General features: G+C 37.0%; 169 protein-coding genes, 2 pseudogenes and 2 riboswitches. Of the genes and pseudogenes, 58 read left to right on the forward strand and 113 right to left on the reverse strand.

The window, feature by feature from the left end; translation table 11 throughout:
* Together F5ESL0259_RS07945 and F5ESL0259_RS07950 are read left to right on the forward strand one after the other, a co-directional pair.
* A partial coding sequence (locus tag F5ESL0259_RS07945) for a helix-turn-helix domain-containing protein (protein WP_147446450.1) occupies window positions 1-692 on the forward strand: 692 nt, incomplete at its 5' end.
* On the forward strand, window positions 680-1,555 hold the full coding sequence (locus F5ESL0259_RS07950; RefSeq protein WP_233558056.1) for an IS3 family transposase: 876 nt from the start codon (window positions 680-682) through the stop codon (window positions 1,553-1,555). The genes F5ESL0259_RS07945 and F5ESL0259_RS07950, both read left to right, overlap by 13 nt.
* 55 nt (window positions 1,556-1,610) lie before the next feature.
* Here the strand turns inward: F5ESL0259_RS07950 and F5ESL0259_RS09105 are convergent, their stop codons facing one another.
* Window positions 1,611-1,700, reverse strand: coding sequence for a putative holin-like toxin (locus F5ESL0259_RS09105; RefSeq protein ID WP_081945396.1), 90 nt, complete (start codon window positions 1,698-1,700; stop codon window positions 1,611-1,613).
* 380 nt (window positions 1,701-2,080) lie between these two features.
* On the opposite strand from F5ESL0259_RS09105, the gene F5ESL0259_RS07960 reads away from it, so the two are divergent.
* Both F5ESL0259_RS07960 and F5ESL0259_RS07965 read left to right on the forward strand, forming a co-directional pair.
* Entirely contained in the window at window positions 2,081-2,518 is a 438-nt protein-coding gene (locus F5ESL0259_RS07960) for a GNAT family N-acetyltransferase (protein ID WP_122038091.1), read from the forward strand.
* Window positions 2,519-2,661: 143 nt separating this feature from the next.
* Window positions 2,662-2,901, forward strand: coding sequence for a type II toxin-antitoxin system RelB/DinJ family antitoxin (locus tag F5ESL0259_RS07965; RefSeq protein WP_122038092.1), 240 nt, complete (start codon window positions 2,662-2,664; stop codon window positions 2,899-2,901).
* A 53-nt stretch (window positions 2,902-2,954) separates the two neighbouring features.
* Here F5ESL0259_RS07965 and F5ESL0259_RS09045 read toward each other — a convergent pair whose 3' ends face one another.
* From F5ESL0259_RS09045 to F5ESL0259_RS07980, 3 genes are all read right to left on the reverse strand, one after another.
* The gene (locus tag F5ESL0259_RS09045; protein WP_255409586.1) at window positions 2,955-3,080 is read right to left on the reverse strand and encodes a hypothetical protein; all 126 of its coding nucleotides are present in this window, start codon (window positions 3,078-3,080) and stop codon (window positions 2,955-2,957) included.
* A 252-nt stretch (window positions 3,081-3,332) separates the two neighbouring features.
* The gene (locus F5ESL0259_RS07975; protein WP_122038093.1) at window positions 3,333-4,298 is read right to left on the reverse strand and encodes an AEC family transporter; all 966 of its coding nucleotides are present in this window, start codon (window positions 4,296-4,298) and stop codon (window positions 3,333-3,335) included.
* 6 nt (window positions 4,299-4,304) lie between these two features.
* Complete coding sequence (locus F5ESL0259_RS07980) at window positions 4,305-5,948, reverse strand: malolactic enzyme (protein WP_122038094.1); 1,644 nt, start codon at window positions 5,946-5,948, stop codon at window positions 4,305-4,307.
* Between the two features lie 250 nt (window positions 5,949-6,198).
* Between F5ESL0259_RS07980 and F5ESL0259_RS07985 the strand changes: the two genes are divergently transcribed.
* Window positions 6,199-6,654 carry a hypothetical protein gene (locus F5ESL0259_RS07985; RefSeq protein WP_122038095.1) on the forward strand — a complete coding sequence of 152 codons (456 nt, stop codon included), beginning with the start codon at window positions 6,199-6,201 and terminating at the stop codon, window positions 6,652-6,654.
* A gap of 203 nt (window positions 6,655-6,857) precedes the next feature.
* Here the strand turns inward: F5ESL0259_RS07985 and nagA are convergent, their stop codons facing one another.
* Window positions 6,858-8,012, reverse strand: coding sequence for an N-acetylglucosamine-6-phosphate deacetylase (nagA, locus tag F5ESL0259_RS07990; RefSeq protein ID WP_122038096.1), 1,155 nt, complete (start codon window positions 8,010-8,012; stop codon window positions 6,858-6,860).
* A gap of 157 nt (window positions 8,013-8,169) precedes the next feature.
* Here nagA and F5ESL0259_RS07995 point away from each other — a divergent pair, with 157 nt between their 5' ends.
* A complete protein-coding gene (locus F5ESL0259_RS07995; protein WP_122038097.1) occupies window positions 8,170-11,157 on the forward strand; it encodes a TIM-barrel domain-containing protein in 2,988 nt (995 codons plus the stop codon).
* Between the two features lie 280 nt (window positions 11,158-11,437).
* The gene (locus tag F5ESL0259_RS08000) at window positions 11,438-11,698 is read left to right on the forward strand and encodes a hypothetical protein (RefSeq protein ID WP_122038098.1); all 261 of its coding nucleotides are present in this window, start codon (window positions 11,438-11,440) and stop codon (window positions 11,696-11,698) included.
* Window positions 11,699-12,492: 794 nt separating this feature from the next.
* Here F5ESL0259_RS08000 and F5ESL0259_RS08005 read toward each other — a convergent pair.
* The 7 genes from F5ESL0259_RS08005 to F5ESL0259_RS08035 all read right to left on the reverse strand — a co-directional run bounded on the left by F5ESL0259_RS08005 (window position 12,493) and on the right by F5ESL0259_RS08035 (window position 19,469).
* The gene (locus F5ESL0259_RS08005) at window positions 12,493-13,008 is read right to left on the reverse strand and encodes a hypothetical protein (protein WP_122038099.1); all 516 of its coding nucleotides are present in this window, start codon (window positions 13,006-13,008) and stop codon (window positions 12,493-12,495) included.
* Between the two features lie 454 nt (window positions 13,009-13,462).
* A complete protein-coding gene (locus F5ESL0259_RS08010) occupies window positions 13,463-13,945 on the reverse strand; it encodes a PTS glucose transporter subunit IIA (RefSeq protein WP_122038100.1) in 483 nt (160 codons plus the stop codon).
* A gap of 9 nt (window positions 13,946-13,954) precedes the next feature.
* Complete coding sequence (locus tag F5ESL0259_RS08015; protein ID WP_122038101.1) at window positions 13,955-14,446, reverse strand: hypothetical protein; 492 nt, start codon at window positions 14,444-14,446, stop codon at window positions 13,955-13,957.
* The gene (locus tag F5ESL0259_RS08020) at window positions 14,436-15,227 is read right to left on the reverse strand and encodes a MurR/RpiR family transcriptional regulator (RefSeq protein WP_122038102.1); all 792 of its coding nucleotides are present in this window, start codon (window positions 15,225-15,227) and stop codon (window positions 14,436-14,438) included. The genes F5ESL0259_RS08015 and F5ESL0259_RS08020 overlap by 11 nt, the downstream gene beginning before the upstream one ends.
* A 73-nt stretch (window positions 15,228-15,300) precedes the next feature.
* Complete coding sequence (locus tag F5ESL0259_RS08025) at window positions 15,301-16,941, reverse strand: alpha-glucoside-specific PTS transporter subunit IIBC (protein ID WP_122038103.1); 1,641 nt, start codon at window positions 16,939-16,941, stop codon at window positions 15,301-15,303.
* 19 nt (window positions 16,942-16,960) lie between these two features.
* Window positions 16,961-18,304 (reverse strand): 6-phospho-alpha-glucosidase, encoded by a 1,344-nt coding sequence (locus F5ESL0259_RS08030; RefSeq protein ID WP_122038104.1) that lies wholly within the window; start codon window positions 18,302-18,304, stop codon window positions 16,961-16,963.
* A 235-nt stretch (window positions 18,305-18,539) separates the two neighbouring features.
* The gene (locus tag F5ESL0259_RS08035) at window positions 18,540-19,469 is read right to left on the reverse strand and encodes a cytochrome C5 (RefSeq protein ID WP_122038105.1); all 930 of its coding nucleotides are present in this window, start codon (window positions 19,467-19,469) and stop codon (window positions 18,540-18,542) included.
* 150 nt (window positions 19,470-19,619) lie between these two features.
* Here F5ESL0259_RS08035 and F5ESL0259_RS08040 point away from each other — a divergent pair, with 150 nt between their 5' ends.
* The 4 genes from F5ESL0259_RS08040 (at window position 19,620) to F5ESL0259_RS08055 (ending at window position 21,875) form a co-directional block, all read left to right on the forward strand.
* Entirely contained in the window at window positions 19,620-20,858 is a 1,239-nt protein-coding gene (locus tag F5ESL0259_RS08040) for an MFS transporter (RefSeq protein WP_122038106.1), read from the forward strand.
* Window positions 20,859-21,015: 157 nt separating this feature from the next.
* On the forward strand, window positions 21,016-21,267 hold the full coding sequence (locus F5ESL0259_RS08045) for a hypothetical protein (RefSeq protein WP_052059690.1): 252 nt from the start codon (window positions 21,016-21,018) through the stop codon (window positions 21,265-21,267).
* A complete protein-coding gene (locus F5ESL0259_RS08050; protein ID WP_122038107.1) occupies window positions 21,261-21,593 on the forward strand; it encodes a type II toxin-antitoxin system PemK/MazF family toxin in 333 nt (110 codons plus the stop codon). Before F5ESL0259_RS08045 ends, F5ESL0259_RS08050 begins: the two co-directional genes overlap by 7 nt.
* Window positions 21,594-21,620: 27 nt before the next feature.
* A complete protein-coding gene (locus F5ESL0259_RS08055; protein WP_122038108.1) occupies window positions 21,621-21,875 on the forward strand; it encodes a hypothetical protein in 255 nt (84 codons plus the stop codon).
* 306 nt (window positions 21,876-22,181) lie between these two features.
* Here F5ESL0259_RS08055 and F5ESL0259_RS08060 read toward each other — a convergent pair whose 3' ends face one another.
* On the reverse strand, window positions 22,182-23,426 hold the full coding sequence (locus F5ESL0259_RS08060) for an MFS transporter (RefSeq protein WP_122038109.1): 1,245 nt from the start codon (window positions 23,424-23,426) through the stop codon (window positions 22,182-22,184).
* Between the two features lie 104 nt (window positions 23,427-23,530).
* Between F5ESL0259_RS08060 and F5ESL0259_RS08065 the strand changes: the two genes are divergently transcribed.
* Together F5ESL0259_RS08065 and F5ESL0259_RS08070 are read left to right on the forward strand one after the other, a co-directional pair.
* On the forward strand, window positions 23,531-24,388 hold the full coding sequence (locus tag F5ESL0259_RS08065) for a helix-turn-helix domain-containing protein (protein WP_122038110.1): 858 nt from the start codon (window positions 23,531-23,533) through the stop codon (window positions 24,386-24,388).
* 201 nt (window positions 24,389-24,589) lie between these two features.
* Entirely contained in the window at window positions 24,590-25,225 is a 636-nt protein-coding gene (locus F5ESL0259_RS08070) for a hypothetical protein (RefSeq protein WP_122038111.1), read from the forward strand.
* 330 nt (window positions 25,226-25,555) lie between these two features.
* On the opposite strand, the pseudogene F5ESL0259_RS08075 reads toward F5ESL0259_RS08070, so the two are convergent.
* Window positions 25,556-26,983 (reverse strand): annotated as a pseudogene (locus tag F5ESL0259_RS08075) (PTS transporter subunit EIIC).
* Between the two features lie 478 nt (window positions 26,984-27,461).
* On the opposite strand from F5ESL0259_RS08075, the gene F5ESL0259_RS08080 reads away from it, so the two are divergent.
* A complete protein-coding gene (locus F5ESL0259_RS08080) occupies window positions 27,462-29,057 on the forward strand; it encodes an ABC transporter ATP-binding protein (protein ID WP_255409587.1) in 1,596 nt (531 codons plus the stop codon).
* 88 nt (window positions 29,058-29,145) lie between these two features.
* Here the strand turns inward: F5ESL0259_RS08080 and F5ESL0259_RS08085 are convergent, their stop codons facing one another.
* The 3 genes from F5ESL0259_RS08085 to F5ESL0259_RS08095 form a co-directional block, all read right to left on the reverse strand.
* Entirely contained in the window at window positions 29,146-30,594 is a 1,449-nt protein-coding gene (locus F5ESL0259_RS08085) for a glycoside hydrolase family 1 protein (protein WP_305021750.1), read from the reverse strand.
* Between the two features lie 12 nt (window positions 30,595-30,606).
* Window positions 30,607-32,553, reverse strand: coding sequence for a beta-glucoside-specific PTS transporter subunit IIABC (locus F5ESL0259_RS08090; protein WP_122038114.1), 1,947 nt, complete (start codon window positions 32,551-32,553; stop codon window positions 30,607-30,609).
* A 144-nt stretch (window positions 32,554-32,697) separates the two neighbouring features.
* Window positions 32,698-33,567 (reverse strand): PRD domain-containing protein, encoded by an 870-nt coding sequence (locus F5ESL0259_RS08095; protein ID WP_122038115.1) that lies wholly within the window; start codon window positions 33,565-33,567, stop codon window positions 32,698-32,700.
* A 254-nt stretch (window positions 33,568-33,821) separates the two neighbouring features.
* Here F5ESL0259_RS08095 and F5ESL0259_RS08100 point away from each other — a divergent pair, with 254 nt between their 5' ends.
* Both F5ESL0259_RS08100 and F5ESL0259_RS08105 read left to right on the forward strand, forming a co-directional pair.
* On the forward strand, window positions 33,822-34,334 hold the full coding sequence (locus F5ESL0259_RS08100) for a sortase (RefSeq protein ID WP_122038116.1): 513 nt from the start codon (window positions 33,822-33,824) through the stop codon (window positions 34,332-34,334).
* A 565-nt stretch (window positions 34,335-34,899) separates the two neighbouring features.
* Window positions 34,900-36,861, forward strand: a complete 1,962-nt coding sequence (locus tag F5ESL0259_RS08105) for a MucBP domain-containing protein (RefSeq protein WP_122038117.1) — start codon at window positions 34,900-34,902, stop codon at window positions 36,859-36,861.
* Window positions 36,862-36,910: 49 nt separating this feature from the next.
* Here the strand turns inward: F5ESL0259_RS08105 and F5ESL0259_RS08110 are convergent, their stop codons facing one another.
* The gene (locus tag F5ESL0259_RS08110; protein ID WP_122038118.1) at window positions 36,911-37,117 is read right to left on the reverse strand and encodes a hypothetical protein; all 207 of its coding nucleotides are present in this window, start codon (window positions 37,115-37,117) and stop codon (window positions 36,911-36,913) included.
* 58 nt (window positions 37,118-37,175) lie between these two features.
* Here F5ESL0259_RS08110 and F5ESL0259_RS08115 point away from each other — a divergent pair, with 58 nt between their 5' ends.
* Window positions 37,176-38,249, forward strand: coding sequence for a P1 family peptidase (locus tag F5ESL0259_RS08115; RefSeq protein ID WP_122038119.1), 1,074 nt, complete (start codon window positions 37,176-37,178; stop codon window positions 38,247-38,249).
* Between the two features lie 83 nt (window positions 38,250-38,332).
* The gene (locus tag F5ESL0259_RS08120) at window positions 38,333-39,949 is read left to right on the forward strand and encodes an alpha-glucosidase (protein ID WP_122038120.1); all 1,617 of its coding nucleotides are present in this window, start codon (window positions 38,333-38,335) and stop codon (window positions 39,947-39,949) included.
* A gap of 164 nt (window positions 39,950-40,113) precedes the next feature.
* Here the strand turns inward: F5ESL0259_RS08120 and F5ESL0259_RS08125 are convergent, their stop codons facing one another.
* The 10 genes from F5ESL0259_RS08125 to F5ESL0259_RS08170 all read right to left on the reverse strand — a co-directional run bounded on the left by F5ESL0259_RS08125 (window position 40,114) and on the right by F5ESL0259_RS08170 (window position 48,637).
* Entirely contained in the window at window positions 40,114-40,626 is a 513-nt protein-coding gene (locus F5ESL0259_RS08125; protein ID WP_122038121.1) for an O-acetyl-ADP-ribose deacetylase, read from the reverse strand.
* Between the two features lie 144 nt (window positions 40,627-40,770).
* Window positions 40,771-41,997, reverse strand: a complete 1,227-nt coding sequence (locus F5ESL0259_RS08130; protein ID WP_122038122.1) for a phosphopentomutase — start codon at window positions 41,995-41,997, stop codon at window positions 40,771-40,773.
* The gene (locus tag F5ESL0259_RS08135; protein ID WP_122038123.1) at window positions 41,997-43,163 is read right to left on the reverse strand and encodes an alanine racemase; all 1,167 of its coding nucleotides are present in this window, start codon (window positions 43,161-43,163) and stop codon (window positions 41,997-41,999) included. The genes F5ESL0259_RS08130 and F5ESL0259_RS08135 overlap by 1 nt, the downstream gene beginning before the upstream one ends.
* Entirely contained in the window at window positions 43,163-44,260 is a 1,098-nt protein-coding gene (locus tag F5ESL0259_RS08140; RefSeq protein ID WP_122038124.1) for an aminotransferase class V-fold PLP-dependent enzyme, read from the reverse strand. Before F5ESL0259_RS08140 ends, F5ESL0259_RS08135 begins: the two co-directional genes overlap by 1 nt.
* Window positions 44,253-45,146, reverse strand: coding sequence for a phosphotriesterase (locus F5ESL0259_RS08145; protein ID WP_122038125.1), 894 nt, complete (start codon window positions 45,144-45,146; stop codon window positions 44,253-44,255). Before F5ESL0259_RS08145 ends, F5ESL0259_RS08140 begins: the two co-directional genes overlap by 8 nt.
* A 9-nt stretch (window positions 45,147-45,155) precedes the next feature.
* Complete coding sequence (locus F5ESL0259_RS08150; protein ID WP_122038126.1) at window positions 45,156-46,451, reverse strand: YhfT family protein; 1,296 nt, start codon at window positions 46,449-46,451, stop codon at window positions 45,156-45,158.
* A 56-nt stretch (window positions 46,452-46,507) separates the two neighbouring features.
* Window positions 46,508-46,870: a DUF2620 family protein gene (locus F5ESL0259_RS08155; RefSeq protein ID WP_122038127.1), complete on the reverse strand. Its 363-nt coding sequence runs from the start codon at window positions 46,868-46,870 to the stop codon at window positions 46,508-46,510.
* Window position 46,871: 1 nt separating this feature from the next.
* A complete protein-coding gene (locus F5ESL0259_RS08160; protein ID WP_158596028.1) occupies window positions 46,872-47,228 on the reverse strand; it encodes a PRD domain-containing protein in 357 nt (118 codons plus the stop codon).
* Between the two features lie 17 nt (window positions 47,229-47,245).
* Complete coding sequence (gene yhfZ, locus F5ESL0259_RS08165) at window positions 47,246-48,163, reverse strand: GntR family transcriptional regulator YhfZ (RefSeq protein ID WP_122038128.1); 918 nt, start codon at window positions 48,161-48,163, stop codon at window positions 47,246-47,248.
* A 168-nt stretch (window positions 48,164-48,331) separates the two neighbouring features.
* Entirely contained in the window at window positions 48,332-48,637 is a 306-nt protein-coding gene (locus tag F5ESL0259_RS08170; protein ID WP_046325640.1) for a hypothetical protein, read from the reverse strand.
* A 92-nt stretch (window positions 48,638-48,729) separates the two neighbouring features.
* Between F5ESL0259_RS08170 and F5ESL0259_RS08175 the strand changes: the two genes are divergently transcribed.
* The gene (locus F5ESL0259_RS08175; protein WP_122038129.1) at window positions 48,730-48,951 is read left to right on the forward strand and encodes a glycerol kinase; all 222 of its coding nucleotides are present in this window, start codon (window positions 48,730-48,732) and stop codon (window positions 48,949-48,951) included.
* A gap of 103 nt (window positions 48,952-49,054) precedes the next feature.
* Here the strand turns inward: F5ESL0259_RS08175 and F5ESL0259_RS08180 are convergent, their stop codons facing one another.
* The 8 genes from F5ESL0259_RS08180 to F5ESL0259_RS08215 all read right to left on the reverse strand — a co-directional run bounded on the left by F5ESL0259_RS08180 (window position 49,055) and on the right by F5ESL0259_RS08215 (window position 60,231).
* The gene (locus tag F5ESL0259_RS08180; RefSeq protein WP_045928744.1) at window positions 49,055-49,912 is read right to left on the reverse strand and encodes a sugar ABC transporter permease; all 858 of its coding nucleotides are present in this window, start codon (window positions 49,910-49,912) and stop codon (window positions 49,055-49,057) included.
* Between the two features lie 2 nt (window positions 49,913-49,914).
* Window positions 49,915-51,273, reverse strand: coding sequence for a carbohydrate ABC transporter permease (locus F5ESL0259_RS08185; RefSeq protein WP_122038130.1), 1,359 nt, complete (start codon window positions 51,271-51,273; stop codon window positions 49,915-49,917).
* Between the two features lie 66 nt (window positions 51,274-51,339).
* Entirely contained in the window at window positions 51,340-52,563 is a 1,224-nt protein-coding gene (locus tag F5ESL0259_RS08190; RefSeq protein ID WP_122038131.1) for an extracellular solute-binding protein, read from the reverse strand.
* A 70-nt stretch (window positions 52,564-52,633) separates the two neighbouring features.
* Window positions 52,634-53,740: an ABC transporter ATP-binding protein gene (locus F5ESL0259_RS08195; RefSeq protein WP_122038132.1), complete on the reverse strand. Its 1,107-nt coding sequence runs from the start codon at window positions 53,738-53,740 to the stop codon at window positions 52,634-52,636.
* A 4-nt stretch (window positions 53,741-53,744) separates the two neighbouring features.
* The gene (pgmB, locus tag F5ESL0259_RS08200) at window positions 53,745-54,422 is read right to left on the reverse strand and encodes a beta-phosphoglucomutase (RefSeq protein ID WP_122038133.1); all 678 of its coding nucleotides are present in this window, start codon (window positions 54,420-54,422) and stop codon (window positions 53,745-53,747) included.
* Window positions 54,407-56,680, reverse strand: coding sequence for a glycoside hydrolase family 65 protein (locus F5ESL0259_RS08205; RefSeq protein ID WP_122038134.1), 2,274 nt, complete (start codon window positions 56,678-56,680; stop codon window positions 54,407-54,409). Before F5ESL0259_RS08205 ends, pgmB begins: the two co-directional genes overlap by 16 nt.
* A 147-nt stretch (window positions 56,681-56,827) precedes the next feature.
* Window positions 56,828-58,552 carry a glycoside hydrolase family 13 protein gene (locus F5ESL0259_RS08210; RefSeq protein ID WP_122038135.1) on the reverse strand — a complete coding sequence of 575 codons (1,725 nt, stop codon included), beginning with the start codon at window positions 58,550-58,552 and terminating at the stop codon, window positions 56,828-56,830.
* A gap of 11 nt (window positions 58,553-58,563) precedes the next feature.
* Window positions 58,564-60,231 carry an alpha-glucosidase gene (locus F5ESL0259_RS08215; RefSeq protein ID WP_122038136.1) on the reverse strand — a complete coding sequence of 556 codons (1,668 nt, stop codon included), beginning with the start codon at window positions 60,229-60,231 and terminating at the stop codon, window positions 58,564-58,566.
* A gap of 216 nt (window positions 60,232-60,447) precedes the next feature.
* Between F5ESL0259_RS08215 and F5ESL0259_RS08220 the strand changes: the two genes are divergently transcribed.
* Window positions 60,448-61,566 (forward strand): NAD(P)-dependent alcohol dehydrogenase, encoded by a 1,119-nt coding sequence (locus F5ESL0259_RS08220; protein ID WP_122038137.1) that lies wholly within the window; start codon window positions 60,448-60,450, stop codon window positions 61,564-61,566.
* Between the two features lie 582 nt (window positions 61,567-62,148).
* On the opposite strand, the gene F5ESL0259_RS08225 is transcribed toward F5ESL0259_RS08220, so the two are convergent.
* Genes F5ESL0259_RS08225 through glpK form a run of 3 tightly spaced genes read right to left on the reverse strand, consistent with a single transcriptional unit; the run spans window position 62,149 to window position 65,414 of the window.
* Entirely contained in the window at window positions 62,149-63,099 is a 951-nt protein-coding gene (locus F5ESL0259_RS08225) for a LacI family DNA-binding transcriptional regulator (RefSeq protein ID WP_122038138.1), read from the reverse strand.
* A gap of 12 nt (window positions 63,100-63,111) precedes the next feature.
* The gene (locus F5ESL0259_RS08230; RefSeq protein ID WP_122038139.1) at window positions 63,112-63,885 is read right to left on the reverse strand and encodes a tyrosine-protein phosphatase; all 774 of its coding nucleotides are present in this window, start codon (window positions 63,883-63,885) and stop codon (window positions 63,112-63,114) included.
* Window positions 63,886-63,911: 26 nt separating this feature from the next.
* A complete protein-coding gene (glpK, locus tag F5ESL0259_RS08235; protein WP_122038140.1) occupies window positions 63,912-65,414 on the reverse strand; it encodes a glycerol kinase GlpK in 1,503 nt (500 codons plus the stop codon).
* Window positions 65,415-65,556: 142 nt separating this feature from the next.
* Between glpK and thiD (F5ESL0259_RS08240) the strand changes: the two genes are divergently transcribed.
* Together thiD (F5ESL0259_RS08240) and F5ESL0259_RS08245 are read left to right on the forward strand one after the other, a co-directional pair.
* Window positions 65,557-66,369 carry a bifunctional hydroxymethylpyrimidine kinase/phosphomethylpyrimidine kinase gene (thiD, locus tag F5ESL0259_RS08240; RefSeq protein WP_122038141.1) on the forward strand — a complete coding sequence of 271 codons (813 nt, stop codon included), beginning with the start codon at window positions 65,557-65,559 and terminating at the stop codon, window positions 66,367-66,369.
* 65 nt (window positions 66,370-66,434) lie between these two features.
* Window positions 66,435-67,103 (forward strand): type 1 glutamine amidotransferase, encoded by a 669-nt coding sequence (locus F5ESL0259_RS08245; RefSeq protein WP_122038142.1) that lies wholly within the window; start codon window positions 66,435-66,437, stop codon window positions 67,101-67,103.
* A 160-nt stretch (window positions 67,104-67,263) separates the two neighbouring features.
* On the opposite strand, the gene F5ESL0259_RS08250 is transcribed toward F5ESL0259_RS08245, so the two are convergent.
* From F5ESL0259_RS08250 to tenA, 4 genes are all read right to left on the reverse strand, one after another.
* Window positions 67,264-67,752: a filamentation induced by cAMP protein fic gene (locus tag F5ESL0259_RS08250; protein ID WP_122038143.1), complete on the reverse strand. Its 489-nt coding sequence runs from the start codon at window positions 67,750-67,752 to the stop codon at window positions 67,264-67,266.
* A gap of 17 nt (window positions 67,753-67,769) precedes the next feature.
* Window positions 67,770-68,465 (reverse strand): Fic family protein, encoded by a 696-nt coding sequence (locus F5ESL0259_RS08255; RefSeq protein WP_122038144.1) that lies wholly within the window; start codon window positions 68,463-68,465, stop codon window positions 67,770-67,772.
* Entirely contained in the window at window positions 68,458-68,880 is a 423-nt protein-coding gene (locus tag F5ESL0259_RS08260; RefSeq protein ID WP_052724676.1) for a helix-turn-helix transcriptional regulator, read from the reverse strand. Before F5ESL0259_RS08260 ends, F5ESL0259_RS08255 begins: the two co-directional genes overlap by 8 nt.
* A 352-nt stretch (window positions 68,881-69,232) precedes the next feature.
* Entirely contained in the window at window positions 69,233-69,892 is a 660-nt protein-coding gene (gene tenA, locus F5ESL0259_RS08265) for a thiaminase II (RefSeq protein ID WP_122038145.1), read from the reverse strand.
* A gap of 199 nt (window positions 69,893-70,091) precedes the next feature.
* Window positions 70,092-70,190, forward strand: a riboswitch (TPP riboswitch).
* A 75-nt stretch (window positions 70,191-70,265) separates the two neighbouring features.
* Between tenA and thiM the strand changes: the two genes are divergently transcribed.
* The 3 genes from thiM to thiE are packed head-to-tail and all read left to right on the forward strand — an operon-like array spanning window position 70,266 to window position 72,545.
* A complete protein-coding gene (gene thiM, locus F5ESL0259_RS08270; protein WP_122038146.1) occupies window positions 70,266-71,054 on the forward strand; it encodes a hydroxyethylthiazole kinase in 789 nt (262 codons plus the stop codon).
* 11 nt (window positions 71,055-71,065) lie between these two features.
* On the forward strand, window positions 71,066-71,869 hold the full coding sequence (gene thiD, locus F5ESL0259_RS08275) for a bifunctional hydroxymethylpyrimidine kinase/phosphomethylpyrimidine kinase (protein WP_122038147.1): 804 nt from the start codon (window positions 71,066-71,068) through the stop codon (window positions 71,867-71,869).
* A gap of 10 nt (window positions 71,870-71,879) precedes the next feature.
* Window positions 71,880-72,545, forward strand: coding sequence for a thiamine phosphate synthase (gene thiE, locus F5ESL0259_RS08280; RefSeq protein ID WP_370448811.1), 666 nt, complete (start codon window positions 71,880-71,882; stop codon window positions 72,543-72,545).
* A 101-nt stretch (window positions 72,546-72,646) separates the two neighbouring features.
* Here thiE and gap read toward each other — a convergent pair whose 3' ends face one another.
* Window positions 72,647-73,666, reverse strand: a complete 1,020-nt coding sequence (gene gap / locus F5ESL0259_RS08285) for a type I glyceraldehyde-3-phosphate dehydrogenase (RefSeq protein ID WP_122038149.1) — start codon at window positions 73,664-73,666, stop codon at window positions 72,647-72,649.
* Window positions 73,667-73,771: 105 nt separating this feature from the next.
* Between gap and F5ESL0259_RS08290 the strand changes: the two genes are divergently transcribed.
* Window positions 73,772-74,503: a LysR family transcriptional regulator gene (locus F5ESL0259_RS08290; protein WP_158596030.1), complete on the forward strand. Its 732-nt coding sequence runs from the start codon at window positions 73,772-73,774 to the stop codon at window positions 74,501-74,503.
* Window positions 74,504-74,592: 89 nt separating this feature from the next.
* On the opposite strand, the gene F5ESL0259_RS08930 is transcribed toward F5ESL0259_RS08290, so the two are convergent.
* The 3 genes from F5ESL0259_RS08930 to F5ESL0259_RS08300 form a co-directional block, all read right to left on the reverse strand.
* Window positions 74,593-74,796 carry a hypothetical protein gene (locus tag F5ESL0259_RS08930; RefSeq protein ID WP_147446452.1) on the reverse strand — a complete coding sequence of 68 codons (204 nt, stop codon included), beginning with the start codon at window positions 74,794-74,796 and terminating at the stop codon, window positions 74,593-74,595.
* Between the two features lie 124 nt (window positions 74,797-74,920).
* Window positions 74,921-75,736 carry a LiaF domain-containing protein gene (locus F5ESL0259_RS08295; protein WP_122038151.1) on the reverse strand — a complete coding sequence of 272 codons (816 nt, stop codon included), beginning with the start codon at window positions 75,734-75,736 and terminating at the stop codon, window positions 74,921-74,923.
* Window positions 75,736-76,197, reverse strand: a complete 462-nt coding sequence (locus F5ESL0259_RS08300; protein ID WP_110446771.1) for a LytTR family DNA-binding domain-containing protein — start codon at window positions 76,195-76,197, stop codon at window positions 75,736-75,738. Before F5ESL0259_RS08300 ends, F5ESL0259_RS08295 begins: the two co-directional genes overlap by 1 nt.
* 270 nt (window positions 76,198-76,467) lie before the next feature.
* Here F5ESL0259_RS08300 and F5ESL0259_RS08305 point away from each other — a divergent pair, with 270 nt between their 5' ends.
* Complete coding sequence (locus F5ESL0259_RS08305) at window positions 76,468-76,740, forward strand: type II toxin-antitoxin system RelB/DinJ family antitoxin (protein WP_038524621.1); 273 nt, start codon at window positions 76,468-76,470, stop codon at window positions 76,738-76,740.
* A gap of 12 nt (window positions 76,741-76,752) precedes the next feature.
* The gene (locus tag F5ESL0259_RS08310; protein WP_122038152.1) at window positions 76,753-77,070 is read left to right on the forward strand and encodes a hypothetical protein; all 318 of its coding nucleotides are present in this window, start codon (window positions 76,753-76,755) and stop codon (window positions 77,068-77,070) included.
* A 158-nt stretch (window positions 77,071-77,228) separates the two neighbouring features.
* Here the strand turns inward: F5ESL0259_RS08310 and F5ESL0259_RS08315 are convergent, their stop codons facing one another.
* The 4 genes from F5ESL0259_RS08315 to F5ESL0259_RS08330 form a co-directional block, all read right to left on the reverse strand.
* Entirely contained in the window at window positions 77,229-79,040 is a 1,812-nt protein-coding gene (locus F5ESL0259_RS08315) for an FAD-binding protein (RefSeq protein ID WP_122038153.1), read from the reverse strand.
* A gap of 36 nt (window positions 79,041-79,076) precedes the next feature.
* Window positions 79,077-79,304, reverse strand: coding sequence for an aryl-alcohol dehydrogenase (locus tag F5ESL0259_RS08320; RefSeq protein ID WP_122038154.1), 228 nt, complete (start codon window positions 79,302-79,304; stop codon window positions 79,077-79,079).
* A 169-nt stretch (window positions 79,305-79,473) separates the two neighbouring features.
* A complete protein-coding gene (gene purB / locus F5ESL0259_RS08325; protein ID WP_122038155.1) occupies window positions 79,474-80,769 on the reverse strand; it encodes an adenylosuccinate lyase in 1,296 nt (431 codons plus the stop codon).
* 3 nt (window positions 80,770-80,772) lie between these two features.
* A complete protein-coding gene (locus F5ESL0259_RS08330; protein ID WP_122038156.1) occupies window positions 80,773-82,062 on the reverse strand; it encodes an adenylosuccinate synthase in 1,290 nt (429 codons plus the stop codon).
* A gap of 195 nt (window positions 82,063-82,257) precedes the next feature.
* Here F5ESL0259_RS08330 and F5ESL0259_RS08335 point away from each other — a divergent pair, with 195 nt between their 5' ends.
* Window positions 82,258-83,250 carry a GMP reductase gene (locus F5ESL0259_RS08335; protein ID WP_046325668.1) on the forward strand — a complete coding sequence of 331 codons (993 nt, stop codon included), beginning with the start codon at window positions 82,258-82,260 and terminating at the stop codon, window positions 83,248-83,250.
* Window positions 83,251-83,528: 278 nt separating this feature from the next.
* Here F5ESL0259_RS08335 and F5ESL0259_RS08340 read toward each other — a convergent pair whose 3' ends face one another.
* The 13 genes from F5ESL0259_RS08340 to lysA all read right to left on the reverse strand — a co-directional run bounded on the left by F5ESL0259_RS08340 (window position 83,529) and on the right by lysA (window position 96,475).
* A complete protein-coding gene (locus tag F5ESL0259_RS08340) occupies window positions 83,529-85,430 on the reverse strand; it encodes an HTH domain-containing protein (RefSeq protein WP_122038157.1) in 1,902 nt (633 codons plus the stop codon).
* A gap of 54 nt (window positions 85,431-85,484) precedes the next feature.
* Entirely contained in the window at window positions 85,485-86,543 is a 1,059-nt protein-coding gene (locus F5ESL0259_RS08345) for a tyrosine-protein phosphatase (RefSeq protein WP_122038158.1), read from the reverse strand.
* The gene (locus F5ESL0259_RS08350; protein WP_046325671.1) at window positions 86,543-87,034 is read right to left on the reverse strand and encodes a PTS sugar transporter subunit IIB; all 492 of its coding nucleotides are present in this window, start codon (window positions 87,032-87,034) and stop codon (window positions 86,543-86,545) included. Before F5ESL0259_RS08350 ends, F5ESL0259_RS08345 begins: the two co-directional genes overlap by 1 nt.
* Complete coding sequence (locus F5ESL0259_RS08355) at window positions 87,009-87,452, reverse strand: PTS sugar transporter subunit IIA (RefSeq protein ID WP_046325672.1); 444 nt, start codon at window positions 87,450-87,452, stop codon at window positions 87,009-87,011. Before F5ESL0259_RS08355 ends, F5ESL0259_RS08350 begins: the two co-directional genes overlap by 26 nt.
* 18 nt (window positions 87,453-87,470) lie before the next feature.
* On the reverse strand, window positions 87,471-88,307 hold the full coding sequence (locus tag F5ESL0259_RS08360) for a PTS system mannose/fructose/sorbose family transporter subunit IID (RefSeq protein WP_046325673.1): 837 nt from the start codon (window positions 88,305-88,307) through the stop codon (window positions 87,471-87,473).
* On the reverse strand, window positions 88,304-89,122 hold the full coding sequence (locus F5ESL0259_RS08365; protein ID WP_110446783.1) for a PTS sugar transporter subunit IIC: 819 nt from the start codon (window positions 89,120-89,122) through the stop codon (window positions 88,304-88,306). Before F5ESL0259_RS08365 ends, F5ESL0259_RS08360 begins: the two co-directional genes overlap by 4 nt.
* A 203-nt stretch (window positions 89,123-89,325) precedes the next feature.
* The gene (locus tag F5ESL0259_RS08370; protein ID WP_122038159.1) at window positions 89,326-90,393 is read right to left on the reverse strand and encodes an aspartate-semialdehyde dehydrogenase; all 1,068 of its coding nucleotides are present in this window, start codon (window positions 90,391-90,393) and stop codon (window positions 89,326-89,328) included.
* Complete coding sequence (locus F5ESL0259_RS08375; protein ID WP_122038160.1) at window positions 90,393-91,580, reverse strand: aminotransferase class I/II-fold pyridoxal phosphate-dependent enzyme; 1,188 nt, start codon at window positions 91,578-91,580, stop codon at window positions 90,393-90,395. The genes F5ESL0259_RS08370 and F5ESL0259_RS08375 overlap by 1 nt, the downstream gene beginning before the upstream one ends.
* Window positions 91,581-91,596: 16 nt before the next feature.
* A complete protein-coding gene (gene dapB, locus F5ESL0259_RS08380; RefSeq protein ID WP_122038161.1) occupies window positions 91,597-92,355 on the reverse strand; it encodes a 4-hydroxy-tetrahydrodipicolinate reductase in 759 nt (252 codons plus the stop codon).
* Complete coding sequence (gene dapA, locus F5ESL0259_RS08385; RefSeq protein WP_122038162.1) at window positions 92,355-93,278, reverse strand: 4-hydroxy-tetrahydrodipicolinate synthase; 924 nt, start codon at window positions 93,276-93,278, stop codon at window positions 92,355-92,357. Before dapA ends, dapB begins: the two co-directional genes overlap by 1 nt.
* Window positions 93,279-93,297: 19 nt before the next feature.
* On the reverse strand, window positions 93,298-94,437 hold the full coding sequence (locus F5ESL0259_RS08390; protein ID WP_122038163.1) for an N-acetyldiaminopimelate deacetylase: 1,140 nt from the start codon (window positions 94,435-94,437) through the stop codon (window positions 93,298-93,300).
* A 4-nt stretch (window positions 94,438-94,441) separates the two neighbouring features.
* Window positions 94,442-95,152, reverse strand: coding sequence for a 2,3,4,5-tetrahydropyridine-2,6-dicarboxylate N-acetyltransferase (gene dapD, locus F5ESL0259_RS08395; RefSeq protein WP_122038164.1), 711 nt, complete (start codon window positions 95,150-95,152; stop codon window positions 94,442-94,444).
* Window positions 95,153-95,161: 9 nt separating this feature from the next.
* Window positions 95,162-96,475, reverse strand: a complete 1,314-nt coding sequence (gene lysA, locus F5ESL0259_RS08400; protein ID WP_122038165.1) for a diaminopimelate decarboxylase — start codon at window positions 96,473-96,475, stop codon at window positions 95,162-95,164.
* Window positions 96,476-96,560: 85 nt separating this feature from the next.
* Window positions 96,561-96,739: riboswitch (Lysine riboswitch) on the reverse strand.
* Between the two features lie 279 nt (window positions 96,740-97,018).
* Here lysA and F5ESL0259_RS08410 point away from each other — a divergent pair.
* The 5 genes from F5ESL0259_RS08410 to F5ESL0259_RS08430 all read left to right on the forward strand — a co-directional run bounded on the left by F5ESL0259_RS08410 (window position 97,019) and on the right by F5ESL0259_RS08430 (window position 102,714).
* Window positions 97,019-98,371 carry an aspartate kinase gene (locus F5ESL0259_RS08410; protein ID WP_122038166.1) on the forward strand — a complete coding sequence of 451 codons (1,353 nt, stop codon included), beginning with the start codon at window positions 97,019-97,021 and terminating at the stop codon, window positions 98,369-98,371.
* A gap of 17 nt (window positions 98,372-98,388) precedes the next feature.
* The gene (gene dapF / locus F5ESL0259_RS08415) at window positions 98,389-99,381 is read left to right on the forward strand and encodes a diaminopimelate epimerase (protein WP_122038167.1); all 993 of its coding nucleotides are present in this window, start codon (window positions 98,389-98,391) and stop codon (window positions 99,379-99,381) included.
* A gap of 233 nt (window positions 99,382-99,614) precedes the next feature.
* Window positions 99,615-100,511, forward strand: a complete 897-nt coding sequence (locus tag F5ESL0259_RS08420) for an alpha/beta hydrolase (protein WP_233558055.1) — start codon at window positions 99,615-99,617, stop codon at window positions 100,509-100,511.
* 71 nt (window positions 100,512-100,582) lie between these two features.
* Complete coding sequence (locus F5ESL0259_RS08425; RefSeq protein WP_122038168.1) at window positions 100,583-101,461, forward strand: AraC family transcriptional regulator; 879 nt, start codon at window positions 100,583-100,585, stop codon at window positions 101,459-101,461.
* A gap of 74 nt (window positions 101,462-101,535) precedes the next feature.
* Entirely contained in the window at window positions 101,536-102,714 is a 1,179-nt protein-coding gene (locus F5ESL0259_RS08430) for an MFS transporter (protein ID WP_122038169.1), read from the forward strand.
* An 81-nt stretch (window positions 102,715-102,795) separates the two neighbouring features.
* Here F5ESL0259_RS08430 and F5ESL0259_RS08435 read toward each other — a convergent pair whose 3' ends face one another.
* The 7 genes from F5ESL0259_RS08435 to F5ESL0259_RS08465 form a co-directional block, all read right to left on the reverse strand.
* Window positions 102,796-104,199, reverse strand: coding sequence for an APC family permease (locus F5ESL0259_RS08435; protein WP_122038170.1), 1,404 nt, complete (start codon window positions 104,197-104,199; stop codon window positions 102,796-102,798).
* 9 nt (window positions 104,200-104,208) lie between these two features.
* On the reverse strand, window positions 104,209-104,937 hold the full coding sequence (locus F5ESL0259_RS08440) for a gamma-glutamyl-gamma-aminobutyrate hydrolase family protein (RefSeq protein WP_122038171.1): 729 nt from the start codon (window positions 104,935-104,937) through the stop codon (window positions 104,209-104,211).
* A 171-nt stretch (window positions 104,938-105,108) separates the two neighbouring features.
* Window positions 105,109-106,662 carry an ATP-binding cassette domain-containing protein gene (locus F5ESL0259_RS08445; protein WP_122038172.1) on the reverse strand — a complete coding sequence of 518 codons (1,554 nt, stop codon included), beginning with the start codon at window positions 106,660-106,662 and terminating at the stop codon, window positions 105,109-105,111.
* Window positions 106,663-106,934: 272 nt separating this feature from the next.
* Window positions 106,935-107,378, reverse strand: coding sequence for an ASCH domain-containing protein (locus F5ESL0259_RS08450; RefSeq protein WP_122038173.1), 444 nt, complete (start codon window positions 107,376-107,378; stop codon window positions 106,935-106,937).
* Entirely contained in the window at window positions 107,378-107,770 is a 393-nt protein-coding gene (locus tag F5ESL0259_RS08455; protein WP_370448810.1) for a cytidine deaminase, read from the reverse strand. The genes F5ESL0259_RS08450 and F5ESL0259_RS08455 overlap by 1 nt, the downstream gene beginning before the upstream one ends.
* Before the next feature lie 45 nt (window positions 107,771-107,815).
* Window positions 107,816-108,301 carry a GNAT family N-acetyltransferase gene (locus tag F5ESL0259_RS08460; RefSeq protein WP_122038175.1) on the reverse strand — a complete coding sequence of 162 codons (486 nt, stop codon included), beginning with the start codon at window positions 108,299-108,301 and terminating at the stop codon, window positions 107,816-107,818.
* A 145-nt stretch (window positions 108,302-108,446) separates the two neighbouring features.
* A complete protein-coding gene (locus tag F5ESL0259_RS08465; protein WP_122038176.1) occupies window positions 108,447-109,334 on the reverse strand; it encodes an SDR family oxidoreductase in 888 nt (295 codons plus the stop codon).
* Window positions 109,335-109,494: 160 nt separating this feature from the next.
* On the opposite strand from F5ESL0259_RS08465, the gene F5ESL0259_RS08470 reads away from it, so the two are divergent.
* Both F5ESL0259_RS08470 and F5ESL0259_RS08475 read left to right on the forward strand, forming a co-directional pair.
* Complete coding sequence (locus F5ESL0259_RS08470) at window positions 109,495-109,860, forward strand: DUF805 domain-containing protein (RefSeq protein WP_122038177.1); 366 nt, start codon at window positions 109,495-109,497, stop codon at window positions 109,858-109,860.
* 368 nt (window positions 109,861-110,228) lie between these two features.
* Window positions 110,229-110,786, forward strand: a complete 558-nt coding sequence (locus F5ESL0259_RS08475; protein WP_122038178.1) for a hypothetical protein — start codon at window positions 110,229-110,231, stop codon at window positions 110,784-110,786.
* Window positions 110,787-111,049: 263 nt separating this feature from the next.
* Here F5ESL0259_RS08475 and F5ESL0259_RS08480 read toward each other — a convergent pair whose 3' ends face one another.
* The 12 genes from F5ESL0259_RS08480 to F5ESL0259_RS08530 form a co-directional block, all read right to left on the reverse strand.
* The gene (locus F5ESL0259_RS08480) at window positions 111,050-112,216 is read right to left on the reverse strand and encodes a MalY/PatB family protein (RefSeq protein WP_122038179.1); all 1,167 of its coding nucleotides are present in this window, start codon (window positions 112,214-112,216) and stop codon (window positions 111,050-111,052) included.
* A 5-nt stretch (window positions 112,217-112,221) separates the two neighbouring features.
* The gene (locus tag F5ESL0259_RS08485; RefSeq protein ID WP_122038180.1) at window positions 112,222-113,112 is read right to left on the reverse strand and encodes a DUF3737 family protein; all 891 of its coding nucleotides are present in this window, start codon (window positions 113,110-113,112) and stop codon (window positions 112,222-112,224) included.
* Window positions 113,113-113,538: 426 nt separating this feature from the next.
* Window positions 113,539-114,654: a glycoside hydrolase family 172 protein gene (locus F5ESL0259_RS08490; protein ID WP_122038181.1), complete on the reverse strand. Its 1,116-nt coding sequence runs from the start codon at window positions 114,652-114,654 to the stop codon at window positions 113,539-113,541.
* 1 nt (window position 114,655) lies between these two features.
* Complete coding sequence (locus F5ESL0259_RS08935; RefSeq protein WP_147446454.1) at window positions 114,656-114,814, reverse strand: MFS transporter; 159 nt, start codon at window positions 114,812-114,814, stop codon at window positions 114,656-114,658.
* A 200-nt stretch (window positions 114,815-115,014) separates the two neighbouring features.
* A complete protein-coding gene (locus tag F5ESL0259_RS08495; protein WP_122038231.1) occupies window positions 115,015-115,920 on the reverse strand; it encodes a Nif3-like dinuclear metal center hexameric protein in 906 nt (301 codons plus the stop codon).
* A 19-nt stretch (window positions 115,921-115,939) separates the two neighbouring features.
* The gene (locus F5ESL0259_RS08500; protein WP_122038182.1) at window positions 115,940-116,797 is read right to left on the reverse strand and encodes a PRD domain-containing protein; all 858 of its coding nucleotides are present in this window, start codon (window positions 116,795-116,797) and stop codon (window positions 115,940-115,942) included.
* 11 nt (window positions 116,798-116,808) lie between these two features.
* A complete protein-coding gene (locus F5ESL0259_RS08505; protein ID WP_122038183.1) occupies window positions 116,809-117,225 on the reverse strand; it encodes a PTS sugar transporter subunit IIA in 417 nt (138 codons plus the stop codon).
* A 1-nt stretch (window position 117,226) separates the two neighbouring features.
* Window positions 117,227-118,048 carry a PTS system mannose/fructose/sorbose family transporter subunit IID gene (locus F5ESL0259_RS08510; RefSeq protein WP_122038184.1) on the reverse strand — a complete coding sequence of 274 codons (822 nt, stop codon included), beginning with the start codon at window positions 118,046-118,048 and terminating at the stop codon, window positions 117,227-117,229.
* Window positions 118,041-118,835, reverse strand: a complete 795-nt coding sequence (locus tag F5ESL0259_RS08515; protein ID WP_122038185.1) for a PTS sugar transporter subunit IIC — start codon at window positions 118,833-118,835, stop codon at window positions 118,041-118,043. Before F5ESL0259_RS08515 ends, F5ESL0259_RS08510 begins: the two co-directional genes overlap by 8 nt.
* A 2-nt stretch (window positions 118,836-118,837) precedes the next feature.
* Window positions 118,838-119,332 (reverse strand): PTS sugar transporter subunit IIB, encoded by a 495-nt coding sequence (locus F5ESL0259_RS08520; protein WP_122038186.1) that lies wholly within the window; start codon window positions 119,330-119,332, stop codon window positions 118,838-118,840.
* Window positions 119,333-119,480: 148 nt separating this feature from the next.
* A complete protein-coding gene (locus tag F5ESL0259_RS08525; protein ID WP_158596032.1) occupies window positions 119,481-120,560 on the reverse strand; it encodes an alpha/beta hydrolase in 1,080 nt (359 codons plus the stop codon).
* Between the two features lie 156 nt (window positions 120,561-120,716).
* Window positions 120,717-121,466: a sulfite exporter TauE/SafE family protein gene (locus F5ESL0259_RS08530; RefSeq protein ID WP_122038188.1), complete on the reverse strand. Its 750-nt coding sequence runs from the start codon at window positions 121,464-121,466 to the stop codon at window positions 120,717-120,719.
* A gap of 99 nt (window positions 121,467-121,565) precedes the next feature.
* Here F5ESL0259_RS08530 and F5ESL0259_RS08535 point away from each other — a divergent pair, with 99 nt between their 5' ends.
* Both F5ESL0259_RS08535 and F5ESL0259_RS08540 read left to right on the forward strand, forming a co-directional pair.
* Window positions 121,566-122,123: a TetR/AcrR family transcriptional regulator gene (locus F5ESL0259_RS08535; protein ID WP_122038189.1), complete on the forward strand. Its 558-nt coding sequence runs from the start codon at window positions 121,566-121,568 to the stop codon at window positions 122,121-122,123.
* Window positions 122,124-122,188: 65 nt separating this feature from the next.
* Window positions 122,189-122,797 carry a hypothetical protein gene (locus tag F5ESL0259_RS08540; RefSeq protein WP_046325709.1) on the forward strand — a complete coding sequence of 203 codons (609 nt, stop codon included), beginning with the start codon at window positions 122,189-122,191 and terminating at the stop codon, window positions 122,795-122,797.
* Between the two features lie 267 nt (window positions 122,798-123,064).
* Here F5ESL0259_RS08540 and F5ESL0259_RS08545 read toward each other — a convergent pair whose 3' ends face one another.
* The 5 genes from F5ESL0259_RS08545 to F5ESL0259_RS08565 form a co-directional block, all read right to left on the reverse strand.
* Entirely contained in the window at window positions 123,065-124,087 is a 1,023-nt protein-coding gene (locus tag F5ESL0259_RS08545) for a branched-chain amino acid aminotransferase (RefSeq protein WP_046325710.1), read from the reverse strand.
* 306 nt (window positions 124,088-124,393) lie between these two features.
* Window positions 124,394-126,490 (reverse strand): ATP-dependent Clp protease ATP-binding subunit, encoded by a 2,097-nt coding sequence (locus tag F5ESL0259_RS08550; RefSeq protein WP_122038190.1) that lies wholly within the window; start codon window positions 126,488-126,490, stop codon window positions 124,394-124,396.
* Between the two features lie 205 nt (window positions 126,491-126,695).
* Window positions 126,696-129,227, reverse strand: coding sequence for an ATP-binding cassette domain-containing protein (locus F5ESL0259_RS08555; protein WP_122038191.1), 2,532 nt, complete (start codon window positions 129,225-129,227; stop codon window positions 126,696-126,698).
* Window positions 129,227-130,093 (reverse strand): alpha/beta hydrolase, encoded by an 867-nt coding sequence (locus tag F5ESL0259_RS08560; protein WP_122038192.1) that lies wholly within the window; start codon window positions 130,091-130,093, stop codon window positions 129,227-129,229. Before F5ESL0259_RS08560 ends, F5ESL0259_RS08555 begins: the two co-directional genes overlap by 1 nt.
* A gap of 3 nt (window positions 130,094-130,096) precedes the next feature.
* Complete coding sequence (locus tag F5ESL0259_RS08565) at window positions 130,097-131,392, reverse strand: PTS sugar transporter subunit IIC (protein WP_122026723.1); 1,296 nt, start codon at window positions 131,390-131,392, stop codon at window positions 130,097-130,099.
* A gap of 148 nt (window positions 131,393-131,540) precedes the next feature.
* Here F5ESL0259_RS08565 and F5ESL0259_RS08570 point away from each other — a divergent pair, with 148 nt between their 5' ends.
* A complete protein-coding gene (locus F5ESL0259_RS08570; protein ID WP_122038193.1) occupies window positions 131,541-131,774 on the forward strand; it encodes a hypothetical protein in 234 nt (77 codons plus the stop codon).
* A gap of 61 nt (window positions 131,775-131,835) precedes the next feature.
* On the opposite strand, the gene F5ESL0259_RS08575 is transcribed toward F5ESL0259_RS08570, so the two are convergent.
* The 8 genes from F5ESL0259_RS08575 to F5ESL0259_RS08610 all read right to left on the reverse strand — a co-directional run bounded on the left by F5ESL0259_RS08575 (window position 131,836) and on the right by F5ESL0259_RS08610 (window position 138,690).
* Window positions 131,836-132,543, reverse strand: coding sequence for a DUF975 family protein (locus F5ESL0259_RS08575; protein ID WP_122038194.1), 708 nt, complete (start codon window positions 132,541-132,543; stop codon window positions 131,836-131,838).
* 235 nt (window positions 132,544-132,778) lie between these two features.
* Window positions 132,779-133,753, reverse strand: coding sequence for a serine hydrolase (locus F5ESL0259_RS08580; RefSeq protein ID WP_122038195.1), 975 nt, complete (start codon window positions 133,751-133,753; stop codon window positions 132,779-132,781).
* On the reverse strand, window positions 133,753-135,060 hold the full coding sequence (gene dltD / locus F5ESL0259_RS08585; RefSeq protein ID WP_122038196.1) for a D-alanyl-lipoteichoic acid biosynthesis protein DltD: 1,308 nt from the start codon (window positions 135,058-135,060) through the stop codon (window positions 133,753-133,755). The genes F5ESL0259_RS08580 and dltD overlap by 1 nt, the downstream gene beginning before the upstream one ends.
* A complete protein-coding gene (dltC, locus tag F5ESL0259_RS08590) occupies window positions 135,053-135,292 on the reverse strand; it encodes a D-alanine--poly(phosphoribitol) ligase subunit DltC (protein WP_122038197.1) in 240 nt (79 codons plus the stop codon). The genes dltD and dltC overlap by 8 nt, the downstream gene beginning before the upstream one ends.
* Window positions 135,293-135,322: 30 nt before the next feature.
* Window positions 135,323-136,567 carry a D-alanyl-lipoteichoic acid biosynthesis protein DltB gene (gene dltB, locus F5ESL0259_RS08595; RefSeq protein ID WP_122038198.1) on the reverse strand — a complete coding sequence of 415 codons (1,245 nt, stop codon included), beginning with the start codon at window positions 136,565-136,567 and terminating at the stop codon, window positions 135,323-135,325.
* Window positions 136,567-138,081 carry a D-alanine--poly(phosphoribitol) ligase subunit DltA gene (gene dltA, locus F5ESL0259_RS08600; protein ID WP_122038199.1) on the reverse strand — a complete coding sequence of 505 codons (1,515 nt, stop codon included), beginning with the start codon at window positions 138,079-138,081 and terminating at the stop codon, window positions 136,567-136,569. Before dltA ends, dltB begins: the two co-directional genes overlap by 1 nt.
* A 13-nt stretch (window positions 138,082-138,094) precedes the next feature.
* A complete protein-coding gene (locus F5ESL0259_RS08605) occupies window positions 138,095-138,247 on the reverse strand; it encodes a teichoic acid D-Ala incorporation-associated protein DltX (protein WP_046325722.1) in 153 nt (50 codons plus the stop codon).
* A 122-nt stretch (window positions 138,248-138,369) separates the two neighbouring features.
* Window positions 138,370-138,690, reverse strand: a complete 321-nt coding sequence (locus F5ESL0259_RS08610; RefSeq protein ID WP_122038200.1) for a hypothetical protein — start codon at window positions 138,688-138,690, stop codon at window positions 138,370-138,372.
* A gap of 568 nt (window positions 138,691-139,258) precedes the next feature.
* On the opposite strand from F5ESL0259_RS08610, the gene cbpB reads away from it, so the two are divergent.
* From cbpB to F5ESL0259_RS08625, 3 genes are all read left to right on the forward strand, one after another.
* Window positions 139,259-139,744 carry a cyclic-di-AMP-binding protein CbpB gene (gene cbpB / locus F5ESL0259_RS08615; RefSeq protein WP_122038201.1) on the forward strand — a complete coding sequence of 162 codons (486 nt, stop codon included), beginning with the start codon at window positions 139,259-139,261 and terminating at the stop codon, window positions 139,742-139,744.
* Window positions 139,745-140,027: 283 nt separating this feature from the next.
* Window positions 140,028-140,600: a hypothetical protein gene (locus F5ESL0259_RS08620; RefSeq protein ID WP_122038202.1), complete on the forward strand. Its 573-nt coding sequence runs from the start codon at window positions 140,028-140,030 to the stop codon at window positions 140,598-140,600.
* A gap of 118 nt (window positions 140,601-140,718) precedes the next feature.
* Window positions 140,719-142,599, forward strand: coding sequence for a heavy metal translocating P-type ATPase (locus tag F5ESL0259_RS08625; protein ID WP_122038203.1), 1,881 nt, complete (start codon window positions 140,719-140,721; stop codon window positions 142,597-142,599).
* 72 nt (window positions 142,600-142,671) lie between these two features.
* On the opposite strand, the gene F5ESL0259_RS08630 is transcribed toward F5ESL0259_RS08625, so the two are convergent.
* Window positions 142,672-143,349 (reverse strand): CPBP family intramembrane glutamic endopeptidase, encoded by a 678-nt coding sequence (locus tag F5ESL0259_RS08630; protein WP_122038204.1) that lies wholly within the window; start codon window positions 143,347-143,349, stop codon window positions 142,672-142,674.
* A gap of 232 nt (window positions 143,350-143,581) precedes the next feature.
* Here F5ESL0259_RS08630 and F5ESL0259_RS08635 point away from each other — a divergent pair, with 232 nt between their 5' ends.
* The 6 genes from F5ESL0259_RS08635 to F5ESL0259_RS08660 all read left to right on the forward strand — a co-directional run bounded on the left by F5ESL0259_RS08635 (window position 143,582) and on the right by F5ESL0259_RS08660 (window position 149,442).
* Window positions 143,582-144,670 carry a YdcF family protein gene (locus tag F5ESL0259_RS08635; protein ID WP_122038205.1) on the forward strand — a complete coding sequence of 363 codons (1,089 nt, stop codon included), beginning with the start codon at window positions 143,582-143,584 and terminating at the stop codon, window positions 144,668-144,670.
* Window positions 144,671-144,755: 85 nt separating this feature from the next.
* Window positions 144,756-147,101 carry an ABC transporter ATP-binding protein/permease gene (locus tag F5ESL0259_RS08640; protein WP_122038206.1) on the forward strand — a complete coding sequence of 782 codons (2,346 nt, stop codon included), beginning with the start codon at window positions 144,756-144,758 and terminating at the stop codon, window positions 147,099-147,101.
* A gap of 164 nt (window positions 147,102-147,265) precedes the next feature.
* Window positions 147,266-147,991: a glucosamine-6-phosphate deaminase gene (locus tag F5ESL0259_RS08645; protein WP_122038207.1), complete on the forward strand. Its 726-nt coding sequence runs from the start codon at window positions 147,266-147,268 to the stop codon at window positions 147,989-147,991.
* Between the two features lie 157 nt (window positions 147,992-148,148).
* Entirely contained in the window at window positions 148,149-148,703 is a 555-nt protein-coding gene (amaP, locus tag F5ESL0259_RS08650) for an alkaline shock response membrane anchor protein AmaP (RefSeq protein WP_147446456.1), read from the forward strand.
* Between the two features lie 11 nt (window positions 148,704-148,714).
* Entirely contained in the window at window positions 148,715-148,897 is a 183-nt protein-coding gene (locus F5ESL0259_RS08655) for a DUF2273 domain-containing protein (protein ID WP_046325732.1), read from the forward strand.
* A gap of 14 nt (window positions 148,898-148,911) precedes the next feature.
* Window positions 148,912-149,442 carry an Asp23/Gls24 family envelope stress response protein gene (locus tag F5ESL0259_RS08660; RefSeq protein ID WP_370448600.1) on the forward strand — a complete coding sequence of 177 codons (531 nt, stop codon included), beginning with the start codon at window positions 148,912-148,914 and terminating at the stop codon, window positions 149,440-149,442.
* A 50-nt stretch (window positions 149,443-149,492) separates the two neighbouring features.
* On the opposite strand, the pseudogene F5ESL0259_RS08665 reads toward F5ESL0259_RS08660, so the two are convergent.
* From F5ESL0259_RS08665 to F5ESL0259_RS08680, 4 genes and pseudogenes are all read right to left on the reverse strand, one after another.
* Window positions 149,493-149,726: pseudogene (locus tag F5ESL0259_RS08665) on the reverse strand (IS3 family transposase); the annotation flags it as partial.
* Window positions 149,727-149,844: 118 nt separating this feature from the next.
* Window positions 149,845-150,030, reverse strand: coding sequence for a hypothetical protein (locus tag F5ESL0259_RS08670; RefSeq protein ID WP_122038210.1), 186 nt, complete (start codon window positions 150,028-150,030; stop codon window positions 149,845-149,847).
* Between the two features lie 74 nt (window positions 150,031-150,104).
* A complete protein-coding gene (locus F5ESL0259_RS08675) occupies window positions 150,105-150,521 on the reverse strand; it encodes a hypothetical protein (protein WP_147446458.1) in 417 nt (138 codons plus the stop codon).
* A 214-nt stretch (window positions 150,522-150,735) separates the two neighbouring features.
* Window positions 150,736-152,367: an ABC transporter ATP-binding protein gene (locus F5ESL0259_RS08680; RefSeq protein ID WP_122038212.1), complete on the reverse strand. Its 1,632-nt coding sequence runs from the start codon at window positions 152,365-152,367 to the stop codon at window positions 150,736-150,738.
* A gap of 693 nt (window positions 152,368-153,060) precedes the next feature.
* On the opposite strand from F5ESL0259_RS08680, the gene F5ESL0259_RS08685 reads away from it, so the two are divergent.
* The 5 genes from F5ESL0259_RS08685 to F5ESL0259_RS08705 all read left to right on the forward strand — a co-directional run bounded on the left by F5ESL0259_RS08685 (window position 153,061) and on the right by F5ESL0259_RS08705 (window position 156,877).
* Window positions 153,061-153,711 carry a deoxynucleoside kinase gene (locus tag F5ESL0259_RS08685; protein WP_046325735.1) on the forward strand — a complete coding sequence of 217 codons (651 nt, stop codon included), beginning with the start codon at window positions 153,061-153,063 and terminating at the stop codon, window positions 153,709-153,711.
* Window positions 153,712-153,723: 12 nt separating this feature from the next.
* On the forward strand, window positions 153,724-154,407 hold the full coding sequence (locus tag F5ESL0259_RS08690) for a deoxynucleoside kinase (RefSeq protein ID WP_122038213.1): 684 nt from the start codon (window positions 153,724-153,726) through the stop codon (window positions 154,405-154,407).
* A 307-nt stretch (window positions 154,408-154,714) separates the two neighbouring features.
* Window positions 154,715-155,356 (forward strand): amino acid ABC transporter permease, encoded by a 642-nt coding sequence (locus F5ESL0259_RS08695; RefSeq protein ID WP_122038214.1) that lies wholly within the window; start codon window positions 154,715-154,717, stop codon window positions 155,354-155,356.
* Between the two features lie 15 nt (window positions 155,357-155,371).
* Window positions 155,372-156,025, forward strand: a complete 654-nt coding sequence (locus F5ESL0259_RS08700) for an amino acid ABC transporter ATP-binding protein (RefSeq protein WP_122038215.1) — start codon at window positions 155,372-155,374, stop codon at window positions 156,023-156,025.
* On the forward strand, window positions 156,026-156,877 hold the full coding sequence (locus F5ESL0259_RS08705; protein WP_122038216.1) for an amino acid ABC transporter substrate-binding protein: 852 nt from the start codon (window positions 156,026-156,028) through the stop codon (window positions 156,875-156,877).
* Between the two features lie 6 nt (window positions 156,878-156,883).
* On the opposite strand, the gene F5ESL0259_RS08710 is transcribed toward F5ESL0259_RS08705, so the two are convergent.
* A complete protein-coding gene (locus F5ESL0259_RS08710; RefSeq protein WP_122038217.1) occupies window positions 156,884-157,675 on the reverse strand; it encodes a Cof-type HAD-IIB family hydrolase in 792 nt (263 codons plus the stop codon).
* 225 nt (window positions 157,676-157,900) lie between these two features.
* Between F5ESL0259_RS08710 and F5ESL0259_RS08715 the strand changes: the two genes are divergently transcribed.
* The 4 genes from F5ESL0259_RS08715 to F5ESL0259_RS08730 all read left to right on the forward strand — a co-directional run bounded on the left by F5ESL0259_RS08715 (window position 157,901) and on the right by F5ESL0259_RS08730 (window position 162,644).
* Window positions 157,901-159,208, forward strand: coding sequence for an NCS2 family permease (locus F5ESL0259_RS08715; protein WP_122038218.1), 1,308 nt, complete (start codon window positions 157,901-157,903; stop codon window positions 159,206-159,208).
* Between the two features lie 100 nt (window positions 159,209-159,308).
* Entirely contained in the window at window positions 159,309-160,754 is a 1,446-nt protein-coding gene (locus F5ESL0259_RS08720) for a DASS family sodium-coupled anion symporter (protein ID WP_122038219.1), read from the forward strand.
* 138 nt (window positions 160,755-160,892) lie between these two features.
* The gene (locus F5ESL0259_RS08725; protein WP_046325743.1) at window positions 160,893-162,203 is read left to right on the forward strand and encodes an NCS2 family permease; all 1,311 of its coding nucleotides are present in this window, start codon (window positions 160,893-160,895) and stop codon (window positions 162,201-162,203) included.
* Window positions 162,204-162,350: 147 nt separating this feature from the next.
* Window positions 162,351-162,644: a hypothetical protein gene (locus F5ESL0259_RS08730; protein WP_122038220.1), complete on the forward strand. Its 294-nt coding sequence runs from the start codon at window positions 162,351-162,353 to the stop codon at window positions 162,642-162,644.
* On the opposite strand, the gene F5ESL0259_RS08735 is transcribed toward F5ESL0259_RS08730, so the two are convergent.
* The 11 genes from F5ESL0259_RS08735 to F5ESL0259_RS08785 all read right to left on the reverse strand — a co-directional run bounded on the left by F5ESL0259_RS08735 (window position 162,615) and on the right by F5ESL0259_RS08785 (window position 175,407).
* Window positions 162,615-162,887 (reverse strand): helix-turn-helix domain-containing protein, encoded by a 273-nt coding sequence (locus F5ESL0259_RS08735; protein WP_122038221.1) that lies wholly within the window; start codon window positions 162,885-162,887, stop codon window positions 162,615-162,617. The genes F5ESL0259_RS08730 and F5ESL0259_RS08735 overlap by 30 nt on opposite strands.
* Window positions 162,888-163,098: 211 nt before the next feature.
* Complete coding sequence (locus tag F5ESL0259_RS08740; RefSeq protein ID WP_122038222.1) at window positions 163,099-164,655, reverse strand: ClC family H(+)/Cl(-) exchange transporter; 1,557 nt, start codon at window positions 164,653-164,655, stop codon at window positions 163,099-163,101.
* A gap of 91 nt (window positions 164,656-164,746) precedes the next feature.
* Complete coding sequence (gene gndA / locus F5ESL0259_RS08745; protein ID WP_122038223.1) at window positions 164,747-166,132, reverse strand: NADP-dependent phosphogluconate dehydrogenase; 1,386 nt, start codon at window positions 166,130-166,132, stop codon at window positions 164,747-164,749.
* 125 nt (window positions 166,133-166,257) lie between these two features.
* Window positions 166,258-167,712, reverse strand: a complete 1,455-nt coding sequence (locus tag F5ESL0259_RS08750; protein ID WP_122038224.1) for a gluconokinase — start codon at window positions 167,710-167,712, stop codon at window positions 166,258-166,260.
* Window positions 167,713-168,038: 326 nt separating this feature from the next.
* The gene (gene spxB, locus F5ESL0259_RS08755; protein WP_122038225.1) at window positions 168,039-169,847 is read right to left on the reverse strand and encodes a pyruvate oxidase; all 1,809 of its coding nucleotides are present in this window, start codon (window positions 169,845-169,847) and stop codon (window positions 168,039-168,041) included.
* 275 nt (window positions 169,848-170,122) lie between these two features.
* Window positions 170,123-172,021, reverse strand: a complete 1,899-nt coding sequence (gene mnmG, locus F5ESL0259_RS08760) for a tRNA uridine-5-carboxymethylaminomethyl(34) synthesis enzyme MnmG (RefSeq protein WP_122038226.1) — start codon at window positions 172,019-172,021, stop codon at window positions 170,123-170,125.
* A 12-nt stretch (window positions 172,022-172,033) separates the two neighbouring features.
* Window positions 172,034-173,419: a tRNA uridine-5-carboxymethylaminomethyl(34) synthesis GTPase MnmE gene (mnmE, locus tag F5ESL0259_RS08765; RefSeq protein ID WP_122038227.1), complete on the reverse strand. Its 1,386-nt coding sequence runs from the start codon at window positions 173,417-173,419 to the stop codon at window positions 172,034-172,036.
* Window positions 173,420-173,523: 104 nt separating this feature from the next.
* Entirely contained in the window at window positions 173,524-174,387 is an 864-nt protein-coding gene (locus tag F5ESL0259_RS08770; RefSeq protein ID WP_122026703.1) for a membrane protein insertase YidC, read from the reverse strand.
* 1 nt (window position 174,388) lies between these two features.
* On the reverse strand, window positions 174,389-174,757 hold the full coding sequence (gene rnpA / locus F5ESL0259_RS08775; RefSeq protein WP_110446855.1) for a ribonuclease P protein component: 369 nt from the start codon (window positions 174,755-174,757) through the stop codon (window positions 174,389-174,391).
* 52 nt (window positions 174,758-174,809) lie between these two features.
* Complete coding sequence (gene rpmH / locus F5ESL0259_RS08780) at window positions 174,810-174,950, reverse strand: 50S ribosomal protein L34 (RefSeq protein ID WP_003549412.1); 141 nt, start codon at window positions 174,948-174,950, stop codon at window positions 174,810-174,812.
* Between the two features lie 169 nt (window positions 174,951-175,119).
* Window positions 175,120-175,407: a hypothetical protein gene (locus F5ESL0259_RS08785; RefSeq protein ID WP_122038228.1), complete on the reverse strand. Its 288-nt coding sequence runs from the start codon at window positions 175,405-175,407 to the stop codon at window positions 175,120-175,122.
* 397 nt (window positions 175,408-175,804) lie between these two features.
* Here F5ESL0259_RS08785 and F5ESL0259_RS08790 point away from each other — a divergent pair, with 397 nt between their 5' ends.
* Window positions 175,805-177,646 carry an FAD-dependent oxidoreductase gene (locus F5ESL0259_RS08790; RefSeq protein WP_122038229.1) on the forward strand — a complete coding sequence of 614 codons (1,842 nt, stop codon included), beginning with the start codon at window positions 175,805-175,807 and terminating at the stop codon, window positions 177,644-177,646.
* The last annotated feature ends 625 nt before the right edge of the window (window positions 177,647-178,271 follow it).

The raw sequence follows: 178,271 nt of genomic DNA on the forward strand, positions 1-178,271 counted from the left end.
TAGCTAAAGAGGTTTGGTGGGATAAGTATTTACTGCAAATTTCCATTTTCAAAGTAGTTGAATATTTAGTCATGAAAAAAGTGCTCCTAATAGTCAGATTAATGTCTAACTATTATGGAGCACTTCATTGGACAAAAATCCAACTGGAGGGTTTTACTATGGTTAAATTTACCGTCAAGCAAAAATTACAGGCGCTTAACTTGCTCAAAGAAGGCTACAGCAGCCGTTCTGTGGCGCAAATGATTGGCACCGGATCACATCAACTAATTGATACCTGGGCTGCGCAATACCAGCACCTTGGTGTTAAGGGCCTAGAAATTCGGCACACCTCGCAAAATTATCGTGGTCAATTCAAGCTCCAAGTCTTAAACTGGAGAAAAGAACATGACGAGACCTATCAAAATACCGCCATTCACTTCAAAATTGCCACACCCAGCTTAATTTGTACTTGGCAAAAACGTTTTGACGAAGGCGGGCTTGATGCGCTCTTTACCAAACGAGGCCGACCACCAATGAACAAATTACCTAAAAAACCAGTTAAGTATACCAGCAGCGAGTTATCTGAATTAGAGCGGCTGCGCTTAGAAAACCGTCAGCTCCACATTGAGAATGACTACCTAAAAAAAGTCGAAGCCTTAGCTCGGCGCAAAGACGCTCAACGCAAGAAGAACGGACCATCATCCAAGAGCTAAGGCATGAGCACGACTATCAACTGCAAGAACTATTGCACTATAGCTTTTTATCCAAGAGCACCTACGAGTATCACCCGCGCAGCAGGCGGAAAAAATACAGCAATCTGGCTTTACTGTCGCTGATTAAAGTGGTTAAAAGGCATAATCCCAGTTTCGGCTACCTGCCCATGACTGACACGCTAAAAATCAAGTACGGCTTGCAGGTGAACCATAAACGCATTTACCGCCTGATGAAGGAGCACAAGCTGCTGGCCCGCAAATACAACTTGCGTGCAGGCAAGTATGATTCATCAAAAGGTCCGCAAGGCAAGAAGGCGAAGAACCGCTTCCACCAGAAGTTTAAGACCGATCGGCCCTACCAAAAGGTAGTCACCGATATCAGCGAGTTTCGCTATGGCAATAAGAGCATGAGCGAACGGTTATATTTCTCGCCCTTTAAAGATCTTTACAGCGGTGAAATCATCAGCTACACCATCAGTCAGCGGCCGCAGACCAAATATGTTCTAGATGGACTCAAGCAGGTTTTGACGATCCGGCCCAAACTGCCTTACCGCATGACTATTCACAGCGATCAGGGCATTCAATACCAGTCCAAAGCATATTGTCAGACCCTAAAACAGCACCACGTTTTTCAAAGCATGTCGCGACGGGCGACCTGCCGCGACAATGCGGCCTGCGAGAGTCTCTTTCACATCATGAAGGTTGAGCTAGACTACTACACCTATACCTATCCAACTAAGAAGGCGCTGCAGGAGGCCATGGAAAAATGGATCAAATACTACAATCAAGCTAGAATCAGGCACACGCTAAAAGGCCGCACCCCGATTGAATATCGGAATACGGCCTTAGCAAACATGAATTAATGTTAACGTCCAATTCTAGGGGTTAACTTCAAAAGTATGATTGGGACGGTCTTTTTTATTTCTTGTGATTGTTGATATAATCCAACAACACAATAATAAACGTGGCGAATGCCAACATTATTTGTAATGCCTGGTAAACGCTCATTGACTGCTTCTCTTTCTAAAAGATTTCGTGCCATAGGCACCATCTCCTTTCCGGATCAACAGCCAACCGCCCTCAAAACAATTTGCTTGAATTCTAAATTAATTATAACAAATACTGTTTGCATATTGAATAACTATAGAGTATTATTGCCAAATCAATGGCTTATTTTGATTATTTCCACTATATAGTATTTTGTTTCCCTCTTTAAAAACTAAAATACATTTTTGACAATGGTAAAAGACGGTTTTACTACCAGTGTACTAAGCCAATCCAAGTTTAAAATGAGCGCATTTTTAAGATATGTAAATAAGACTTTTTAATCAATATTGGGAGCGCTAAAATAGCTTTGTCACGTAAAAAAATATAGGAAAGGAATTTTTATGATTAGAAAATGCCAAGTAGCTGACAGTCCAGCTATTCAAAAAATCAATCAAGTTGAACTAGGTTATGATTATCCTGTAGAAAAAACGGCTGCCAACATTAAAAGGCTGCTAAATGATCCTGAACATCACTATCTCTGGGTCTTTGAAGATGATAATACCCAAAAAGTTGAAGGTTATTTGCATGCAGAAGTTTTTGAAGAAACCTACTTTGACCCCATGTTCAACGTTTTAGCTTTAGCCGTAGATTCTTCTGCCCAAAAGAAAGGCATTGGCAGTCAACTTATGCACACTTTGGAAAAACAAGCTAAAAATTTAGGCATGAAAGAAATTAGGTTAAATTCAGGAGAATCACGTTTAGGTGCTCATAAATTTTACGAAAAACTGGGCTATACCAGTAATAAAATGCAGAAAAGATTTGGTAAAACCATAAAATAATTTATTTAAACTGTAATTGATTTTCGTTTTTTATAAATGTTTACTAACAATAATTTAGCTAGTACATTATATGTAAATTTAAAGCAATTAACTATACTTCATAATACATCTAAAGTGCTACTATGCATATGAGGTGATCAATAATGCTAAGTCCAGAAAAAAGCAAAATTTCGATTTCAGTTAAAGTTAATTCAGAAGATAAAAACCGAGTTACAAAAATATTTAACGGCCTAGGCCTTAATCTTTCGACTGCCATTAATATATTTATAAAGAAAAGTATTGCTGAAGGTGGTTTACCGTTTGAAGTTAGGGATCCATTTTATAGTGAGGAAAATCAAAATGAGCGATTACTTATTATAGCTTGCAAAACTCACTATAATTAAAGCTAAAAATCTCTACATTCACAAAACTAGCATTTTCTTTAAATACTATTCATCTAAAAGTCTGATAAATCTATTGGTGCGGACACCTTTCCTTTTTTTAAATTGGCAACAGATTCATCCATTGCTTTTAATACCTTATCAGAAATACCATTTGATTTGACTAATTCTCTATGTTCCATAACTAAGCACCCTTTATTATATTCTTTTACATATCATAATCATATCTTGATTTAAGCAGTGCAACTAGTTTTTGCTAGCCGTCTGAGCAAAGTGATTGTTAACAACTTGCATAATAAATTTCTCCCTTTTCTATGGGATCCAAAACGGAAAGAATATCATATTGAAATTAATAAAAGAAGAAATAACACAATAAAAACCCGCCTTATTTATACGATTCAAAGACGGGTTTTATATTACAAAATTTTTATTAATTATATTAGTATTTGGGTAATTTCCAAAACTAGTGGAACAACAATTACGAATAAGACCGTTGAGGTGGTCACAACGTTGGTAGCGTATTGCACATCCCCATGTGATTCACCCACTAATATTGGCAAAACTGCCAAGGCTGGAGTAGCTGACTGCACTACTAAAGTTTGTTTAGCTAAACCAGTCAAAGGTGGTAACCAATTTGCACCAACAACAATTAAAATCATCATCAAAGCCGGTACTAAGACAAAACGACCAAGTAATGCCCAGATAGTATCGCGGTCAAGGTGGATTGATTTCAAACCGGCATCTGCCAATATAATACCAATATAGATCAGTGACATCGGGGTGACGATGCCGCCAACCATGCTTAACACAGCCGTAATCCAACTAGGAATTGGCACTTCAACCAGTAAGCAAATCAAAGCTATTAAAAATCCCACTAGTGGCGCTGGCAACAACTTTTTCCAGTTAAATTTTTGCTGCTTGTTCTTTTGTGCGGTCGGATCATCACTAGAAATGAAGAAGACACCAATTGCCCAGGTAGAAACCGTATTTAACACATAATAAATTAAAAAGTATGGCATACTTTTTTGCCCAAATAAGGCAATATTTAATGGTAGGCCAATAAAAATAGTATTGGCGTTCGTAATGGCATTAATAAAAGTACCACGACGACCCTTGCGAATTCGCAAAACCTTGCATAATAACCAGGCAAACAAATAACTTAGGGCAAAGCAGATAATGGCATAGATTAAGCCACCTGTTAAACCGAACAATTTTTGTCGATTCAAATATTTTAAAACAGAAACAAAAATTGAGGCAGGCAGAGCAATATTCATAATCAAATAAGAAATATTGCCTTTAAACTGGTCACCCAGTTTGCCACTCGTGCGCAACCAATACCCTAAAGCAATTACAAGTAGCAGTTCAACAACGCTAGTTAATGAAGTAATAAAGGCTTGCATTTATTCTCACTCCTGCTCATCTTTATATTCAGGCGCCCAGCGAAGTGCTGTTACAGCTTTTTCACCATCTTGAAAATCGTTCTGGTTAAGATGGTCGGCAATGGCCTTGTTAGCCACGGCTTTCGCTACAGTTTGGGAAAAGACATTTAGTTTTTCCACAGGTGGTAACACGGCTGCACCGGGTTTACTGGAATCAACAATGCCGCCAAGTGAGTGAGCCGCTACACTAATCATTTCATCGCTTAAAATCTTGGCATTAACAGCTAAAGCACCCAGACCAAGTCCAGGATAGACCAAGGCATTATTGGCCTGACCTATTTCATACTTGACGCCATTATATTCAACTGGATCAGCAGGAATACCAGTTGCTACCAAGGCTTGGCCTTTAGTCCAATGAATTAAATCTTCTGCTTTTGCTTCTGCTAATTGAGTTGGGTTTGATAATGGGAAAATAATTGGCCGGTCGGTATGGGCAGCCATTTCCGTCACAATATCCTGAGTGAAAGCACCTGAACGGGTTGAAGTTCCTACTAAAATGTCAGGGTGAACTGCCTGCACGACACTCTTTAAATCTTTAAGCTGGTCAGCATTACTGAATTCAGAACGTTTTCTTGCAAAAGGCTTTTGCGCTGGTGTTAAATCAGGTGTATCTTCAAAAAGCAATCCTTGTTTATCCACTAAGTAAAAGTGCTTGCGTGCTTCATCAGGCTGTAAACCTGCTTGCAACATCTCAGCGTAGACCTGTTCAACAATTCCGGTACCAGCAGTTCCGGCACCGAAGCAAACGTACTTTTGGTCTGTTAACTTTTGTCCGCTAATCTTCAATGCTCCCAAAATACCAGCCAAAACAATGACTCCAGTACCCTGAATATCATCATTAAAGGTTAGAATATGATCACGATAATGTTTTAAAATATTATCAGCATTATCCCGGCCAAAATCCTCAAAATGTAAATATAGTCCCGGAAACAGCTTTTCTACAGTTTGCACAAAGCGATCAACAAATTGGTAATAAGGATCTCCATTCACCCGACGCTGATGGTTGCCTAAGTAAAGCGAATCATTAAGTAATTTGTCGTTATTAGTGCCAACATCAAGAACTACGGGTAATACACATGCTGGATCGACACCAGCTGCAGCAGTATAAACCATCAACTTGCCAACAGAAATGTCAACTCCCTGTGTGCCCCAGTCACCAATTCCTAAAATTTCTTCGCCGTCAGTAACTACAATCAACTTAATATCACGGCCATCTGCCGCGTTTTTTAAACTTTCCTCAATTTTATCGGGTTCATTAATTGAAAGAAATGCGGCATATTGCGGATTCACAAACAAATGACTGTAATTTTCAATAGTTTCAGCTATTGTCGGGTCATACACAATAGGCATAAATTCAGTGACATGTTCACTAAAAATTTTAAAGAACAGCACGCGGTTAGTATTAAAAATCGTCATTAGAAAAATTCGTTTTTCTAGATTCGTTGACTTTTCCTGGTATTGTAAATAAACTTCGCGAGCTTGTTCTTCAAGAGTCTGCACCTTTGGCGGTAACATCCCTACTAAATGATATTGTTCTCGCTGCTCTTCTGTATAAGCAGTCCCTTTATTCAAAAATGGGTCATTCAACCTATCTTGTCCTGTTTTAGCCATTTTCTCACTCTCCGTCTATTTAATTATTAATAGCACGTACTATATTCTTAGACTATATCCGGGGTGAAAAAAGTGCAATTAATTTAACTTATAGTAAAAGCGTATAGTGTATAATAAAGAGCTAAATATAGTTAAAGACAAAAAATAAATCTTATTTATTTTTCATATTAATTGTCTGTCACCCTTTTGTTACTGAAAGTAATATGATAAGGTAATTGTATACCGTATATATTTTTGAAAGGAGAACTCAATGAAACTTAAAAAATTATCTACTATCTTTTTTTCTTTAATAATTTCCTTAGGAATGGTGTGCAGTACAGGCAACAACATAGTTGAAGCTAAAAGCAATGTCACTAATAAGCAAATTCGCTTGATCTTAAACTCACCTCATTATCACAAAGTACGGTTAATTAAAGATATTACCGTGAGAAAAATCCATTGGAAATTTCCTCATGCAAGCAGTACATTAGGACACAAAAAGAAACTACCTAAAGGAAAAATTGTTTGTATTATGCAATCTGCATCTGGTTTTGGCTGGCATATTAAGGCTAAGGGACTTCACGGCTCTTATACTATTGATAAACCGTTAAAAGATTTTTCCTGGCTTTCTTTTAACACAAAATCTAAAAAGAAAAGGCATAAGTCACCAAAAAAGACTGCAAAAGTTTCCAATAAAAGAATAGCTAAGAGTTCTAGATCTAAATAGAACGTTTAACTTCCTGACTTAAATAAATAAAATTAATGTATTTGATGGACTAGCAATTTTATCTGAATACATTATTAATACCTTTTCAAAATTCTCACCTACAAAAAATAGTTAGACAATTATTGTCATAGCTCAATAATAACAAGCAAAAAGCCAATTCAACTTGATGAATTGGCTTTTTACAATTTAATCGATTAGTCATATTATGCTTTGTAACGTGATTCACCATTTAAGTAAGTTTCGCTTAAAGTCATATCTGGGTTTAATACTAAGAAATCAGCGTCCTTATCAGGAGCAATTGAACCACATTTATCTAAAACATGAGCGCTCTTAGCCGGTACGTAAGAGGCCATCATGATTGCTTCTTCCGGCGTAGCAACATTCCAGTCAACAACATTTTTAACTGCAGTCTTTAATTGTAAAATACTACCAGCTAAATTATTGCCACCCTTTAAGCGCGCCATACCTTCCTTAACATAAACCGGCAACTCACCTAACATGTAGTCACCATCAGGCATCATGCCAGCTTCCATACAGTCTGTGATCAAGCAAATATGTTCGGCACCTTTAAGCTGAACTAATGCCCGTACCATTTCTTTTTGAACATGGTGACCGTCACAGATCAACTCATCTGTCACATTATGCAGCGCCATTGCCGCGTTAGAAATTGATGTATCGTGGTGTGACGGATCAGGCATACCATTAAAAGTATGAGTAAACATAGTTGCACCAGCTTCAACACCAGCTTTAGCTTCTGCAAAAGTAGCGCTTGAGTGTCCTAAAGCTACAACTACACCCTCTTTAACAGCTGCACGAATGAATTCTTTAGCGCCTTTTCTTTCAGGAGCAAGAGAAATTTTATTTAAAAGTCCTTTTGATTCTTCGCGCCATTGATTAAACTGGTTAATATCAGGGTCAAGCAAGTATTTAGGGTTTTCCGCACCAGCATGTTCTGCAGTAAAGTATGGTCCTTCAAAGTGAAGTCCCTGAATTTTAGCACCAGTTTCTTCACCCTTATGGGCGCCAAACATCTGACAAATTTTGCTTAATGTATCAGCACCGGCAGTGTAAGTTGTTGGCAACCAGCTGGTAACACCTGAACGCAAAAAGCCTTCTGACAAGTGGTTAATTCCTGCCCAGTCACTTTTCATTACGTCTTCTTTTAGTGAACCGTGAACGTGAGTGTCAACAAGTCCCGGTGCTATCCACTTACCTTTATAATCGACAATTTTACCTTCCGGCTTTTGGTCTTCAGTATAATAAAAGCCGAATTTGCCATTATCTTGTACTTCTAAGTAACCACCTTGTTCAGTTACATTTTCAAGAAAGAATTTATCTGCATGAATATAATAAGTCATAATATTTTGGCCTTTCTTTTATAAAATAAACCTCTTACTTATAGCTTCATTTTAGCCTAATCAACTGGTCTTTACCAGTTCAATTTCAAATAGTACGGAAAGTTTTAATTTTTTAGTTATAATAGTGGTATAGGTAACTAATTAGGAAGCAAAAATCATGATTCAAAATACGCAAACAAATAAACACTCATTGGGAGCACTTACTGGTGCCAGCAAGTGTGACCACTATTATGAATTACACTTTGCCACTGGCGAAATTGCGCACTTTTACGTCTTAGCTGACGGTATTTTTCGCCTTTTAATTGATCCAGAGCAAAATTTTATTGAAAATCGAAACGCAAACATTCAGCTGGCGCAATTTGATAATACTGCTTTTACCAATTCTCAGGTCAGAGCTACCAACGATTCCTTAATCATTCATACCGGCAACTATCAAATTATCTTCGGTCAAAATCCGGCTGTGCTCAGTATTTTTGATGAATCGCTGCATCACAACAGGATGCGTCAGTCGCAGCCGCTCGAATTTAGTGAAAACGAAACGCGAGAATTTTTAGCAGAAAACCAAAACGAATTTTTCTACGGTGGCGGACTGCAAAACGGTTATTTTAGTCATAAAGGCCATAAAATCGCAATTAAGCATGATCAAATAACGGGAAAAGGCGGCGTGATCATGCCTGTCCCCTTTTTCTGGTCGAATGCCGGTTATGGCGAATTAAGAAATACCACTGCAGCGGGAAGCTATGATTTTGGTAAAACCCAGCGGGGAGTTACCGCCCTCGCTCATCAAGATGCTGTTTTTGACACTTTTTACCTCCTTGGCACTACCCCCAAGGAAATTTTACAGCGCTATTTCACTTTAACGGGCAAGCCGATGTTACTGCCTAAATATGCTTTAGGTCTCGGCCATATCGGCAATTTCTGCACGACCTTATGGCAGCCAAGCCATGCCCAGGAACGTAATGCCAGCAAAATTGGCAACAATTATTATACCCGTACCAAAGATGAAAATTCCGCTTCGGGTAAGGCCTCACTTAATGGTGAAGAGAACTACCAGTTTTCAGCAAGGGCGCTAATTGATCGCTATCACGCCATGCATTTTCCAATAAGCTGGTTTGTCCCTAACTATGGCGAGCAACCCGAAAATGAGCAGGCTCTTAGTTTCTTTAATGAATACGCGCAAACTCAGGGTGTTCATCCCGGATTTTGGCATCAGGGTGAAGTTGATCTACCTGAAAAAACTGACTTTACTTATACTGCAGCTGACCAAGCAGCTCAAGATACGGCAAAACTCCAAAGTGAATCGCAAAAAGAGCGGCCAATAGTGCTGGCTGACAGTGGCAGTACCGGCATGCAAAAAAACGCCGCACTAATTTTTGGTGGTGTTGGTGGTAACTGGGACAATATTACTAACCAAGTTGCGGGATTACTGGGAGCCAATCTTTCCGGTCAGCCTTTAGTTGGGGCAGCGGTTGATGGTCTGCAAGGCGGCGGCAACGCTCAAATCAATGTCCGTGACTTTGAATGGAAAAGTTTTACCGCTTTACTATTTAACTTTGACGATCAAGGTAATTTCAGTAAAAACCCGTTTGCTTATAATAAGAAAATAACTGAAATTAATCTGGCTTATCTCAAATTGCGCCAGCATTTAGCCAGTTACATTTATACGTTAAATGAACGGGCAAAAAATGGCGAACTGATTATGCGGCCACTATTCAGCGAGTTTCCTGATGAGCGTGCTAATTATACAGCTCAGTTTGGCAACGAGTTTATGTTGGGACCCGACCTTTTAATTGCTCCTATTACGAATGGTCGCGAAGACAAAAACGGTGATTCTCGTAAGGATAATTTATATTTGCCAGGCAAAAAAACGCTGTGGATCGACCTTTTTACCGGTAAAAAATATGCTGGCGGCAAGGTCTACAATAACTTAACTTACCCATTATGGCATCTACCGGTTTTTGTTCGGGGTGGCAGTATTTTTGACTGGAATAAACGTGATTTTCTACTTTATCCTCAAGAGCAGAGTGAAGCCATTAGCTATGACGATGATGGGACAATTGCTGCAAGTAACAGCTATACTACTAAAATCTGCAGTAAAGTTGAGCAGGAAAAGCTGGTGGTCATTATTGCACCGACTGAGGGTAACTTGACAAAGAAATTCGTTGAACAACCTACCAGTCTGACAATTATGTGCGATTCTTACCCTGATGCTGTAACTATTAAAATTAATGATCAAGTTGTCCCCGTAGAAGAATACGGCTCGCTGGCTGCTTTCAATCATGCTCATGAAGGTATTTTTTATAATACTAATTACGGCCTCGATGAGTTTAAAAAATACCATAAGAACACGCAGACTGCGCTGCAAATAAAATTAGCCACTAGAGATATTACCGCCACTGAAATAGAAATCACAGTCCGTAACTTCAACTATGGCAAAAACGTGTTAGTACACGAAATTACCAGTGGCGTCTTACCGTCACCAAAACTACCGGCAGTAGATTCAAGTAAGATCTCGGCTCATTCATTTGAACTTGCCTGGCCTCATGAGAGTGCCGTCCAGATTGAAATAAATAATCTTCTTTATGTTGGCATTACCGGCAAAAGTTTTACCTTTCATGAGTTAGCGCCTAATACCCGCTATATCATCAGGATGCGTTATGCCATTAGAAATAAAGTTTCTGAATGGTCTGACCTTTTCGGTGTCATTACGAAACACGCTGCCAAAGACTATGCGATTGAAAACATTGAGGTAACCAGCAACTGTGATAGTAAAGAAAACCATCCCCTGTCCTATTTGACTGACCTGAAATTGGCGAGCGAATGGCAAACTAGCCAAACTGTTTCACCTGAACAACCGCTGGAATTAACTTTTAGCTTTGAAAAGGTTGAAAAGCTAAGCAGAATGGTTTTTGTGCCCCGGAATATTGATCATAATGGTGATCCTCTTGTTGTTTCAATTGCTGTTTCAACAGATGGTGAAAACTACACTACTTACGCAGACCACTTACAGTGGAAGGCTGATACTAAAAACAAGGTAGTAGGCTTACGGGATGTGCGCGCTAAAAAAGTGCATCTGACGATTTATCAATCATCCGGTCCAATTGTTGCGGCAAGAGAAATTATCTTTTTCAGGGCAAAACGATAACTAAATATAAGAAAAGCACAAAATTAATATGTACTGAGCTCCTAAAAGTTGTCCTAAATTTGGGGCTCTTTTATTTAAAAATTATATTAGACATTTAATTAGGCTTTGACTCATGATTTGTCTATGTATTTTTGTTTTAAGGCTTTATCGAATTGAAAATATGATTACGGTTTCTATTAATTATGCAAAATAACTGTTAAGACTATATTGCTGATTAAAATCAAGATGACCTTGGGTGCGGTGTATACTTGTACTAACATAAATTAGGGAGCTAATATTAATGAAAAAGAAACTGGGTATGTTTATTGCTAGAAAAGTTGGTAATTCTATAGTTCTCACGGTTCCAAGTAAGGCGGGAGTTAAACTTGGTGAACGATTTGAATTGACTCAAAAAGATAACGATACTTTAATCTATAAGAAGGCTATTGACTCTAATCCGTGGTTTAATGGAGAATATGATGATATTGATTTTAAAAAAGAAATTGCAAAAATAGGTAATCCTGATACTATGCAGGTTGGTAAGGAGAATATTTCGTGGTAGCACCCAAACAAGGAGATATTATTTAAATAGATGCTGAACCACATGCAGGACGATAAGAAGGCGACCATGATAGCGGCCCTCAGATTTAGCAATTGGGATGTGTCCTGCCGTTTCCGCTCCTTAATTCTCTTACGTTCGCTCTCAGTTTGGTACTTATAAAGCTCTAGAATGATGTTATTCATCAACTCTACAGGTTAGAATCTTCAAAAAGCCTCGCAAAGACGAAAAAATGCAGTGTGACTCCCTTATGCTTAATTGCGCTCATAATCTTAGTTAAATCCTGTTTATTTTGAAGACCAAAAGGGGTGTAATCTAATGAACAACTGGTGCTAACTTAAAATTAAAAAGTATACGAAAAATCGTTTAGTAATTAATGTTAACCACCAAAATTAAGATAATTTAACCATAAAAATACGACCTCAAAAATTATCTTAATTTCAGAGGTCGTATCAATATCAAAATCGTACATTGGCTTTTGCATAATAATTGGATGTCTAAGTTCTAGTTATACGTCACATTTATTGACTACAAAATATTTGATTTAAATTATTTTTTGTTGCGGTCATACCAATGAAGCACACAATTAACTATAAAAATATCCAAAAGTATAATGCAAAATTGTACAAAAATATTTGTCCACCTATTAGTTATGTAAGGTGATAAATATATTTGATATATGAAAACTATAATTCCAGTCGATATTCCGTACGCTAATGCGTTACGATATTTCACCAATTCATAATAATCAGATTCAGTCTTTTTCTTTCTATTCATTTTGTCTTTTATAAATCGAATTATTGCCAGCCCCACTGAGTAATTACTGGATAGTGATTGATGCCAGTAAGTATCCAATTAACATCAAACCAAACGCCACCTTTAATATTGTCACCAATTGTCGAACTTAGAAAAGCACCAATTGCAGCTACTATAGGGCCTCCATCAGGGCCAACAGCAGCGGTGATAATAGCTGTGAGACCTGTAAGACCGCCTGAAGCAACAGCTTTAGCAGTGCGTTTATCTATAAAAACTTTAACTGATTTTCCAGAATTATTAATTTCAAATTCTAGAGTTGCAGTTTTTGTGCTTTTATTTATTACAAAAGATGATCCATTAATAAGTTGATTGGTATGGGCTATTACTTCTTGAGCAGAGACATATTCAGCATAAGTAATAACCTTTTTAACATCGTCATTAAGAACATATTTATTATTTTTCACTTCTACATATAGGTCAATTTTGTTTACGACGTCTTGACTCAAGACATTAGATAGTTGAGCGTAAGCAGAATTACCAACAGAAGCTGCTGGCACAGTATTTGTGACAGCAAAAGCATTATTATATACTTCTCTTAATCATATATGATTAATTTTAATATAATATGCAATTAATAAAAAGTCAACAATATTTTTAATTTATTTTTATTAATTCAAAATTGATTTGGAATCAATGTAGGCTTTGATCATTTCCTCATTTTTTCTCGGATAGTCGATCACTTGGCCACGACTAGCAGCATGTTAGTAAAATTATTTTGGCAGCACAAATATCATTAAGGATAATATGCTTTTTGCTACTTTTTCCCACAAATATACCAGTGATTTTCAAAATCAGAATAATTCTACGATTAATCTTTAGTTAACCTCATAATAAATCCAAACCTATACTTTTACAATATCAAATAAAAAACGCTCCGAGGTAGTTAAAATTGCAATTAAAGCTGAAGGCTTTAATTTATTTAACCGGTCGAAGCATCTTATTTAAAAATAATTAAGCGTTAAACTGCAAAGTCTGAACTGTGTCACCGTGGGTCGTATCACCTGCCGACACATCAGAAACAGATTTTATGACATCCATATTAGTATAAACAACTATTACCGTATCATCGTAATTTTCAGCCGTAATCAGTTCTGTATTCATACTTGCCAAATAATCATCCTGCTTAACAGTATCGCCCTGTTTGACAGCCACTTCAAAGGGCTCACCTTTTAATTCCACAGTATCAATTCCTAAATGGACCAATATTTCTAAATTATTATCAGTAGTAATGCCGATTGCATGCTTAGTGGGAAAGACTGTGGTGACAGTTCCTGCAACAGGAGAATAAATTTTGCCATCTGTAGGCTTAATGGCGTAGCCATCGCCTAGCATTTTCTGAGAAAAAACTTCATCTTTTACATCTGTAATTGGCATTAGTCTTCCATCACAAGCTGCAGTCACTGTAAAACTGCGTTTTTTAAATATATTAAACATTAATTCTACCTATTTCCTAATAAATATACTAATTGTTAAAACTAAACAAAAACCAAAGATAGTCAAAAAGATAACAGCAGGCACTTTGATAAAACTGCTTTGACATTTTAATTTGCCGGATTGTTCATTAATACGTATGATGCCAAAAAGCGCCAAAATCAAGCAAAAAATGTTACCGACCATTAACTGGCTGATCGCCTGACTGAACATCAAAAAATGATAATTGCCCTCATGTTTAAGAATCAAATCTTTCTTGAGCCAAATATAATAACCCATGATAAAATCCGTAAGAGCTACTATCATATCTATTGCAATCAAAGGTGTATTGTTCAAAACTACATTGATGTTTTGTTTAGCAACAGATGATGTCAAAATTATAAAGCTGCCGAAGAACAAGGGAATTAAAATCAAAGCATAGATATAGGTTGTCAAAATTTTTTTGGTGTCTAAATGAGCCCTGTCTAACAAACTAATCACAAAGTTGTTTATCTTACTTACCATTTTTATCACTTTTTTCTTTTTGCCAAACACCAAACTTATTTATGATGAAATCCACCAAGGTGTAAGCTAGTATAAATGACACATCATTGCTAGACGAAAATTTTACAGTCGGATAGTAGAAATTATAGTCGGAAAGCGAAGCAAGTTTATTTTGCTTTAGGTCTGTAAAGGAGACATAACGCAATTTGTTGTTAACCATCTCAAACTTACCCAGTTCATCGTTAATTTCTTTATTATTACCCGTGTAAGAAATAATAAAGAGCATGTCGCCTTTTTCTGCTATTTTTCCTACCATTTCCAGTTCACTGACAGCAGCTGGCAAAACTATTGATGAAATGCCAAAAAGTAAAAGCTCGTGAGAAAGATAATCAGACAGCATCTGTTGAATCCAGCCGGTAGAGTAAATATAAATATGCTTAGCATTACTTAGCTCATTGTAAAATTCATCTAACTTAAGAACCTTAAAATTTTTATGTAAGTTTTCGATTTCTTTTATTATGCTTGCATCAAAATTGTCAGGTATAAATTTACTTATATTATTTTGTTCTTTTTCTTGGACGACTTCATTTAAGTAAAATTTCAATTCATTATATCCGCCCAAGCCTAGGTGCTTACATAATCGGAAAATCGCCGAACGTGAAACGTATAATTTGCGCGCAAGCTCAGTAAGACTTAATCCTTTACACGCTTTTGCATTATTTATAATAAATTGAATGACCCTTATTTCAGAATCATTCAATTTACCACTATTTTGATAGACTAAATATTCTAATTTTGACATAGACCAACGCTCCATATAAAGTAATTTTACATATGACAAATTGCTTTTACCTATACAAGCGTTCTAGCCATAATTAATCTTGCTTATTATCCTGCTTTCTTAATTCCTGCATTGCTTCAAGAACTTGGGCAACGTCTAAGCCAACAATAACCTGAATTGCTTTGCCGTGATGGACAACATTAACGGCCTTGGCTGCCTTAAACTGAGCATCAGAGCCCATCTTATTAGGATCAGCCACAGTGACACGCAATCTCGTCGCACAAGAACTTAACTCTTTGATGTTGGAACTTCCACCTAATAAATCTAAGAAGGCTGTTGCTCTTTCAACGTATGGATCAGTTTCTTTCTCATTTTTAGATGGCCGTGCGGTAGTTGTGGCACTGGAAGCTGATTCTTTTTTAGCTTGATATTCCTTCTTATTTAGTAGATGTACATCTTCGTCATCTTTTTCCCTTCCTGGAGTAGCATAATCAAATTTAATAATCATAAATTTAAAAATAAAGAAGGTAAGAATTGCAAAAATAATACCAATTGTAAATTGTACTAGAAATGTTTGCCAGTGATTGGCCCAGAGTGGTATCCAGTTTTCTGCCGCCATATCAATGCTGCCAAATATAAAGTTACCAACAACACCAAAACTGAACATAATAGTGTTCATAGTAGCTGAAAGTAATGAATAAATTACCCATAAAATTGGAGCCGCAAACAAGTAGGTAAAGTCAATTGGTTCAGTAATGCCAGCAAAGAATGAAGTCAAAGCTGCTGGAATTAACAAAGCTGAAGTTTGCTTCTTTTTATTTTTTTTAGCTGTCGCATAAAACGCTAAACAAATTACCGGAGCAAGGAATACTTTTTCATTACCCCACAGTTGGAAGCCCATTTCAGGAGCCAGTTGCTTTAACGGACGTGTACTTAACGCAAATTTAGTTAAATGTTTTAGCCAATAAGGTTGTAATCCACCTGCAACTACAGCTGGACCATACTGAAACGGAATATATACCAAATGATGAAGTCCAGTTGGAATTAAAATACGATTGAGAAAATTATAAATCCACACTCCAATAACGCCACTGTTAGTAATAAAGTGTTGCATACCAGTTATACCCAGCTGAACTTTTGGCCAGCCCCAGCAGGTAATAAGTGCCAGAGGAATCATAAGGAAAAAGCCTAAAATATAAACATATGTGGACCCTTGAAAGGTTCCCAGCCAGTCCGGCAATTTCTTATCAAAATAATGATTATGTAACCAAATTACTATACCAGCAACCACTAGAGCACCAATAATACTAGTGTCTAGCGTTTTGATCCCAGCTATTTCTGTTAGTCCGTGGTTAGTGGAATTTTCCACAATCTGGATTTTATCAAAGTTAGGAATACCAAAACTGGCGCCCCAGTGAGATAACATAGCAGCAACAAAATAGTTGTAAGTCATGTAGGTAATTACAGCTTCCATGGCAGCCCTACCTCTGGATTTATTTGCTAGACCAATTGGTAGACCTACAACGAAAAGCAAAGCTTCCTGCTTAAAAACTGTCCAACCACCTGCGCTAATTGTATCCCAAATTGAATACCAAGTTGTCCCTGGATTTGCCAGAGAGCCGAAAACTGCTTGGTTGTTAAATAAGCTGCCTAAGGCAACTACAATACCCGCAAACGAGAACAAAAGCACTGGCACAAACATTGCTGCACCAAACTTTTGAAACTTCTGCATCATAAGACATCATCCCCAATCACTAATTAAGTTCTGGCCAGTATGGCTTGTTTTCTGGGATCATGTCATCAAGAATCTTTTTCGCTACAGAAGCATCAGGAACTGTCTTATTAAGAGCAAAGGCTTGCCACATCTTAGTGTATGAATGTTGTTCATAAGCATCAACTACCAACTTTTCACATGCTTGTTGTTCTTCTATCAATCCCTTTTGGAATCTACCGGCCATTCCAGTTGCCATAGGTTGAACTCCGTCCGCGCCAAACAAGCAAGGTACTTCAACAATAGAATCAGAATCAATATTGGCAATAGCGCCGTTATTAGGAATGTTAGCAAAGAATTTTTCATGAGTGTTATAAGCAATCGCATGACAAATATCAACAATATAATTAGAGTGTTCGGCATTAGCCTCCCAGATATTGCCTTTAGCCGTACCAGCTTTTACAATTCTGGCACATTCACCAAATACTATTTTTTGCCGGTATTCACGAATCTCATCAGTTCTAGTATGGTTAGGGTCTGCATTTTTCACCTCATATTGTGGGAAGTAATAATATTGCATATAAGTATTAGGTAAAGTTTCTGGATCAAGAGCATAGCAGTCCTTAGCTTTTTTAAAGGTTTCGGCCCAACTGGTCTCTGTTTCCTTATCAAATTCACCACCGATCCAGTAGCCATTTTCAGATATGTGCTTCTTAAGAAGAGGCATTAAATCTTTGCCAGTCTTTTTATCACGAACTTCTTTCCACCAGCCAAAGTGATTCAAGCCATAGTAGTTAACATCAAGATCGTGGTAGTCGTTTAAGCCGCAAATTTTAGCCATTCTAGTCATAATTTCTACCGGCATGTCACAAATATTAATTACTTTAGCATTTGGTCTTAATCTACGGCAAGCTTCTGCAACAATAGCTATCGTGTTGGTATAGTTAATCATCCAAGCATTTGGCGAGTACTTTTCCATCCAGTCGATTATCTCAATAATAGCTGGAATAGAACGCAACCCATATGCCATTCCTCCGGGTCCGGTTGTTTCCTGACCATTAACGCCATATCTTAACGGAATCTTTTCATCGAGTTCACGCATGTGGTATTTACCAACCCGAATTGATCCCATAACGAAGTCAACATCTGTGAATGCTTCTTTAGGATCAGTCGTATACGAAAATTCAATTTGCGGTGCGCGCTCTTTCATAATGATTGCACATGCATCACCAATTTTCTTTTGCCTTTCGGCATCGTTATCATAAAACTTCAGCTTTCTTAGTGGAAATCTGTCCTGATTTGCAATTAAGCTTAAAACAAATCCTGGTGTATAAGTACTGCCTCCACCTGCAATGACTACGGAATAGCGTTTATCTTTTTGGGACATATTTTTCTCCTTTTAATTCACTCTGCTCATTTTGAGCTGTTATTTTCTAAGCTAGCTTACTTTTATATTTATAACATCTTTCTTATTTTTTGTATCCGCTTTCCAGGAAAGTGAATACGTATTTCACAACTTGAGATATTTGTTTCATTTTCAGAAATTAATTTCACAAAAAAACTGGCACCACTAAGGTGCCAGCATTAATGCTAATTAAGTTAAAAGTTATGAGAAGACTATTTTAGACGAACCTGTCTTTTTTAATTACCCGATAAATAGAAATAACTAAAACTAAAATTGCGCAGAAGATTGCCACGTAAGCCATTGGTCCAACGCTAATAGCGGCTTGTGCCTGAGCACTTGCCATGCGATTTTCCACCGCATATTCTACAATCCACTTACTCAATAGGCGCGGAGTCAACACAAAACTGATGGTTGCCACAATTGAAGCAGCTAAAGCCGTATTGCGTGAATATGGTTCACGGAAAAATTGTGCTAAAACGCAAAATGCAGGTGCAATCATTAAAAGCAATATCCACATGATAATTAAGCGTCCAGCACTGCTGTTCATCATTTGGGCACTGTTAGTAGCGTAGCGATATTTACCCCAAAGTTGTCCACCAGTTAGGGTATTTAATAAACTCAAGAAGTATGATCCCTGTTGACCATAGACGCCACCACGATTAGATAAAATTCCCTGCACAATCTGTAACCCATCGGTTGAACCAGCTGTGGAAAAATTAACTGTTACTACTTTTTTCATGTAAGTCGCCAGAAACATGATGATCGAGCCCCCAAACTGCAATGCCCGTAACATGCTTAATTTCCGAGATGACTTCATTTTAAATTCTAGGCTAAGAACGCGATCGGGATGGTGACTGCGGCCAATGACGAAAATACCGATTGCGACAATAACAGCCAGTCCAGCAAGGAGCCACCACAGTTTAGCCATAACTAAGAAAATAGCCAAAACAACAATGGCCACCGCAACATATGGTCGATCAGCAAATATATCCCAAAAATTTAATTTTAACTGACGATAATCGGCACGAGTCTGAGACGTGTCATGCCCTCTGAGTGCTGTTTTCGTCATTTCTTTATTTTGAAGCTGGGACTTTTGGCTGTGTTTTTGGCGATATTCCTGCCTAGTTAAATGCGAATTTTTTTCCATACCAGCACCCCTTCCTTTCAGAAATAATATCCTAACATGATTAATATGAAAATATCAGCTATTTAGCAAATTCTTAGCAAATTTATTGTGCTAAAATAGAAAAGATATCATATTTTTTAGAAAAATCTTAAAAAAGAAAGCGAGGACGTTTTGACAGTTTCCGAAAAATTTCCAGCTGGCTGGCATAAAGCTTTTGTTACTTTATGGCTAGGCTGCTTTATTACAGGCATGGGCTACTCCATGACAATGCCTTTTATTTCATTATTTATCGCTGACCTAGGAAACTACAGCAAGTTGCAGATTAGCATGTATTCCGGTCTTGCTTTTGCCATGACCTTTATTGCTCAGGCAATAGTTTCACCTTATTGGGGCAATCTGGCCGACAGAAAGGGCCGTAAGTTAATGTGCATGCGTGCTTCCGGAGTCATGGCTTTGACCATTACTGCTACCGGCTTTGCTCCTAATGCCATCTACATTATTGTCATGCGTTTTATTCAGGGTGCTTTTTCCGGATATATTAACAACGCTACTGCGTTAATCGCAGGGGAAACTCCCCATAGAAAAAGCGGCTGGGTGATGAGTCAAATGATGACTGCCGGTACTGCTGGAAACTTGGTAGGACCACTTTTAGGTGGCGTTTTGTCAAACTTCTTCGGTAACTGGTTAGGTGGCGTTTGGGGCTACCGCATTCCGTTCTTTATTACCGGCTTCTTGATGGTGCTCGTCTTCTTAGGGTCAACTTTCTTAGTTCATGAAAACTTTACTCCGATTTCTCGTGCAGAAATGAAGCCAATGAAGGAAATTATGCAGTCTTTGCCTAACGTTAAGCTAATTGTGGTCATGTTCGTAACTACTCTCTTAGTGCAGGCCGCTAACATGTCAATTGATCCAATTGTTTCTTTGTATGTCAAATCGATGATGCCTAATAGCAAAAACATTGCCTTTGTGGCGGGGATTGTGGCCGCAACCCCAGGTCTCGGAACATTGCTGGCTGCTTCCAAAATCGGACATAAAATGGATGAAATTGGTCCGCTAAAAATATTGCGTCTTGGTCTATTTGTAGGTGCGATCCTCTTTATACCTATGGCTTTGACACATTCACCTTGGGTGCTGGCAGGATTGCGTTTTCTGCTCGGAATTGCCAGTGCTGCCATGTTACCGGCAGCACAGACCGTTTTGACACTGAACACTCCAGCCGAAAGTTTTGGTCGGATATTCAGCTATAATCAGTCTTTTCAAGCGGTCGGTTCAGTGTTTGGGTCACTTATGGGCTCCACTATCTCGGGACTGTTCAACTACGCAACTGTTTTCTGGACTACAGGCTTTACCCTACTAATTAACTTTATTCTCATTATCTTTTTCAGTTTGAGAAAAAGTGCTAATAAATAAGAACTAACTTACAACTAATAAAGTATCCTAATTTTGGTGGTCACATCATATTTCGTTCAGGATGCTTTTTTGTTTTGCTTGATCTCCGTAGATAAACATTGTATAACTTTATTACATTTCAGGATATACATTGTTTATTTTTTATAGGGGGAAAATTATGATTCGTGCTACTATATCTAAATGGGGTAATTCTAAAGGCATCCGATTAAACCAAGCAGTCCTGCAAGCATTAAACGCTACTATAGGAGATCAGTTAAACTTTAAAATTGAGGACAACAAAGTAATAATGTCAAAGCAAGATGATACACCTGATTTAACTTTTGAAGAACTTTTTAAAGATTATTCAGGTGAAGAATTTGATACCGAAATTAAGTTACCAGATGAGAGAAAAGGAAATGAAAAATGGTAATTAAGCAAGGATCTATTCTATTAATGGATTTAAGTCCTAAACAGGGGCATGAACAATCTGGCAAACGACCTTATTTATATTTAAGCTATAAAGGGGTTGAAAAATACGCTCATATTGCTGTGTTTGCTCCTATAGCAACTACTAAAAGACACTACCCATTATATCAAGAATTACCTGCTGCATCTCAAACAAAAGGCGTAGTCATGCTAGATCAGCTAGTTACAATCGATTATCATAATCGATCATTTCATTATTTAGAGCAACTACCTGATGATTATATGGAAAAGATACTCAAAATTGTAAAAGTAGTTTTTCAGAAAGATTAGCCAAGCAGTTTTTCTGTAAATAATTCCATGATATGTTGTGAAGCTAAGATTGGTCTTTGTTTTTTTAACACGGTCTTAACAGTTCTTATATCTTCACCAAAGAAATACAGAGTAGCAGAAAAGTCTGTTAAATCACCTTTATTTATTGAGATAGATCAAGATGAAATCTATGCTGCAGCATTACTGCAGCATGTTAGGGCGATAGATCCAACTGTCAGAATGAAAGGTAATATCAAAGTAAGATTAGACGAAGCTAATATGAAAAAATTAGCACAATTTTAGTTCAATTTTTTAAAAAAGCAAAAACTGTACTGAACCCCAAAAATTATCCAACTTTTGGCTCTTTTTTATGTCTAAATTAGCTAAACAAGATAAAATTATAATCTATCAGCTTTGGCATAATTATCAAATTAAGACCAAACTAAAAGAACTAACTCCGATCAAATAAGGGCAATTAGTTCTCAGTTAACAACTAATAAAGTATCCTAATTTTGGGATTCACATCATTATCTTGACGGCTTTTTATATCTGGCTTAGAAAAATGCTGGCAAAAATCAGATATTGCAAATTTACCAGCTAAACAGCTGTTTAATTCCCTTTTTGTGCGGATTTTCTCATCACCAATAAGGTAATAACAAAAAGCAGAACACTGACTATCAATAATCCTAAAAGAGAATAATGCACGTTTGTCACAGCCGATAAGGTGGTAAAAGCAGTTGTCATTAAGGGGCTGGCAATTAATAAAATCGTATTGATCAGGCCAATGGAAGACGCCAAAATTTTATGATCAACTGCACCTACCATCCACTGGGTTAATTTTGGCGTAGCAGTTCCCGCAAAAAAGCCTAAGATACAGTAAGTTATTAAACAGAACCAGATTTGTTTGCATAAGATCGCAATTATGACACTTGCTCCAGCAATATTGGCTAACATAATAATGATATAAAGGCTAACATTTTTAAATAAATTCGTACCAAAAATACTGCCTAAGGCAGCGCCTATTCCTGCCATAGCGCCAATTAACGCAATTGTAAAGCTGTAGGTTCCGATGACCATCACCTGACGATTGCCCGCAATTATAATAGAAATCAGGGGCTCGATCGTGCTGAGAACTCCATTTAAAACAGCGATTACCAGTACGGTAGTAATTAAGCCACTAGCCTTTTTAACTTGTTTTAATGATAAGGCCAAGGTGGACCAAAAGCCACGATCATCGACTTCTTGTGTGACAGTTGAAATACCCTTTTTTCGTTTATTCCTAGCAATATTGCAATAGATCAATCCTGCCACAACGAAAGTCAGGCCGTTAATTACAGCCAGCGCAGAATATGACATGAATAACAAAAGTCCTGATCCAACAAACTGACTAACCAAAGTGATTACCTGTGAGACACCGCTGGTAAAGCCTTCAGCTTCAGCGATCTCATCCTTTTTAACCAGGCTAATAATTAGTGGTGTAGTAAGTCCACCAGAATAAGTTCCGGCCGTATCAGAAATAAAGTTGATGATAATTACCATTATTACTAAATTCCAACCGGCAATATTCTGACTAAAAAGAAAGCCGACTAGCAAATAGAACGCTCCTCTAATCATAGCCATCCAGACTATTTTTTGAAATTTATTCTGCGTCCGGTCAGCTAGATAGCCACCAACACTGGAAAACAGCCGGGGAACTGACTCCGAAATAGCAATTAATGATAAGGCCAGCGAATAGTTTTTGAGCCGACTGGCGTAAGTCATCAGCGCTAAATAGAATAAAATATCTCCAGCACTGGATAAAATACTGGCAATTGAAAACTTGCGATATTCTTTATTTTTAAAAAAGATAGTCATAATTTTTTCTCCTTTTTAGCTTTCTTTATTTTCAATTGTACTTAAGCTAAAATTGAGAATAAAAAAGTGTCATATATGAAACAAAAAATTAGTGAGGTTAAATTATGACTATAGGTGCTTTACTTAGACAATACCGTTTAGAAGCTGGGAAAACTCAACGCGCATGGATTGGCGATGTTATCAGCCCCTCTTTTTACTCTAAAGTAGAAAAAGATCTGACCCGTATTTCAGCGGCAGATTTAATTGAACTATTACGGCAAAATCACGTTAAAATTGCTACTTTTTTTAAGCAACTTGATTACCAGGCTGAAAGTGAAGATAATCTCAAAAAGAAGATTAATGCCCAAATGACAGACGCTTATTATAATTTTGATATTAAACGCCTAAAAGAAATCAAACAGGCTATTGCAGGTAGTGGGCTTGCTAGTAAAAATGAGTTAATGTTACGTGTGAACTCGATCCTGGCTATTATAGATGGTACTAAAGAGAAATTAAGCGCTGCGGAAATCCAGCAACTAAAAAATAAATTCTTTAATGAAGAGAATTTTGACTGGAAAACTATCAAAATTTTCCTGAATTGCATGGTTTTTTATGATTTTGCCACTGATATGATCATTACTAACAAAATTTTTCAACAATTTAAAGATAGCGAAAATGACGGTCTTCAATTTATAGTGTTGGGAATATTAATCAATATGATTAGCATTTGTCTGGAAAAAAACAAGTACCAGCAAGCAAAGCAGTTGGTGGAAAAATCCTATGAGATTCACACCCAGCCACTAACCTGCTTTAATAAGATGACTCTATTATTCTTGGAAAACATTATTAACTATCATTTTGATCCCCAACAGGTTTATCTGGATAATTGCGCAAGGCAAATAGAAGAGTTTGCCTTAATCGGCATGACTGAATATAGTAAGCAGTTGCAAAAAATTGTGCAGGAAAAAACCGGTGCATTTTAGTATAAATAGAAGCTAGTTCCAGCATTTACTTGAAACTAGCTTTTTATTACAATTTGAATAATGAACTTTTATATTCTAAGTCCTACTAAACAGCAAAAATTATTCATTACTGCTAAGAAAAACGCTTTCTAAAAAAACAAGACGTAGTATAATTAAATACAAATAAAATGGTTACTGCTAAATTGTGAAAGTGTGAATATCATGAAGTCAAACGAAGAAATGATTGCAGGACAACAACTCTATCCTGCGAATAATTCAGGATTTAGTAACTTGGATAAAAGTGTAACTGTTGGACATAAAGTAAACATTCTGCATGTAATCTTAGGACTAGTTTTAGTCATTTTGGTGTCATTATTTATGACTGGATTTGGTTATCAACCTTGGTGGGTGTTGGGACTCATAATTTTGGTGGGAATTTTTATTACTTTACCAACATGTTTTAGTGGATATTGGCAGATTAATAAAAACGGAATTACTGTGTTAAGTTATAGTTCAAATGATGTAATGAAACTTATGCAGTTATTACATATCAAAAAAAGTTATACAAAATCATATTTATTTGAGAATATCACTAAGGCTGAAATTACATATCGTAAAAAAGTTAGAATTAGCCCAATTGATTTTAATCCAGACTTTTTTAAACTAAATTTGACTGTGAATAATAAAGTAATTCAATTAGAATTAGGAAATATTCATGCAAAAGATTTAGTAGAAATTGTTGCTATCTTTAATACTCATGGAGTAGCCGTTTATGATAGACAACAGATAGTTTGGCTGCTTAAAGAGAATAAAAATTTATTTAATCACTTTCATAATGGTAAATGGGCATCACTATAGTTGTGTTAGGACTAGAAAAGCATAACTTATCCAATTTTCTATTGCAATATGAAAAAGTAGTTTTAGTGAATGATCCTGCTTAAGTAGATAATGCACAATTACATTATCCACAAAAGCAGGATTTTTTGTTGAGTCTATGACAGTAAAAATAAAATGTGAATAAATATAGCGTAAGCAAATTGGTAACTAAACCCTATTTCACATTTGCCATCAATTTAATTTTTGAGTAAAACAAAAACCAGGCTTTCTAAACGAAAAGCTTGGCTTTTTTACTTGCAGCAATTGGCTGAAGCAATATGTTCTAACATAGAAATCTGGCATTATAGCTGTTTATTTTTTAACCAACAACTCGGCTACTTGATCATCTTTAGTTAGAGCAGTAAATTTCTTATTATAAACATAATCTTTCTTGGTTTTTAAAGTAGTATCATCTTTACGACCAGGCGTATTGAGATCGAACTTAGTAATTACAAATCTAAACAAGAAATAGTAAACAACGAAATAAACAATACCTAAGAAGATGATTGGAACCCAATTAGTTCTGGCATTTCCGGGTAACACACCATAAAGAATAAAGTCTATTAAGCCACCGGAAAAGGTAAAGCCTACTCCTACTTTTAGCAATGCTACAAAGACTGCAGAAAAAGCAAAAAGTACACAGTGAACGCCAAAATACAAAAATGGTGAAGCAAATAAAATAGTAAATTCAAGTGGTTCGGTAATTCCAGTTAAAATGGAAGTTACTGCAGAAGATACTAAAAGTCCCTTAATTTCACTTCGTTTATCTTTACGAGCAACAGAGTACATTGCCAGGGCAGCAGCTGGCAAGCCAAAAATCATTTCTGGGAACTGAAATGAAAAGAATCTTGCAGCTTCATACGAAATTTTCCCGCCGGCAGCTAATTGTGCAAAGACAATTTTTTGGGCACCTTGCACGGTATGACCAGCAACAACGGCCGTTCCACCTACTGCTGTTTGCCAAAACGGCAAATAGAAAATGTGGTGTAAACCAAATGGTATCAACATTCTGTAGATTAATCCGTATAGAAAGGAACCAACTACTCCTGATTTAGCAATAAAGAAGCCCAAAGCAGAAATTTCAGCAGCAAAATAAGGCCAAATATATGAAAGCAAAATTCCTATTATTACGCCAGAAACCGCAGTGGCTATTGTCGGAAAGTGGGTCCCGCCAAAAAATGAAATTACATCTGGCAGTTTAATATTGTAGTACTTATTATATAGCCATACGACTATCAACCCAATAATAATTCCCCCGAATACTCCCAGGTTCATTGTGTTGTTAAAACCCAACACATTTGTAATTAAGCCATTAACTTGTTTGAGCTGATTTAAATTTCTGAAATTTTTAATTGAACTGGTTAACTAAGCGTACATTAAAAAGTAGCCTACAACCGCAGAAAGCGCAGCGACCCCTTTTTCACTTTTCGCCATTCCCAACGCTATAGAGACAGCAAATAGCAAGCCTAGATTGTCAAAGACTACAGAGCCACAGTCATTTAAAATGCTTAAAAACCTGTTTAACAGCATCCCTGGCGATAAAATACTTTCCAAATGATACAACTTTATAAAAGTCGGACCGGTAAAAGAAGCACCCAATCCTAGAAATAATCCCGCTATCGGAAGCAACGAAATTGGCAACATGAATGTCTTGCCAACCTGTTGCGCCTTAGCATAAATTTTTCCCTTCATTATTTTCCTCCTGTATCTGTTTAAATACTCCGGATCAGATGTTCTCATTAAGACAAAATATAAACAATCCTTTGTGATTCGTAGAAACTATTTTTTTCTGTATTTATAATGAAATACTTTTTTCTATGCTTAATATCCTTCAAATTAATACTAACCTGACCTGCCTATTTTTAAAAAAACTTTCTATAATTTTTTACGCAGAACTATCAAAATAACTATTATTTTATAATTTTAAAAAATATAACTTTATTTTAAAATAGTTCTTTCGATTATAAAATGTTTAGCGTATAGTGAGAAGACGTAGAAGAATTTAAAATAATTAGATACTTTTACTTATGTTTTTTAGAATAGAAAGGATGTTTATATTAATGGGAAAGTATAAAAAATATGATAAGTTAAATTATTATCTTGCGCTCTTTTTTTCGGGAATAGTTTATCCCCTTGTAAACTTATTGCTTGCTTTGGTGTTAAAAAGATTAATTGACTCAGGGATTGCCAGGAATGTTTATGAATTAAAAAATGCAATATTTGTTTATTAGTATGTATATTTTTGGCAACTGCTGTTTTTACCAGTGAACTAACCAAGAACAAGTTTGTTAATAATTTTAGTAAAAAATATCGCAGGCATATTTTTAATGAGATTATTGCAAGTGACCTAAATGAATTCAGCAACAATAGTACCGGAGATTTTTTAGCAACAATGACCAATACTGTCTCAACAATTGAGGAAAAATATATCAAATCTTTTTTTAGTATAGTTTCTAACTCGTCATTATTGCTTTTCTCGATTATAGGGATGTTTATGATTAACTGGCAGCTGTCAATAGCAGTGCTAATAGTAAGTTTAGTGCCAATTATTGTTATGAGTTTGTTGGGTGGGAAAATGCAGGCAAAGCAGAATCTGGCTTTGACGCAACAAAATGCCTATGTCTCCAAGGTAAAAGATGCATTTTCCGGCTTTTTAGTAATAAAAAGCTTTAATATTGAAAAACAAATTAGCAAAGAATTTCAAAAAACTAACGATAAACGGGCAGATAGTGAGTTTTCTCTGTCAGAACTTAATAATATTTCGGTATCAATTTCAAACTTTTCTGGATATTTAGTTTTTCTGGTTGCATACGGACTTGGTATGTTTATGGTAATTAATGGAAACACCAGTATTGGTGGAGTTACAGCAATTGTGCAATTAGTTAATTTTATTGTAATGCCACTGAGCAAATTGGGTCTGGAAATGAATAACAAAAAGGCTGGTTTAGCCGCCAGCAAAACTCTGAATCAGTTGCTGGAGAAAGTGCATAATCCGGTAAAAGATAACAGCAACTATTTGAAATTGAACAGATTTGAAAATGAGATCAAATTGACCAACGTTAGTTTTTCCTATCCCCAGCATGGTGAAACGGGAAAGAGGGTACTTTCACACATCAATTTACAAATAGAAAAAGGCAAAAAATACGCGCTTGTAGGTATGTCGGGCAGCGGTAAGACAACATTATTAAAGTTACTAATGAGATATTACAAATTGACTAAGGATGGCAACATCAGTATAGATAACGTAAATATCAATAACATTAATTTGTCATCGCTTTATAAACTAATAAATATTGTCCAACAGGACGTCTATATTTTTGATAATTCTCTTGTGTATAATATAATGCTAGGCAAATCTTTTACAGATAAAGAACTGAATTATGCTATAAATAAGGCTGGTTTAAGAAAGCTAGTAGACGGCAATTCTAAGGGCGTTGATCTGAATGTTGGCGAAAATGGCAAAGCTTTATCTGGTGGCCAAAAGCAGAGAATTTCTATAGCGCGAGCATTAATTAGAAAAACACCTATTTTATTAATGGATGAAGCAACGTCATCTTTAGATCAAAAAAATACTACTGCAATTGAAAATGTCATTTTAGAAATAAAGGATTTAACATCAATTGTGGTAACACATAAATTGAATCCCAACTTATTACAAAAATATGATGCGATAATTTTTATGAAAGACGGCACTATTACTGAAGAAGGTTCTTATGAAGAATTAATGAAGCAAAAAGGTGATTTATATAATCTATGCAGCCTAACTATGACTAATTACTTTATAGCAATCAATGTTTTGAAAAAATTGCAATAGAAATTGACATAGCAAAAAAGCGTGCTTAAAAGCACGCTTTTTCTTGTTTATTTTGCTCACATGAGCCGAGTCTTATCTTTGCCAAGATTTACCCTAAATCAGCACCATTGGTAGAAATAACATTCTTGTACCAGTCAAAAGACTTTTTCTTGTAGCGCTTAAAGGTTCCGTGGCCTTCATCATCTTCATCAACATAAATGAAGCCATAACGCTTGGACATTTCACCAGTTGAAGCACTAACTAGGTCGATGCAACCCCAAGGAGTATAGCCCATGACATCAACGCCATCGTCTATTGCCTGGGAAATAGCTTCAATATGTTCACGCAAATAATCAATCCGGTAATCATCTGCGACATAATGATTTTCATCCGGCTTGTCTACCGCACCTAAACCATTTTCAACAATGAATACAGGTTTTTGATAGCGGTCTGACAGTTGGTTCAAGGCAATTCTTAAGCCTGTCGGGTCAATTTGCCAACCCCAGTCGCTGCTCTTTAAGAATGGGTTCTTAACGCCGCCCATCAAGTTGCCGTTAGTAGTTTCTTGGTTTTCGTGGGTAACGTCAACTACAGAAGACATGTAGTAACTAAAGCCAATATAGTCAACTGGATATTGAGCTAACAATGCCAGTTCTTCATCAGTGTAATCAAGGTCTGATAATTTAACACCTTGGCGAGCCAATAAACTCTTAGTGTAAGCTGGGTAATGTCCTCTAACTTGAACATCAGCGCAGAAAAAGTTATTAGCCTGATTATCTTGCAAGGTAGCCAATTGGTTCTTAGGGTTAGAATCGTAGCTGTATGTTGTAGCATATAGAATCATGCAGCCAATTTTCATATCAGGATTGAGTTCATGACCAATTTTAACAGCCTTAGCACTAGCGACAAATTGATTGTGCCATGCTTGATAAACATTCTTCTTGTCACCAGCGCCATTACTGATGGTGAGACCTTGACCCATAATTGGGAAGTGAGCGGCACTGTTGATTTCGTTGAAAGTCATCCAGTATTTAACCTTATCTTGGTAGCGGGTTAAAACAGTGCGGGCAAAGCGCTCGTAGAAGTCGATCAGCTTCTTATTCTTCCAGCTGCCGTATTCAGTAATTAAATGCAGCGGCATTTCGTAATGTGAAATAGTAATTACAGGCTCAATGTGATGCTTTAAACACTCGTCAATTACAGCATCGTAGAACTTAAGGCCTTCTTCATTAGGAGTTTCCTCATCCCCATTAGGAAAGATTCTGGACCAGGCAATTGAAAAGCGGTAGCACTTGAAGCCCATTTCAGCAAAAAGCTCAATGTCTTCTTTGTAATGATGATAGTGATCAATACCAATATGATTAGGATAAACATAGTCTGGGTTTAGCTTAAAATCAAAATCAGGTGAGGCAATAATCTTCATTCTGTCTTTGCCACCAGGTAAAACATCAGGCAAAGATAAGCCTTTGCCTCCTTCTTGGTAGGCACCTTCTAACTGGTTAGCAGCAGTAGCACCGCCCCATAGAAATCCTTTAGGAAAATTATTTGTAGTCATCATTTTCTCCTTTCGTTATTTTAAATCTAGTAATGCATCCCCAATGGTTATTGTACCATTTGCAATAGCATTAACTTCATGATAATTATTAGAATTAGTAACAACCACTGGTGTTGTAGTTTCAAAACCAGCTTCTTTGACGGCTTCCAGATCAAAGTTAATTAAAGGTTCACCCTTTGTAACTTTCTGATCCTTTTTAACTAAAGTAGTGAAGCCCTTGCCATCAAGTTCAACTGTATCCATACCGATGTGAATCATGACTTCTGCACCATTATTAGATTTAAGACCGATTGCGTGCCCCGTAGGGAAAACCATCACTACTTCACCATCAAGAGGTGAGCAAACTTGACCATCTTTAGGCTTAATCGCTACGCCTTTACCCATTGAGCCGCTGGAGAAGACCTCATCTTTGACCTGGCTTAATGGTACAACCTGCCCGTTTAACGGAGCCACCAATTTTTCTTCCTTATTAGATGAAACTTCCGGCTTAACAGCTGCTGAATCTGCAACACCATTTGTTGCAGCGGAACCGGCAGCTTGTCCGGCTAAATTCTCATCAACGCTTTTCTTACCCAAAAGCATTTGCAATATAAAGCCTAAAATGATTGCCGCAGCCATACCAATCATCAAGCCATAGACACCCATGTCAATGCCGTTTTTACCCATAGCACAAGGAATTGCAAAGATACCCATTCCAGCCATCAAATAAGTTTTGGTGCCAAATAGTCCAATTAAGCCGCCACCAACAGCAGAAGCAATACAGCTAAGAATAAACGGCTTCTTACGTGGTAATGTCAAACCATAAATAGCCGGTTCAGTAACACCGAAGATCCCTGATACAAATGCGGGAATAGCCAGACTGCGAGTCTTTTCGTCTTTTGTTTGAAAAATCATAGCTAAAACCACACCAGTTTGAGCAAATGAGGCAGCAAATGATAAACCAATAATCGGGTCAAAGCCCATAGCAGCAATGTTAGTCATCATAACTGCCACAAAGCCCCAATGAACGCCAAAGATGACAAATACTTGCCAGAAAGCACCCATTAAAATACCAGCGATCACCGGGCTAAAGTTGTAAATTGCACTCACAATTTCCGCAACTCCGTTACCCAGCCAAGTCGCAACCGGGCCAATCACAAGGAAAGTAACTGGAACAGTAATTAATAAAACGATAAATGGTACTAAGAAAGTTTTGACAACATCCGGAACTATTTTACGGGCAACCTTTTGCACTTTGGAAGCAAACCAGACCGCAATGATAATCGGAATAACCGAGGTGGTATAGTTCATTGAAATTACCGGAATGCCCAAAAAAGTCATATGAACAGGTGCTTCCAAGAATGTGCCCTTAAAAACAGTAAACAGTGCAGTTTTACTGCTGGCCATTGACACAATTGAAGGATAACAAAGGGCAGCTCCAATAGTGGCACCTAGATATGTGTTGATACCAAATTTTTTTGCTGAAGAAATTCCTAAAATAATAGGTAAGAAATAGAATAAACTGTCGCCAATGGCGTTTAAAATGACATATGTTCCAGAAGTTGCTGATAGCCAGCCAAAAGCTAAAAACATTGCGTTAAAGCCTTTAATCATACCACCAGCACACATTGCACCTAGAAGCGGATTAAAAATACCGGAAATCAAGTCAATAAATTTATCAGCTAAGCTCATATTGCTGTTGTCAACGTCATCATCAGAAATGCTGCCGCCACCAGAAAAGCCACCTACTTTAACCAAAGTATCATAGACATCAGCGACGTTATTACCAATAACAACTTGGTATTGTCCACCGGACTTGACAACAGATATTACGCCAGCAGTGGCTTTTAATTTGTCATCGTTTGCCTTCTTCATGTCCTTTAATTTAAAACGTAAACGTGTAGTACAGTGAACTACACTGACTACGTTGTCTTTACCACCAACGTCAGCGATAATTTCATTACTTAAATCTTCGTATGCCATTTTTCCTCCTAAATAGCAAAACCCGGGAACTTCAAGAAAACAGCTCACTAATTTATTGTGAGACTTTCACCTAAAGTTCTCGGGTTAATGCCTGTAAACAGTAACACACCGTTTAAACTAATTAATTATTAAAATATCGCAGAATTAACTCTCCCGTAATTGCTCATCATTTTGTCTATGCGTTACCCGCCAGACATGAAGAGTTAAATATACCTGATCATCAGGCTGCATTTTCCAGCCTGTTTGTTTATATAAGTACGTGCCGATTTTTTGGACAGTGTCATACGCCTTTTGATACTTGACTTTCATCAGTTCAATTAAAGAATTATCAAGTTCTTCACCCGAATCCTTTTCACATTCGCCACACATATGCCTTACCATGAAGGCACGTAAATGCGTCATGAATCTGTTAAAATTAAATGATTCAGTGTCAAGTTGCATCCCATATTGATACTGGATAATATCAACTACTCCGCGAATAAGCTTAGTAATTTTGATAGTATCCTGCAGTTTGGTCTGACCAGCGCCAGCGTTAATAAAATGGTATGTCAGATATGCTGCTTCGCTTGTAGGAAAATCAAGCTTGGTTTTTTCCTGCATCAGTTCTAACGCTTCCTGAGCCGTGCCGTATTCTTTAGGAAATAGTTTTCGCATTTCCCAGCCAAGCGTATCCTGACCCAATTCAATATTTTCAGTAGCACGGGTTAACATAAAGTCGATATGATCTGCTAATACCATAAACTGATAATCCGAAAAAGTTATCTGCAATTGTTTGCTGGCCAAATTAATCACAGCAGTAGTTAATGCTAAAGTCCTCTGATCAATATCCCGCACGCTGTCAACCATTTTAAGGTTTTCCCCAACAGCTATAAAACGGCGCGAAATCTTGTCCTCATCAATGGGATCGCCGGCTTTTTTGCCGAAACCAATCCCGTTTCCAATCACCACCCAGTCTACTTCAGATTCATCAGACACCAAGGCAGCATTGTTGTTAAAATTCTTTACAAATTTCATTCAACTTACTTCCTTTCCAATAAAAAAACCTACAAACAGTACCAAAATAAGTATTGTTCATAGGTTAATGCCTGATCAAATCAGTAACACGTCTACTTACAGCTGATATTATAAAGTAGTGCATAAGCGATTTCAATACTTATTTGATTATTATTTTTAAGTGTTTCCTACAAAACAAATAATTGTGCTTTACGCAAATTTATACTTAAATAATAGCAGAAACCTAATATAGAAGTTTAAAGAGAAATAGTTCAATGGCAAATAAAAAGCAAAAACGTTCTTTAAAATATCAAGTGTGGTCTACTATTCGTGTATTACTATTAGGAGCCCTTTTTTACCTGGGAGTAACTCTGATCTTTTTTGGTTCCGGGTTCGGTAACTCCTATGTCGTTCAACAAAATGCGCAAAAAGCAAATACCACTTTAACACAAAAGAAAGCAGATAGAAATAAAAAACGCAAAACAAATTACGATGCCAGCAAAACTAAGTCAGTTAGTGCAGCCGAAGTTCTCAGAGCTAAGCAAGCTAGGGCCTATGCCATTGGCCGAATTGCTATTCCCAGTGTCAATATTCATAATCCCCTTTTTGCCGGCTACGGAGACCAGAATCAGAATCTAGAATACGGTGTGGTAACTTGCCTGCCCGACCGTGTCATGGGTGGTGCTAATAATTACGTACTTGCAGGACACTACATGGGATCTTATGGTCCCGCCGTTTTAGATAATTTAGCTCGTAGTGAATTAACTGCTAAGCCAAAGTATAGCTAAAAGAGCATAATATAAAGACAATAAACAGCACAAGTCAATTAATAAGACTGTTCAAGTCCACGCAAATACTAAACCAAGATTTTATCAAAATATGACTTTCATCAGAACAGTAATTATTATTTTTAACGTTGCTTTTGTCCTTGCTATATGCTGGCGACTAAGCTACATATATCTTTTAAAACAAAATTATTATAGTAGTATTTTTTGTATATATAATAATAGTTCATTTCTATAAAAAAGGTTTTCTGGGTATACATACATATTCAAATTAGATATAATGAATTTTAGTTGATATAAGACATTATCTAGAAAATAATTATTAATTGGATATTTAAATTTCGACTAAGCTTATAAATTTTAAAGAAATCAATTTATTAATATATAACTGATGAAAAGTATAGTTACTTTATTACCTTTGTTTAAAGCACAATACCTATCCATATGGAATAAAATTAATACCATTACGCTAATGGTAAGATAATTATATAATATATTATGTGGACACATTGTAAACTAAATATTAATCTAGTATATATTAATTATTATAAAAGGAGTATGTATAATAATGTATGAGAAGAATAATTCAAATCGAAACAAAATAATATATTTTAGTGTAGCAGCAGCGGTTCTTAGCTTATTAGCTACTAATCCTAAAACAGTTAAAGCAGACAGTTCTATACCCATTTCCATACAGACTAAAGACGATAAAGCTACTAAATCTGACTCTGCAACAAAAAAGCTGGAAAAAGTTGATGCTCAAAAAGATGTACAAACTAGAGATTCAAAATTAAATACTTCAGCTAGTTCTCAAAAAGAAGTGCAGCCGATAGATTCCAACTCTGACACTCAAACATTTAAATGGGGAGAGCTAGATGTTACATACAAAGACAAAATAATTACTGTCCCAGGAGCTAACTCAGTAGATCAAGTAGTACACCTAGGTTCTATAGCAGATATTGATGGTATTAATAAAGATGATATTCAAGAAGTCAAATTTACTGATCACCTGAAAATTGACTCAGGTTACAATATGTTTAAGGGCTTAACTAATTTAACTAAGATCACTGGTTTGGAAAACCTTGACACATCTGCTGTTAAAGATATGAGATACATGTTTGCGAATTGCGGTAAATTAACTAATCTGGATTTATCAAGCTTTGATACTGCTAATACTAGCTGGGGAGTAGAAGGCATGTTTCAAGATTGTAAAAATTTGCAGAGCATTAAACTTTCCCCTAAATTCACAATAGCTAATGCAAACAGTATGAAATTCATGTTCGATGGTTGCTCCAGCTTAACTGCTTTAGATCTAAGCAAGTTTGACACTAGTAACGTTACTAATATGACTAGTACTTTTAGGGATTGCTCCAGCTTAACCAAGTTAGACTTATCATCGTTTGACACTTCTAAAGTGAACGATATGATGGGAATGTTTAATGGTTGTAGTAATTTAAAAGAACTTGATCTCAGTAGTTTCGTCATAAATCCCGCTATTGACAAGGGTTATATGTTACAGGGACTTGCTAAATTAAACACCCTTAAACTAGGTAAAAGTACCTATATTAATGAGTCATATCTTGATACTCCAGGAACATGGGTTAATGTTGGCAATGGCACTGAAGACGCACCACAAGCAAACCAGAAATTATCTTCTAATGATTTAGCGTCCCAAGGAATTGGTGATACATATATCCGTCCGGGTGCAGCTATTAAGGCTTTTTATTTAGATACTGACGGCAAATCTATTGCGGATGAAACAACTTTAAATGGCAAAATCGGTAACAGCTATAAACTGACACCTAAAATAATTCCAGGATACGTTATCAAGGAAATTCCCGCTAACGCCACTGGCTTTTTCACTGATCAATCGCAAAGTGTCAAGTTTATTTATTCCGCTGTTCCCGTATCCGTCTCTTCTACTCCAGCCGTTTCAACCCCAGTCAAAGCCGCAAATATAATTGTTCATTATAAAGATGAAAGCGGCAATAAACTGGCACCTGATATGGTATTACAAGGCAATGTCGGCGATGGCTACATTACCTCTCCTGTAGAAATTGCAGGCTATACGCTAAAGACCAGGCCTGATAATGCTACTGGCTTTTACAGTGACCAAACTCAAGACATTACTTATATTTACACTAAAAATGATATTGGTTTAAATCCTATTATAAGAACGGTTTTCCATAATTCATATGTTTATGATGAAAATGGTACCCGTAAAACGAGAGAGTACTTTGCTGGCGAAACGGTCAAAACATATGGCACTAAGCTTATTCAAGGCAAAAAATACTATAATTTGGGCAATAATGACTTTGTCAAAGCAGTTAATATAACTGGTGTTAACCGTAAATTAAAGCACAACGCTTATATTTACACTAAGAAGAATAAGAAAGTTAAGCGCCTTGGACGTAAAGTTCTGAAAAAGAATAAGAAAGTTAGAACTTATGGTGGTGCAGTCAAGATGCACAACAAGCGGTACTACATCATTGGCAAGAACCAATTTGTTAAGAAAGCTAACTTTAGATAACAAAAAATACTTTTCATAAATAAATAAACCCAATTAGTAGTTATCGCTGCTAATCGGGTTTATTTTTGCTGGGGATAATAACTCTTAGTGAGTAAGCAAAACTATTTGATTCTTTTTCTTTGCCTTGTTTTCTGTCAATCCGATCCTGACTAGCAGATTGTGGAAATTGGTATAGCAAAAAGCTGTGTGCTATGCCTTTGTTGACTACCTGCTTTTGCGTCAGATTGTCTTGGTATAGTTGCTTTTTATCTTGCATAAAAATTAACGAACCGTTTTAATAAGAGAAGAAAATTTTTTTAAAAAAAGGAGTAAAAATGGGACTTAACAAACCACTTTTATTTGCGCTTAGCGATACTAAGCCTGGACCAAAAAACTTAATTACAGATGTTGCCGGAGTGACAGTTGGCCAAAAGACGGTTGTCACTGATAGACTCAGAACCGGTGTCACTGTAATCAACCCTTGCCCAGATAATATTTTTCGGGAAAAAATGCCGGCCGCTGCACATGTAATTAACGGCTTTGGCAAAAGTACAGGACTTGTTCAAGTTAACGAACTGGGCACAATTGAAACACCCCTGGTTTTGACCAATACACTCAGTGTCGGTACCGCCTCAATGGCTTTAGTCAAAAGGATGCTGGCTGAAAATCCTGAAATTGGCCTTTCAACTGGTAGTGTCAATCCGATCATTATGGAATGCAATGACAGCTCGATTAATCATATTCGCGATTTAGGTGTCACCGAAGACGATGTGAATGATGCTTTTGCCGCTGCCGCAACTGATTTCGCTGAAGGCGGCGTTGGTGGCGGTACAGGTATGCGCTGCTATGAACTTAAGGGTGGCATTGGCTCTGCTTCAAGGCAAGTCGAGATTGACGGTAAGACCTTTACAATGGGCGCGCTAGTCATGTCCAATTTTGGTCTTAGTACCGATCTCAATATTTACGGTCATGCTATTGGTAAAAAATTTGTTGATAACAAGGACAGTAAGGAAAAAGGCAGCATTATCACAATAATTGCTACCGATATTCCGTTTAACTCGAGGCAATTAAAACGCATTGCCAAGCGTTCTGGTATTGGCATTACACGCACTGGCTCATTTAGTGGTAATGGCAGCGGTGAGGTTACCCTGGCCTTTTCTACTGCTAACCGCGTAAGTCATTTTCCTGACCAGGAATTAAGCACAATTCAGGCAATTACTGATGACAAAATTGACCGCTACTTTAGGATTACAGTTGATATAGTTAACGAAGCCATTCTCAGTTCTTTGGCTCATGCACAAACTACGCCAGATCGTGACGGCAAGCCCATGTTATGCTTAAAAGATGCTTTATTGCAGCTGGGCAATGACGAAGAAGCACTGCAATTACGCTCAGATTTAGGACTTTAATCAGATACCGGTAACATTAATTCTCATTATTCTGCAGTGTTATAATTAACTGATAATGTTAGCGATTGCAAAGGAGAATTAATATGACACCTTGGTGGAAAAATGCAGTAATTTATCAAATTTATCCCAAGTCCTTCCAAGATAGCAATGGTGATGGTATCGGAGACCTACCCGGCATTATTAGTCACTTGGATTATTTGCAAAAATTGGGGATCGATGCAATTTGGCTTTCGCCAATTTACAAATCTCCTGGCGTGGATAATGGTTATGATATTGCTGATTATGAAGCAATTGATCCGCAATATGGCACTATGCAAGACATGGATAAGTTGATTAGTGAGGCTAAAAAACGCGGCATTCGGATCATCATGGATTTAGTTGTTAATCATACCTCTGATCAACATCAATGGTTTATTGAGGCACGCAAAAGTAAAGATAATCCTTACCGCGATTTTTACATCTGGCGTGATCCTGTTGCCGGTCATGAACCTAATGATTTAAAATCTGACTTTTCAGGTTCTGCTTGGCAATTCGATGATCAAACGGGCCAGTATTACTTGCACTTTTTTGCCCCGCAACAACCAGATTTGAATTGGCAAAATCCGCAATTACGGCACAAAATATACGACATGATGAACTTCTGGCTTGATAAAGGCATTGGCGGCTTCCGAATGGACGTAATTGAACTGATTGGCAAAGAGCCTGATCGCAAAATTCGCGAAAATGGTCCACAACTTCATCATTATCTTCAGGAAATGAACCAAGCTGTTTTGGCTAACCGTGATGTAGTCACTGTTGGTGAGACCTGGAGTGCCGACCTTGACAGCGCCCGCAAATATTCAGATCCCGCTCGGCATGAGCTCTCTATGATTTTTCAGTTTGAAGATCAAAATATTGATAAACAACCGGGAAAGCTAAAGTGGGATCTCAAGCCGTTTAAGGCCAGTGATCTTAAAGAAGTTTTAGTTAAATGGCAGACGCAAATAGATTATAACCACGGTTGGAACAGTTTGTTTTGGGAAAACCATGACATTCCCCGTGTCATTTCACGTTGGGGTGATGATGGTAAGTACCGCGTACAGTCTGCCAAAATGTTTGCCATTGCCTTACATTTAATGCGTGGTACTCCGTATATTTATAATGGTGAAGAAATTGGGATGACTAACTGCCCAGTCAAGGATATTTCAGAAATTGAAGACCTCGAAAGTATCAATATGTATAATGAGCGAATCAAGCAAGGTTATACCAAAGAAGAACTGATCAGGTCAATCAATGCTAAAGGACGTGACAATGCGCGCAGACCGATGCAATGGTCAACGGCTAAAGCTGCTGGCTTTACTACTGGTAAGCCTTGGCTAGCGCTTAATCCTAATTATCAGGATATTAATGTTCAAGCTGCTTTGGCGGACCCACAATCAATTTTTTATACCTATCAAAAACTCATTAAATTACGTCATGAAAACGAAATTATCACTAATGGCAGCTTCACACCTGTTCCTGCGAGTCCTAACGTCTTGGCTTATTACCGTGAACTCGCTGGTAAGCGCTGGTTAGTTGTTGCCAATTTGACAGGCAGCATTGAACAGTTTTCTGCACCAGATAAAATTAACCAGGTTTTAATTAGTAACTATAATGCACCGCAATCACTTAATAACATTAACTTAAGGCCATATGAAGCCTTCGCTGTGGTCGTAAAATAAGAACCATCCGTATTTACGTGAAAAATACCCCCAAATTTGTTCTAAATTTAGGGGTATTATTGTGGCTGAATCATCAAAACAAGATTTAGTAATTAAAGGGGTGGTTCGATGTCAGGAAGATTAATTTTCGAAAAACAATTGATAGCAACTTTTTTAATTTTTACTCAAGCATATTTTTTAACTTCTGTTCGGTATAACTCTGCCGTTTGGGCATCAAAGGCACACATAATAACTTTCATTTGATAGTCAGAATGCTCCGTAAGCCAATTTTGCACGGCAGTAAAAGCAATATGGGCAGCTGGTGCAGCCGGAAAACCGTAAGCTCCTGTAGAAATTGCCGGAAAAGCAATACTATGCAGATTATGATCTCTAGCTAAAGCTAACGAGTTTATATAACAGTCTTTTAATAACTCATTATCTTGTTTAGAACCTGAATAAATTGGCCCCACGGTATGAATGACAAACTTAGCAGGTAACTTGTATCCTTTGGTAATCTTAGCCTGACCTGTTTCACAGCCATGAAGCTGTCTGCACTCGGCCAGCAGCTGCCGTCCAGCTGCCCGGTGTATTGCCCCATCAACACCCAGGCCACCTAACAATGTCTTATTGGCAGCATTAACAATTGCATCTACCGTTAATTTAGTTATGTCCCCTTGAATAATTTTGATATTTTCCATAAACTTGGCCTCTTTTTTATTTCATTTTAAGCCCAAATTATTTTTTTGCCAAAACAAAAAATGCGACTCATGTGAGTCGCATTTTTCGTCTATCATTTTTGGTCTATATAAATCAGTAAAAGCCTTAAATATATTATAGCATTATCAAGAAATATCCACACCGCCTGTTATTCTGTTAAGAAAGCTAGTTCCATTCTGTGGCATTTCTACTCCAAAGAATTCAGCCCCAGTTGCACCAACATCAGAAAGAGATTCTCTTTCACCAACATATTTATAATGAACATTCTCTTTATATATTAATAAAGGAACCTTTTCCCTAGTATGTTGTGCATGACCGATAGTAGGATCATCACCATGATCTGCCATGACAATTAAAATATCATCTCCGGTAAAATACTGCTCCACTTCTGGCAATCTTCTATTTACAATTTCCAAAATATTTGCATAATGATCTGTATCTTCAGAGTGACCAGCTAAGTCAGTTTCCTGAATATTCATGAAAATTAATCCATTACTTATTTCTTTTGCCTGATCCATAAATCTATCAAATAAATAGTTACTATCTACACCAGGAAATCTTCTATTAGTGTCACCTCTTACTATATCAGAAGCTTTACCAATTAAGGCTACATCAATTCCATTGCGAATCAAAATACTAGCTAGCTGGACCTTGGGATTAATACCGTAACCTAAATGAACAACATGGTAATTTTTCTTATATACACCTGATTCCGGTGCAGAAATACCAACATACTTTTCTTTTTTAATGTGCCGAGCATCAAGAATATTATCAATGGTCACATCACTACCACCAAAAGCAATTACTCTGGATACTTTGACTACTTTTCTAACAGATTCTCCTAATTTTGTAATTTCTGCAAATGACATTTTATCTAAAGTAGCCGTAACATTATATACTTGTCCTGGATCTGCTTCTAAATTATCAGCAACAGTTGCACAGTTATTAACAACTAAAATTTCTAATCCTGGATCTCCGTATCTTTTTACAGCAAAGCCGTCTTCTTTTACCTGCTTTTCAACCTGATCAATTACTTCATTAAAGGGTTGAAGTAAAGGCATTGGTGGATTAGTTCCCATTATTTCTTGGTGTCCTAAATAAGAATCAGCTCCGTGATGTTTAAGAAGAGCTGTACCCCAGTTCGCGTCTGGCGAAAAAATATGTCTGCCTCGTTCAACACCAATTGCATTAATTAAACCTAATCTTTCAAGATTGGGAATGTCAATATTCGGCTCAGCTTTAATGATATTTAAAGCTGTATTTGAACCAACATCATTAGGCCGGACTTGAGGTACATCGTCCATTGCACCAACACCAAAGCCGTCTAAAACTATTACACCAAATTTACTCATTACATTATCTCCTCAGGCATATGCTTGCCCTGACTATCATATAAACCTAATAATTTTGGCTTGCCTGATTGCAAACCATCTACAATCGCTACAACACTTCTTGTAACAAAAATTTGCGTCCTAAAATCAGTAATAACTGTTGCACCCTCTGTATAAGAATCTTCAAGCTCGAGGTAATAGTCAATGCTTTCACTATCAAAAGGCAAAATTTTACTTTCATATTTCTGATTATCAGCAAATACTAATGCATTATGTGCATGTCCTCTTCTATAATATCCTCCGCCATAAAAATAGCTGTGGCCCTTAAAACTATGCGAAATCTCACTAACATAGCAGTATGCCGGAATTTCCGGTTGCCTTGAATTTGCATGAAGTGGCGTAGTACCTGATAAGCCATGACCGGGCTCCCCTTCGTTTCCTCCCAATTTTTTAATTAATGGAATTGAATTGCAACATGTAGCAGAAGGTAAACTCACAACCTGTAAAGGATAATTATTTTCCCGAAATATTTTTCTGACTTTTTCTATAGTTTTAATATTAGTAGTAGGTTCAATTTTATTAGTAGTGTCATTAAATAAAAGGGCGGGAAAACAGGTTATACCAACCAACTCAACATTTGAAAAGTTTACGATTTTAGTGAAATTAGACTCAAACTCGCTGATAGTTAACCCTCCCACTTGTCCCGGATAGAGTTCATCACTATTTCCTATAACTTTAACGATGATTTTTTGAGTTATTTTTAATTCTTTAGCTATCTGATTGATATATACTAAATTGTTCATCGAATAAACCGTTACGTATTTGGTTCCATAAGCTAAGACTTTTTTGACCAAGCTTCTCGGCATTTGCACCAAATTCCCCACATTACCAAGGCGCAGTCCATAATGCATAAAGGTTTCTGCTTCCCTAAAATCAACAACTACTGCAAGTGGTATTCCGGCTTCTTCAATCGTTTTAGCTATAACTGGATTACGACCAAATTGCTTTGTCATATAAAGCAATTCAACCTTATTTTCTTGAGCTACCTTAACCATTTTTTTGGTATTATTCTTAATTGCTTCCAAATCAACGACATAAGTGTCTGGTAAAATCCGACCACTTTGATGAAGTTGAACTGCATAATCAATTAGACAAGGATTATATTTTTTTAGTGAAGGTAAAAACATTATTTCACCTCCCTTATACATTTTTGTAAAATGTTAATAATAGTATCTGCACCTGCTCTATATGGATTTATTCGAATAGTATTGTCCAATAATTCAGGATCATATGCTTTAAATGTTCCTGAAACTCTGTATATCATAGGAACAATTTCATATTTAGATTCTGCACCAACTGGATTAGGTGCCCCACCAAATTTAGCTACATTTTTTAAAATTTCTTTTGCTATCGGATGAGCAAATTCCACCAGTAAAACTTTTGATTGTGCATTTGCAACGTAAGCTTTTTTGATCCCTGGAACCTCGTTGTTATTAAGTCTCTCTTTTAACTCATTAATAACTCGAGCCTGATTAGCTAATGCAACAGGTGCATATACCATGCCCCTTAAAACATCCAAAGCTTCATGCCCCTGAACTTGCGAACCACCCGAATAATTTTCTTCTCGTAGTTTATCCAAATATATTTTTTTACCGACTATACATCCTATCCCTTCAGGACCCAATAGCTTAAATGTGGAAAAACAACTTAAATCTGCACCTAGTTCAGTTCCAATTTTATGCACTTTCATAACAGCGTAATTATCATCTGTAATGATAGGAATATTGCGGTTATAGCGTGTCCTTAAGACTTTTAAAACGTGACCCATATCATAAGAATCATCAGGCTTTTGTCTAGTATATTGAACTAATATGCCCGCAATATTTTCCGGTAATTTAACAGTATCAATTTCATTGAAATCAACTTCTTTTGTTTTTACACCCATCATAGTTAGAGAAACTTGGGTAGTGGGATAAATTGGAGCTTCATGAACTAACAAAGTTTGTCCCGCATTTAAAGCAGAATGTAGTGCGTTTCTAATAGCGCCAGTACCTGAACCTCTTACCAGCATGGCGGCTTCAGTATTAAAAAACTTAGCGATTACTTCCTCTGCCTTTTTTGTAAACTTGGGTTCATTTAATCCTGGAATAACTCCCAAGTCTCCTCTGGTAATAATCTCATTACCCGCAAAAACATTAGTAATTGCATCTACTAATTGCCACTGCTTTTTTAAAGCTTCATCCGGTGTAATACTTTCTAGCGGATATATTGTAAAATCAGTCATTCCAATCACCACCAAAAATTCTTTGAGGGTTTTCTACCAGCATTTTATTAATAAACTCCTCAGTTACACCGCCAGCTTTTAGCTCAGGAATGAAACTATCCAATAAATAAGCATAACCAATGCCACCATTTGCCTTTAAATGAGATTTTCTGGTTATGTCCATCGACATAACAATTTGATCTGTAAAGCCTGCATCTTGGGCTGCTTTAATTATTTCGACCCTTTTAGCATCAGACATATAATTATTTTTGCCTATAGTATCTATTTCTACGTTGATTCCCGTTTTTAACATTTCTAAAACATAATTAGGATTACCTGTTAGATCAACATGGCCAATAATGATTTTCCTTAAATTGGCATGCTTTTTTTGAAAAAATTTAACTTGCTCATGTCCTAAAGTGCCTGTTGAAGTATGTGTCATAATTGGAGTATGAGTTTCTTTACTAGCAATAACTGCTGCATTAAATACTTTTTCCTCCTGTTCAGTCCATCTATTTTTACTTGTAGCAATTTCTCCTATAACTCCAGCTGTAATATCTGTATTTTTAATTCCTACTGTAATATCTTTGATCATCATTTCGGCTAATTGTGTGACTGATAGCTGATATACTTCTATTGGTAAAAAGGCAGATTGATACCAGCCTGTAGCTTGGACAATATTAATTCCTGTTTCTGCAGCTACTTTTTGTGCATAAGCTACATTCCTTCCAATACCTCTACAAGTTGCTTCGACAATGTTTCTTACCCCTTTGCTATAAAGCTCTTTTAGTTCATGTATTACAAGCTGCTGAGAATCAAGTAATGCATCCTCATCTTCAATCACTTCAGAACGATCTATAGGAATATGTTCATGGGCATAAGTAATACCTGGTTTTAAAACTGTCATATAATCTCCTTAGAATAAATGCACTATTCTTAAAATATTTAATAAAAGTCCTAAAGCTATGGTGGCAATTGGTCCTACAGCCATATCAACTAAAGGCTTCTTCATTTTTTTATTTAGGAGCCAGGTACCTATAACCCAGAAGAATCCAAAAGTTGGTGCCATCTTATTACATGCAATGGCCGCCCCAATTAATAAAGAAATTGAAATAGTTTCCATCAGAGAGTTACGAATATGGTCACCCATATCGCGTAAGCCTGGAAATTTATCCATTCCCTTAGCAGTAGCACCTAAGGCTTGGACTTCAATCCACATCCAGACAGCACCAGCAATAAAGGCTACGAGTGGTTGTCCTTTTAATAACAAGCCGATTGCAAAAATTAAGGTTGTTCCAGCCATGCCATAAACACCAGTAACAATAGCAGTTGAAAATACTAATGGAGTAAATCCGATAGCTCTGGCAAAAGAAGTCAATACTGCTTCATGAACTTGTCCTTTGTTTAATAATTGTAGTGACAGAACATCTATTGTTAGGATCAACTCACTGGAGGCAGCTGTAATCAGTCCTCCCATTAATGAAAGCCAAATCCAATTTTTCTTAATTCTTCCGATACGTTCTGAAAAGATATTAACCAAATTTTCGTTTGAATTATTAGTTCCTTTTACTTTGGCTGCATAGTAAACCATACAAATCATGGCTACTAACAATGCCATACCAGTTGCATTCAAGGTGATAGTAATACCATTACCCAGATTAAAGGTACCAAACTTACTGCTTAAAACATAGGTTACAAAAGTCCAAAGAAAAGTAACACCACCCTTTTTTACGTTATGTTGTTCTGAAACGGCAATCGCTGGAAATGCACAAAATGCAAGCAATATTGGACTACCTAAAAGAGAAAGTGCTCCGAAAAAGTTAAATGGCAACATTTTGAATAATCTAACTATCCAAGATAATCCCAGTAACAATCCTGCGCCATAAACTGCACCGATAGCAAAAGCAATGGCAGCGCCCCATTTATTATTAGGTGTCCAAGTTCCAAAAATATCACAAGCAAGCAAAATACTATGTGCAAGCAAAATTGTTGAACCAATTGAAATTGGAATACCAAATCCAATAATTAACCCAAAACTAACTCCAAAAGATGTTAGCGCTAATTCACGCCTATTAATTTTATTGTCAAAATATTCAGGATAAATTGGTCTTAATCCATCATTGAAAACAGCAATTCCTTTATTCGCCACAACTGAACCAACGCCCCCAACGAGGGCTATTAGAACATAATTTATAATTGTAGTCATTGACATTTTTTCTCCTCCTTATATTCAATATTCTATAAATTGAATATTGATATTAAAAACCATTATAAAGGTAATGCTCTAACAATTTCCGGTAGCACAGTATCCTTAGCATTAAATGTAAAACCGAAAGCAATTTTGCCGTTTTCTATTCCTTGTTTAATTTCATCAGGTTTTAGAACCCTAGTTGGTGTAGCAACTGTTAGAGTTTTTTCGGAACCAAGTAAGGCTGTGGCCATTGCCAGTGCTCCGCCAGCCCCTGTCGCACAAGCACCAATGTAAAAATCAGCTTGATGATTTTGAATTGCCATTGCAGCATCCAAGTCACTTTTCACGGTAATTTCTACATTCATACCGCTCGTCAACTTTTGTAAATCTTTCTTGATATCATCCTTGCCCATTTGACCACCGATTACAATTTTAGTCATATTAATGTCCCCCCTTCGACAGAACATTTACTATATGCATAATAATATACTGATCTTCATCTTTACTAAGGATAATGGGTGATTTTGCTTTCTTTTCTAGCCAATATTGCTTTGCTCGTTGAAATACAGGTTTATTTTCTATTTGTTGCCAAAGATCTGCCGGCATGACATCAATCATCTCGTTATTTCTTTGTCTTGAGATGGTCATTGCCACATGAATTAACAACATCTCTTCTTTATTTCCATCATCATATTTACTCAAATCATTATCAATTTCATTAAGAAATTCAACGTCTAAATCATTGATTTTACCTGCCTGCAATAGCATATTCAGCTTATTTTTTGTCTGTTTTTGCATTAAAAATGACCACATCCTTAATATTCCGGAAGAAGTTCCCCAGAAATCACTTTTTTCTGTGTGCTTAGCAATTTATCTACATCTATCGTTTTCTCTAAAATACTTTTTGTAAAAATATCCGTTTTTTTACCAACAAATACAGCTTGAGAAGAGCGAACAGTCAAGTTATTATCTATTTCACTATAAGCCAGTGGATAGTTATGTTCGACAACTTCATCTTCGTTCCAAATAGCAAAGTCGATTAGTCCTTCTTCTATACTCTTGCTCACTTGGTTATATGGCATTTGAATTAACTGTACATCTTGGCCCTTAGTCACATATTTAGTCAGTAAAGTATAATCAATGGACTGTGTATCTACCCCAATTTTGGCACCACTTTTTATTTGTGCATCTTCACCTTTTCTGAAAACTAAAACGTGCTTTGTAACATAAGTTTGTTCAGGCAGTACTAAAAATTCCGCTAAGTTGTCATTTTTTTTAATTAAATAATCAGCAGTTAATCCTGAAGTTATAATGAAATTGCTACGATCTTCCTGTAATCCCGAAAGTCTCTTTTCACTACCATTCATATACGAAAGACTAACCTGAATCTCATTGTTGAAAAATGCCTTGTAAATTCCAGTTGCGAGTCCTTCATATTTTTTAGTATACGGCAACGGCAATGAACCAACTAGCGTACGATTTCCTAAATAAGAAAGTAGCTTTTGGTGATTAACGTTTTCAACAAATGTACCTAAATGACCTCTTGATCTCGTACTAATTGCACCATCCTCCTTTAAGATACTAATTGCTGCCTGCATTGTACCCTGAGATATATTTGATTCTTTACAAAATTCCTCTACTGTTGGTACACGATTGTCAGGTTCCAAAAGTAAATACTTTTTTGCTAAAAATGTTAGCGCTAATCCTCTCATTTTATACTGTGCAGTTTGCAATTTAAAATCCCCTTTTTATAGAATATTCAAAATACCGTATATTGAATACGGTTTCAGTATTACTCAAATTATGATTTTTGTCAATAAAATATTTATAAAAAAATACATTGGGCAATAAACTCAATGTATTTTTGTTAGCTAGGATAATTAATTTTTATAAACTAATTTTCAAATACTATCATGGCTTGCTGATGACTTCAATTCATAAAATAGTATTATTACCGCCATGAGTACAAATGAAATTGAACAAATTATAAAGGATTTAGTTGCACTTGTATTTCCAATCAGTTTCCCCAAAGCTGCCATCACATATGGTGCTATAAAGCAGCCTAAGTTGCATCCTACCATGGCTACTGATACGCTCATATTTTCTGATCCTGTTGGTGCTTTAGCCATTGCTTGCCCGAAACTATAGGGTAAAAACAGAGACCATGCTAATCCTACAACTACCATTAATATTGACAATTCTGTCATATTAATCACTTTAGAAATTAAAAAATAACAAATAGCCAGAATCGAAAAAACTATTTCCTCAAGTTAACCATGAAATTCATACTGATGGGGGAATGATTCACAATCAATATCTAATGCAGTATTTAAGTAACATTGCTCAAAGAAACGTTAAAACTGCCGCAATTTCAGAACTCAGTGCTTTCGGCAGTGCCAATAATGCAGTTCATTATTCTAAAGAAATAAATTATTCAACTGTCTATATTTCAAAAATGGATCCGCGTGACTCTAATTTTTATATTCAAGAATGGCATAATTGGATTAACAAACTTTCATAATCTTTTATTACAAATTGAATGTTAACGACCACTTAATGATTTCAAAAAATATTACCCAAACAAAAAATGCGACCCATGTGAGCCGCATTTTTCTTACTAAGTCCTATCCCTTTTCTGCACCAGCAGTAATACCGTTAACGTAAAACTTCTGCATGAAGACGAATAAGATCGTGATTGGAATAGCGATAATCACACAACCAGCAACAAACTCCGCAAAGTACGCGGTAGCATTGCCTTTAGTGTTGTGCACCATGTTATAAAGTCCGTACGCAATTGTGTATGTTTTAGGATTGCCAGAGGTTGACAAAATAATTCCCGAGAAAATAAAGTCAGTCCACGGACCAATAAAGGCTGTTAAAGCAGTGTAAACTATCATAGGCTTAGCTAATGGCAAATCAACGTGCATGAAGATTTGCCATTTAGTGGCCCCGTCAATTTCAGCTGCTTCATCAATTGAAAATGGTACCGTGTCAAAGAAGCCTTTGGCAACGTAGAATCCCAGTCCGGCGCCACCGACATATACCAGTAGCAGGCCGCCCAGGTTTAACATGTTTAAGCCCTTTAAAATGTAATAAAGAGCGATCATTGACATGAATCCAGGAAACATGCCCAAGACCAGTGCAATCTGCATGAACGGCTTTCTAAACGAAAAGCGTAGCCGTGACAAAACATAAGCAACCGAAATCGTTAAAAAAGTAGAAATGATCATTGATAGTATAGAAACAATCAATGTGTTAATAATCCAGCTGACTAGTGGGTACTGCGAATTAGTAAAAATACCAATGTAGTTGTCAAAAGTAAATTTGTCAGGCCAAAAAGTTGAAACAAATCCCGTATCATTATAGGAAAAACTGGCTAATATTATCCAGATAATTGGTAAAATCCAAACTACGGCCAGGATAATCAATAATAGATAACGAAAAATAAGTGAAAGGCGTTTTTGATTTTGATATGATTTCATTTTTAGCCCTCCTTAAAAGCATTGGTATGGCGGTATGCAATTAATGAAAATACCGCACTAATAATAAAGATGAGGATACCCAAGACCGCTGACGCATTGTAGCGCTGCTCCTGACCAAAGGTTAAGTTGTACAGCCACGTTACCAGCAGGTCGGTAGAACCCGCACCATTATACTTGTTATTCATTGGTGCTCCGCCAGTTAACAGGAAGATCACGTTAAAGTTATTAATATTACCAATAAACTGTTGAATAAGAGATGGTGCCATCACAAATAATATTTGTGGAAAAGTAATTGATTTGAATACTTGTAATGCATTAGCACCATCAATTTTTGCGGCTTCAATTTGATCCGTTGGCAAATTTTGAATAATCGCAGTCGAAACCAGCATTGAAACCGGGATACCGATCCACATATTAACAATAATAACCGTTATTCGTGCTACCAAAGGTGACGCTTGACTGTCAATAAAATGTAACGGATGAGAAATCCAGCCAATATTCATTAAGATATTGTTGAGTGCGCCCTGATAATCTAAGAACTGAGCCATCATTAACAAAGAAACAAACTGAGGTACAGCCCAGACAATCACAAAGATTGTCCGCCAGAAGCCTTTATGTTTTATTCCTTTAGATTCAATCAGCAAGGCAAGCAAAACTCCAAAAAAGAATGTAGTTGCCGTAGCAGCTACTGCCCAGACAAGAGTCCAGCCCAAAACTGGGAAGAACGTGCCTGAAAGGTCACCACTAAGGACATTGCCGAAAGCTTGAAATCCTGTCCAAGAAAAGGCAATTGGGTGTTGCCGGTTATAGTTGGTAAATGCCATTGAAATCATAAAGATTGTTGGCAAAATGGTAAAACAGAGAATACCGATGATTGGAAAAGTCATCAGAGTATCATGCAAACGAGAATCAAACAAGTTTGCCAGTTCTTCTTTATTGGTTAAAATGTGTTTGCCATCCCGCTGGAGCACATAATTTTTTCTGGTAGAGCGCAGATTGACAATGTATAAGTAAACCATTGCAATACAAACAATAATTGCCAGTAAGCCAAACAAAAGAATCAAAACTGAATTTGAAGGTTGCTTGGTAATATAAACGCCTTGTGCGCTATCATAAACAACCTTTTTACTTTTAATTGGTCCCAAACTTGACAACATACTAATTGCGGATATGCCACTAAAAACAAACCAAGCAATAAAGGCCACTTCTGCCAGCAATAATGCTAGGCCTTTTACCCATTGCTTATTTGCCAAAGCATTGGAACCCATAAAAAAGAATGATAATTTAGTAGCAATATTGCCTTTAGACCATACTTCCTTAAAGGTTGCCTCAGGTGCCGCATGTTTTTTCTTTCTAAACATAATTCTTCCTCTTCTTGAACAAAAAGGTTGGGCACTACTTGTCCAACCTTTAAGTATTTTAATTAACTATTTCTTTGATGAGTGCTTAGCTAATTTATCAAGTTGTGCTTTATATTGATCAGGTTTAACTTTACCATCATATGCACCATTGATTAGAGGAGGAACATCGTTCCAGAAGACAGACATTTGTGGTAATTTCGGCATTAAGACTGAATTGCCAGGTTTAGACATTTCAATAACCGCATCAGCAACTGGATCATTCTTAATTACTGGGTCATTAACTGCTTCCTTAAGAACAGGGATTTGACCAGCTTCTTTGTGCGCAATTAATTGTGACTTTTTATCTGTAATAAATGCTGCTAATTGTGATGCAGCCTTAGGGTTCTTAGTATGAGCATTAACAGCGAACCCTTCGATTCCCAAAAAGGCCTGCATTTGCACGTTCTTGCCACCAACATTAATCATTGGGTACTTAGCAACAGCAAAGTTCTTACCTAAAATTTTCTTAATATTAGCTGCGTTCCAAGGACCATCCAAGATGGCTTGAGCGTTGCCCTTCTTCAATTGGTTCAAAGCATTAGAGGTCTGCATTACGCCCTTATTATTCTTTTGCTCTGCAAACCACTTCAATGCGTTAACACCTTTAGCAGAATTAAAGGTTGAGCCCTTCAAATCTTCACCACTGTCACCATAAAGCTTTGTACCAGCAGAGAAGAATACCGGCCACATAACATAAGCGTTAGTAAAGTCTGTTGCCACAACTCCCTTTGAAGTTAAAGTCTTCCAGTCTTTTACATCGCTTGCTGATAATTTAGACTTGTTGTAATAAATTGTTTGCGCTTGTTGTGCATATGGATAAGCATAGATCTTGCCTTTCCAAGTTACACCTTTAGCTGCAACGTCAATGTAATTAGACTTGATATTGTTACTATCTTTTGGTGACAGCGGGTTAATATAACCAGAATCTGCCAGTTGGCCTAATTGATCATTTGGTGCTTCAAAAACATCGGCTGCTTTTGAAGGGTCCTTACCCACATCAGTTTTAGCATTAGCTGATCCGGTTGGACTTTGCGTAACGCGCACTGAAATATTCTTATGTGATTTAGTAAAATCACTGGCAATTTTCTTGTAGTATGATACCTGGTTAGTATCAACCCATAAATTCAGCTTGGTATTTTGATTACTGCTGCTGCTTGATGAAGAGTCTGACTTACCATTAGAACATGCTGCAAGTGACATTGCAGCTAAAACTGCTGTACTTCCTAAAGCTACTTTCTTCCAAATATTCATGTTATTTACCTCCTAATATAAAACAACATGTTTTTATATCAATGACAACTAAAGTCACTGATTTTATTCCCTAATTAACTACCGCCAAGGTTGTATCCTTGTCGAAAAAGTGTGCTTTGTTTAAATCAAAGCCCATCTTGACCTTTTGCCCTGGTTGATAAACATCTCGGGCATTGATGTTAGCTACAAACTCAGTTTCATCCACTCTTTGGTAAAGCTGAATAGTAGCTCCCAAGAGTTCAGAAACAACGACTTCAGATTCGACCACCGCGTCAGGCCAAGTTTCTAAAAAGGCCTCTTCTGCGTGGATATCTTCTGGCCGAATACCCAGTATCAAGTCGCGGTCATTATAACCCTGCTCATTAAGCAGTTTTGACTTGCCTTCAGGTATTCCCAGATTAAGGCCCTTGCCATCAGTGACTTGACCGTCGTGATAGTGGACATTAAAGAAATTCATTTGCGGTGAACCGATAAAGCCGGCGACAAATTGATTAACTGGATGGTTATATACTTCCTGCGGTGTCCCAATCTGTTCAATTTTACCAACTGACATTACGACTACCCGGTCAGCCAAGGTCATAGCTTCAGTCTGATCATGAGTAACGTAAATCGTAGTTGTACCTAAGTTCTGGTGCAGCTTGGCAATCTCTGCCCGCATGGAAACACGCAGTTTCGCATCCAAGTTTGACAGGGGCTCATCCATCAAGAAGATGGGAGCATCCCGCACTATTGCCCGTCCCAGAGCAACTCTTTGCCTTTGACCACCAGAAAGCTCTGCCGGCTTTTTATCCAAATATTCACGCAAATTAAGAATCTTGGCAGCATTTTGTACCCTTTTATCAATCTCATCTTTATGATAATGGCGCAGTTTCAAGCCGAACGCCATGTTATCGTAGATTGACATGTGCGGATAAAGCGCGTAGTTCTGGAAAACCATGGCAATATGGCGGTCTTTAGGTGCCACATCATTCATTACCTTATGATCAATTTCAAGAGTACCTTTGCTAATATCCTCTAATCCCGCAATCATTCTTAAAGTAGTTGATTTACCACAGCCTGAGGGGCCGACAAAAACAATGAACTCTTTATCTTTAATGTGTAAATCAAAGTCTTTCACTGAATAGTGATCATTGCCTTCATACTTTTTACACATATGGTTTAAGTCAACTTCAACCATATCTTTAACCTACCTTCTTATTATTTTTCTTAAATACAGCCACAATTTTATCCAGCTTTAATTCTTCTGTAGATTTAACGATATAATCAGCTCCTTTAAGTATTTGTTTATCTCCAATTCCCACTGCAAACTGGTGCGCAGCCTTAATTGCCGCAACACCGGCAGCCGCATCTTCAAAGCTAATCACTTCATCATTATGCAGCTGCAATAATTGCTGTGCTTTTTGATAAATTTCCGGATCCGGCTTGCCGCGTTTCAGCAAAGCAGGATTAACAATTTGATCAAATTGAGCGGCAATACCCAGCTTACTCAAGATTTTGGGGGCATTTTTAGAAGCAGAAGCAATACACATTTTCAGACCTGCTTTTTTGGCGTCTGCTAATAATTCTGTAATTCCGGGCAAAATATCAGCTGGCGTCATGGTTTCAACCTGCTCTAAAAACTTTTCATTTTTTTCTGCCGCAAATTCTTCTTTTTGGGTCTCAGTGTACTTATTTTCCTGCTTGCCATACTTCAGAATTAAATTAAGAGAATCCATCCGTGATATTCCCCGCAGAGAATCTAACTGCGCGCTGGTTAATTTAATTCCCAGTTCTTGAGCTAAATTATTCCACGCTGCCAGGTGAAATTTGGCTGAATCTGTCAGCACACCATCTAAATCAAAAATCAGGCCTTTAAGCAATTTTGTTCACCCTCTTTTAAAGTAACCTTTTGCTCTTTAACTAAAATTGTCAATTCTTGTCCGCTAATTAACGTAATACATGTCTCCTGCTGCGTCACTTCTACCTGAATTAAGCGGCCGCGATAATTAATTTTAAAACTATACCCGGTCCAATTATCTGGCACAAAAGGATTAAATCTCAATTGATTGTGATCATAACGCATGCCAGCAAATCCCTGGACTATTGCCAGCCAAGAACCGCTCATCGAAGTAATGTGTAGGCCGTCATTCGTATCATTATTGTAGTTATCGAGGTCTAGGCGTGCCGTGCGTTCATAAAATTCTACTGACTGCTTTTTACGCCCTAATTCCGCTGCCAAAATTGAATGGATACAGGCGGAAAGGGAGCTTTCATGCACCGTCAACGGCTCATAAAATGCAAAGTTACGCTCTTTTTGTTCCTTGGTAAACCTGTCATCCAAGTAATAAATACCTTGCAATACATCGGCCTGCTTGATGAAAGGTGAACGTAAAATTTTATCCCAAGACCAATGCTGATTTATTGGTCTTTGGTCAAGCGGAATTTCTGTAGCCGGTCTAATATCTTTATCCAAAAAATCATCTTGCTGCAAGAAAATGCCGCGTTCTTTATCTTCAGGTAAATAAATATTTTCAATAATGTCCTGCCATTTTGCCTTTTCTTCTTTAGTTACGTTTAAACGCTCTTGAGCAGCCTTATCCGCAAGTGGCAGTCGCTCTAAAGTATATTGCAGTACCCATTGCGCCATAATGTTGGTAAACCAATTATTATTAACATTATTGTCGTATTCATCAGGTCCTGTTACTCCGTGGATAACATATTTATGCCGCCATTTAGAATAATGGACTCGATCAGCCCAAAATCTGGCAGTGCCTACCAGGACATCCATGCCTTCGTTCTTAACGTATGATTCGTCTCCCGTATAACTAGTATACTGTTTGATTGCAAAGGGAATATCTTCATTACGGTGTATTTCTTCAAAAGTAATTTCCCACTCGTTATGACATTCAATCCCGTTAAAGGTTACCATTGGGAAAAGTGCTCCGGCTAAGCCCTGCTGCTGGGCGTTATAATAGGCACCGTCAAGTTGATCATGCCTGTATTGTAATAGCGCCCGTGTGACATTCGGCTTAGTAATACATAGATACATCGGAAAGATAAAAGCCTCTGTGTCCCAATATGTGGCTCCACCATATTTTTCACCAGTAAAACCTTTAGGACCGATATTAAGTCTCTTGTCTTCACCGTAATATGTCATGAATAACTGTAAAATGTTAAAACGAATACCCTGTTGCGCTTCATCATTGCCGGTAATAACCACATCACTTTTAGTCCAACGCTTTTGCCAAACCGCAGTATGATCAGCCAAATTTTCTGCAAAGCTTTTTGATTGCAATTGTTGCATCAACTCATCCGCACGATCGCTTTGCTTTTCGGGTGCTACATCACGACTGGTAATTACGATCACATCTTTTTCTAAAGTGTAACTTTCTCCAGCATTTAAAGTAACTGTCAACTTCTCACTTAACTTTGCAGTTGCAGTTTTAACAGTACCCTTAACAACATGATTATTATTTCTTAGGCCTGCTTTTAATAAAACCGTAAACTGAGGCACATCGTAAGGATTAGGCTTGGTTATAACTTGAATAGAACGCTTTGCAGCATTCTCATTGCAGCTAAGCCAAAAATGTTCATTATAGTTACTGTCTTCATTAGTAACTGTGCCATCAAGCGTTGAATTAAACTCAATTTCTGCCTGACCTGCAAGTACAGTAGCTTTAACAGTGATTAAAGCCGCTTCTTTTAACCTAATGTGTAAAAAACGCTGAAATTCAAACTTGATTTTAGTATTTGCACCCTCATAAATAAAACTGCGGCTAAGCAAACCTTGATGCATATCTAATTCAAAATAAAAATCTGTAAATTTAATCTTGGCTAAGTCAATTTTTTCATTATTAACTGTGATGCCAATTCCAATAAAGCTGGGGGCATTAATGGTTTTGCCAAAATATTTCGGATAGCCGTTTTTCCACCAGCCTACTCGCGTTTTATCTGGGAACCAGACACCTGCTAAGTATGTACCCTGCAGTTGATCGCCAGAATATCCTTCCTCAAAATTACCGCGCATCCCCATATAGTCATTGCCAATCGCAGTAATGCTTTCCTGCAGCCTTTTATCTACCGGGGAAAACTTGTGTGTGGCAACTTTCCATGGGTCAACCTCAAAAATTCGTTTCATTTACTTTCGCTCCCTCTTTGATGAGGTTTTTTGTTTACGCTTTCATTATTCGCAAAAACAGGGTATTTGACAATAGCAAAATCGCTGTTAACGGTATCAGAATCATGTTTTAAAAAAACAACCAGCACCAACTAGTTGTTTTTAAAATTAATTTGCAAGTTCAATGACAAATCCGTGCTCGGCAAGTTGCCCAGCTGCAAAATTCTGACTTAATACTACCCGGCCGTTTGTGGCAACAGCAATCTTATCAGGACTTGTATTAAAAAGAGCAGTGATCTTTTCTGCACCAATTCGCTTAACTTTGATTAAGCCGGTAGACGTAACGCTTAGACTGATTGTGCCGTTACCTAAAGTAGCAGCATGGTTATTTCTAAAAGCAATCAGCTTTTGCACTTTATACCAAAAAGGCGTGCCCTCTTTTTGCCAGTCCATTGGCTTGCGGCAATCGGGATCTTCTCCTCCCGTCATTCCCATTTCAGTACCGTAATAAATGCACGGGCTGCCAGTCTGCACGAACATAAAAGTCAGGGTTTGCAAAGCCAGCGCTTTATTTTCACCTGCAAGCGTCAGTAAACGGGCGGTATCATGAGAATCAAGCATATTCATCATGGCCTGATTCGTGCAGTCGCGGTACATCATTAGTTGATCAGTAAGAGCCGCAACCAGTTCCTGGGCTGTTTTTGTTTTGTGCAGAAAATGCTCCTCAATCTGTAAAGTATACGGATAATTCATCACTGCAGAAAATTCGTCACCGTTGAGCCAAGGCCGTGCACTATGCCAAATTTCACCTACAATATAGAAGTCCGGTTTAATTGCAGTAAGCGCATCATGGAATTTTCGCCAAAAATGATGGTCTACTTCGTTAGCAACATCCAGCCGCCAGGCATCAATATCAAAATATTTTACCCAATAAGTTGCAATTTCCAGCAGAAAATCTTGGACTGCAGGATTGGCAGTATTTAATTTGGGCATTTGTCCTTCAAAAGCAAAGGTATCATAATTTGGACCGCCTGCCTCAGGTCCTTGATATGGTTTAACTGGAAAATGATTAATATGAAACCAAGATGCAAACCGCGACTTAGTGCCATTTTTGATTACATCCTGCCACTGCATTGACTGGCCGCCTAAATGATTAAAGACAGCGTCCAGCATTACTTTCATTCCCCTTTTATGAGCTTCACTCACAAACTTGGCAAACAAATCCTTGTCACCAAAATCAGGGTCAATTTGCAGATAGTCTATCGTATCATACTTATGATTGGAACTGGCCTTAAAGACCGGACACAGGTATAACCCATTAACGCCCAGTTCCTTTAAATAGTCCAGATGGTCAATAATACCCTGTAAGTCGCCTCCGTAAAAATCTTCCCGTCCGGGATGATCTTGCGGATTCCAGGGTTTTGTGCCTTGAGGGTCATTATTTTTATCACCATTGGCAAAGCGCTCAGGAAAGATCTGATACCAAACAGTGTTTTTAACCCAGTCAGGTGTTTTGGTTTGATCAATTTCATGCAAGTAAGGTAATTTGAAGTAGCTGCTGTCAGCTGCTAAATTTGCTGCGGTAAAGTCTTTGATCCCGCGGTCTCCAACAATTTTATGGCTGTCATCCTGGCCAATGACTTCGAAAGTATATTTAAGGCGGCGATAAGGAGCTTTCAAAGTTGCTACCCAATAATCAGTTACCTGCCCTTGTCCCGCCTTAGTCATGGCCACGGTTTTATCAGTCTTGGTATCAAGATAATTATCAGTATAATGAACTATTACTTTTTTAACATCATTTTTGGCACTATGGAACCGAATCCGCACATGGTGCTGACTAATGACAAAACAGTCTTCGCTTTCTGTTCTATGTTTCAGGGCTGCTAATTGCATTTTTTCCTCCATTATTTACTTAAAACCACACCAGAATACGGCATCAAAATTAATTCATCATTATTTAAATAATGCTGTCCGGCAGTTAACATGACTTTCCTATATTCACCAGGTAGTTTAATTTTTAATTTTTGACTGCTTAGTGAAACAGCCACGATTGCACTATCATTTGCTAAATCCCGCTGGTAAACGTAGCTGTCATTAGCGGTTGCTAGCAAGTAAAAACTACCTGATTGAAACAAAGCCGTTTTTTTCAAACTAATCAGTTGTCTGTAGAAGTTAAACATACTGTCAGGGTCATCCAGTTCGGCCTGAACATTAGCGTTATTTTGACTTTGCCCTTCAAGCCACGGACTCACTTTTGAAAAACCATAATTTGGCTTTTTAGCTGTCCACGGCATCGGCCCTCGTGCCGGCATTTTATGCGTTTGACTGACCATTTTTAATGCTTCCGCTTTTGTTAGATCCCAATCTGCAGCTTTCGTGATAAAGCTTTCCGCTTCTTGATCATTAAACTCTTCTTCAGCAGTAAAAAGCAGGTTTTTTAAACCCAATTCTTCGCCATAGTAGATAATGGGGATTCCCCGTTGCAAATACATCAGCATTGCTAAGCTGCGTGCCTGTGTTTCAGTTTTTGCTATTCTGCTAGCCAGTCGCGGCATGTCGTGATTGCTCCAATATAATGTAGGTTGAGAAACCTGCGCCAGAGTTTGCTGCCAAATAACCTGTGTCTTCTTAAAAGCATCCCAGTCAAGTCCTTTAGGCTGAACAGCTGCAGGCAAGTTAGGATCAATGTGCCTTTGATCATCCTTAAAATAACGAAAAGTAACAACACTATCTAAAAGATGGTGGTCTTTTGCCGTATAGTCTGCTGCTAAGTTAACATTAGCGCTGGCAGCTTCCCCCAAAAGCAAAGCTTCCGGATAATCCTTTTTTATCTGCTCACAAAATGGTCGCAGCCATTTTTGAACTTGGGGCAAATTAGCAAAAAAGGGTTCGGCAACTACCGTTTGGTTATTTTCGTTTGCAACTTCCTTTACCGGAAAACTTTGCCGTAAATCTGCCTTGGCAATATGAATAAAAGCGTCAAGGCGCAAGCCATCTATTCCTTGAGCCAACCAAAATTCCGCAATTTTGAGCATTTCTTGTCTTACTTTAGGATTACGCCAGTTTAAATCGGGCATGTGCTTGTCAAACAAATGGAAATAAAATTGGCCCGTACCTGCCGGATCCGGTTCCCAAACGCTGCCGCCAAAAAAGCTGCCCCAGTTATTGGGACGCTGATTATTTGCACCTGCAAAAATATAGTAGTCGCGGTATTGACTATGCGGATCACTTTTGGCCTTTTGAAACCATTCATTTTGATCAGAAGTATGGTTTAAAACAAAATCTAGAAGCACATGAATCCCTACTTGATGACAAGCAGCAATTAGAGCTTTCATGTCTTTCATTGTTCCCATTCGGGGATCGATTTTAAAATAATCTGCCACATCATAGCCGTTATCAACCTGCGGTGAAACAAAGATAGGATTTAGCCAAATAGTATTAATACCGAGCTGCTGTAAATAAGGTAATCTCTGCCTGATGCCATTTAAATCACCAATACCATCATCATTACTGTCTTGAAAAGACTTGGGATAAATTTGGTAAATTATTGCATGCTCATACCAGTGCGTCATAAATTTATACCTCCACTTAAAGTTTAGCTGAGAAAGCTGGTGAGAGGCAATGGTAATGGCAATGTTACCGCTATCAGAAAAAATCGCCGCTAGTTCAATATAAATTAGTGTAGTGCGTTATATTCAGGTATGTTTTTTCCTAAAAAACTATTGCATTTTTATGTGTACAGGTTCACAATAATCTTGAAATCGCTAACAGGTAAGGAGGATTTTTTTATGAAAATAAAAGCTGCTGTTGTTAAAAAAATGGGCGATCCGTTTGAGATCGAAGACAATATTGATTTACACGAAGTAGGACCAACTGACTTGCAAATTCACATGGTGGCAAGCGGAATCTGCCACTCAGATGAAGCCTTGCGCAAAGGTGATTCAAGTGTTGGCTACCCGGTAATTCTAGGACATGAGGGTTCCGGAATTGTTGAAAAAGTTGGTGACCAAGTTAAAAACTTCAGTGTAGGCGATCACGTAATTTTATCTTTCTACGCTGATGGTATTTGTGATAATTGTTTAAAGGGTATCCCTACCCAATGCCGTCATTATAGTGACTATAATCTTTCTGGCGTCCGCGCAGATGGTGATGATCATTTTCAAAAAGATGGTCACAGAATTTGTGATATGTTTAACCAATCATCATTTACTACCACTACTGTGGTTGATCAGAGAAACGCGGTAAAAGTTGCTGATAGTATCGACTTGCGCAAAGTTGGCCCTCTAGGCTGCGGCTACGTTACCGGTTCCGGTACTGTTTTCAACACTCTGAAAGCTAGACCAGGCGATACCATTGCTGTCTTTGGTACTGGCGCAGTAGGATTAGCTGCAATGATGGCTGGTGTAATTAGTGGCTGCACCAAAGTAATAGCAGTTGATGTTGTTCCAGAGCGGCTTGAATTGGCTAAAGAATTGGGTGCTACACACACAATCAACAGTAAAGAAGAAGACCCAGTTGCCAAGATCAAGGAATTAACTGGTGGATATGGCGTTGACTGGACAGTTGATACTACTGGTGTTTCTGGCGTTATTAAAAATGCTGTTGAGGCCTTGGCACAAGGTGGTACCTGCGCAGCAATTGCCGTAACAGCTCAGAACCTGACTATTTCTACTTGGAACGATCTTTGTGTAGATGATAGAAAAGTGGTTGGCGTTAACATGGGTGATGCCATTCCACAAGTTGACATACCAAGATTGCTTGAGTTCTATCAATTAGGGAAGTTTCCATTTGATAAGACTGAAAAGTTTTATCAATTTGAAGATATTAATCAGGCTAATGCTGATTCAATTTCTGGTAAAACAATCAAACCTGTTTTAATTATCGATCCTGATTACAAACCTGAATAATAAGGAAAATAATCTTACATTAAAACCATTTATTAGAGTCTGAGAGAATTAGTTTTTCTCCAGAAAATATGACCCCCAAATTTAGGACAAATTTGAGGGTCATATAATTCTTACTTGCCTTTTGCTTAATTTCATAATAAGATTTTGGTATTGGACAATTTAATTCTTGTTCAATACCCCAGAAATGTGTGAAATTTGGGAAAAGCAAGATATATTTATTTTTAAATAATTAATGCCAAAACTTTTTTTGAAAAATTGTTTTGGCATTTTTTGTGAGTTCATTTATATCAGTTCAATTCTCTTGCGCGGATTTCATACCGTAAAAATATACATATTAAAATCATTATTTTAAGCTAATCTGTGCTAAAATAAATGGGTGCAAAGTAAATCTGTTATTCATATTTTTTACCGTAGTTTGTGATTAATTAAAGTAGAAGTATAATCTACTTTAGTGTTAGTGAATGGTCAGACATATTGTCTGACCATTCACTTTTTTGCCTAAAAAAAGACTAGACGTTAAAAAACACATAGTAATCAAGCCGATACCTGATTATTATGTGTATTTCTGTTTGTACTTATATTTTACCTGGTTGATTCTCTTTTAACTAAGGAAGGCTTAATTAGTGCCTCTCCTTGAGGAGACCCTTTTTGATCAATTTTGCGTAAGAGCATGTTGGCCAAGAGTTCACCCATTTTAAAAATTGGCTGTTTAACGGTAGTTAACTTCAAGTTGGAAACCTGATCCAGAAAAACGCCATCGTAACCAATCACACCAAAGTCAGCCGGAACTTTAGCCTTTTCATCCTGCAATTGCCTGACCACTCCTGTAGCAATACGATCACTGGCACAGATAAAACAAGTATCTTTAGGAAACTTGTGGAAATTTTTTTTGATTACTTCTTGCGCAGCGTGACTGTGATTAGCAATGCGGTAGATTTGCGGGACCTTTTTGTGCTTCTGTAAAGTATTGACATAACCCGTTTCACGCGAATACTCAAATGGCTCTCTGACATCAATGCCAATGAAAATAACGTTTTGGTATAACCGCGAAAGTGCATATTTTGTCGCCAGTTCTCCACCATACTGGTTATTATTATCCACATAATCATAGCCATGATGATTTTCGCCAAATAAAATAAAGGGTTTTTTAAGGCTGTCAAATAAAGCATAATCACTGGAGCGGGCACCAGTAATCAGGTAGCCGTCAAAGTTGCCGTCTTCTATTTGATTTCTGTCTGTAACCAGCTGGATGGCATATTGCTTTTTAGATAACCCGCGAGCGATACCAAATAGCAGGTTCATATAATATGGCTCTGTCGTATCCACATCTTCCAGCGTGACAAATTTAATCACATTTGTCCGCTTATTTACCAAAGCCTGAGCAACATAATTAGGGTGATAATCCAGTTCATCCATCGCCTGTTCAACTAATTTGCGCAATTCATCGGTTACTTGTTCAGGATGATTAATCACCCGCGAAACTGTCATCTTTGAAACATTAGCCTTTTTAGCAACATCAAGCAAGGTTACCATCACGATTCGCCTCTAATCTAAGTACATTCGTTTTAGTTGAGCCAAGTCATCATCATTAAAGCCCAATACTTTTTTAAAAAAGGTGGGAAAATCGCCCCAGCCGCCACGAACAGTTTCTGTAATGCCGCGAATTGCTATGCCCTCACCTTTAGTGACGTTCATTTTGGAAACCATTTGCGTAATTTCATCATTACTTGGCAATTGCCGAGAAACTGCAAAATCATAAAGTTCATTGGTTAACAAATAATCACGGGCAATAGTGTCATCGTCTACGCCTAATGCCATTAAGATCAAGGCAGATACCATTCCCGTTCTGTCCTTACCAGCACTACAGTGGTAAACCAGTGCTTCATCTTCTGGCAATTCCAACAGTTCCGCAAAAACGCGGGCAAACATTTCCTGGCTGTGGGAACTTAGCAAAGTTTGTTGATAAATCCGACCAATAAAATTATTATGCATATCAGGAATATGATGCAAAAAGCGGTAGATTGACCGGTTATTTTGCACATCATTGATATTGTCAGAATATACCGGCAAATCAACATATTTCACATCGGGCCATGCCATATCAGGTGAAGAGGACTTTTCGTATTCAGAGCGCAGGTCACAATCGACAGTGACGCGTAACTTAGCTAATTTAACCTGGTCTCTTGCTGTTAAAGAGCTGAGTGAATCTGAACGATAAATTTTATTCCATTTAACTGTCTGACCAGTTACGCTTTGATAGCCTCCAACATCGCGAAAGTTCATCGGACTATCTAATGCAATTATTCGATCATGTGCCACTTTCTTATCCTCCTTTTATTATAAAACTACTCACCGTGGGCAAAGACTTGGGTGGCCTTCACGGCTTTTTTCCAACCCTGATACAAATGTTCCTTTTCGCTTTCAGGCATCTTCGGTTCAAAAGTTTTACCTACTACGAAAATATCCTTTAATTCATTGACATTTTGCCAATAACCCACGGCTAAGCCAGCTAAGAAAGCTGCACCCATTGAAGTTGTTTCTAATATTTTGGCACGCTCAATTTTAATACCTAAGATGTCAGACTGAAATTGCAGCAAATAGTCATTATTGGAAGCACCGCCATCAACGCGCAAAGTCGGAATTTTAATGCCCGAATCAACTTGCATCGTATCAACTACATCTCGCGTTTGATAAGCCAGCGACTGCAATGTGGCCTTGATAAAATCTTTGTCATTTGTTCCACGTGTAATACCGAAGACGGAACCACGGGCTTCGGAGTCCCAGTACGGTGCCCCTAAGCCGGTAAACGCCGGTACCACATAAACTTCATTTTCAGATTTTGATTGCCTGGCTGCCTTCTCCGAATCCGCCGCGGTTTTAATCATTTTGAGTGAATCACGCAACCACTGAATAGCGCTGCCGGAAACAAAAATAGAACCCTCTAAAGCATACGAAATTTTGCCGTTTAAACCATACGCAATAGTAGTCAATAAATTATTGTCAGATTCTGTTGGTTGTTCTCCAGTATTCATCACGATAAAGGAGCCTGTGCCATAAGTATTTTTAACCATGCCCTTTTTCAGGGCTAACTGGCCAAATAAAGCCGCCTGCTGATCACCGGCAATGCCGGCAATCGGTACTCGTCCACCAAAAAAAGTATAAGACTTGGTGTAGCCATAAATTTCAGAATTAGACTTTACCTCCGGCAACATTACTTTAGGTATGTTAAGCAGCTTTAAAATGTCTTCATCCCAGGTTAAATCATGAATATTGAAAAGCATCGTTCTTGAAGCATTAGTATAATCAGTCACATGAACTTCACCAGCGGTCAAGTTCCACAAAAGCCAGCTGTCAATTGTACCGAAAAGCAGCTCGCCATTTGCGGCCTTTTCTTGTGCTCCAGCGACATGATCTAAAATCCAGCGAATTTTAGTGGCGCTAAAATAAGGGTCAATTATTAGTCCCGTCTTTTTGTGGATCAGATTGCTATAGCCATCTTTTTTTAGCTTTTCTGCTAAGTCGGTCGTCTGCCGTGATTGCCATACAATTGCATTATAAATGGGCTTGCCGGTTTTTTTATCCCAAATTACCGTTGTTTCACGCTGGTTGGTAATGCCTATTCCTACTATTTGCTGTGGCCGCACTCCAGAATTGATGATGGCATTAGCAATTGTTGTTTGCACTGCGTGCCAAATTTCTTCTGCCTTATGTTCCACCCAGCCCGGTTGGGGAAAATATTGGGGGAATTCTTTTTGTGAAGAGGCAATTTTTCTGCCCTGATGGTCAATTATCATTGCCCTGGTTGAAGTTGTGCCTTCATCAATTGCCATAATATATTCTTTTAACATCTTTGATCCTCTCCGACAGAAAGCGGTTTTATCTTCATTTTACTACTAGGCCTTGCTTTTACAAGAAATTATTATAACATTATGCTTGTTTTAAGTTATACTGGTTACATAGAGCTTTTATTAAAATGGGGATATATCAAAAATGAAAAAAGAAATTATTGCTTTAACAATTGCTGGCAATGACAGCGATGGTAGTGCGGGAATGACCGCTGACCTGCATTCTTTTTATGCTAGGCAAGTTTATGGTATGGGGCTTTTGACAGCCGCAGTAGCTGGTAATACTACTGGAATTTACGCCCAGGAAGTCATGCCAATTCCTTTTATTCAAAAGCAGTTTGATGTCCTAAATGATGATTTTAAAATTGATGCACTTAAAACCGGCATGCTTGCTAACAAAGACGTAATTGCTTGTGTTGCCGCCAATTTGCATAAATATGACATGGGTAAAATTGTGCTTGATCCGGTCATCATGACTAAGCATGGTGATACCCTACTTGATGATGATGCTTACCAAGCGTTTCTTGAGCAATTAATGCCACTGGCTGACATTATTACACCTAATTTTTATGAACAGAAAAAGTTAACAGGCTTAAGTTTAGATACTAAAGAAGAAATTCGCCAAGGTGCTAAAAAGCTGCAGGAAATGGGCGCTAAAAATGTTTTAATGAAGGGGCGCCATGATAACTCCCAGCAGTCCCAAGTGACTGACATCTTGTTAACTACAGATGGCGAATTCCACGAATTTACCAAGCCTTTCATTAATACAGATAGAATTAATGGTACAGGCGACACTCTATCTGCTGTAATTGCTGCCGAATTAGCCAAAGGCCAATCGATTATCGCTAGCGTTCAAACAGCCAAGGACTTTACTTATGAAGCTATTGCCCATCCAATTGCAGTTGGCTCCAAATACGGCCCAATTAACCACTTTGCAGCGCAGCAAAATCTTAAATAACTATTCTTTGCCCACTTCTAACTATTAAGATATACTTTAAACAAGAAAATAGGGGTTGGTAAATAATGGCTAACAAAACAATCAAGATTGCATATTTATACGAAGACCTGATGAATACTTACGGTGATTCTGGCGACGTTAAAATTATCAGGTTTTTGCTAAAAAAACAGGGCTATGATACACAAGTTGATAATATTTCTCTTGGTGATCAATTCAACGCTTTTGATTATGACTTTGTCTTTTTTGGTGGTGGACAGGATTTTGAGCAAACCGTTGTTGCTAAAGATTTACCGCGTCATAAAGAAACTTTGACAAAGTATATTAACGCGGGCAAGCCTATGGTAGGTGTCTGCGGTGGCTACCAGCTAGTGGGCACATATTATAAAACTAATGCCGGAGTGACAATCAAAGGGCTAGATATTCTACCTTTCCACACCGTTTTTAAGGCAGATAAGCGCATGATTGGCGACACCCGCTACATGAGCGAATGGGGCGAAGTCAAAGCCTTTGAAAACCATTCGGGTCAAACCTATTTTGACGATCAGGATAAGTTGCATCCCTTAGGAGAAATGATTGAAGGTTATGGCAACAATCCCCAAGATCACGTCGAAGGCTTGCGCTATCGCAATTTTATCGGTACGTATTCCCACGGTCCCATATTAAAAAACTTGAATGTCGCTAACGCCATAGTCAAGATGATTTTAGAATGGCATGATGAGCGTATCAAATCATAGACTATCGGAATAATTTTAATAACAAAAAAGCTACTAGGCGTAGTAATGATATGACCCCCAAATTTAGGACAAATTTGGGGGTCATTTTTATGTCTAAATTATCTAAGCAAGACAAAATTGAAATTTTTAATCTTTGGCAGAACTATCAGGTTGGAGCAGTTCACTTGTTACCATCGTAGAACATTTGCTGGCGCATATTGTGATACATCAGGGTCAGTGCCTTATCGGTGGCAGTACGATCACTGATTAACAGCTGCTTTAAATATTCCTGTTCCTGGCCCTCTTCAATCATAGGTGGTTCAAACTCGCCTCGGTAAGTTGCTACACTGCCTGAACCATTACGCAAATATCCTGGAAAGGCCGCCGTATCGCGGGCAACAATCGCATTAAGCCTCTTTTCGAAGTTTAAGTCCAGGGGCTTTTTTTCATTGATAGCAAACTGCCAGCCTCGCTTCAATTGAACAATAATATTAATATCATCGATTGGAACGCCGTCAACACCCAGGCCATCAATGATTGTCTGGGTCTGCGGCATGGTGGTAGTCAGGCCTTCAAAGCGTGAGTTAGTGAAGACTAATTTGGTTAGATTGGTTTTGGCAAAGCGTCTATTTTTTTCAGGCGTTAGCCTGAATTTGTCTTCATACTTCAATTGATTTATCCTGCTTTCTACTCTAATTCAAGGCCTTCATCTTGATCAAACTCCTGCTGCTCTTTGTTCTGTTGTTCAGCGTATTTTTGGGCAAGTTCAGCTTGGCTAAGTGTCTTTCCAGCACTTTGCTGCGAGGCTAGTACTTGGAACGCCCGATTGCTGCTGGGGGTGTTCTCAACTTTAATCAGTTTAGCAATTTTGTCAATGTTAGCTTCATTTTGCGCTTCAATCATCTCTTTGTTTCTTCGCGGATAGTCAATTACTTGGCCATGATTAGCCGCGTATGCAGAAAGAAAAACTTTGCAGCTACGGCCGTTGCCCTCTCTAAACGGGTGCATGAAATTAATTGCGTCTAGCAGCTCAGCATAGTCTTTGTTAGCCAAAGGCTTGCCCGCGGGGTGCTTGTGCAGCATGTTATTAATATCTTTTTCGGCAAAATCGAATCTGGTATGATCAAAAAATTCATACCCGTTTTTATTGAAATTGCCGGGGCGATATTTACCGGCCCAATCGTATAGTTCACCAAATAAGAATTGATGTACCTTCTTAAGGTCTCCGATATCGTTTATTTGGGGCTTTTTTTGCAACAAGAACAAAGCATTCCGAGCGGATAGCTCATATTCCTTTTTCTCTAACTCCTTTGAGTCATGGATATGGAGCTTATTTTTTAGGACGCCATTTGAATACAAGGTTTCACTAATCCAATCACTCATTATCCTTGCCCCAAATTTCTTCAAAGCGCTCAGCCACTACTGGATCAGGCTGGATAGCTTCATCAAATAATTCCTGGATATCTGATTCTGTGGGATTCCACCCTTCCAGGTGGTTGACTTCCACGACAGTTCTAATTTGTTGGTAAATTTCTTTATTAGCAATGAAAACGCCTTGGATAGTCTGCGTTTCATCGTTTATATCTAAAATATATGGTTGTGTTTCTAGCATATTGAGTAAATCTCCTGGCTTCTCTTTAAGTGCGATTGCAAAGGCATTAAGGACCCTAATTGACCAGGTCTCAATTGGTTTAACAATTGAGTTTCTTAAAGTACTAAGTGGGACGTTGCTGGCCTCAGCGACTTTAGCGACGCTTATATTTTTGCTTTTGAGTAGTTTAACGATTGTTGCACTCATTTTAAAACCTCCAATATCCTTACTTATATTATACCATATTTAATCACTTTTATAGTGATATATGGTAAAAAGCGATATTAGATTTTAAAGTAGTGCTATTCAAGTTCTATACCTGTGGATTGTATTACCTGCTTATTGGAAATCACAACACTATCTGTTTTGTCTTTATTTAATTGTATCTCCGCTTAGTAGAATTTTCTTGTTTTTTAATATTAACTAGCACATCGTTCCAATCTTTACCAATAGTTTTGGCAGGCTGTAAATTGCATTTATCAAATCAAGTAGGGTATTCAACTTAAAATTGCAATTTCCGATTTGCATTATTACAAAATAAAAGTACTTTTTGCAAAAGTTACTTCCAATCTTGTTTTTCATAAGCCATCTGCCAAAACTGCAATTCATAATAGCTGCTGCGTACAAATGCAGTTTGCATTTGCTCAAGTTCTTCATTAGTCGCACTTTCAGCCAAAGAGTTGGTTAAATGCAGCATTTTTGCTACGTTGGCGCCATACCATTCGCCATCATAAGTATCAATCCATTCCTGATAATAAGAAACCGGTGAGCCCTTTTCTGCCATTTTTTGGCCAATTTCCTGATAGAGCCAGTAACATGGTAAAAGTGCTGCAACCGCTGGTTTAACACCAGATCGATTTAATGTCATATGCATATGGTTAACGTAGTTATAAGCTGTTGGCGCCACCGGAGTTTCAGCAATTTCAGACGCAGTTATGTTTAATTCTTCAAAAAAATGGCCTCGCACTGATATTTCGACATCTTTTAAGTCTTGTGCCCCTGCCAGTAAAAATTCCTTTACTTCCTGATTATCCGTTTTTGCCGCAATTAATTCATGCAACTTGCTAAATTCTCTTAAATAATAGCGATCCTGCAACAGATAAAATTTAAAAGTTGCAATTGGGAGTTCGCCACTTTGTAGTTCCTTAATAAAGGGATGCACCATACTTTTATGCCACAATGCCGTCCCTACTTCATGCAGCTCATCCGTGAATTTCATATTTACTTTCCTCCAAATTAAATAACTGTTAATTATTACTAACTACACTTTATTCAAAATTAACTATAATCACTATGCTTTTTTTGCTTTTTAGCACATTTTTAATAATAACTAAAATTCTAGTACTTATGACATAAACAGATAGTATCTTTATTAACCTAGCGTTGTCATAAGCAATAAAATACGCTATAATTGTAAGCGATAACACGAGGGGTGCCTTTTTGGCTGAGATGAAAGTATTTCAGACCCTTTGAACCTGTAAGCTAATACTTGCGTAGGAACGTGTCAAAAACGCTTAAGCTTTGGCATTTCCACGTGCCAGGGCTTTTTTATTAGTAAAAAATTTTAAGGATATTAAATTAGGAGTAATAAAATGCAGTTAGACTTATTAGATAAATTACGAGCGCAAAATCCCGTTATTTTCAACATCGCAAATTTTGTGACAGTTCAAGACGTGGCGAACGCAGTTAATGCTATTGGTGCTTCACCAATTATGAGCAATGAAGTCGCTGAAGCTGAAGAAATAGTACGAATGGCTTCCGCGGTGGCAGTTAATATTGGCTGTTTAACTAAAGAGCAAATCAATCATATTAAAAAGGTAGAAGACCTAGCACGGCAATATAACAAGCCGATAGTATTTGATCCTGTTGCGGTTGGTGCAGTTGAATATCGCTACAAAATCGCAGATAAGCTTTTATGGGATTTTCATACCAGTATTATTCGCGGCAACATTGGTGAGATCGCTGCCTTAGGTGACTTCAACTGGAATTCAAAGGGCATCGATGCAGGTTCCGGCTCTGGTAATATTGATGATATTGCTATGAAAACTGCTCAGAAATATCATTGTACGGTCATTGCCAGCGGTCCTACAGATACAATTAGTGACGGTAAAAGACTGGCTCATGTTCACAACGGCTCACCACTTTTTAAAACTCATGTGGGCTCAGGTGATATGTTGTCCAGTATTGTCACAGCTTTTACCGCAGTCACTGATGATCCGTTTGAAGCGGCTCAGATAGGTGCTTTAGTTTTCAGTTGTGCGGGTCAAATGGTTGTCCAAGATCATCCCGGAGTTGGACCAGGTACTTTTGGTATGTACCTCATGGATTATTTGTACAAAGTAACAGTCCCTGATATTAAGCAAATTGCTGATTTTGATTAAGGAACTTCATGATGACAGAAAAAATTAATTCTTTTCCCCAGGTTTTAACTATTGCTGGGACAGATTCAGGTGGTGGTGCCGGGATCATGGCTGACCTAAAAACTTTTCAAATGCAAAAGGTATTTGGAACAGCAGTAGTCGTGGCAGTGACAGCACAAAACACTTTGGGCGTCCAAAAATCTTTTTTACTACCACTAGAAATGATCGATGCCCAATTTGCATCTTTAGCAGAAGATTTTCATATTCGTGCTTGTAAAACGGGAATGTTAGGTGATGCGGCTCACGTTCACCAAGTTGCACTTAATTTGCAAAAGTATGACTTTGGCCCCATTACCATCGATCCAGTGATGATTGCTAAGGGTGGCGCACCACTTTTAAGTCAAGATGCTGTCGCCACCGTTAAAAATGAATTGCTGCCTTTAGCCGATCTAATCACACCTAACTTACCAGAAGCAGAAGCTTTAACTGGCATCAAGGTACAAAATCAAAGTCAATTTCCTGAATTAGCCCATAAACTACAAAACATGGGTGTTAAAAATGTGCTAATTAAAGGTGGGCACACTAATAGCGCAGAAGTAAAAGATTATGCTTTATTTGCCGATGGTACTGATCTTTGGGTCAGCAGTTCCAGAGTACATACTAAACGCACTCACGGCACCGGTGATACTTTAGCTGCAGCAATTACGGCGCAACTGGCTTTAGGACAAAGTTTACCTGCCGCAATTACAATCGCTAAAAAGTACGTTACCAAGACTATTAAGGAAACTATTCAAGTTGGTCATGGCCATGGTCCTTTAAATCATTGGGCCCAGTAATTTAGGAGAAATAATGAAAGAATTTAACACTGAATTTTTACATGCTTATTTTATTTGCGGCAGTCAAGATGTGCCCAAAGGTAAAACACTACCTGGTATAGTCGCAGAAGCCCTTGCTGCCGGCATCACGGCTTTTCAGTTTCGGGACAAGGGTCCTAATTCAACTTTAAGTAAAACTGAGAGACTACCTATGGCGCAAAAATTACATCAACTGTGTCAAGCATATCATGTACCCTTCTTCATTGATGATGATGTCAAGTTGGCCCAACAAGTTCATGCCGAGGGCGTTCATGTTGGTCAAAGTGATGAAGAAATAAAACAGGTTATTAAAGAAGTTGGTGGTCAAATGATTATCGGCTATTCCTGTTCGAATTTAGCTCAAATTGAGCAAGCCAATAAAATTAGCGGAATTGATTATTACGGTAGTGGTCCAATTTATGCCACCGAGTCTAAAAGTGATGCCGATCCCGAAATTGGTATTGCCGGCTTAAGCCAACTGGTCAAAAATGCTACTCGGCCAATTGTTGCTATTGGCGGGATAACTGTTAACGATTTAGAGGCAATCGCTAAAACTAAGGCAGCTGGTGCTGCAGTAATCTCAATGATTGCTCAAAGCAATAATATTAAGCAAACTGTTAGTCAAATGCTCACAACGCCATGGATAAAAAGCGACTAGCATATTTTAAAGACACAAAAAATGATTCTGCACTTGGCAGAACCATTTTTTTATTGATGATAAACAGTTTTTAATTGTAAAAATATAAGTTATATTGATAATTAACCTAATTGGGCAACTTTTTGCAGTGTTCTAATCATTTGAGCTACAAAGCCGGATTCATTATCATACCAGGCGTAACCCTTAACTAATTGTGCACCGTCATCACCAGTTTCAACCTGAGTCAGAGTTGGATCAAAGATCGAGCCATACTCAGTACCAATAATATCTGATGATACAATCTGATCATCATTATAACCAAAAGAAGGATTACCTTCAGTGTGCTTTTTAATTTTGGCATTAAACTCTTCAGCTGTAACTTTTTGCTTCAAAATAGCGGCTAGTTCAGTAATTGAACCGGAAATAACCGGAACTCTTTGTGCAATACCTGTAAGTTTGCCGTCTAATTCAGGTATAACTAGTCCTATCGCTTTAGCTGCTCCTGTAGAATGGGGAATAACATTAGCAACTGCGGCACGGGCATTACGGACATTGCCTCCACGGTCAGGTCCATCCTGCAACATTTGCGAAGCAGTATAAGCATGAGTGGTAGACATGATTCCTACCTGAATGCCAAATTCATCGTTCATTGCTTGTGCTAATGGTGCCAAGCAATTAGTGGTACATGAGCCAGCGGAAATAATTTGATCAGAATCAGTTAGTTGATTATCATTTACGCTATAAACAATAGTTTTCATATTGCCTGCAGGAGCAGAAATTAAAACTCTTTTAACACCGGCATCAAGATGAGCCTGTGATTTTGCAGTTGAAGTGTAAAAGCCGGTACATTCAAGCACTATTTTGACACCATCATTTTTGACCCACGGAATTTGACTGGCATCTTTTTCCGCATAAACCGGAATATTTTTACCGTCAATTACAATACTATTAGTGGTAGCAGTCACTTCATGATGAAATTGGCCATGCGCGGTATCATACTTCAATAAATGTGCTAACATAGCTGGTGAAGTCAAATCATTGATTGCGACAATTTCGATATCATCACTGGCCACTTCATATATTCGCCGTAAAGCAAGTCGGCCAATGCGGCCAAAGCCGTTAATACCAATTTTTGTAGTCATAATAAGTTCCTCCTTTTAGATTACAAAATTAGTATATTAAGATAAAATAGCCTTGCATAATCCAAGTTTATAATAGAGTTATCACTTTTAATGATATGGAGCAACATGAATTTCAACGACTTACATATTTACCAAACAATTTATGAAACTAGATCGCTTAACAAAGCAGCATTGAAATTAGGCTACACCCAATCCAATATTACAGCCAGGCTCAAAGCACTGGAGCAAGAATTGAATACGCCCCTTTTTGTGCGTTCTAATTTAGGAGTCAAACCAACCAAAAACGGACAAAAAATGCATGATTTCGCCACTAAAGTTTTACAAAACTACCAAAACCTGAAAGAGGATTTGTCTATTAACAAGCCCAAAGTCCTCATTTCTGAGTTGCTTTTTGGCTATATTATTACCAAAAAAGCACCATTTTCATTTGAGCACTATGACATTATCATTAAAAATACCAATGAAATTCAAGAATTAATAACTAAGCATGCATATGACATGGTCTGGACTTTTACCCCTATTACTCTACCCCAATATTCGTTAATCAAGAAAAGTCATTTACAAGCTTGTTTTTTAAAAGGCAAAAAGCAGGAAAACAAAAGAGTACCGGTTGCCATAAACGCAGACATAAATTGTCCGTTTCGTAACTTGACTCTCAAATTAACGCAGAATAAAAACAGTGTCACTGAAATTGATTCACTAGAAATGATTTTAGAGCTAGTCAAAAAAGGCCAGGCAACTGCATTATTGCCTAAATACTTAATGAATGATGATTTAGTTGCAGCTAATTCGCAAAGTTGGAATATCCCCTATTATTTTTATCGCTACCAGCTGTAAATAAAACATCCAATTTTTACAATTTAAAGTCTAATTGAAATAAAAAGTACCAGGCACTTCTAGCCTGGTACATTGAATTTTTAGAAAAATTATTTTTTCGCCCGTAAAATTTTGGCCTTGGCATCATTGTAGCCGTCAATGTAGCGTTCTATTTCAATTGCTTTATTCTGGGTAACACGATTAACTAAGTTAACACCTTTTTTAGGAAAAGCTTTGAAAGAATGACTCTCTGCATAGTCCTTTTTGGCTTGTTCATAACCCATTTGATAATCACTGAGAGAACTCTTTTTCACAGTAGTTTTTGCTGCATGATAGGTATAATCATTGGTATCACGCCATTTTTTATAGGTTTTTTCAGCTTCTTTATAGTTTTCTTTGACATAGTCAAGTAGCTACTTTAAAGTAACTATTTTATTTCTATACATAATTAACTTCCACATCACCCATGCTGAAATGGCCTGTTAACATTAATGTAGGACCGCCACCGGTAGATTCGTCATTAATATCTAATTCTCCCAGAGCTAGGTTTAAGTTATCACTGTTGACTTTCCATGAAGTTGGAACGTAAATTTCAATCTCACCCATGGTACCGTTAATATCTACTGTCACTACATCGCCAGCAGCCTTAGCCTGATCAAGGTAGACTTCAACTTCACCTAATGAAGAATTAATTATGACACTACGTAAATTTTGTGAATGAACATAGCGTGAAACTGATGACAGCTTCTGATTTATTACTATATCTTCACCATCAGTATGGTCTTTACTGTCATTAATGGTATCGCCATCAGTTGTATAATCTTTACTGTCATTAATGGTATTATTATCAGTCGTTTTATAACTTTTATCAAAGTCTGACAAATCATCATAGTAATCCCTAGGATTAAATTTATGTTTAAAGTAGTTTCCTCCTAAAAACCAGCTTTTTCTAAAAATTAATGTCAAACCTATATAAATCAGCAATGCAGCAATCAATACTGTCCATGGAACAATTTTGGTAATATGCAATGGTTCAGCGTAAACAATTAAGAGAAAAGCAATAGAAAAAGTCGTACCAAACAAGCTTCTATCTGCTAGACTTTCAATTAAAGCCGCTCCAAACACAATAGTCCAAATAATCATACTTACTTTCAAGTGAAAAGAAAATAAGTGTAGCTGATTCATTACCAGAAAGACAGCAGCAGCCACTAATGCTATCCCCCAAAATATTTCTCTAATTTTATTTTTTCTCATTATGATGACCTTCTCTCGTTTAACCTATCATTTAAGTTATGGTAGTAATGACGTGAAACATAGACAGTTTTATAAGAATCGCGAAAATTAATTTTACAGTTAGAAATCGAACGTGTTAACGCATAAATTTGATTTAAATTTAAAATTGTTGACTTAGAGACCCGCATGAATTGATTGTTTAATAAATTTTCTAATTCATAGAGTTTGTAATCTACTGTAAAAGCATCCCTCGCAGTATGTGCAATCACTTGTTTATCTTCTGTTTCAAAAAATAAAATTTCGTTCATACTCAAGTAATAGGACACGTTGTCTTTTTTACATTCAATTTGATCAGGATGGCTGTTGATACCTTGAAGTTGACGGTAAATTTGTTCAACTTCTGGTGTCACAGCTTTAGCACGGATAGTTACACTAGTTTCATCATTATCCAGATCCGGATCCAGCTCTATTTTTATTTTCACGCTTCTCACCTGCCCTTCATCACTTGATGATTTTATTAAACGCTAATTTTAATATAAAATCTAGCCTTTTTAACTAAGTGGTAATCTTAAGAAACCAAGTGGTATATTTTTTTGGTTCAGAAGAAAAGAAAAAATTCAAAGTCAGTTTTAGTATAGTATTTTATTTAAGACAATTTTTAGGCTAAAATTTGCAAAAAGTACCTAAAATATGCTATTTTAGGTACTTTTATGATATTATTTATGTAACAAAGTAATTTCGGGAGGCAAATTATGGCAACTAAGATTGTTACCAAAAGATATTCTGTTAATATAGACAAACAAATAGCGGATACTGCAGAGCTAGTTATCCGAAAAATTGGTCTTAAACCTAATGATGTAATTTCAATGATGCTTACACAGATTGCGGACAAAGGTAAACTACCCGTAGCATTTTCAGTTGACGATTATGACCATCTAAAAGATGAAATTATTGCAGCTAGTCGTAAAATTCCTGCACAAAAGGTTGAAACCTCCGAAGAAATAGCTGACTTTTTCGCAGATTAAGGAGACCAGTTAATGAATTTGGGCGATATTTTTATAACATACCTTGAATACGAAGATGTACCAAATGGAAAAAGTCGGCCAGTTTTATACATTGAGCAGGATGCTGAATTTTATTATATATTTAAAATTACTAGTAAATATCAAAATAAGTCAAAAAGCATTCGCGCAAAGTATGCTAAAATTACCGATTGGCAAAAGTCGGGCCTTTACAAGGAATCGTGGATAGACTGTAATAAACGGTATCAGCTGAGAATTGATAAAACGAGACTAAAAGGTATAGGTAATTTAACGATAACCGATTTGAATAATCTTAAGAAATTTATGTGGTAGAGAACAACAAGGACAAGTATGAAAAAGGCACTGAGTTTTGATATGACCCCCAAATTTGTCCTAATTTTAGGGTTCACATCATTTTATTATTCAATGCCTTTTAATTGTTTTAAGAGAAGCCGGGGTTTTTCAAACCCTTCTAAATTCCAAACAACTATTTATTTAATTTTACTTAATGCATCCCTGACAGCGTCTTTTAATCCTCTAGTGGTATTAGAGGCACCCGAAATTGCATCGACATCAACTGTATTTGCATTAACCATTTTTGCTGGTAATTCATTAATTGCCTTTTGACCATAGTCATCGGATTCAGCTTGTTTCAGAACTTCGATATTTTTGAGATTCTTTTGCTTATCAGCCGTTACCCTGACAACAATTTCATCTCCCATCCCTTTAGTAGATTTACCAATATATTGTTCAGGACCAGTTGGATATTCTTCTTTCTTAATATCAGAACCAAGTGGCCGTGGCTTTAATAGTTTTTCATGCTTAGGAGAAGGTACATTGACTTCTGCTACATCATCTTTAAGATGAGCTGCATTTTGGCCCGCAATCTTACCGAAAATCAAGCAGTCCGCAAGATCGGACCCACCTTGATATAAGTTAGACATATTACTGCCCAGCTCCCCGGCACCATACAAATGCGGAATTGGTTTGTGCTCTGGATCAAGAATTTCAGCACGAGCATTTCTTCTAGGACCAGCTTCGGACCAGCCAATAGTCTGTACCAATGGAATTGCATAATACGGTCCAGTTTCAGAAAATGCACTTAAAGTAGCGGGATCACGATGATAAGCATAATCATGCTTCTTTTCAGCAAAGAAGTTAAATTCGTCAATTGTACTTTGCAGTTTATCCGCAGCAACTCCCATCTTTTCTGCTAATTCAGAAACAGAATCAGCTTTAAGAACGGAATTAAGTGCTTTATTATCAGGGAAAGTATCAATCTCACTGATCTTGTCATATTGCTTTTGATCAAAGACAAAGTAAGGGTGAATTGGATTCAATGGTTTGTACCATGAACCATGATTTTCTACATAGCCTTCACGTGCTCCTTGATCTTCCTTAAAGTAGCGTGTGCCATCATCGCCAACCGTAAAAATACTGCCTGTATAGAAGACCGGGTTACCCATATAAAATGGTGCACGCTCCATCCCAGGTTCATAAAAAGCAAAAGCTTGTTGCATTCCACCAGCCGCATACATTGACATATGCCACATATCCGCACCTGCTTCGTGGGCCAGGTCAATACCCTTACCTTTATTATAAAGTGAACCCAGTGGCACTAACTTGTGTGAACCAATGTAATCCTGAATCATTTGCGGATTATTTTCGATACCACCAGTGGTTAACACTACACCATTTTTAGCGTAAACGTTTAATAAAACATGATCCCGCTCAATTTGAGCTCCGACAACTTTTTTACCAGGAGTTTGCAAAATATGCTTAACAGGTGCAGAATACCAAACATCAATTTTATCACTGCGATCGAGTACTTTTTGCCGTAAAATATTCCACAATGAAGCGTTAAAAATTCCCTTCTCCATTGTGATCATGTCATAGCTTTTAGCACCAGGTAAATCAGGGTGATCGGCAATTACCGCATCATCCGGCAATCCTAAAATAGTTTTATAGCTAACAGGTTCATTCACATCCAGATATTTTCTAAAATATTCTTTCATGTGTGTAATGCCATGAACAACTGTGTCTTCTATTTCAGGGTCAATGCTAAAGTGCTGGGCCAAATGCTCATAGTAAGCGCGATAATCTTCTTCACTGCTGCTATAACCTACAAGTTCAGCAGCATACCTTGTGTTACCACCTTCGTGACCTTCTGGAGCTGAGTCAACTATTAGCACTTTAGCGCCACTATCAGCCGCAAAGCGAGCTGCAGTTGCTCCGGCTCCACCAAAACCTAAAACTACTACATCATAGCTTGCATCATAATATGTATGATCATTAACTATCATATGTTTACCTTTCTTTCACAATAATAATTTTTAAAACTATTTATATTTTTTATCAAAAACAATAATTGGTTTTATCGTACTGCCATTTACAGAATCCTTGATGGCTTCATTAATTTCCTCTGGTTGATAAAACTTAACCATTTTAGCAAGTGGAAACTTGCCTGAACGATAAAGATCAACCATTTCAGGAATAAATTTCTGCCGTACAGAATCAACCTCAATAACACCTGTGAGACATTTTGAAGCTGATAAAAGATCAATCATCGGACCGAGCTCCTTAATTGTCTTGATTCCTATAGTTTTACTTAAATTTCATTTTATTGTTAACAAGCTCAGCTTATCACATAACCGCTTACATAAAACACTACTTATTCAAAATTTAATTTTTTAAGTATAAAAAAAGCTCACATTCAAGTGAACTTTTATTTATTAATTATTCCAAACCAACTTTTTTAAAGATTTCGTCAACATGCCGCAAATGGTAATGATAGTCAAAAGCATCGGCGACATCGTCTTCAGAAAGGTAATTCATGATTGGACTATTCTCAACTAATTTTCTAAAGGAAATTCCCTCATTCCAAGACTTGTTAGTTAGCTTTTGAACCATGTCATAAGCATCTTCACGAGAAAGACCAGCCTCATCAATAAGCTTTAACAGCAAGCGTTGTGAGTAAATCAAGCCATAAGTTTTATCCATGTTCTTAAGCATTGTTTCTGGAAAAACATCTAGATTTGTCAAAATACGGTTAAAGCGATCAAGCATATAATCAATACCAATTGTTGTGTCTGGCAGAATCACTCTTTCGGCACTAGAATGAGAAATATCGCGCTCATGCCAAAGTGATATATCTTCATAGGCTGTAATAATATGACCACGTAAAACTCGTGCCATGCCGCAAAGATTTTCTGAGCCAATAGGATTACGCTTATGAGGCATCGCCGAGGAGCCTTTTTGCCCAGCACGGAAATGTTCTTCAACTTCATGGATTTCAGAGCGTTGCAAGCTTCTAATTTCGGTTGCCCAATTTTCAATACTGGTAGCTATCAGCGCCAAGGTTGCAATATATTCAGCGTGTAAATCGCGTGGCAATACCTGGCTGGTAATTGGCTGCTGAGTTAAGCCTAGCTGCTTTAAAACACTGGTTTCAACAGCTGGCGGTACGTTAGCAAAAGTCCCAACGGCTCCGGAAATTTTCCCTGATTCTACCCCTTTTGCTGCATGTTCAAAGCGTTCAATATCACGCTTAATTTCCGCATACCAGCGAGCGAGCTTCAGGCCAAAAGTAGTAGGTTCAGCTTGAACGCCATGCGTGCGCCCCATTTCCACCGTATTTTTATACTTAAGTGCTTTTTGTGCAATCGTCTTTTTCAGGTCTTGTAAATCCTGCCGAATAATTGCATCAGCCTGTTTTAAAATATAGCCCTGCGCCGTATCAACCACATCAGTCGAAGTTAAACCAAAGTGCACCCACTTTTTCTCAGAACCCAGACTTTCGGAAACAGTACGGGTAAAAGCCACCACATCATGGTGCGTTATCTGCTCCAATTCAGCCACCCGTTCAGGTGTAAAACTGGCATTTTGGGCAATTTTAGCAGCATCTGCTTTTGGTACTTCACCTAATTCACTCCAGGCATTGGTGGCGGCTATTTCTACCTTTAACCATGCTTCATATTTATTTTCATCCGACCATATTTTGCCCATTTCAGGGCGAGTATAACGTTCTAACATAAATTACATTTCCCATGGATTCTGTAACACGATTGTTTGTTCACGATCAGGTCCTACTGAAACAGTAACAAGGGGAATACCTACAAGCTCTGAAACACGGTTTAAAAACTTCTGTGCATTTTCCGGCAAGTCAGACCAACTTTTAGCACCTGTGATATCTTCTTTCCAAGCAGGTAATTCCTCATAAACAGGCTTACACCGGTATAGTTCTTTCAGGCTGGCAGGATAATAGTCAATCTTTTGACCATCGAGTTCATAAGCAGTTGCAATTTTAATAGTGTCAAAGCCGCTGAAAATATCAAGTAAGTTTAGACTTAAGCCGTTAATACCAGCTACACGTTTGGCATGACGTAAAGCCACTGAATCAAACCAGCCCACGCGACGAGGACGACCGGTAACCGTCCCATATTCATGAGCAGTTTCACGAATACGGTCACCAGTTTCATCTAATAATTCAGTTGGAAAAGGACCAGCACCAACACGAGTAGTATAAGCTTTGCAGACGCCAATAACAGTTTTTAACCGGTTGGCACCAACACCGATACCACTGGCAATACCGCCGGAAATTGTGTTCGATGAGGTAACAAAAGGATAAGTTCCTTCATCTATATCAAGCATAATTCCCTGTGCCCCTTCAAACAGGACTTTTTCATTGTTATCAAGAGCATCATTGACTAACACCGAAGTATCAGTGACATATTTTTTCATTTTTTGACCATATTCATAATATTTGGCAAAAATATCCTCAAATTTAAGTGCCGGTTTACCATAAATTTTGGTAAATACTTCGTTTTTCTGTTCTAAGTTAGTACGTAATTTTGCTTCAAAGGTATCTTTTTCAAGTAAATCACAAACGCGAATACCAATTCTGGAAGCTTTGTCCATGTATGCTGGACCAATACCGTTTTTAGTAGTACCGATTTTTTGATCGCCCTTTGCTTCTTCTTGGTATTCATCTTGCTTGATATGGTAAGGCATGATGATGTGAGCACGATTAGAAATCTTTAATTTACTGGTGTCTATGCCTTTTTCTTCAAGATTTTTTAATTCACTAAATAAAACTTCAGGGTTAATGACCACGCCATTACCGATTACGGCACCTTCTTTTGACGCAAAAATGCCTGACGGAATCAAGCGCATCTTAAAATCTTGACCATTAATTTCAATAGTATGACCAGCATTATTACCACCGTTTGAGCGTACAGTATACGCTGCTTCATTACTCAAAAAGTCAGTGATTTTGCCCTTTCCTTCGTCGCCCCATTGACTACCAACAACTGCAACTGCTGTCATTTTTATTCACCTCATTAAATTTCTACAAATATCACGTAAATAGTCTAGCAATTTGCCTACATTTAGTCAAATTTAAATGCGAATTATTATAGGAGCCAGATTTTTAATAGTTCGATTTTTCTGTTGACAAAAAAGTATTTTTGATTATAGTTACTTCGTTTGCAAAGATTATTTATTCTAGGAGCCGATTTATTTATGAGTAATTATTTCAGTATGGAAGCCTTTGATTATGACGACATCCAGCTTGTGCCCAACAAGGGAATTATCAAAAGCCGTCATGATGCTGATACCAGTGTAAAGTTTGGAAACCGAACATTTAAAATACCTGTAGTACCTGCAAACATGGAAAGTGTCATTAACGATGACTTGGCAGTCTGGCTGGCTCAAAATGGCTATTACTATGTCATGCACCGCTTTCAGCCTGAGAAGCGTCTTAATTTTATCAAAATGATGCATGAAAAAGGCTTATTTGCTTCAATATCCGTCGGTATCAAAAAAGGCGAATATGATTTTATCGACCAATTAGTTAATGAAAATATCAAACCTGAATATATCACAATTGATGTTGCCCACGGTCATTCTATCTATGTAATTGATATGATCAAATACATTAAAGAAAAATTACCTGATACTTTCTTAACAGCAGGTAATATTGCAACTCCTGAAGCCGTCCGTGAATTAGAAGGTGCAGGAGCCGATGCCACTAAGGTGGGCGTTGGCCCTGGCCGTGCATGTATCACCAAACTTAAAACCGGTTTTGGTACTGGTGGCTGGCAACTAGCTGCTTTAAGGATGTGTAGTAAAGTAGCCAGCAAACCTTTGATTGCAGATGGTGGTATCCGTTATAACGGCGATATAGCAAAGTCAATTCGGTTTGGCGCTACCATGGTCATGATTGGTTCCATGCTTGCGGGACACGAGGAGTCTCCAGGCAATGTGATCAAAATTAATGGCAAAACTTACAAACAATATTGGGGTTCAGCTTCTGAAGTGCAAAAGGGAGCTTATCGCAATGTTGAAGGTAAACAAATGCTGGTTCCATATCGCGGACATATCGCTGACACGTTAAGAGAAATGCAGGAAGATTTACAATCTTCGATTTCTTATGCTGGTGGTAAAGACCTTAGTTCAATTAAGTTGGTTGATTATGTAATTGTTAAAAATACGATTATGGATGGCGATAAATAGCTAATTTCATGATTTTATTGCCAAATTATTAATAAATATGGTAATTATTTCTTTTTTCCGTTAAAATAAAATTTATCTCAGCTCTGGTAGGTAGTCGGTGCTGGGATTTTTTATTTTCTTCAATAGTAAATATTAGTTGATGCAGTTTAATATATGAGTACTAGCACAATTAATGCCCACAGAAAAACTCTCAAACCGGATAAATTCAGTTTGAGAGAACTGATTATATATTTAAAGCAAATTATTTTAAGAGCAAAAATTATCTTCCCACAAGATATTCATCTCATAATCTGGTCATTACTAACTATATTAAAGTATAGTTGCAGTTCAGAATCACCGTTTTTAATTTCCAATAATCCTTTACTGGGATCCAGAATTATAATCTGTAAATTAAAGACCTTATGATAATTTATATATACAGGCTGCTTAAACTTAAAAACAAAATAACGTTTCTTAATTTCATGAGGACCCAGAAGAGTGAGGTACATATTATAAGGGTAGGCATGGTAGCCTTCATTTGTTATTAAAGCTGCAACATAACTAACAAAATTGTTTTTATGTGCTTGAGGGATGCCTAGTTGGTTAATCAAATGATTAGCTACTATGTCCTGAATTTTTCCTTTTAAAGCATCTATTTTAATTATCACTGGCCGTTTAAAATAATTGACAATTGAACCAATTGTTCGTTTAGTGGACAGTATTCTTTGCCACAGAGCCATTTTTAGCCCATCATCTGAAAAAAAGGAAAAAGTTATTTTGGGAATATTTATATTTTTATAACCTTGTTTAGTCTTTGAGGAAACTAATAAATAATCGTATTTTGAATAATCAATATTTTCCAATTCATAAGAATAAACAAAAGTATAATTTGCATTATATTTATTTAAATCAAGTTTATCTATTAAGTGTTCACTGGCTAATTTACCATAGTCGTTTACAACCAAGAAGTTAGTGGGAAAGTAACTGTTTTGTTTTTGATGAATCTTACTGTATAAGCCCAGAACTATATCGTTAAACAGGCTGTCATTTAACTCTTTTTTATTATAATCAGCGCAAGAATTATATAAAGCAACGGTTAAAGAACTTGTTGCAAAAATTTTGCGAGCAACCTTTTCAGTTGCCAGTTCTAGGTTGAAGCAAACAAAGTCATATTTTTTCTTAAGGTATCTGATAAAGAAACTGCGATAAATGTATGCAGCAATATCAGAATCTTTATTAATGCATAGTGACATTTGCTCTTTTAAAATAGCACAAACTTGTTTAACCTGTAATTTTACTTGCTGAGAGCAGGTTTTTAATTTATCCAGATCAGGAATTTGATTAATTTCGGAATTAATTAGTAAAAAAATAGCTAAGCATAGTTCTTCTTTGACACTATTTTTAATTAATTTTGCTGCAATTAAAAATGCCTTGTCATGCATCAATTCAACTTTAAAATTATGATTAATTTTTAAACTAATATCTGGCCGCAATTTATAAACTAGCAGATATTTTGTTACTTGCTTGAAGCCATTATCCGTTAAAGGAAAATCATATTCATGAATTAATTGGAGTAAAGTCTGACTTTTATTTAGTAATTCAGTTTTAGTAACGCCATATTCAGTAAAAGCATATTCTGGTAGCAAAGCGTCTTTTTGTTCAAAACTATAGACATCAAATAAATCTATCAAGCATGAACGAACAGCACCCGTTTTACCTACTACTTTCATGCCATAGTATGGAACAGACTTCACTTTTAAATTATAAATACTTAAAAATTTTTTCACATCACGCATATCCTTATTGATAGTCGCGGTACTAAAATTTAATTTGCTCGCCAGCTGGTCGATTTTGATGTAGTTTGGACTCGCACACAGAAATCTGCAAATTTTGGCAATACGTAACTTATTACGAAACAAGTAATTAAACTTGAGATTTAAATATTCAGAACAATTTTCCTTTAATAATTTCAACCAGTCACTTTCTGCTAAAGAATAATCAAGCAAATATCCTTTAGCTCTTTGATTGATAATTTTGACATCATGACCGTTATTACGAAAAGCCTTATTAATCTGCTCAAATTCTGTATTTAACGTTCGCGCAGAAATCCCGCTTTTCTTTTTTAATTCAGAAATAGTAAGTAAATCATTGTTTAAAAAAAGATTTAACAATTCAATTTCACGGTAAGTTAAATTCAACATTGTTTTGCCGTCTTCCTTTTTAAGACAATATTAATACTTACTTTAACTTAAAACTTATGCTTTTTCTAATAATGACTTGCGTAAACTCAAATATTCTGCTTCAGTCAGACCCAACTTGTCAGTTGCATACTGATAAATTGTGCCGTATTCGCGCATTATTTTGGTAATTGAAGCAGTAATAAATTCTTCTCTGGTGTCAAAAAGGGCATACATATAATCTGCAACTTCTTTATTACCAGTTTGTTGCAAAAATTTTTGATAGTAACGAGCATTTTTCTTAACACGTGCTCGTTTAGTTAGCATATAATCATAAACCAGTAATTCTGCTGGTACGCCCAGAATTCCTTCCAGGACCATGAAGCCAAAGCCGGTTCTGTCTTTACCGCCACGGCAATGTTGTAAGCTGGGTAAATACTTACTTTGAGCTGTGACTTTAATGGTGTTACTAAAAGCCTCTATGCTTGCAGGACTATCGACAAAGGATTCTTGTTGTCTGATCATCTGATCATTACCAGTTTCACCTTTAGCCAATGCTTCTTTGGCCTTTTCTTTCATATCTTTTCCGGTATCCAAACTTTGGGCTCTACCGGCGATGGCAGCTGTTTTAGCATTAGGATCAAAATTAAAAGTATGAATTGCAGGATCAATAACAGGATTAGGCGTATCTTTAACTTCAATTGCGCTACGGAAATCGATAATCGAATGTAACCCCAAATTTTTAACAAAAGTGAATCCAGAAGGCTCTAAATTGTGCAAATAATCAGAGCGATAAACTTGCCCCCATTTGATTCTCATGCCAGCACTTGTGCGGTAGCCACCAATATCACGCAGATTATACATCCCCGGAACGGGCAGTATGCGATAGCCAAATAATAAGGGCTCGTGTTTCTTAAAATTCAGAATGAAATATGTGGGCCTAACAGTTGAGTAAGAAAATTGAAAACAGACCTGAGTTTTATTACTGGTTAACAAATACTTTTTTTCTTTAGTATATTTGTCGTTATCCAGAGTCCAATATAATTCATAATCAGGTAAATTTTGTTCATCTGTCTTAATATCTACTTCTGTTTGACCATCATCTAAAACATATGCTTCTGCGTAGTCTATTTTCATTAGTTCTTTCCTTGCACTTGTTCAATATATTCTTTGATTGGTGTAGGCGCATCATAAGCTGCCATTTGAAAGTTTATTTCGAGTCCTGAGTCAACCAATTTATCTAGTGCATCCTTTTCTTCTGGAGTAAAGCACAGGTCATTGTTGTAGCGAATTGTACGTTCTTTACGCTCTCTCATACCACCAAAATTAACTGACTTAATGTCAACCCCGCCTTCGATTAAGTGCAATAAATCAAGGGTACTGGTCAATATTAAAAAGGTGGTCTTTTTTATAGGATTTTTCTTGTAAACTCGAATAAATTTATCAACTCCAAAAACATGCACGATATAACCAGGAGCAGCCATTTTCAACACTTGCTCTTGTACTGGGTTACTAGCTGCCCTATCACTGATGCATATGATTTGCTCAGCACCAACATGACGCAGCCAGGAACTAGCAACCTGACCGTGAATTAATCTGTCATCAATACGAGTCCACTTGATTGGCATTTTGTTTCTCTCCTTCTTTTGCTTTTTCAGTAATATTCACTAACGCTTGCGGATAAGTTCTTTCAATAATCTTTTTAGCTTCTGCTAAATTTTCAGGATTGCTCAAGCATAGCTCCAGTAAAACTGGCATATTTAATCCTGAATAAACTAAGACATTCTCATTTGTCAAAGTTAAATACGTAGATACATTAGCAGGGGTACCACCAAAAATATCAACTAAGATAAGAGTTTCCGTATTTTTTTCGTTAAGCGCCTTTAATTTAGTTTGAATTTCCTCAAGACTTTCTTCATAAGTTTTACCTTTAGTAACAGATAAAACTGCAACATTTTTTTGCGGCAGTCCAATAATCATTTCAGCCGACTTTAATGCTTCCTGAGCAAACAAGCCGTGACTGGCCAAGATAATATTTATAGCCATCAGTAACCTCCTTACAAATTATTTGATAATTCCCATTACTGCTAAAACTGTTCCTAAAATCAAAATAGCAAATATTAACCAAGTTAAGTATTTACGTGGTAAATATGAGTGTAATTTATAAAGACCTAAGGTAAACAGCAAAGGTAACAGCTTTGGCATCACGCCGTCTAATAATTTTTGGATGACAATTTTTGTACCCTTGGTATAAATGACTGTACCAACATTTATTTTGACGTATTGGGCAATAAGTGCGCCTATAACCATGACACCGATCGCTGTTGAAATATTAATTATCTTTTGCATAACCTTCTTTTGGTTACCACTTTTAATAAATTCTGTACCCTTTTCGTAACCAAAAATAATTCCATAATATTTAACAACAATATTGATTCCGTTATAAATGACAAACATCAAAATTGGCCCTAATACATTTCCTTGTAATGCATAGGCTGCACCAATACTGCCGGCAATAGCCTGAATGGTTATTTTAAAGACACTGTCACCAATACCAGCTAATGGTCCCATCATTCCGGCTTTGATAGCAACAACTGCTTCTTTTTCATCTTCGCTGGTTGTCTCTTCAACAGCCGCGGTAATTCCCAGAATCATACCTGTTGCCGTAATTTGTGATAAAAAGTAGGTCAGATGGCGCTTCATGGCTTCTATTCTAAGTTCCTTATTATCACCATAGAGACGGCGAATAATTGGTACCATCGCATTTAAAAAGCCAATAGCCTGAGTCAAGACCAGCGTCGAAGTAACGTTTAGTCCCCAAATTTGCAATCGCCAAAAGACTTTATTTAAATCCTTACGGGTAATTTTTTTACTGTTTTTAGTTTCCACTTCATTACTCATAGGTCGTACCCCGTATCTTCATCAACTTGCTGATTATTAGAACTACTATTTTCTGAACCCATTTCGTTTTGCTTATCTATAATTTCCATAATATAGGAATAGATCACGGCAAAAATTAAAGAAATTAAGGTAACTGGCAAAATGCCTAAGTTTAAATAGGCTGATAAAACAAAGCCAAAAATTAAGAATGGCCACAATGTGCCCTTCATCATCATTGTCATTAAGATGGATAATCCCACAGCAGGCAATAAGGATGACGCTGTTCCCAAACCATTTAAGATATTACTTGGTACAACAGCCAGTATTTTATCTATTATGCCCTTTTGGAAATAAACAAACAGAAATGTTGGTATTGCTCGAATTGAAAACTGTATAAGAAAAGCAACAATATTTATTTGCATTATCCCACTTAAATCACCATTATCAGCTAGTCTTTGAGCCCACGGTTCGAAAAACTGTTTTAATACCCGTGTAACTACTATTAACTGTTGAATTAAAACGGCTACAGTAGTGGCGGCTGCGACTCCGGCAGCAATTCCTTTTGGCGTAGCACCTGTTCCTGAAGTAATTGAAACAGTTACTCCAATAATTGTCCCGACAATCATATCTGGTGTTTGATAACCCGCCATGTTGCCCAGGCCCATCCACATTAATTCCAATGTAGCGGAAATCACAAGTGCTGTTGGTAAATCTCCCAGGATAAGTCCTACAACCGGTCCAACCAGCAAAGGCCTCCGAAACATTTGCGGTCCTTGATCGTCAAATGAACAATATCCTGCCCAAATTGCGATTAGCAAAGCTTTTACAAGACTCATTAACGTACTCCTTTCATCCAAATAACTTTTAGTTATTCAATTAATACATTGTCAGTATAAAATAGCGCTTTCATAACCTCCATGGATTTTTTATCGTTTAAAATTGCAAAAAAATAGTAGGAAGTCAGCTTAAAAGTAATCAAATAAACCAAGCTTATATTATTTATACAAACTTGGTTTATTTCATTTAATTAAATATAGAACTAACTATTTTTGGGCACACGCACTAAATTATCTCTCACTAAACATTCTGCAATTTCTACTGTGTTGCTGGCTGCGCCTCTTAACAAGTTATCAGCCACGACCCACATATTAAATGCACCAGGATTTTCTCGATCTTGACGAATACGTCCTACGAAAGTCTCTTTTTTACCAGCTGCTAAAAGTGGTTGGGGATAGATTTGATTTTCAGGGTCATCCTGTAAAACAAGGCCAGGAGTTTTTACAATTTCCTGCTTTATTTCTGCAGTCGTTGCCTTTTCATCCTTCAGCACAAAATAAACCGTTTCCCCATGACCAATTTCAACCGGCACGCGAACACAAGTAGCAGTGACTTTAATCTTCTTTGAGTCCTGATCATTAAACAAAATCTTTTTGGTTTCATGAATCATTTTCCATTCTTCGTGCGTGTAGCCATCATCTTCAAAAACATCAATTTGCGGTAACAAGTTAAACGCCAGAGGATAATGCTTTTTAGCAGATGCGGTTGGCAGAATTTTAGCTGCTGTCTTTTGCTTATTCAACCTATCTTGTGCTTGCTGCAGCAGCTCCGCCCAAGCTGCTTTACCAGCACCCGAGACGGCTTGATAAGTCGAAACAATAATTTGCTTAATTCCCCATCTAACGTGCAGCGGATAAAGCGCAGCTACCATCTGAATGGTCGAGCAATTAGGATTAGCAATGATGCCATGATGATTAACTAATTGGTCATCGTTAACTCCGGGAACAATTAAGGGCACATCATCAGCCATACGAAAAGCACTAGTATTGTCCACACATACCGCTCCTCTTTTGACAGCTTCAGGCAATAATTTTTGTGACACCGCACCACCTGCAGATGATAAAACTAAGTCCACTCCCTTAAATGAATCAGGTTGTGCTTCTTCTACTGTAATTGCTTGATTTTTAAATGTTAGTTTTTTACCTGCTGACCGTTTAGAAGCTAGTAACTTGATTTGTTTGACTGGAATTTTAGACTTTTCCAGTTCACTAATTAAACGTTGACCTACTGCACCTGTGGCACCCAGAATTGCAACTACGTATTTTCTCATCAATTTTCACCTTTTTCTGCTAAAAATTTTTGCATACGGTTCATAGCCGTATGCAAGTTTTCATCGCTGGCAGCGTATGAAAAACGAATATAGCCTTCACCGCCAGGACCAAAAGCATTTCCGGGCGTGCCCCCGACTTTAGCCTTGTGAGCTAAGTCCAGTGCAAAGGCTTCATCGTCTTGACCATAACTTGCTGGTATTTTGGCAAAAACATAGAATGCCCCTTCACTGGCATGGGTTTCAAGGCCCATATTGTTTAGCGCACTAACAATATAGTTCCGCCTTTTTTGATAAATTGGCCGGGCCTTTGCTGGATCCTGATCACCATTTTCCAAGGCCTCAGTAGCTGCCGCTTGTGCAGGATTAGATGGAGCTGTTACCAAAAATGCGTGCATCTTTGCAATTAAACTAATTAAAGCAGCTGGTCCTGTTACATAACCCAGACGGTAACCAGTCATAGCGTGAGACTTGGACAAGCCATTAATTAACAAAGTACGTTCGGGTAAATAACGCGCAAGCGAAATATGATTAAAGTCATACGTTAATTCACTATAAATTTCATCAGAAATAACATAAAGATGATGTTTTTTAATAATCGGTGCGATTTGCTCTAAAACAGAGCTGGGACATTCTCTGCCAGTAGGATTAGTAGGATAGTTAAATAAAATCGCTTTAGCATGAGGATGCTCATTTAAAGTTTTTTTCAGTGCCTGCGGGGTCAACACGAAATTCGTATCTGCCGTATTGATGGCAACTAATTCAGCTTTAGTGTATTGAATTAGCGGAAAATAAAGAGCATAAGATGGCGTAGGCACAATAATTTCATCACCTGGTTGAAATAATGCCAACATGGTTGCAGCTATGGCCTCCGTCGCACCAACTGTGACGATAATTTCACTTTCAGGATCATAAGTTAAGTCTTGCTTGCGTTTTAGATAATTGCTGATAGCCTGACGCAATCTGGGTGTTCCTTTTTGAGCCGAGTAATGCGAATCATTATCTAAGATACTTTGGGCTGCAGCTTTTTTGACATGTTCAGGTGTATTTAAATCAGGTTCTCCTAAAGTTAACTTGATTAAATCAGGAATATCGTCAACTTGTTGGGCAAAAGCACGAATACCAGAAGGTGGAATTTTTGCCAATGGAGTATGAATAATTGAAGTTAAATCATTAGCTAATTGGGGCATTTTGTTCTCCTTGTAATTACAAAATCTGGTCTAAACCGACCACTAAATCTGTTAAATCCATTACTCGGCTCAAAGCTACTTTAACGCCCTGCATAAATGAAGAACGGGAAAATGAATCTTGTCTAATAGTTAAAGCTTCGCCAGGGCCGCCAAAAAGGACCTGCTCATGAGCTATATAGCCAGGTAAACGAACGGAGTGAACAGGAATGCCATCATAATTGGCACCGCGAGCTTGAGAATCATTCTCAGTTTGTGAACAATTTTCTGAATTGCGGTTTTCTGCAATTAATTTAGCAGTCGCAATAGCCGTAGCACTAGGGGCATCCCTTTTATCAGCATGATGCATTTCAATGACCTCTGCATCAGGAAAATACCGCGCCGCTTCTTGCGCGAATTTCATCAATAAGACAGCTGATAAACCAAAGTTAGGAACAATAATGCCGCCAATTTTCTCTTTTTGTGCAATTGCTTGTAACTTTTTAGTTTGCTCAGGCGTTAAACCGCTTGTCCCCACAATTGGATGCATATGATGCTCCAACGCAAATTTAGTATTTCTATAAACTGCTTGTGGAGTAGTAAAATCAATCCAGATATCAGCAGCAATATCGACCATTGCTAAATTATCAAATCGCTTAACCTCAGGCTCGAAATCCGAACTGCTAGAGGCTGTGGGTGCTAAAACTGCTACCAATTGACAATCCGGTAATTTTTCAACTAATTGGACAGCTTGCCTGCCCATGGATCCTGTGGCACCAGCTATCAAAATTTTCTTCATTACTCTACTCCTAGTTCTAGTGGCAATTCATGCAATAATGCTGCTTCACTTAAACCTAAATGAAGAGCTAATTGCCGCTTTTCTGTCTCATTTAAAGCCACAAGCGGTAACCGGCAGCCGCCAGCTGGCAACCCTTGGGCGTTAAGGACGGCTTTAACAGGTGCCGGCGAAGGATACATAAACAAAGCTTGCATTTTTGGCATTAATTGTCTTTGCAATTTACCTGCTGCAGCGATTTTGCCCTGATCTAAGTCATCATACATTTCCCGCATAGCTTTGCCATAAATATGAGAGGCTACCGAAATTACTCCTTTTGCACCTAAGACCTTAGCCGTTAAAGACTGCAGGTCTTCACCTGTATACACCAAAAAATCATTGGCTGCATGTTCAACAATATATTCTAAGTCTTCTAAGTCAGCACATTGCTTAACACCAGCAATTTTTGGATTATGCGATAACTCAACCAAAGTTTCTTTAGTAATCTTAATTCCTGTTCGACCCGGAATGTTATAAATAATGATTGGTACCGGTGAATTTTCAGCCACCTTTTCAAAATGAGCTGTAATTCCCCTTTGATCCGGCTTGTTATAGTAAGGTGCTACTACCAGTGCCATATCAATACCGGGAATTTGTCCTACTTCTTGTGTAAACGCAACGGTCTGTGCAGTATTATTGCTGCCCGTACCGGCAACCACTGGCACACGTCCAGCAATTATTTGAGCGAATTTAGTGTATAATTCAATCTTTTCGTCATGGGTCATTGTTGCTGTTTCACCAGTCGTACCGCCAATGACGAAACCATTGCTGCCTGTGTTGAGTAAATGCTCGGTTAAGCGCTTCAGACCAGGATAGTCAACTTTATCTTCCTTATTAAAGGGCGTAATTAGCGCGGTCATTAAATCTGCCTTGTCAAAATTAGTCATGTTTTTTTCTCCTTTTGAGCTACATGTGACTCTTTAAAAAACCTACCATTGCTTTAATTCCTATTTCTATGGCTTCTTCGTGCGGGTTAAAGGTTGCAGAATGAAGTTGGGAATTATCATTTACGCCTAGCCAGAACATGGTGCCGGGAATTTGTGCTAGTAAATAGCCAAAGTCTTCACCTGTCATAGCCGGTTGCATCTCTTGGTAATTAATTTGAGGATTTTCCTTCATATAATTAATAAACTCGCTTGTGATTTGCGGATCATTTTCTACTGGCCAATAGCCACCCTGATTAAGTTGCAAATCAACCTTAGCATTATAGCTGTGTGCTATTCCTTGAGTTATCTCCCGCAGACGCTGATCAATTTTTTCAATCATTTTTTGGGTTAATCCGCGAATGGTTCCTTCTAAATGAGCATGACCGGCAATCGCATTTCTAACTGTTCCAGCCCTAACTTTTCCTATTGTAATAACACCACCTGCAATGGGATCAATACTGCGCGAAATAATTGTTTGAATTTGCTCTATTAACGCAGCTGCAGCCACTACCATATCGTTAGCTTGCTGCGGATACGCCGCATGTCCATCCTTACCATATAAATCAATATTGATTTCAGTTGTCCCCGCAAATAATGTTCCTAAGCGGCAGCCAATTGTACCGGTAGGTAAATCTGGAGTATCGTGCAAAGCAAAGAATTCATCTGGGCGCCATTTACCAGTAAAAATTCCTGCCTCATAGGCTTTTTTACCACCACTCTCACTTTCTTCAGCTGGCTGGAAAAAGAACAACAAATTGTCCTGTGGTTGGTGCTCGCAAAAATAAGCCAAAATTCCAAGCGCTACTGTCATGTGGATGTCATGACCACAGGCATGCATTTGACCATAATTGTGGGAAGCAAACGGCAGGCCGGTCTGTTCTTGAACTGGCAAGCCATCTATATCTGCACGATAACCAATCGTTTTTTGCGGTTTTTTCCCTCTAACTCTAACTAAAATAGCTGTAGGCAGTTCAGGGCATGTGCGAATTTCAATGTATTTTTGATTAAAATTACCAATAACTTGCAAGAGATATTTCTGTGTGTGGTATTCGTGCAGAGCTAACTCTGGAATCTGATGCAAGTCACGCCGAATTTTAATTAGTTGCGCGGAAGTTAACATTAATTCACAGCTTTCTTAATCCCGGCTCAATTCCTGTCTTAGAAGCCGTTTTTTGATCACGCATTTTAATAATTTTTGCCGGTACTCCGGCAACGACACTGTTTGCAGGTACATCCTTAGTTACTACTGCTCCAGCAGCTACTACCGCATGGTCACCTACTTGAACTCCTTCTAAAACCACTGCATTGGCGCCAATTAAAACATCCTTGCCAATTTTCACAGGTTGTGCCGAAGCCGGTTCGACAACTCCGGCAATCACCGCGCCTGCCCCAACATGGCTGTTCGCACCAACAATTGCTCTGCCTCCTAAAACAGCGTTCATGTCAATCATGGCATTTTCGCCTATTTCTGCTCCAATATTAACGACAGCCCCCATCATGATCACCGCATTTTTGCCTATTTCAACGTTTTCACGAATTAGGGCCCCCGGTTCAATTCTGGCAGAAATATTTTTCAAATCTAGCAACGGAATGGCAGAATTACGACTAACATTTTCCACTTGGTAATCAGCAAATTTGTCAGAGTTTTTTGCTAAAAAAGGTCCCAAGACTTGCCAGTCTCCCAAAACGACCCCAGTATGATTTTCAATAAAAGTTTTGCAGTCTGCTGGCCAGTTTAATTGAGACAAATTTCCTTTGACATAAACTTTAACTGGTGTTTTTTTGGTTGAATTAGCAATAAAGTCAATAATTTCGGTTGCCGTCATTTTTTTCATATTTATAATTTATCCTTCCATTTGATAAAAGCGATCATGACTAACTAGATCCGCATAAGTTTCACGTGTAACTACTTCTTGTGCTTGCCCATTTTCTGCAAAAACAACAGCTGGCCTAGGAACACGATTATAATTAGATGCCATACTATAGCCGTAAGCACCAGTTGCTAAAACCGCAATTACATCTCCGGGTTTGCTTTTAGGCAGTGCCAATTTGTTAATAATAATGTCACCAGATTCACAATAGCGACCTGCGAGCTTGACTGTTTCTACAGGCTTTGCTTGCGAATTTTCTGCTAATACTGCCTCATATTCTGCCTGATAAAGTGCCGGTCTGATATTATCTCCCATACCACCATCAACTGCTACATAAGGCAAAAGCCCTGGTACATCTTTCCGTGAGCCAATTGTATATAGGTTATAGCCGGCCTCACCGACAATTGAACGTCCTGGTTCAATCCAGATAGCCGGCATTTTTAAGTGATCTTCCTGTACACACTTTTTGACTGTCTGTACGATTTGACCAACAAAGGTGTGAGCAGTTACTGGATTATCCTGCTTGGTATACCTGATGCCGAAACCGCCTCCCAAATTTAACACCTGAGGTTGATAGTCATATTTTTGTTTCCAATCGCTGACTAACTTCAGCAACTTCTCTACTTCAAGTTTAAAGCCCTCAGCTGCCAAAATTTGCGAACCGATATGTGCGTGCAGTCCAATTAATTCCATTTGTGCGTCAGCTCTAACTTGTAAAAATGCCTGTTCAGCCTGACCTGAACGAATGTCAAAGCCAAATTTGCTGTCCTCTTGACCTGTTTGGTCATATTCATGTGTATGAGCAGAGACCCCTGGAGTTACTCTCAACATTACCTGCACGCGAGTATTAGTTTGTTTTAAAATCCTTTTTAACAGTTTAATCTCAGTAAAATTATCTAAAATAATCACGCCCACATGGTTTTGGACAGCCATTAACAATTCATCTGGGGTTTTATTATTACCGTGAAAACTGATTTTTGCCGCAGGAAAACCGGCTTGCAGCGCGGTATATAATTCACCTCCAGAAACAACATCCACATGTCCGCCCAGCTCATTAATTACTTGGTAAATTGCCATCGTAGCAAATGCCTTACTAGCATAACTAATGGCATAATTTATCTGCTCTTTTTCAAAAGCATTTTGGAAAGCCTGAAATTGCCGTTTGATTTTCTGGACGTCATAAACAACTAAGGGGGTACCAAACTTTTTTGCCAGTTCCAAAGCGTCTACTCCCCCAATTATCAAATGACCCTGGGTATTAGTTTGATAATAATCATTAGCAGTCATTTAAGTCTCTCCCTTTTTGTTAAATAAAAAAGGCTCTTTTGTTGTACCTAACAAAAGAGTCCTTCAAGTTATTATCTGGTATCAATTTTGTCGATAGCGCTCCGCGAACATAAAATTGCGACAGTCCGTAACCTGTTTGATTACGTCCCAGCTTATTAATTACCGCAATAATTAATGCTTCGGCAACCGCCCCTTTGACTAGTTTCTTAGTTTTTGCAGAAACTCCACCAGCTACTCTTGTTGGTTGCAACCTCTTCGATTTATTAAAATATTATTATTAATTAATATGATTGTCAACCATTTTCACTGACAATTGCTTTTTAATTTTTTAAATAAAAATCTTGTTTTTAAAATTTATTTATTTTTTATCTTGTAAAATGCTATTAACACCAACATTTTCAGCGCAAATTTTAATGCAATAATATGACCCAAAACAGCCGCTTTACTGAATAACAACTTTCTTTTGCAGTTGAAGATTAAAATTTTAATGTTAAAATCCAATACTAATTACTTAAATTAAATTTAATTGTGAAAGGTATTAACATGAAAGTTGTTAAATTTGGTGGTAGTTCTCTAGCTGACGGAGAACAATTTCAAAAAGTTTTAAAAATTATTAATGCTGATCCAGCTCGTAAAGTGATCGTGACTTCTGCTCCTGGCAAAAGGTCTAAAAACGACACTAAAGTAACAGATTTATTAATTACGTATGCAGAAAATGTTCTTAATAACCAAGATTACAGTGCAACGGTAAAAGCAATTTGGTCCAGGTATCAGGATATCGCGACCTACTTTCAAATATCTGGGCAATTAGTAAAGCCTTTGTTACAGGAATTACTCAATCTACCCCAAATTTCTTATCCAAACGAGGACTTTTTAATGGCTGCCTTTAAAGCACATGGTGAAAAACTTAGTGCACAGCTTTTAACTTTAGTTCTGCAAAAGCGCCATATAGCCGCTCGCTTTTTGGATCCCGCAGAAGCTGGCTTTATGGTTACTAGTAATGCTAACGATACTCAAGTTCTACCAGAAACTTACGAAAATTTACAAAAATGGGCACAAACTGCAGATTTATTAGTCGTCCCCGGCTTTTATGGCATTACACAAGATGGCTTAATAGCAACTTTTTCTCGGGGTGGATCAGATATTACCGGAGCAATTTGGGCCCGTGGAATCAAAGCAGATTTATATGAAAACTTTACGGATGTAGATGCAATCTATGCAGCTGACCCTAGAATTATTGCGCATCCCCGTGCCATTAAGTTTATGACATACCGTGAGTTGCGGGAGCTATCATATGCTGGATTTTCTGTTTTCCATGATGAAGCCATTATTCCCGCAATTGAAGGCCGGATTCCCGTAAACGTCAAAAACACTAATCATCCGGAACTGCCAGGAACAATGATTGTCCCGCAAAATAGTTTTACCCCGCAAAGCACAATTACAGGTGTGGCAAGTTCTGGACATTTTGCCGCATTATATTTACATAAATATTTACTAAATAAAGAAGTGGGATTTACACTTAAATTACTGCAAATATTCTATAAATTTAATATATCATATGAACATATGCCATCAGGAATTGATGATTTGACCGTTATTTTTGATAAAAGGCAATTTGATAAACAAATTCGTCAGCAAATGTGTCTTGCAATTCAACAAGCACTTCAACCTGATCAACTAGAATGGATTGATGATTATGCCATCATTATGGTGGTTGGAGAAGGGATGCGCAACAAGATTGGTGTAATGAAAAATATCACTCTGCCTTTAGCAGAAAAGCATATTGCCATTCATATGATTAACCAGGGTGCTTCACGCATTTCAATCATGCTAGGCACCAAAAAGGCAGACGCAGCTGCCGCTGTTAAAGAAATTTATCACCAGTTTTTTAATTAATTTAAGGAGAAATTTTCATGATACAACTACAAAAAGTTCACGGCTCACAGAATAAGTTTTTTCTACTTGATCAAACTCAATTTCAAACACCGTTATCTAAGGGAGAATTAGTCAACTTGACGCAACAGATAACTAAGCCGGAAAGTGGCTTACTTAATGGTGCTGACGGTTTACTAGTGGTCAGCAATTCAGACCATGCGCAAACTCTAGGAAAAATGGAAGTTATCAATGCTGACGGTTCTTTTGCTTCCATGTGTGGTAACGGGTTAAGGACAGTCGGCCGCTATTTAGCACAAAAATACCATAAAGAAACATTCAAAGTTGAAACTATGCAAAGCGATTTGCGTGTCAGCTGTCAGCCAGATTGGGCGCCAAAGGTTAAGGCAATCAGTGTTGAAATCAGCCCGGTTAGTTTTGCAGCTGCGGCTCTGCCCTTTACTAATCTAGGTTATTCTGAATTAAATAATCAAGAAGTGCCAGAACTGGCACCAGAATTGAAGTTTTCAGCAGTTGCTGTCCCTAACCCCCACTTGATCAGCTTTGTTTCCGATGATGTTTTCAAAAGCGACTTATTAGCAAAATTAGGCAAAAAACTAAATCAAAAAAATCCTTATTTTCCAGATGGGGTAAATGTTAGTTTTGCTCAAGTTTTGAGTGCGCACCATCTATTTGTACGTACTTTTGAGCGAGGTGTAGGCTTCACCAATGCCTGTGGTACAGCCATGTCAGCTGCAAGTCTAATTTACGCTTTGACCTGCCAGTCAATGAATCTGTTTGACAAACTACTGACTGTTTCTAATCCTGGCGGCTTTGTTCAAACTAAAGTTCATCGCCGTGGCCATAACTATTGGATAGAATTAATCGGAAATGCTACGATTACACATTATATTGACACTGCAGAAAGTGAATTGCACCAGAAGCATCCCAACTTTAATAACTTTAAGGTTACGCCCACCTCAGAAAATGAGGCCTATCAAAAATTTATGGCCAATCAATATAACATAAAATAATTTTGAGATTACATAAAAAAAGCCCGAAATTAAAATATTCAAATTTTATTGTGAGAGATTTAAAGTTAGAAAATATTTAGTCTCTAATAATTAAATAGCTTTTCTACGTTTAACAAAAAATATTTAAGAGTCGCTCAATCGCCATTTTGAAGTGACTTTATAGCCTTTCTTTTTCATAATAGTGAAGTAAAATATACTTGATAAAGCGATTTCACAAAAAGGAGTGCTGTAAAATGTCAGAACCAGATTATCAAAAATTAGTTCAAGAAATGCGTAGCGAATTTAAAAAAGGTGACGACCAACGTGACGAAGGCTTACCAACACAAATTCCCGAAGTAGAAAGATTTGATAATATACCTTATGGTAATGATCCCAAGTATCAGATACTTGATGTGTACTTACCACAAAAAAGAACTAATGGAAAACTACCGGTTATCGTCAATATCCACGGTGGCGGCTGGGTATATGGCACTAAGGAAACATACCAGTTCTATTGTTTAGCCCTTGCTAAAGCAGGCTTTGCAGTAGTTAACGCCAATTACCGGTTAGCACCTGATGTTGTATATCCGGGCGAGTTAGATGATATTAATCGGGTATTTCATTGGGTAGCCGAAAAAGAAAATGCCACTAAATATCAGTTTGACCTAGACAACGTCTTTATAGTTGGAGACAGTGCTGGCGGTCAAATGGGTGAACAAATTTTAGCAGTTTACACCAACAATGAATATCGTAAATATTTCGGTTATTCTGTACCTAACTTAACTATTAAAGCTGCTGCTTTAAACTGTGGCGCTTACTTCTTAACGGAAATTAATTCAATTGCCGGTGCACCCGAAGCTTATTTCAGACCTGAAATTCGCATGGATAAACACGATGAATTAAATGTAGAACAATTCCTAACACCGGCATTGCCACCCCTGTTTATCATGACTTCTACCGATGATTTTCTGCGTGATAATGCCTACATGCTTTCAGGTTATCTCCACGCTAAAAACATTTACCATGAACTCCATTTTTATGGTGATAATGACCATCGTCGGGGACACGTTTTCCACGTTAACCAAAAAGACGATTTAGCCAAGCAGTGTAATGAAGATGAGTTAAACTTCTTCCGCAAATATCTCAATTAAATAATAACTACCAAAACTGGTTGAACTAGTATAATTTAGTTCGACCATTTTTAGTAAAGGAGAAAAATATCATGGTGCGTGATAAGCATGAATTGGTGCACTTAGATGAACTTCCTGTTTTTATCAAGGTTCATCAATATCCGGGCTCTTCAGAAGTACCTCCTCACTGGCATCAAAGTATTGAGCTGAGTTTTACACTAAGAGGAAAAATTGACCATTTTATTATTGGTGGGGTAGATCATGAAACGCATCCTGGCGAAGTTTTAATAATTAATACCCAAGTTGTTCATAGCGTGCGCAATCTTAACAGCTCTAAAAATGATCTGGCTTTATCCCTGCTTTTTCCTTATCCCTTAGTATTACAAATGTTTCCTGAAATGGACCATTATCAATTTGAATTGCAGCCCCTTGCAAAATTAAGTTTAGAGCAAGTAGAGCAATATCATTATTTACAAACTTTATTGAGTAAAATTATTGCCATAAAATCTGCACCAGCTAAAGCTTTTAAAAATCTGGACTTAACTATTCTTAGCTATCAAGTTTTAAATATTCTACTCAAATACTTTTTAAAACAACGAGATAATAAGGGCCAAATATCACGTAACTTAATTATTACCGAACATTTGCGCCATGCTCTAGATTATATTCAAAATCATTACCAAGAGCCAATTACACCCCAAAACATTGCGGACAGCTGCCACTTATCACGGCAATATCTGCAACGAATTTTTCATCAAAATATGGGAACTACTATCGGTAAATATCTTAGGAATTTCCGGGCACAAAAAGCATATCAAGATTTATGTCATACTGCTATGACTCTCACAGCAATAGCAATGAAAAACGGCTTTAGTGGTATCCGCTCTTTAAATAGAGCAATGGTTGATTATTATGGCCAAACTAGTATGCAAATTAAAAAAAGTTCCTCAGCGCCAAATCAAAGCTACTGAAAGCGTTATTTTAACTGTAAAAAGAGAGTAATATATTATTAAAACTAGTATTAAATAAAAAAGAGGCAATTAATATGAAAAAATTTAATCCAAAATCTGGATTATTCAAATGTGCTTTATTATCAATATCATTAATGTTAATGATAGCACCACAAATTTCTTCAGTACTGCCGTTGATGTACTCATCATTTCCGCAAGTTTCACGGGCTGCCGTAGAAACATTAAGCACAATTCCTAATATTGGAATTGTTGTAGGTCTGATTATAAGTCCCTTTTTAATAAAACTGATCGGAACCAAGCCAACGGTTATTACTGGTTTAGCAATTGCTTTACTGGCAGGCACATACCCAATGTACGCAGCAAGTTATACACCAATTTTAATTTCCCGTTTTCTTTTAGGAGCCGGGATTGGTCTCTTTAATTCATTAGCTGTTAGTCTGCTGTCCAAATTCTATCAGGGCAACGAACTATCAACCATGCTTGGTTTTCAAAACTCAATGGGTAGTGTAGGTGCTGCTGTATTTTCATTTTGTGTTGGTCTCTTAGCCGTTCTGGGTTGGCATGCAACTTTTGCAATCTACTTAGTAGCACTGCCAATCATGTTATTATTCGGCTTGGTTGTGTCATTACCAAATGAAAAAAGTAAGGGAACTGATACTGAAAATTCACCAGTTAAAGAGGAAAATAAGATCAACGACAGCGTCGTGGAAATCTCTCTTATTATGTTCTTCATGTACGTCTTCTTTATGCCAATGACTTTTAAACTACCACAATTAGCCACTACGCAAAAAATCGCCAACGTTAGTCAAATTGCTTTTGTTTCAAGTGTAGCAACTCTGGTTGGGATACCTGTCGGAATGTGTTATGGCTACTTGAAAAAGAAACTCCAAGATTTAATTTTACCTATAGGTTTGTTGCTGCAAGTCGTTGGACTATTGGCTCTTGCCTATGCTGCTAATTTACCAGTATTGGTTATTGCTGTTATTGTCTTAGGCACTGGGTTTGGTCTGTCAGTTCCTTATATTTTTAACTGGCTAGATGAAACAGCTCCGCGAAATTCGGTCAACTTTGCTACGACGATTACTTTAGTGCTCGTAAATGTTGGTTGTGCCGCTTCACCGACGATTATAGACTGGTTAGGCAGCAATTTAGGCAATGGTTCACCTCGTGCCGATATGACAATGGCTGGAGCTGGTATGATTATTTTGTTCTGCTACAGCTTGATCCACTATTTTAAAGTAAGAAAGCACTAGAAATAACTAAATATAAAAAAAGAGTTGACGTGATTTTTTCACGGCCAACTCTTTTTTTATATGTTAATTTATCCTGGCAAACTATTGCTGCTGGTTTCTTTCTTTTCTAGAAAACCAAAACATAAATAAAGGTAAAATGATAAAGCCAAAGATCATCATGAAAATTGCATACCAGTTAACACCAACGACTTGACCATTCTCAATAATGCCAAATTGCGCTTGCCAGTTATATTTAACCAGCAAAAAGATTACTAAAATTATTGACAATATTGGTACAAATATATCAGTTATGACATTCTTAGGAGCTGGTAAAATTGGTTGCTTATTTTTACCAAAGTAAAAGCAAATTACTGCCAGCGGAACAATGATAAAGCCTAAAAATCTGACCATAGCACTCAATGTAATTAAGTTAGTCATGTTATATTGAAAAGCTAAAGGTACTAAAATTGCTAATGCTTCAGAAATAAAAAATGTTTTAATAGGAAAATTATTTTTAGTTCTTTTGGTTAAAGTAGCTGGCAATTGATGTTCACGTGCCATTGCCTCCAAAATACGTGGCGCATTAAAGCTAGAGGCGACATTTATTCCCAGCATAGAAATAAGCGCACCAACTAAAATTACATCCCGCAATACTTCATTTTTAAAAATTGCACTGACTGCTACCACTTGTTTAGTCGTCATCAGCGCCTTAGGATCCAGCACCATCGCTACGGCCACTACCCCAATATAAATAGCGGCGATAACTAAAATTGCTAGTGGAATAGCCTTTGGTAAGTTTTTTTCTGGCTCTTGCATGTCTTCTGAACCAGAGGCAACTGATTCAAAACCTGTAAAAGCATAGAACGCTGAAACAACAGCCATCACAAGTCCTGTAGTAGTTAAAGTTGGTACTATTCTTTGTCCGTTTTGCGTTATTTGGTCAACAGATGACAAGCTATGTGTAGCTCCAGTGGTAATAAGTAAAACAACACCTGCCACAATAATTAAAATTAATGCAGCTAATTTGCCTGCTGTAGCCAAGTTCATAACAAGTTTCACAAACTTTTGTCCAAATAAGTTAATTACAGTAACTACTACCATTAAGATAATAAAACCAATAGTAACATTTAAAAATTTATCGGGATTGCCACCAAAAATAGAAATAGTCGATTTGATTACACCAACAGCCATTACTCCCCAGGCAACACTAGCAGAAAAGTAACGCAAAATGCCAACGTAAAAACCAACGTTATCACCAAAAGCAGCTTTAGAATAGGCATAAGAGGCACCGGATTTAGTTACATACTTAGCCGCTGCTGAAAATGAAATGGCTAAGACTGAGGCAAAAATTGCAGCAATGAAGTAAACAATTAAAGCTTTACTCCCTGCCTGACTAACTACACTACCAGGTGTTAAAAAGATACCGGAACCAATAATTGAGTTAATAGCTAAAAGAACAATCGACCAAAAGCCAAGTTTGTCTCCTGCGTTTTTGTTTTGAGTCATATTTACTCCCTACTTGGCATTTTCAACCACAAATTTAAACAAATTATTCATATACTTAGTATTAGGATTGTTGTGCAGCATTTCTGGGTGCCATTGAATCGCCAAAACAGTACCCTGTTTATTTTCAAGTCCTTCCGGTACGCCATCGCTTGCATCCGCAACTTCAAGCAAATCCGGGGCAACCTTTTTAATTAATTGGTGGTGAAAAGAATTAACCATACACTCCGTCTTACCTAATGTTTTAGCCAACAAGCTGTTTTCCTTAATTGTTACTTTATGAGTAGGTAAATCAGGTGTATGACCTTGTTCGTGTTTTAGAGTTTGCTCTGAGCGATAACTAATATCCTGGTAGAGACTGCCGCCATGTGCTACGTTAATAATTTGTGCCCCGCGACAAACTCCCAGAACAGGTTTATTAGTTTCTTCAGCAATTTTTAATAAAAGCATGTCAAAGTGATCTCTCTGAGGCCAAATGGGACCAATCTTAGGCATTAATTCTTCACCATATAAGTGCGGATCAACATCATGTCCACCAGATAAAATCAATCCTTGCACATGAGCCATTTGGCTTTTAATAACTTCATCATCTTCGGTAAAGGGAATTATAAAGGGAATCCCGCCATTTTTAACAACAGAATCCACATAATCTTCATTAACATAACTACGTCTGTATCCTGGAAACATTCCAGCAGAATCTATCATTTCAGATCCCGCAATGCCAATAATCGGTTTTGTCATTTTTCCTCCTTAATTAAACTTATACTACTAGTTATTAACATTATAATAGTTATTAGCAATTTGCGTGTGCCATTTGTTTTTAAGATTGCCCCTTAATTGTTTTATAGCAAAATACTTAAACTAAAAACAAGTCATCTATGATTTTCCTGCTATTACCGCAGTTAATAAGACTTAGTCCTTTTTTGAAATTCTATTTATTTCCCGGGAAATATTTTCAATGTCATTAAATGAAGCATTAGGATCAGAAATCAGTTGGTCTAATTTGAATTGCAATAAACTGATCTGATTAGCAGTCTTAGCATTTTCTTTACTGGAGAAATCACTAGGCGTTATCAACTTATGATTTTTTATTTTCCAAGAAGTAAAGTTTAAGTTTTTTAACAGGTTCTGATCGTGAGAAACTACAATAACAGCAAACGGATAGTTTCTTAAAAATTCTTCTAAAGCATTAATAGATGAAATATCTAAAAAGTTGTCCGGTTCATCAAGGATCAGTAAGTTATGTTCACCTAAAAGCACTTTTGCCAATTTAAAACAAACAATCTGTCCTCCACTCAAAGCACTAACGCGATTATCCAAAGATTTTTGCAAATGCAAGTCACCTAAAAGCTGCATTGTAGTGGTTTTATTAAAAATACTGTTTTTATATATTACCTCTTTTACTGTAGCTGTTTCTTCAGTTTCCTGCGCCATATTTTGTTTGAAATAGCCCATTTTTAGCTGTGGATTAAGCCAGACAGCCAGTTTCTTGTGAAATAATTTTGCTAAAAAAACTGATTTCCCAGCACCATTTTTTCCAGTTAACGCTATTTTTTCTTTTCCTTTAATCTTCAGCTCTTTAGTTATTGCAAATAATTGCTTTTTATAAACAGTAACACTTTGATTCTTGAATCTGACTATGCTGCTTTTCTGTGATAGCTCCAGGTTCATATTTTCAATATTGCCTAAAGTGATTGGCTGATGAACTTGCGGCTTTTTCAGCGTCGTTTCTGCTTTAGTTATACGCCTTTTCAGTAAAGTACTTTTACGAAAAAGGCTTTTTTCTAAACCGCTGCTATCTTTTATTTTCCAATCGGACCAAGAAATACTTTTCTTTTTCTTAGTAGATTTTTTAGCCCTAATTTCATACTCCCTTTGATCTTTTCTTAGTTTTTTAATTTCAACTTGTTTTTGAAAATACTCAGTGTTCTGCCTTTTTTCTTGTGCTCTAAGAAATTGCTGGTATTCGTCATAAGTACCCTTAAATTCATGAACTTGCTGGTCCTTGATCTGCCAGATAGCATTGACAAGCTTACTTAAAAAAGCCTGATCATGACTAATTAACAGAATTGGTTGTTTTAAACTGTCTAAGGCTTTAATTAGCCATCTTTGTTGCTCAATATCTAAATTAGATGTCGGCTCATCCAAAATTAGCAGAGTATTCTGAGTTTGATTTAACTGAAGTAATGCTTGGACAATAGCTGACTTTTCCTTTTCTCCTCCACTTTGCTCACTGTTATTTAAAATTTGTGGTACTAAAATAGTATGGCAATTTCTTTTAACTTGCCCCTCTACCTCGAAAACTGTAGGCTTTTCAGCAATAATGTTAACTAACGTAGTTTTACCTACACCATTATCACCTATCAAACCAACTATTTGCCGGTCTTGAACATTTAAATGTGGAGCTTGAAATAAAACCTCACCTTGATATTCTACTTTCAGACTAGTTATTTTAATATATTCCATATTAACACCTGCTTTTTGCTAAAGAAAAAGCACTGATAACCAAATTGCCCATAATTTGATTAGCAGTGCACAAAAAGCCAGTGAAACTAAAAAATCACCACAAAGAGACAATACTAATTTCTGATTATCGGCAAAAAAGCATGACAAAAGCTTTGGCTATCAAACTTTTTGCTTACTAATAAAACCAGAAATTAATTCTCCATTTTGGCAATAACCTCTTTCTCTAAATTATTTTAACTATATCATATTTTTTTCATTTTGCAACGTCCCAATTAATCAATCTTTGCAAAAGTTTCACAAACCATTGGCGCTTGAGGATAAAATTTTTGACCATTAGCTTTAAATTCTTCTTCAAAGAATTGATCATGAACTGTGCGCCAATATTGATAACTGCGATCTCCTTCTCCTTCATGATAAGCATGCTCTGCGGAAATTTGATTATACGGAATAATTTCTACAACTTTGTCTTGGACAACACAGACGGGTTTACCTTGACCATCGAGAATTATGTTCCAATCGCCAACTTTAGGCATATCTTCATCACCTGGTACATATTCTGAAGTTGTGGCAGTTTTTACGCCTCTCCTAACTAATTCAGCCAATTCATCTGCATCTTTTTCACTATAACCAAAAGCCCAAGCGTCAACTTTAGTGTCAGCAGCTAAATTGTGCTTAAGACAAAAATCCTGCCAAAATTGTTTTATTTCTTTATCCATTATAGCCACCATTGCGGGGTTAGTTCGTCCATTGTAGCAACTTTATCCTTTTCATAGTCCAGCATAATTTCAACTTGTTGATAATCTTTTTCCATTAACTGAACAATAAATTCGCGACAAGCACCACAAGGAGCACCATTTTTACCATCTGCCATTAATGCTAAAACTCTGCTAATTTTAGTTTCACCATTTGTAATCATATTAAAAAGAGCACTGCGTTCCGCGCAGACACCTAATCCACAGGCTGTGTCAACACAAACTCCCGTATAAATTTTTCCTGATTCAGCTAAAACAGCAGCAGCGACTCCACCAGCTTCCATATGAGGGCCAATGGCAGTGAACCCTTGTACTTTTTTCGCTGCCTCATACATTTTTTGCCATGTTTTATCCATAGTTTTCACCTGCAATTCTTTCATATAATATCTATAAAACTAAACTCAAATTTTCTTTGACATAATATTGAATTTATAGATGCCGCCATTTGAATGCACATTTTCTGTACCTGTTTGGACATAACCTGCCGTTTGATAGACTTTAATTGCGCGCAAATTAAAGTCAGCAACGGATAAAACAATTACTTTATAGTCATAGTTATCTTTGACAAAATTTTCAATGACTGAAATAAATTCGCTGCCTAGACCATGACCAGTTAGATTAGGAGCTAGTCCCAACCCAACTTCAACTTGTTCTTTTTTCTCCCTATCTGGATCAAGACAAAAGAAGGCGACCAAGTTCTCGTTTGTATCCAAAACCTGAAAGTAATTATTTTTACGTAACTGGGGAGAAATTATTTCATCATAATCTTCTCGATCATTTTTCATATCGTAAAAAGCATATTGTCCGTCATAATGCCACTCATCTGCGATAATCATGGCATTTTTTTGAGATAAAAGTGTTATTTTTTGAAAAATACTTTTATTCATTTCTTCACCTCTATTCTTTGGATATTAAAGACTAATTAATTATTTAATATACTGAAGCCCTATCCAAAAAGCAAATTTTACATAAAAAAATCCGCTTTTACTTACACAGAGGCAAAAACGGAAATTAAATTTAATTTATTATCCTTTAGTTAATAGCTGGTCCACCTGTGGCACCATATACTTGGCCTGTCACATAACTTGCCAAGTTTGAAGCCAAGAAAATATAAACATGAGCTATTTCATCAGGTTGTCCTGCGCGTTTCAACAGTACTTCCTGACCAAATGTAGCAAGAGCATCGGTTGGTTGACCACCACAAACTTGCAGAGGTGTCCAAACAGGACCAGGTGCAACACTGTTAACCCTAATTCCTTTAGGTGCAAGACTTTGAGCCAAATTAATAGAAAAGCTGACAATTGCTGCTTTGGTAGCTGCATAATCAAGCAATATTGGTGATGGACTGAAGCCTTCTAAAGAAGTCGAGGTCAGAATTACACTGCCCGGCTTCATATGCGGCACTGCAGCCTTAGCCATCTCAAACATTGAAATGATATTAACTTCAAAAGTATCGTGCACTTGATCCATTGACAAATTCTCTATGCCATCAACATTTTGTTGGATAGCTGCATTCATTACCAATAATTCTAAACTGCCCAATTCTTTGACGGCTTTTTCAACAACTTTTGCTGCTTCGCCACGTTTACGGAAATCAGCTGGCAGCAAAATTGCTTTACGTCCAGCCTTTTTAATCAGTTCAGCTGTATCTTTAGCATCTGACTCTTCTTCCGGCAAATACTGAATGGCAACATCGGCTCCTTCTTTGGCAAAGCCAATCGCTACGGCGCGACCAATACCCGAGTCACCACCTGTGACGAGGGCATTGCGACCTTTCAACAATCCATGTCCCTCATAGTCGGCCATGTCACCGGCAGGTGCAGGATCCATTTTGCTTTGCAGTCCAGGATATTCCTGTGATTGCTTAGGAAAATCATCATGATGATAACGCTTTAACGGATCTGATAAATTATTGTTCATTTGTACTTTCTCCCTTCAATGAATTCAAGTTCAAGATACCGCTTTTATAATAATAAAACAAAAATAACGCTTATTAATTCACATAAAGCCTTTATCTTTGCCCATTCTCTTGCAATGCACTATGATGAATTTATTAGGCAAAAGTAGGAGGAAATATTTAATGATTAAATCATATAAAAAGTTCTGGCAGAATATTTTTAATTTTTCTGGCACTGCTAATCGTTCAGAATATTGGTGGCCAGTGATTATTAACTGGATATTGGCTTTTATTTTGATGAATTTAGTTGAGAGCTTATTAGGTCACTCAATTAATGATATTTATAATTGGGGCGATTGGAGCATTAAGACTAGCTCTCTCATCATATCCTTTGTCGTCTGGATTGCAATGTTATCTTTGCGCTTTCGCCGTTTACATGACAGTAATCATTCTGCTTGGTGGATTCTAATTATGATAATTCCAATCATTGGCGACATTTGGTTTGTCATTTTAATGTTATTACCATCCAAAGCAAATAATTACGATTAAAAAGTATTTCCGTTTCAATAAAAATTTAACTTTATTTAAAGTAATATAAATCAGGTGCAATAATTTACCTTTAGTGTCATTATTGCGCTTTTTCTTTGCCAGCTAATATTTCTTCCGGCAATTTTTTCGCTCATCCATGTTATGCTTTTTGGTAGCTTCATTATAAAAAGTTAGTTTGCGGTCAATTACTTCTATTAATTTATCCAGTATCATCATTTATGCAATAACCTTATTAATTAATGAACCCCATCTCTATCATCAAGTCAATCGTAATAATGTTTCACATGAAAAAAGCAATTTTTTATTTAAGCATATAAAGTTTGTATAATATCTATCCTTGCTATAATTAGGAAAAGGAAGTATATTTTATGCATATTAAAAATCAGTTAGTAAATTGGCCAAAAAGTATGTTACCAACAAAAATGACACAGAAATTATTCAGCCAATTTAATCAAAAAATGGCACAGATACCACAATTATGGGAAAGAATTAATTCAAATAATTATTCATGGAATTTATCTGGACTACAACAAATTCAAAATTTATTGCAGGTTTGCGCTAAGCATAATAAACATATTGCAGAACAATTAAAACAATTATCCACAGAAGCAAATGAGCAATTAGTCTCTGTCTTTAAAAATAGCACCTTTTTAAAAATTCTTGCTCAGAAAATGCAGCTATCACCACAAACAACAAAAAAGATTCAAACTTTATTAGATAAGTTCACAAGTAGTAATAGCAAAATTTCTCCGGGTAAACTTTTGATCATAGTTTTGTTTATTGCAATGGGTGCTCAACTACCGCTAATTTTTGAAGACTCGGTTAATTTCAAAGGCATCATATTAGCAGTCTCAACTATTCTTGACTACATCACCACTGCCATTCAACTTGCTCAGCACTTTCAAAAAAATAAATCTAAAAATTAATTTTTTACAACTTAAAACCGGCAAATAAAAGGGCTGTTTCAACAACTAGTATGCAAATAGGTAATTAACTATTCGCCTTATTAGCAAATTAATAATATTGAAAATATGCTGACTCAAATATATAATCTGCCATATTTATTACCTTTTTGTTTTTGAGTTTCACATGAAACATTAATTTCGTTTATAGCACTAGTTAGCTTTTTTTATTACTTTCTAATCAAAAAACGACTATGCTAATTGCCATAGTCGTCTTTTTAACATATTTAAGCAGAATATTGGGTTAGTCCTGTCTTTAACCTTTCTAAGCCATCTTTAACCATCGCTAACGGGCAAGCAAGGTTCATGCGTAAAAAGTTGTGACCGTTACCGCGATAAATACTCCCCGGTGATAAAACCAGACCTGTTTTCTTTTCTAAGTAGTCAGCTAATTCTTGCGAGTCGGTACTAATCTGTTCAACATCAAGCCAAATTAAATATGTTGCCTTGCCTGAGACCACTTTTACTTGGGGAAGATTATTGCTGATAAACTCTTGAGCATATCTAAAATTAACGTTTAGCTGCTTAATCAATGCTTGCAGCCAATCATGACCATATTCATACGCAGCAATTGTTCCCGGAATGGCGAGCAAATTTGGTTCTGCTATTTCGTCACTATTGAGACCGCGATTAACCATAGCGCGCAGGTTACTATTCGGTACGATAGCGGTTGCTGCATGTAAAGCTGCAACGTTAAAGGTCTTACTTGGCGAAACCAAGGAAATGACGTTGTCACGTGCAGGACCATTTACTGAAAAGGCAGGAGTATAATCTGGCCCTTCGCGTACCAGATCACCATGAATTTCATCAGATAAAAGTACCACATGATGTTTAAAGCATAAATCAGCAATTTTTTGAACTTCTGCTTGAGTCCATACCTTTCCTACAGGATTATGCGGATTACAAAAAATCATTAGTGTCGTCAGAGGTAATGCTAATTTTTGTTCCAAGTCTTCCCAATTGATCTTATAATTTGAACCATCAAATTGCAGGTCATTACTTAAAACGTGTCGACCGTTATTTTCAATTGAATTATAAAAAACATTGTAAACTGGTGCTTGCACTAAAACATTGTCACCAATGTGAGAAATTCGCCGCACAACTGCAGAAATTGCTGGTACTACACCCGTAGTAAAAATCAGCCATTCCTGCTCTGGCCGATGACCGTGCTCTTTTTCATACCAATCTGCTACAGCATTAAAATAATCATTTTCAGGCCACTCATAGCCAAAAACACCGAGACTAATTTTTTCTTTCATTGCAGCAATAATTTCCGGTGCGGTTTTAAAGTCCATGTCGGCAATTGACATTGGTAAGTCGCCCTTTTTAACATGCCACTTGACTGAATCTGTCATACTTCTATCCGGTGCATTAACAAAATCATATTTATTCATTATATTTAATCCCCTGGTTTCTGATTTTCATCTGAATGATCAATCTTCTCATCAATTTTAGCACAGATAATTTCCGTTTTAGCGGGAGTAATTTTTTGTGGATCTAGAATCAATTTACCAATTGCAGGAGCAGCAATTCTACCGGAAATTGGATTCTTTACACTATCAATCTTACTTGGAACCGTAGCGTCGATATCAGAAACATATTCAAAAGCTAAGTCCGTGTGAATTAAATTGGTATTTTTTAATTCCAAATGGTCAATGTAATTAAGTCCTTGATCACTTTCAATCTGACAATTAATGAACTTAATATTGTGGCCATTCCAGGCCAAATATTCCCCATCTATTAGCGAATCATACACAGTAACATTTTCACAGTTCCAAAAGGCATCTTTAGAGACAAAAGTAGAATGATGTACTTCAACATTTTGAGCACCATCAAAAACATAGTTACCAACCACACTGACCTGGTCAAGATAAATATTTTGACTGTCTTTGCCAAAATAATCACCGTTAATTTGACTATTGGTAATGCGAATGTCCTTGCATGTCCACATTGTCTCCTCAGCATTTGCAAAATGAACATGGTCCAAATTTATTTTTTCTGCTCTTCTAAATAATTTTGGTGCCTGCAAAGCCGAATTTTTAATCGCAATATTTTTGGTATACCAGATACCACTACGAGCCATAGTTTCAAAAACAGTATTAGCAACAGTGATGTCATTGTCATACCACAACGGATATTTCCACTTAAAAACAGAGTCTTTAATGCTAATTTTGCTGGCTTCCTTTAGTGGGGACTCACCCTCTCCAAAAGTGATTCCTTCCAGTTGTGCATCTTTTAGTCCAAAAAGAATTCTTTCACCTGCAAAAAAATGATTTTTGATAATGCTCATTCTGATCTCTTTTCTTTGATATAATTGGTGGGCTTTAATTTTTATTTAAATAACCAAATTGCCTTATTTTATTATCCACTGAAAAGTATTCAACATAAAATACCAATTAATTAGGTCCTACTATTACAAAAAGTTATACTAAATTACTTTTCAATTATATAAATATTTTACCATTCTGCTAAAAACTTACTGTATCTTTTTTAAAAGATTGAAAGGCTTTTTAAATAACTACGGCTAAAGTAAGACCATCTGATAAGGAGATATCTAAATATAGTAAAAATTACGCACTCTTATAAAACATGACGTTCTCAAATAGATGCAGAGTACAATCAAGGAAGCTGGAATTTTGACAGTTATCTGCGCCCGAAAAAACGTGGTTCTGTTATCGTAACAGAATCACGTTTTTAATTTGTCATTTATAAATACCTAGCGCGGCACTCTTTCCGGTTGAGGAGCAATAGCTGGTAAATTACTTGCTTTTTCTGCTGAATACCAATAGGCAACTGCAGCAACATCATCTGAACGCTCAAACAATTGAATATCATTATTGCCAATTTGCTGGACAGTTACTTTTAAATCGTGTTTAAACCGAATTGGGTCCAATAAGTGAAAGCGATATAACCCATGCATTGGCAAAGCATCATTGCCAAATGCATGTAATGGCATTAACTCACCATTATTAAATTCATCCCGCGTATGATCGACCTTTGACATAAATGGATATCCCATAAAAGGTCTTTGAAAAGTTTGGGCGTAAGTCTTACCGTTTTTGTCTTTTTGGTGAAACGCCCACGCTCCACCAAAATAATCTTCAGTACCTGTAGAAGTAACTGTTGGATAATTGGTATCACCATCAATGTAAAATTTGAATTCTCCTTCACCCCACCAATAACGTTGTAAGGCGCAGACTTCAAAATAGACGCCTACAAAATGTCCGGGGCCTTTTATAGAAGGTAAAATTACAAAATCATTTTGTTTTTCAGTATATTCTTGTCTATTCCAAGCAGCGTGAAAGTATGCGGCATCTTCGGGCACATCTTTGATAACATAGTCAATACCATAAAAGAAACCGTCAATATCACCAGGATGTTCGTTTGTGATTGTGATTTTAGCGGATTTTCTAAAAGGCATTGGAAAGTAACTGTTAAAGCCCCCTGTTGGATTAACAGTAATTAAAGCAGAATTAATATCACATCGTTCGCCAAAGCCATTACAGAAAAAATCGCCAATAGGAACTTCGACTGCCGGCTTGTCTGCTCCGTCCCAATACATTCTCAAAACTACATCCCGCAATACAAAACTACCTGCTGGAGTTGCATCAGCAATTGTCATCCAAATATGCCTGATTTCTCCTGCCGAATGAATATCAGCTATGGTCACAGTTTTTCCTTGAGGTAATTTAATAGAACCATTTCCTTTGCGGCTGGGACCCAAGTCACTGGCACTCATTGCGGCTTTTCCCTTAGCTCCCGTTAAATTTTCAGGTGATATTGTCCGATTTTCTTCATTTAAGTTAATTCGAGTTAAATCAGAAATGTTCATTTTAATTCTCCTTATTAGTCATTTTTATTTGGTTATAAATTTTATCAAGATTATAAAAGTACATTACTACAATTGATAATACAATCATAGCTATCGGTAACAAAATAAAGTTAGCCTTAATGGCAAAGATTGCTTTACCAGATTGAACGTGATGCGGCACATATTGGCCCCAACTTAGTAAAAAGCTCAACTAAACGCAAGGGTTGCAACTAAAAACAAATTAATTTAAAAGGCACCAGTATTAGTGCTGAGAACCCCAAAATTTAATATACAAAAAGTACGCGATTCTACTATCGTAACAAAAAACCGCGTACTTTTATTTGATATATCTGGCTTTCTTAACAATTCTTATATCATTGATCAACTTTCAGCAATAAAGTGGTACATATCTCCTGATTGGATAAAATTAACTGGAATCTCTGTATTTTTAATAGCTTCTGGCAACCACTTTTGCATATAGTGCATCCCTGCTTCTTCTGTATTAAAATGTCCAATTTGAACAATTGCTTTATTTAACCCCAACATATTGCTGTCTCTGATGTATTCAGCCAATGTAAAGTCAATCATTTCCATCATCAACACGCAATCAATCTTTTCTTGGTTGATTAAGTTAATTATCTCATTGGCATCTCCCAGATTATGAAGCGGAATAATAGCTTTTCTTACTGGCGTATCAAGGTCTCCTTCAATTCTACAACCATTTAAATGCAGTTTTGCAATTAAATGCTGTGCAATGTTTCTGGCAGTAGTACCTGCTGGAAAGTCAAAGTATAAGGGCATGCCACTAAAGTTTTGCATGTACTTCGTCCAGCCGAGCTCTTGGGCGTAGCCATAAAAGATACCATCTGCCCAGCCGTCAGGACTTTCTCTAGCGGGGATGCCAGAATGAAGGTGGTCATGATCCCTTCTTACTACAATTTTATATTGATCTAACAGCCTTTTCTTTTCTGCAAAAGTTTCGTTATGATTTTCTTTGAGCCAAGCAGTGTGATCTCCGTGATTCCAAAACATTGCCTCATGACAAATTATTAAATTTGCACCATACTGATGAGTTTTCCTTATTACCTCTACACTAGGCCAGCAAGTCGTCACTATTCCTGTACATTGATCATCCAGGTGGCTTTGACCATAAAGAATTCTATCTCTATCAGTATCATGGCCCAACTTAATTAGCTTTCCTGCCTCTTTTTGGCTACCAAATTTTTTGACTTCAATTTCTCCACGTTCATATTGAATTAGATGGTCTATTACTTGTGCTATTTTCATCAAAATTATTCTGCCTCTCTTATTCATCTTGCGAGCTGCTTTCAACTTGCTTTAAGTGAATTACTAAATAAAGACGCTCACTACTATTTAATTTATAATCCATTTCTTGAAAAAAATAATCCTGCAATTTTTTTAGAGTACCCTTTAATTCAGGAAATTGTTTTAAAAAAGAATCCAATATCTGCTTATTATCTTGAGACTTATCATTTAGATAAGTTTTATTGCTCTGAATCTGGGAAATTAAAAACCTTAAATGAACTGTAAGCCTCTCCAACGCCGTTGGTTTAGCTGGATAGCCTAAATCTGTAATAATAATTTGCAACACTTTACTTAGATGTAGGGTAACATAGTTTTCATTTGATTGCTTGTTTTCATCAATAGGACTAATTTCATTTTCAACAAAATGAATTGCAATTAAACTAATTTCACCAGCTGGCAATTTGACATTAAAAGTGGCATTGATTCTTTTTACCCCTTCTTTAGCTTCTTCATATTCAAGGGGATAAACATTTTTAACACTAGTTAATGATGAAATATTATTATTACTAGTTCTCTTAACGGCAAAATAAATATGATCGGCTAAACTGATAATCAAAAATTGATTAAACCTAGTTCCAAGTTTTTTCTCTGCATGATCAACAATATTCTTTGCCACTGCCAAATATTCAAGCGGTACATTTTCAAGTAAATTTGATAATGAATTAAGCCATTCCGGATCTTTGATATTTTTGATAAAAGTCTGTACACCATTGCCTTTAGTAATTTGGTCACCAGGTTGTTTTTTAAAGCCAATACCATTACCAAAAAGAATAGCTTGTTGATGATTTTTGATATTAACCAAAACGACATTATTATTAAAGACTTTTACTACTTTCATAACTTTATTTCCTATTCGTCATCTGATTCATTTCCATTATCATAATCATTCATATATACAATCTGATTTTTTGCTTGAGCTATCAGCTCCTGTATCTTTTGCTTTTTTAACTGATTACTTGGATCAAGCGTAATTGATAATACTAAAGCCAAATTAACACCTGTTATTACGTTTATATTTTCTCTTTTAATCAATTGTGAACAGTTCTGATTAACACTTCCCCCTAACAAATCTGTTAACAAAAATACTTGATCTTGTTCATTAAAACTATTTATTAAATTTGTCAGTTCTCGAATTGGAAATTCATTTTTACCATCTTCATAGGCACAAAGATAATGGATATTTTCGATATTACCTGCAAAAAATTTAACTGTTTCAGCCATACCTCTTGCAAGTGTTTTATGTGAGATGATTACTATCTGTTTCATTTTAAGCCTTTAAAATACCTAACGCTGCACCAACCATGGCGATAACAATTACCATCAAAATCAAGGTAGTCATTTTACGCCCTTTCTTTAACATCCAATAAAGTAAAGCCGTCAATAATACAGGTAAAAGTCCGGGCATTAATTGATCTAAAATTTGTTGACCGGTGAGTGTTACTCCCGCTTGGCTAAATTTTAAAGCCAGCTGAAAATTGATTGTCGATGGCACGATTGCTCCGATTACTGCAATTCCCAGCACTGACACAGCATCTGTTAAGGCAGAAAGTTTGTCACTCATATTAGTCATTAATGCAGTTCCAGAATCGTAGCCTACATTATATAGAAATGACCGTAAGAAAAATAACAAGACATACACCGCTAAATAGATCCACATGCCAATACTATTGCCATTTTTACCCATTGAAGCAGCAATAGCACCTAGTACAGTTGGGAATAATATCCAAATTAATGTGTCTCCAATTCCTGAAAATGGCCCCATTAAAGCAGTCTTTAAATCTTGTACTGCTTGGAGAGATTCGGTTTTGCCTTTCTCTTCAATTGCCAAAGTAGCTCCGGTAATAATTGGTGACATCCAGGGATTGCAATTATAAAATTTGAATTGATTATCAATAGAAGCCTGCAGCCCGTCCGGATCATCGTGATAGATTTTACTAAGTGCGGGAAATAGTTCCCATACCAAGGTAGCCGCAAGGCCACTGTCATAGTTATAAGTACTAATACCCATGTAGTGCCGTCTCATGGCACGCCAAATATCTTTTTTAGTTAAAACCCGGCCATCATTTTTCACTTCAACTTCTTTACTCATCTTCCATATCCTCCTGTGTTAACCCATTTGCGTCAGTACCTACACTAGTGCTACTAGTTTTTGCATAATTCATAAAAGTTGGAATTGCTCCGGCTATACCAATTAATGCCACCCCCAAAATTGGCATCTTCAAGTATGCGGTTAGCGCAAAACCAACTAATAACCAGTAACCGTATTTTTTAAGTGGCATAAAAGTTAAAAGCATAGCCATACCAACTGCAGGTAGCATTCCTCCAGCAACATTCAGTCCAATCGTAAACCAAGCTGGCATGAAGTTTAAAATACTGGTAACTACAGTTTTACCAAACAGAATTGCTATAAATACGGGGACAGCTGATTCCAAAGGCATTAATGCAGTCATTACAGGAATAAGCAGGCGCATTTTACGGTACTGTCTTTTATCGGCCAACTCATGTGCTTTATTGGTAATAAACGAATTCAAAATCTTAAGTAGAACATCCAATTGGATACAAATCATCCCTACCGGAACTCCCAATGCTAGCCCAGCAGCCATACCTTTTCCCGTACCTATCGCAACTGCTGTTGAGATTATTGCAGCCACTGCATAGTCAGGTGTAGAACTACCTCCCAAAGCTGCTACACCTAACGACATCAACTGAATTGTTGCACCAACAACTAGTCCCATTTGAAAATCTCCTAGTATTGCGCCAACCATGCAAGACCAAAACATATTGTTTGCTGAAATAATTTGAGTAGTCATAACATCTAATCTTTGAACATAAGCTATTACAGTAATTAAAATTATCTGCCAAACAGTAAATCCCATAATTATGCCCCTGCTTTCTTACTATTTAAAATTTTTGCTACATCAACACTATCGTCTTGGGGAACATATTGAGAGACAATCTTGCAGCCCCTGCCAAGAATTGCCCGATAAATATCAACTTGTTCGGGTTTGATGTATGCTCTCTTGGTCACTTTAATTGCATTATCAAAAGTTAATGTGCCACCTAAAACTAGTTTGTCAATTTTTTCTCCTTGTTCTAGCAAGTTAAGAAAAACATCGGGCGTTTGTGAAATTATGAAAACCTTTTGACGATCATATTTATGATTACTAAAGTTTGTTAATGCCGTTTCTTTAGTAATAATTGACACTGCCATGCCCGACGGCCTTCCTAGTTTCATCGCCTGTTTTTTTTGCGGATCGTTAGCCACGTCATCATCTATTACCATCACTCTTGTTGCGCCAGAATCAGGCGCCCAACTGGTTGCCACAATGCCATGAAGTAATCTATTATCAATTCTTGCTCCTATAATTGCCATAATTTTCCTCCGAAAAACAAAAACCAAAATAAAGATTCGTGACGTACTGTAAAAGCACATCATCATCAATATTTTGGTTTCGCCAGTTTCTAAACTGTTACGATCCTTTATTTACTTTTTAATTATTATACTATCAGTTTATTTTTACTTATGAAAGTGCTTTTTTAATTACTTTAGCTATTTCCAGACACATGTCCTCGGCTTGTGGTTCCGTGCCAAAAAAGTTCAAACTACCATGGTCACATCCCAGATATTTGATAACATTCAATTTTACATTATGCTGTAAAGCTTTTTTGATAAACTCTTCAGCTACTAAAGTAATTAAATCATATTGATTTAGAATAAAAGTAAGCGGTGGAATTTTACTCCAGTTTCTAATATTAAAAAGGTCTACGACTTCATCTCTGGGATCTATTTTGTAATGCAAATAGTTACTTTCAAAGCCAGCTAAAGAGTTTAACATCCTGCAAACTCTGTTTTTAGCATATTGCTCATCTTCTGGACAAACATCAAATTTATGCCAATCATAATATGGTTCCACATTATTATCTAAAGCCGGGTATAGTTCTATGACCCGGGAAATAATTGAAGTGTCCTTCATTAAAACAATACAAGAATTTATCAACCCACTGCCTGCACTGTCACCTGCCAAGACCAACTTTTCACTATGTGATCCAAGCTTTTCGTGGTTACTTGTTGCCCAACTAATGATACCTAATGCGTCATTAATTGCTGCTGGATAAGGGTTTTCTGGAGCCAGTCGATAATGGGGAAAGATGACTGTCGTTTGTGCCTGTTCAGCAATATATTTCATTTGTTTACCAAATTCTTCTATTTTACCGGTCATATAGGCTCCACCATGAAAATAAACTAAAATGGGATTGTCATGGTTTGCATTTTCAGCTTTAAAAATAAAGGTATCAATGTAATGGTCATTATCAATTTCAACTAATTGTTCTTCTTCAATTACCTTACTAGTTGTTAAATCATAGGTAATATTTTCTGGACGATTGCGGTCAAAATTTAGTGAAAATGGTTTAGATCCTATACCCTCATCCATCTTTTTCTGAATAACTTTTTTAACATATGGATCTACTATATTTAGCTTTGTTTCTCCTGTTTGACCAGGTACAGGTTTAACAGTTTCTTTAACGCCATTAATATTTTTTTCAAAAGTCTTCGTCTGTAATTCAGTTATTAAAGACTGTGAATATTGCCTTTCCTCCATGATTGCTCTCCTTTTTGCATAAAAAAACCGAAAAAGCATACTTACATATACTTCTTCGGTTTCGCCAGTTTCTAAGCTGTCACGATCCTAACTAATTTTCAAAATTATATTAACATACTTTTATGATCTTGGAAAGCGCTTGCTAAAAAATTTTATTCAAAACAATGACTTAGCCCCTAATAATATAAGCAAAATACCGATTGTAGGTTTCATGTAACGAGTAATTTTAGTTTTAGCTAAAATCTGGGCTAGTCTTGGTGCAATTATTGCACCTAATATAGCGCCAATCATCAAGGGCAAGCCAGCAGTCCAGTCTACCCGGCCGTCAGCAATATGAAAGATTGCGCCCGTAATGGTCATAAAAACTAAAACGTAAGTTGAAGTTGCAGTAGCTTGAAAATCTTGTAACCCCAGCAAAAATAAACCACCGATAATAACAGCACCACCGCTCATGCCGGCTACGCCAACCATTAAGCCGCCCAAGATACCATAAATTCCAGCTTCCATTCTGGCAAACTGCGTTTTCTTAACTGTTTCTGCGGTTTGTGCTTTTTTCTTAAATAACATATTAATGCCAAGCACTACTAAGACAATTCCTATTAGCCACTTATAAATTTTAGCGGGAATATATTTTGAGACCAGTGCTCCGATTATTACAGCTGGAATTGCCGTGAGTAACATTTGATTACCCACTTTAGTATTAATTTGTCTTTGGTGGTAATAACTAATTGCCCCGATTATTAATGAAGGTAAAGCAGTCACTAGTGAACTTGAAGAAGCTGTTGCCGCATTTAAGCCAAACAAACCGGTCAAAATTGCCAGGTAGATGGCTGCGCCGCCACCACCAAAAAGAATAACAAAGATTCCTATTACTAACCCTATTAATCCTAATAAAAAAATTTTCATAATGCTTGACCTCTTAATTTTTGCCATATCTTGTGTTATAGTTACAATATGTAATTATAATTTACAAGATGTAAAAGTCAAGCAAACAGGAAGATTAGTATGCCACGTCAAATTTTATCTAAAGAATTAATTATAAAAACCAGTATTAAATTAATTGAAAACAAAAAAGAAAATAATTTTGCGACCATTGCCAGAGAACTTGGTACTCAATCACAGGCTTTATATAACTACTTTCCTAATCAGTTAGCGCTAAATTATGCTATAGTTGCACGGATAATTAGTTTAATGACTGATCAGCTGCGACGAAACTTATTTGGTAAAGCCGGCATGACAGCAATTATTGATTTTGCAATGGAGTTTCGCCAAATAGCTCTTAATCATTTTCATTTAACACAATTTGTTTTGAAAATGCCGCGTACCAATATGTTTCCTGAAACTACTGCAGCTTTTAATGAACTTAAATCTATCTTTAATCAAATGATAGCAACTGAGTTTACTGATCCTAAAAAGCAATTACTGGCAAGCAGGTGCATTAGAGATTTAGCAATAGGAGATATTGTCAACGTTGGAACAGGTTGGTTTGCGGATAAATCGTTACCAGCCGATAAAAGTTTTCGCAAATTGCTGGAGCAAAGTCTTTGCGTTATTGCAAATTAAATTATATATGTTAACTTTATTTTAGATATTTGTTCAATAATAGTTTTTAATACTGGGAGGGAAAATTGAATTTTAATCATAGCGAGTTTATCAATGTTAATACACAAGCTAATACTGTTGACCTAAAGGAAGAGCCCATTCTTCGTGTGATAAAAGCTAAAAAACTCGCAAAGCCTGATGAAAATACATTTACTAAATTAGCTAATTGTAATTTTCATAATGGTATCATAGAGGTGCAAGTTTTAAGTCGACTATTGCCGGATGCTCCAGACTATGCACGTGGCTTTATTGGAATTGCTTTTCGAATTAATAAAGATAATTCGGCTTTTGAATCTTTCTATATCAGACCCACAAATGGTCATACAAAAGATCCAATAAGAAAGCGCCATGCTGTTCAATACTTTTCGTATCCACATTATACTTTTAAATACTTTCGCGATAATAAGATTACTAAATATGAAAATTCAGCAGATATCGGGCTCAATCAATGGATCACCATCAAAGCAGAAATAAAAGATGAAACTGGAAAGTTTTACTTAAATAACAACAGCAACCCTATTTTAAAGGTCTCGAGCCTTAAACATGGTTCAAAAGCCCAAGGTAGTGTCGGCCTTTTTGTTGATATTGGTACTGAAGGCTTCTTTAAGAATCTAAAAATTATTTCGACAGATTAAAAGATTCTGGTGAATAACAAAGTCTAAATTGGATACTAAAGCAGTCTGACCTGTGGTATAATTTTGATACATGACGATTGGTCTCTGACCTATTTGAGTTTGGTAAATAAATAATATCAATACCGAGCAGAATGTATATGAAAAAAGCACTGAGTCGTAAAATGATATGACCCCCAAATTTAGGAGTCATATCAAAACTCAATGCTTTTTTGTTGGTTTGGGAAGAGATAATTTTTTCCCAGACTCTTATGTTCCCGATATTTAAACTTATTCTACTGTTTGGACCCAACCCTCTGGGCCTTTTTTATTACCATACTGAATATCAACTAATTCATTATAAAGCTTAGTCGTTACCGGTCCAGTTTCTGTTTCACTGTAGATAACGTGCTTCTCACCCTTATAGGTAATTGAACCTACGGGGGAAATTACAGCAGCTGTACCCATAGCACCAGCTTCTTTCATGTTGAACGCTTCTTCCAAAGTGATTTGACGTTCAACCGGGTTTAGGCCTTGCCACTTAGCGACTTCCAAAAGTGAGCGCTTAGTAATAGAAACCAAAATCGATTGTGATTTTGGTGTGACAAATTGACCTTCTTGGGTAATGCCGTAGAAGTTAGCACCACCAAATTCATCAATATATTTATGTTCACGTGGATCCAAGTAAAGACAATCGGCAAAGCCGTTCTTGTGTGCTTCAACGGACGGAAGCAAGCTGCTGGCATAGTTACCTGATGTCTTTGCTTGACCAGTACCGGCATATGCGGCACGGTCGTATTCACTAACAATGTAATCTGCAGGGTTCAATCCTTTAATATATGCACCAACTGGAACCGCAAAAATGCGGAAAGTATATTCGCTGGCTGCTTCAACACCTAAAACTTTTGATGTTCCCACCATAAGTGGCCGTAAATACAGGGTCGCACCACTGTCATATGGTGGTACAAACTCTTCGTTAGCCTTAACAACTTGCTTTACTGCAGCAACAAACCTATCTTCAGGGAAAGGCGGCATGGCTAACCGCTTTGCTGAAAGGGTAAAGCGGTGTGCATTTTGATCAGGTCTAAACAGGTTGATTTTACCGTCTTTTCTACGATAGGCCTTTAAGCCCTCAAAAATCTCCTGACCATAGTGCAGGACTTCTGCACCTTCAGAAAATGTCATGGTTGAATCTTCAGTCAGTTTTCCTTCCTGCCATTCACCATCTTTATATTTTGCCTCATAGCGATAAGGCAGATCTCGATACTTAAATCCCAGATTTTTCCAATCTAGGTCTTCTACTCGTTGTTTCATTTGAACTGTCCCCTATAAAAAACTACATAAGCTAAAAATTTCTCTTTAGCTTTTAATATTAATTTAATTGTTAACTAATTTAAACTAATTTCTTTTTATTGTCAATAGTTAAACTGCTCTATTCCCCAATAAAATAATTTTAATTTCTAGTAATAAAACAAAAGCATACTTTTGTATGTGCATGTAGTTTCACGTGAAACGAATATATTTAAAAAAAGAGCCATCCCTTCATTGCAATATGACTCCCCAATTTATCTTAATTTCAGGGCTTACATCACTTTCATAGGATGACTCTCATTTTTAAAATTAGTCTTGCTTTGCACTATCTTTAGTTTCAGTATCAGTTTTTGCCGAAATGTCCAAAATTGCGGCATCATTTAGGTAAACATGTTTATCATCTGCTGTAAACTTAACTGTCTTTGTGTCAGGCTCCTTCATTAATAATTTGGCAATTGGCGTTTCTAAATCTTGTTCAACGACTCTACGTAGAGGTCTTGCACCAAATTTCTTATCATAGCCCTTGGCTGCTAAGTAGGCTTTAGCTTCATCAGAGACTTCAACCTTAACACCTTTTTTAGCCAAAACATGTGCCATTTTATTCAAATAGATATCAATGATCTTATTCATATCATCTTTGGTCAATGAATTAAACGGAACAATAGCATCAAGTCTATTCAAAAATTCTGGTCTGAAGTAGGTCTCAAGAGCTTTAATCAATTTATCATGATCAACTTTGCCGTCTTTTAATAATTGGTCAGAGTAGCCTGCATTAGAAGTCATGATTAAAATTGTGTCCTTAAAGGAAACTGTTCTGCCCTGAGCATCAGTTAAGCGCCCATCGTCCATGATCTGAAGCAAGGCATTAAATACTTGTGGGTTAGCTTTTTCAATTTCATCAAACAAAATCAAACTGTATGGTTGATGACGAACTTTTTCAGTTAATTGGCCACCTTCACCATAACCAACATAACCAGGTGCCGAACCAATCAATTTATTAACCGCCATCTGATCTTGATATTCAGACATATCCAGTCTGATAAGATGATTTTCACCACCAAATAGTTGAATGGCTAATTGTTTAGCTAATTCCGTCTTACCTACGCCAGTAGGACCAGTTAGCAAGAACGTACCAGTAGGACGATCATTGTCTTTGAAAACTTGTTTACGGGCAATCGCATCTGTAATAACGTCAACAGCATTATCCTGATCAATAACTACTTTCTTTAATTTCTCTGCCAGATCAAGATTCTTTTGTCCTGCACTTGCATGCAACTCACTCATTGGAATCTTAGTCTTAGCTTCGATTAAAGCGTAGATATCTTCATCAGTAACATGTGGAGTGGCAGCGTCATCCACGTGATTAGCCTTATCACGCAAGTCTTCGACTTGTTTTTTCAACTCGTTTGCTCTACTATAATCTTCTTTTTTGACAGCTGCTTCTTTTTCACTTTCTAGCTTGTTAATCCGTTTCTTTAAAGTTGCTTCATCGCTGGGAATTGTATCAAGGCCCTTTTTAGCACCTGCCTCATCCATTAAGTCAATGGCCTTGTCAGGTAAATAACGTCCCTGAATATAACGTTGCGACAATTCAACTGCGAGTTTCAAAGCACTGTCATTATATTTTACGTGATGGAAAGACTCATATTTATCTTTTAATCCTTCCAGGATTTTAACGGTAACTTCAGCTGATGGTTCAGGAACCTGTACCGGTTGGAATCTACGTGCTAGTGCCGCATCATTTTCAATTCTACGGTACTCACTTGTAGTCGTTGCACCAATTAAGTTTAAATCGCCACTAGCTAAAGCCGGTTTTAAAATATTAGCGGCATCACCGTTATTATTTTCAGAATCAGTAGAACCCGCACCAACTATATTATGCAATTCATCAATGAACAAGATAATATTCGGATTCTTTTTTGCTTCGTCAATCACTTTCTTAAGGCGCTCTTCAAAACTGCCACGCAAGCTTGATCCGGCAACCATATCATTAATATTAATTGCAATAATATGCTTGTCCTTCATTTTATCAGGAACATCGCCTGCAGCAATCTTTTGTGCCAAGCCCTCTACAATGGCTGTTTTACCAACCCCGGCAGGTCCAATTAATACTGGATTATTCTTCTTGCGCCGACTTAAAATTTCAATTACTTCCTGAATTTGTTCATCACGCCCAATTACAGGATCGTACTTATTCTTCTTAGCTTGTTCAACCAGATCAATACCGATTGGTTTTTGACCTTGTTTTTGTCCCATTTGTCCACCTTGATTCAAATCTTGCGGAGAAATATTCATACTACTGGAGTAATGAATAGGAATAGCACCACCATTGTCGTTAGTATTGTTAAAGAATGAATTGTTTAATTCGTTAAATAAATCGTCAAAATCGTTATCAAAATATGCCATATGCAAACACCCCTTTGATAGGTTATAAATTTGTAATTAGCACTCGATGAGTCCGACTGCTAATTACTTACATATAATATTATAGCAGGTTATCCACAGAAAGCAATAACAATGACTATTTTTTCCACAGATTTTCCGTTTTTTCCACAAAAGAAAAAAGCCTTGCTATAAAAGTACTAATGCTTTTTTTAAAGACTTTTCACTGCTATTTTTGATACAATTTAAATTGTTTTCGCAAATATTTACCTGTTAAACTATTAGACTTTTGCGAGATATCCACAGGTGTGCCACTTGCAATAATTTTTCCGCCTTGCAGCCCACCTTTTAGACCCATATCAATCATATAATCACTGTTAGCCATAATATCTAAATCGTGTGTGATTGTAATAATAGTTCCTTTTTGGTCAAGTAATCTTTGAAAAACATGCAAAAGAGTTCTGACATCTTGTGGATGTAAACCAACGGTCGGTTCATCAAAAACAAATAATGTTCCTTTTTGTCTTTGGTGGATATGACTGGTTAGTTTCAAGCGCTGCGCTTCTCCTCCTGATAAAGCTGGAGTAGATTCTCCCAAATGTAAATATCCTAGACCCATGTCATGCAAAGTTGTAATTGTTTTATTGATTTTTGGTTCATTTTTAAAAAGTTCTTTGTCCAGCGCATCATCAACGGAATAATCTAAGACTTCCGCAATACTTAAGTTATGCCATTTTACCTGTAAAACAGCTTGATTAAAACGGTGACCACCACATACAGAGCACGTTTCAACCATGTCTGGTAGATATTGGATGTCAAGTGAAATTACACCGGTTCCGTTACATGCCGGACAGGCACCCTCTTTGTTATTGTAAGAAAAATGAGACTCACGATATTTTAATTTTTTTGCTAATGGCTGTTTAGCAAAGAGTTTACGCAAATTATCCATAATATCAGTATAAGTTGCAACAGTCGAACGTTGATTTTTACCAACAGGTGTAGAGTCAACACTAATTACATTTTTAATAGCATCATTTTTTAAATTTTTTACCCAATCAGGACCATTTTTAAGATTTTTTTGTGCTTTAAGTGCAGGAATGAGGGAATCGAGAATTAGGGTAGTCTTACCAGCGCCAGAAAAGCCGGTAACGGAAGTTAAGCGATTGAGTGGAATTTGCGCGTGAATATTCTTTAAATTAAAACGTTCAGTAACATCAAATTCAACCTTACCGTGTTTAAAAATTTGGTCAGCTTTTGCCCTGTGACGAACTAGGAGTGGTGCCTTACCAGTTAAGTAAGGACCAATTAGAGACTGTTCACTTTGCTCGATCTCACTAGGTATTCCCTGGGAAATAATCTCACCACCCCGGCTGCCTGAACCAGGACCAATTTCAATTACCCAATCGGCTGCCTTAATGATTGCAGTTTCATGATCAACTACAACTAAAGAGTTTCCTTGATTAACCAGTTCATGAAATATATCAATCAGTCCAGCCACATTATCAGGGTGCAAACCAACAGATGGTTCATCTAAAACGTAAAGCACCCCAGTGGTTTCCGTACGCAAAGTTCTACCAAGCTGAATTCGTTGCAGTTCCCCCGTAGACAGACTGGCAGCCTGTCTATCTAAGCTCAGATAGTCTAAGCCTAATTTTAGCAGGGGCTTGACTTGATGCATCAATTCACCAGTTAAATTTTCCGCCAATTCCTGCATATCTTGCGGCAGGGAAGCTAAAATCTCACTCATATAGTGGCTCAGTTCACCCAAAGTTAATTGTTCAGCTGCTACAATACTTTTTCCAGCAACTAACTGCTGCCAGCGACTTGGATCAATGCGATAGCCTTGGCAGCGGGGACAGGTACTGAATTTATAAAAGGAGTTAATTCTTTGCAGTCCGCGTTCAGACTTAGTAGTTTTGCGTGAATTAGCTACCGCATTATAAGCATTCTCATATAGCGCATCTAGATGATATACGCGACCAGTTGAAGTTGGCAAATCAATCGGGACTTTCCGCTCTTTTCCATGAAGTACAATTTCTTTTTCTTTAGCATTCAGCTCTTTATATGGAATATCGGTCCGTACCCCTAGTTCCCGGGCAATACGCCACATCCAATTTCGTCCGGGAATTTGCCAAGTTGCCACTGCTCCATTTTCAAGAGATAAATTCTCATCTGCAATGATTTTGCTATCATCAATTTCTTCAACAGTTCCCAGTCCTTGGCATTTTTGACACGCACCATCAGAATTAAACGCAAAATCTTCTGCACTAAAAGCATAAAATTGTCTCCCACATGTAGGACAAGTTAATCGTCCCATAGCTGCCCCCGTTAGATCCATTGCTTCAGCTATTTTAATCGTTGCTGGTACTCGGTGACCGTTGGGGCATACAGGTGAACCTAAACGGGAAAAAATCAACCGTAAAATGTTAAAAACTTCTGTAATTGTACCTACCGTGGAACGAACTCCGGGCACAGCTGGCCTTTGTCTTAGAGCTAAAGCTGAAGGAATATGTTTTACTTCGTCAACCTCTGCACGACCAACTTGACTAATACGTCTTCTGGTATAAGCTGCCAAGGAATCAAGATAGCGTCTTGCACCCTCTGAGTACAAGATTCCCATCGCTAAACTTGATTTGCCAGATCCACTTAACCCCGATATCGCCACAAATTTATGCAGGGGAATATCAACGTTGATGTTTTTTAAGTTATTAACTTTACCACCAATTACTTCAATTTTGGTCGGCTGTTTTTGATATTTCATTAATGATTGCCCTTTCTTTTAGCCGGTTTTAATGGCTTTTCTGGCTTCTTTAATAAGTACTGTCTTATGGCCTGAATTACTTGTTTGTTTTGCGGCAAATCAGAGTGATCTGCCTTTTCACCCGTGACTGTTATTGCAGTATAGTTTTTTACTTGATTTTGAAAAATAAATTTACCTGCAGCTACACTTGATTCAGGTACGATGCCATCAGATTCGTAATTTTTACCGCCAGAAAGAGAATAAACTTTTAGATTGGTTGGTAGTGCTGAACGCTTTTTAATAAAATCAGCCAGCATTTGTGTTCTATTATTAATGTTATTTTCAGTAAAATTATATGGCGTACCTAAAGTCATTAATTTCTTAATTTTGATATCATTTGAATACTCAGAATAATAGTGCTCCAGCCAGTAAGTCCAAATTAAACCACCGTTAGAATGACCAAATGCCTTAAAATTATTGAACTTATAATTTTGGATTAACGACTCAAATGCAACATTTAGCCACTTAGCTTGTTTTTTAATATTGGAATAGCCGTCTTTATTGTTATCAAAACCAATAATAATAAAGGGCTCCAAGTCATTTTTTCCTATAGAGCCAGTGTAAGTCAATTTTGCTTCACGTGAAACTCTAATTTTTATTACGCTATGCCTATTAAGTGTTGTTTTATTAAGTTCATCAATTAACTGGTTAAAGCGCTCGGTGGTAGCACTTGAACCCGGGACCATAATTACAGGCGAGAGAAGCGATTTACTGAGTTCTGCTCGTGATTTATTATCTTTTTTCATCCAAAAGAAGCTGGGAACAGCAAGCATAATTAAAATAATAATAATCAGGAGCAACCATTTATAGTTAGGATTTTTTTGCATCTGCTATTTCATCTCCTGCTTTTTAATTCTTAATTCAACTTTTTCATTTATCTTAATTACAGGTAGCAATAAAAAGATATCTAATAAAAACAACAATAATGTAAAAATTAGTGTTGCCCAATTGCCGTTAGTGCCAAAAAAGGAAACCAATAGTCCCGGAGTCCCTTTTAAATTCTGGTAAACGCAAACTGGGATAATGTGTAAACTAATAGCTGCCACGGCTATTGTCATATTAATCAGAGGAATTAAAATGCTCGGTAAGATAAAAACAGGATTTAACATTAAAGGTAAGCCAACTGTAAATCCTAGTCTTGAACCAAAAGCAGCAGGCAACAAGTTAATTTTAGCATTTATTTCGTTTTCCCTGTTATCTCTTCTGCTAAGCAGTAACACAATAACAGCCAAAACAACACTGGCACCGCCCATTATGCCGTAACTGTTAATAAGTGAGCTGCCCAGATATTTATATGGCACATTCCAAGAATTACCGTGTTTTAATGTATATGTTAAATTCTCTGCAGTAAAGGCGTTATTTACTATTCCCGCTAAGGAGCGCAACGGATAACCAATTCCAAGCCAATCAAAAAAAGTAATTACGGCTGTCAATAACAGCACTTCGCCAAAATTATTAGTAGTCTGAACCCTGCTGACAATTTCAGTAAAACTGGCGGAATTAAGTAATTTAAGCTGTAGTTCATAAATTAAAATACCTAAAAAAACACCCAATAATAATGAAACAGCGCTTGGTAAAACGGCATCCCCTGCTCTTTTTTGAATTACTTTTGTGCCCTCATATTCAACGTAAGAAAAGTCCTTTCCTAATAAATGAAATATTTGGCCCACACAGTATCCTACAATTAAGGCAATAAAAACAGCATTAATTTGTAATAAACTGGCGGTAAAAGGCATACGAGCATTGCGGCCACTACTAGAAGCATATGAGCAGAAAAGCATTATCAAAACTGCTGTTAGACCTGCCATAGTTGAATCTTTATGGTAAAGGCGTGCGGTGTAACGAGCCATAAAATAACTGGCATAAACGCCGAAAACCCCAAAAGTAATTTCTACCATTCCCCGGCAGACAAAAGAACCGCCATACCAAATGTGATCTGATAAAACTTTATCCAAATTGAAAATATTATAGATTAACCCGTTAGGTGTAAAGATCAAATCACCTAAAAGTTTAAAATAGGAGCCAACTACAGCAATTGGCATTAGCATCGCCATAGTCCGTCTTGTGGCTCGGAAAAAAGAAAATTCCTGCAGGCGAGCTATAAAATTGATTGTACATTCTGTCATTATTTCAAACCTGATTTTTAATTATTATATTTAAAAGAAAATAATACTCTATTTTTTTAATGCAAGCCATTTTTGTTACCCATTATCTTTTTTATTATTAGTTGTGAATAAAATGGTATAATGAAATTGTATTTTAAGAGGCGAGAACATGAGCAGAAAGAAAATCGAATTAACTGACAAAGTGGCAAAACTGACTGATAAATACTTAGAAACCAATGATACAGATTTTAATACCCTAATTAATAAGGCATTAAAACTGTACCTATTAGATCATTTAAGTTCCAGCCAAATCAAAGATGCGCTTAAAAAAACAGATGATTTTACTTCTGAATATGCGGGAAAATGGTTTCAGGAAAGTATTGAGGATTTAAATAAATACTAAACTTTCTTAAAACAAAAAGAGCAAGACAGCTGTTGCCTTGCTCTTTTAGTTTGTTACCAATTTACTTTTTTAAATACCGCTCTCCGGCCAATTGCCGATAAAAATTAGCTTTAGTTGTGCGTTCATAAGGAATCAGCCAAATAAACCCAATACCTAAAGTAATAATACACAATAGGTACCAGCCAATAAAGCTTAAATCAAGCACGAACAATTCCCACTTATGACCAGCCATTAACTGGCGACTTGCAGTAATTGCTGTTGTGGCATGCACCTCTTGTCCACTTTCCACTAAATCATTAACAATATATGGTGTCATAGCATAAGAATAGGATTTGATTATCCCGGGAATGAATAATAATAAAGTCCATAAAAATTGAAAAATATAGCTAAAAAGAAAGTTCAAAAATTCCGGAATAAAGCGACCATCAGTAAAAACAGAAAAAATTCCCTTAAAAAAGCTTAACCTTTCTCCGCGAGCAAAATGTAAAAATGTTATCACCATGCTCAACATGAAAAAGCTGCCAATAAAAGTTAAACCTGTATCAGGTCCTATTTGTCCTGCCCAAAACGCTGGCTTAAACAGTGAATCAATTGAGCCGGTTCCCATAACATCATTTACATTATTCGCAGTCTTAAGTGAACCACTTACTGCTGGTCTAGCAAAAAAGAAGCCGACAAATAGTGTCATTACAATACCAATACTAACTGCCCAGCCCCAGTTATGACGAAGCCGATTTCTAGCTTCTAGTTTCAGTTCTACCCTGTTCATAACTTATCTCCTTATCTAGTATATACTAATTACATTTTACTCTCGTATAATGGTACATCGCAAAGAAAACACAAAAAAGCCTAGTTCCACCAACATCGGAACTAAGCTCACACAGTGTTTGTGTCACCACTACTGACCACATATAGAAATTTACATTTTCGCTACCGGAGAAAATGATTACTTCCCTATGGCGACACAACAGAATTTTAGCATGCAATTAACCAAAAAACAAGTTTTAGCCAATTATATTTGCACTGTAAGCCCTACGGCCAAGCAGTTCCAACATAATTTGATTTATTTGCCCTTTTAGTTGGCCAAATCGACCTTCACGCGTTTTATTAGATTGAATAATCAGAATAGTTTTGGCATTATTGGTGCTACGCATGAAAGTATAATAACCCTGTCCGGCTCCATTAGCCGTTTTGGTTTTCAGCTTAATATTGTTATAAAAGCCACCATTATAATAGGCTGGCGGGGCCGCTTGGTAAAGCAATTTGCGGCTCCTGCGGGTTAGTAAACTACCAGTCAGCAGATACCGTATTACTTTAGCTAAATCATGATTCGACATTACTACTGACCCTGCGCCTAACTCACTATGAGCATCCCTGAGAGCTGCTTGATGCTTAACTACATCATAGCGGCCTTTGCGATAAATCATACCCGGTACCAAATGACTGGCAATAATTCTGCCCGGCTTTGACCATAAAAATTCTGTTTGTCTCAACTTTAACGGTCTGACATAGGTGTCGCGGAATAACTGCTCATAGCTTTGGCCCGTTATTTTACTCATAATACCGCACAAGTAAACATAATTTAGCGAGCTATAGTGCCACTTATTTAACAAGGCGGGCTCAAAAACAGTGTTAGCAGCATCATGTTGGATATTATCTTGATCCGAAACAAAATGCTTTTGTCCCAGTCTTGCCCCTGGTTTAAGATCAAGACCGGCGGTCATTGCCAGCAGGTTCTTCAGCCTAACCTTCTTTGCCCCAGCAATTTGCGGATAAAATTTACTTAATTTATCCTGCAGACTTAACTTGCCCTCCTGCACTAGGTGCATGATAATTGCGGCAGTCATGGATTTTTGTACTGAATTAATTAGATAACTAGTGTCAGTGTTATTGCCTAAAGCATAGTTAAGCATTACTTTGTCATTTTTAATGACTAGAATTGAGCCCTTTATTTTGAGAGCATCAATTTGCTGGCGCACTATTTTCCTTTTAAAGATTCTTTTGCAGTGCCATTTACCGGATTTTCATCTGTTAAACTAATCTGGTACGGCTTTTTTTGCCACTTTTTACTATAAAAATAGTTATGAATATTATAGTTATGCGGCACATTAGCTTGCGCCATAAACGGCTTTACTGCCCGGTCGACTGCTACCCAGCCGCGCCAACCTAAGTGAATCGTATCTTCCATGAAGTACTGTTCGCCGCCGCGCTTAGACAAATCGGTAACGTTATCAAAGCCCTGGCTGGCCAGCTGGTACTTAATCTTGGAAACGGCCTTTTGGTACATCGTTTGTGACAAGCCCGTATAATTAGACCACTTTTCATTGATCGGCGGGATAATGAATAGCACATTGGTATGTTGCTTGGCAAACTGGTGCAACATCAGTTCAAAATCACTGTATTCTACTGATTTAGTGTAGTTAAATTGTCGTTGACTGCCCTTCAATTTAACCAATAAACGTTTATTCAAGCGCCGCTTAAAAAAGCGATTATTAATACCAAAGCTATTCGAATTAGTGTTAAGTTTAGCCTGCTCACTTGCCACTTGGTCTAAGGCCTTGACTGAATAAGTAGCCGGTAAAAGTTTGGCCTGCTTATTGATCTTTTTGATACGGTCTCGTAATTGAAAGGTACTAAAAAACTTATCTTCATTGTTAAGTATGCGCCGCTGGTTCTCCAAGTAGAAACGCTGAAAGCCGGTCAACTGCTCTTCGCGAGCGACTCTTCTCATACCCAGTTTGATAACGCCTTTTACTTCAGGCATCTGCAAGAAGCGTTTAGCCGCATAGCGGTTAGTCGGTGTATCTTTTTTAATCCCTAACAGAAAATTGCAGGCTTGCAGCGGTGAATAATACAGGGCGAAGGCATCAGGATTTTGCCCTTTCTTGGTAAACCACTGCGGAGAAACAATCACCACGGCTTTTTTGCCCTTAAGCTGTTTTGATGTGCCCTGCATCTCTAAGAAGTGTGCCAAAGATTGGCTACCTGGCCCACCTAATAAAAACGGCCGGTAATTGCGGTGATATTTTTGCGCAATTACACTCGGGTGCAGCGGGTCAAGCCGTGACAGTTCACTCGAGCCATAAAAAGGCACATAGTCATCTTTAAAGGCATCCTGTTTCATTAAAGAGCCTTTAAAAATGGTCGTAGTCTGGGAATTAGCAGCTTGATAAATAGCACCTTGCGAAAAAGTCCGTTCCCACGGCAGTAAAAAGATGACCAGTAACAAGATGGCGGCGCAGAGCACTGGGCCAAATATCTGCCACAGCCGGCGTTTGTTACTCATTTTCTAAATTTTCCACCTTTGCCACAATTTTATTAGGCGTATCCCATTCGTTTCTATCAAATTCAGAAACTGGTACATCAATTTGGAATTTTTCCTGTAAATTTAACAACATTTGGACACTAGCCATTGAATCCATTAAACCGTTGGCAAAAATATTTTCATCCATTCTGTCTGCTAAATCTTCACCAGTTAAATCTTGTAAAATTGCTAAAACTTCTTCTTTGGTATCCATTGTAAAAAACTCCTTAGATAAAATTCTTGCTTACTTCCAGCCAAACCATAATTGACTGAGAAAACCTGAGAATATCAGGAAACTAAAACACACTACATTAAAAGTTACAAAAATTGCCAGCCATTTTGTGTATTTATTAGATGGCAATTTGTCTTTGTGCTTCTTCTTAAACCGCAGCCAGCAATCATTGATGATGATGGCCACAGCATGAAACAACCCATAAACAATATAATACCAGGTTAGTCCATGCCAGAAGCCCATCACTAAGAATAATAACAGATACGCTGCTTGAGATAGTCTGACCGGATTCTTGAACAGCTTTTTCTTCATGGCAAAGAAGGTAAACCGCATATAGATGTAGTCGCGAAACCAAAAGGACAAAGTCATGTGCCAGCGGTTCCAGAATTCTTTAATATTTTGGGAAATAAACGGCTTATTAAAGTTCATTGGGGTGTGAATACCCATAAAGTAGGAAATTGACACGGCAAATAAAGAATAGCCGGCAAAGTCAAAGAACAAATACATGCTGTAGCAGTACATATAAGCCACTAACCACCAGGAAAGTTTTAAACCGCCATTAGCCGTACCTGTTATCATTGCTGCTCGGGTAATTCGAGGCAGCCAGTAGGTACCAAAGAACCAGCCCAGAACAAATTTATATAAGAATCCTTGAAATAAATAGCGGGTTGCCAGCTCTAAATCGTTTAAATATTGCTCACGCTTTGGCACCATGTCACATTCTTTGGCAAATCTGCGGTAGCGATCAATTGGTCCGGAAGAAATGGTGGGAAAGAACAAGAGAAAGCGCAAATACGTTCCCAGATTAAGTTCTTTAATAGCGCCATCGCGCACTTCCATCACAACCTGCACGGTCTTGAACGTAAGATAGGAAATACCCAGAAAGGCCAAGACCCCCGGAATTTTAGCTTGCGGGAAAGCAGTCTGCACTTTCACTAAAATCAGGGGCACAATTGCTAAAATCACCGCTAGGTAAAAGACCCAGGTTTTATTCTGACTATTTTTACGCCTGCGATAATAGAGATAGCCATAGGAAACCAGGAGCTGAAACAGAATATAGATGATCAGGCTAACGCCCTGTTGCCATTTTTCACCATCAAAAATGAGAAATAAAAAAACTAACGAGAACACAACTTCATAGATTTTGAAGCGGTGACCCCAATACAGCCCGATAATAATGGGAATTAAACCAATCATCAAATACACAAAGTAATGCGGATTAGAGTATGGCTGTAAGTTAATGAAGTTAAAGTTCACTACTCGTTGACCTCCTTAATGACGGCCTTAATATCAACTTTGCCATTTTGGGAGACTGGTAATGTTTCACGGTAAACATAACGTTGCGGAATCATGTATGGCATCAGATCTTTAGCTAAATCATCCCGAATCATCTTGGTAATTTCTGCTTCGGAATATTGTTCTTTAACGCCATCTTTCAGCTTAATTTCGGCAACAATTTGCTTAACCGTATGATCCTGATTGTATTTAGGTGCGGCTACGCCGTGATCAACCAGTTTATTCATACCGATATAATGGTTGATTTCTTCCAGTTCAATACGGTAGCCGTTAAATTTGATCTGGAAGTCAATCCGCCCGCGATAAAAGAGCATATCCTGGTCAAAGAAGCCCTCGTCGCCTGAACGGTGACTCAGATATTGGTCACCCGGTTTTTTAAAGAAAGCCTTAGCAGTCTTCTCCGGATTATTCATATAGCCTTTAGATGTACTTGGGCCAGTAATAATAATTTCACCTTCATCAGGCTGATCACCCTTAGTTTTGTCAATAGTTATTTTGGTGTCCGCTTTAACCTTGCCAATTGGCAAGCGGTCATATTTCTGTAAAACTGCATCTGTAATTTCTACTTGAGTGACTGCAACTGTTGTTTCGGTAGGTCCATAGGTGTTAAAAATGCGTGCCTGAGGAAATTTCTTTTTTAGCATTACTACTTCATTGTGGGGCAATTCTTCACCACAGAACAAAAAGTGCGACAAGCTTGGGTGATGATCAGCAGTAAAAGTTTTATCCAAAAAACACATTTGCGCAAATGACGGAGTTGAAACCCAAACGTTAAATTGTAATTGAGGCAGAGTCTGAAATAATTGAGCAAAATTTTGTGTTACTTCATGCGGCAAAGCCACTAACTTTCCTGCTCCAACTAAAGCTGGATAAAGACTCATCACTGAAAGATCAAATGAATACGGTGCTTGCGACAAAAATGCGGGATGCTCGGGCAGATCAAAGTCCGTCATTTCCCAATTGATAAAGCTAAGCAGGTTATTATGACTAATCTGCACGCCTTTAGGTTTCCCACTGGTGCCTGAAGTAAAAATAATGTAAAAGTTAGCATCACCTTGGACAAAGTTGGCAGGATCGGGTTCATAATTGCCCTTTTCTACATCTTGAGGATGTACAACCTTAATAGGTGGTAAGTCAATTTCAGGCAGATCATCAATTGCTAAAATTGCTTCAGACTGAGAAACTTCTTGAATCATGACTATTCGTTCTGCATTAGAGTAACTGGCAATAGGAATATAGGCATGACCTGACTTGACACAGCCCAAGAAGCTGGCAACCATTTCAAAGTCCTGACCGCCCCAGATCATAACGGGACTTTGCGGTGAAAGTCCTAAACCAGCAATTTTATGAGCCCATTCATCTGAGCGTTTTTTGAGATCACCGTAGGTATTAGTTTGACCTAAATAGTCATAGGCAATGCGCTCAGGTTCTTTTTGGGCAACTTCATCAATTCTTTTAATTACATTTTCAATCATGATTTGTACCAGCTTAAAATTCGTTATAAATAAAGTGAACAGAAGTCAGCCCACTATATTGATATAAATAAATTAACACCATTAAAATGACACAATAGATAACTGTCGTTAAAATGAACTTCCCAATACGTTTTCCACGTGAATCATTTTTCTCTTTTTTAGCCATAATTTCATATCTTTCTCAATATTAATAAAATGTACTATCGAATATAGTACTACTAAAGTTTTGTCACCCAAAAATTCACCTCAAATTTTTACCAAATTTAAATATTTTCCCATTTCAACCGTTTATCGTTCGTCGTTTAGCTTGCGACAATCATTATAAGCAAAACAAAGCGGAATTAAAATTATGAATGAACCAAATAGTATAGTAATTACTAATAAGATAAAAAGATTAGTTGGCTTTAACCAGCGCTCACTCTCTGCGGTAGTTAAAATATATACGGCGAATAAAACTGTAAAAATTAGTTCCCCTAAAATCGTGTATGCCAATGCACCTTGACCAATTAATTGGTATAGCCTTAGCCAGACGCTTGCCGGAAGTAAACAAAGCCACCCAGAAAAGCGTAACCAGAAAGTGATTTTTTTACGATAATCTTGTCTACCCATTTTTCTCCTTAAAATCTCAATTATCCCTTTCAAATAAAGTAAACCTAATTATAACAATGAGTTTTGTAACAAACAATTTTGTAGCAACCAAAATTTGTATTTTGCCATTTTCGTCATACTTTTTTCACATTTTATAGTTATAATATAATTGTGATATAGGAAAGATATAGATCTTTTTTATATCATACTCAACTTTTTGTTTTTCATTCATACTCCTCCAAGTATAATAATGAAAAAACCGAAATGACTTTACAGGTCATTTTCATATCTATCCCTTTCGACTCACGTGCGTTACGTGAGTTTTTCTATACTCTTAAACAGTTCTAAAGAAATTCTTTACTCTTTTATAAGAGATTTTCTACCTTAACTTCATAATTTAGAGATATCATTTTAAATGTAGTAAGCAGTAGCAATGCTTACTACATACTCCCACTTTTTTATTTCATTCATTCTTACTCCTTCAAAGTAGATGAAAACTAACAGGCTCGCACACCTTGCGAGCCTTTTTTCTTTGTTATAGGATTAATTTAGTTATTTATTACTTATTAATATGAGAGGTTTATATTTAATGTTCTCACCCACAATAAAACACTTACTGGAAGAAAAATCAGGTTCATTCATTATCCCTGCTTCCCGTATTGCATTTGTCGAAGACGACAATCCTTTGTACCACGCCTTTATGATCTTGACTCGCGTAAAATACTCAAAAATTCCAGTCCTTGACCGCCAAAGCCGCGTTGTTGGCCTACTAAGTTTAGCAATGATTACAGATAAAATGATGGAAACGGACGACATTTCTCTTGAACCATTAAATCAATTAAAAGTGCGTGATGTCATGCAAACCAAGTTTGACAAAATCAACTTTGTGCAAACTACCTTGGAAACGCAGCTTCATTTACTAGTTGACAATGCCTTTTTACCCGTTGTTGATGACTATGGCGTTTTTCAAGGACTATTGACAAGACGCGAATGGATTAAAGCATTTAATTACATAGCGCACAACTTTGAAAAGGAATATAAAGTTACTCCAATTACTAAAAATAAGCAATTATGAGATATACTGTAAATTTATAATTATTTATTACATTTTTAGTGTACTTTATTTCAAATTAAGCTATAATATAATTAGCTAGGGAAATCTAGGTTTTATTTGGTAATCCAGCTATTTAGTTAGTACAATGTGAAAAATTGATTTTAATTTTATATTATTTTTTAAACATATACGAAATTACAATATTAACATCTTTAATCTTAAAAAAATTAAATAACGCTTTGCTAAATTAGTTATTAAAAATTAATAGATATTTCTAGAATAATTAGAAAAGAAGAGCACTAATATGGCAAGTAAAACAATTTCTGCGCAATTGACATTTTTGATAAGCGCAATTATAAAAAATTGGACTTACCCAAATGATCAAGAGCTATCACTAAAAGACAGAGCTGAGTTGGTTTCTCAACTAAAAAATTTGACAGAGAGCCCAGATAGTATGGACGAGGCCGCTAAAATCACTGATGCTTTTTACAAAGATAAAATAAATAAGCGGCTTAAATCAATAGATTCCAATTTTTCGTGGATCTTTATAATTTTGCAGCATGAATTGGTGTCCGCTTCGCGCTTACACGCTCTTCTCCTTGACTTAGCCAAAGAAGAACACTTTTCAGAAAAGGGAATTGCGAAAATTAACCAGTATTTTGCAGAAACTGATGATTATGGTGATAACGATGACTTTATTACAATGTCTTCCTCCGATTTGATTGACTCATTAGGACGGACTAAAATTTTTCACATTCATCCAGCTAAAGATGAATACCAAACTTTTAAAGTTAAAAAGCACCCAACAAAAGACACACCAAAGTCAATTAAAGCGGAAAATCAAGCAAATAAGATCATTAAGTTAAAAAAGCACTAATTAAAAGGAGCAGTCAGATGACTGGTCTTTTTTTTACCTAAAATTTAGCACTAATTTAGAATAAGTCTAAATTAGTGCTAAAATATAATTATATTTCTTTTTGTAGGAGGCATAATGCATGAGTTTTAAACGTCAATGGAAGTTTTTTTGTGTTTTAGCTATCGGAATAATAGCTCTTATTTGTCAGTTTGGCTTAAAAACAAAAAGTCTTTTTCAACTGGGAAGTCTGCAGTTCCCGATCCAAACTATTTTAATGGATTTAGTCGGTATTATAATGGCATATTCCTTGATCACTGAAATAGTTGGCGACTTTAAATCGGGGCGTTACGGCGTTGATATTTTAGCTGTAATAGCAGTCGTTTCTACTATTCTAATTGGTGACATTTGGGCTGAATGGATGATTCTAGTGATGATGACTGGCGGGCAAGCTTTAGAAGATTACGCCACTGGTCAAGCGGATAAAGAACTTCGTTCACTTTTAAATAATTCTCCTACTATTGCCAACAAAATCAGTAATCAAAAAATTATATCGGTAAATGTAGAACAATTAACAATTGGCGATCACATTCTAATTAAGCCTGGTGAACAGGTACCTGTAGATGGGAAAGTTATTAAAGGTGAATCCAGTTTTGATCAATCTTCTTTAACCGGTGAGTCGGTGCCAGTTGCCAAAAACCCCGGGGATCAATTAATGTCCGGTTCAATTAATGGCAATGTTGCTGTTGAAATGGCTGTTACTAAAAAAGCCAGTGATTCAGAATATCAAACTATCGTTTCATTAGTTAAATCTTCGCAAGCGCAACCGGCTAAATTTGTCAAAATGGCTGATCGCTATGCTGTTCCTTTCACTATTATTTCCTTGGTAATAGGAATCGCCGCTTGGATTCATTCCGGTAATCCAATTAATTTCGCAGAAGTTATGGTTGTTGCTTCGCCCTGCCCATTATTAATAGCAGCACCTGTGGCATTGGTATCTGGCATGAGTTCCATGTCTAAACACCATATTATTGTCAAATCTGGTCCTACTTTAGAGAAACTAGCATCAGCTAAAACTTTTGCCTTTGATAAAACTGGTACTTTAACGGAAAATCAACTGGTAATTGATGAAATCATTCCCGCTGATAATAGCAGTTATAGTGCGGAAACTCTGCAAAGCTACGCCACTAGTGTCGAACAACAATCAAGCCATATTATTGCCAATTCACTAGTTAGGGTAGCGGATAACAAACTCTTAAAACCCGCTACACAAATTAAAGAATCAACTGGTCAAGGCGTTAGCGGAATCGTTGAAAACCATTTAGTCAAAGTGGGCAAGCTGAGCTACATTAAACCAGAAGATAATTCGCAAAAAGTGCAGGAAACCAATGCTACAGCTATTTACATCTCAATCGATGATAAATACGCTGGCTATATTACATTTAAAGATCAAGTTAGACCAGAAAGTGCACAGACAATTAAGCGTTTACGGCGCCAAAGCAATGCCCACATTATGATGTTGACAGGAGATCATAAAGATGTTGCAACTAAAATTGGCAAGGCGCTTAATGTAAAAGATATTCGGTATGAATTATTACCAGCAGAAAAAATAGCTGCGATTAAAAATGTAAAGAAAGAAAATCGACCAGTTGTAATGACTGGTGACGGAATTAATGACGCACCTAGTCTGTCTGCTGCTGATGTTGGTATTGCAATGGGAGCCAAGGGGGCCTCAGCTGCCAGTGAAAGTGCAGATGCTATTATTATGGTAAATGATTTATCTAAAATTAATGATGCCGTAGCTATTTCTAAGCATACGATGAAAGTCGCTAATATTGATGTATTAACAGCTATCACAATAGTAATTATTATTGAATTAATTGCATTTACCGGTGCTATTCCTGCTTTTTGGGGTGCCATTTTACAGGAAGTAGTAGATATGATTTCAATTAGCTTGGCGCTTTTAGCTAAAACTACGCCCACAAACCCAGAACAAACAGGAATCAGTAAAACTACAAATTAATGAAAAATTTTTCTATTTAAAAAAGCCTGATAAATCAGCGTTTTAGACGAGGCGCAATTTATCAGGCTTTATTTATAAGAATCCTAAGGAATTAAAAATCATGTGGGATAAAATTGAATAGCGTAAATCCTTGCTGGTAGTGTAAACCCATGCTAATACACAACCTAAGGCCCAATAAACGAGCAGATATTTGGTTAATCCGGGATCATGAGCATAACCAAAAATAAGTCCACTTAAAAGTATGCCTAACCATTTGTTACTACTTGTGTTTTTATTGAAAAAAGCATTAAAGAATAGTCCGCGAAAAATAATTTCCTCAAATATAGGTCCCACAATTATAACCATTACAGGAAAAAAGTAACCTGCCTGATAAGAAATCTGATCAAGAAGTTTCTGATTAGTAGAAGTTTGCTCCGTATTAAAGCCTAAAGCCAATTGAATAGTTGCACTGACAAAAATGAGCATTATTGCCCCTAAAAAAGAGAGTAATACTTTTCTAATCTGCCAGTGTGGTTTACTATTAAAATTTCGCTCATTACTGTGCCTTAATTGCAGGCAGTAAAAGTAAAATGCTAATAGCAAAGCAATAATTGTAATTATAGCAGTTAACACCACAAAAGGAATATTTCCTAAGCCCAATGATTTTCTTAACCTAAAAGGATAGAAATAAAATTGTTGTACAATCGTATAAAGCACGAAAGCAAGTATTATTGTAATTATATTTCCTAGAAAATAGAACAACTTTTTCATTCACTTAGCTCCTTTCAGACCAAAAATAAAAGTAAATCCTTAACTAATTTTACACAGTATCTCAGTAACAATATAACCAGCCTTTATTTTATGTTATGGCTCAGATATCATAATAAGGCCGGTAATTATTTCCTGGGAAATAACTTTCTTATTCTAGCATACTTTAATTTACTAGGACTTTTTAAACATATTTATTATAATAGACTTATCTTTAGAGCAAAGGCAGGTTATTATGATTAGATTTTTTGAGATTCTAAACCAGAACCGATCTTTTATAATTCTTTCACTTATTATGTTGGCAACACTCACTGTTTTTCTGGTTTCCTGGTTAAAAGAACCTCGGAGATTACTTAATGGTATTCTTTTCACAGTTTTTTTGTTAACCTTCGGTGTTTGGCTCACAGTAATGATTCTATCTACGAGCTTAAGGCCGCTCATTTTAACTTATGAAATTCTAGTAGTTTTATTTGTAGCCGCAATTACTCTGATGGCTGCCTTTTCCTGGCTGTTTTTCTTGTGGAATGCATATATTGTCTGGAAGCGCGAAAGTCACACGCTGTCAAACTTATTAACACTTTTTATTGGTATCGGGATAATTGTCGTGTGGTTAATTGCACTAATTGGTCCGTTTAAAAACATGCCGTCTTGGGTCAGAATTCTCTTATATGCACCAACAGCTGTTTTCGATTATCTGCTTTTTGTTGCTTATAACTTTTTAGTAAATTTGACTTTCTATCAAATTGTACCAAGACAGTATAACCAAGACTATTTAATTGTTTTGGGCGCCGGGCTGTCACAGGGTGAAACAGTTACACCACTTTTAGCTAGTCGCATCAATCGTGCAATTGAGTATGCTCAAAAGCAGGTCACTAAGGGAAGAAAAAAGCCTAAGTTTATTATGTCTGGTGGTAAAGGCGGAGACGAAAAAGTTGCTGAAGCACAGGCAATGACCGAGTATGCAATCGCTCGTGGAATTGAGCCTAGTGATATATTACTAGAAGATAACTCCAAGAATACCTACCAAAACATGAAATTTTCGGCTAAGGTTGCCGCAAAAGATTTTGGCAGTAAAAATTATAGAGCAAAATTTTTCAGTAATAATTATCACATTTTTAGGGCTTCTCTTTACGCTAAAGCTGCCGGACTTAATGCCAACGGCGTAGGCTGCTATACTCGTTTTTACTTTCTGCCCAATGCAATCGTGCGTGAATTTGCTGCAGTTTTGCTTTTAAACAAGAAACGGCATATTATTGCTATCCTGTTAATTGTATTATTCTTCATTATTTATGCTTTATTTGATTTAACTGGACTTATTCATTAAAATAGTTATCTTCCTTTGGCTTTGCTCTTTCATAAATGTTAAACTATCTGTTATTAATTAATTATTAAAAGAAAGAGAAAAAGGCATGTTACAATTAAAAGATTTACGTAAGTCATATCATGTCGGTGATACAGTTACACATGCACTTGATGGTGTTTCCATATCATTTCGTAACCAAGAATTTGTGGCAATTTTGGGTCCTAGTGGGTCTGGTAAAACCACGTTATTAAATGTCATTGGTGGACTTGATCGTTATGATAGTGGAGACTTAATTATTAACGGTAAATCCACTAAAAATTTTAAGGAAATAGACTGGGACGCCTACAGAAATAATTCTGTCGGCTTTGTTTTCCAAAACTATAACTTAATTTCGCATTTATCAATTATTGCTAATGTCGAATTGGGCATGAATTTATCCGGAGTTTCTGCTTCTGAGCGTCATAAGCGAGCAGTAGACGCTTTAACCCAAGTTGGCTTAAAGGACCATATTTCTAAACACCCCAATCAATTATCTGGTGGTCAAATGCAGCGTGTCGCAATTGCGCGCGCTTTAGCCAATGATCCTGATATCTTACTGTGCGACGAACCGACCGGTGCTCTTGACACTGAAACATCTGAGCAAATCATGAAGCTGATTAAAAAGCTGTCAAAAGACCGCTTAGTAGTTATGGTTACACATAATCCTAATTTAGCTCAGGAATATGCCACACGAATCGTCAACTTTCAGGATGGTAAAATTTTAAATGATTCCAATCCTTTTAATCCAGAAAAAGAAAAAGATACTTTTAAGCTGAAACGGACAAAAATGTCGTATTGGAACGCCATCAAGTTAAGTTTTACCAATATTATGACTAAAAAAGGCAGAACAACTTTGACAGCCTTTGCGTCAAGTATCGGAATTATATCTATCGCAGTTGTTTTAGCCTTATCCAACGGCTTTCAAAAGCAGATTGATACAACGATGAGTAAGGCACTAGCCAAATATCCCGTTACCATCAATCAAACCTCCACCGATGCTTCAAATATCGAAGACCGTAACGAATCTGATAAGAATGTCAAAAATCGGGGCTATATAACTGTTGAAAAAGATAGACTGCAAGAATCGACTCATCAAAATAAAATTAGTCAAAAGTATGTTAATTACATTAAAAAAATAAATCCTGATTATGCTAACAATATTTCCTATCAGCGTGGAATCAACTTAAATTTACTAACACGTAACGATAATAAAATTAAGCGAGTCCAATTCTCCCCCATTTCTGCTAGTTCAGACAGTTCTCAAGCAGCTGCCCAGATGCGGATGCAAGCAATTAGTGCTACTGGGTTAGGCTCATCAGTATTTCCTACTACACTTAATTCTGGTAAAAGTAATTTCCTGAAAGAAAATTATCAACTTTTGTCTGGAGCGTGGCCACATAAAGCTACTGATTTGGTCTTAGTAACAGATAATGAAAACAAGTTAAATATTAATATTATTAAAAACCTAGGTTTCAAAGTTAAAGCTGGTCAAAAAATAAAGTATCCCAAATTTGTTGGTAAAACCTTCAAAATTGTCGCCAACAACGACTATTATCAGAAATTACCGACAGGTATGTTTATTCCGCAAAAAATCAGTAATTCTATGTACGATAATAGCAAAACCAAACTGCAGATTGTAGGCGTCATCAGGCCAAAAGATCAAAATTCTATGGCACTTTTGTCAGCAGGAATTGCCTACAGTGACCAGTTAACACAAAATATAATCAATAAAAATAAAGCTTCAGAGATAGTAAAAGCCCAGAAAAAGACCACTCAAAACGTCATGACTGGTCAAAGTATGAATTCTCAGGAAAAGAAACAAATGATACAGTCAATTGGTGGTTCCACCATACCGACTAGTATGATGATTTATCCCAATGACTTTGATGCCAAAGATAAAGTGCTTGATTACTTAGATAAATGGAATCGTGGCAAAAAGAAAAAAAATAAGATTATCTATACTGATATGTCAAGCGCTGTTACTTCAATGACTGGCGGCTTGCTTAATGGTATTACTACGGTCTTAGTTGCCTTTGCCGCAATCTCTTTAGTCACATCAATGATTATGATTGGTATTTTAACTTATACTTCTGTTTTAGAAAGAACTAAAGAAATAGGAATCTTAAAGGCACTGGGTGCCCGTAAAAAAGATATCACCAGGGTATTCGATGCCGAAACATTTATTTTGGGTGTTTTTTCCGGCGTTTTAGGTGTATTTATTGCTTGGTTGCTGGTCTTCCCTATTAATAGTCTTCTTTACTCCATTACTGACTTAAGCAATGTGGCACAGCTTAACCCTACTCATGCCCTGATATTAATTATTATTTCAACCATTTTAACTATGATTGGCGGCCACTTGCCAGCGCGGATGGCAGCTAAGAAAGATGCAGCAATTGCACTAAGAAGTGAATAAAAACAGCATTTTAGAGTTTACATAATATTTGTTACATGTGAAACAAATATAGGTAAGCTCTTTTTTTGCATAATTTTAAAGTAATATCTATTGTCGCATCCTGTTGACAAATTGGAATATACCAATTTATAATTAACTTAACTAATATGGAGGCGTAAATAAAAATGAAAATTATTATCACAGAAGATAAAGCCAGTGGCAGTAGGAAGGCTTTTGACTTATTTAAAGATAGTATTGCTAATGGCACTAAGGTAATCGGTTTGGCAACCGGCTCAACTCCCGTTACTTTATACCACCAATGGGCCGAAAGTGATTTGGATAACAGCAATTTAATTAGTATTAACCTTGATGAATATGTTGGCTTAACTCCCGATAATGACCAAAGTTATCATTATTTTATGCAAAAAAACTTGTTTGATAAAAAGCCTTTTAAACACTCGTATGTTCCTGATGGAATCAAAGCCATTAAGGATCCCGAAGGTGCTTCAGCTGACTACAACAGAATAATTGCAGAAAATCCAATTGATCTTCAATTATTAGGATTAGGACAAAACGGTCACATTGCTTTTAATGAGCCTGGAACTTCATTTGATTCTATTACCCACGAAGTACAGCTAACTGAGAATACTATTAAAGCTAATTCTCGCTTCTTCAACAACATTGACGAAGTCCCTAAATCAGCAATCTGCATGGGCATTGCAAATATAATGTCTGCCAAAGAAATAGTGATTATGGCTTTTGGTGACAATAAGGCTGATGCTGTGCAAAAGATGGTTGAAGGTCCAGTTACAGAAGAAGTACCAGCTTCAATCTTACAAAAACACCAAAATGTTACTCTTATTGTTGATCAAGCAGCAGCAAGTAAATTAAGTTCAACATACAATAAGTAATTAACTGATATTAAGCTAAAAAGGGCGGTGCATTAAAACACCGCTCTTTTTGTGTGCAATTTTACGAACTGTTATTGTATACATATGGTGCATATTATTAGTCTGTTAAAATAATCAGTATTATTATTAAGATGAACCCTGAGAGGATGGTGATAAGTTGAAGAGGAGTAAAAAGTGGCTATTGGTATTAGGCATGTTATTACTATTACCTGTGCCTTGTTACTTAATATGGGAAACCGGTAGTTTTTGGCAAAAGTATTTAAAGATTAAATTACCTCATTTAGGTACTCTTAACCCGATATTTGCCTGGTATTTAATTGGTATTAGTATAATTGTTTTTATAATACTAATTGTTAGTTTAATTGTCATCCTATTTTGGCCAGTCCAAAGAAACTTTAATTTAATTCATAAAAGTGATGGTCAAGTTAAGGTTACTTCCAAGGCCATTAATGGCTATGTAATGAATTCACTTGCCGATTTACCTTATTTAAATAATGCAAAGGTTAGTTCCAAGTTAACAAAACGCCGAATTAAAATTAAAATCGGCGGTGACTTGGGTCCTGGTGAAAACATTGCTGCCCTGCTTAACGACTATCTTGAAGAATTAAAAAAGAATCTGAAGCAATTGCTAGGAATTGAGCAAAAACCAAAAATTAACATCAAGTTTATCAATTATCACAAAGGAGATAAACCTGAAAGGCGCGTTCAATAAAGGAGGTCAAAATGAAAGAAGAATATAAAAAATACCTCCCAGAAATAAGCGGTGCCGTAATTGGCGTGTTACTGGCATTTTGCTTTTTGATACTGGGATTTTTCAAAACTATTTTCGTCATCGTAATGTTAGTCTGCGGCTTTTTAGTTGGTCATTACTGGCCGGTATTCAAAAAAATGTTGCAGAATAAATAATTTATATAAGGAGTATATACAATATGGTACAATCAAGTTCAAATCAAAGTAGTTCAAAGCCTGAAGTTAAAGGCGATTTAAAATATGATTCAAAGGTAATTCAAAAAATCGTGGGTATTGCCTTATCTGACATTAAAGGTCTTTTAACAGTTAACGGCGGCTTTTTCTCAAATATTGCCGATAAAATTGTTAATAGCGATGACGTCACTTCAGGCGTAAATGTTGAAGTAGGCAAAAAGCAGGTAGCCGTTGATATTGAGATCGTTGCAGAATATGGCGTAGACATTACCAAGCTATATGATCAAATTAAAGAAAAGATCCAAGAAAAAGTCAAAGAAATGACCGGTCTTGATACAGTTGAAGTCAACGTTACAGTAGTTGACATTAAAACTAAAGAGCAGCATGAAAAAGATTCTGTCAGCTTACAGGACCGTATCACCGGTGCTGCTAATGACACTAAGGATAAAATCAGCGATCAAAAAGACAAAGCTCAAGATAAAGTTGAGGAAAAAAAGAAAGAATCTAAAGAATCTAGAGTTAAATAATAAGCATAATTTTTGATGTTAACCCTAAAATTTGGACACTTTTTTAGTTGTTATCTAAGGACTAATTGCCGATATTCAATCGGAGTTAGTCCTTTTAGTTTGATTTTGATTTTTTTCTGGTTGTAATACTCAATGTAGTCTCTGATTGCATCTTCCAATTCAGTGAGATTTTTAAACAGCTTTTCACAACCATAAAATATTTCTCGTTTGATTATCCCGAAGTAGCCTGCCATTAAACCATCATCAAGCCAATTGCCCTTGCGTGACAGTGATTGACTAATGCCATAGTTTTTGCTTGAACTCTGTCATATCTGAATACCATTTGTGATTGGGATAAAACCCACTGAAGCTGCGTTTAATCAGGTCAGGCTTGATCATACCTTTAAAGCCTGCTCCTTAAAATTACTTGTATGAAGTAGTAAAAGGCTGGTCTAAAATAGCTAGACCGTGATGGTCAATCAAAGGCAGCAAGTAATCAATTTTAGACCTGCCAACCCGATAACGCTGACTTAACTCAGTAGAACCAATTTGATAATCATGCCAAAGATGATAGATTTTAATTTTATCTTGTTTAGATAATTTAGTCATAAAAATAGCCTCCAAATTTGTCCTAAATTTGGGGGTCATTTCATAACTCTACTGCCTTTTATGAATTAATGAAATTAACCGTAATATTGATCCTGGTCTAAAGCAGTTTCATCGAAATTAACTATCATAAATTCATAGTTTGAAAAACACTCCATCCAATTGTTAAAATAGTCGTTCTCTTTTTTTAGCGACTTACTATTTTCTTCTCCTTCTGTTATAAAAGGCTTTGAACGTATATTAAAATTTGCATGTATTGTACCCAGCAAATTCAATAAACACAAGAAATCTTTTGCTGAATCCACACTTACATGAAAGGATTTAAACGAGTTATTATTTTCGCCAAGATATCTTTTTACTCTATTATACTCAGCAGCAGATTCTGCCTTATAATTTTCAACGCTATTTACATTCTCTTCAATAATAGCTGTCGGAGCTTGATTTTTAAAAAGATCTAGTATCTTTCTTAACTTAAAAAATTGTTCATCATTCATTTTTATCATTCCATTTAAAAGGCAGTGCGTGGAAACATTATATCTCCTAGGAAGCCATCAATTTTGCCGCTTATTTCTTCAGAATATTAGGTAATAGCTACATTTGCATTTAAGAGTATCTTCATTGACTGTATCTGCATAAAACACTATGCCCATAATCTAAAAGACTAGAGTTTCACAGCTTATTTAATTGTTCAATAAAATACTCAGCATTCTATTTTCCTAATTCGATTACTTGATCAAACTGCCTTTTAATTTCAGGTCGCAAGTGATGGGAAATGTAGACTAGAGTGATATCGTTCAAATTGAGCAAGCTCTGTTCGATTTTTTGTCCGTCCTTTTCATCAATTGCGGAAGTAATTTCATCGGCCAAAATAACCTGCGGGTTACCCAGCAGCTGCCTTGCCAGTGCAATTCGCTGCTTTTGCCCACCTGAAATATTGTTACCGGCGTGTTTTAAAACAGTGTCAAGCCCGCTGGCGCTGTCAGCGACAAATTTTTCCAAATCTGCACGTTTAATCGCAGTCTTCAGCTCTTCTTCAGTTGTCTCACGATCTAAAGTGATGTTATAACGCAGGCTGCCATCAAAAATATAGGCTGACTGGTCAATATAAGCGATCTGCTTATGTAGCGACCGCAGACTAAGCTCACGGTATTCATTGTCATCCCAGGTAAGTGATCCTTGGTAGCCGGTTAATAAACCACCAATTAATTTTACCAGGGTCGACTTACCGCAGCCTGATGGACCAACAATAGCTACCCGTTCGCCTCGCTTAATGCTGCCAGCAACATTCGTTAAAATCGGTCTATCACTATTGGGGTAGCTGAACGAAAGATCGCTAAATGCAATTTGCTGGGTCAAAGGAGCAACATCCTTGTCCCCTGTTTTTTCCTGCATATTAGCTAATTTATTATATTTGTCAAAAATAGGTTGAACTGCCCGAATTGAAGTTAGATCAATACTGATTTCTGTCAAGCTGCCAAAAACGTTACCGGACATTGAACCAACAATTAAAATAGCACCGATAGGAAGTTGGTTGTGAAAGGCCAGATATCCGGATTCAATGGTTAAAATAGTTTGAGCAGATATACTTATCAGGTTAATCAGTGAATTAGAGAATGACATTTCCGTAATGTAATTAACCCGAGCCTGTCCAGTCTTATCTGATGCCGCAAGAACTATTTTATTGAGCAATTTTTGCTGACCAAGCGTGAGCAGATTGACAAAACCTTCAAGAGCATCGGTTGCTTTTGCCGTTAATACTTCATTTTGCCTGCTTTGTTTTTGCGACAGTTGTTCCAACTTTTTCTTAAAAAGACGGGGAAATAAAATCATAACAACAGCAAAAACCAAAGTGGTTACAAATAAGAGTGGATGATAAGAAAACAGGATGACACTGGCAATAATGCCTAGGAGTGCGCTGCTAAATGTTTGCTCTAAACTGAAAAAGCCATCTTGATTAATTTGGTTTATATCGTTAGTAAACCAGGAAACATAATCAGCTTCCGTGTGCTTGTTGAAATCTTCATACTCTTGGCGACCAATTATATGGGCTAATGCGTTCCTAATGGAATTATCGACGGCCTTGATGATTACAGCGGAATACCGTGAACTACAAAAAAAGAAAATCAGAAAAAAGCCCCAGCTAAGCAAGTTTAAACCTGTATCAACAATAAAGCCCTTTAAACTGTGCTGAGTCAAAGCAGTAAGTGCATTACCTTTAAAAATGCTGGCAGCAGTTTGTGCCAAATTCCGGCCAAAATAGAGGATGGCTAAAATTACATACATGCCTGAATTACGTTTAATGTAGGTCCAAAGCGAAAATTTTGTTATAGTATCGTCCATGATTTACTTCCTGTCTAAATCCCTATTTTTAGAGTTAATACTAAAATGATTTTGGTTCAATAGATAATATGGTTTTTGCATTACTTCTTCAAAAGACTCTTAACTGGTACTTACAGCAGGAGTTGTACTATCTAAAGATAAAAATCTTTTCAAGATATCAGTTATGCCCTCTTGTTTCCATCATTTACTAATAATTTTATAATTTACTTACTATCTTATATCTTTTTTAACATTAAAACAATTTGTTTTTAATTTTTATTCTTAAAATTTTCCCATAGCAACAGTATATAAATATCAACTGCAACTTTTTCGAGCCTTTAAAAAATAATTCGTTCTATAATTGCAAAATCACTTATTATACTTAATGCAATCAAAACGAGCAATTATTGACTACTTTATTTATCACAGAATCGATAGAATCAAAGTACAGAATAAAAGGGCTTAACACCGGATAATATTGGCATTAATCCTCAGTAAAATAATTAATTAATATTTATCGGTCAGATTTTTTGGTTTCACGTGTAACATCTAACTTCTACAAAAAATTATTTACTTGAATACTCAATTTTTTATTCTGTATTATACAAAATCACTTGACTTTTTGATTAAAATTTTAATTTACTTTTTGCTTGTATACCACTATATCTCGTATTAAACTAAATAAGAATCTATATATTGTATTTAAGAAAGAACGTGATCCAAGTTATTGTTTTAAGTGGGCCAATTGGAGCCGGTAAATCCAGTTTAACTAGTATTTTAGCTGAGCACTTAGGTACACAAGCCTTTTATGAGGGAGTGGATAATAATCCTGTTCTTCCTTTATATTATCAAGACATGAAACGCTATACTTTTTTGCTTAATATCTATCTGCTTAACCACCGTTTAGCACAAATCAACCAGGCAATTCGTGAAAAAAATAGTGTATCTGACCGTTCAATTTATGAAGATGCACTCTTTTTCAAAATGAACGCGGACAGTAAAGTAGCTGACCCTACTGAATTTAAGATATACGACAGTTTACTCGAAAACATGATGGAAGATACCCCAGGTAATCCCAGCAAAAAGCCAGATTTACTAATTTACATTCATGTTTCCTTGGATACAATGCTTAAACGCATTAAAAAGCGGGGGCGTTCATTTGAGCAAATCAGTACCGATCCTAGTTTAAAAGACTATTACGCTAGGCTAATTAAGTACTATGAACCATGGTATGAGAAATATGATGCATCTCCTAAGATTAAGATCGACGGGGATAAATACGACTTTATCTGCGATGAAGATGCTAAAAAAGAAGTTTTAAATCAGATTGATGACAAATTGCACGCAATAGGCAATTTAGAATAGAGAAGGAACGTGATGACAGTTATTGTTTTAAGCGGGCCAATTGGAGCCGGTAAATCCAGTTTAACCAGTATTTTAGCTAAGTATTTAGGAACCAAACCATTTTATGAGAGTGTCGATAACAATCCTGTATTGCCACTTTTTTATGCTGATCCTAAAAAATACGCATTCTTACTTCAGGTATTTTTCCTAAACACTCGTTTTCGTAGTATCAAGGATGCATTGACTGATGATAATAACGTTCTTGATCGTTCAATCTATGAGGATGCCCTTTTCTTCCAAATGAATGCGGACATTGGTCGTGCAACGAAAGAAGAAGTAGCTACCTATTACGAACTGCTTAATAATATGATGAGTGAGCTCAAGCATATGCCTAAGAAAAATCCAGACTTGCTGGTTCATATTAAAGTTTCATACGACACCATGATTAAAAGAATTCAAAAGCGTGGTCGACCTTATGAACAATTGAGCTATGATGCAACACTGGAAGATTATTATAAGCGGCTTTTACGCTACTATAAACCTTGGTATGAAAAGTATGACTACTCACCTAAAATGGAGATAGATGGTGACAAGCTAGACTTTATGACTGATAAGCAGGCTAGAGAAGTTGTACTTGATCAAATCGTTGCCAAACTAAAAGAAATGGGTAAATTACCCGAATCATGGAATAAGCCTACAAATATTCAAATAGATTAACAATAAATAAATTATTATCAAAAGGTCATTAGAACTATGTGTTAATGGCCTTTTTATGTTGCCTATTACTATTTTAAAGTTCTGTTTAATTTATAGGAAAAGCTCTAAAAGTGAGGAGTAGCAATTAGATAGCTGGATGACAATTTAAATATTTTGTTACTTACTCAAATAAAAAATCAGAAAACTATGTTATTATTGAATCATATATTTTTCACATATTTATTTAATTAATTTATATAGTTTTAATTAGCTTCACTTGTGCTAATTTTACCCGCCCTATTAAATTAACTTTGTAAGAAGGAGAAAAATGAATTATATCCTTTCAATTATGCCCTCTCTCTTTGCAGGTGTAAAAATGACATTAATTTTATTTTTTTGGACTTTAATTGCTTCGATTCCCTTAGGAGTCATAGTTAGCTTAGGCTTACTGTCACATTTTAAGCCTCTACGGTTAATTCTAAAATTTTATATCTGGATTATGCGGGGTACCCCACTCTTGTTACAATTAATTTTTATTTTTTATGGCTTACCCATAGTCGGAATAATTTTTCAACGCTACGATGCAGCGCTTTTTGCTTTTGTCTTAAACTACACAGCCTATTTCGCAGAAATTTTCCGTGGGGGCTTTCAGTCAATTCCAGTAGGACAATATGAAAGTGCTCGGGTTTTGAGGCTAAATTACTGGCAAACTTTGACACATATTATAATTCCGCAAGTTAGTAAAATTGTCATACCCTCAATCGGAAACGAAGTTATCAACCTGGTTAAGGATACTTCGCTTGTTTATGTCATCGGTCTAGGTGAACTTTTACGTGCCGGCAATGTTGCTACTGCCAGAGACGTAACACTGATTCCTTTAATGATAGTCGGGATAATCTATTTACTAATGACTGGTATAGCATCATTTTTGCTAAAGAAAATTGAACGCATTTTTGCAAAATGGAAGTAAATTAAAGGAAACAATATGCTAGAACTTAAAAACATTACCAAAAAATTTGGCACACGCACAATCTTAAACAAATTAAACCTCACTATTCCTGACCAACAGATTTTAGCCATTGTAGGACCTTCGGGAGCGGGAAAAACCACTTTATTGCGCTGCTTAAGTGGTTTGGAAAAAATTGATGCAGGTGAATTCTTATGGGATGGGCAAAAATTTGATCCAACTGCTCCTGATAGCAAAAGTCATATTATCGGAGTCGTTTTTCAAAGCTATGAGCTTTTTCCTAATTTAACTGTAATTGAAAACATTACTTTGGCACCAACCCTAGTTTTAAAAGAAACTGCAGAGCAGGCGCAAACTCACGCACAAAAGTTATTGCAACAACTGGATTTAACTGGTAAAGAGGATCTTTATCCCTATCAGCTCTCTGGGGGCCAACAGCAAAGGGTAGCTATTGTGCGAGCATTGGCAATGGAGCCTCATATTTTATGTTATGATGAGCCCACCTCTGCTTTGGACCCGGATTTAAGAACAAAAGTCGGAGAAATAATTTTAAAACTTAAAAATAATAACAAAATGACACAAATTATTGTGACTCATGACATGGAATTCGCCAGTCAAGTTGCTGATCAAGTATTCAAAGTCAAAGCTCTAGATGATAAGAAGGTAATATAAGTGAAAACTAAGCGCCTCTTAATTCTTACAATAACGCTCGTCTGTTCTATCTTCTTTGTTTCTGGCTGCAGTGGTGTGTCAATTAATAGAAAAGCTAACGAAGTTGATAATTGGTCCCATATCAAGCAGCGTGGGTATGTTACAGTTGGTGTAGATGATACTTTTGTGCCCATGGATTTTAGGCAAAAAAATGGTCAGTTAATTGGTTATGATGTTGATCTAGCTAATGCAGTATTTAAGCAATATGGCATCAATGTCAGCTTTCAAACTATTGACTGGTCTATGAATACTACAGAGCTTAAAAACGGCACAATCGATCTGATATGGAATGGTTTTAGCAAGAATCCAGAACGTAAGGCCAAAGGTAATTTTAGTAAAACTTATTTGTATACTTCACAAGTGTTAGTAAGCCTCAAGAAGAATAAAATTAATACTATTGCTGCAATGAAAAATAAGACTTTAGGAGTTCAAACCGGCTCTTCTGGCTATAACGATGTAATGAAATACCCTAAAGTTTTTAAAAACCATATTAAAAATCATGATCCTATTCTCTATGATTCCTTTACCAATGCTTTTATAGATTTAACTGCTGGCAGGATTGACGGCCTTTTAATCGACAGTTCTTATGCAGACTATTACATTTCTAAGCAAAAGCATCCGGAAAATTTTACAGAAATCGATAGTCCCTTCCCTAAAGAAGAATTTGGTGTCGGTTTGAGAAAAAGTGACGTAACCATGAAGCGCAAAATCAATCAAGCACTAGAAAAACTAGCACGAAACGGTACTCTCACAAGAATTAATCACAAATGGTTCGGTAATAAAGCACGATCTCCCTTGCTTGAAACGAACTAAGCTCTATTAATTTATTTTGTCAAGGACTGCTGCTATGCCATCATGATTGTTGTCTAAAGTAGTTGTAAATTTTCTCTTTAGGTCCTCCGGTGCATTCCCCATTACTACAGGGTGACCCACTGATTGCAGCATTTTTTCATCATTATAATTGTCGCCAAATGCCCAGCATTCTTTTAAGTCTGCGCCCAAGGCCTGAGCTATTACTTTTACACCCTGACCCTTAGAAACGCCCTTAACAACAACTTCCAATAAATTTGCAGCAGATTTTACGATGTAAAATTCAGGATAAAGTTGCTGCAAGTCTTTTTGCGTAGCATCTAATAAATCCGGCGTGCCCATCAGCAAGATTTTATGAACTTTTTTAAGTTGGCGGATTTCAGCAATTGAACTTGGTTGCGCCCTGAATTTAACTATTTTTTCCTCATTCTTAACTAATTGATCATTATTACCTGGGAAATAATACCAGTTGTTACCGCTGTAGACATTCCAAACAACACCATTATTTTTATGTTCAATATAGGTGCATATTTCCGCAGCTTTTGCAGAAGGCATGGAACGTGAATCAAGCGTATGACCCATTTCATCCAAAACTAAAGCACCATTATATGCAACCATTGGACATGCTTTAGTAATTTCACCGACAACTGACATAATTGCCTTGGGCATGCGGGCAGAAACTGGCACAAAAACATTACCCTTAATAATTTGTTTCCGAATAGCCAATTTAGTTTTAGGTGTAACTTTTTGCTTTGAGTTAATTAAAGTACCATCTATATCTGAAAAAATTAAATTTCCCATTTTTTCTCCTATCGAGTTTCATAAATTAATACAGTTTTACCCTCATTTTACCGATTAAAGTATTAACAGGTCAATTTGTTCATAAATGTAACTATTAATAAATTATGCTTACTTCGCCTACTTATGCCTAGTATTATTCGTGTTTGCATTATTTTAAATGAATGGTAAACTAGAATAGTCGTTAGTTTGATTTAAAACACGAACAATATATTTGGGAGAGGTTAGATGAATTTTATAAAGAGTTATTTTCAACTCGATAAATACAAAACCAATGTTAAAATTGAATTTCTTGCTGGGTTAACAACTTTTATCAGCATGTCATACATTTTATTTGTTAACCCAAGTGTCTTGGGAGCCAGTGGCATGGATAAAGGGGCAGTTTTTACAGCCACTGCTTTAGCCAGTGCTTTAGGTACTGCTATTATGGGGATCGTTGCCAACTATCCTATTGGAGAAGCTCCTGCCCTTGGTATTAATGCGTTTTTTGCTTATACCGTTTGTGTAGGCATGCATGTTTCATGGGAAACAGCCTTAGCCGCTGTCTTTGTGGCCTCTATTATCTTCATTTTAATTACTATGTTTAAGTTAAGGGAAAAGATTATCAATGCTATCCCTGCTGACTTAAAATTCGCAATTTCTTCCGGAATCGGCCTGTTCATCGCATTTTTGGGAATGCAAGATGGTGGTTTAATTGTAGCAAACAAATCAACACTGGTCGGCTTGGGTTCACTTCATGATCCGGCTGTCTGGATTACCATTTTCGGCCTTATTGTTACTGTTGTTTTAATGATTTTAAATGTACCGGGAGCTATTTTTATTGGTATGATCCTGGCAGCTATTTTTGGTGTAGTTACAGGACAAATCCCTTTACCAACTAAAATAGTTTCAGTAGCACCAAGTATTGCCCCATCATTCGGCCAAGCGATTTTCCATGTTAAAGATATTAATACTCTGCAAATGTGGGTAGTTGTACTTACCTTCCTTTTAGTAACTTTCTTTGACACTGCCGGTACTTTAATTGGCTTAGCCCAACAAGCAGGCTTTATGAAAGACAACAAAATGCCCCGCGTAGGTAAAGCTCTGGCGTCAGACTCAACTGCTATGATGGTTGGCTCAGTTTTAGGAACTTCACCAGTTGGTGCTTTTGTTGAATCAAGTGCCGGTATTGCAGTTGGTGGCAGAACTGGTTTAACTGCTGTCTTTGTGGCTATTTTCTTCTTAATATCAATGATATTTAGTCCCCTGTTAGGCTTGTTTACTACACATGTTACGGCACCAGCCTTAATCATTGTTGGTGTTCTGATGGCACAAAACACAGCACATATTCAATGGGACAAGATGGAAATTGCAGTTCCTGCTTTTCTAATTTTAATTGGTATGCCTTTAACCTATTCAATATCCGATGGTTTGGCTTTAGGGTTAATAACCTACCCTATATGCATGGTTGCTGCCAAGAGATTTAAAGAAATTACACCAATGATGTGGATTCTTTTCTTCGTCTTTATTGTCTTTCTATGGGTACTAAATTTCTAAGACTTACTAATTGTTAAAAAAATATAATATGATAAACTAAGCAAATATATTGATGTCAATCGTACTCATATATTTGCTTTTTATTTTGGAAGAGGTTTTTATGAAAACAATAGATTACAAAAAATTTATATTGCCACTATTGTTTGGCCTTATATTCTGGTTGACGACGCCAATTCGTCCAGCCGGAGTATCAGTTCAAGCCTGGCATATGCTGGCAATATTTATTGGAACAATTATCGGCTGTATCACATTGCCAATAGCAATCAGCGGCGTCACTTTAATTGGCTTTACTTTAACCATTTGTCTTGGACTTGCACCACTTGCAGACAAAATTGTTAACGGAAAAGTAATCGAAAAAGGAGCCATTAATGCATTTGCAAATTCATCTGCCTGGCTTATAGTTATGGCTTTTATGATTTCGCGAGGTATCGTAAAAACCGGCTTGGGGCAAAGAATTGCTTTGTATTTTGTTAAGTGGTTTGGTCATAAGTCCCTAGGTTTAGGTTACGCAATAGGAGCTATCGATTTAATAGTATCCCCTGCAACTCCTTCAAATGGTGCAAGAGCAGGTGGTGTGGTATATCCATTAATTCAATCTTTAGCCAATACTTTTGGATCAAAACCTAATGATCCTTCACGTAAAAAGATGGGAGCTTACCTAACTTTTACGGAATTTCAAGTTAATATCATAACTTCGTCATTATTTATGACCGCATGTGCGCCTAACTTAATCGCCGTTGCACTAGCCGGTAAGGCCGGCGTAACTCTTAGCTGGATGCCGTGGCTTATGGCCAGCATTGTACCTGCAGCAATTTGTCTAATTGTGGTGCCATATTTTGTTTACAAACTTTATCCACCGGAAATTAAAGAAACTCCTAACGCCAAAGAATGGGCCGACGGGGAATTAGCAAAAATGGGAAAGCTTACGTTATCTGAAAAATTAATGGCGGCCATTTTCGCAATCACTTTAGTGCTCTGGATGCTTTCCAGCACTTTAGGAATTGATGCTACATTAATTGCCTTCATTTCCGTTTCCCTTTTGTTACTTACTGGTGTATTAACACCTAAAGACTTGCTAAGTGAAACTGGTGCCTGGAATATCTTGATTTGGCTGTCAATTTTAGTATTCATGGCTGAAAAGCTTACTCAGTTTGGCTTGATTGGCTGGATATCAAGTAGCATTTCTAGTGCAATGAAAGGCCTCAACTGGTTAATAGTTTTGGTAGTTCTAGCATTGGTCTTATTCTATACCCACTACTTATTTGCCAGTGCTACAGCTCATAATTCAGCAATGTATCTGCCATTATTAACTGTAGCAATTTCTGCCGGTGCACCTAAATTACTGGCAGCCCAATTTTTAGCTCTATTTTCTGCAATCATGGGCTCTACTACCCATTATTCCAGTCCTGCTGCATCAGTCTTAGCTTCTTCTGGTTATGTAAAACAAGATGAGTGGTGGAAATTAAGTTTTATATTTGGTATTTTTTATATCTTAGTTTACGGCATTATCGGATTAGCTTGGATGAAACTAATCGGTATGTGGTAATTATGCAAAGCAAATCTTGATAGGTTTGCTTTTTTATTTCCTGGGAAATAATTTTGCATTACATGGTCCATTTACCCCCAATAAGTTATATACTAGATATATTAGTTCTTTATAATTTTAATATTTTTAGGAGGAAAAATGACGACACTAGATAAAGTCTTTCATTTAAACGATGCTCATACCACTGTTAAACGTGAATTAATAGCTGCATTAACCACGTTTGTCAGTCTCTCCTACATCCTTTTTGTTAACCCAAACATTTTGCACGCAGCCGGTATTGATAAAGGGGCAGCATTTACAGTTACTGCAATTTCGATTGCAATTGGCTGCTTCATTATGGGTCTAGTAGCTAATTACCCCGTTGCTCTAGCCCCAACATTAGGTAGCGCAGCCTTTTTCGCTTACAATGTCTGCGGAGGAATGCATATTAACTGGCAAACTGCCTTAGCTGCTGTTTTAGTTGCATCTATTTTATTTATTTTAATAACAGTTTTGAAGCTGCGTGAAATAGTAGTTGATGCTATTCCACAAGATCTGAAATATGCTATTTCTGCTGGTATCGGCTTATTTATCGCCTTTATCGGCCTGCAAAATGGTAAGTTAATTGTCAATAGTGATTCCAATTTAGTTACTTTAGGCAAGTTTAATTCACCAGCTGTCTGGATTACTCTTTTTGGCTTGACCCTCACCGTAATCTTAATGGCAATGAATGTACCCGGATCAATTTTTATTGGTATGGTCATTACAGCTGTCTTTGGGGTTATTATTGGCCAAGTTGCTGTGCCAAAAGGTATTATTGCAAGTGCTCCAAGTATTGCTCCGACATTTGGTCAAGCTGTATTTCACTTAAAAGATATTAACACCCCACAACTATTCATGGTAGTTTTAACGTTCCTACTTGTTACGTTCTTTGATACAGCAGGTACATTGATTGGAATGACTGAACAAGCAGGCATGGTAGATCAAAATGGTAAGATTCCACGAATTGGAAAAGCTTTCGTTTCCGACTCTTTAGCAATGGTCGAGGGGGCCGTCTTAGGTACTGCGCCACTGGGAACTTCTGTAGAATCAAGTGCAGGAATTGCCATGGGCGGACGTACTGGTTTAACGGCAATTTTCGTAGGAATTTTCTTCCTAATATCAATGATTTTCAGTCCACTTCTGGCGGTTATTCCCACCACTGTTACTGCACCAGCACTAATTATCGTTGGCGTACTCATGGCCGGAAATCTGAAAAAAATCAATTGGGACAAATTTGAGATTGCTTTCCCAGCATTTTTAACAGTAGTTGGTATGCCATTGACTTACAGTATTTCTGACGGCTTGGCACTCGGCATGATAGCCTACCCAATTACCATGATTGCTTCTAAGCAAGCCAAAAAAGTTTCACCAATGATGTATATCCTATTAGTAATATTTGTTATCTTTTTCTTGATTACAAATATGTAAAGATATTAGTTTAATTACAAAAGATCACTTCAGTTTGAAGTGATTTTTTGTTTGTAATCATTCATAAATCTCACTTTACTTTTTAGTTATTTAATACTAAAATTCAGAAATAAAATTTTAAATTACCACTAATGGGAGGGAATTATTTTGCATAATACTAAAGAAAAATCAATCAATCATTACACTGGTACTATTACTTTCTTTTTTATTGCTTTACTAACCAGCTTTAATTCTGGCTTTTTCCCTTATTCCATTACTGGCAGGCTCTGCGCCATTTTGTGGCTAGTCACATTCAGTCTCTTAATTTTTGCCTTTGAATATTTGATCAATCATATTAATGTCGAAAATAAAGGCATAGCAAAAGCAGCAGTAAATTTCAGTATCTGGCTTTTAGCAGCCTTGGTTTTGGTACTATTCAGCGTGTTTACGGCCGCAGTTTAAGCGCATTATCTGGTAGCGTCTTTGCGCCACTTGCGCATCGTAGCGGTACCGTTTGCCGTGATAACAAGAAATCTGGCCGCGTTCAAGCTTGTACTTGACCGTGGTGGGTGAACAATTGGGACTGGCGGCAACTTGACGCAGGAACTGACCTTGGCTGCGTAAAACCTGGATAATTACGCGGTCTTGCAAAGCAAGATGTTGGCCCTTTTGGTGAGTAGATATGGTAGAATTAAGCGAGTTCATTGGTAACTTCTTTCTAGAATTGATTGGGTTAATTACATTCTATCAGAGAAGTCCAATGGACTTTTTTTATTTTCTAATCAGCGCAAGTGTTCAACTTCATTTTACAATTTACCTAAAAAAGTTATCATAAAAAGCTAATAGGTCAGAATAAGCTCTGATTTATTAGCTTTTTTAAATTATAAGTAATACAGAATACGGTTAAAACAACTTGCTAGCCATCATATCGGACTCTTTGCATTTGCTTTATTTGAATAAATACCTGACCGCGACGGCCTGCATCAAGAGTTAGAACCAGAGAATCACCGGCTTTAATTACCGATTGACCGTTAGGAATTACATACTTGCCATCACGATATATTGCTTTAACTAAAGTATGCTTAGGCCACTTGACCTGCATGATTTCTTTTCCCGCAAGCTGGCTGTCTTCATAAATTGGCACAGTTAGCTGGTCAGTTTTGCCGGAAACTACCGCTGAATGTTTTTTATTTTTTACAGACATTGCGCGAGCAAGCGTACCGTAAATGGGATCACCATTGAGCAGTTCATCAACCAGTAATGCAACAAAAGCTACCACAGCTAGCGGCATTAAATGAAGCAAAGACCCAACCATTTCCGTAATAAGGATGATGGCGGTAAAAGGAGCCCTAATTACGGCGGCGAAATAGCCAGCCATTGCGAAAATAACCAAATTAATCACCAATTTTGCCGGCAATAAATGTAATTGCACCAAAACAAGACCGTAGCTGGCACCAATTACTGCACCCATTGTCAATATCGGTAAGAAAATACCACTTGGTAGTCCTGAATCGTAAGAGATAATAGAAAACACAATTCTAACAACAAAGAAAAATAAGAGTAAGCCTACTATTTTCCAACTGCTTTGTTTAATAATCTGCGGTAACGCTAATATTAAGCGGTTACCCGGACCAGTAATTAAAGGGTAAAAATAAGCGATTGGTATTAATAAAGTGAGAGGTATTAGTCCGTATAACCAACTTGGTAAAAAAGTAATTTTCGCATATAACTTTTTCACTTTAAATAAGCCAGTTTTATAAAAATGACCTAGTAAGCCCAAAATTAAGCCCAAGATGAGCAGATAGCCATACAGCCTAACGGGAAAAGTATGACGATAAACCAGAGATAGTGCTGGCTTTTGACCAAAAATATTTGAAACTACAAAATCTGAAACTAGAGCACCTGCAAGTGCATTTAACCACACCCGTGGCGAAAAGTTATGAAATACTTCTTCAAGCACAAATAATGCACCACTTAATGGCGCCCCAAAAGCTGCAGCTAAACCGCTGGCCGCTCCAGTAGCTAGCAGTACTCTAGCATTCGTTTTTGACTCTTTAGTACCCTCGCCAACACCTTGACCGATAGTTGAACCGATCTGCAAAGAAGGCCCCTCAGGTCCTAAAAATAAGCCTGTACTGATAACTAAAATGCCACCAATAACTTTGCGCCATAATGTGGGCCACCACTGTAGAGTTAAATTTCCTTCCAGCTGTAGTTTTACTTCCGGTATACCAGAGCCGCCAACGTGAGGATATTGCTTAACAAAATAACCAGCAATTAAGCCTACTAAAATGAGTCCCAAAATGATTGGAATAAACCATAAGGCATTTTGATGTGCCACGTGAAACAGTCTAAGCCACAATTCTGTCATTTTTTGAATACCAAAGCGAAAAAAGCCCACTACAATCCCGCTTGCAAGACCTACTAGCATTGCTTCCAGCAACAGCTTTATTTGTACTTTTTTATCCCTCATAATACCTCTACTTTTTCAATATAATTAGCACTACTAAAAAACCAGTTAAGTTTTAACTTTAACTGGTTTTTAGTGTTACACGTGTAACAACTTATTTTTCCTCATACCATTCAGTGTGATAAACGCCTTCACGGTCATTTCTAAAGTAAGTATGAGCGCCAAAGTAATCACGTTGTCCTTGAATTAAGTTTGCTGGTAAACTTGGATTAAAAATTGATTCCAAGTAATTCAGTGATGCACTTAATGTCGGAGTAGGAATACCTGCTCTAGTGGCGAGTTCAATCACTGCACGCAAAGCAGCGATATTCTTATTCATTAAGTCCTTGAAATATGGATCTTGGAACATGTTATCAAGTTTCTTACCTTCAGAAAATGCCTTTTCAATGTCTTTTAACATTGCTGAGCGAATAATACAACCTGCTTCCCATGATTGAGCAATCGCCGGATAGCGCAAGTCCCAGTTATAGGCATCCGCAGCCATTTTCAGTTGTTGGAAACCTTGAGCATAAGCTACAGCTTGACATAATTGCAAAGCCTGACCAAGATTATCAATTAAATCTGCTGGTACAGCACCATTCCATGTTATTTCTTTACCCTCGCGCGTAGTAGCTTTAGACATAAAACGGCTAATTACAGCTTCGGCAATAACGCTGATTGGAGCACCCAGATGAACACCATCTTCCAGCATCCAGTTACCAGTACCTTTATAAGAAGCAACGTTTAAGATATGATCAATTACATGGTCAGGGGTTAAATTATCCTTTTGCTTTAGCACTTCAGCAGTAATTTCACTTAAATAGGCTTGAACCAATCCTTCATTCCAGTGCGCAAAAATGGCTGACATTTCATCATTTGTTTTGCCCGCAACCTTACGCAAAATATCGTAAACTTCGGAAAATTCCTGCATAATGCCGTATTCGATACCATTGTGGACCATCTTAACGTAATGACCACTGCCTTCAGGTCCAATAAAGCTGACACATGGATGGCCTGCGGAATTCTTAGCTGCAATTGCTTCTAATATTGGTGCAACCTTTTTATAGGCATCTTCATCACCGCCTGGCATCAATGCGGGACCTTTTAAAGCACCCTCTTCTCCACCAGAAACACCCATACCAATAAAGTGAATACCGTGTTGTTCCATTTCATGATAGCGCCGATTAGTGTCATGAAAGTTCGAATTACCACCATCAAGCAGAATGTCGCCTTTATCTAGTAGTGGCAGTAATTTTTGTAAAGTTTCATCAACCGGTTTACCAGCTGCAATTTGAATTAAAATCTTTCGTGGCTTCTCTAAAGAATCAACAAATTCTTCCCAAGAGTATGTTGGCTTTAATTTATCATCTTCATATTTAGCAAAAGCATCTACTTCCGGCTTATCAATTGAAAAACCGGAAACGGAAAAGCCATTATTTCTCACATTCAAAGCAAGGTTCTTACCCATTACTGATAAGCCTATAACACCGAACTGTTGCATTTATAGTCCTCCATCATTTAAATTTTTTCTTAATTACTAGTATACCTGTTTTAGCGTGTTTGCGCACAACTTGCTTCATTTACGAAACCTAATATCATCTTTTACCAAAAACTGTAAATTAAAGGTTATTCAACCGCTAGCCATTCTTCTGTCATTAATTGCCTCACTTTGTTCCACTTCTTTTCCATAGTCACATAAATAGCATGGTTTGGGGAATTAACGTTGAAAACTTTTGCTATTTTCAATTCTTTTTGAATCATTAGTGGTGAAGCAATTATTTTTAAGCTTATCATCGCCAAGATGGCAGCCCCTAAAGCAGAAGCTTCAACTGATTCAGGCACATAAACTTTGTATCCCGTTATGTCTGCCAATAACTGGTCAAAAAATTGGTTTTTAGCCATCCCTCCGACTAATATTAAAGCTTCAGGCCTTTGTCCATTAAATTGATTGAGTTCCTTTATGATCAAATTTATATTATAAAGCTCCCCTTCCAATACTGCTCTGGCTAAATCTTTATTTGTATGAATTGCAGTTAATCCCATAAAGCCACCAGAAGCATCAGGATTCCAAATTGGTGCACGTTCACCAAAAATATAAGGCACAAAGAATAGCCCTTTAGCGCCTACAGGGCTTTTCTTGGCTAAATCATTTAGTTCCTCAAAAGTAGCTAAATTGAAAATCTTGTCTTTTAACCACTGCCACACATCACCAGCATTATTAGTAGGTGCACCAACCACCCAATTATTTTGATACTGATAATATGTAAATAATTTACGATTTTGACATAGTCTTAAAGTGTCAATATTTGTTCTGACGGCCGCAGAAGTCCCACAGCTAACCGTATAAAATCGTTCATCAATTTGCGGATTGCTTAAATTTGCCAGAGTCCCATCAGAGCCGCCAATTATAAGGGGTACTTTAATGCTACTTTCAAAATTTGGCACTTGAAAAGTTGTGTCTACTAACTGAGGGAGCTGTTCCTTTTTTATATTTAAATATTGCAGGATATTATCATCCCAATTTTTAGTATAGGTATTAAAAAGCCCCGAGGAATTCGCAGTTGCAAAGTCAACATAGTAGTGCTGCGAAAACTGATACAAAATATAGCTTTTAATATCAACAATAAAAGCAGTCTTATCCCATAACTTTTTATTCTTTTCTTTAAGCCATAACAATTTACCTAAAGGGAGCATGGGATGTAATGGTGCACCGGTATTTTTTGTCAGGTCAAACAAGTCATCTTTGATAATATCTTTTTTAAATGTATCCGTTGCCCTATTATCTGCCCAAGTATAGACATTAGTCAGAGGATGATTATTTTTGTCAATTAATATTAAAGTATGCATAGCAGAGGAAAAGCCTATACCTTTAAGTTCAACAATAGCAATTTTACTTTGTACCTCTGTTAAGCCCAGCTTAACTGCTCTTAAAATATCCTGAGGTCTTTCCTCCGCCTGACCTGTTTCTTCAGTAATTAACGGATAATCGTAGCTAGTTTGATAAACTATATGACCCAGTTCATCAAAAGCAATGGTTTTTGTACTTGTTGTCCCAATATCTACACCTATTACAATGGACATTTTTTACTTACTCTTCTTGATCCCTTCTATTAATCCGTATAAATATTCTTCAGCTAATGCTCGGTCAAATAAGCCGTAACCTGGCATAGCTTTCTCATCTCATCTGACAGTTTATAATCTTAAAACGTTATTGTCCAATTGACTACGGATATAGGCTTGAATACATAACTTAAAATATAAATGTTTAATTAGAAAGCCTAGGCTTCAAGCTAAATCATTGAAGATGCATCGTTGCAGCTGTTAGATTATCACCTGATTATTTTACAAATTTGACCAAATAAAAAGAACGCCCTATTGGACGTTCTTTTTTAAGGTTTTACACTTAATTAGTGAGCTGAAGCACCTGAAGTTGTGTCAGGTTCTGGCTCTGGCTCAGGTTCTGCTTCAGCTTCTGAAGCACCTGAAGCAGCATCTTCTACTAAGCCATACTTGTCAGCAAAGTAACTAAATGGTTTTAAGCCTTCAGCTTGATACTTCTTCACAAATTCTGGGTCATCAAGAGTATTCAATTCAGTTGAGTAAGGCATATCATGAGTGAACTTAATGTCAACTAACATTGGTCCATCCATTTCCTTGAATTCTTTAACTGCGTCTTCGAATTCTTTCTTAGTACGTACAGTTACACCTTTTACATTCATACCTTCAGCAACTTTAGCCCAGTCGTTGTTTGGCAGAATAACACCTGATAATGGTTGGTGTGATTCATCAACTTGTTCAGCTTCAATGTAGCCTAAAGTATCATTAGTGAAGACAACGTTCATAATGTGCATATTGTAACGAGCTTGAGTCAACAATTCTTGGTTCATCATGGCAAAGCCACCGTCACCACTTAAGTTCCAAACTTCACGCTCTGGGTGAGCAGTTGCTGCAGCAAGTGCAGCTGGTGAACCAAAGCCCATAGTTGCGTACAAGCCTGAAGTTGCCCAAGTTTGGTCATCATGCAAGTTTACTAAACGTTGGAAGTCAATGTTAATGTTACCAACATCAATAGCAAATTGTGCATCATCATCAGCGTATTTGTTGATGATGTCAAAGATTGGCTCACGGCGAATTGGCATTTCGTCTGAATCATCAAAGCTGTGTTCCCATTCTTCCCAGTTTTGACGGTCAGCAATAGCAGCCTTGTAAAGTGGTGATTCTTCACGAGCTTGACCTGCGTCAATCATAGCTTGTAAAGTCTTAGCACCATCAGCCAAAATTGGAACATCAACAGCGTGACGCTTGCCTAATTTTTCTGAATCAACATCAATTTGGACAACTTTAGCCTTAGGATCAAAGAAGAATAATGAGAATGGTGAGTCATTACCAACCCAGATAACTGCATCAGCATGAGTTTGGATATCATCACTTGGCTTAGGTGCAACACGACCAATTGAACCCATGTAAGCTGGGCATTTATCTTCAACAACACCTTTAGCCATAACTGAGGACATCAATGGGGTCTTGAATTTTTCAGCGAATTTTTCTAAGACATCGCCATGACCCTTCATACCTAGACCAAAGTAAACAACTGGGTTCTTTGCTTCTTCAAGAAGCTTAACAGCTGCTTCAACTTCATCTTTCTTAGGAGCTGCATAGTTTGGAACAGCCTGCATTGCATTGTAATTTACACGGTAATTGTCATCAATCTTGTCCCAGCCAAAATCCTTAGGAAGAATTAAGACAGCTGGACCCTTCTTAGCATAAGCTTGACGAATTGCTTCATCCATCATTGAAGGGATTTGCTCTGCACGCTTAATTTGGTGGTTCCAAACAGCAACCGGATCAAACCAAGGCTTTTCGTCAAAGGCTTGGAAGAAGTCCATATCCTGACGACCAGTTGGAACGTTAGCTACAATAGCTACCATAGGAACTTTGTCGTATTTTGCATCGTACAAGCCGTTCATCAAGTGAACAGCACCAGGGCCGGCTGAACCGAAGCATACACCGACCTTGCCAGTATATTTATATTCAGCTGAAGCAGCCAAAGCACCAGCCTCTTCGTGCCGTACCTCAATATACTTCAACTTACCCTTGAAGTCGTGGATAGCGTTCATTGTTGAGTCAAATGAGCCACCCGGAAAACCATAAATATGATCAATATGCCAGTCCAACAAAACTTGGAGCATGGCATTTGCGCCATTAATTTTTGCCATTTTAAAGTGCATCTCCTTAAATACATGTTTACTTACATATTGTATTAAAACATATAATTTCACAATTTCAAGTAAGCAAAATTAGTTATTAGCACAACATGTAAGCGCTTTGTAAAAATATTATCTTCACAAAGTTAAGCGCTATACTAATGACATTCAGATAACAGCAATAATTCCATTTGTGATTAGCTGATCATAACGACCAAATTTGTGCATTTTTTGGTGTATTTAATCCTCAGAAAATATTTTTTATAAAGTTTAAATTTTTACTAAATTTAATGTTGAATTTTCTGATAACGACCATTTTGCACGTAAACGCTTAAAATGGCCATATCTGCTGGATTGACTCCTGAAATACGTTCAGCCTGTGCTATTGTCTCAGGTCTGATTTTGGCAAATTTCTCTCGTGCTTCTGTTGCTAAGCCATCTATTGCACTGTAATCAATGTCCACAGGAATTTTCTTTGCTTCCTGCCGGTGCAGTTTATCAATTTGTTGCTGTTCCTTTTTAATATAACCGGCATACTTAACGTTAATTTCAATCTGCTCTCTGACGTAGCGCTCATTTGAAATATGCATCCCTGTCAAACGCTCAATATCAGTCACCTTAATCTTAGGCCTTCTTAAGAAAACATCAGCCTTCACGCCGGCTTTTAACTTTTCTTCACCAATACTTGCAAGATAATCCTGGACCTCTTTTGTAGGATGAACCGTGATCTTTTTAACAGCTTGGGCAGCTTGAGCAATTTGTTCTTTCTTTGCTAAGAACTTAGAATAACGTTCTTCAGAAATCAAACCAAGTTTAAAGCCATAATCCGTCAAACGTAAATCAGCATTATCATGACGTAAAATCAAACGGTATTCTGCTCGTGAGGTCAATAAACGATACGGTTCTTCTGTTCCTTTAGTAACTAAGTCGTCAATTAAAACGCCGATATAGGCTTCATCGCGGCCTAAAGTAAATCCCGGCTGACCAGCAGCCCGCAAAGCTGCATTAATGCCAGCAATCAGTCCCTGTCCTGCTGCTTCTTCATAGCCGGAAGTTCCGTTCATCTGCCCCGCAGTAAACAAGTTTTTAATATTTTTGGTTTCTAAAGTATGCTTTAGCTGCCAGGGATCAATCACATCATACTCAATAGCATATCCGGGGCGCATTAGTTCCGCATTTTCAAGTCCAGCTACCGAGTGCAGCATTTTTAACTGTATTTCTTCAGGCATTGAGGTTGAAAAATCGCCAACATAAACTTCTTTGGTATTTTTACCCTCCGGCTCCAAGAAAATCTGATGACGAGGCTTATCCGCAAAACGAACTACCTTAGTTTCAATTGACGGACAATAGCGCGGTCCTACACCCTTGATTTCTCCCGAAAACATAGGCGAACGGTTTATATTTTGGTTAATTATTTTATGGGTCGTCTTATTTGTATATGTCATCCAACATGAAACCTGATTCTTGAGGTAATCTTCATCTTTAGTTTCATAAGAAAAATGACGCGGAATTTTATCGCCAGGTTCTTCCTCAGTTTTAGAATAATCAATCGTATTACTGTTAACGCGTGGCGGTGTGCCCGTTTTAAAACGGCGCAGCTTAAAGCCCAGTTTTTCTAAATTTTCTGAAAGCTTAATTGCCGGTACAGTGTTGTTGGGACCGGATGAGTAATTCAATTCGCCAATAAAAATACGCCCGCGAGCTGATGTTCCTGTTGTGAGTACAACGCTTTTAGCATGGTACCTAGCTCCTGTGTTGGTAATTAACCCTCTGCAAACTCCATCTTCAACAATTAATTCATCAACTGTCGCCTGTCTCAAAGTCAAATTAGGCGTATCCTCAATCACTTTTTTCATCTGTTCGTGATACTGCCACTTATCGGCTTGTGCGCGCAATGCCCGTACAGCTGGCCCTTTACCTGTATTTAGCATCCGCATTTGAATATAAGTTGCATCAATATTTTTACCCATTTGACCGCCCAAGGCATCAATCTCGCGCACCACTGTTCCTTTAGCCGGGCCTCCTACTGATGGATTGCACGGCATAAAAGCTACCATATCAAGGCTAATCGTCAAAAGCAACGTTTTTTGACCCATTCTGGCACTCGCTAAAGCTGCCTCACTGCCAGCGTGACCAGCTCCAACTACAATGACATCATAATCATTTGAGTCATAACTTTTAATCATTAATTTTCACACCTATTTCCCTAAACAAAATTGACTAAACAATTCATTAACTAACTCATCAGGACTGCTTTCACCCGTAATTTGGCCTAGAGTGTCCCAGGCGCCGTTGAAATCAATTTGGGCAATGTCTAGAGGGACTTCATCTTTCAAGGCCTGAACAACGTCTTGCAGCTGCTTTTTGGCCTTTTCCAGTAAGCCAACCTGCCTTTGATTAGTTACCATGACCTGGTCATTTGAGTTCTCAATCCCCTTGAAAAACAGTTCTTTGATTGTTTTTTCTAATTGGTCAAGATTTTGTTTTTGCAAAATTGATATGGCAATAACTGGACTCTTGGTCAAATTTGTTATTTCAGCGGAAGAAATTTTTTGGCCCAAGTCGGTTTTATTTAAAATAACAATGCGCTTTTTCTCAGTAGTGGCTTCAATCAAGGAATAATCTTCAGGAGTTAATTCCTTACTTGCATCAAACAAGAGCAAAACTAAATCTGCCTTTGCCAGTGCTTTTTTGGAACGCTCAACCCCAATTTTTTCCACCTTATTATCAGTATGTCTGATGCCTGCAGTATCAATTAATTTTAAGGGGACACCTTTAACCGAGACATATTCTTCTAATGTGTCACGCGTCGTGCCGGCAACATCTGTCACGATTGCCGTATCACTTTGAGTCAGATAATTAAGTAAAGATGATTTCCCGACATTAGGTTGACCAATGATTGCAGTAGCTAAGCCGTTACGTAACGCCGTTCCTTCACTTGCCGTTTTGAGCAATTTATCTATTTTAGCAATAACAGACTGAGAAACACTCACCATTTGCTTAGCCGTGACAGTATCAGCATCATATTCTGGATAATCAATGTTGACTTCAACGTTAGCCAGCGTATCCAAAATTTCCTGTCTCATGGCCCTGATTTTCTCAAGCAGACCGCCTTCCAGCTGCTTTTCTGCCACTTGCCGGGCCTTATCGGTTTTAGCGCGCACAATATCCATCACGCTTTCAGCCTGAGTCAAGTCAATGCGGCCGTTAACAAATGCCCTTTTAGTAAATTCACCGGGATCTGCCATGCGCGCACCGGTTTTTAATAATAATTGCAAAATATGGTTGGTGACAACAATGCCGCCATGACAATTAATTTCAACAATATCTTCCCTGGTAAAAGTCTTAGGAGCCAGCATTACAGATACCATAACTTCGTCAATCACCTGCTCACTTGCAGGATCAACTATATGTCCATAATGAATAGTATGCGTCGGCACTTTAGTTAAATTCGCACCCTTGAAAACCTGATTGGCAATTTTAACTGCTTCTTCACCAGACATGCGGACAATAGAAATGCCACCTTCACCAATTGGCGTTGAAATCGCTGCAATCGTATCAAACTCCGTTAAAGTTTGTGCCATGATTTTCTCCTTTTCAATAAAAAAAGCGCATTATTCCACCATGAATAATCATGATGGATAAAGCACTTTGACTACTTTATCTAAATCATTAATTTAGATTAATATTATTTTCTGCGTTTTAACCGTTTATAAGTTTTGCGCAATTGACGCTTACGTTCGCGCTCTTGGCGCTCTCTTTCTTCCTGTTCACGCCGATATTTAATAGGGTTTTGCAGAATGAAAGTTTGAACCACCTGGAACAGGTTGGAAATTACCCAGTAAACTACAATAGCTGACTGGAAATATATACCCATTACACCAACCATAATTGCCATACCATAAGTCATAATCTTAGTTGACAAGGTTTGTGATTCTTTTGGCGTAGATAATTGACTGATATAAGTTGATATAAAAGTCAAGACCATAGACAAAATTGGCATAATAAAGTAGGGATCCGGCTTACCTAAATCCATCCACATAAAGTGGCCAGTTTGCAGTTGTGGCGTTTGCCAAATCGCACCATACAAAGCATACATAACCGGTAACTGAATAATTAAAGGCAAACAACCAGCATAAGGATTAATTCCTGCCTCTTTATAGAGCTTATTTGTTTCTTGCGAAAGCAAAGTTCGCGATTCTGTATCACTACCGGGATACTTTTTACGTAAAGCGTCTATTTCCGGCTGAATTTTCTGCATCTTGGTAGTACTCTTAATCTGAATAGCACTAAGCGGATACAAAATAAGCCGTACTATAATAGTAAAGATAATAATTGCCCAACCATAGTTGTTGCCTACCAGCTTCGATAGCCACAGCAAAAACGTGGACATGTAATAAATGACCCAGCGATTCCACCAGCTGCCGCTTGTATGTGAAACAGGTTCTGGCTTGCCGTTTGATGCACATCCTGTTAAGACAACCGCTAATGCAACTACTGTCAGCAGTACAAGTAGACGCTTGACATTCTTTTTAGTTAAAATGTCTTTCACTCTAATCTTCCTCAACTTTATTCGGTATCTCTTCAATTATATTGGCTAAAAAGAGTGCATGCAAGAGGTTCTTACGAACATCATCCCATTTAAAATCACGCGCATATGGTCTAGCAATGACTAAAAAATCAATATGTGGTTTAATCAAAGGTTTATTTTCCGTAAGAACAGCGCGAATATAACGTTTGAGGCGATTACGCACTACAGCAGTGTGTCCGACTTTTTTACCAACAGAAATGCCAACACGAAAATGCTTGTTTTCCGGCTTGTCCATTTGATAAATCACAAAAGCACGATTTGCTACTGAATTGCCTGACTTAAAAACTGTCTGAAAATCATTTTCTGTTTTAACACGATAAGACTTTCTCAAAACGTTTCATTCCACTCTTAAAAATTAAAAAAACCACTGGGATTTCAGTGGTTTAAGCAGATAAGACTTTTCTACCCTTTGCGCGGCGTCTAGCCAAAACCTTACGGCCATTTGATGTACTCATCCGTTTCATAAAGCCGTGAACTCTTGAACGGTGACGCTTTTTAGGTTGGTAAGTTCTTTTAGTTGTCATTAAACTACACCTCCAATTTTTTGTATGCAGACTGCACAATTTAATATCTAGGATACCATGATTAAAGTAAAAAACCAAGTAAAAAGAGAAAAAACATCAGGATTAATTACCAATTTAGGAATAATTTGTGACTTGGCTTAAACTGGCCGTAAAAAATTCTTGCAGTTTTCTATAACAAATCAGCCTTAGCAATTTCAATTGACGGGTAATGTCCAAGTGCTGACAAATCGGTATCAAGCGGGCAAGAATAAACCATATAATAATCACCATCTGACTGCTTGGCCGTCAGTTCTTCCAGCTTTTGTCTGGCGCGTTCAACATTCTGCGTAATATAAACTACACTAACAACGCCCACCTTTTCTGCTACACGTGCACTGATTGCAACACTGCCTTTTAGTATCACCTTTAAATTGCCGTCATCTTTCAGCCCCAACTCAACATAATCTTGATAATCCATATTGGTACCTCACAATAAATAAATATTTTTATTTGCTGTTAACCAGCCTATTCAGCACTTGGAGTAGTATCAAATAAAAAGCTTACTCATACTATTACTCCTTCAATTATAATGGTGCTTTCTTTACAATCAAGTTTGATTATAAGCTTTGTATGGACTTTCACAAATTACTTTAAATAATAAGTATTAGGTTATTGTATCGATTCTGAGACTATTTTTAAGATTGCCTTTACGCCGCTACAATGACACCATAATAAAAGCAATTTGGCTTACACAGCACTTCACATTCTTTACTCTTTTTTAATCATTCTATTACTTATTGATGATAAAATTATCTTTGGAGGCAAGCGCTTTCCGTAGCGCTTAATACAATTTTGTTATAATAAAGGAGATTTTTATGGTAAGTGGTGTTTTTAAAGGTGCTGCTCAAGGCTTTCACAGCTTATTAACCAGTAATGTTACATTAAAGGATGGTAAAATAATCAAAGTTGCTGTTGACGGTGTTCAGCCATATACGGTTGGTTCCTATGCAATACCAACAATGATTAACAGAATTGAAAAAGCCGGCAATACTGATGTGGATGTTGTTACATCCGCTTCAGTAAGTACTTCGGCAGTTGTTAATGGCGTAAATAAAGCCTTAGAAGTTGCTCAAGGAAAATTAACTGCAGACGATGCCGTTAATCCAAAAGTAAAACCAAGTAAAAAACCTAACTATCCGGTTTATGCCAAAGTAAACAATAACAAGTATATCGCATCTCAAGTGCAATTTGACGATACTTATGACGTGATTGTTGTTGGTTCAGGTATCTCTGGATTATCTGCTGCTATTGAAGCAAAAAAGCATGGTAACAGCGTAGTTATTTTTGAAAAAACAGGTATGGTCGGCGGAACCAGTAATTATTCCGCTGGTGTCATTCAGGGTTCTGGCGATAAATATCAAAAAGAATTTACAAGCTATCAAAATGACAATCCTGAACTACATGCTCAAGAGTTAATTCAAGCAGGTGAAGGCAGAGTAAATCCTCAGATGATAAAAGAATTAGCCGAAGATTCTGCTAATAACATCGAATGGCTGGCAAGCTTAGGAATAAAATGGACATCTGTTTATGGCCACAGAGTTATTCCTTATGAAAACAAGGATTACTTTGCGCAAAGAATTCACGTTTATGAACACGGTGGCGGTTTAGGCAGTGGCTGCGTAATGATTGACGCTGTCAGAAAAGAAGCTGATCGTTTGGGAATAAAGATTTTCTTTGATACTCCTGTAATTAATTTAGTAACCACCAGCTATACTGACAAATCAGTTGTTGGCGTAGTAACTAATTGCAAAGGCAAAACTAGTTATTATCGCGCCAATAAAGGTGTAGTCCTTGCTACTGCAGGTATTGACTATAACGAAAAACTAGCTAAAGAATTTGCGCCGCAACAATATCGTGATATTAAAAATCATGCCTTGACTAATTCTAAATACGATACCGGTGACGGTATTTTGATGGGATTAGCACTTAACGCCGCAACTGAAGGCTTAGGCGGCTCTATGGATGTTGATTTCAAGAGCAACGTAGGTGCAGCAGATAATTTGCCGACACCGCCAATGTTCTACGTAAATGGCAACGGTAAACGTTACGTCAATGAAGATACTACTTACGGTTATCTAACCCGTGCCACTTACCAACAAGAACTAATTTGGGATAAACCAACTTGGCAAATTTTCGACTCATCAACCTTCTCTACACCATTTTCACCTTGGAAATCTGCTGCAGACACGGAGAAAGATATTAATTCCGGTCAAATGTTTAAAGCAGATTCAATTGCAGAATTAGCTGCTAAAATCAATGTACCAGCTGAAAACTTAAAGCGGCAACTAGAGACTTGGAATGAAAACGCCGCAAATGGTGCAGATAAAGAGTTTGGCCGTAAAGAAGGCCTGCAAGAATTACATGCGCCATTCTATGCTTATGCTCACAAGGACAGCAATTTTGGTGCAATTGGCGGCTTGAAAGTAACTACTAATTATGAAGTAGTTGATCAAGATGATCAAAAGATTGCTCACCTGTATGCTATCGGCTGCAACTCCGGTGGCTGGAATGCAAATTATTACCCATCATCAGGTACTGCCTTAGCCGAAGGAATGCATTCAGGCCGCAGAGTCGGCAGAGTCCTGTCTGGTCTAGTAGAAGAAGTTGATGTTACACCTGCAGAAACTGATGTAACAACTGGTTCATCAGAATATTAAAAAACTAATTTTTAGACAAACAAGAAAAGCGTTTTTACTAAATTTTATTTTAGTAAGGCGCTTTTTCTTTGCTCAAGTTAAAAACAGCTTCTGTCGTTTTTTCAAAGTAATAATTTTGTTTAAAGAATTTTGCCAGCTTGAAGCCAAATAATTATAAGTTATTAATTATCAGTAGTACGGAGTTTTAAAGTAATAAGTGTGATCTTGCATTAGCACAGATTACTTTTTATTTTATGTTAAGACAAAAGCAAACTTTTCTGCATTGCCGCAAGAATAGATTTCGTCATATTTGTTTAAAAATGAGAGCTCAAAATTATCCACAAGTGTAAATTCACATCATTTTACACAAATTTATCCACAATCTACAACCTGTTTATAAAATTATCCACAGTATGTGGATATCATAATCAATATAGCTTGCAATATACTGCTATTTCAGTAAAAGATTTCCACAAGCTATAATGTAAATAAGATAAATATTACCCAATTTTTTTAAGCTAAAGTGAATTTCTTTCTAAAATCTATCCACAGCTTGTTAATTCTGAATTCTTTTTGTGCACCTGTGGAAAACATTTTTATTAGATGGTAAAATAAGTTTTGCGTAACGTAAGCGGAGGGAAATATT

Origin of the sequence: Lactobacillus sp. ESL0259 (genome assembly GCF_003693045.1) — a bacterium.
Classification (GTDB): Bacteria; Bacillota; Bacilli; order Lactobacillales; family Lactobacillaceae; genus Lactobacillus; species Lactobacillus melliventris.

Coding starts and splice junctions, on each gene's coding strand:
- F5ESL0259_RS09105 (WP_081945396.1), bottom strand. CDS start 1,700: ATGAGCGTTTACCAGGCATTACAAATAATGTTGGCATTCGCCACGTTT.
- F5ESL0259_RS07960 (WP_122038091.1), top strand. CDS start 2,081: ATGATTAGAAAATGCCAAGTAGCTGACAGTCCAGCTATTCAAAAAATC.
- F5ESL0259_RS07965 (WP_122038092.1), top strand. CDS start 2,662: ATGCTAAGTCCAGAAAAAAGCAAAATTTCGATTTCAGTTAAAGTTAAT.
- F5ESL0259_RS09045 (WP_255409586.1), bottom strand. CDS start 3,080: ATGGAACATAGAGAATTAGTCAAATCAAATGGTATTTCTGATAAGGTA.
- F5ESL0259_RS07975 (WP_122038093.1), bottom strand. CDS start 4,298: ATGCAAGCCTTTATTACTTCATTAACTAGCGTTGTTGAACTGCTACTT.
- F5ESL0259_RS07980 (WP_122038094.1), bottom strand. CDS start 5,948: ATGGCTAAAACAGGACAAGATAGGTTGAATGACCCATTTTTGAATAAA.
- F5ESL0259_RS07985 (WP_122038095.1), top strand. CDS start 6,199: ATGAAACTTAAAAAATTATCTACTATCTTTTTTTCTTTAATAATTTCC.
- nagA (WP_122038096.1), bottom strand. CDS start 8,012: ATGACTTATTATATTCATGCAGATAAATTCTTTCTTGAAAATGTAACT.
- F5ESL0259_RS07995 (WP_122038097.1), top strand. CDS start 8,170: ATGATTCAAAATACGCAAACAAATAAACACTCATTGGGAGCACTTACT.
- F5ESL0259_RS08000 (WP_122038098.1), top strand. CDS start 11,438: ATGAAAAAGAAACTGGGTATGTTTATTGCTAGAAAAGTTGGTAATTCT.
- F5ESL0259_RS08010 (WP_122038100.1), bottom strand. CDS start 13,945: ATGTTTAATATATTTAAAAAACGCAGTTTTACAGTGACTGCAGCTTGT.
- F5ESL0259_RS08015 (WP_122038101.1), bottom strand. CDS start 14,446: ATGGTAAGTAAGATAAACAACTTTGTGATTAGTTTGTTAGACAGGGCT.
- F5ESL0259_RS08020 (WP_122038102.1), bottom strand. CDS start 15,227: ATGTCAAAATTAGAATATTTAGTCTATCAAAATAGTGGTAAATTGAAT.
- F5ESL0259_RS08025 (WP_122038103.1), bottom strand. CDS start 16,941: ATGATGCAGAAGTTTCAAAAGTTTGGTGCAGCAATGTTTGTGCCAGTG.
- F5ESL0259_RS08030 (WP_122038104.1), bottom strand. CDS start 18,304: ATGTCCCAAAAAGATAAACGCTATTCCGTAGTCATTGCAGGTGGAGGC.
- F5ESL0259_RS08035 (WP_122038105.1), bottom strand. CDS start 19,469: ATGGAAAAAAATTCGCATTTAACTAGGCAGGAATATCGCCAAAAACAC.
- F5ESL0259_RS08045 (WP_052059690.1), top strand. CDS start 21,016: ATGATTCGTGCTACTATATCTAAATGGGGTAATTCTAAAGGCATCCGA.
- F5ESL0259_RS08050 (WP_122038107.1), top strand. CDS start 21,261: ATGGTAATTAAGCAAGGATCTATTCTATTAATGGATTTAAGTCCTAAA.
- F5ESL0259_RS08055 (WP_122038108.1), top strand. CDS start 21,621: ATGATATGTTGTGAAGCTAAGATTGGTCTTTGTTTTTTTAACACGGTC.
- F5ESL0259_RS08060 (WP_122038109.1), bottom strand. CDS start 23,426: ATGACTATCTTTTTTAAAAATAAAGAATATCGCAAGTTTTCAATTGCC.
- F5ESL0259_RS08065 (WP_122038110.1), top strand. CDS start 23,531: ATGACTATAGGTGCTTTACTTAGACAATACCGTTTAGAAGCTGGGAAA.
- F5ESL0259_RS08070 (WP_122038111.1), top strand. CDS start 24,590: ATGAAGTCAAACGAAGAAATGATTGCAGGACAACAACTCTATCCTGCG.
- F5ESL0259_RS08085 (WP_305021750.1), bottom strand. CDS start 30,594: ATGATGACTACAAATAATTTTCCTAAAGGATTTCTATGGGGCGGTGCT.
- F5ESL0259_RS08090 (WP_122038114.1), bottom strand. CDS start 32,553: ATGGCATACGAAGATTTAAGTAATGAAATTATCGCTGACGTTGGTGGT.
- F5ESL0259_RS08095 (WP_122038115.1), bottom strand. CDS start 33,567: ATGAAATTTGTAAAGAATTTTAACAACAATGCTGCCTTGGTGTCTGAT.
- F5ESL0259_RS08100 (WP_122038116.1), top strand. CDS start 33,822: ATGGCAAATAAAAAGCAAAAACGTTCTTTAAAATATCAAGTGTGGTCT.
- F5ESL0259_RS08105 (WP_122038117.1), top strand. CDS start 34,900: ATGTATGAGAAGAATAATTCAAATCGAAACAAAATAATATATTTTAGT.
- F5ESL0259_RS08110 (WP_122038118.1), bottom strand. CDS start 37,117: ATGCAAGATAAAAAGCAACTATACCAAGACAATCTGACGCAAAAGCAG.
- F5ESL0259_RS08115 (WP_122038119.1), top strand. CDS start 37,176: ATGGGACTTAACAAACCACTTTTATTTGCGCTTAGCGATACTAAGCCT.
- F5ESL0259_RS08120 (WP_122038120.1), top strand. CDS start 38,333: ATGACACCTTGGTGGAAAAATGCAGTAATTTATCAAATTTATCCCAAG.
- F5ESL0259_RS08125 (WP_122038121.1), bottom strand. CDS start 40,626: ATGGAAAATATCAAAATTATTCAAGGGGACATAACTAAATTAACGGTA.
- F5ESL0259_RS08130 (WP_122038122.1), bottom strand. CDS start 41,997: ATGAGTAAATTTGGTGTAATAGTTTTAGACGGCTTTGGTGTTGGTGCA.
- F5ESL0259_RS08135 (WP_122038123.1), bottom strand. CDS start 43,163: ATGTTTTTACCTTCACTAAAAAAATATAATCCTTGTCTAATTGATTAT.
- F5ESL0259_RS08140 (WP_122038124.1), bottom strand. CDS start 44,260: ATGACTGATTTTACAATATATCCGCTAGAAAGTATTACACCGGATGAA.
- F5ESL0259_RS08145 (WP_122038125.1), bottom strand. CDS start 45,146: ATGACAGTTTTAAAACCAGGTATTACTTATGCCCATGAACATATTCCT.
- F5ESL0259_RS08150 (WP_122038126.1), bottom strand. CDS start 46,451: ATGTCAATGACTACAATTATAAATTATGTTCTAATAGCCCTCGTTGGG.
- F5ESL0259_RS08155 (WP_122038127.1), bottom strand. CDS start 46,870: ATGACTAAAATTGTAATCGGTGGTCAAATGGGCAAGGATGATATCAAG.
- F5ESL0259_RS08160 (WP_158596028.1), bottom strand. CDS start 47,228: ATGCAAAAACAGACAAAAAATAAGCTGAATATGCTATTGCAGGCAGGT.
- F5ESL0259_RS08170 (WP_046325640.1), bottom strand. CDS start 48,637: ATGACAGAATTGTCAATATTAATGGTAGTTGTAGGATTAGCATGGTCT.
- F5ESL0259_RS08175 (WP_122038129.1), top strand. CDS start 48,730: ATGATTCACAATCAATATCTAATGCAGTATTTAAGTAACATTGCTCAA.
- F5ESL0259_RS08180 (WP_045928744.1), bottom strand. CDS start 49,912: ATGAAATCATATCAAAATCAAAAACGCCTTTCACTTATTTTTCGTTAT.
- F5ESL0259_RS08185 (WP_122038130.1), bottom strand. CDS start 51,273: ATGTTTAGAAAGAAAAAACATGCGGCACCTGAGGCAACCTTTAAGGAA.
- F5ESL0259_RS08190 (WP_122038131.1), bottom strand. CDS start 52,563: ATGAATATTTGGAAGAAAGTAGCTTTAGGAAGTACAGCAGTTTTAGCT.
- F5ESL0259_RS08195 (WP_122038132.1), bottom strand. CDS start 53,740: ATGGTTGAAGTTGACTTAAACCATATGTGTAAAAAGTATGAAGGCAAT.
- F5ESL0259_RS08205 (WP_122038134.1), bottom strand. CDS start 56,680: ATGAAACGAATTTTTGAGGTTGACCCATGGAAAGTTGCCACACACAAG.
- F5ESL0259_RS08210 (WP_122038135.1), bottom strand. CDS start 58,552: ATGCAATTAGCAGCCCTGAAACATAGAACAGAAAGCGAAGACTGTTTT.
- F5ESL0259_RS08215 (WP_122038136.1), bottom strand. CDS start 60,231: ATGACGCACTGGTATGAGCATGCAATAATTTACCAAATTTATCCCAAG.
- F5ESL0259_RS08220 (WP_122038137.1), top strand. CDS start 60,448: ATGAAAATAAAAGCTGCTGTTGTTAAAAAAATGGGCGATCCGTTTGAG.
- F5ESL0259_RS08225 (WP_122038138.1), bottom strand. CDS start 63,099: ATGGTAACCTTGCTTGATGTTGCTAAAAAGGCTAATGTTTCAAAGATG.
- glpK (WP_122038140.1), bottom strand. CDS start 65,414: ATGTTAAAAGAATATATTATGGCAATTGATGAAGGCACAACTTCAACC.
- thiD (WP_122038141.1), top strand. CDS start 65,557: ATGAAAAAAGAAATTATTGCTTTAACAATTGCTGGCAATGACAGCGAT.
- F5ESL0259_RS08245 (WP_122038142.1), top strand. CDS start 66,435: ATGGCTAACAAAACAATCAAGATTGCATATTTATACGAAGACCTGATG.
- F5ESL0259_RS08255 (WP_122038144.1), bottom strand. CDS start 68,465: ATGAGTGATTGGATTAGTGAAACCTTGTATTCAAATGGCGTCCTAAAA.
- F5ESL0259_RS08260 (WP_052724676.1), bottom strand. CDS start 68,880: ATGAGTGCAACAATCGTTAAACTACTCAAAAGCAAAAATATAAGCGTC.
- tenA (WP_122038145.1), bottom strand. CDS start 69,892: ATGAAATTCACGGATGAGCTGCATGAAGTAGGGACGGCATTGTGGCAT.
- thiM (WP_122038146.1), top strand. CDS start 70,266: ATGCAGTTAGACTTATTAGATAAATTACGAGCGCAAAATCCCGTTATT.
- thiD (WP_122038147.1), top strand. CDS start 71,066: ATGACAGAAAAAATTAATTCTTTTCCCCAGGTTTTAACTATTGCTGGG.
- gap (WP_122038149.1), bottom strand. CDS start 73,666: ATGACTACAAAAATTGGTATTAACGGCTTTGGCCGCATTGGCCGACTT.
- F5ESL0259_RS08290 (WP_158596030.1), top strand. CDS start 73,772: ATGAATTTCAACGACTTACATATTTACCAAACAATTTATGAAACTAGA.
- F5ESL0259_RS08295 (WP_122038151.1), bottom strand. CDS start 75,736: ATGAGAAAAAATAAAATTAGAGAAATATTTTGGGGGATAGCATTAGTG.
- F5ESL0259_RS08305 (WP_038524621.1), top strand. CDS start 76,468: ATGGCAACTAAGATTGTTACCAAAAGATATTCTGTTAATATAGACAAA.
- F5ESL0259_RS08310 (WP_122038152.1), top strand. CDS start 76,753: ATGAATTTGGGCGATATTTTTATAACATACCTTGAATACGAAGATGTA.
- F5ESL0259_RS08315 (WP_122038153.1), bottom strand. CDS start 79,040: ATGATAGTTAATGATCATACATATTATGATGCAAGCTATGATGTAGTA.
- F5ESL0259_RS08320 (WP_122038154.1), bottom strand. CDS start 79,304: ATGATTGATCTTTTATCAGCTTCAAAATGTCTCACAGGTGTTATTGAG.
- purB (WP_122038155.1), bottom strand. CDS start 80,769: ATGTTAGAACGTTATACTCGCCCTGAAATGGGCAAAATATGGTCGGAT.
- F5ESL0259_RS08330 (WP_122038156.1), bottom strand. CDS start 82,062: ATGACAGCAGTTGCAGTTGTTGGTAGTCAATGGGGCGACGAAGGAAAG.
- F5ESL0259_RS08335 (WP_046325668.1), top strand. CDS start 82,258: ATGAGTAATTATTTCAGTATGGAAGCCTTTGATTATGACGACATCCAG.
- F5ESL0259_RS08340 (WP_122038157.1), bottom strand. CDS start 85,430: ATGTTGAATTTAACTTACCGTGAAATTGAATTGTTAAATCTTTTTTTA.
- F5ESL0259_RS08345 (WP_122038158.1), bottom strand. CDS start 86,543: ATGAAAATAGACTACGCAGAAGCATATGTTTTAGATGATGGTCAAACA.
- F5ESL0259_RS08350 (WP_046325671.1), bottom strand. CDS start 87,034: ATGCCAATCAAGTGGACTCGTATTGATGACAGATTAATTCACGGTCAG.
- F5ESL0259_RS08355 (WP_046325672.1), bottom strand. CDS start 87,452: ATGGCTATAAATATTATCTTGGCCAGTCACGGCTTGTTTGCTCAGGAA.
- F5ESL0259_RS08360 (WP_046325673.1), bottom strand. CDS start 88,307: ATGAGTAATGAAGTGGAAACTAAAAACAGTAAAAAAATTACCCGTAAG.
- F5ESL0259_RS08365 (WP_110446783.1), bottom strand. CDS start 89,122: ATGAGTCTTGTAAAAGCTTTGCTAATCGCAATTTGGGCAGGATATTGT.
- F5ESL0259_RS08370 (WP_122038159.1), bottom strand. CDS start 90,393: ATGAGAAAATACGTAGTTGCAATTCTGGGTGCCACAGGTGCAGTAGGT.
- F5ESL0259_RS08375 (WP_122038160.1), bottom strand. CDS start 91,580: ATGCCCCAATTAGCTAATGATTTAACTTCAATTATTCATACTCCATTG.
- dapB (WP_122038161.1), bottom strand. CDS start 92,355: ATGAAGAAAATTTTGATAGCTGGTGCCACAGGATCCATGGGCAGGCAA.
- dapA (WP_122038162.1), bottom strand. CDS start 93,278: ATGACTAATTTTGACAAGGCAGATTTAATGACCGCGCTAATTACGCCC.
- F5ESL0259_RS08390 (WP_122038163.1), bottom strand. CDS start 94,437: ATGTTAACTTCCGCGCAACTAATTAAAATTCGGCGTGACTTGCATCAG.
- dapD (WP_122038164.1), bottom strand. CDS start 95,152: ATGAAAAAAATGACGGCAACCGAAATTATTGACTTTATTGCTAATTCA.
- lysA (WP_122038165.1), bottom strand. CDS start 96,475: ATGACTGCTAATGATTATTATCAAACTAATACCCAGGGTCATTTGATA.
- F5ESL0259_RS08410 (WP_122038166.1), top strand. CDS start 97,019: ATGAAAGTTGTTAAATTTGGTGGTAGTTCTCTAGCTGACGGAGAACAA.
- dapF (WP_122038167.1), top strand. CDS start 98,389: ATGATACAACTACAAAAAGTTCACGGCTCACAGAATAAGTTTTTTCTA.
- F5ESL0259_RS08420 (WP_233558055.1), top strand. CDS start 99,615: ATGTCAGAACCAGATTATCAAAAATTAGTTCAAGAAATGCGTAGCGAA.
- F5ESL0259_RS08425 (WP_122038168.1), top strand. CDS start 100,583: ATGGTGCGTGATAAGCATGAATTGGTGCACTTAGATGAACTTCCTGTT.
- F5ESL0259_RS08430 (WP_122038169.1), top strand. CDS start 101,536: ATGAAAAAATTTAATCCAAAATCTGGATTATTCAAATGTGCTTTATTA.
- F5ESL0259_RS08435 (WP_122038170.1), bottom strand. CDS start 104,199: ATGACTCAAAACAAAAACGCAGGAGACAAACTTGGCTTTTGGTCGATT.
- F5ESL0259_RS08440 (WP_122038171.1), bottom strand. CDS start 104,937: ATGACAAAACCGATTATTGGCATTGCGGGATCTGAAATGATAGATTCT.
- F5ESL0259_RS08445 (WP_122038172.1), bottom strand. CDS start 106,662: ATGGAATATATTAAAATAACTAGTCTGAAAGTAGAATATCAAGGTGAG.
- F5ESL0259_RS08450 (WP_122038173.1), bottom strand. CDS start 107,378: ATGGATAAAGAAATAAAACAATTTTGGCAGGATTTTTGTCTTAAGCAC.
- F5ESL0259_RS08455 (WP_370448810.1), bottom strand. CDS start 107,770: ATGGATAAAACATGGCAAAAAATGTATGAGGCAGCGAAAAAAGTACAA.
- F5ESL0259_RS08460 (WP_122038175.1), bottom strand. CDS start 108,301: ATGAATAAAAGTATTTTTCAAAAAATAACACTTTTATCTCAAAAAAAT.
- F5ESL0259_RS08465 (WP_122038176.1), bottom strand. CDS start 109,334: ATGAACAATAATTTATCAGATCCGTTAAAGCGTTATCATCATGATGAT.
- F5ESL0259_RS08470 (WP_122038177.1), top strand. CDS start 109,495: ATGATTAAATCATATAAAAAGTTCTGGCAGAATATTTTTAATTTTTCT.
- F5ESL0259_RS08475 (WP_122038178.1), top strand. CDS start 110,229: ATGCATATTAAAAATCAGTTAGTAAATTGGCCAAAAAGTATGTTACCA.
- F5ESL0259_RS08480 (WP_122038179.1), bottom strand. CDS start 112,216: ATGAATAAATATGATTTTGTTAATGCACCGGATAGAAGTATGACAGAT.
- F5ESL0259_RS08485 (WP_122038180.1), bottom strand. CDS start 113,112: ATGAGCATTATCAAAAATCATTTTTTTGCAGGTGAAAGAATTCTTTTT.
- F5ESL0259_RS08490 (WP_122038181.1), bottom strand. CDS start 114,654: ATGAACATTTCTGATTTAACTCGAATTAACTTAAATGAAGAAAATCGG.
- F5ESL0259_RS08495 (WP_122038231.1), bottom strand. CDS start 115,920: ATGAAAATAGCACAAGTAATAGACCATCTAATTCAATATGAACGTGGA.
- F5ESL0259_RS08500 (WP_122038182.1), bottom strand. CDS start 116,797: ATGAAAGTAGTAAAAGTCTTTAATAATAATGTCGTTTTGGTTAATATC.
- F5ESL0259_RS08505 (WP_122038183.1), bottom strand. CDS start 117,225: ATGAAACAGATAGTAATCATCTCACATAAAACACTTGCAAGAGGTATG.
- F5ESL0259_RS08510 (WP_122038184.1), bottom strand. CDS start 118,048: ATGAGTAAAGAAGTTGAAGTGAAAAATGATGGCCGGGTTTTAACTAAA.
- F5ESL0259_RS08515 (WP_122038185.1), bottom strand. CDS start 118,835: ATGGGATTTACTGTTTGGCAGATAATTTTAATTACTGTAATAGCTTAT.
- F5ESL0259_RS08520 (WP_122038186.1), bottom strand. CDS start 119,332: ATGGCAATTATAGGAGCAAGAATTGATAATAGATTACTTCATGGCATT.
- F5ESL0259_RS08525 (WP_158596032.1), bottom strand. CDS start 120,560: ATGGAGGAAAGGCAATATTCACAGTCTTTAATAACTGAATTACAGACG.
- F5ESL0259_RS08530 (WP_122038188.1), bottom strand. CDS start 121,466: ATGAAAATTTTTTTATTAGGATTAATAGGGTTAGTAATAGGAATCTTT.
- F5ESL0259_RS08535 (WP_122038189.1), top strand. CDS start 121,566: ATGCCACGTCAAATTTTATCTAAAGAATTAATTATAAAAACCAGTATT.
- F5ESL0259_RS08545 (WP_046325710.1), bottom strand. CDS start 124,087: ATGAAACAACGAGTAGAAGACCTAGATTGGAAAAATCTGGGATTTAAG.
- F5ESL0259_RS08550 (WP_122038190.1), bottom strand. CDS start 126,490: ATGGCATATTTTGATAACGATTTTGACGATTTATTTAACGAATTAAAC.
- F5ESL0259_RS08555 (WP_122038191.1), bottom strand. CDS start 129,227: ATGAAATATCAAAAACAGCCGACCAAAATTGAAGTAATTGGTGGTAAA.
- F5ESL0259_RS08560 (WP_122038192.1), bottom strand. CDS start 130,093: ATGCAAAAAAATCCTAACTATAAATGGTTGCTCCTGATTATTATTATT.
- F5ESL0259_RS08565 (WP_122026723.1), bottom strand. CDS start 131,392: ATGACAGAATGTACAATCAATTTTATAGCTCGCCTGCAGGAATTTTCT.
- F5ESL0259_RS08570 (WP_122038193.1), top strand. CDS start 131,541: ATGAGCAGAAAGAAAATCGAATTAACTGACAAAGTGGCAAAACTGACT.
- F5ESL0259_RS08575 (WP_122038194.1), bottom strand. CDS start 132,543: ATGAACAGGGTAGAACTGAAACTAGAAGCTAGAAATCGGCTTCGTCAT.
- dltD (WP_122038196.1), bottom strand. CDS start 135,060: ATGAGTAACAAACGCCGGCTGTGGCAGATATTTGGCCCAGTGCTCTGC.
- dltC (WP_122038197.1), bottom strand. CDS start 135,292: ATGGATACCAAAGAAGAAGTTTTAGCAATTTTACAAGATTTAACTGGT.
- dltA (WP_122038199.1), bottom strand. CDS start 138,081: ATGATTGAAAATGTAATTAAAAGAATTGATGAAGTTGCCCAAAAAGAA.
- F5ESL0259_RS08605 (WP_046325722.1), bottom strand. CDS start 138,247: ATGGCTAAAAAAGAGAAAAATGATTCACGTGGAAAACGTATTGGGAAG.
- F5ESL0259_RS08610 (WP_122038200.1), bottom strand. CDS start 138,690: ATGGGTAGACAAGATTATCGTAAAAAAATCACTTTCTGGTTACGCTTT.
- cbpB (WP_122038201.1), top strand. CDS start 139,259: ATGTTCTCACCCACAATAAAACACTTACTGGAAGAAAAATCAGGTTCA.
- F5ESL0259_RS08620 (WP_122038202.1), top strand. CDS start 140,028: ATGGCAAGTAAAACAATTTCTGCGCAATTGACATTTTTGATAAGCGCA.
- F5ESL0259_RS08625 (WP_122038203.1), top strand. CDS start 140,719: ATGAGTTTTAAACGTCAATGGAAGTTTTTTTGTGTTTTAGCTATCGGA.
- F5ESL0259_RS08630 (WP_122038204.1), bottom strand. CDS start 143,349: ATGAAAAAGTTGTTCTATTTTCTAGGAAATATAATTACAATAATACTT.
- F5ESL0259_RS08635 (WP_122038205.1), top strand. CDS start 143,582: ATGATTAGATTTTTTGAGATTCTAAACCAGAACCGATCTTTTATAATT.
- F5ESL0259_RS08640 (WP_122038206.1), top strand. CDS start 144,756: ATGTTACAATTAAAAGATTTACGTAAGTCATATCATGTCGGTGATACA.
- F5ESL0259_RS08645 (WP_122038207.1), top strand. CDS start 147,266: ATGAAAATTATTATCACAGAAGATAAAGCCAGTGGCAGTAGGAAGGCT.
- F5ESL0259_RS08655 (WP_046325732.1), top strand. CDS start 148,715: ATGAAAGAAGAATATAAAAAATACCTCCCAGAAATAAGCGGTGCCGTA.
- F5ESL0259_RS08670 (WP_122038210.1), bottom strand. CDS start 150,030: ATGACTAAATTATCTAAACAAGATAAAATTAAAATCTATCATCTTTGG.
- F5ESL0259_RS08675 (WP_147446458.1), bottom strand. CDS start 150,521: ATGAATGATGAACAATTTTTTAAGTTAAGAAAGATACTAGATCTTTTT.
- F5ESL0259_RS08680 (WP_122038212.1), bottom strand. CDS start 152,367: ATGGACGATACTATAACAAAATTTTCGCTTTGGACCTACATTAAACGT.
- F5ESL0259_RS08690 (WP_122038213.1), top strand. CDS start 153,724: ATGACAGTTATTGTTTTAAGCGGGCCAATTGGAGCCGGTAAATCCAGT.
- F5ESL0259_RS08695 (WP_122038214.1), top strand. CDS start 154,715: ATGAATTATATCCTTTCAATTATGCCCTCTCTCTTTGCAGGTGTAAAA.
- F5ESL0259_RS08700 (WP_122038215.1), top strand. CDS start 155,372: ATGCTAGAACTTAAAAACATTACCAAAAAATTTGGCACACGCACAATC.
- F5ESL0259_RS08710 (WP_122038217.1), bottom strand. CDS start 157,675: ATGGGAAATTTAATTTTTTCAGATATAGATGGTACTTTAATTAACTCA.
- F5ESL0259_RS08715 (WP_122038218.1), top strand. CDS start 157,901: ATGAATTTTATAAAGAGTTATTTTCAACTCGATAAATACAAAACCAAT.
- F5ESL0259_RS08720 (WP_122038219.1), top strand. CDS start 159,309: ATGAAAACAATAGATTACAAAAAATTTATATTGCCACTATTGTTTGGC.
- F5ESL0259_RS08725 (WP_046325743.1), top strand. CDS start 160,893: ATGACGACACTAGATAAAGTCTTTCATTTAAACGATGCTCATACCACT.
- F5ESL0259_RS08735 (WP_122038221.1), bottom strand. CDS start 162,887: ATGAACTCGCTTAATTCTACCATATCTACTCACCAAAAGGGCCAACAT.
- F5ESL0259_RS08740 (WP_122038222.1), bottom strand. CDS start 164,655: ATGAGGGATAAAAAAGTACAAATAAAGCTGTTGCTGGAAGCAATGCTA.
- gndA (WP_122038223.1), bottom strand. CDS start 166,132: ATGCAACAGTTCGGTGTTATAGGCTTATCAGTAATGGGTAAGAACCTT.
- F5ESL0259_RS08750 (WP_122038224.1), bottom strand. CDS start 167,712: ATGTCCATTGTAATAGGTGTAGATATTGGGACAACAAGTACAAAAACC.
- spxB (WP_122038225.1), bottom strand. CDS start 169,847: ATGGCAAAAATTAATGGCGCAAATGCCATGCTCCAAGTTTTGTTGGAC.
- mnmG (WP_122038226.1), bottom strand. CDS start 172,021: ATGATTAAAAGTTATGACTCAAATGATTATGATGTCATTGTAGTTGGA.
- mnmE (WP_122038227.1), bottom strand. CDS start 173,419: ATGGCACAAACTTTAACGGAGTTTGATACGATTGCAGCGATTTCAACG.
- rpmH (WP_003549412.1), bottom strand. CDS start 174,950: ATGACAACTAAAAGAACTTACCAACCTAAAAAGCGTCACCGTTCAAGA.
- F5ESL0259_RS08785 (WP_122038228.1), bottom strand. CDS start 175,407: ATGGATTATCAAGATTATGTTGAGTTGGGGCTGAAAGATGACGGCAAT.
- F5ESL0259_RS08790 (WP_122038229.1), top strand. CDS start 175,805: ATGGTAAGTGGTGTTTTTAAAGGTGCTGCTCAAGGCTTTCACAGCTTA.